The 230,004-nt window shown below is 56.1% G+C and carries 214 protein-coding genes, 1 other RNA gene, 2 pseudogenes and 1 riboswitch (2 of these 218 running past the window's edge); of the genes and pseudogenes, 110 read left to right on the forward strand and 107 right to left on the reverse strand.

The annotated features are described in order from the left end of the window. From J7395_RS10515 to J7395_RS10525, 3 genes are all read right to left on the reverse strand, one after another. Positions 1-1,118, reverse strand: partial view of an efflux RND transporter permease subunit gene (locus J7395_RS10515; protein ID WP_209221425.1) — the start only. 2,083 nt of this gene lie to the left of the window's left edge; only the first 1,118 of its 3,201 coding nucleotides appear in the window; its start codon is at positions 1,116-1,118; its stop codon lies off the left edge, out of view. Positions 1,119-1,148: 30 nt separating this feature from the next. Beyond that, positions 1,149-2,321 (reverse strand): efflux RND transporter periplasmic adaptor subunit, encoded by a 1,173-nt coding sequence (locus J7395_RS10520; RefSeq protein ID WP_209221426.1) that lies wholly within the window; start codon positions 2,319-2,321, stop codon positions 1,149-1,151. Positions 2,322-2,446: 125 nt separating this feature from the next. Further along, on the reverse strand, positions 2,447-3,049 hold the full coding sequence (locus J7395_RS10525; RefSeq protein WP_114111674.1) for a PadR family transcriptional regulator: 603 nt from the start codon (positions 3,047-3,049) through the stop codon (positions 2,447-2,449). 354 nt (positions 3,050-3,403) lie between these two features. Here J7395_RS10525 and J7395_RS10530 point away from each other — a divergent pair, with 354 nt between their 5' ends. From J7395_RS10530 to J7395_RS10540, 3 genes are all read left to right on the forward strand, one after another. Then, a complete protein-coding gene (locus J7395_RS10530; protein WP_209221427.1) occupies positions 3,404-4,693 on the forward strand; it encodes a helix-turn-helix domain-containing protein in 1,290 nt (429 codons plus the stop codon). A gap of 86 nt (positions 4,694-4,779) precedes the next feature. After that, positions 4,780-6,066 carry a helix-turn-helix domain-containing protein gene (locus J7395_RS10535; protein ID WP_062960977.1) on the forward strand — a complete coding sequence of 429 codons (1,287 nt, stop codon included), beginning with the start codon at positions 4,780-4,782 and terminating at the stop codon, positions 6,064-6,066. A 39-nt stretch (positions 6,067-6,105) separates the two neighbouring features. After that, positions 6,106-6,837, forward strand: coding sequence for an isoprenylcysteine carboxylmethyltransferase family protein (locus J7395_RS10540; protein ID WP_209221428.1), 732 nt, complete (start codon positions 6,106-6,108; stop codon positions 6,835-6,837). Here J7395_RS10540 and J7395_RS10545 read toward each other — a convergent pair. The 6 genes from J7395_RS10545 to J7395_RS10570 form a co-directional block, all read right to left on the reverse strand. Next, positions 6,834-7,184: a hypothetical protein gene (locus J7395_RS10545; protein ID WP_209221429.1), complete on the reverse strand. Its 351-nt coding sequence runs from the start codon at positions 7,182-7,184 to the stop codon at positions 6,834-6,836. The two genes, J7395_RS10540 and J7395_RS10545, sit on opposite strands and share 4 nt — an antisense overlap. A 334-nt stretch (positions 7,185-7,518) precedes the next feature. Beyond that, complete coding sequence (gene queE, locus J7395_RS10550) at positions 7,519-8,304, reverse strand: 7-carboxy-7-deazaguanine synthase QueE (protein ID WP_209221430.1); 786 nt, start codon at positions 8,302-8,304, stop codon at positions 7,519-7,521. Continuing rightward, positions 8,301-8,660 carry a 6-carboxytetrahydropterin synthase QueD gene (gene queD, locus J7395_RS10555; protein ID WP_231887036.1) on the reverse strand — a complete coding sequence of 120 codons (360 nt, stop codon included), beginning with the start codon at positions 8,658-8,660 and terminating at the stop codon, positions 8,301-8,303. Before queD ends, queE begins: the two co-directional genes overlap by 4 nt. A gap of 197 nt (positions 8,661-8,857) precedes the next feature. After that, the gene (queC, locus tag J7395_RS10560; protein WP_209221431.1) at positions 8,858-9,601 is read right to left on the reverse strand and encodes a 7-cyano-7-deazaguanine synthase QueC; all 744 of its coding nucleotides are present in this window, start codon (positions 9,599-9,601) and stop codon (positions 8,858-8,860) included. Between the two features lie 125 nt (positions 9,602-9,726). Next, a complete protein-coding gene (locus tag J7395_RS10565; RefSeq protein ID WP_348541223.1) occupies positions 9,727-10,569 on the reverse strand; it encodes a methyltransferase domain-containing protein in 843 nt (280 codons plus the stop codon). Between the two features lie 140 nt (positions 10,570-10,709). Continuing rightward, a complete protein-coding gene (locus J7395_RS10570) occupies positions 10,710-11,321 on the reverse strand; it encodes a superoxide dismutase family protein (protein ID WP_209221432.1) in 612 nt (203 codons plus the stop codon). 343 nt (positions 11,322-11,664) lie between these two features. Here J7395_RS10570 and J7395_RS10575 point away from each other — a divergent pair, with 343 nt between their 5' ends. Next, positions 11,665-13,077, forward strand: coding sequence for a hypothetical protein (locus J7395_RS10575; protein ID WP_209221433.1), 1,413 nt, complete (start codon positions 11,665-11,667; stop codon positions 13,075-13,077). A 66-nt stretch (positions 13,078-13,143) separates the two neighbouring features. On the opposite strand, the gene J7395_RS10580 is transcribed toward J7395_RS10575, so the two are convergent. Continuing rightward, positions 13,144-13,818 carry a DUF5610 domain-containing protein gene (locus J7395_RS10580; protein ID WP_062960973.1) on the reverse strand — a complete coding sequence of 225 codons (675 nt, stop codon included), beginning with the start codon at positions 13,816-13,818 and terminating at the stop codon, positions 13,144-13,146. Between the two features lie 397 nt (positions 13,819-14,215). On the opposite strand from J7395_RS10580, the gene J7395_RS10585 reads away from it, so the two are divergent. Continuing rightward, the gene (locus J7395_RS10585; RefSeq protein WP_209221434.1) at positions 14,216-17,218 is read left to right on the forward strand and encodes a class I tRNA ligase family protein; all 3,003 of its coding nucleotides are present in this window, start codon (positions 14,216-14,218) and stop codon (positions 17,216-17,218) included. Positions 17,219-17,352: 134 nt separating this feature from the next. Next, a complete protein-coding gene (locus tag J7395_RS10590) occupies positions 17,353-18,642 on the forward strand; it encodes a nucleotide sugar dehydrogenase (RefSeq protein ID WP_209221435.1) in 1,290 nt (429 codons plus the stop codon). A 12-nt stretch (positions 18,643-18,654) separates the two neighbouring features. On the opposite strand, the gene J7395_RS10595 is transcribed toward J7395_RS10590, so the two are convergent. Genes J7395_RS10595 through J7395_RS21075 form a run of 8 tightly spaced genes read right to left on the reverse strand, consistent with a single transcriptional unit; the run spans position 18,655 to position 26,552 of the window. Further along, the gene (locus J7395_RS10595) at positions 18,655-19,020 is read right to left on the reverse strand and encodes an MmcQ/YjbR family DNA-binding protein (protein WP_209221436.1); all 366 of its coding nucleotides are present in this window, start codon (positions 19,018-19,020) and stop codon (positions 18,655-18,657) included. Positions 19,021-19,080: 60 nt separating this feature from the next. Further along, positions 19,081-20,172: a glycosyltransferase family 4 protein gene (locus J7395_RS10600; protein ID WP_209221437.1), complete on the reverse strand. Its 1,092-nt coding sequence runs from the start codon at positions 20,170-20,172 to the stop codon at positions 19,081-19,083. Then, positions 20,169-20,918 (reverse strand): glycosyltransferase, encoded by a 750-nt coding sequence (locus tag J7395_RS10605; RefSeq protein ID WP_209221438.1) that lies wholly within the window; start codon positions 20,916-20,918, stop codon positions 20,169-20,171. Before J7395_RS10605 ends, J7395_RS10600 begins: the two co-directional genes overlap by 4 nt. Continuing rightward, positions 20,915-22,399: a hypothetical protein gene (locus J7395_RS10610; protein WP_209221439.1), complete on the reverse strand. Its 1,485-nt coding sequence runs from the start codon at positions 22,397-22,399 to the stop codon at positions 20,915-20,917. The genes J7395_RS10605 and J7395_RS10610 overlap by 4 nt, the downstream gene beginning before the upstream one ends. Beyond that, the gene (locus J7395_RS10615) at positions 22,384-23,127 is read right to left on the reverse strand and encodes a hypothetical protein (protein ID WP_209221440.1); all 744 of its coding nucleotides are present in this window, start codon (positions 23,125-23,127) and stop codon (positions 22,384-22,386) included. Before J7395_RS10615 ends, J7395_RS10610 begins: the two co-directional genes overlap by 16 nt. Further along, complete coding sequence (locus J7395_RS10620) at positions 23,124-24,251, reverse strand: hypothetical protein (protein ID WP_209221441.1); 1,128 nt, start codon at positions 24,249-24,251, stop codon at positions 23,124-23,126. Before J7395_RS10620 ends, J7395_RS10615 begins: the two co-directional genes overlap by 4 nt. Then, positions 24,244-25,440, reverse strand: coding sequence for a glycosyltransferase family 4 protein (locus tag J7395_RS10625; protein WP_209221442.1), 1,197 nt, complete (start codon positions 25,438-25,440; stop codon positions 24,244-24,246). Before J7395_RS10625 ends, J7395_RS10620 begins: the two co-directional genes overlap by 8 nt. Then, positions 25,440-26,552, reverse strand: coding sequence for a glycosyltransferase family 4 protein (locus J7395_RS21075; protein WP_209221443.1), 1,113 nt, complete (start codon positions 26,550-26,552; stop codon positions 25,440-25,442). Before J7395_RS21075 ends, J7395_RS10625 begins: the two co-directional genes overlap by 1 nt. A gap of 140 nt (positions 26,553-26,692) precedes the next feature. On the opposite strand from J7395_RS21075, the gene J7395_RS10635 reads away from it, so the two are divergent. Then, complete coding sequence (locus J7395_RS10635; RefSeq protein ID WP_209221444.1) at positions 26,693-28,132, forward strand: WecB/TagA/CpsF family glycosyltransferase; 1,440 nt, start codon at positions 26,693-26,695, stop codon at positions 28,130-28,132. Beyond that, positions 28,129-30,180 carry a polysaccharide biosynthesis tyrosine autokinase gene (locus tag J7395_RS10640; RefSeq protein ID WP_209221445.1) on the forward strand — a complete coding sequence of 684 codons (2,052 nt, stop codon included), beginning with the start codon at positions 28,129-28,131 and terminating at the stop codon, positions 30,178-30,180. The genes J7395_RS10635 and J7395_RS10640 overlap by 4 nt, the downstream gene beginning before the upstream one ends. Positions 30,181-30,468: 288 nt before the next feature. On the opposite strand, the gene J7395_RS10645 is transcribed toward J7395_RS10640, so the two are convergent. Continuing rightward, entirely contained in the window at positions 30,469-31,815 is a 1,347-nt protein-coding gene (locus J7395_RS10645) for an O-antigen ligase family protein (protein WP_209221446.1), read from the reverse strand. 185 nt (positions 31,816-32,000) lie between these two features. On the opposite strand from J7395_RS10645, the gene J7395_RS10650 reads away from it, so the two are divergent. From J7395_RS10650 to J7395_RS10665, 4 genes are all read left to right on the forward strand, one after another. Beyond that, positions 32,001-32,981, forward strand: coding sequence for an O-antigen ligase family protein (locus J7395_RS10650; RefSeq protein ID WP_247742086.1), 981 nt, complete (start codon positions 32,001-32,003; stop codon positions 32,979-32,981). Further along, on the forward strand, positions 32,968-34,299 hold the full coding sequence (locus tag J7395_RS10655) for a hypothetical protein (protein WP_209221448.1): 1,332 nt from the start codon (positions 32,968-32,970) through the stop codon (positions 34,297-34,299). Before J7395_RS10650 ends, J7395_RS10655 begins: the two co-directional genes overlap by 14 nt. Positions 34,300-34,373: 74 nt before the next feature. After that, positions 34,374-36,878: an ATP-dependent helicase HrpB gene (gene hrpB / locus J7395_RS10660; protein ID WP_209221449.1), complete on the forward strand. Its 2,505-nt coding sequence runs from the start codon at positions 34,374-34,376 to the stop codon at positions 36,876-36,878. A gap of 88 nt (positions 36,879-36,966) precedes the next feature. Next, entirely contained in the window at positions 36,967-37,377 is a 411-nt protein-coding gene (locus J7395_RS10665) for a VOC family protein (protein WP_209221450.1), read from the forward strand. On the opposite strand, the gene greB is transcribed toward J7395_RS10665, so the two are convergent. Further along, entirely contained in the window at positions 37,362-37,844 is a 483-nt protein-coding gene (gene greB, locus J7395_RS10670; RefSeq protein ID WP_247742087.1) for a transcription elongation factor GreB, read from the reverse strand. The genes J7395_RS10665 and greB overlap by 16 nt on opposite strands. Before the next feature lie 78 nt (positions 37,845-37,922). After that, a complete protein-coding gene (locus J7395_RS10675) occupies positions 37,923-38,831 on the reverse strand; it encodes a LysR family transcriptional regulator (RefSeq protein WP_209221451.1) in 909 nt (302 codons plus the stop codon). 97 nt (positions 38,832-38,928) lie between these two features. Between J7395_RS10675 and J7395_RS10680 the strand changes: the two genes are divergently transcribed. Together J7395_RS10680 and J7395_RS10685 are read left to right on the forward strand one after the other, a co-directional pair. Further along, positions 38,929-39,393, forward strand: a complete 465-nt coding sequence (locus tag J7395_RS10680) for an ester cyclase (RefSeq protein ID WP_209221452.1) — start codon at positions 38,929-38,931, stop codon at positions 39,391-39,393. Beyond that, on the forward strand, positions 39,390-40,313 hold the full coding sequence (locus tag J7395_RS10685) for an NADP-dependent oxidoreductase (protein WP_209221453.1): 924 nt from the start codon (positions 39,390-39,392) through the stop codon (positions 40,311-40,313). The genes J7395_RS10680 and J7395_RS10685 overlap by 4 nt, the downstream gene beginning before the upstream one ends. 63 nt (positions 40,314-40,376) lie before the next feature. Here the strand turns inward: J7395_RS10685 and J7395_RS10690 are convergent, their stop codons facing one another. From J7395_RS10690 to J7395_RS10705, 4 genes are all read right to left on the reverse strand, one after another. Further along, positions 40,377-41,606, reverse strand: coding sequence for an MFS transporter (locus J7395_RS10690; protein WP_062960953.1), 1,230 nt, complete (start codon positions 41,604-41,606; stop codon positions 40,377-40,379). Between the two features lie 79 nt (positions 41,607-41,685). Then, positions 41,686-42,639, reverse strand: a complete 954-nt coding sequence (locus tag J7395_RS10695; RefSeq protein ID WP_209221454.1) for a LysR family transcriptional regulator — start codon at positions 42,637-42,639, stop codon at positions 41,686-41,688. A 91-nt stretch (positions 42,640-42,730) separates the two neighbouring features. Further along, positions 42,731-43,912, reverse strand: coding sequence for a DUF3095 domain-containing protein (locus J7395_RS10700; protein ID WP_209221455.1), 1,182 nt, complete (start codon positions 43,910-43,912; stop codon positions 42,731-42,733). Between the two features lie 32 nt (positions 43,913-43,944). Continuing rightward, a complete protein-coding gene (locus tag J7395_RS10705; RefSeq protein ID WP_097050938.1) occupies positions 43,945-44,163 on the reverse strand; it encodes a SlyX family protein in 219 nt (72 codons plus the stop codon). 111 nt (positions 44,164-44,274) lie between these two features. Here J7395_RS10705 and J7395_RS10710 point away from each other — a divergent pair, with 111 nt between their 5' ends. Next, positions 44,275-44,811 (forward strand): class I SAM-dependent methyltransferase, encoded by a 537-nt coding sequence (locus tag J7395_RS10710; protein ID WP_209221456.1) that lies wholly within the window; start codon positions 44,275-44,277, stop codon positions 44,809-44,811. A 56-nt stretch (positions 44,812-44,867) separates the two neighbouring features. Here the strand turns inward: J7395_RS10710 and J7395_RS21080 are convergent, their stop codons facing one another. From J7395_RS21080 to J7395_RS10720, 3 genes and pseudogenes are all read right to left on the reverse strand, one after another. Beyond that, a complete protein-coding gene (locus J7395_RS21080; protein WP_317341579.1) occupies positions 44,868-45,248 on the reverse strand; it encodes an NAD-binding protein in 381 nt (126 codons plus the stop codon). Positions 45,249-45,263: 15 nt separating this feature from the next. Continuing rightward, a pseudogene (locus J7395_RS21085) lies at positions 45,264-45,770 on the reverse strand (NAD(P)-binding domain-containing protein); the annotation flags it as partial. Between the two features lie 262 nt (positions 45,771-46,032). Then, the gene (locus tag J7395_RS10720; protein ID WP_082824825.1) at positions 46,033-46,446 is read right to left on the reverse strand and encodes a tellurite resistance TerB family protein; all 414 of its coding nucleotides are present in this window, start codon (positions 46,444-46,446) and stop codon (positions 46,033-46,035) included. 367 nt (positions 46,447-46,813) lie between these two features. On the opposite strand from J7395_RS10720, the gene J7395_RS10725 reads away from it, so the two are divergent. Then, complete coding sequence (locus J7395_RS10725) at positions 46,814-49,951, forward strand: EAL domain-containing protein (RefSeq protein WP_247742088.1); 3,138 nt, start codon at positions 46,814-46,816, stop codon at positions 49,949-49,951. A 47-nt stretch (positions 49,952-49,998) separates the two neighbouring features. Here the strand turns inward: J7395_RS10725 and J7395_RS10730 are convergent, their stop codons facing one another. The 3 genes from J7395_RS10730 to J7395_RS10740 form a co-directional block, all read right to left on the reverse strand. Beyond that, positions 49,999-50,643, reverse strand: a complete 645-nt coding sequence (locus J7395_RS10730; RefSeq protein WP_209221457.1) for a Crp/Fnr family transcriptional regulator — start codon at positions 50,641-50,643, stop codon at positions 49,999-50,001. A 108-nt stretch (positions 50,644-50,751) separates the two neighbouring features. Next, positions 50,752-52,137 (reverse strand): PepSY domain-containing protein, encoded by a 1,386-nt coding sequence (locus tag J7395_RS10735; protein WP_209221458.1) that lies wholly within the window; start codon positions 52,135-52,137, stop codon positions 50,752-50,754. A 153-nt stretch (positions 52,138-52,290) separates the two neighbouring features. Next, positions 52,291-52,737: a DUF2946 family protein gene (locus tag J7395_RS10740; RefSeq protein WP_297010312.1), complete on the reverse strand. Its 447-nt coding sequence runs from the start codon at positions 52,735-52,737 to the stop codon at positions 52,291-52,293. Between the two features lie 328 nt (positions 52,738-53,065). Here J7395_RS10740 and J7395_RS10745 point away from each other — a divergent pair, with 328 nt between their 5' ends. Then, complete coding sequence (locus J7395_RS10745) at positions 53,066-54,994, forward strand: heavy metal translocating P-type ATPase (protein ID WP_209221460.1); 1,929 nt, start codon at positions 53,066-53,068, stop codon at positions 54,992-54,994. Between the two features lie 36 nt (positions 54,995-55,030). Then, positions 55,031-55,600, forward strand: coding sequence for a DUF308 domain-containing protein (locus J7395_RS10750; RefSeq protein ID WP_209221461.1), 570 nt, complete (start codon positions 55,031-55,033; stop codon positions 55,598-55,600). Positions 55,601-55,610: 10 nt separating this feature from the next. On the opposite strand, the gene J7395_RS10755 is transcribed toward J7395_RS10750, so the two are convergent. The 3 genes from J7395_RS10755 to J7395_RS10765 form a co-directional block, all read right to left on the reverse strand. Then, positions 55,611-56,630, reverse strand: a complete 1,020-nt coding sequence (locus J7395_RS10755) for a hypothetical protein (RefSeq protein ID WP_209221462.1) — start codon at positions 56,628-56,630, stop codon at positions 55,611-55,613. A 94-nt stretch (positions 56,631-56,724) separates the two neighbouring features. After that, positions 56,725-56,946 carry a hypothetical protein gene (locus J7395_RS10760; protein WP_209221463.1) on the reverse strand — a complete coding sequence of 74 codons (222 nt, stop codon included), beginning with the start codon at positions 56,944-56,946 and terminating at the stop codon, positions 56,725-56,727. Between the two features lie 87 nt (positions 56,947-57,033). Then, positions 57,034-57,951, reverse strand: a complete 918-nt coding sequence (locus J7395_RS10765; RefSeq protein WP_209221464.1) for an SMP-30/gluconolactonase/LRE family protein — start codon at positions 57,949-57,951, stop codon at positions 57,034-57,036. A gap of 102 nt (positions 57,952-58,053) precedes the next feature. Here J7395_RS10765 and J7395_RS10770 point away from each other — a divergent pair, with 102 nt between their 5' ends. Then, on the forward strand, positions 58,054-58,380 hold the full coding sequence (locus tag J7395_RS10770; protein ID WP_209221465.1) for a helix-turn-helix domain-containing protein: 327 nt from the start codon (positions 58,054-58,056) through the stop codon (positions 58,378-58,380). 14 nt (positions 58,381-58,394) lie between these two features. Here the strand turns inward: J7395_RS10770 and J7395_RS10775 are convergent, their stop codons facing one another. Then, on the reverse strand, positions 58,395-61,163 hold the full coding sequence (locus tag J7395_RS10775) for an ATP-dependent DNA helicase (protein ID WP_209221466.1): 2,769 nt from the start codon (positions 61,161-61,163) through the stop codon (positions 58,395-58,397). 55 nt (positions 61,164-61,218) lie between these two features. Here J7395_RS10775 and J7395_RS10780 point away from each other — a divergent pair, with 55 nt between their 5' ends. Both J7395_RS10780 and J7395_RS10785 read left to right on the forward strand, forming a co-directional pair. Beyond that, complete coding sequence (locus J7395_RS10780) at positions 61,219-61,437, forward strand: hypothetical protein (protein ID WP_062960943.1); 219 nt, start codon at positions 61,219-61,221, stop codon at positions 61,435-61,437. Then, on the forward strand, positions 61,434-62,291 hold the full coding sequence (locus J7395_RS10785) for an AraC family transcriptional regulator (protein WP_209221467.1): 858 nt from the start codon (positions 61,434-61,436) through the stop codon (positions 62,289-62,291). The genes J7395_RS10780 and J7395_RS10785 overlap by 4 nt, the downstream gene beginning before the upstream one ends. Positions 62,292-62,296: 5 nt before the next feature. Here J7395_RS10785 and J7395_RS10790 read toward each other — a convergent pair whose 3' ends face one another. From J7395_RS10790 to J7395_RS10815, 6 genes are all read right to left on the reverse strand, one after another. After that, positions 62,297-62,899 carry a LysE family translocator gene (locus J7395_RS10790; RefSeq protein WP_209221468.1) on the reverse strand — a complete coding sequence of 201 codons (603 nt, stop codon included), beginning with the start codon at positions 62,897-62,899 and terminating at the stop codon, positions 62,297-62,299. A 178-nt stretch (positions 62,900-63,077) separates the two neighbouring features. Continuing rightward, a complete protein-coding gene (locus tag J7395_RS10795; protein ID WP_062960941.1) occupies positions 63,078-63,440 on the reverse strand; it encodes a hypothetical protein in 363 nt (120 codons plus the stop codon). 178 nt (positions 63,441-63,618) lie between these two features. Beyond that, positions 63,619-64,059 (reverse strand): YqaA family protein, encoded by a 441-nt coding sequence (locus tag J7395_RS10800; protein WP_197468306.1) that lies wholly within the window; start codon positions 64,057-64,059, stop codon positions 63,619-63,621. 34 nt (positions 64,060-64,093) lie between these two features. Then, positions 64,094-64,390: a putative quinol monooxygenase gene (locus J7395_RS10805; RefSeq protein ID WP_062960939.1), complete on the reverse strand. Its 297-nt coding sequence runs from the start codon at positions 64,388-64,390 to the stop codon at positions 64,094-64,096. 179 nt (positions 64,391-64,569) lie between these two features. Next, positions 64,570-64,995: an organic hydroperoxide resistance protein gene (locus J7395_RS10810; protein WP_209221469.1), complete on the reverse strand. Its 426-nt coding sequence runs from the start codon at positions 64,993-64,995 to the stop codon at positions 64,570-64,572. 148 nt (positions 64,996-65,143) lie between these two features. Further along, complete coding sequence (locus tag J7395_RS10815; protein WP_209221470.1) at positions 65,144-66,175, reverse strand: alpha/beta hydrolase; 1,032 nt, start codon at positions 66,173-66,175, stop codon at positions 65,144-65,146. 256 nt (positions 66,176-66,431) lie between these two features. Between J7395_RS10815 and J7395_RS10820 the strand changes: the two genes are divergently transcribed. After that, positions 66,432-66,887 (forward strand): MarR family transcriptional regulator, encoded by a 456-nt coding sequence (locus J7395_RS10820; RefSeq protein WP_209221471.1) that lies wholly within the window; start codon positions 66,432-66,434, stop codon positions 66,885-66,887. 30 nt (positions 66,888-66,917) lie between these two features. On the opposite strand, the gene J7395_RS10825 is transcribed toward J7395_RS10820, so the two are convergent. From J7395_RS10825 to J7395_RS10840, 4 genes are all read right to left on the reverse strand, one after another. After that, entirely contained in the window at positions 66,918-67,307 is a 390-nt protein-coding gene (locus tag J7395_RS10825; protein ID WP_247742089.1) for a DUF1801 domain-containing protein, read from the reverse strand. Between the two features lie 191 nt (positions 67,308-67,498). Then, a complete protein-coding gene (locus J7395_RS10830; protein ID WP_209221473.1) occupies positions 67,499-69,544 on the reverse strand; it encodes a methyl-accepting chemotaxis protein in 2,046 nt (681 codons plus the stop codon). A gap of 182 nt (positions 69,545-69,726) precedes the next feature. Then, positions 69,727-70,110, reverse strand: a complete 384-nt coding sequence (locus J7395_RS10835) for an MAPEG family protein (RefSeq protein ID WP_114111046.1) — start codon at positions 70,108-70,110, stop codon at positions 69,727-69,729. A 130-nt stretch (positions 70,111-70,240) separates the two neighbouring features. Next, positions 70,241-72,052, reverse strand: a complete 1,812-nt coding sequence (locus J7395_RS10840) for a methyl-accepting chemotaxis protein (RefSeq protein ID WP_209221474.1) — start codon at positions 72,050-72,052, stop codon at positions 70,241-70,243. Positions 72,053-72,494: 442 nt separating this feature from the next. Between J7395_RS10840 and J7395_RS10845 the strand changes: the two genes are divergently transcribed. Beyond that, positions 72,495-73,331: an aspartyl/asparaginyl beta-hydroxylase domain-containing protein gene (locus J7395_RS10845; protein ID WP_082832841.1), complete on the forward strand. Its 837-nt coding sequence runs from the start codon at positions 72,495-72,497 to the stop codon at positions 73,329-73,331. Positions 73,332-73,358: 27 nt separating this feature from the next. On the opposite strand, the gene J7395_RS10850 is transcribed toward J7395_RS10845, so the two are convergent. The 4 genes from J7395_RS10850 to J7395_RS10865 form a co-directional block, all read right to left on the reverse strand. Continuing rightward, positions 73,359-74,252 carry a LysR substrate-binding domain-containing protein gene (locus J7395_RS10850; protein WP_209221475.1) on the reverse strand — a complete coding sequence of 298 codons (894 nt, stop codon included), beginning with the start codon at positions 74,250-74,252 and terminating at the stop codon, positions 73,359-73,361. Between the two features lie 456 nt (positions 74,253-74,708). Then, positions 74,709-76,784, reverse strand: coding sequence for a methyl-accepting chemotaxis protein (locus J7395_RS10855; RefSeq protein ID WP_209221476.1), 2,076 nt, complete (start codon positions 76,782-76,784; stop codon positions 74,709-74,711). 170 nt (positions 76,785-76,954) lie between these two features. After that, positions 76,955-79,402 carry an EAL domain-containing protein gene (locus J7395_RS10860; protein WP_209221477.1) on the reverse strand — a complete coding sequence of 816 codons (2,448 nt, stop codon included), beginning with the start codon at positions 79,400-79,402 and terminating at the stop codon, positions 76,955-76,957. 8 nt (positions 79,403-79,410) lie between these two features. After that, the gene (locus J7395_RS10865; protein ID WP_247742090.1) at positions 79,411-80,502 is read right to left on the reverse strand and encodes a histidine kinase dimerization/phosphoacceptor domain -containing protein; all 1,092 of its coding nucleotides are present in this window, start codon (positions 80,500-80,502) and stop codon (positions 79,411-79,413) included. A 446-nt stretch (positions 80,503-80,948) separates the two neighbouring features. Here J7395_RS10865 and J7395_RS10870 point away from each other — a divergent pair, with 446 nt between their 5' ends. The 3 genes from J7395_RS10870 (at position 80,949) to J7395_RS10880 (ending at position 84,378) form a co-directional block, all read left to right on the forward strand. Next, entirely contained in the window at positions 80,949-82,541 is a 1,593-nt protein-coding gene (locus J7395_RS10870; RefSeq protein WP_209221478.1) for a lysine--tRNA ligase, read from the forward strand. Between the two features lie 150 nt (positions 82,542-82,691). Further along, positions 82,692-83,648: a proline dehydrogenase family protein gene (locus J7395_RS10875; protein WP_209221479.1), complete on the forward strand. Its 957-nt coding sequence runs from the start codon at positions 82,692-82,694 to the stop codon at positions 83,646-83,648. A 142-nt stretch (positions 83,649-83,790) separates the two neighbouring features. Then, positions 83,791-84,378: a DUF4136 domain-containing protein gene (locus J7395_RS10880; RefSeq protein WP_062952755.1), complete on the forward strand. Its 588-nt coding sequence runs from the start codon at positions 83,791-83,793 to the stop codon at positions 84,376-84,378. A 56-nt stretch (positions 84,379-84,434) separates the two neighbouring features. Here the strand turns inward: J7395_RS10880 and J7395_RS10885 are convergent, their stop codons facing one another. The 3 genes from J7395_RS10885 to J7395_RS10895 form a co-directional block, all read right to left on the reverse strand. Beyond that, complete coding sequence (locus J7395_RS10885; protein ID WP_062952754.1) at positions 84,435-84,725, reverse strand: type II toxin-antitoxin system RelE/ParE family toxin; 291 nt, start codon at positions 84,723-84,725, stop codon at positions 84,435-84,437. Further along, on the reverse strand, positions 84,718-84,957 hold the full coding sequence (locus J7395_RS10890) for a type II toxin-antitoxin system ParD family antitoxin (protein WP_062960929.1): 240 nt from the start codon (positions 84,955-84,957) through the stop codon (positions 84,718-84,720). Before J7395_RS10890 ends, J7395_RS10885 begins: the two co-directional genes overlap by 8 nt. A 109-nt stretch (positions 84,958-85,066) precedes the next feature. After that, complete coding sequence (locus tag J7395_RS10895; protein WP_209221480.1) at positions 85,067-85,942, reverse strand: branched-chain amino acid aminotransferase; 876 nt, start codon at positions 85,940-85,942, stop codon at positions 85,067-85,069. Between the two features lie 285 nt (positions 85,943-86,227). Here J7395_RS10895 and J7395_RS10900 point away from each other — a divergent pair, with 285 nt between their 5' ends. The 5 genes from J7395_RS10900 to J7395_RS10920 all read left to right on the forward strand — a co-directional run bounded on the left by J7395_RS10900 (position 86,228) and on the right by J7395_RS10920 (position 92,939). Further along, entirely contained in the window at positions 86,228-87,292 is a 1,065-nt protein-coding gene (locus J7395_RS10900) for a LacI family DNA-binding transcriptional regulator (protein ID WP_209221481.1), read from the forward strand. 341 nt (positions 87,293-87,633) lie between these two features. Continuing rightward, positions 87,634-88,671, forward strand: coding sequence for an ABC transporter substrate-binding protein (locus J7395_RS10905; RefSeq protein ID WP_062952750.1), 1,038 nt, complete (start codon positions 87,634-87,636; stop codon positions 88,669-88,671). 99 nt (positions 88,672-88,770) lie between these two features. After that, positions 88,771-90,987, forward strand: a complete 2,217-nt coding sequence (locus J7395_RS10910; protein ID WP_209221827.1) for an iron ABC transporter permease — start codon at positions 88,771-88,773, stop codon at positions 90,985-90,987. Further along, positions 90,984-92,084 (forward strand): ABC transporter ATP-binding protein, encoded by a 1,101-nt coding sequence (locus J7395_RS10915; RefSeq protein ID WP_209221482.1) that lies wholly within the window; start codon positions 90,984-90,986, stop codon positions 92,082-92,084. Before J7395_RS10910 ends, J7395_RS10915 begins: the two co-directional genes overlap by 4 nt. Before the next feature lie 36 nt (positions 92,085-92,120). After that, complete coding sequence (locus J7395_RS10920) at positions 92,121-92,939, forward strand: inositol monophosphatase (RefSeq protein WP_209221483.1); 819 nt, start codon at positions 92,121-92,123, stop codon at positions 92,937-92,939. Between the two features lie 47 nt (positions 92,940-92,986). Here the strand turns inward: J7395_RS10920 and J7395_RS10925 are convergent, their stop codons facing one another. From J7395_RS10925 to J7395_RS10960, 8 genes are all read right to left on the reverse strand, one after another. Then, positions 92,987-96,196 carry a CHASE domain-containing protein gene (locus J7395_RS10925; RefSeq protein ID WP_247742091.1) on the reverse strand — a complete coding sequence of 1,070 codons (3,210 nt, stop codon included), beginning with the start codon at positions 96,194-96,196 and terminating at the stop codon, positions 92,987-92,989. A 153-nt stretch (positions 96,197-96,349) separates the two neighbouring features. Next, positions 96,350-96,970, reverse strand: coding sequence for a helix-turn-helix transcriptional regulator (locus tag J7395_RS10930; protein WP_209221484.1), 621 nt, complete (start codon positions 96,968-96,970; stop codon positions 96,350-96,352). 64 nt (positions 96,971-97,034) lie between these two features. Beyond that, positions 97,035-98,336, reverse strand: a complete 1,302-nt coding sequence (locus tag J7395_RS10935; protein WP_209221485.1) for a four-carbon acid sugar kinase family protein — start codon at positions 98,334-98,336, stop codon at positions 97,035-97,037. Between the two features lie 5 nt (positions 98,337-98,341). Continuing rightward, a complete protein-coding gene (locus tag J7395_RS10940) occupies positions 98,342-99,610 on the reverse strand; it encodes a ribulose-bisphosphate carboxylase large subunit family protein (protein ID WP_209221486.1) in 1,269 nt (422 codons plus the stop codon). A 3-nt stretch (positions 99,611-99,613) separates the two neighbouring features. Further along, the gene (locus J7395_RS10945; RefSeq protein ID WP_209221487.1) at positions 99,614-100,153 is read right to left on the reverse strand and encodes a VOC family protein; all 540 of its coding nucleotides are present in this window, start codon (positions 100,151-100,153) and stop codon (positions 99,614-99,616) included. A gap of 10 nt (positions 100,154-100,163) precedes the next feature. Beyond that, positions 100,164-101,441, reverse strand: a complete 1,278-nt coding sequence (locus tag J7395_RS10950; protein WP_209221488.1) for a TRAP transporter large permease — start codon at positions 101,439-101,441, stop codon at positions 100,164-100,166. Continuing rightward, positions 101,438-102,037, reverse strand: coding sequence for a TRAP transporter small permease (locus J7395_RS10955; RefSeq protein ID WP_209221489.1), 600 nt, complete (start codon positions 102,035-102,037; stop codon positions 101,438-101,440). Before J7395_RS10955 ends, J7395_RS10950 begins: the two co-directional genes overlap by 4 nt. 94 nt (positions 102,038-102,131) lie before the next feature. Further along, positions 102,132-103,142 (reverse strand): TRAP transporter substrate-binding protein, encoded by a 1,011-nt coding sequence (locus tag J7395_RS10960; protein ID WP_209221490.1) that lies wholly within the window; start codon positions 103,140-103,142, stop codon positions 102,132-102,134. A 147-nt stretch (positions 103,143-103,289) separates the two neighbouring features. Here J7395_RS10960 and J7395_RS10965 point away from each other — a divergent pair, with 147 nt between their 5' ends. Continuing rightward, positions 103,290-104,324 (forward strand): LacI family DNA-binding transcriptional regulator, encoded by a 1,035-nt coding sequence (locus J7395_RS10965; protein WP_209221491.1) that lies wholly within the window; start codon positions 103,290-103,292, stop codon positions 104,322-104,324. An 80-nt stretch (positions 104,325-104,404) separates the two neighbouring features. Here the strand turns inward: J7395_RS10965 and J7395_RS10970 are convergent, their stop codons facing one another. Continuing rightward, entirely contained in the window at positions 104,405-104,599 is a 195-nt protein-coding gene (locus J7395_RS10970) for a DUF1508 domain-containing protein (RefSeq protein ID WP_062952745.1), read from the reverse strand. 148 nt (positions 104,600-104,747) lie between these two features. Next, on the reverse strand, positions 104,748-105,035 hold the full coding sequence (locus J7395_RS10975; RefSeq protein WP_209221492.1) for a hypothetical protein: 288 nt from the start codon (positions 105,033-105,035) through the stop codon (positions 104,748-104,750). 348 nt (positions 105,036-105,383) lie between these two features. Between J7395_RS10975 and J7395_RS10980 the strand changes: the two genes are divergently transcribed. From J7395_RS10980 to J7395_RS11005, 6 genes are all read left to right on the forward strand, one after another. Further along, positions 105,384-105,824 carry a hypothetical protein gene (locus J7395_RS10980; RefSeq protein ID WP_209221493.1) on the forward strand — a complete coding sequence of 147 codons (441 nt, stop codon included), beginning with the start codon at positions 105,384-105,386 and terminating at the stop codon, positions 105,822-105,824. Further along, positions 105,812-106,318 (forward strand): hypothetical protein, encoded by a 507-nt coding sequence (locus tag J7395_RS10985; RefSeq protein ID WP_209221494.1) that lies wholly within the window; start codon positions 105,812-105,814, stop codon positions 106,316-106,318. The genes J7395_RS10980 and J7395_RS10985 overlap by 13 nt, the downstream gene beginning before the upstream one ends. Positions 106,319-106,507: 189 nt before the next feature. Further along, complete coding sequence (locus J7395_RS10990) at positions 106,508-106,750, forward strand: hypothetical protein (RefSeq protein ID WP_209221495.1); 243 nt, start codon at positions 106,508-106,510, stop codon at positions 106,748-106,750. Positions 106,751-106,753: 3 nt separating this feature from the next. Then, complete coding sequence (locus J7395_RS10995) at positions 106,754-108,625, forward strand: portal protein (RefSeq protein WP_209221496.1); 1,872 nt, start codon at positions 106,754-106,756, stop codon at positions 108,623-108,625. After that, a complete protein-coding gene (locus J7395_RS11000) occupies positions 108,622-108,885 on the forward strand; it encodes a hypothetical protein (RefSeq protein WP_209221497.1) in 264 nt (87 codons plus the stop codon). Before J7395_RS10995 ends, J7395_RS11000 begins: the two co-directional genes overlap by 4 nt. A gap of 641 nt (positions 108,886-109,526) precedes the next feature. Then, positions 109,527-110,228, forward strand: coding sequence for a hypothetical protein (locus tag J7395_RS11005; RefSeq protein WP_209221498.1), 702 nt, complete (start codon positions 109,527-109,529; stop codon positions 110,226-110,228). Here the strand turns inward: J7395_RS11005 and J7395_RS11010 are convergent. After that, positions 110,225-111,025 carry a hypothetical protein gene (locus J7395_RS11010; protein ID WP_209221499.1) on the reverse strand — a complete coding sequence of 267 codons (801 nt, stop codon included), beginning with the start codon at positions 111,023-111,025 and terminating at the stop codon, positions 110,225-110,227. The two genes, J7395_RS11005 and J7395_RS11010, sit on opposite strands and share 4 nt — an antisense overlap. Before the next feature lie 232 nt (positions 111,026-111,257). On the opposite strand from J7395_RS11010, the gene J7395_RS11015 reads away from it, so the two are divergent. From J7395_RS11015 to J7395_RS11065, 11 genes are all read left to right on the forward strand, one after another. Further along, positions 111,258-112,073, forward strand: a complete 816-nt coding sequence (locus J7395_RS11015; RefSeq protein WP_209221500.1) for a phage capsid protein — start codon at positions 111,258-111,260, stop codon at positions 112,071-112,073. A 44-nt stretch (positions 112,074-112,117) separates the two neighbouring features. Further along, positions 112,118-112,393, forward strand: a complete 276-nt coding sequence (locus tag J7395_RS11020; protein ID WP_037991859.1) for a hypothetical protein — start codon at positions 112,118-112,120, stop codon at positions 112,391-112,393. Between the two features lie 115 nt (positions 112,394-112,508). Continuing rightward, positions 112,509-113,087 carry a tail fiber protein gene (locus J7395_RS11025; protein WP_209221501.1) on the forward strand — a complete coding sequence of 193 codons (579 nt, stop codon included), beginning with the start codon at positions 112,509-112,511 and terminating at the stop codon, positions 113,085-113,087. 71 nt (positions 113,088-113,158) lie between these two features. Further along, the gene (locus J7395_RS11030) at positions 113,159-114,307 is read left to right on the forward strand and encodes a hypothetical protein (protein ID WP_209221502.1); all 1,149 of its coding nucleotides are present in this window, start codon (positions 113,159-113,161) and stop codon (positions 114,305-114,307) included. An 88-nt stretch (positions 114,308-114,395) separates the two neighbouring features. Then, complete coding sequence (locus tag J7395_RS11035; protein WP_209221503.1) at positions 114,396-115,013, forward strand: tail fiber protein; 618 nt, start codon at positions 114,396-114,398, stop codon at positions 115,011-115,013. Positions 115,014-115,224: 211 nt separating this feature from the next. Continuing rightward, on the forward strand, positions 115,225-116,295 hold the full coding sequence (locus J7395_RS11040) for an IS110 family transposase (protein WP_209221504.1): 1,071 nt from the start codon (positions 115,225-115,227) through the stop codon (positions 116,293-116,295). After that, a complete protein-coding gene (gene terL / locus J7395_RS11045) occupies positions 116,283-117,842 on the forward strand; it encodes a phage terminase large subunit (RefSeq protein WP_209221505.1) in 1,560 nt (519 codons plus the stop codon). Before J7395_RS11040 ends, terL begins: the two co-directional genes overlap by 13 nt. Before the next feature lie 286 nt (positions 117,843-118,128). Next, positions 118,129-118,446 (forward strand): hypothetical protein, encoded by a 318-nt coding sequence (locus J7395_RS11050; RefSeq protein WP_062952718.1) that lies wholly within the window; start codon positions 118,129-118,131, stop codon positions 118,444-118,446. A gap of 512 nt (positions 118,447-118,958) precedes the next feature. Continuing rightward, positions 118,959-119,417: a DoxX family protein gene (locus J7395_RS11055; protein WP_247742092.1), complete on the forward strand. Its 459-nt coding sequence runs from the start codon at positions 118,959-118,961 to the stop codon at positions 119,415-119,417. 103 nt (positions 119,418-119,520) lie between these two features. Next, positions 119,521-119,814 (forward strand): hypothetical protein, encoded by a 294-nt coding sequence (locus J7395_RS11060; RefSeq protein WP_062952716.1) that lies wholly within the window; start codon positions 119,521-119,523, stop codon positions 119,812-119,814. 32 nt (positions 119,815-119,846) lie between these two features. Next, positions 119,847-120,302, forward strand: a complete 456-nt coding sequence (locus J7395_RS11065; protein ID WP_209221506.1) for a cell wall hydrolase — start codon at positions 119,847-119,849, stop codon at positions 120,300-120,302. A gap of 52 nt (positions 120,303-120,354) precedes the next feature. Here the strand turns inward: J7395_RS11065 and J7395_RS11070 are convergent, their stop codons facing one another. Next, entirely contained in the window at positions 120,355-120,951 is a 597-nt protein-coding gene (locus J7395_RS11070) for a papain-like cysteine protease family protein (RefSeq protein WP_209221507.1), read from the reverse strand. Between the two features lie 156 nt (positions 120,952-121,107). Here J7395_RS11070 and J7395_RS11075 point away from each other — a divergent pair, with 156 nt between their 5' ends. From J7395_RS11075 to J7395_RS11085, 3 genes are all read left to right on the forward strand, one after another. Then, entirely contained in the window at positions 121,108-121,608 is a 501-nt protein-coding gene (locus J7395_RS11075; protein WP_209221508.1) for a 3TM-type holin, read from the forward strand. A 43-nt stretch (positions 121,609-121,651) separates the two neighbouring features. After that, positions 121,652-121,749: riboswitch (TPP riboswitch) on the forward strand. A gap of 32 nt (positions 121,750-121,781) precedes the next feature. Then, entirely contained in the window at positions 121,782-122,252 is a 471-nt protein-coding gene (locus J7395_RS11080; RefSeq protein ID WP_209221509.1) for an NUDIX hydrolase, read from the forward strand. A gap of 125 nt (positions 122,253-122,377) precedes the next feature. Next, positions 122,378-123,262 carry a three-Cys-motif partner protein TcmP gene (locus J7395_RS11085; RefSeq protein ID WP_037991894.1) on the forward strand — a complete coding sequence of 295 codons (885 nt, stop codon included), beginning with the start codon at positions 122,378-122,380 and terminating at the stop codon, positions 123,260-123,262. Here J7395_RS11085 and J7395_RS11090 read toward each other — a convergent pair. Continuing rightward, positions 123,255-124,028 (reverse strand): DUF5131 family protein, encoded by a 774-nt coding sequence (locus tag J7395_RS11090; protein WP_209221510.1) that lies wholly within the window; start codon positions 124,026-124,028, stop codon positions 123,255-123,257. The genes J7395_RS11085 and J7395_RS11090 overlap by 8 nt on opposite strands. A gap of 262 nt (positions 124,029-124,290) precedes the next feature. Between J7395_RS11090 and J7395_RS11095 the strand changes: the two genes are divergently transcribed. Both J7395_RS11095 and J7395_RS11100 read left to right on the forward strand, forming a co-directional pair. Beyond that, a complete protein-coding gene (locus J7395_RS11095; protein WP_209221511.1) occupies positions 124,291-124,878 on the forward strand; it encodes an exopolysaccharide biosynthesis protein in 588 nt (195 codons plus the stop codon). Between the two features lie 60 nt (positions 124,879-124,938). Further along, positions 124,939-125,319: a DUF952 domain-containing protein gene (locus J7395_RS11100; RefSeq protein ID WP_231887029.1), complete on the forward strand. Its 381-nt coding sequence runs from the start codon at positions 124,939-124,941 to the stop codon at positions 125,317-125,319. Here the strand turns inward: J7395_RS11100 and J7395_RS11105 are convergent, their stop codons facing one another. Continuing rightward, entirely contained in the window at positions 125,320-125,544 is a 225-nt protein-coding gene (locus tag J7395_RS11105; RefSeq protein ID WP_209221512.1) for a DUF1413 domain-containing protein, read from the reverse strand. It lies immediately after the preceding gene. 223 nt (positions 125,545-125,767) lie between these two features. Next, positions 125,768-126,883: an NADH:flavin oxidoreductase gene (locus tag J7395_RS11110; protein ID WP_209221513.1), complete on the reverse strand. Its 1,116-nt coding sequence runs from the start codon at positions 126,881-126,883 to the stop codon at positions 125,768-125,770. Between the two features lie 145 nt (positions 126,884-127,028). Here J7395_RS11110 and J7395_RS11115 point away from each other — a divergent pair, with 145 nt between their 5' ends. The 6 genes and pseudogenes from J7395_RS11115 (at position 127,029) to J7395_RS11140 (ending at position 131,154) form a co-directional block, all read left to right on the forward strand. Next, a complete protein-coding gene (locus tag J7395_RS11115; RefSeq protein WP_209221514.1) occupies positions 127,029-127,412 on the forward strand; it encodes a helix-turn-helix domain-containing protein in 384 nt (127 codons plus the stop codon). 108 nt (positions 127,413-127,520) lie between these two features. Then, positions 127,521-128,600: pseudogene (locus tag J7395_RS11120) on the forward strand (quinone-dependent dihydroorotate dehydrogenase); the annotation flags it as partial. Between the two features lie 358 nt (positions 128,601-128,958). Next, positions 128,959-129,843 carry a TIGR01459 family HAD-type hydrolase gene (locus tag J7395_RS11125; protein ID WP_209221516.1) on the forward strand — a complete coding sequence of 295 codons (885 nt, stop codon included), beginning with the start codon at positions 128,959-128,961 and terminating at the stop codon, positions 129,841-129,843. Next, positions 129,837-130,421 carry a hypothetical protein gene (locus J7395_RS11130; protein WP_209221517.1) on the forward strand — a complete coding sequence of 195 codons (585 nt, stop codon included), beginning with the start codon at positions 129,837-129,839 and terminating at the stop codon, positions 130,419-130,421. The genes J7395_RS11125 and J7395_RS11130 overlap by 7 nt, the downstream gene beginning before the upstream one ends. Continuing rightward, positions 130,402-130,596: a hypothetical protein gene (locus tag J7395_RS11135; RefSeq protein ID WP_063093553.1), complete on the forward strand. Its 195-nt coding sequence runs from the start codon at positions 130,402-130,404 to the stop codon at positions 130,594-130,596. The genes J7395_RS11130 and J7395_RS11135 overlap by 20 nt, the downstream gene beginning before the upstream one ends. A gap of 111 nt (positions 130,597-130,707) precedes the next feature. Further along, complete coding sequence (locus J7395_RS11140; RefSeq protein WP_209221518.1) at positions 130,708-131,154, forward strand: pyridoxamine 5'-phosphate oxidase family protein; 447 nt, start codon at positions 130,708-130,710, stop codon at positions 131,152-131,154. Positions 131,155-131,252: 98 nt separating this feature from the next. Here the strand turns inward: J7395_RS11140 and J7395_RS11145 are convergent, their stop codons facing one another. Then, positions 131,253-132,125 (reverse strand): DMT family transporter, encoded by an 873-nt coding sequence (locus J7395_RS11145; RefSeq protein WP_114123604.1) that lies wholly within the window; start codon positions 132,123-132,125, stop codon positions 131,253-131,255. A gap of 228 nt (positions 132,126-132,353) precedes the next feature. Between J7395_RS11145 and J7395_RS11150 the strand changes: the two genes are divergently transcribed. Genes J7395_RS11150 through J7395_RS11165 form a run of 4 tightly spaced genes read left to right on the forward strand, consistent with a single transcriptional unit; the run spans position 132,354 to position 137,144 of the window. After that, positions 132,354-133,916, forward strand: coding sequence for an ABC transporter substrate-binding protein (locus J7395_RS11150; RefSeq protein WP_209221519.1), 1,563 nt, complete (start codon positions 132,354-132,356; stop codon positions 133,914-133,916). Continuing rightward, positions 133,913-134,851, forward strand: coding sequence for an ABC transporter permease (locus J7395_RS11155; protein ID WP_209221520.1), 939 nt, complete (start codon positions 133,913-133,915; stop codon positions 134,849-134,851). The genes J7395_RS11150 and J7395_RS11155 overlap by 4 nt, the downstream gene beginning before the upstream one ends. Beyond that, on the forward strand, positions 134,848-135,693 hold the full coding sequence (locus tag J7395_RS11160; protein ID WP_209221521.1) for an ABC transporter permease: 846 nt from the start codon (positions 134,848-134,850) through the stop codon (positions 135,691-135,693). Before J7395_RS11155 ends, J7395_RS11160 begins: the two co-directional genes overlap by 4 nt. Continuing rightward, positions 135,693-137,144: an ATP-binding cassette domain-containing protein gene (locus tag J7395_RS11165; protein WP_209221522.1), complete on the forward strand. Its 1,452-nt coding sequence runs from the start codon at positions 135,693-135,695 to the stop codon at positions 137,142-137,144. The genes J7395_RS11160 and J7395_RS11165 overlap by 1 nt, the downstream gene beginning before the upstream one ends. Positions 137,145-137,263: 119 nt before the next feature. Here the strand turns inward: J7395_RS11165 and J7395_RS11170 are convergent, their stop codons facing one another. Next, the gene (locus J7395_RS11170) at positions 137,264-138,118 is read right to left on the reverse strand and encodes a D-amino-acid transaminase (protein ID WP_062952698.1); all 855 of its coding nucleotides are present in this window, start codon (positions 138,116-138,118) and stop codon (positions 137,264-137,266) included. 360 nt (positions 138,119-138,478) lie between these two features. Here J7395_RS11170 and J7395_RS11175 point away from each other — a divergent pair, with 360 nt between their 5' ends. Continuing rightward, positions 138,479-139,420 (forward strand): arylamine N-acetyltransferase, encoded by a 942-nt coding sequence (locus J7395_RS11175; protein ID WP_209221523.1) that lies wholly within the window; start codon positions 138,479-138,481, stop codon positions 139,418-139,420. A 66-nt stretch (positions 139,421-139,486) separates the two neighbouring features. On the opposite strand, the gene J7395_RS11180 is transcribed toward J7395_RS11175, so the two are convergent. Further along, positions 139,487-140,269, reverse strand: a complete 783-nt coding sequence (locus J7395_RS11180; RefSeq protein WP_209221524.1) for a transporter substrate-binding domain-containing protein — start codon at positions 140,267-140,269, stop codon at positions 139,487-139,489. A 214-nt stretch (positions 140,270-140,483) separates the two neighbouring features. Beyond that, entirely contained in the window at positions 140,484-141,302 is an 819-nt protein-coding gene (locus tag J7395_RS11185) for an alpha/beta hydrolase (protein WP_209221525.1), read from the reverse strand. Positions 141,303-141,545: 243 nt separating this feature from the next. On the opposite strand from J7395_RS11185, the gene J7395_RS11190 reads away from it, so the two are divergent. Beyond that, positions 141,546-141,725 carry a hypothetical protein gene (locus J7395_RS11190; RefSeq protein ID WP_209221526.1) on the forward strand — a complete coding sequence of 60 codons (180 nt, stop codon included), beginning with the start codon at positions 141,546-141,548 and terminating at the stop codon, positions 141,723-141,725. A 412-nt stretch (positions 141,726-142,137) separates the two neighbouring features. Here J7395_RS11190 and J7395_RS11195 read toward each other — a convergent pair whose 3' ends face one another. The 3 genes from J7395_RS11195 to J7395_RS11205 all read right to left on the reverse strand — a co-directional run bounded on the left by J7395_RS11195 (position 142,138) and on the right by J7395_RS11205 (position 146,394). Beyond that, positions 142,138-144,690, reverse strand: a complete 2,553-nt coding sequence (locus J7395_RS11195; protein ID WP_209221527.1) for an autotransporter outer membrane beta-barrel domain-containing protein — start codon at positions 144,688-144,690, stop codon at positions 142,138-142,140. A gap of 232 nt (positions 144,691-144,922) precedes the next feature. Next, complete coding sequence (locus J7395_RS11200) at positions 144,923-145,909, reverse strand: GAF domain-containing DNA-binding protein (protein WP_209221528.1); 987 nt, start codon at positions 145,907-145,909, stop codon at positions 144,923-144,925. 95 nt (positions 145,910-146,004) lie between these two features. Continuing rightward, positions 146,005-146,394: a cytochrome c gene (locus tag J7395_RS11205; RefSeq protein WP_209221529.1), complete on the reverse strand. Its 390-nt coding sequence runs from the start codon at positions 146,392-146,394 to the stop codon at positions 146,005-146,007. 157 nt (positions 146,395-146,551) lie between these two features. Between J7395_RS11205 and J7395_RS11210 the strand changes: the two genes are divergently transcribed. The 6 genes from J7395_RS11210 (at position 146,552) to J7395_RS11235 (ending at position 153,624) form a co-directional block, all read left to right on the forward strand. After that, positions 146,552-147,064, forward strand: a complete 513-nt coding sequence (locus J7395_RS11210) for a sigma-70 family RNA polymerase sigma factor (RefSeq protein ID WP_082832717.1) — start codon at positions 146,552-146,554, stop codon at positions 147,062-147,064. Positions 147,065-147,199: 135 nt separating this feature from the next. Continuing rightward, positions 147,200-148,243 (forward strand): FecR family protein, encoded by a 1,044-nt coding sequence (locus J7395_RS11215; protein WP_209221530.1) that lies wholly within the window; start codon positions 147,200-147,202, stop codon positions 148,241-148,243. A 160-nt stretch (positions 148,244-148,403) separates the two neighbouring features. Then, entirely contained in the window at positions 148,404-150,833 is a 2,430-nt protein-coding gene (locus tag J7395_RS11220) for a TonB-dependent siderophore receptor (RefSeq protein WP_209221531.1), read from the forward strand. A gap of 135 nt (positions 150,834-150,968) precedes the next feature. Beyond that, positions 150,969-151,769, forward strand: coding sequence for an SDR family NAD(P)-dependent oxidoreductase (locus J7395_RS11225; RefSeq protein WP_209221532.1), 801 nt, complete (start codon positions 150,969-150,971; stop codon positions 151,767-151,769). Between the two features lie 151 nt (positions 151,770-151,920). Further along, entirely contained in the window at positions 151,921-152,808 is an 888-nt protein-coding gene (gene yghX, locus J7395_RS11230; RefSeq protein WP_209221533.1) for a YghX family hydrolase, read from the forward strand. A 168-nt stretch (positions 152,809-152,976) separates the two neighbouring features. After that, positions 152,977-153,624, forward strand: coding sequence for a class I SAM-dependent methyltransferase (locus J7395_RS11235; RefSeq protein WP_209221534.1), 648 nt, complete (start codon positions 152,977-152,979; stop codon positions 153,622-153,624). A gap of 75 nt (positions 153,625-153,699) precedes the next feature. Here the strand turns inward: J7395_RS11235 and J7395_RS11240 are convergent, their stop codons facing one another. Continuing rightward, positions 153,700-154,611, reverse strand: a complete 912-nt coding sequence (locus J7395_RS11240) for an alpha/beta hydrolase (protein WP_209221535.1) — start codon at positions 154,609-154,611, stop codon at positions 153,700-153,702. A gap of 180 nt (positions 154,612-154,791) precedes the next feature. On the opposite strand from J7395_RS11240, the gene J7395_RS11245 reads away from it, so the two are divergent. Both J7395_RS11245 and J7395_RS11250 read left to right on the forward strand, forming a co-directional pair. Continuing rightward, positions 154,792-155,622, forward strand: coding sequence for an alpha/beta hydrolase (locus J7395_RS11245; RefSeq protein ID WP_209221536.1), 831 nt, complete (start codon positions 154,792-154,794; stop codon positions 155,620-155,622). Between the two features lie 106 nt (positions 155,623-155,728). Beyond that, positions 155,729-156,313, forward strand: coding sequence for a TetR/AcrR family transcriptional regulator (locus J7395_RS11250; protein WP_097050840.1), 585 nt, complete (start codon positions 155,729-155,731; stop codon positions 156,311-156,313). Between the two features lie 88 nt (positions 156,314-156,401). Here J7395_RS11250 and J7395_RS11255 read toward each other — a convergent pair whose 3' ends face one another. The 4 genes from J7395_RS11255 to J7395_RS11270 form a co-directional block, all read right to left on the reverse strand. Next, positions 156,402-157,328: an ABC transporter permease gene (locus tag J7395_RS11255; RefSeq protein ID WP_209221537.1), complete on the reverse strand. Its 927-nt coding sequence runs from the start codon at positions 157,326-157,328 to the stop codon at positions 156,402-156,404. A gap of 3 nt (positions 157,329-157,331) precedes the next feature. Beyond that, positions 157,332-158,111: an ABC transporter ATP-binding protein gene (locus tag J7395_RS11260; protein WP_209221538.1), complete on the reverse strand. Its 780-nt coding sequence runs from the start codon at positions 158,109-158,111 to the stop codon at positions 157,332-157,334. 83 nt (positions 158,112-158,194) lie between these two features. Continuing rightward, a complete protein-coding gene (locus J7395_RS11265; RefSeq protein ID WP_209221539.1) occupies positions 158,195-159,181 on the reverse strand; it encodes an ABC transporter substrate-binding protein in 987 nt (328 codons plus the stop codon). Between the two features lie 137 nt (positions 159,182-159,318). Continuing rightward, positions 159,319-160,221 carry an AraC family transcriptional regulator gene (locus J7395_RS11270; protein ID WP_062952682.1) on the reverse strand — a complete coding sequence of 301 codons (903 nt, stop codon included), beginning with the start codon at positions 160,219-160,221 and terminating at the stop codon, positions 159,319-159,321. 158 nt (positions 160,222-160,379) lie between these two features. On the opposite strand from J7395_RS11270, the gene J7395_RS11275 reads away from it, so the two are divergent. Next, on the forward strand, positions 160,380-161,135 hold the full coding sequence (locus J7395_RS11275; protein WP_062959308.1) for an SDR family oxidoreductase: 756 nt from the start codon (positions 160,380-160,382) through the stop codon (positions 161,133-161,135). A gap of 6 nt (positions 161,136-161,141) precedes the next feature. Here J7395_RS11275 and J7395_RS11280 read toward each other — a convergent pair whose 3' ends face one another. From J7395_RS11280 to J7395_RS11290, 3 genes are all read right to left on the reverse strand, one after another. Further along, positions 161,142-161,510 (reverse strand): VOC family protein, encoded by a 369-nt coding sequence (locus J7395_RS11280; RefSeq protein WP_209221540.1) that lies wholly within the window; start codon positions 161,508-161,510, stop codon positions 161,142-161,144. A gap of 25 nt (positions 161,511-161,535) precedes the next feature. Further along, positions 161,536-162,696 carry a hypothetical protein gene (locus tag J7395_RS11285; protein WP_062952679.1) on the reverse strand — a complete coding sequence of 387 codons (1,161 nt, stop codon included), beginning with the start codon at positions 162,694-162,696 and terminating at the stop codon, positions 161,536-161,538. 172 nt (positions 162,697-162,868) lie between these two features. Next, on the reverse strand, positions 162,869-163,540 hold the full coding sequence (locus tag J7395_RS11290) for a TetR/AcrR family transcriptional regulator (RefSeq protein ID WP_209221541.1): 672 nt from the start codon (positions 163,538-163,540) through the stop codon (positions 162,869-162,871). A 166-nt stretch (positions 163,541-163,706) separates the two neighbouring features. Between J7395_RS11290 and J7395_RS11295 the strand changes: the two genes are divergently transcribed. The 3 genes from J7395_RS11295 (at position 163,707) to J7395_RS11305 (ending at position 172,427) form a co-directional block, all read left to right on the forward strand. Beyond that, entirely contained in the window at positions 163,707-164,897 is a 1,191-nt protein-coding gene (locus J7395_RS11295) for an efflux RND transporter periplasmic adaptor subunit (protein WP_062959305.1), read from the forward strand. 24 nt (positions 164,898-164,921) lie between these two features. After that, positions 164,922-168,068: an efflux RND transporter permease subunit gene (locus J7395_RS11300; protein WP_062952676.1), complete on the forward strand. Its 3,147-nt coding sequence runs from the start codon at positions 164,922-164,924 to the stop codon at positions 168,066-168,068. 402 nt (positions 168,069-168,470) lie between these two features. Next, a complete protein-coding gene (locus tag J7395_RS11305) occupies positions 168,471-172,427 on the forward strand; it encodes an AAA domain-containing protein (RefSeq protein ID WP_209221542.1) in 3,957 nt (1,318 codons plus the stop codon). 21 nt (positions 172,428-172,448) lie between these two features. Here J7395_RS11305 and argE read toward each other — a convergent pair whose 3' ends face one another. Then, complete coding sequence (argE, locus tag J7395_RS11310) at positions 172,449-173,636, reverse strand: acetylornithine deacetylase (RefSeq protein ID WP_209221543.1); 1,188 nt, start codon at positions 173,634-173,636, stop codon at positions 172,449-172,451. Beyond that, positions 173,633-174,400, reverse strand: a complete 768-nt coding sequence (locus J7395_RS11315; protein WP_097051467.1) for an NAD kinase — start codon at positions 174,398-174,400, stop codon at positions 173,633-173,635. The genes argE and J7395_RS11315 overlap by 4 nt, the downstream gene beginning before the upstream one ends. Positions 174,401-174,704: 304 nt before the next feature. Here J7395_RS11315 and J7395_RS11320 point away from each other — a divergent pair, with 304 nt between their 5' ends. The 5 genes from J7395_RS11320 to J7395_RS11345 all read left to right on the forward strand — a co-directional run bounded on the left by J7395_RS11320 (position 174,705) and on the right by J7395_RS11345 (position 180,738). Next, positions 174,705-175,427, forward strand: coding sequence for a TetR/AcrR family transcriptional regulator (locus J7395_RS11320; protein WP_231858320.1), 723 nt, complete (start codon positions 174,705-174,707; stop codon positions 175,425-175,427). A 145-nt stretch (positions 175,428-175,572) separates the two neighbouring features. Continuing rightward, complete coding sequence (locus J7395_RS11325) at positions 175,573-176,496, forward strand: sulfurtransferase (protein ID WP_114110979.1); 924 nt, start codon at positions 175,573-175,575, stop codon at positions 176,494-176,496. 107 nt (positions 176,497-176,603) lie between these two features. Next, complete coding sequence (locus J7395_RS11330) at positions 176,604-177,812, forward strand: YeeE/YedE family protein (protein ID WP_209221544.1); 1,209 nt, start codon at positions 176,604-176,606, stop codon at positions 177,810-177,812. Between the two features lie 877 nt (positions 177,813-178,689). Then, positions 178,690-180,450 carry a DEAD/DEAH box helicase gene (locus J7395_RS11340; protein ID WP_348541224.1) on the forward strand — a complete coding sequence of 587 codons (1,761 nt, stop codon included), beginning with the start codon at positions 178,690-178,692 and terminating at the stop codon, positions 180,448-180,450. 78 nt (positions 180,451-180,528) lie between these two features. Further along, the gene (locus J7395_RS11345) at positions 180,529-180,738 is read left to right on the forward strand and encodes a cold-shock protein (RefSeq protein ID WP_007090722.1); all 210 of its coding nucleotides are present in this window, start codon (positions 180,529-180,531) and stop codon (positions 180,736-180,738) included. A gap of 101 nt (positions 180,739-180,839) precedes the next feature. Here J7395_RS11345 and J7395_RS11350 read toward each other — a convergent pair whose 3' ends face one another. Continuing rightward, entirely contained in the window at positions 180,840-181,517 is a 678-nt protein-coding gene (locus tag J7395_RS11350) for an FCD domain-containing protein (protein WP_062959299.1), read from the reverse strand. A gap of 204 nt (positions 181,518-181,721) precedes the next feature. Here J7395_RS11350 and J7395_RS11355 point away from each other — a divergent pair, with 204 nt between their 5' ends. From J7395_RS11355 to J7395_RS11380, 6 genes are all read left to right on the forward strand, one after another. Beyond that, the gene (locus J7395_RS11355; RefSeq protein ID WP_209221546.1) at positions 181,722-182,504 is read left to right on the forward strand and encodes a transporter substrate-binding domain-containing protein; all 783 of its coding nucleotides are present in this window, start codon (positions 181,722-181,724) and stop codon (positions 182,502-182,504) included. A gap of 52 nt (positions 182,505-182,556) precedes the next feature. Further along, positions 182,557-183,228: an amino acid ABC transporter permease gene (locus tag J7395_RS11360; protein WP_209221547.1), complete on the forward strand. Its 672-nt coding sequence runs from the start codon at positions 182,557-182,559 to the stop codon at positions 183,226-183,228. Beyond that, positions 183,221-183,874 carry an amino acid ABC transporter permease gene (locus tag J7395_RS11365; protein WP_209221548.1) on the forward strand — a complete coding sequence of 218 codons (654 nt, stop codon included), beginning with the start codon at positions 183,221-183,223 and terminating at the stop codon, positions 183,872-183,874. The genes J7395_RS11360 and J7395_RS11365 overlap by 8 nt, the downstream gene beginning before the upstream one ends. Next, positions 183,861-184,589 carry an amino acid ABC transporter ATP-binding protein gene (locus tag J7395_RS11370; RefSeq protein ID WP_097050825.1) on the forward strand — a complete coding sequence of 243 codons (729 nt, stop codon included), beginning with the start codon at positions 183,861-183,863 and terminating at the stop codon, positions 184,587-184,589. Before J7395_RS11365 ends, J7395_RS11370 begins: the two co-directional genes overlap by 14 nt. 112 nt (positions 184,590-184,701) lie before the next feature. Further along, complete coding sequence (locus tag J7395_RS11375; RefSeq protein ID WP_247742093.1) at positions 184,702-185,961, forward strand: MFS transporter; 1,260 nt, start codon at positions 184,702-184,704, stop codon at positions 185,959-185,961. A gap of 38 nt (positions 185,962-185,999) precedes the next feature. Beyond that, positions 186,000-186,482 (forward strand): YaiI/YqxD family protein, encoded by a 483-nt coding sequence (locus J7395_RS11380; protein ID WP_209221549.1) that lies wholly within the window; start codon positions 186,000-186,002, stop codon positions 186,480-186,482. An 81-nt stretch (positions 186,483-186,563) separates the two neighbouring features. On the opposite strand, the gene J7395_RS11385 is transcribed toward J7395_RS11380, so the two are convergent. Further along, complete coding sequence (locus J7395_RS11385) at positions 186,564-188,021, reverse strand: aldehyde dehydrogenase (protein ID WP_209221550.1); 1,458 nt, start codon at positions 188,019-188,021, stop codon at positions 186,564-186,566. 384 nt (positions 188,022-188,405) lie between these two features. On the opposite strand from J7395_RS11385, the gene J7395_RS11390 reads away from it, so the two are divergent. Together J7395_RS11390 and J7395_RS11395 are read left to right on the forward strand one after the other, a co-directional pair. Next, on the forward strand, positions 188,406-189,380 hold the full coding sequence (locus J7395_RS11390; RefSeq protein WP_209221551.1) for a helix-turn-helix domain-containing protein: 975 nt from the start codon (positions 188,406-188,408) through the stop codon (positions 189,378-189,380). Between the two features lie 146 nt (positions 189,381-189,526). Then, positions 189,527-190,351: a DUF3750 domain-containing protein gene (locus tag J7395_RS11395; protein WP_209221552.1), complete on the forward strand. Its 825-nt coding sequence runs from the start codon at positions 189,527-189,529 to the stop codon at positions 190,349-190,351. A gap of 75 nt (positions 190,352-190,426) precedes the next feature. Here the strand turns inward: J7395_RS11395 and J7395_RS11400 are convergent, their stop codons facing one another. The 3 genes from J7395_RS11400 to J7395_RS11410 all read right to left on the reverse strand — a co-directional run bounded on the left by J7395_RS11400 (position 190,427) and on the right by J7395_RS11410 (position 192,555). Then, positions 190,427-191,440 carry an NADP-dependent oxidoreductase gene (locus J7395_RS11400; protein ID WP_209221553.1) on the reverse strand — a complete coding sequence of 338 codons (1,014 nt, stop codon included), beginning with the start codon at positions 191,438-191,440 and terminating at the stop codon, positions 190,427-190,429. A 95-nt stretch (positions 191,441-191,535) separates the two neighbouring features. Further along, positions 191,536-192,045, reverse strand: coding sequence for a TspO/MBR family protein (locus J7395_RS11405; protein WP_209221554.1), 510 nt, complete (start codon positions 192,043-192,045; stop codon positions 191,536-191,538). 75 nt (positions 192,046-192,120) lie between these two features. Next, complete coding sequence (locus J7395_RS11410; protein WP_062952662.1) at positions 192,121-192,555, reverse strand: VOC family protein; 435 nt, start codon at positions 192,553-192,555, stop codon at positions 192,121-192,123. A 263-nt stretch (positions 192,556-192,818) separates the two neighbouring features. Here J7395_RS11410 and J7395_RS11415 point away from each other — a divergent pair, with 263 nt between their 5' ends. Then, a complete protein-coding gene (locus J7395_RS11415; RefSeq protein ID WP_247742094.1) occupies positions 192,819-194,510 on the forward strand; it encodes a cache domain-containing protein in 1,692 nt (563 codons plus the stop codon). Positions 194,511-194,570: 60 nt separating this feature from the next. On the opposite strand, the gene zigA is transcribed toward J7395_RS11415, so the two are convergent. The 3 genes from zigA to J7395_RS11430 all read right to left on the reverse strand — a co-directional run bounded on the left by zigA (position 194,571) and on the right by J7395_RS11430 (position 198,051). Beyond that, on the reverse strand, positions 194,571-195,797 hold the full coding sequence (gene zigA / locus J7395_RS11420) for a zinc metallochaperone GTPase ZigA (RefSeq protein ID WP_209221555.1): 1,227 nt from the start codon (positions 195,795-195,797) through the stop codon (positions 194,571-194,573). A gap of 163 nt (positions 195,798-195,960) precedes the next feature. Next, positions 195,961-197,115: an alpha/beta fold hydrolase gene (locus J7395_RS11425; protein WP_209221556.1), complete on the reverse strand. Its 1,155-nt coding sequence runs from the start codon at positions 197,113-197,115 to the stop codon at positions 195,961-195,963. A 231-nt stretch (positions 197,116-197,346) separates the two neighbouring features. After that, positions 197,347-198,051: a glutathione binding-like protein gene (locus J7395_RS11430; protein ID WP_209221557.1), complete on the reverse strand. Its 705-nt coding sequence runs from the start codon at positions 198,049-198,051 to the stop codon at positions 197,347-197,349. A gap of 152 nt (positions 198,052-198,203) precedes the next feature. On the opposite strand from J7395_RS11430, the gene J7395_RS11435 reads away from it, so the two are divergent. Continuing rightward, positions 198,204-198,896, forward strand: coding sequence for a glutathione S-transferase family protein (locus J7395_RS11435; RefSeq protein WP_209221558.1), 693 nt, complete (start codon positions 198,204-198,206; stop codon positions 198,894-198,896). 51 nt (positions 198,897-198,947) lie between these two features. Here J7395_RS11435 and J7395_RS11440 read toward each other — a convergent pair whose 3' ends face one another. Together J7395_RS11440 and J7395_RS11445 are read right to left on the reverse strand one after the other, a co-directional pair. Next, positions 198,948-199,592 carry a LysE family translocator gene (locus J7395_RS11440; RefSeq protein ID WP_209221559.1) on the reverse strand — a complete coding sequence of 215 codons (645 nt, stop codon included), beginning with the start codon at positions 199,590-199,592 and terminating at the stop codon, positions 198,948-198,950. A gap of 132 nt (positions 199,593-199,724) precedes the next feature. Further along, positions 199,725-201,065, reverse strand: coding sequence for an MFS transporter (locus J7395_RS11445; protein WP_209221560.1), 1,341 nt, complete (start codon positions 201,063-201,065; stop codon positions 199,725-199,727). A 412-nt stretch (positions 201,066-201,477) separates the two neighbouring features. Here J7395_RS11445 and cyoA point away from each other — a divergent pair, with 412 nt between their 5' ends. The 5 genes from cyoA to J7395_RS11470 all read left to right on the forward strand — a co-directional run bounded on the left by cyoA (position 201,478) and on the right by J7395_RS11470 (position 206,585). Further along, positions 201,478-202,608 (forward strand): ubiquinol oxidase subunit II, encoded by a 1,131-nt coding sequence (gene cyoA / locus J7395_RS11450; protein WP_062952654.1) that lies wholly within the window; start codon positions 201,478-201,480, stop codon positions 202,606-202,608. A gap of 113 nt (positions 202,609-202,721) precedes the next feature. Further along, positions 202,722-204,710: a cytochrome o ubiquinol oxidase subunit I gene (gene cyoB / locus J7395_RS11455; RefSeq protein WP_209221832.1), complete on the forward strand. Its 1,989-nt coding sequence runs from the start codon at positions 202,722-202,724 to the stop codon at positions 204,708-204,710. A 10-nt stretch (positions 204,711-204,720) separates the two neighbouring features. Next, positions 204,721-205,341, forward strand: coding sequence for a cytochrome o ubiquinol oxidase subunit III (gene cyoC / locus J7395_RS11460; RefSeq protein ID WP_062952652.1), 621 nt, complete (start codon positions 204,721-204,723; stop codon positions 205,339-205,341). Further along, positions 205,338-205,730: a cytochrome o ubiquinol oxidase subunit IV gene (locus J7395_RS11465; protein WP_062952651.1), complete on the forward strand. Its 393-nt coding sequence runs from the start codon at positions 205,338-205,340 to the stop codon at positions 205,728-205,730. Before cyoC ends, J7395_RS11465 begins: the two co-directional genes overlap by 4 nt. A gap of 84 nt (positions 205,731-205,814) precedes the next feature. Next, on the forward strand, positions 205,815-206,585 hold the full coding sequence (locus J7395_RS11470) for an SURF1 family protein (protein WP_209221561.1): 771 nt from the start codon (positions 205,815-205,817) through the stop codon (positions 206,583-206,585). Between the two features lie 127 nt (positions 206,586-206,712). Here J7395_RS11470 and J7395_RS11475 read toward each other — a convergent pair whose 3' ends face one another. The 6 genes from J7395_RS11475 to J7395_RS11500 form a co-directional block, all read right to left on the reverse strand. After that, positions 206,713-207,270: a peroxiredoxin-like family protein gene (locus tag J7395_RS11475; RefSeq protein ID WP_209221562.1), complete on the reverse strand. Its 558-nt coding sequence runs from the start codon at positions 207,268-207,270 to the stop codon at positions 206,713-206,715. Positions 207,271-207,384: 114 nt separating this feature from the next. Further along, the gene (locus J7395_RS11480) at positions 207,385-208,008 is read right to left on the reverse strand and encodes a class I SAM-dependent methyltransferase (protein ID WP_209221563.1); all 624 of its coding nucleotides are present in this window, start codon (positions 208,006-208,008) and stop codon (positions 207,385-207,387) included. 109 nt (positions 208,009-208,117) lie between these two features. Then, positions 208,118-208,699: a TetR/AcrR family transcriptional regulator gene (locus J7395_RS11485; RefSeq protein ID WP_062952647.1), complete on the reverse strand. Its 582-nt coding sequence runs from the start codon at positions 208,697-208,699 to the stop codon at positions 208,118-208,120. A gap of 146 nt (positions 208,700-208,845) precedes the next feature. After that, the gene (gene mscL / locus J7395_RS11490; protein WP_209221564.1) at positions 208,846-209,277 is read right to left on the reverse strand and encodes a large conductance mechanosensitive channel protein MscL; all 432 of its coding nucleotides are present in this window, start codon (positions 209,275-209,277) and stop codon (positions 208,846-208,848) included. A gap of 125 nt (positions 209,278-209,402) precedes the next feature. Further along, positions 209,403-209,942: a dihydrofolate reductase gene (locus J7395_RS11495; RefSeq protein ID WP_209221565.1), complete on the reverse strand. Its 540-nt coding sequence runs from the start codon at positions 209,940-209,942 to the stop codon at positions 209,403-209,405. Then, positions 209,942-210,736 carry a thymidylate synthase gene (locus J7395_RS11500; protein WP_062952644.1) on the reverse strand — a complete coding sequence of 265 codons (795 nt, stop codon included), beginning with the start codon at positions 210,734-210,736 and terminating at the stop codon, positions 209,942-209,944. Before J7395_RS11500 ends, J7395_RS11495 begins: the two co-directional genes overlap by 1 nt. Before the next feature lie 163 nt (positions 210,737-210,899). Here J7395_RS11500 and ssrA point away from each other — a divergent pair. The 5 genes from ssrA (at position 210,900) to J7395_RS11525 (ending at position 216,541) form a co-directional block, all read left to right on the forward strand. After that, positions 210,900-211,276: a transfer-messenger RNA gene (gene ssrA / locus J7395_RS11505) on the forward strand. Between the two features lie 137 nt (positions 211,277-211,413). Further along, positions 211,414-211,956 carry a ClpXP protease specificity-enhancing factor SspB gene (locus tag J7395_RS11510; RefSeq protein WP_007090751.1) on the forward strand — a complete coding sequence of 181 codons (543 nt, stop codon included), beginning with the start codon at positions 211,414-211,416 and terminating at the stop codon, positions 211,954-211,956. Between the two features lie 183 nt (positions 211,957-212,139). Then, positions 212,140-213,756 carry a fumarate hydratase gene (locus tag J7395_RS11515; protein WP_209221566.1) on the forward strand — a complete coding sequence of 539 codons (1,617 nt, stop codon included), beginning with the start codon at positions 212,140-212,142 and terminating at the stop codon, positions 213,754-213,756. A gap of 164 nt (positions 213,757-213,920) precedes the next feature. Further along, positions 213,921-214,841: a DMT family transporter gene (locus J7395_RS11520; protein ID WP_097050808.1), complete on the forward strand. Its 921-nt coding sequence runs from the start codon at positions 213,921-213,923 to the stop codon at positions 214,839-214,841. A gap of 266 nt (positions 214,842-215,107) precedes the next feature. Continuing rightward, a complete protein-coding gene (locus tag J7395_RS11525; protein WP_209221567.1) occupies positions 215,108-216,541 on the forward strand; it encodes a methyl-accepting chemotaxis protein in 1,434 nt (477 codons plus the stop codon). A 3-nt stretch (positions 216,542-216,544) separates the two neighbouring features. Here J7395_RS11525 and J7395_RS11530 read toward each other — a convergent pair whose 3' ends face one another. Both J7395_RS11530 and J7395_RS11535 read right to left on the reverse strand, forming a co-directional pair. Beyond that, complete coding sequence (locus tag J7395_RS11530; protein WP_209221568.1) at positions 216,545-217,603, reverse strand: AbrB family transcriptional regulator; 1,059 nt, start codon at positions 217,601-217,603, stop codon at positions 216,545-216,547. A gap of 112 nt (positions 217,604-217,715) precedes the next feature. Next, positions 217,716-218,297, reverse strand: a complete 582-nt coding sequence (locus J7395_RS11535; RefSeq protein WP_209221569.1) for a hydrolase — start codon at positions 218,295-218,297, stop codon at positions 217,716-217,718. 228 nt (positions 218,298-218,525) lie between these two features. On the opposite strand from J7395_RS11535, the gene J7395_RS11540 reads away from it, so the two are divergent. Next, positions 218,526-219,149 (forward strand): alpha/beta fold hydrolase, encoded by a 624-nt coding sequence (locus tag J7395_RS11540; protein ID WP_209221570.1) that lies wholly within the window; start codon positions 218,526-218,528, stop codon positions 219,147-219,149. Between the two features lie 35 nt (positions 219,150-219,184). On the opposite strand, the gene J7395_RS11545 is transcribed toward J7395_RS11540, so the two are convergent. Then, a complete protein-coding gene (locus J7395_RS11545) occupies positions 219,185-219,574 on the reverse strand; it encodes a nuclear transport factor 2 family protein (RefSeq protein ID WP_209221571.1) in 390 nt (129 codons plus the stop codon). Between the two features lie 235 nt (positions 219,575-219,809). After that, the gene (locus tag J7395_RS11550) at positions 219,810-220,247 is read right to left on the reverse strand and encodes a VOC family protein (RefSeq protein ID WP_209221572.1); all 438 of its coding nucleotides are present in this window, start codon (positions 220,245-220,247) and stop codon (positions 219,810-219,812) included. 125 nt (positions 220,248-220,372) lie between these two features. Here J7395_RS11550 and J7395_RS11555 point away from each other — a divergent pair, with 125 nt between their 5' ends. The 4 genes from J7395_RS11555 to J7395_RS11570 all read left to right on the forward strand — a co-directional run bounded on the left by J7395_RS11555 (position 220,373) and on the right by J7395_RS11570 (position 224,458). Further along, positions 220,373-221,077 (forward strand): YafY family protein, encoded by a 705-nt coding sequence (locus J7395_RS11555; RefSeq protein ID WP_007090760.1) that lies wholly within the window; start codon positions 220,373-220,375, stop codon positions 221,075-221,077. Further along, on the forward strand, positions 221,061-221,444 hold the full coding sequence (locus J7395_RS11560; protein ID WP_209221573.1) for a TfoX/Sxy family protein: 384 nt from the start codon (positions 221,061-221,063) through the stop codon (positions 221,442-221,444). The genes J7395_RS11555 and J7395_RS11560 overlap by 17 nt, the downstream gene beginning before the upstream one ends. A gap of 128 nt (positions 221,445-221,572) precedes the next feature. Then, entirely contained in the window at positions 221,573-223,573 is a 2,001-nt protein-coding gene (locus J7395_RS11565; protein ID WP_209221574.1) for an EAL domain-containing protein, read from the forward strand. A 291-nt stretch (positions 223,574-223,864) separates the two neighbouring features. Next, complete coding sequence (locus tag J7395_RS11570; protein ID WP_209221575.1) at positions 223,865-224,458, forward strand: hypothetical protein; 594 nt, start codon at positions 223,865-223,867, stop codon at positions 224,456-224,458. Here J7395_RS11570 and J7395_RS11575 read toward each other — a convergent pair. Both J7395_RS11575 and J7395_RS11580 read right to left on the reverse strand, forming a co-directional pair. Then, entirely contained in the window at positions 224,455-226,521 is a 2,067-nt protein-coding gene (locus J7395_RS11575) for a SpoIIE family protein phosphatase (protein ID WP_209221576.1), read from the reverse strand. The genes J7395_RS11570 and J7395_RS11575 overlap by 4 nt on opposite strands. Before the next feature lie 2 nt (positions 226,522-226,523). Next, entirely contained in the window at positions 226,524-226,829 is a 306-nt protein-coding gene (locus J7395_RS11580; protein WP_062952631.1) for an STAS domain-containing protein, read from the reverse strand. Between the two features lie 170 nt (positions 226,830-226,999). On the opposite strand from J7395_RS11580, the gene J7395_RS11585 reads away from it, so the two are divergent. Then, positions 227,000-228,604, forward strand: coding sequence for a sigma-54 dependent transcriptional regulator (locus J7395_RS11585; protein ID WP_209221577.1), 1,605 nt, complete (start codon positions 227,000-227,002; stop codon positions 228,602-228,604). Positions 228,605-228,609: 5 nt separating this feature from the next. Here J7395_RS11585 and cobD read toward each other — a convergent pair whose 3' ends face one another. Beyond that, complete coding sequence (gene cobD / locus J7395_RS11590; RefSeq protein WP_209221578.1) at positions 228,610-229,671, reverse strand: threonine-phosphate decarboxylase CobD; 1,062 nt, start codon at positions 229,669-229,671, stop codon at positions 228,610-228,612. Positions 229,672-229,818: 147 nt separating this feature from the next. Between cobD and J7395_RS11595 the strand changes: the two genes are divergently transcribed. Continuing rightward, positions 229,819-230,004, forward strand: the 5' end (the start) of a protein-coding gene (locus tag J7395_RS11595) for a phytanoyl-CoA dioxygenase family protein (protein WP_209221579.1). Its footprint extends 699 nt past the window's final position; only the first 186 of its 885 coding nucleotides appear in the window; it begins with the start codon at positions 229,819-229,821; its stop codon lies beyond the right edge, outside the window.

Genomic DNA, 230,004 nt, shown 5'->3' on the forward strand with positions numbered 1-230,004 from the left:
AGGATCAGAATAGCCGTCAGGAACGACCCCGGAATGGCAAGCCCTACCAAAAGTCCCGACCGCCAGCCCAGCGACCAGATCACCACCACCATCACCAGCAGGATCGCAAGGATCACACTGTTCTGAAGGTCGGTCAGCATGGTGCGGATATCTGATGATTTATCCTGCGAATAGCTGACGGTGACGTTGGGCGGGAAGGATTGGGCGGCGTCGGCGGTGACCGATTTGATGTTGTCGATCACATCAATGATGTTTTCGCCAACACGTTTGGAAACCTCGATTGCGATGGCTGATTGGCCGTTCAGGCGGGCAAAGCTTTCGGCATCCTTGAAAGTTCTGCGGACTTCGCCGATATCGCGGAACCGGATGACGGAATCCCCGTCGACGACCAGCGGCATATCAAGGATATCATTGACCGTTTCAAACAGGCCGGGAACCTTGATGTTGAAACGGCCCGATCCGGTATCGATGGCACCGGCCGCCACCAGTGCGTTTGAATTGCGGACCAGCGAAACGATATCGACACCGTTCAGGCGATAGGCCTCGACCTTCATCGGGTCGATGACAAATTCGACCAGTTCCTCGCGGTCACCGGCAAGGTTGGCTTCAAGGACCGCAGGGATGCCTTCGATGTCATCTTTCAGGTCGCGCGCCAGACGCAACAGGGTACGTTCGGGCACTTCACCGGCAAGTGTAACGACCAGAACCGGGAACAGCGACAGGTTGACCTCGTGAACTTCGGGGTCGTCAGTTTCGTCGGGCAGTTCGGATTTGGCAATGTCGACCCGTTCACGCACATCGGCAAGCGCGTCGTCAATATCGACATCTGAATAGAATTCAAGCGTGACCGATGCGCCATCCTGATAGGATTGCGACGTCATTTCCTTCACACCCTCGATGGTGCGAAGTTCCTGTTCCATTGGACGCAGCAAAAGCCGTTCGGCATCTTCGGGCGAAATACCGTCATGATGCATCGACACATAAAGGACCGGAATCTGCACATCCGGGTCGGCTTCTTTGGGGATCGCGTTGTACCCCACCCAACCGGTCACCAAAAGCAGGATCAGGGTCAGGATAACGGTGCGCGAACGGTCAAGCGCAATATCAATGAGGGACATTCTTCTGTCTCCGGTTCCTCAATGCCACGCTTATCGCGCGACCGTTTCCTTGGGGGCTGCTGCCATGTCCTGCGTTCCTTCGGACCGATTGTCTGCCTCAAGGCGGCTGACATCGACAGTCGCACCCTCCTTGACCCAGTCATGGCCGACAACGATCAGGTCGATCTTATCGGGCAACCCGCCGATCCAGATACCGTCACGGTTCCCGCCCTGAAGCTGCACCGGATAAAACGCAACCTTGTCCTCATCGACAATTCCGCGCACGCCGACCTGTCCTTCGTCATTGAGCGTCAAAACCGACGGGACAACGCGATGGGCCATCTTGGTGCCAATCGGGATTTGCAATTCCGAGGTCATGCCGTCAGGGATGCTCAGATCGGTGTTCTCGATTTCGACCTCGACCCGATAGGTCCGGGTTGAATTGTCTGAAACGCGGGAAACATACCGCACAACGCCATCGGCCTCGCGACCATCAAACAGCGTGATATGTGCGAGCTGTCCGTTCTGGATATCGCCAATCGAATGTTCGGGAACATGGGCAACTACCAGCATCGGGTCCGCCTGGATCAGGGTCGCGACCGGATCGCCAATCGACAGAAGATCACCGATTTCCGCCGGGCGGTCTTCGACGACACCGTCGAACGGGGCATGGATTTCGGTATGGGTCAGTTCGATCTGTGCGAGTTTCAAATCCGCGCGCGCCTCTTCCAGAAGCGCCTTGGTTTCCGCAACGCCGGTTTTCGAACGGTAATTCTTTTCTGCAAGGCTTTTGGCGGCACTGTTTTCAAGTTCGCGCTGGGCCACAAGGGCGCGCGCCTTTTCAACACGGGCCAAACGGTCTTCAACCGCCAGCTTGACCAGAAGGTCTCCTTTCTTCACCCGTTGTCCCTTGACCGCGCCGATCTGTTCGACGGTTGCATCAATCTGGGCACGGATTTCAACCGACACAACGGCTTCGGTGCGTCCCGAAATACGCAGCATATCGACATGTTCGACGGCTTCGCTGGTTCTGACGCGGACGGCGGCACGTGGGGCGTGCCCGGCTGATGGTGATTCCGTCGGAATCGGGGCGGCATTTTCGTCCATGCCGGATGCGGATGTTTCCGCCGTCTCGGCCGGTTCGTCCCCGGCCAGTAATCCCGATCCAACCCAAAGTACAGCCCCAAGGGCAAGTACGATGGCGACAAGGCGTGAAGCATTCATGGTTCAATTCCCTCAGATATGCCCAAACGGAATGCGTGTGGCACTTGATACGGTGGCGCGTTCAGGGTGACCTTGCGGTTCTTGTTGTTGTTGTTTCTGGTATTGTTTTTATTCTTATCGACAGGTCAGGCTTTCTTGTCTTTGCGAGTTCGCAATTCCTCGATCAGACCTGCCTTGTTCTGGCGGATGAAGTTAAGGGTCGCTTCGCACATTGCCTGTCCAAGTCCGGCGACAAAGCGGCACCCGGGGGTTGGTTGGCCGTCTTCATCGCGACCATGGGCAAGCGGACATTCATCCTTTTGCGGATTGTCCGGATCGATATCGATTTTCATCATTTCGTGACGGGCGGCGAATTCATCGATCAGGGCCTCGGTCAGCTCGATCGGCAATTCCTCGGCAAAGGTCAGCATGAACAGGATGTCGGACCGGTAACGATCCTCGCCCGGACGGGTCTGCAAAAGTGTCCGCAGGAATGTCCGGCGGCCTTCACTGGTCAGCTGGTAAACCTTTTTGTCGGGACGATTTTCCTGTTCGCGTTCGACAAAGGTTACCATGCCGTCCTGCGTCAGCTTGGTCAGGGCCGGATAGATCGAACCAAGAGACGCGATCTGAAAATGGCTGAAAGTACCATCTTCAAACATTTTGCGAATCTCGTATCCGGTTGCTTCACCACCCATCAGGGCGCCAAGGCACAAAGTGCGCACATCCATATTCTGTTTGGTATCCATCCTGTTATGCATCTCGATCCGATTGCCATTCCGGCGGGGGAAGATGCTGGAATGACTATATCAGTTCGATATATATCGATTCTTAGTATATCGAACTGATATAGTCAATTTAATACGCGTTGTAGTTTCATGACGATCGATGCAGGTGGTTTGTTACAAAACTGACGAATGTTTCATCATCCGTTTTGGGGCAGCCATGCTGGTCCAAGAACCAAACTGTCTGATTTCGCCTGTTCGGGCGTCCGGCTGTGCATTGTCGGACGCCGATTGTGTTTGTTTGTGCATATTGAAACGATAGTGCAGGCATGTGTGTCGGCTTAAAATCGAATGGCGAATAATTGCGGGTAGCTTGATATGATGGCGGAATTCGCCAGATACGTGGACATTACGATCGCAGCAGTTGGATTGGTGCAGGGTTTATTCCTTTGTTTTCTATTGCGCGCCGAAGGTGTGCGTGCGTTTGCTGCCAATCGCTGGATGATGCTTTTCCTAGGCGCCGTGATGCTCAATCTGTTTAACGATGTTACCAAGCGCATGCTTCCTGCCGAGGCGGAAGAAATGATTGTGCTGTTCTTCTTTCCGGCCAATTTTGTGATAGTGCCCGCTATATATCTTTATTTCCGGGAGATTTCCGGCACACCATCTACACGGCCGTGGATACATTTCGTTTTGGTTGGTGTGATCTTTAATGTTATTGCTTGGCTTCTCAGTTTTGAAGCTGATGGGCCGAACGCACCTTCCCGCGATGTTATGCTGTCATTTGTGATCAGGCGGGTTTGTTGGTTCACGTTTTTTGCGCAGTCGGCCTTTTATATTGTGCTGCTGTGGAATGTATCGCAGCGCTATTTTCACCAGACTCAGGAACAGCTTGGTGCTGATCGCAATGCAATGCGCCGTTGGATCATCGTCATTCTGGGCGGTGTAAGTCTGATTTTCGTAACAGTTTTACTAAGCTGGATTGCATCCCGTTATTTACCCCAAGACCTTGCCATGTCGGGTGCGGGGCTTGCATTTGTGCTGGTGCTGTTTGCCATGACTTACGTGATCGCGACGCAGCCGGTGTTGTTTGTCATGGCTGACTGGCCCGGTGAGGGCGAGGTGATTGATATCCCCGATTCAGTAGATGCGAAAGGTCCTCCTGCTGCCGGTCCGATCAACTCCGGATATGGGGAAGTTTCGCAGCCGGATATTCCGAGCTTTCCGCGTCCTTTGCTTGATGAGGACGGGGCAGCAATCATATGCCGACGGCTTGATAATATTCGCAAACGTGGAGACCTGCTGTTTGATCCCCTGATATCTATGCCAAAGCTTGCGCGCGCGGTAGGCGTCTCACCCAATCAGCTATCATATGTATTAAACCATCATATTGGGCAGAAGTTCTTCAACTACGTCAATAGTGCAAGGGTCGAAGAAGCTCGCGCGGTACTTATCGCCGAGCCGGACCGAACCATTCTTGATGTGGCGCTGAGTGTGGGGTTCAATTCGAAATCGACCTTCAATCTGGCCTTTAAGACGTTAACCGGAGAGACGCCAAGTGCGGTTCGGGATTCTGCGCGCCATGTGTCAGACATGACTGACCCACCACCAGAACAACAGTCTGATGATCAAACCCGGGTGCCGATTTCGCTTGGCCCGACATATTGACCAGACATTGAAGCGATAAATTTGGCGCGCGGTCTAAGCAGGCATGCGCAAATCCGAAAACTGAAAAGCACGGATAAGACAGGTTCATGAACGACATATATGACTATCTTGATCTGATTGTGGCTGTAGCTGGCATCGCGCAGGCAGCATTCCTTTGCCTGCTGTTGCGTTCCGAGGGCGCGCGCGCGTTCCGCGCCAATCGCTGGATGATGCTTTTCCTGACTTCCGTGGCGTTCAACCTGTTCGAAGATGTCGCCGAGGTTTTCTTTTCCCCGCAGAGCTATCAGGTTGTCGAAATGATATTCATTCCGGCAAATTTCCTGATTGCCCCGGCTGTTTATCTTTACTTCCGCGAAGTTTCGGGCGTGCCGTCCCGTCAGCCTTGGGTACATTTTGTGTTGGCAGGTGTGGTTCTGAACCTCATGGCATGGTCGATCACCAATGGCATGCCCATTTCTGATAATTTCCAACATAGTTTTACTGTTCCTGCCGCCATCAGCAGTTTTTGCTGGTTTGCGATTTTCGCGCAGGCGGGGACTTATGTTTTGCTGATCTGGAAGGTAGCGCATCGGTATTTCCGTCAGGCACAGGAACAGCTCGGAGCGGATCGCAACGCGATGCGCCGCTGGATGGCGGTCATTCTCGGTGGTGTGAGCCTGATCTTCCTGACGGCCCTTATGGGTAAGATTGCGGCATTTTACTATGTTGAAGACTTGGCGATGTCGGGAACCGGGGTGGCATTTTTGCTACTGCTGTTCGCGCTTAGCTATGAGATTGCGACCCAGCCAGTTTTGTTCGTCATGCCCGATTGGCCGGGCGACGGTGAGGTGGATGAAGAGGACCTGACCGAACCAGTACACGGCTCGGAAAGCAATGCTGTTTCTGCAGCGGTTCCTGCTGCGCCTTCTCTGCCGGGTTCCGAGGCGGAGCCGATCACGCGGCCGTTGCTTGACGATGACGGCGTGGCATTGGCGCGAAGGCGGCTTGATGAGATTCGCAAGCGCGGAGATCTGCTGCTGGACCCGCTGGTTTCCCTTCCGAAGCTTGCCCGTGCCATCGGGGTTTCACCCAATCAGTTATCTTATGTTTTGAACCATCATATCGGGCAGAATTTCTTTGATTATGTCAATGGTGCGAGGATCGAGGAAGCCCGTGCAGTACTGATTGCCGAGCCGGACCGCACCATCCTGGATGTGGCGCTAAGTGTTGGTTTCAATTCGAAATCGACCTTTAATCTGGCGTTCAAAAAGCTGACCGGGGATACGCCAAGTGCGGTGCGGGCGAACGCGCGGGCCATCGCAGAATCGCAAGCGTCCGGAGTGACACCGGACGGGGCGGATGGGCAGGGCCGGACGTCGGGCGCAGCGCAATAGGGCAGGGTTGGCAGGATTTCAAAACAGGAACCTGCCGACATGATCCAACCGAAAAACCATTTCAAGCCCAGCCATAATGCCAGTAGCAAACCCGGCGAAAACAATGACCGAAACACGGTCGTTCGAGACGGCAACGTCATAAACGCCGCCGAGCGCCATGATGATGGTCTTCGGAATGTGCAGCGTATCCGCAAGCGAACCTTGCGGATCGGCGGTCTGATGATGCTTCTTTTGGTGACGCTCGCACAGGCAAGTTGGCAACGCAAAACAAACATCCATGATGTGATCGAGGCGACCGGGATTATCGCCATCATGATCTGCATCGTCGGGCGTGGCTGGTGCGCACTTTATATCGGCGGGCGCAAAAAGACCGAACTTGTGATGACCGGTCCCTATTCCCTGTGCCGCAATCCGCTTTATCTGTTTTCGATCATTGGTGCATTCGGCGCAGGGGCGGAAAGCGGCAGCATTGTGATTGCCGGACTGTTTGCCATTGTCTGCTGGATTGTCCTGCGCGAGGTGACTCTGCGCGAGGAGGCGGTGTTAAAGCAGAGTTTCGGCCCGCGATATTACCGTTACCTGATTACGGTGCCACGGTTTCGCCCGGCGACGTTCCGATGGCGCGATGAAAGTCCGCTGATCTGTCAGCCGCCCGTTTTCCTGCGCACCATTCGCGATGGCTGCTGGTTTCTGATCGCCGGGCCGCTGCTGGAGGGGGTAAAAGTCATGCAGGAACAGGGCTGGATCACGCCGCTGGTGTATTTACCCTAATGCTGGCTGGCGCCACCATTGGCAATTGGTGGTTTGGCGGGGGTGCCCGGCCTGCCAAGAAGGGCTTCGCGTTCTTCCTCGCGCAGCGGATCGGCATCAAGAACCAGTGCCGCATCAAGGGCGGCGGGATCGACAATCAGGATTTCTTCCTCCATGTCGCGGCTGCCTTCGACCAGAACCGGGATGCGGCATTCGATCTTTTTATAGGTCCGGGTGGCGGCCATTGCATCAAGTTCCTCAGTGGTTTCGACCTCGTAAATGCCGGGCGGAAACAGCCGGTTATGCCCGGTCAGACGAAACGGGTGATAGAAGGTAACACTGCGATGCGTGGTGCGGGTGATCGTCATGATCATGGCTCCTTCGGGCTTCCGGAATGGACCAAAGGCCAAGCTTCCGGCAGTTTCGCGCGACCGTGTAACGGGCGGATCTAATCCGCTCCTGCTCGCCCCAAAACAGCATGATTGCCGGTCTTTATGTGCGTCCTGCGCGAGAAGTCAAACCGGCTTTCTCTCTTAAATATGGTGAGCGTCCCGCAGTTTCGCAAATGGGGTGGTTCTGTTTGGCGGGATGTGGGGGACGAGATAAGAAAAAATGCGACAGGCAATCAGTTAGTGATCTGGCGGGTTCGCATCCATAGGAGAGTAATGTGCCCGCCCTATTGCATAAAGCGACAGCCGCAAATCACACCCCGCGCAGGTTGCCCCAGACATGGACGTGCCATTGCGGCAGGACACGGATGTTAAACCAGCCGCGTTCAGATACCTGATCCACCAGCCAGCGATAGCGTTCCGTCAGTCCCGCAATATCAACGCCATTCGCCCCGTCCGGATGTGGCTCGGCAGGTGTGGTATTGACCGGTTGCAGGCAGACCGGGATATCGGGGTGCAGTTTGCGGACATGGTCGGCAAACATCAAATCGGCATCATCGCGGATCGGGAATTTAAGCGTGATCGCCGGACCGTCAAGCACGCCATTGGCGCGCGCGGCATTAATGCAGCCGGCAAGGGCGCGCGGGTCAAAATCGGTACTGCTGCTTGGTGGTTTGGGGCTTAGCGTCAGGTAATCAAGATCGGCAAACCAGTCACGCGCGATGCTGCCCTGGGTTTCGATGGCAAAGGTAAAGCCATTGCGTTTGCCAAGCGCAATCAACCCGCCCAGCGGCTGGATCGCCGGGTTGCCACCCGAAAGGGTCACAAGGATCGGTTTGCCGCCCGAAAGGGTGCGGACGCGATCCATGACCTCAGCCGCCGTATTCGGTTTCCATTCGGCGCGAAAGGCCGGATCGACGGCATAAAGCGTATCGCACCATGAACAGCGAAAATCGCATCCCCCGGTGCGGACAAACACTGTCGGCATGCCGATCAGCGCCCCTTCGCCCTGCACGGTAGGCCCGAAAATTTCCGATATGCGGATTTTATCGGATGCCAGCTCTGTTCCAAGCTCTGGTGCAAGTTCCGTCCCGCTCATGGTCGGTATTCCGCCCATGTTTTCGGGGTTTCGGAAACGCGCACTGCACTGACTTCAGGCCAGCGGTCATGCGCCCATTCGTAAAAGAACAGGGCAAGCCGTTCGGCGGTGGCGTGATCGTGGCCAAGGACCTCGTTCAGGTGGCGGTGATCAAACTCGTCATCGATCATTTTCTTGAGCGGGCCGAGTTCACGGTAATCGCGCACGAACCCCCGCGCATCAAGCTCCGCACCGCGAAGCTCGACTTCGACAATGTAATTATGCCCGTGCAGGCGCGAACAGGGATGATCGGCATCAAGCCCGGCCAATTGATGGCTGGCGGAAAAGGCGAATTGTTTGGTGATGGTAAACATCATAATGGCTTTCGATACGGCGCGCCCGTGCCCGCGATGCGGCGGAGGGCTTGCGGCCGGGTTGTGTCTGTGAGTCTGCGGTGCGAAAGACTGGGCTCCCGCCTGCGCGGGAGTGATGGTTTTGGTGGGATTACCTTACCTTCGTCATGCCCGCCAAAGCGGACATCCATCGTGCCCCACCATGCTTGGTCCAGCGGCTTTTAGTCCCCGGAAGGTTGCACTTCCGCCTCTGCCCCAAGGCTGCGCGCCATATGCTCCGCCCTTGCCTGTTTCCAGTAATCGCGATCGACATAAACCGTCGGATCGGGCACACGGGCAAGCTCAAGCGCCTCGCGCCGCTCGACGCAGGTACTGCATCGCCCGCAATGGGTTTCACCCCCCTTGTAGCACGACCATGTGCGATCAATCGGCACGCCAAGACGCCCGGCCTCGGCGGCGATATCGGCCTTTGATCCGCGGAGGAACGGGGTATAAAGCGACACGTCGCGCACACCCTCAAGGGCGTGGTTCTGCATGGTCTGGAACGATTTGATGAAATCGGGGCGGCAATCGGGATAGATGAAATGATCCCCGCCATGAACCGCGGCTGCCACCGCATCCGCCCCGGCGGAGGCCGCAGCCCCGAATGCGACGGCAAGCATGATGGCATTACGGTTGGGCACCACGGTGATGCGCATGGTTTCTTCGGCATAATGGCCGTCGGGCACATCGATATCATCAGATGTCAATGACGACCCGGTCAGGAGTGCGCCAACCGGCGTCAGATCAACAATGTGATGTTTGACGCCAAGATCGCGTGCGGCACGCGCGGCGTAATCAAGTTCCTTTTTATGGCGTTGGCCATAATCGAACGAGATCAGGGAATGCAGTTTATGCTCGGCCGCGACTTTATGGGCCAGCGTAACGGAATCCAGCCCGCCAGAGCAGACGACAATCGTCTTCATATGTCATGTCTTTCGTGTTTTTAACCTGGTGCTACGACAGGGGAAGGAAACATCCCTTCCAAGGCGCGCGGTTTGACACGAAGGTTTGCGGAAATCAAGGGAAAAACGCTGCTTTTAGGCGCGGTTTACCCCTTCACCCCGGCAAGTACATGAAAACAAATCGGAACCTGAAAATGCCCGTCCGTGACATAAGGACGGAGCGCTTCGAACATCGCGGCGTCAATCGCCCCGCGTTCCGCATCCGACGCTTTGCGCAATTGCGGCCCAAACAGCATTTCCATCTGCGGCTTCCAGAATGCCGCGCGTTCCGGGATGCGCCCGGCGGGGCTGTGGGTGGTGAGGGTGACATCACCAAACCCGGCGCGTGCCATGCGCGCGGTCGCCGACGCTGGATCGGCAAAACCAAACAGGTCAAGCCCGGCATCGGCAAACCCGGTCCCCAGCATATTGCCCAGAACCCCATCCATGGCGGCAAATAACGGATTATCAATCAGCGGTGCCCACAGCATGAAAGCCGCCCGGCCATCTGTACGCAACACCCGGTTGGCATCGCGAAGCGCGGCATCGGGATCATTGCAGAACATCACGCCAAACCGGCACGAAATCGCATCCATCGTGCCCGCCCCAAAGGGCAGCTTTTCCATGTCGGCGGCAACCACCGACAGATTGCCAATCCCCTCCGCTCCGGCGCGTTCTGCAAGGCCGGCACACATGCCCGGCACAATGTCGGATGCAATCATATGGCCGTGCAGGCCTGCCCCATCCTCACCAGCCAGCATTTGCGCAATCCCGAAGGCCGGCTCCCCAACCCCGGACGCCAGATCAAGCACGGTCAATCCCCGCTCGTCAGCGGCACGCGCCAAAGCCGACAGATCAAGTGCCGCGATCAGATGCCGGTTGATCTTCTGTGCTGCGGGGGCCAGTTGATCGGCCCAGTTCAGCCAGTCTGAGGAGAGTTGGTGCCACACTTTAAAAATGCTCTTCAAAATTAAGAAGATGAAACTATTGGATGTAAATCTAGATCGTTGCAAGATGATGTCATCGATTTACTAGGAGCTAGTTTCTTTTGAAAAGCTGAGCAACGCCTGAAAGGCGCATGATTCGTCTTCTATTCAATCACCGCACAAGCAATCCGATCCCCGGCATCGCCTGAGGGCTGGGATTTATAGTCGTCGGCACCGCCATGGATGATGACGGCCTTGCCGTGAATGTCGGTTTCGCCGGTGCCATCAAAGCGTACGGCGTTATTGAGAATCTGGGCGTAAAGTTCGCCCTTGTCATTGACATACTGGTTCATCATGTCGCCGGCATGCGGGCCGTCGGCAAATTCGTGGCCGTGGGATTTGTTCGTTGGGTTGAAATGGCCGCCAGCGGATTTAAAGCCGCCCTGCGCATCGCATTCGCCATTTTCATGGATATGAAACGCCACCCAATGCCCGGGAGGAAGGTTGCGAAGTTCGATCTTCAGGATGGCGGCATCCGGCACACCATTGACCGTCAGCGTTCCGATTTCCGCACCGCTGGTATTGATAAAGCTTGATTGGGCTTCCTCGCCCGCCCTCGCATGGCCGGGCACAAGTGCCATCGCTGCACCAAGGGCGAGAAGTGCTGCCGTGGCGGCGGTCGCCAGTGCCATGCGGCGGGCATTGTTGACGTTGGTGGCGGTGGGGATAGCAGCGACATTTGATTTCGGGCGGCAGATGTTTTCGCGATGGAACATGGGAAATCCTCTGCTGTTGCGGGTGGGTCAGTGGGCGGCATGGTGCCGGTTTGGCCGTTCTTTGAAAAACTGTCTTTGTAAAACTGGTGAGGTCGGGTTTTGTTCCGTAAATCTTTGGTTTTTTGGTTGAATTGCGACCGGAGTATTGACGGGGTTTGAGGCTATTTTGTGGGGCGGTATGGGCTCCGGACTTTGCGGGCGTGCCGGGGCGGGATTGATGGGGCGACGGGAAGCGCATGACAAAGGGGCCGCTGTCACAAGGGCGGGTCTGGGAGCGTCAGGTTTGAGGCGGCGCGGGCCGCCGTGATCAAGGCGTAACCGGACGGAGAGCAAGGCGCAGACCATGGCAGAGGAGAATGACCGGCAATCTTCGGGGGCTCCGGCACGGCCGCCGGCATCTGGTGCATCTGGCAGCGGCGTAGGCGCAAAAGGATTGGGGGATCTGATCCGGCGTGTTCTGTTTGGCCGGGTTTTATATGTTCGCGGGGCGGCGATTTTGGGCTCTGTCATGCTGACCGGGTTGGTGGTGGTTTTGTATGTCGGGTTTGTCGTGACCCTGTTTGCCGGATTTACCGCCGATATCCAGCGCGAGCTTTTAAGCCGCGAGCTTGAGCTAAGCTCGCCCGGCGATCTGGAGCGGCTGGTGTTTCAGGGTTATCACGAGGCACAGCTTAAGGGCGATATCCATGCCATGCGCACCGAAATCAGGATGCTGGACGCGGCGTCGCTGAACGCGGCCCGGCACGGATTGGCCCTGCGGCAGGATGCGATTGCCGCGTGGCGGGCGGCGTTTGATCTTTATGCCGGGCTAGGCGCGGTGATGGCAGCGCAACCAGACCGGTTTGACCCGGAATTTCGCACCGATTACCTCGCCGCGCTTAATCAGGCCTTTGCCTTTCTGGCGCAAAGCGATTTCAGTGCCGAGGCGGGGCGACCCTCGCCCGACACGGCGCGCACCGATGAGGGCAAGGAAGTGATCGCCAATCTTGACACTGCCCTGTCGCACATGAAGCTTGCGCCCGGTGTGAGCGAGGCCTTTGCAACCGATATCCAAAGCCGGATCGATGCGATCCGCAATGCGGTAATGAGCTTTGGCGAGAAAGCGGCGCGCGCCCAGGTAGCCTGGGCCAATATTACCGCCGAACAGGCGCAGGCCGACCGGCTGCGCGCCAGCCTGATGGCGGAGCTTTCCGATCTGCGCGAAGAACATGCCGCCCTTTGGGCCGACGAGGATGCGACGGATGATGGCGGGCGACGGTCGCTGGTCGCCCTGTTTCAGCAGCCGCTGGGCGGGGTGCTGTCGCTTCTGCTTCAGATGCCGGGGATTGTCCTGACACTGCTGGTGACGGTGGCGGCGGGCGGCCTTGGCTCCGTCGTCAGCTTTACCCGTCGTTATCGCCGGGTGGGAGAGGGCGGCGAGGCGGATATTGAGATGGCCGAAGGCGATATGGCACCGGTTCCGGCAGAACAGGCGCCCGAAACCGGCTTTGCCGCGGCGGGCCGCCTGATGGTAATGACCGGCGAGGGGATTGCGGCCGCAATCGCGATTTTCCTGTTTACCGAGGCCGGGATGCTGATGGTGACCCAGGGCGGGCCGGACGGATCGGGCAATATCGAAATCAGCGCATTCCTCGTGACCTTCATGGCATTCGTGTCGGGCTTCATGGCCGAGGACGCGTTTAACAAGATACAGGATGCGGGGAGAAAGCTTTTTCGCGTTGGTGGCGACGACGGGCCGGGACCGGCGGGGATGTGAGGCCGCAAAACAAAACCGGCAGGGGATGCCTGCCGGTTTGGATGGATGAGATTATGATCGCGAGGATCAGATGGCGGACGTGCCGTAACGCGGGGCGTTACGCTGCGCATTGCTGCCGGCTTCGGCATAGGCCTGGCTTGCCTGCGCGGTCTGGGTGACCTGCGACTGAAGGACCTGTTCATCACGTTCCGGCGTTGTATCGGCTGCTTCCTTGGCCGTGCTGTTTTCAAACAGTTCGGTCAGGCGGGCTTCGATGGATTTCAGCCCCTCGTTCAGACGATCTTCGGTTTCGTTGATATTGCCATTGATCGTGTCATTAAGCGCGCCAAGCCCGTCAAGGAATTCACGCGCCTGTTCAAGTCCCTTGGCAATGCCTTCGCTGGCCTGATCAAAAATCTCGCGGGCTTCTTCCTCGCTTCCGGCATTGGCGGCGATCAGATCGCCGACACGGGCAAGGATACGATCGGCAACCGCTTCGGGGGTGTAATCGGACGGATCGACACCCTGGATCGAAAGGCCGGTCGAAGACAGGCTTTCATTGATTGCCGAAACGATCTGATCGGCCGACAGAAGATTAGCCGATTGCGAGGACAGGGAAACCGAGGTCGCACTGGCAAAAGAGGAGGCAATAGAATTGTTCGACCCGGATTTCGAGTCGTCATTACCTGGCAGGTAAGACTGCGCGCTGCGGCTGGAGCCGTTTGCTGCCTGCGATGTCAGTCCGCCGATGGTGATATCCATGCCGTCCTCCCTGGACGTGGGTTGTGTGCGTATAAGTCCTTGATCGGGCTTGATACACGGTGATTTCCTGATGGCCTGCGCGGGCACCTGCTTGGTACGGATCGCGCGCCGGAAGTCTTTACGTGCGGTTAATATCGCACAATCGGGGCGAAAAGGCCACAGACAGTTATATAGGTTCGGGTGGGCGATGTGCAAACCCGCCATGCACGATACGCGGCTTTTCGGACTTGCATCGGGGCCGGTTGTGGCGGTTATCCTGCACTCTGATATTGCAACAGGGGCCAAGCCCGATTATTGAACAGGGTTTGGTTGATCAGAATTTATCTGAATTGATGGGACCGGGGCGCGTCGAGATATCCTCCGCATCCGGTATTTTGAGCTTAGGAGCTGTTTGACGGTGGCGAACTATCAGGAAAGTGCGCGCGAATTTGAAAAGCGCTGGCAGGATTACTGGCGGGAAAACGATACCTATCGTACCCCTAATCCGGGCGATGCCGATTTCGACGCCGCCAAAAAGAAAAAAGTCATCCTTGATATGTTCCCCTATCCAAGCGGGGTTGGTCTTCATATCGGTCATCCGCTGGGTTATATCGCGACCGACGTCAAGGCACGGTTCGAACGCATGCGTGGTTTCAACGTGCTGCATTCGATGGGCTTTGATGCCTTTGGGCTGCCAGCCGAACAGTTCGCCATCCAGACCGGCCAGCATCCGCGCATCACCACCGAAGCCAATATCGAAAACATGCTGCGCCAGTTGCAGGTGATCGGCCTTGGCCATGATCCGCATCGTCGCTTTGCCTCGACCGATGTCGATTATTACAAATGGACGCAGTGGATTTTTCTTCAGCTTTTCAACAGCTTCTATGATCCGACCGTCGAATGGAAAGGCCCGCAGGGGCAAACCATCACCGGGCGCGCCCGCCCGATTGCCGAGTTGCGCGGGTTGCTTGAAAGCGGTGAGTGGCTTCTGGATGAAGACGGCGTGCCGCAGCCAAAATCCGTCATTGGTGAAGGTACCAAAGCCAAAGGCAAGGAAATCGACCGTGCGATTGACCGCGGGCGTCTGGCCTATGTCGATGAGGTTCCGGTCAACTGGTGCCCGATGCTGGGTACGGTCCTGTCGAACGAGGAAGTCACCAACGAAGGCAAGTCCGAGCGGGGCGATTACCCGGTTTACAAGCGCCCGCTGAAACAGTGGATGTTGCGCATTACCGATTATGCCGATCGTCTGGTTGCTGACCTTGAAGGGCTTGATTGGCCCAATGGCGTTGTCGAGATGCAGAAAGGCTGGATCGGTCGTTCCGTCGGTGCGCGGGTCAATTTCCCGGTTGCCCTTGCCGATGGCGGCAAAGACAAGATCGCGGTCTATACCACGCGTCCCGATACGATTTTTGGTGCGACCTATATGGTGCTGGCTCCTGAACATCCGCTGGTTGATGCGCTGACGACGGCCGATCAAAAGGACGCGGTTGCGGCCTATCGTGCCGAGGTCAAACTGGCTGGTCCGGTATCGTCCAAGGATGAAGCCAACCGCGAAAAGACCGGCGTGTTTATCGGGGCTTATGCGACCAACCCGGCCAATGGGCAGCAGATCCCGGTCTGGATTGCCGATTATGTCCTGATGGGCTATGGCACCGGTGCGATCATGGCGGTCCCGGCCGGTGACCAGCGCGATTTCGAATTTGCCCATAAATTTGATCTGCCGATTGTTGCCACCACTAAGCCGTCGGAAAGCTGGCTTCGGGCCAATGCTCCGGCTGATGCGGTCGATCTTGACGATGCGGCCCTGCTGGCGCGTTACGAAACCGCCCCTGGTGATTTCAAAGTCGCGCAGACCGATATCGGCGATACAATCAATTCCGCTAATGACGAGGTCAGCCTGAACGGGCTCTCGACCCCGGATGCCAAGGCGAAAATCATCGAATGGCTGGAAGCCAAGAACATTGGCCGCGGTCGGGTTCAGTACAAACTGCGCGACTGGCTGTTTTCGCGTCAGCGTTATTGGGGCGAGCCGTTCCCGGTGCTGTTTGATCAGGAAACCGGTCAGGTGCATGGCGTGGCCGAAGCTGCCCTGCCCGTGGTTCTGCCGGAAATGACCGATTTCAAACCGCAATCAAACGAAGACCCGAATTCCGAGCCTGAGCCGCCGCTGGCACGTGCCAAGGAATGGATGGAAGTCACCGGGATCGTGCTTGCCGATGGTTCGGTCCTGCCGGTGGATGCGGCTGTTGGTTCGACCCACAGCCATGCCGGTGCAGATTACGAAGTACGTTCGTTCCGTCGTGATGCGAATTCGATGCCGAACTGGGCGGGATCGTGCTGGTATTATCTGCGCTATTTCGATGCACAAAACGATCAGGCTTTTGCATCGGATGCGGCGGCGGCTTATTGGGCCAATACCACCGATGACAATGGCAATGCCAAGCCGGGTGCTGTCGACCTTTATGTTGGCGGCGCGGAGCATGCGGTGCTGCATCTCCTGTATTCACGCTTCTGGCACAAGGTCCTATTTGACCTTGGTTATGTTGCAACGCCTGAACCGTTCCAGAAGCTGTTCAATCAGGGCATGATCACGGCCGATGCCTATACCGACGCGCGCGGCGTTTATGTTGACATCCATGATGTTGAAATGCTTGATGTCGACGGTAAAAAGCAGCCATTCAATGCCAAAACGAACGAAGCACTGATTACCGTTCCTGGCAAAATGGGCAAGCGGTATAAAAACGGCATCCCGCCGGAAGAAATTTGCGATCAATATACGATCGATACCTTCCGGACTTACGAGATGTATATGGGGCCGCTTGACAGCTCCAAACCGTGGCAGTCCGATGCGATTGTCGGCATGATGCGCTTCCTCTCCAACGTCTGGAAGGTTGCAACCCAGATGGAACGCACAAGCGACGTCGATGGCAAGATCGAGACGCTTTTGCATAAAACCATCGCCAAGGTGACCAACGACATCGCCGAACTGCGGCTTAATACCGCAATTGCGGCATTGATCGAACTGACCAACGCCATGACCCGTCAGAATGCGGTGCATGATGATCATGTTCGTGCGCTTGCCCTGATGGTCGCACCCTTTGCGCCGCATCTCGGCGAAGAGCTTATGAGCCGCATGGCAGAGGCCGAATTTGGCACCAAAAAATCGGTGATAAAATTTGATTGGCCGGTATTTGATGCCGAAAAAGCCAAGGACGACGAATTTGAAGTCCCGGTTCAGGTTAATGGCAAAAAGCGCGGTTCGATCATGGTGGCGGCCGATGCCGATCAAGCAACGGTCGAAGCAATGGCAAAGGCCGATGAAAATGTCGCCCGCCATCTTGAAGGCATGCAGATCGTCAAGGTGATCTATATCGCCAAGCCGACCCCGAAACTGATCAATATTGTGGTCAAGGGCTAGAACTTTTTCTTGCCGCAATAAGGCTTTAGACAGGGCATCTGATCAAAGATGCCCTGCTTTGTTTCGGGGCTCTTTTGTTGACTGCTGGAAATCCGCTGGATAGAAGTTTGAAGCGGCAAAGCAAAGGTCAAGCAATGAGCCACGGGCGCAAGATTTCGGTTATCGGTCTGGGATATGTCGGTTTGCCGGTGGCGGTGGCGTTTGGGACCCAAACCGGTCGTGTCGTGGCGTTTGATATCAACAAGTCCCGCATTGCGCAGCTTAAGGCAGGACATGACACAACCGGCGAGGTTGATGATCATGAACTGGCAGCCGCCGATTTGCTGCTGAGTGATAATCCGGAAGATTTGCGTCAGGCTGATTTTCATATCGTGACCGTTCCGACCCCGATTGACAGATCGAACCGCCCTGACCTGTCGCCGTTGCGATCGGCCTCGAAAACAGTTGGCACGATCCTGAAAAAAGGCGACATCGTTGTCTATGAAAGCACTGTTTATCCCGGCGCAACCGAAGAAGAATGCGTGCCGATCCTGGAGAAGCGTTCGGGCTTGAAAGCTGGCACCGATTTTACGGTGGGCTATTCGCCCGAACGTATCAATCCGGGTGACCGCGAACACCGCTTTACCACCATCACCAAGGTTGTATCCGGACAGACGCCAGAAACGCTTGAGATCGTTGCTGCCGTTTATGGCTCTGTCGTCAAGGCCGGCATTCACAAGGCACCGACCATCAAGGCCGCCGAAGCCGCCAAGGTGATTGAAAATACCCAGCGCGATCTGAATATCGCGTTGATGAACGAACTTTCGCTGATCTTTGATCGGGCGGGGATTGATACCCGTGACGTGCTGGATGCTGCCGGGACCAAATGGAATTTCCTGCGCTTTACGCCGGGTCTTGTCGGCGGGCATTGCATCGGGGTTGATCCCTATTATCTGACCCATAAGTCCGAGGAACTTGGCTATTATCCGCAGGTGGTTCTGGCTGGCCGCCGGGTGAATGACGGCATGGGCGAGGTTGTTGCCAACAAGGTGATCCGCGCGTTACTTCGCGAAGGTGCGACCAAGAACCCAACCGTTACGGTTCTTGGCCTGACCTTCAAGGAAGATGTGCCCGATATCCGCAATACGCGTGTGATCGATATCATCCGTTCGCTTGAAGAAGCAGGGATTAATGTTCAGGTCCATGATCATCATGCCGATGCCGAGGAAGTCGAGCATGAATTCGATGGTCTGAAACTGTGTGGTGATGGCGACTTGAAACCCGCTGATGCCGTCGTGTTAGCGGTGTCGCATCGTGAATATGTTGCCAAGGGTTGGTCGCTGGTGCAGGCGCTTTTGAAGGATGGCAAGGGCTTTGTTGCTGATGTGCGCGCCATCCTGCCGCGTGACGAGGTGCCTGCGGGCATCGACCTTTGGCGTTTGTAAAAGCCGGATTGATTAATCCTGATAAAGGTCAAGCTCGTGCTGCTTCTTTTTGGTGAGGCCGAGGGCGACGATTTTATGGGATGCCTGTAAATGATCGCGCAGAGCTGCGTCATCAAGTCCCGGCACGTCATAATGCTGAATCCATTTCATGCCGCGCGAGGCAAGGTAAGGGGCAGGTCGCAAGCCAGGCTGTTCCTTTAAAACCTCGTAGGCGATATCGGAAACCTTGAAGGTAATGCCAAGCGTATTGCCCTTGGTCCAGCCGCCAATCGTAAAGACCTTGCCGCCGACCTTCCAGACATCCGCACCGCCCCATTGCACAACATGGGTTGTGACCGGCAGAGATTTGCAAAATGTGTTGAATTCATCGCGGGTCATTGAGGCTTTTTTCCTGATCAAGAATTGTCAGAATATTCTGATGCCACCATTACATAGTGATCAAGAAACGATTTGACCGATGAGTTGCTGCCAATCGTGGTCAAAACGGGTATTGCTGAAATGCGCGCGGCAAAAGGCCTGTGCGGCATTCGCCATATCCTGCGTTTCTTTTGTTTGAGTAAAAGCGTCGGATATCTTGTTCGCCAGTATTTCGGGATTACCCGGTTGGCAGATACGCCCGGTTTCACCTTCGCGAACGATATCGCCCAATGTACCGATGCTGCTGGTTATGACGGGAACCCCCGCGGCCATCGCTTCCAGCACCACAAGGGGCTGGGCTTCGTTCGGATAGCGGGAGGGAAACAGGAAAAGGTTGGCTTTGGACAGAAGTTTTGCGCGGCAACCGGCATCGACCGGACCGTGATAAAGGCAGTGATTTTCAAGGCCGAAAGTGTCGATCAATCGTTCAAGTTCGCCGACTGAAATGTCACCCTCTGCCCCGGCGATATCAAGTGCGAAATCGATATTGCGCTGTCGGAGGGTTGCGCAGGCCGCCAGCACATCGTCAATGCCTTTGCTGCGAAACAGGTTCGACAGATAAAGCAGGCGTGGTGTGGTGTCATCGCATAGGGATCGTGTGATTTCGAAGGCCTCGTCAGGCAGGCAGTTGGCGATGATTTTTGATTGGCAATCAAGGCCTGTAAGTTCTTGGCGCAAGGCATCGCCAAGAATAATGGCGGTTTGCCCGGCAAAAGCCCGATGTTGCAGCCAGCCCGCAAACCTGCTTTCGCGGCTAGCTTGCAGGCCCTGACCATGCAGATGCAGGATCGCTGGAACGCCAAAAAGTTTCGACATAAGGACGTAAATGCAATCGCGATAAAACGCGCCGCCGGTCGGAGCAAAATTTATGTAAAGCGCATCGGGTTTTTGCCAAAGTTCGAAGAGCAGTCTGAGCGACAGGTAAAATGCCGTGAGCAGTTTGCCAATTGTCGGTCTGGTAATGTCGCGCGGACGCTTGGCAAAACGCATTTCAAGCAGAGTCACATCACAGATTTTCCGCAATGCGGTCAGCGCCCTTTCATTCATGACAGCAGCCCCGTGCATCGGCGGGGGCAGTTGTAGCATGGCAATAATTCGCGGGCTTTTTGTCATATGCCGATCCCCAATGCGCGTTTGAGATCAAAGAGGCGCATCCACATCGGCGGGGCTATGCCTTTGCGATGGCGGGCCAGAACATGGTGCAATGTGTCGCGATAGATTGTGGTCTGGATGGAAGCAAAGTGGCGGGTTGCAGGATCGGTATTTCGCGTGATCAATGGCTGGTCCAACCGCCAGATGGCGGCCCCGGCAATGCGCGCAGCCCGCAGGTAGAAATCAAGATCAATGCAACAGGGCAAGTCTGGATCGTATCCGCCCGCCTGTTGCCAGATATCGCGATGGAAAGCCAGAGATGAATGGTGCAGCGGATTGCTGCGATAAAGCCGTGCAGCGGGTATTTCGTGCCATTGATTGCGGCAAGTTTTTGCCTGTGCCTGTACTTGTATTTTCTGTCCTGCTGTGAAGGCGAGTACATGCGGATGGGCGCTTAAAATACCGGCTTGTATCGGCAGTCGATTGGGATGGGAAAAATCGTCTATATCCTGAATGGCAGTCAGGTTGGTCGTGGCTTGTGAAATGGCAAGATTGAGCGCAGCCCCCCTGCCAATCGGATTGCTTCGAATAAGTCGGGCCTCCTTTAATCCATCGGGAAGGACGATGGGATTGGTCGATCCGTCGTCAACGATTACTGCACAGTCCTGCGGGCGCAGAATATCCGATAGATTGGCAAAATAGCGATCCAGAAAGGCATCGCCATTTCGAACCGTGGTGATCACGGTGATCGCATCATCCTGGGTCATGACGGGTTCCAGACAATGCGAAGTGTTGCGGTGCTTTGGTTTGGCACAAAGATCGTTTTGACCGGTCCGGTCACAGCAAACAAGCCATCATCGGCAATCTGGAGCGGATGATCGGCGATCAGGTGCAGGTTCAATTCGGGGACGTCAATCCGGGTTTTATCTGGTCTTTCAAAGGCAAAACCGGCGGGAACCAGCAGACGGAACAGATGTAGGCCCGATGAGTTGTCTGCCCGGACCTGATCACGGATGACAATTTCGCTCTCGTGGAATGTGATGCTCCGCCGCCCCCGGAACCCCGCCAGCCTGAATGCGATATTTACTGTGGTATCGTTGGCGGTGCCCGATGTGAATGCCCCGAAAGCCTCGTGACCGGCAAAAGCGGGAAGAGGCTGGGATGCCGGGCTATAAAGGCTTGGAAAATCTTCTTCGCCACCGGTGGGCGGGATAAAGACATGGCCGTTTGTGATCAAAACCGGTGATGGCGTAACATCATAAGACGTTTTTCCGCGCACGCACATGCGGGCATGATAATGGCGGGTATCCTTGATCAAAAGGAAATCGGGCCTGGCGGTGGCCAGATTGGTTGGCGCAGATTCGGGGACGTTATTCACTGCCGCGCGCAGCAGCCAGAAGCCAGTGAACGCGAGATAATCGTAATGCCGGTTATAGCTATACCAGCCCGGTGTTTGTGAATTATCCGGACCGGGCACGTCTGGCAAAGGGTTGAGGGCAAGCAGGTTCAGCGGCAATGTCTCGGTTAGCAATAGTGTCTGTTCAAGGCGAAACAGGATGGCTTCGGCCTCAACGCGATAGCCATGTCTGAGCAGGGCATAAAGGGCGGTGATTGCGCCAAAGCTTTGCCCGGAACCGCGCCCGACAAGGTTTGGGATACCTGTTGTTCTGCAAAGTCTGGCGATCAGATCGGTGGCATTTGCCGCGATTTTGCTTTGGGCCTGAATGGGACTATCGGTCAGCAAGGCTGCGCAGAAGGCATGATACTGGGCTGAAAAGCAGCCGGGGCGATCCACAAAGGCCGGTGCACGCCAGAAGCGGGTGCGGATATAAAGCCAGTCGAGTTTGGCGCGCAGTTTATCGCTCCATGAACCGGATTGGCGGATACACATGGTTAGGATGCGCCAGTTTGCGACATTGGGTGTTTGATACGGGGCGTTTCGCAAGATGGCATTGCGGGTTTCGACGTTTATGTCCGGGCACCTTTCCAGTGCGTATTCGATGAATTCACGGTGATAGAGGTGGTCCTGTTTTTCGTTTTTCAGGTCGTTTATTGCCGAGATGCTTTTCGGATGATGGCGGGCATCACCCAGATTTTGCCAAAGGGCAAGGGCATAGGCCTTGGCGTAAAAGCTGTGCTGCACGAAGTTGCCGTCCTCTCCTTGATGATCGGCCATTTGATCGGCGAGCAGCCGGGCGAGGCGAAGGCAGCGTTCCTGCAGATCGGAGTGGGTTACCGGAAGTGACATGTGACCTCCAGCAACAGGGACTGACCGGATTTCAGGTTATTGAGCGGCACGGCCTGTATTTCGGGGCAGTGCCGGCCAAGCCGTTCGCGCAGGCGCCAGAAAATGGCCTTCCCGCCCGGGCATTTCCAGATCAGACGCGCAAGCCAGTCCGGGGCGGACCACGTGAACAGCCGATTGGCCCAGCGCAGCCAAATATGATCGACCGGATCAATTGGCAGCAGACGGGCGTGAATGATCCAATGATCGCCGCTATCGCGCAGATAAAGATAGGGCATAAAACGACCGGCCCCGTCATACCGATCAAGGGTGACGGAAATGATTGTGCCATCGGTCCCAGTCAGTCGGGCGATGTGGACAGGGTAAAGGCGGTATCTGTCACTGTTGGTGTGGCGAAATTTGCGACCGGCAATTTCGCCGGTTTGAATCGCGGATTTGTCAAAGACCAGTCGGATGACGGCATCCTGCAGTAGCCCATCGCGAAGGGCGGCGAGTGTCGCCCGGATGTGCAGCGTGTGCGGATCTGTTTGACGGGCGTGGTAATCAAGTGCCCAGTCGCCTTCGGCAAGTTGCCAATAATCGCCATTTTGGTACGCATCGCGGCATTGATCGGTCAGGGTCAGGAAGGACTGCCGGTCAGAGCATTCAAAGCCCCATTGTCCGAAACGGATATCGCCATACTGACCTGTGACAAGGCGGTCATTGATGATTTCGGTCTGTAATTTCTTCATGCCGGTTTGCTGCGCAAAATGGGATTGCGGTGACAGACCAAGATCAGGATCAGGCAGAAGGTCAGGCGAAGCTGCATGACGATCATTGTGTCGACTTCATGGGTAAAAGCCGGAAGAACCGCTCCTGAGAAGATCAATAGAGCAAGGCAAAGCCAGCCGGGGAATAGCCGGTTCTCGGTTTCCTGCGAGATCAGGGTTTGACGCGAGATCATGCCGAGAAATACGGGCCAGAAGGCACCTGTGCGCAGTAAGGTAACGAGGTCGGCATTGGTCGTGCCGTAAAATAGCAGGACAAGCGTTTCGGGGATGAACAGCAGTATCGCAGTAATGGCAAGCGGTGGTGTGATAAGCCAGATATCACGGAGCAACCCGGCCTGTCGTTTGGCAAATAATGCTGCTGAAATGCTGGCGATGATGGCCGCTGTGATCAGGAAAATGCGTTGGGCCAACATCAGATTGTCGCGCGCTCCATCTGGCAGGTTTTGACCGAGCAATACGAAATCAAGATTGGGCAGTGCTCCGGCAAGCAGGGTGAAACCGATCATATTGATCACATACTTGCGGGTGAGTTTGCTGATAGCGGTTTGCTGGGGGGCTTGTTCGCGCAGGGCAAAGAGGGAGCCTGCGATCAGGCTTGTCAGTGATACTGCGGGGGCGATGGCAAAGAGAGCAAGATTGCTGTCGGTTGCAATGGCAATGATGGCGATGACGACCCCGGCGATCTGGCCCAAAACGGCGATCAGGGTGATTTGGGAAAGCTGACCTCGTCCGGTGATGATCCAGTCCGTAGCAAGGGCTGCGGCAAGTGGCATCAGCAGGATTGGTGACAGGGGGATATCGGTGGTGGTGATTACGAACGCGGTTGCCACAAATGCCAAAGCCACACGCAGAGCGCAGATGCCGACTGTCACCTTGATCTGGTTCGTTTGATAGAGCCGGATCAGAAGCGGGCCGCACCCGGCCTGCGCGATGGTTACGGCAAGCCCGATGGTGGCAAGGGCGGTGAAATAACCGGCAAGCTGATCTGGAGCAAAATGATGGCCGATCAAAAGCAGAATGACCATGCCACCAAGGCGCGCAACCAGATTGGCGATCAAAAGCCAGAGGGGATACAACCTATGCATGGCGAACAAGCACCCTGTCATAGGCGGCCTCAACCCGGTTGCCATAGCCTTGCATGATGTTGGCAGATATCTGCTGACGGGCGGCTTTGCCAAGGGATTTGCGTTTGATGGGATTTGCTTGAAGGTCATGGATGGCGTCGGCAAGCGCCTCGCTATTGCGTGGCGGGATCAGGATGCCGGTTTGGTCATGTTTGATCGGGCTTCCGGCATCCGGGGTTGCGATCACGGCACATCCGGCAGCCATGGCTTCGAGCACGGCAAGGCTGCTGCCTTCCGACAGGCTGGGGAACACAAAGATATCAGCGGTGGCCAAATGACAGGATAGCTCTGTTTGCGGGAGTGGACCGTGCCAGACGCAGCCCTGTGGCAGTTTGGCAGGATAGGCAAGGGCACAAGGCTGGGCTGGGCCGATCAGGTCCAGCGTGATGGTCGGACCAAGCCGGGTGCGCAGGGTTCGAAAGGCTTCGATCAATATGCGGATGCCCTTGGCAATTGCGATATTGCCAACATAAAGCAGGCGGATGGAGCTGCGCCTTTGCATTGGGCGTTTGCAGTTTAAAAGCTGCGTGCACAGACCGGAGGCAAAGGGCACCAGATGAATGCGGGCGGGATCAATGCCGCATTCCTCAAGCCCGGCAGCGACCGCATCGGAGGGCGCAAAGACCCCTTCGGCAAAGCGGGCTTCGGCGATCCGGCGGTGGGCAAGGAAGTTGGATATCTCGCGATAACGCAAACCGTGATGGCGATATTCATCGGCAAGCTGGCGGTGGCGGATGGGGGCAAGCTGGCCAGTGACATCCGAAATGATGACCATGCCACGTGCGCGGGCAGCTCGCATGGCGGGCAGGCTGTAATTGCCCTGTCCGTGCAGAATGCGGGCATCGGGCATATGGGCGCGTGCCAGCCATGACAGCGGTAGATCGGAATAAAGATTGGGCGCAGGCAGGCGCAGTTTTTGGGCGGCCCTGCCCAGAAGGTCGGGCAGGAAATGGCGGCCCGGAATATTGGCGAGGCTCGAATCAACGCGCCGTGCCGGTGGCGTGATCAGGCCATTGCTGTCATGACGCCAGAAACTGTCCCAGCGGACCAGCCGGTTATGGTGTGCCAGATGGGCCGCGAGAATGCGGAACTGGTCATTGCGGCCGATCATCCAGACGGGGGCGTTGGTCTTGGAAAGGTGTTGATGCATCAGGCGACCTCCGTCCGTCTCGTCGCCATCAGGCAGGCCTGCCAGAGTGTTTCGGCGTGATGGGCGGGATTGTTGCGGGTGATGCGCGAATGCTGCACAGTTTGCGTTTCCTGCCATGCTGCCTGATCGCGAAGCAGTCTGGTAGCCGCATCAATCCACGCGGACAGGATGTTGCAAGGCAGGATTTCAGGCGATCCCAGAACATCACGGGCGCAGCCGACCCGGTTGCTCGCCAGTGCGACCGAACCACATGCAATCGCCTCGATCACGGTGAGGCCATAGGCATCATTGCGGCTGGGCAGAAGGCAGAGCTTGGCTTGTTGGTAAAGAGCCGGAAGGTTCGAGGGGGTAACATTTTCCACAAGTTTGGTAACCGCGCTTAACCCCATGCGGGTCAACCGGCCCGTAATATCATTGTGATGGTTCACTCCGACGATCAGGATTTTTTTGGCAGTCCCATTGCGATGAAGCTGGCTTGCGATTTCAAGGAAAGTATCAAAGCCCTTGGATCGTGCCGGTCGCCCGCACCACAGAAGATCGACCGGACGATCATCAAAGCCCGACCGATGATCGGGGGGCGTGAAAGATGGCGGGATCGGCGCGATCAAGATGTCGTTCCTAGCCTTTCCGAAACGGACAAACCAGTCATGGCCGTTTTCCCCTGCGGCGATGCAGATTTCGGCGCGCGCGATCATCGTAAGCCGGATGCTTTCCCTCAGCGGATTTTGATATGCGGCATCCGATCCCGCCCAGCCATCGAATTGTACGATGGTTGGGATATTATGCCGATCGGCGTAACGATCGGCCTGCCATTGTGCCGGGCCAAATCCTGCAAGAACCAGAACATCTGGTCGGGCAGCATCAAGAATACGTGGGAGCCCAAAATTCAGGGCGATGACGCGATTTTCGCCAAGTGGCACTTTGACGCCGGGCAGGATCGACTGGGGAAAATCACCGGTCAGGATGGGCCATCCACGTTGCGGTTCGTGATGCTGGGTGCAGATGACACGAAGTTCGTCATCCGGATCGCCGGTGCGAGCAAGGCGGGCCAGCATGCCATAAGCACGTTGCCGGTAAGGCGGAACGATATTCGTTACCAGAATGATCTTCACGCACTGTCACCTTGTGGTGTTTATCTTGATGACAAAACAATCATAAGTTACTTTCAATTTCAATGCTTTGTCAGATGGTTGTCGGGGCGGAAACAATTATAGCCATCGCATCGGTAGACATTGGGGAGAGATCGGCGGGGATGAACAGCGACCGACAGGCATTTTTCGGCCTTTCGCTTGATTTGAGCAGGCAGATAGAACTGGCTGATCATATCTGTGAACGCATCCATCATGAGGTCTGTTTCCGTCACCTGTCGCTAAATGCTGTCAAATTTGCGCAGGCCTGCCGGAACCGAGACCTTTGGAGGATTCTGACGCAGGCCGACTGCCTGTCTGCAGATGGCATGGGGATTGTTTGGGCAGCACGTTTGCTCGGGATTGCGGTACCCGAACGGGTGACGGGTATCGATTTGATGCAAAGCCTTTTGCCACGGTTTGAAGCGGTCGGGCATTCGGTGTTTTTACTTGGCGCACGCGCCGAAGTTCTGGATCGGCTTCAAAAAAGACTTCGTCTCGATTTTCCTCACCTGATCATCGCTGGTGTCCACCATGGTTATGAGATGAATGATGCCAAACTGGCCGAAATGGTGTGCAGAAGCGGGGCGGATACGGTTTTTGTCGCCCTTCCAAGCCCACGCAAAGATTCATTTGTAATCAATTACGGTGCCCAAACCGGATGCAGGTTTGTCATGGGTGTTGGTGGGGCGTTTGATGTGCTTTCTGGTGATATCAAACGGGCACCGGAAATCTGGCAACGATCCGGGTTGGAATTCGCATGGCGGATGGTCTGTGCGCCGAGAGTTATGGTGCCGCGCTATGTTTGCGGGCTTGCGCGGTTTGCGTGCGAGGTGACCCCGGCCATCTTGCTGGCAAGGCGGCGCTGGTTTTACCGCGCGGCGGGTCTGGCTGCAGTGTTTATCGGCGTGATCTGGCTGATCTTGTCTCCTGTCGATGCGGCTGGCCAGGTGGTTGCAACTCAACAGGATACGACAATAGCGGACCGTGATGCCGACGCGCAGGCCGCGGCACTGATACGATTGTTGACCGGACAGGTAGCGGAAGGCGAGACGGCGGAAATTGATGAAATCGTCGATAACCTGATCGCGAAATTGCTTGCCGAACATGACGCGACCGATGACGGCAGTCTGACGATCGAAGATTTCACAGCGATTTTGCTGATTCTTGATCGGATTTTGACGTTGACGCAGATGTTTGTACCGGGTGGGGCGGGCAGTTTTCTAATAGAACTGATAATCATGAAGGCGGTGCTTAAGCTTGTTGCGATGTATCCCTATCCGATGGTGCAAGATGTGCTGTCGGAAGGACGCCTTCCTGAAATATCCCGGCGGTTCTTTGATACCGGATATCGTGGTGAGGCGCGCTCGACCGAAGCTGCCATTGTTCCGGATTTCGTAAGTACACCAAAGCCGCCCGAGTTATTTCTATCCCTTCGTTTCAGCAAGCACTATATGCAGTGGGACCCGGCGGCAGGGCAAAGCTGGAATACGACGATTACGGAAGAACAGGCGGATACGGATCAATCTGACTGGATTGAACAGCCTTCGGTAAGCCCGCGATGAGGCATTCCGGAAATTCGCAAAATCGTAACGGGTTCGATTTGGCACTGATCGATCTTTTGCCGGTCCTGTGGCAGCGACGGGGGACTGTCGCTCTGGTATTTGCTGCCGTACTCGTTATGGCAGCGTTGATTATTCCGCGTTGGGTGCCGACTTATCATTCGGTGGTGGAAATCGGCTTTGTGACCGACGGCGATGATGCACCTCTCGATGGTATCGGAATTGCGCAGCATCTGGAAACCAGAATGGCCGAGCTTCGCGGTAACGAGGTGCTGGCAACCGCACTTTCTGTGTTGCGCGGGGACGGTGTGGAAATTGCGTCCGAGGGGGCGAAGCGTGAGGGTGACGAAGACCGGGCGATTGGCATTTTGCGATCAAGGATCGATGTGGCGCGGGTCGGCAATGCATCCGTGATCGAGGTCCGTGCAAGCGATGCCGATCCTCTTCAGAGCCAGAAAATCCTTTCGGCAGTTATCGACAGTTATCTTTGGCAGCGTGAAAACGCACGAAAACAGGGACTGCGCGCAAGGCTTTCGGAAACATCGGATCAGTTGCTGGCGGCCAATCTGCGACTTGAAACGGCAGAAACCGCCCTTGCCGACTGGCAGCAGGCGGCAGGGTTTGTCGAGGGAGATGAAAGCCGGTTGATGCTGGACCGGATATACGAACTGAACGCAGCGCTTGAACTGGCCCGGCGGGATATGGAACATGCCCGTCTGATGGCGGAGGCGAAGGTAGACGCCAACACAAATGCGCAATCGGTTGACGCGCTTCTGGCGCTGCCGCCGGTTGCCAATCATGAAATGGTGCGCAAGCTTGCCGGGCAATATGACGATGTGCGGCGACATCATGCTGCACTTGATCAGAGATACGGGCCGAAACATCCGGCAATGATTGCCGTGACAGGTGAACTTGAAACCGTTCGCAGGCATTTGGACGAGGCCGTCATGCTTGCCGCGCGTCAGATCGAACTTGATTTGCAGCAGGCACAAAAACAGTACGAGGTAATCAGAAACCAGCGCGATGCATGGCAGATAAAACTGTCCGCACGTCATGACAGGGCACAGGGGCAGGCCTTCCTTTTGCGTGCGGTGGAACTGGCACGCAGCGAGGCCGACATGCTCGGCAGGCAGGAACAGGAATTGCGTATCGGTCTTGCTGCTTTTCAGGCCGATGTGATGGTGATACAGGCCGCAACCCTACCCGAAGCCGCAGAATTCCCGGCAAGACGGGATTTATGGATGGCGGCGGTTCTGGTTGCACTTTTTGCTGCCATTGTTGCCGGGATGCTTCGGCACTATTTCGATCAGGCGATTCACGATAACGGCGATCTTGAGGATCAGTTCGGCATCCCTCTTTTTGCCCGAACGCCACAAATAGATGCCCCGGGGGCCAACGCTGTTTTGATGGAGGAAGCGGTCGGGCATCTGGCGGTCCTGATTAATATTCTTGCGAGAACCCGGGGGGATGTGGACAGGGCACATGTTACCTGCATCGGGTCGGCGGTACCGGGCGAGGGGAAAAGCAGATTGGCGCGCGACCTTGCGACAGGCTTTGTTGCTGCGGGTATGAAAACGCTGCTTCTGGATGGCGATCTGCGTCATCCAGCCGGTTGGGGGACGGGGCTGAAAATGGCCGATCTGACCACGGTTCTGACCGGGGATGCGATGGCTGGGGATGCCATTCATCACGGCGAAAATGGCGTATCCTTTGACTATATCGGGGCACGGGCGCCCGTGCCGGGGAGCCTTGCGACCGGGGTGCTTCAGACGGGTTTGGCGGATGTGCTGGATCATTTGCGCGGAAGCTATGACCGGATCGTAATCGACAGTCCGCCGGTTTTATCCGTCGCGGATGCGGTTCTGTTGATGGGCGTTGCCGATGCGCGGCTATTGATCCTGCGACGGGGATATAGCAAACGCCGGGATATTCGCGATGCGATCAGCCAGTTGCACGCCGCCGGTTTGAAGCCGGATGGCCTTGTCCTGGGGGCCGCACGGGTCAGACCGGCCTATGGCAGGATGAATGCCACACGGGCGGAGGGGATATGATGTATCGCCGTGTGATTCTGTCCATCGCGGGGGTCGTTTTGGTTGGGGTTGGTTTGGTGCGTCTTGGTGCCGAGATTCTGGCATTTGATCGGAATGCCGATATTGAATTCGTACTGCGCGATGGTGACGGTTCTGCTAGTGCCGGGAAGGGGAAGGCCATAAATGAGGCGTTTCGATCCGGTGATTGGATCGTTTTGGACGAACGCGTAACGGCCGCACTTTCCAACGCGCCATTCGATCCGGTTTTGCTGTCGCTTCACGCGGTTGCTAGGGCGCAGGGAAAGGACGTTAATCCGCGTGCGATTGCCGAAGAACTGGATCGGGTGGCGATGATTGCAGGTGATCGCCCCGATATTGTGAGACTTCGCAACCTTGCGCTTTCGGCGCTACTTCAAGACTGGACAGAACCGATAGGAACGGCAGAATGAGCGCCGGGAGAGAGGCAACCCAGCCAAGACTGGCCATGATGCCGCTCAGAATGGCGAGGGTGATCAGCAGGGTCCGGTCGGCTCTGTTTCCCGTGTTTCGGATCGCCCGGATTAATAGGCACAGGATGAACCCAACAATCAGGATTGTGGCGGGGATGCCGAAAACAAGGGTCGCGTCGAGCCACAGGTTATGGCTGCTGAACCATGCGGCGTTGCGGTTCAGGCCGGTGGTGGCGAAATGATCCATTACCAGTGTGATAGCATCGGGGCCAAAACCGACAAGCGGGCGATGGGATATTGCAATGAATGCGGTTTGCCATGCGTCGTCGCGCTGGATCAGATCAAGTCGTGCCAGTTCGGCGAAACGATTGCCGAGGTCGGGTACCATCGCGGCAACAAGTGTCAGGATCGCCAGCATGCTGATGATAGTCAGGACTGGGTAAGCAGCGCGCCAAATTCCGGTCTGGAAATGGGCTGGACGATAAAGGATTGCGAAACTCGCGACTGCGATGGCAAGGGCCACAACGGCACTGCGCGAATGGCTTTCGATCAGGGCGACGGTGAAAATCAGGGCAAGGGCGATCCAGCCGCCTGCATGGTCGATCCGCTGTCCGGTCGTGGTGGCACTTTTGCGGCAAAACAGGTACAGGCAGCACAAAATGGCAATTGCCATCAACCCGCCAAAGGCATTGCGATTGGCAAAGGTACCTGTCCAGTCGCCAAGATGAGACTGCTTGGAAAACCAGTAGGTGGTTTCAATCGCCATCACATCGGCAAAGGCCGCAAGGACGGCCTGAATGGATGCGGAAACCACCACGGCAATGGCGATATGGCGGATAACAGCCCGGCTCTGGCTTCGGGCATTCTGAGCGGCCAGAATGCAGGTGCCGACCAGCCAGACGATATTGCCGACCATGGATTGCCACGCATGCGGATAGAGGGCGATACGGGGCGCATCAAAGGGCAGGGGCTGGATCGGCCAGATTGGTATTGCTTGCAATACCAGCCACAGGGAAACAGGTGCTCCGGCGAGGATAATCTGCCGAATGCCGGGTGTGAGTTCCGCCCTGCTGCGCCATCCGGTGACGATCAGGCCGATGCCGGTCAGAATGGTCAGCACCGCCATAGCCCATGGTCGTCCCCCGCCCAGCAGAAGCGGCGCCAGAACGATTTGCGATGTCAGACAGAATTGTCCCAGTCGTGGCATCGGCATCCCGAAAACATCCGTGATTACAATGCGATCACGATAACGGAGTTTGGTGGGTTTGTCCTGTGGTGTGACGGGGTCAGTTTCGGGTGCGGATATTTATGGCCGAACTGAACCTGCGATCGGGTCGGAACGCGCCCCTAACAGGTGTTTCTATATCCGTCATCTTGCCGGGCATCTTCGCAATGCTGGTATCCCTTTGGCTGACCGGGTTCGGCGGGATGGCGGCGAAGCTTGTTTTGATCGGATTCTGGGGTGTTTGGATATTTCCTTTGGTTTTCCGGGCTCGATTGACGGGCGATGGATTGGTCGCCTGCCTTTTGCTGTGTGGGTTGATCGCAATTGTCGGGGCTGGCGATGGTGATAGTGACGAGAAGCTGCGGCTGATCGGCAATCTTTTGATTCTGCCGCTGGGGCTGGTTTGCGGGATTTGTCTGGGGCGGGACTGTTTGCGCGTCATGGTGCCCGCACTTGCGGTTTACCTGCCGGTTGCCAGTGTTTTTCAGGCAACGCACGAGGGATGGCGGCTTAATCACCCGTTTTTGTTTCTGGGGTTGTTTGTGCTGGCTTGTGTGATGGCGCGGCCTGCATATGGTGTCATCGGCGCAATCAGCGGCATCGCCGTCTTGTTGAGTCAGACGCGGATTGCGGTTCTGGCACTTGTGATTGTTCTGCTTGGGCGTGTGCGGTTTTCGCATGCGATGACCTGGCTTTTGGGGATACCGGTTTTGCTCGGCGCTATGGTGATGGCAGCTATCTGGCTGCCGCGTCTCCTGATGACCCATGGCAGCGGGAGATTGGCGTTCTGGCAGATGTTTTGGGATGATTGGTTACAGGCTGACACCGTTCAGCAGTGGCTTGGTTTTGGCGCGGGAAGTGTAGAGGCAGTTTTGCAGCAGTTGCCATCTGCAGCGGCTTTTGGCGCGCTGCATAACGACCATTTCCGCATCCTTTTCGAGACGGGATTGATCGGTATAATTCTTTGGGTGATGGGCTGGGGGATGCTGATATGGCTTGCGCGGGGTTCGCGGGTGGCTGTCTGTATTCTGGCATCGGTAGCTGTAACCATGGTGACGGATAATACGCTTTCATACGGGCATTACCTGATCTGTTGCGGGATGGCCGCCGGGATCGCGATGCGGGAGGCCGTAGTTGAAAATCGATGATCTGATCGCCGTGCGCGACCGGGTGATGGTTGCGATTGTTGCCGCCGATTTTACCGGGGCCGATCCGTTTGACGGGCTTGAAAGCCGATTGTTCCGGTTAAGTGGTTTGGGGCGGTTTCGTATGGCGCGGCTGGTGTGGTTGCAGGCGATAAAGCGTCGGCCACGAGCACTGCGCCACATCGCGATGATTCCGGCATTGCAAAACCCGAAAACATTGGCTTTGCTTTCGGGGGCGGGCGACGGTGTTCGGCTTTGCGATGTGGCGGGCAGGCTTTGCCAGATGCAAAACGAGGATGGTGGTTGGGGATATCCGTTTGCGTGGCAGGCGCGCGCCTTTTATGTGGCGCGCGGTGCGTCCAATGCGATTGTCACGAGCTTTGCGGTTGATGCGCTAATGGCGCGGGGTATGTCCTCAACCGATCCGGTGATGCAACGTGCGGCGGGGTTTATGCGTGGGCTTTGGCGGGAGGGATATTTTGCCTATGTCGACCAAGGGAATGCCGAAATCCACAATGCCAGCCTTTGGACAGCGTGGGCATTACATCGGATTGATCCTGGTAATGAGATGAGCCAGAAGTCGGTTGCGCGGGTTTTGACTACACAGCGGCCCGATGGGGCATGGGAATATGGTACGCGGGTGCACCATCGTTTTATTGATGGCTTTCATACCGGTTACATCCTTGATCTTCTTGATCGGTTCCGCGCATCCGGGATGATCGGGGTAGATGACGCGATCATGCGCGGATATGCGTTTTATCGCGCGGAATGCTTTGATGCGAATGGCCATCCGCGCAGCTTTGCCGGGCGGGAAGGTTATGTGGATTGTCATGCGGTGGCACAAGCCATCGCGACACTTTGTCGGTTTGGTGAACTGACAGCGGCACAGAAGATTGCAGATTGGGTCTGTGATGCATTGTTTGATGCCAATCGCGGAGTTTTTTATGCCGGGCGCGGGTGGTTTGGTGTGGATCGGCGTAATTACATGCGCTGGACGCAGGCATGGATGGTCTGGGCATTGTCGATTGTGATAGAAAAGACCACGATGAGAGAAACACTCAACCCTGGCCAACCCTTGGTTTTCGAACATCCGGATCCGGCCCGGCTGGAGAAGGAGGAAGCCCTTCGTGCGCTTTCTGAAGGTGCATTTCGTGACCTGTTTAAAGTGACCCGGATCGAGGCGCAGAAAATGCGGATAAGCGGGGATATGGAAGCACTTTATCGCCTGACGCGAGGGCTTAAAACCCTGCAACGGATTGGCGGGGAGCGGGGAATTATCCTGCAGGCGGGGCGGATTGAGGTGATTACCAGCGACACGTAACCTTGCCCGTTTGCGCATTTTGGGAAATAACCGGGGCAGATACCGGCCCCAAACCAGAAATCAGAAAGCCGTTCATGCCCAAAGCCTTTCCCGTCCTTCCGATTGATGCTGTTCTGCCCGACCTTTGTGCCGTGCTGGAAACCGGTACCAATGCGGTTTTGCAGGCCCCGCCGGGGGCTGGGAAAACGACCAAGGTGCCCTTGGCGTTGCTGGAAAGTGCATGGCGGAATGATCAGAAGATCGTGATGCTCGAACCCCGGCGGCTTGCCGCGCGGGCGGCAGCGCGCCGGATGGCCCAGTTGATGGGCGAGGGCGTCGGCGAGACAGTCGGCTATCGCGTGCGGTTTGACAGCAAGGTTTCCGCCAGAACCCGGATCGAGGTCGTGACCGAAGGTATTCTGGTGCGCATGATCCAGGATGCCCCGGAACTGTCAGGTATTGGCTGCGTGATTTTTGATGAATTTCACGAACGGTCGCTTGATGCCGATCTGGGATTGGCATTAGCGATGGAAACGCAGGCCGCCCTTCGCGATGATTTGCGCATTGTCGTAATGTCGGCAACCCTTGATGGCGATCCGATTGCGGCCCTGATGGGCGGTTGCCCGGTGATCACCAGCGAAGGCCGCGCTTTTCCGGTTGAAACAAAATATATCCCGATCCGCCCCGATGCGCGGATTGATCGGGAAATGACGGCGGCGATCCGGTTGGCACTTCGCGACGAAAGCGGGTCGATCCTGGCCTTCCTGCCCGGGCAGGGGGAAATCACGCGGGTTGAGGCGGCGTTGAAAGACGGGCTTGATCCATCGGTGATCATTGCGCCGCTTTATGGCGCGATGGAAACCAGGGCACAGGACATTGCGATTGAGCCAGCACCCGATGGCATGCGCAAGGTGGTGCTGGCAACCGCGATTGCCGAAACGTCATTAACGATTGATGGCATTCGGGTGGTGGTCGATTGCGGATTGCAGCGTTTGCCAAGATTTGACCCGGCATCGGGCATGACGCGGCTGGTGACGGTCAAATCATCGCAGGCCAGTGCCGAACAACGTCGCGGTCGTGCCGGACGATTGGAGCCAGGCGTATGTTATCGCCTGTGGGCAGAAGCCGAACATCGCGCCCGTCCGCCTTTTACCACGCCGGAAATTGCCGATGCCGATCTGGCGCCACTGACGCTGGAGCTCGCCCGCTGGGGCGTGTTTGATCCGGCAAGCCTGCCGTGGCTGGATCAGCCCGACGGAGCAAAGATCGAACAGGCACGTGATGTGTTACGGCGGCTTGAGGCGATTGACGATGCTAACCGGATCACGCCAATGGGAACTGCGATGGCCGGATTGCCAGTGCATCCGCGGTTGGCACATATGATGTTGCGTGGCGCGCGCCTTGGATTGGGCGAGGTTGCCTGTGCGCTGGCAGCACTTTTGTCGGATCGGGATTTCATGCGCGGGCGTGGGGCGGATTTAACGCTTCGGGTCGAGACAATTTTGGCCCGCAAGGCCCCAAAAATGATCACGGAAGCCGCAAGACAGCTTGCACGGCGACTGGTTGAGGTCGCAAAGAAAGAAGTGGCGTCCGACGCAGGCAACATTGAGGTCGGCCCTGTGGATCATGCGGATCAGGTCGGGTTGCTTCTGGCATTTGCCTATCCCGACCGGATTGGCGAACGACGCAAGGGTACGGATGCGCGGTATCGCCTGTCGGGCGGGCGTGGCGGGATACTGGCCAATGACGATGCATTGGCGAACGAACCCTATATCGCGGTGGCGGAGCTTGACGGGCAGGCGCGCGAAGCACGGATTTACCTTGCCGCACCTTTGTCGCGCGCAAGTCTTGAAACTCATTTTGCCGATCAGATTTCGGAAGGAACAGAGGTCTTCTGGGATGCGCAAAGCGATGCGGTGCAGGCACGATGGCAACGGCGGATCGGGGCGCTGGTGCTTGATGAAAAGGCCACCCGTGACGAGGCCGGACCGGATGCGATTGCAACCGCGATGATCGAAGGCATTCGCCGTCTTGGCCTGCATTGTTTGCCTTGGGACAAGGCGGCCGAGGGACTGCGTGAACGGATCGCGTTCCTGCATCGGGTCGATCCGGAAAACTGGCCCGACATGAGCGACGATGCGCTTTTGGCATCGCTTGAGGATTGGCTGATGCCATATCTTGGCGGGATCAATAAACGCAGCCAGCTTAAACAGGTCAATATGGCCGAGGCACTGTTATCGGGCATTGATTGGAACTGGCGCCAGGAGCTTGATCGTCTGGCACCGACCCACTGGACCGTGCCAACCGGATCCCATATCCGCATTGATTATAGTGGCGAAACACCAGGGCTTCCTGTCCGGTTGCAGGAAATGTTTGGCGCGACCGAAACTCCCAAAATCGCCGGGGGCAAGGTGGCGGTAACGTTGCATCTGCTGTCGCCAGCACAAAGGCCGCTTCAGGTAACGTCTGATCTGGTCGGGTTCTGGAACGGCTCCTATGCGCAGGTCAAGGCCGAGATGAAGGGACGTTATCCCAAACATTACTGGCCCGACGACCCGTTGCAGGCCGAACCGACCAGACGGGTCAAAAGCCGGATGTGAGAAGACGGCCTTATCGGGCGCGGCAGGGGCTATACGCGTGTGGTGCAGGCGGGCATAATCGTGCCTCGATTTTGCGTTTAACAGGATCATGATGATCACAGCCGCCACACCGCTTTTAAACGTTGCCGAGATTCACCGCAGCATCGATTTTTACCGTTTGCTGGGGTTTGAGGTGGTGGCGCGTACCTTGTCCGATCTGGATGAGCAACCGGTCTGGGCGATGCTGGAGGCAGGTGGCGGGGATACCAGAATCCGTTTGATGCTGGCCGCGCATGGCGGTGTTTCGCATGAAGAGCGCCGGATGCGACCATCCTTTGCCGGGCTGGTCTGGTATCTGGAATGCAATGATGTCGACGGCATGTTTGACACGATAAACGATGCCGGGTTCAAGCCAGAGCCGGTGACGGAGCTTGAGGACGGCACGCATCAGTTCTTTGTCCGTGATCCGGACGGATATGAAATTGCGGTGACAGAACCCAATGGTTACACGGTCGGGTAGCTGATTTTCAGGACTTCAAGCTCGTCCTCGCCCGCTGGCGTGCGTAGCGTCACCACATCACCGACACCCGCTTTCATAAGGGCGCGCGCGACGGGGGAAATCCAGCTTATTTTGCCTTTGAGGCTTTCGGCCTCGTCCTCGCCAACGATGCGGATGGTGACTTCTTCGTCCCGCGCATTCACATAGGTGACCGTGGCACCAAAGAAGACCCGGCTGTGGTCGGGTTGTTCGCGCGGATCAACGACAACTGCGTCCTCGATCCGTTTGCGAAGATAGCGCACCCGGCGATCAATTTCGCGCAGGCGTTTCTTGCCATAGATGTAATCACCATTTTCCGACCGGTCACCATTGCCTGCCGCCCATGAAACCACGGCAACGGTTTCGGGTCGTTCCTTCTTCCACAGGTGATCAAGTTCGGTGCGAAGGGCTGCGAGCCCTTCGGGGGTCATGTAAATCGGTCTGTCCATTAGCGGGTTTTAGCTTAACGCTGCGCCGCGGGAAAGAGGCGATTTGGGTCGGCGGTGTAGCAGATACCGGGCATCTTGTTATTCATCAAGCGGCAGGCCCGCGACAAAATCGCGCAGCCAGCGTTGTGCGGGATGGACATCATTGCGGCGATGCCAAGACATGGTGAAGCCGATCGGATCAAGATCGAAGGGAAGCGATCGAATGGCAAGAGCATCGGCCTGGCCAGACGCTGGAATGACGCCAGCCATCAGGGTCGCGATCAGATCGGAGCGCGCAATCACAAGCGGGGCGGCGTACATCGTTGGCAGGGTCACGGCAAGGCGGCGTTTATGGCCCATTTTTGCCAGTGCCGCATCCACCAGACCAAAGCGGTCATTTTCCGGTGATACCAGCAAATGCGATAGCGACAGAAAGGCTGGAAGATCCAGCGGTGCCTTGGCAGCCGGATGGTCGCGACGCATCACGCAGACAAAGTTTTCGGAAAAAAGCGGCTGGGTCAGGATGCGGCCGGTTTCAGAAGGCGGTACGCCAATCGTTAGGTCGGCTTCCCCCGCGTCAAGCAGGGTAATGGCGTCATCCCGCGCGGTGAAGTTACCGATCCGCAGCGTGATGCCCGGTGCCTTTTGACGTAGGGCATCAAGTAGTACCGGCAGGACCCTAAAGGTCGGATGATCGGAAAGTGCGATGGAAAAGGTCGCGGTGGACGTTGTCGGATCAAACGTCTGGGTGAATTCAAGCGTGCGCTGAATTTCGGTCAGTGCATGGCCGAGTGGTTCGGCAAGATCAAGGGCACGCGGGGTTGGCTGCAAACCCGCAGGGCTGCGGATGAAAAGTTCATCATTAAGCAACCCACGTAGTCGCGATAGTGCGGCACTCATGGCTGGCTGAGTGCGGCCAATACGTATGCCCGCACGCGTGACGCTGCGTTCTTTCATCAGCGCGTCGAAGGCCACCAGAAGATTGAGGTCGATGCCATGTAAATCCATGAGATGGATGTTGTCACATATTTTATATTGATTTCAAGTATGTCGAGAGGGTCGGTAGCATTTCCCCATATCCAACAATCCTGAATGGGAAATGAAAATGACGGATCAAATCAATACGCCCGCGATTACCGGGGTATCAGACCCGGATCGCAAGGCCATCGAAGCACTGTACCGGGCTTTCAGCGAAGGTGCCGACCTTTTGGATGAGGCGGTTTGCAGCGACTGGCAGGATATCCCGCTAGCCCCCGGGCAGGAACCGGGACGCGACGGTATGAAGCCGCTGATCAGGGCGTTTCAGGCTGCCTTTCCAGACGTGAAAATCATCGTCCACGAAATGATTGGCGGCCCGGGCCGGGTTGCCGTGCGCGCCGAAATCACCGGCACGCATTCAGGCGAATGGTTTGGGATTACGCCGACAGGCAGCGCTTTTCGCATGCCGATCCACGAATTTCATTATGTCGAAAACGGCAAGGTGACCCATACATGGCATCTGGAAGACTGGCTTGGCTGGTTGTATCAGGTGGGCGCATGGCCAATCACCGATCAGGAGGCCTCGCAATGAAAGCCGTTAGACTTGATGATTACAATACGGCACCTGCCATCCGCGATATTGCCACACCGGAAATCGGCCCGGAGGACGTGCTGGTCCGGGTGGGAGCAGCAGCTCTTAATCCGCTGGATGTCAAATTGCAAAGCGGCGTGTTGCAGGGCTATTTCCCGCTGGAATTCCGATACACGATGGGATCAGATATTTCCGGGATGATCGAGGACGTCGGTGCAAATGTGATCGGCTGGCAGAAAGGTGACAAGGTTATTGCCCGGCTTGATCCGGTCGCAGGTGGTGCCTTTGCCGGGTTCGCCTGTGTTCCGGCAAATTACCTTGTGAAGCTAACTGAAGACATGCCGCTTGAAGTGGCCGCAGGCATTCCGACGGCGGCGGGAACAGCGTGGCAGGTGCTGTTCGAGATGGGCGACCTTGGTGTCGGGCAGACCGTTCTGATCCATGCCGGGGCAGGCGGGGTGGGTAGCTTCGCCATCCAGTTTGCCCGTGCGGCCGGCGCGCGCGTGATTGCAACCGCATCCGGGGACGGGATCGACATTGCGCGGACATTGGGCGCAGATCAGGTGATTGATTATCGTCATGCCGATTTTGCTGAAATGCTTTCGGACATCGATCTGGTGATCGACAGCATTGGCGGCGAAACACAGCAAAAATCGTTTGGAGTTCTGCGAAGCGGCGGCAGGTTGCTATCGCTTGTTGCCCCGCCGGACGAGGCATTGGCACATGCGCACAATGTCAATGCGCAGTTTGTGTTTCATATGTCTGACGGGGAACGGTTGGCGCGGGTTGTTTCAGCGATACACGAGAATAAAGTGAAGGTCCTGATCGACCGGACCGTGCCAATCGATCAGTTCGGCGATGCATTTACCCGGCAAGCATCGGGCCGGGCGCGCGGCAAGATCATTGTGACGATGGTTTAATATGAGAAAACCGTGACGCAGACTGTCTGTGTCACGGTTTTTGTTTTCTGAGATCGTCACTGGTCAGGCGTTGGCTTCGACCCGAAGGGCTTTGTCGTCAATCGGCATATGCACGAGGGCGGCAAAGATGCCAAGCGCGATGGAAGCGATCCAGACGCCATCGAAACTGCCGGTCAGATCAAAGATGACCCCACCCATCCACGCGCCAAAGAACGCACCGATCTGGTGGGACAGCATGACAATGCCAAACAGCGTTGCCATATAGCGCGGGCCGAAAACCTGCACGATGATGCCGCTAGTGAGCGGCACGGTTGACAGCCACAAGGCCCCCATCACCGCCGAGAACAGCCAGATGGTCTCAGCCGTTTTGGGTGCAATCATAAAGATCAGAATGACCAATGCGCGCATGCCGTAAATAAACGACAGGCCCCATTTTTTACGCCATTTGCCGCCCGCCCAACCAGCCGTCAGCGTGCCGACAATGTTAAACAGGCCGACAATCGCAAGTCCCTGTGCCGCAACTGAACCGGGTAACCCGCAAAGCTGGGTAAAGGTCGGAAGGTGGGTTGCGATCACCGCGATATGAAAGCCGCAGACAAAGAAGCCGGCATTCAAAAGCAGGAAGCCACGATGTTTGCGCGCCTCGTGAAAGGCCGCGACCAACCCGGTCGGACCAAGATCAACACCCCCCGAATTGGGGCCGTGGGCCTCGGCCTTGCCCGTAAGTGCAAAGGCAAACGGCACGATGATCATTGACATGACGGCAAGGATTGCAAGGGCAGACACATAGCCGACACTGTCATTCAGAAACTGGGTTGTCGGGGCCATGATAAACTGGCCGACCGAGCCCCCGGCAGATGCCAGGCCAAGGGCGAAGCTGCGTTTGTTGGGTGGGAAGGCACGGCTGATGGCGGCCAGAATGACCGGGAAGCTGGTCGCACCGACACCCGCCCCGATCAGGAAGCCTGATGTCAGATGCAGTTCAAGTGGGGAGGTCGAAGTCCCCATCAGATACAGACCCAGCGCATAAAACAGTGCCCCGCCGATCAGGGTGCGGGTTGTGCCATAGCGATCGGCAAGGGCTCCGGCAATCGGGGCGGCAACACCCCACATCAGGTTCTGAATTGCAAAGGCCAGACCAAAGGTGGAAGCACTCCAACCGGTGGCCGTCAGCATATCGGGGATAAACAGGCCAAGCGACGGTCGGATCCCAAGATTGACTGCCAGGACAAGACAGCCAGCGACAAGAACAAGCCAGGGAAACCATCTGGCGGTGCGAAGAGTGGGGCTCATCGGGCTACTCCGGAGCGGATTTCAATAATTGTTCCGATTTTGAACGCGATGGTGTAATGCGTCCAATTCATTCGGATTATTATGCTGATAACATTTGCGCATTATTATCTGGCAGCGGATCGGATATCGCTCCGGCTTCGACGACAATTTTGCCAACGGTATCAATGATATCATCAAGATCGGTATTGGCCTGACGGCGGATCAGCATGATCCCCATATTCCAGTTCATGCCTGGAATATCAAGGATGCGAATGCGGTTTGCCGCCGGACTGTGCATGCAGAACCGCCGTGCCATGATGCCGTATCCCGCACCGGCGGCAACCATTTCGATCTGCAATTCAAGGGCGGAAACTTCGAGCACGGACTTGAACTGTACCCCGTTCTGACGCGCCCACGCATTGCCAAGTGCCCGGAAAGTACAGCCATCCGGCATCAGAACCATTGGATGTTCGGCCAGTTCGGCAATGTTTTTCGGGTGGTGTTTGGCCGATCGTGGTCCGATGGCAACGATTTGGTCATCAAGAAGCTTTTGCGCGCGCAGACTTGCCGGAATATCTCGGACATCGGTCCCACCGATTGTGCCATGTGGACCATCCAGCGACAGCATGGCATCAATTTCACCCCGCCGCATCAGCGGCAACAGCTCGCTTGACCAGCCGCTTTTGATCGTAAGCGACATGTCAGGAAAACGTGTGTGCAGGTCGCGCAGTTCACTTGCTGCCAGCAGAGGCGCTGCCCCGTGGCTGACGCCAAGGCGGAAGGGGCCCGTCACGGCATTGTTGCTGGTGATGCTTTCGGTGAAACCGTTAAGGCGGCGCAAAAGATCACGGGCTTCGGCCAATGCACGATGCCCGGCAGGGGTTGGTTGCAATGGTTTCAATGACCGGTCAAAAAGCTGTGTGCCAATGCGTTCTTCAAGGCGCTGGATGCGGCGCGTGATAGCGGGCTGCGTCAGGCCAAGGTGGGCCGCCGCCCCATGAAAGGATTTTTCATCGGCCACGGCAATCAATGCCTGAAGTTCGCGGGTATCCATAACAATCCATCCTTGATGCTGGAAGCGACAAGGATCGCGCAATTATACTCTTGATGCAAGAAAAGCATCATGCTGGATCTGGCGATATATTTCATGCATGTCTGGCCTGTTTTAGGGCATCGGCCATTTTCTGCATTTTGGTTTTGCATGCTGTTGCTGCCGCAGTATAGCCGCCTTCGCCACCATCAAGAAAATGAAAATGCGCATCGTTGGTGACGGATGGCACGATGCAGGTCATCAGGGCGGTTTTCTGGTGATGCACGCCGAAGTGAATGTCGCCGTGCTGTTCGGCTTCGAGCAGAAGGTCTTCAATATCGCGTGACTGATCGGGTGTGCAATTGACCGTCATCCAAAGTCCATCACCGAATTTGCGAAAATCGGTATTCAGTGCCGTATAGTCGCGATAGCGCACCGGATCAAAGCCGCCGACGGATTTCCCGGTTTTAAACAGGATCAGCGCGATCAGGGAAATATACAGCGCCTGTGCCCATGCCTTGAAAAGCGATCCGCCTGGTGCGCGCGTTGCCAGCGCTTCAAGCCGCAGACCCGATGGCGGGAATTTGAATGCGGGTCCGGCAGCGGGGATCGGGCTGCTTTTTCGCGGGCTGCTATCAAGGATGTCAAACAGCTTGGCAGCACAGACATCAAATAGAGGTCGGTCTTCGCCGGGCAGAACGATGATCGACAGGATTTCGCTATCCTTGGTCGCCTTGATCGGTGACCAGCGACATGACAGGCCGCTAAGGTTTGGCTGGGTTCCTGCGGGGGCCGGGGCAATGAGATTGTCCCCCTGTTTCATCCGGTCTTCGGCCCATTTCATGCCGCGCCCGGAAAACATCGCATAGGAAACCGGCGGTGAAACCGCGTAACGTGCCACCCTTACATTGCGCCCGGTTGCCCGGATTTCGGCAATCCGTATCAGGGCAACCCTCAGATCAAAACCAAGGGCTTCGTTCGCCCATGTCGTGGTGGCTGCAAGGGCATCGCGCACGGCATTAATATGATCGGGCGGGCAGGCAAAACCGGCACCATCGCCGCCAAAAATAAAGGGATAATCGGAATGGCCAAGCGCATTGCTTACCGCGCAAATTACCGAGGCCCCGACCATGTTGACATCCTTGAACCGGCCGGCTGCGACGGCTTTGGTCGATCCGGCAATATCGGATGTGCCGACCCACCAGTCATCTGGCAGTTCGTGATAGATTGACGGATCAAGAACCTTGGCGAAATCGTTAAAAACCGGGATGTCGAGATAGGGATTGTTCACAGGCATCTCGCAGTTTCGCAGGGCCGGATTATGCCGCCTTAGTAATGAGGCGGCGGTGCATCATCTTCTGGTGATGTACGCAGGAAATCAACAAGCCGTTTAATATCTTCGGCCATCAATTTGTTGCGCCGTTCCAGCAGATCAATCCGGTCCCACTGTGATTTGATCATGTCGGACATGTCATGCATCGCGCTTTCGAGATGGGCAATATGGATTTCGAGTTCGTTGATGCGGGTATCGGGGGCTTGCTGGCTCATGTTGGCGTATTTGCTCTGACTAGCGGGTGGAAAACTTGCCGGGCTTTAGTCCCTGTGGCAGGAGTAGGGCATGGACCGTAACACACATTGCCAAGATTGGTTAGCCGACCTGTGAGCGAATTATCCATCCTTGTCATTCTGGGCGTCGTTATTGCCTTGATCCTGATTTATGCGATCCGGCTGCGTGCGGTGCCGATGCCAAGTGGTCGCAAGGCACGAACGGAAATCATATCCTATCTGCCCAAGGAATCCTGCCGGGTGACGGATTTCGGATCGGGGTGGGGAGATTTGGCAATCGGCATCGCGCGAGCCCGGCCTGACATTACCGTGACCGGGATCGAACTATCGCCTTTGCCCTATGCGGTCAGCCGCATTCGTGCACGGCTCGCCCAGCTTGAAAACCTCTCTTTGGTGCGTGCGGATTTCAGAAAGCGTGATCAGGACCCGGGGGATGTTGTTGTGTGCTTCCTTGACCCGCGCGTGATGGCTGATGTTGGCGATGTACTAAATCAGCGTATGGTGCCCGGCGGGATCGTAATATCGCGCGCCTTTGCCATTCCCGGCTGGCAGGCATTTGGCGAGGTCCCGATGCAGTCGGGGAGCGATATGCTTTATCTTTATCGGGTGGGATCGCATCTGTCAGGATAAGGTGAGGTGCGGTTTGCAAAAAGCAGGGGTGCTTTGGGCACCCCCGATTTTTGGCATCATTCTTCTTCATAAATCTTGATCAGGGCGGAATGGTCAAGATCGCCCCCGCCCATTTCGATCAGTTCTTCGTAAAGTTCGAGTGCGAGGCGCGAGAAGGGCAATTCAAGGCCAAGCTCGCCTTCGGAAAATTCAAGCGCCTGATACAGATCCTTGCGCTGGGTGACAACCTTGCCGCCGGGTTCGAAATTACGTTCGATCATGCGTTCGCCGTGCTTTTGCAGGATGGCAGAATCCGCAAAGCCGCCGGTCAGGGCGGATCGCAATTTGTGCAGATCGACCCCGGCCTCGTCCGCCATGGAAAAGGCTTCGGCAATGGCACCGATGGTGATGCCGACAATCATCTGGTTGGCGGCTTTTGCGATCTGGCCTGATCCGATTTCCCCGACATGGGTAACGCGTGATCCAAGAACGCCAAAGACACGCTGGACACGTTGGAAGTCTTCTTCCTCGGCACCGACCATAATGGTGAGTGTACCGTTTTCCGCGCCGTGTGTGCCGCCCGATACCGGGGCATCGATCCAGTGACCGCCTGCTTCTTCGACGGCATCGGCAAAGCGCCGCGTCGCATCGATGGCGGTTGTGCCCATATCGACAACGATGGTGCCTTCTTCCATACCATCAATAACACCGTCTTCGCCAAGCAGGACATTCTCAAGCGCCTCGGTATTGGCGACACATATGATGACGATATCGGCATCGGCGGCAGCATCGGCGGGGGTCGGGGCGGTTGCAACGCCCAGATCGTCAAAGGCATTGAGCGTTTCGGGATTTCGCGTATTGACGGTCAGGATCGCGCCGGCCTTTTCAAGATTGAGCGCCATGGGGCGGCCCATCAGTCCCAAACCGATGAATGCGATATTTTCCCCGGCAAGTGCGGTCATAACGGTGTTCCTTCGTTTTGGCCAACGCGTGGGCCTTCAATGTGACGGTCAAAGCGATCAGGCAATCAAAAACATCCCGGTTCGTGGAACCGGGCGGGCGGCAGTAAAAATGCAGGTGCGGCCATAACATGGCGGTCTGACAAAGAAAGCAGCAATTCAAGGCACTCGCCTGATGTTATGCGCGTTTCATTTGGGTTCCGTCACTATCGACCGACGCTATATCGTCGGAATGAAAATTATGTGGTCGTTCTGTGCTGTCTTCGCTTTTATCTTCACGGGCCTAGAATTCGCCAGGGCGGACATAACGCGCGGCCATCGCGCGTTCAATGGCTGCACCTACAAGGCGGTCGATATCAAGGCGGTGACGTATCAATTCGAGAATGCGAAGTTCTTCCTGGCTGATTTCGCTGTCAGACAGGACAATTTCACAGGCAAAGACATAGGCTGTTTCGCGCAATTTGCGCGGCAGGGCTTCGCGGATCATATCCAGCGTGCTGTCGAGCCCGTCTTCTTCGGCAAGTAACTTGGCACAGTCACGTGCAACTGCGGTGACACCGTCATTGTCAAAGCCGGCAAAAATCGGAAGGTAACGAACCCGACGCCCCATTGCGGACAGTTCTGCGTCGGTAATATCGTTATCCGAGGCCGAAACCATAACCATTGTGTAAATCAAGGCGTCCTGATGCGAGATCACGATGATTACTCCTTTTCCGGGTGACTGACCGTTAACGGATATTCCCGCCGAACGTCGACGCACCGGCTGATGGCGTGTGACAACTCCGATGGACATAGAACCTAAGACGGTATTTGATCCCCGGCAACAGTTAACCGTTTAAATCCTCACGATTTTAATGATTGCGTAGTGAAGTATGAGGCATCCTTTGGTCGTCGGGACACAGGGGGGCTTGCTACGCATTCATGCGTAGAGGCTGTGAACCGAAGGGGATGCTTAAAAAATTACAACATGTTAGCGTCAGGAACGCATCGCATTCTCTCTTGGGAATAAAATAGGCCTTTGCAGCGCATGGGGTAATAGTTATGGTCTCGCAGCGATAACAAAAATGACGAATAAGCCGGGTATGGGAGTTATCATTTCAAGCAATGCTGCGGGAACTCTTGCGGCGTTGATTGGGCATCTTCGTGTACCGTCGGGGGTTTATGATCCCATCGGCGAGAGCCTTCTTGTCAATGCGCCGTGGGTGCAGACGATCTCGCCCGACCTTGCCGATGATACCTGGCAAAAAATCGATACCCATCCCGAAATCGCCCGAAACATTCGTGAAATCAGTGCCGAAGCCCTTAATGCCGTTGGCTATTTTTCGCGTGTTGACCATATCGACGGTCGCGATGTTCAGTTTTTTGCATGGCAGCTTTCATTTTCCGAACAGGTTTATGTCCGCATCATCGCCCTGCAGGATGCCGATGCAACGACAGGCACCGGGGTTCTGATTTCCCCGCAACCGGTTCTTGTGGTCGAACGCGATGGCGGTTTGCGATTCTCGAACAAGGCAGCAGAACAGGCAGCCCTCGAAATGGGGCTGCCCGGTGCATTGTCGCTGACCAAGCCAACCGGACAACGCGCCCTGTTCGAAGAAGGGGAGGATAACGGCGACTGGGATGAGGTTCGAACGGTCCATTACGGGCAGCGGATTTACCAGTGGCAGCGCATGCCTTTGCCGACGCAGGATGCGATTGCGCTGTTCGGGCAGGAACGCACGCGGGAGGAAAGCTATCGCCGGGCACTTGAACATGCCGTGCATGGCATTATCGATCTGGCGGCTGATGGCACCCTGACCAGTGTGAACGAAGAAGCCGCAACGTTGTTTGGCTATGACAATGTCCGTGAGCTCCGTCAGGCCTATCTGACCAATCCCGAAAAATTTTATGCCCGATCCGAGGATTTGCGCGATTTGCGCCGCGATCTTGTATCAGGCAACGGCATTCAGGCGCGCGATGTTGAAATGCGCCGTCAGGATGGCAGTCAGCTTTGGGTGCGGATCAACGCGACAGAAATCCGGGGCGAGGGCGGATCGCTTCTAGGATATAGCGTTACCGTTACCGACATCACCAAAAGCCGTCAGGCGGAATATGATCTACGCCGTCGACAGGAACGTTATCGCGCACTGGTCCAGACTGCGGGCAGCGTGATCCTGTTCCTTGATAGCGAAGGACGCATTCTGGAATATAACCGCGAATGCGAATGGACATTCGGCTATTCCTGGATGGAAGCAGCGGGGCAGAATTTCTTTGATTTTCTGTTGCTTCCGGGGGAACGCGATCAGGTGCGTCAGGCGATCAAGCGCCTGATTTCCGGAGAGATCATCAAGGACGAAGTCATTTCATTCCGTCGTCGCGACGGCGAGGTGCGCCTGTTGCAATGGAATGCGCGTGCGCATTTTGGTGAAGATGGCGACGTATCGGGTGTGATCTGCATCGGGCAGGATGTGACCGAAAAACTGTCGGTCGAACGTGCTCTTCGCCGGGCCGAGGAAAAATATCGCGGTATTTTCGAAAATTCCGCCGAAGGGCTTTATCAAAGCCGCCCGCTTGGCGATATCCTGTCGGCCAATCCGGCCTTTGTATCGATCCTTGGCTATGACAGTGCCGACGAATTGCTGGTGTCCCAAGCCGGGTTTTCGCAATGTTACCTGAACCCGACCAATCGTCTGCGCCTGACGGGAAAGCTGTTGCGCGATGGTGCGGTTCAGGGTTTTGAAGCCGAAATGCGCCGCCGTGACGGCAAGATCATCTGGGTCGAGGAAAATGCCCGACTGGTCCGCGATGACAAAGGTGTGCCGGTTCTGATCGAAGGATCGATCACGGATATCACGGATCGAAAACGCAGCGAAGCCCGCATCCAGTTCCTGGCTCATCATGACGGATTGACCGGACTTCCCAACCGAACCCTGTTTCAGGAACGCCTTGCTGCCGCGGTCAAGCGTGGCAAGCATGAAAAGCGCAGTTTTGTGCTGATGCTGTTTGATCTGGATAACTTCAAGGACATCAATGATACGCTTGGACATCCCATCGGCGACCTACTCTTGCAGGGGGTGGGGGAGCGCATGCGGGTCTGCCTGCGTAACGAGGATGTTGTCGCACGCCTTGGCGGGGATGAATTTGCTGTCCTGATCCATGATCCGGGCACGGTCGAGGAAGTGACCCTTGTTGCGCAGCGCCTGATTGAACGGGTGTCTGAACGCTTCATGCTGGACGGGAACGAGGTGCAGGCATCGACATCGGTCGGAATCTGCATGTTCCCGCAGGACGGGCGCGATGAAAAGGACCTTTTCCGCAATGTCGATCTGGCGCTGTATTGCTCCAAGGCCGAAGGGCGCAACCGGTATCATTTCTTCGAGCCGCGTTTGCAGGTCGAAGTGCAGGAACGCAAGGCGCTTGAACGCGACCTTAGCCATGCGATTGAAAATGACGAGCTGGAGCTGTTCTATCAGCCGATCATTGATATCGCGAACCACAAGATCATCGGGATGGAGGCGTTGGTGCGCTGGTTCCATCCATCACGCGGGCAGGTGAGCCCGGTCGATTTCATTCCCGTGGCCGAACGCATGGGAATCATTGCCGATGTCGGGCGCTGGGTGCTCAATCAGGCCTGCAAACAGACCCGGCAATGGGTCGATGCCGGTTATGGCGAACTGACGATTTCGGTCAATCTTTCGCCGCTGGAGCTGGCACGGCACGAGGACCTGATTGAAAGTGTCGGCGATGTTCTGGAACGGTCGCGTCTGAACCCGACCCAGTTGCAGTTCGAAGTTACCGAAAGTGCGGTGATGGATAACCCGCGCGAAGCGGCGATCACACTGGGCATTCTGCGCAATCAGGGGATCCGGATTGCGATTGATGATTTCGGGACCGGTTATTCATCGCTGGCCTATCTGAAACGGTTCCCGGTCGACAAGATCAAGATCGACCGGTCGTTTATCATTGATCTGGACAGTCGCGATGGCAATGCGGCAATCGTGCGCGCGGTGGTATTCCTGGCGCGGTCGTTTGGCATGGCGGTCAATGTCGAGGGGATCGAGACGGAAATGCAACTTGAACGCATCGTTTCCGAAGGGGTCGACGAGGTGCAGGGCTTCTATTTCAGCAAGCCGATCCCGGCCAGCGATTTTGAAGTGCTGTTGAAATCGAACGTGACCATGCCGTTTGATGTGTCCTTTGGCGGGAACTCGCGGCCGCACTGATCATGCAGGCGACCGCATTCCCGGTTTTCAACAGGTTTCGTCCGTTATCACGCGGCGCGGTGATCCCAGAAATCACCGGCCTTCTGGCGCAAGCGATCCCGGTCGATCACGACCGTTAACGGGCGTGACCGGCTTTTGCGCAGGACACCCTGACGACGTAGATCGGCAATCATGCGGCTTGCGGTTTCGGTGGTTGTGGCGATGATGCTGCCCAGCTTGTCGCGTGTCGGTAGAGGGCAGTGATCATCCTTGGCACTCCAGAGCAGGAACCGGCAAATCCGGCGCATCGCCGACCCGGTCCCCAGATTGACCTTCCAGTTATAGCCATCGACAACCTCACGCGCGAGCAGCCGCAGGATCGCCTGTTGCAGTTCGGGATTGTTTGTCTGGGCCATGCGAACACGCGCAACCGGAATGCGCATTAGCACCGTTGGTGTCAGGGTTTCGCTGATGAGTGACAGACCCGGTTCGACAACGGTCTCAAGTCCGATGAGGTCGCCGGGACGAAATACGCGGCAGACCTGACGTTCGCCATCTTCGGCATAGTGACACTGCATCACAAGGCCCGACAGAATGCGATAGATATATTCGCTGTCCCCTTCGTGATGTCCGATGGCTGTATTGGCCCCCATATCAAGGGCCGGGTTTTCAGCAAGTTTCTCAAGATGTTTCAAGGCGTCTTCGTTGTTCATGGGGGAACTCCCGATGGCACAAGGGAGATACGCGGCATCTTGCGGGGTGCCGCGTATCGACACCAGATCTTTTGTCCGGCCGGATGGCCGGTTTGCTTTGTCTAACAATCAGGCCGCGCGTAATGCGCGGGCGGGCCGGGCAACAAACAACCAGTCCAGCAACCAGATCACCAGCATGGATACACCGACAACCGGGTAAATGATGCCGCCAATCGCAAGGATTGCCGTGACTCCGACCAGACTTTTTGTTCTTCGTGGCAAGGGTGGCACGCCAAGCGATCCGGCAGGGCGGCGTTTCCACCACATAACCCCGCCCGAAACGGCCATAAAGACAATCGCGGCACAGACAATCATCAGGACAATCTGGTTGATCACCCCGTATTCCTGACCAAGATGGACATTGATCGACCATTCCATGATCCGGCCAAAGATGCCGTAATCCTGATATCCCATATTGATCAGTGGTCGACCTGAATACTGGTCCAGATGAATGACACGCTGTTGGGACAGGTCATCGGGATAAATCGATGCGCTGTAAACACCGGTTTCGCCACCTGGCAGTGAAATCGCATAGCCCGGCGCTATACCAAGTTCCTCGAACTTTGCCACGGCTGCATCAATGCCGATGGGCGTTGGTTTGACACCCCCGGCATTTGCGATGCCGTCAACCGACATCGGGATCGGGGCGTTTTCGGTGGTCCAGCCGGTTTCGCCAAATGCGTCAATCATCGGCACGGTCGAAAGCGGTACTTCGACGCGCACACCCGATGGATAGCCGCTGGGTGTGCCGTTGGCGAATTCGTTGGCATATTTGCCCCAGAATACCGACCAGAACATGCCGGTCGCGGCCAGAAACACGATAAAGAAGCCAACAAAAATACCGGTTACCGCGTGGGCATCGCGCCACCAGCGTCGACGCGCAGGTGTATCGCGCACGGTCAGCACGCCGCCCGTCTGATCGCCGCGCGGCCACCAAAGGTATGTGCCGGTCGCGACCAGCAGGATGCTCCAGCCCGCGGCAATTTCGATCAGGTAATTGGCAATGGTGCCGAACTCGGCCAAGCTGTGGATGCGGCGCACCAGCCACATGATCGTGCCGCGATCAGGCATCGACCCCTGAACCAATCCTGTATAGGGATCGACATAAACCGACCGACGATCACCGCCTGACGTGGCAATAACGATTTCGGTGCTGCGGTCCGGCGAGGCCGGCGTGATGATTTTGACCGGTTTGTCACCAACGAAATAGCGCACGGCGTCGACCTGCGTGCTGATCGGAAGCGGCGGTACATCCAGAACATTGACGAATTTCAGATCGGAATAAACCCAGTCATCGATTTCGTCACGGAAAAGGTAGGCCGCACCAGTAACGGCCAGCAGAATCATAAAAGGCAGGACAAAAAGTCCGGCATAGAAATGCCAGCGCCAGACAGCGCGATAGAGGCTGCTTGTCCCTTTGGACGCATTTTTGGCATGTGCCGATGCGTTTGGCATCACGATATCCCCAATTCGGTCGCGGGTCTGTTGGGATACAGGCGCATAGGCCGGCCAATCCCTACCCGGAACTTAAACAATCTGAAATTGGCCGTGCTGGGTGGTCCGGTGCCAAGAAGGGCAACAGACATCATCCATCAGGCCGGGAGACAGTCAGACGGGAAAGGGCGGGGCACGTGGTGATGCCGCAATCGGGCAGAAGTCATGCAGGCGTGCCGTGATATGAAGGGCGGTGACCGTATTGGACATCCGCACGCGATGGATCAGGGGCAATTCCGGTTCGACGGGCAGGCCGACCGCATGATTGCCAAGGCCGCAGATCGCGCACTGGAAACCTTCATAGGCACTGGAATGGGGGGATGATCCGCCTTCTTCTGTCGCACCGGCAGGGACGGATATCGTCTTGATGCCATTGGCTGTACAGATGATTAGCGGAATAAAGTTCTGATCGGCGTTGCCTGCGGCAACGGCCGGTGTATTGGCAAGCGCGACCGGCGCATGCATAAAGCCGAACATCAGGGCATTCGCCAGCAAAAAGCACGCGACAGCAACCGACAGGCTGCGTCTGAGTGCCGAATATGTCTGGCAGGTTTTGATCACGGCTTTCAATCCATTCCGGAAAGATACACGCCTTCAATAATCCCTTGAAGACGGGGTGTCAAAACTTGTTGGTGTGAACCACTTATCACCGATTTTTTATAATCGTTCCTGTAATAATTGAAATCCGTTGGTTTGCCTTGGATACGGGGAAAGGTCGTCTTGATCCAACGTTCGGAAAGCCAAGGAAATTCCGTCCCCGGTTTACACGGCTTGATCACCATCATGGCTATCGCGTCCCTCATGATGCTGTTGGCAAATAGTTTTCGGCGAAAACCCCGTTTCGGATTAGGCTGTTCATCCTGCTTTGGTCATTCGGGGAGAAGCCGATATGCAAGCCGATCCGCCCGGCGGTATGCGATTGCACACAAAGCCTTTGTGGTCGGCTGAGCGTGTCAACCGCGCGGTGTTGGCGTTAACCGTGACCGGGATTGTTGCGCATTTTGCCCTGATGCCGATAGGAATGGCACCGGTTTTCGGGGTTGCGGCAACGGATTGGCCGTTATTTATTCTTTTGGCCTTGGGCGGCGGGGTTTTGCTTTTTGAAATTGCCCAGAAGGTGCTGCAACGCGATTTCGGGGCGGATTTTCTGGCCGTCATTGCTTTTGTCACCGGTGTTGTTCTGGGCGAATATCTGGCGGCGTCGCTAATTATCCTGATGCTAAGCGGTGGTCAGGTTCTGGAAGCCTTTGCCATGCGAAAGGCGTCATCGGCGCTGAACGCGCTGGCGGATCGCATGCCGACAATCGCGCATCGCAAAGACGGTGAAAACATCACCGATATCGGGCTTGATGATATTGCCATCGGCGACCTGATTGCCATTTTTCCCCATGATACCGCCCCGGTGGACGGGGTTGTTGTGGACGGTCATGGCAGCATGGATGAAAGCTATCTGACCGGGGAACCTTATGTTGTCAACAAGGCACCCGGGGCATCGGTGCTTTCGGGGGCGATCAATGGTGATGCGGTGCTGGTGGTCCGGGCCGAACGGCGTGCACGCGAGTCGCGCTATGCCCAGATCATGCAGGTGATGCAGGAAGCCGAACAAAAACGCCCGAAAATCCGGCGGCTGGGCGACCAGATCGGTGCATGGTTCGCGCCCTTCGCGCTGCTGGTGGCGTTTGCTGCCTGGTATCTAAGCGGCGATGCCGTGCGGTTTCTGGCGGTTCTTGTCGTGGCAACACCCTGTCCGCTTTTAATTGCCATTCCGATCACGATCATGAGCGCGATTTCCATGGCGGCAAGGCGCGGGATCGTGATCCGCGATCCGACGGCTCTGGAACGGTTGCCAACCTGCAGAACCGCAATTTTCGATAAGACCGGCACCCTGACTTACGGGCGTCCGGAACTGGTCGAAATCCTGCCAGCTACGGGGAATCACGCTAGCAATGTTCTGCGGCTTGCTGCCAGTCTGGAACGGTATTCCAAACATCCATTGGCGATGGCGGTTCTGGCGGCGGCGGATGCGCGAAAGCTTGCACTGGGTGATGTGGTGCGGGTTTCGGAAAAACCGGGCCAGGGTTTGACCGGTGTAGTTGATGGCCACGAAATTGCGGTGACTCATCGTAAAAAGCTGATTGCAGGCGATCCGGCGATGGCCGATATCCTGCCGCCCAGTGTGAGTGGGCTGGAATGCGCGATCATGATAGACGGGGCTTATGGTGCGACCTTTCGTTTCCGCGACAGTCCGCGTTCGGACGGCAAACATTTTGTCGGCCATCTGGCGCCGATCCACCATTTCAAAAAGATCATGCTGTTATCTGGGGACCGCGAAAGCGAGGTCAGCCATCTTTCGCAATTGCTGGGTATTCAAGAAAGCCTTGCATCGCAAAGCCCGGAACAAAAGGTTGCCATCGTGCGCCGCGAGGCGGCAAGCGCACCGACGCTTTTCATGGGGGATGGCATTAATGATGCCCCGGCATTGGCGGCGGCAACCGTTGGCATCGCCTTTGGCAAGCACAGTTCGGTTACCGCCGAGGCCGCAGGTGCCGTGATCCCCGAAAGTTCGCTGCAAACCGTCGATGAACTGTTTCATATCAGTACCGCCATGCGCCGTATTTTATTGCAAAGCGTGATTGGCGGTATGGTGTTATCGATCATTGCCATGGGCTTTGCCGCCTTTGGTCTCATCAGCCCGGTGACAGGGGCAATTCTGCAGGAAGGTATTGATGTTATTGCGATCCTCAATGCGTTGCGCCTTGCACTTGTGCGTAACATCAATGCAGATTTGGTAGGGGATGAGGGCGAGTACAGGCTATAGTTGCAACTGGCATCTTTGAAGCAAAGGAACAGGGTAATGACACTTATCGTGAATGACGGCACGCCGGAAATGCGCGGACTTCTGGAAAAGGGGCGCAAACGGTTGCGCATCGTCGGACTGGTTTTGTTGGTGCTCGGTATCCTTGCCGTTGCCTTTCCGTTTGCGACCACAATTGCCTTTAAAACCGTGATCGGCTGGTTGTTTATCATTGGGGCTGTCGGACACTTTTACGGTGCATGGAATGCTGATACCCCGACACGACGCTGGATCGACATCGTTCAGGGTGTTTTGTTCGGGCTTGTTGGCGGTTGGCTGGCGTTTTTCCCGCTGACCGGGATTGTGACCCTGACGGTTTTGCTGGCGATCGCCTTTATCCTGCAGGGGATTCTCGAGCTCGTCATGGCGTTTCGGCTCAGCCAGTTTCCCGGTTGGAAATGGATGCTGTTCTCTGGCGGGATTGCCGTACTTGCCGGTATCCTGATATTCGCCGAGCTGCCAAGTTCGGCCACATGGGCCATCGGGCTTTTGCTGGGTATCAATCTGCTGTCATCAGGTTTCAGTTACCTGATGGTGTCGATGGCGATGGGCAAGGTTTCCGTCCGCTAGCGACTGCCGGTCATGGATCATGCGGAAAGGCGCCGGGCGCGATCAGTTCAAGGTCAAGTTCCTTCATCACGACCTCAATCGGGGTGATGATGGTTGTGCCCGGATCGCGTGCGGTACTTTCCGATCCGGCAAACAGCAACCCGACGCAGACATTGTCATCGTCATAAACCAGCGAACCGGAATCACCACCGCGTGAAAAATCGCCCTGACCCAGCGGTTGGGAAATGATCACCTGATCGATGAAAACCGCGTTTCCCGCTTCGCCGTAATTGACCTGAACGGTGGCATAAAGACCCTGTATCGATCCCTTGGTATGGCCGGTGGTGCGCCCGGTTTTATGAACTGCCGTGCCAAGGTCGCTATCGCCAAGATTGCGGGTTTTTCCCGGTGTTTCCAGCCCGATATTCTGCGTGTGCCAGCGGACATATTCGGTCGCGGGTTCAAGCGGTGCGGCAATCGCCGCATCCATACGGTTTTCGGCATTGTCGCGAAAATCGATCGGTACAAACCGGGCCAGACCGGCAATCACATCATTCGGATCATGGCCACCATCGGCGATGCCCGGTTGCAGGATGGCATCGCCCGGCCGCGCATCGTTCGAATTGGCCAGAACATGATTGTTCGACAGGATGACGACCGCCCCGCTACGCCGGTCGCGCATCAATCCGCCCAGGGTTCCGGCGGTGATATCGGCATGCCCAATGCTGATGCCGCTGGTGGCCGGGCGTTCGCGCGCGGTTAACGGACGGCGCGAGAAGCTTGCTTCCTGAACATCGGTGATGAAATCGACCGTGCCACCGCTACCAGCGGGGTGCTGTACCAGATTGGGGATGCGGTGCGACAGTGCAAGCTGGCTTGCCGCGATTTTCCGGTTCACGAAAATGACGATGGCAAGCTCGCCGGTATCAGTACCCTTGACGGTTTTCCGACCCAGCGAATAACCGTTTATCTCGCCGCGTTCCAGCAGCGGATCGAACTGGTTGGTTTGACGGATGAAGTCCCGATATTGCGCAAAATTGGCCCGTGTCATGGTTGGAATTCCCTATTGCTGTTATCACGGCTTGCCCCGGATTATTCCGGCTTTCATCGCCGGTTTTATTCAGCATGGCAGGGGTTTATGGCACTCAAAAGGCTGTAAAACCCTTGCTTGGAATCAACTCTACGTCGTAGCCGTCAACATCATGGGGAACGCCGTCTGGCCAGCCGGGACAGGATACATAAACATGAATGCATTGGCGGTCGGGATGGATGCGCGACACACCGGCCGCCACGCCAACCACACCCGAGGCCGCCATAACCTCGGCCCGGCAATGTTCTATCGCTTCCTTCAGGGGTGGACGGGACATCGGTTTATCCTTTTATGTGTCGGTCCATCTCGTCCTTCGGATATGGGGTGAAAGGTCGCGTTGGTCAAACGCGCTGTGCCCATTGCCTTAAAATGTCCGAAGGCCTGTGGTCGGCAGCAGGACGGAATAAAGCGATCCGGTCGCGGTGATGAACAGGCGATTGTTTTTCGGGCCGCCAAAACAGACATTCGATACCCGTTCAGGCATAAGAACCTTGCCGATCAGATCACCGGTATCGGACAGGCAATGCACACCATCGGTGGCGCTGCACCAAAGCCGTCCGGCATTGTCCAACCGGAAGCCGTCAAACAGCCCGTTGCTGCATTGGGCAAAAACGTCACCACCAGCAAGGCTGTTGTCATCGCGGACATCGAAAACCCTTATGTGGCGTTCGCCGCTTTCGAAATGGGTGGCACCGGTATCGGCGATGTAAAGTTTGCTTTCATCGGGGGAGAATGCCAATCCGTTAGGGCGTTTGAAATCATCGGCAACGCGGGTGATTTTGCCTGTCACGCCGTCAATCCGGTAAACGTGGCAACCATCGATTTCGGGTTCGGCGCGAAAGCCCTCATAATCGGAATCAATGCCATATGCCGGATCGGTAAACCAGATCGAGCCATCAGATTTGGCGACAAGGTCATTGGGGCTGTTGAACCGTTTGCCCTCATAACGGTCGGCCAGAACGGTCAAGCGACCATCATGTTCGGTACGTGTAATGCACCGCCCGCCATGTTCGCAACTGATCAGCCGACCCTGCCGGTCGACGGTATTACCATTTACATAACGATCACGCCCGCCCATCAGAATGCCAGTCTGACCTGTAGTCTCGTCAAACCGCATCAGACGGTCATTCGGTATATCGGAAAACACCAGCGATTTAAGCGCAGGGAAATAGGCCGGGCCTTCGGTCCAGCGGCCACCTGACCAGAGTTTTTCGATCACCGCACTGGTTTTCACCAGCGTTTTAAATCGCGGGTCAAGGATTTCAAAATCCGTTTCGGCCATATCAGTTTCCTTCCTGTAGGGGGAGTGCTACAATATTCATAGCAATAAAAAGCCAATTCGGCAAATGCTACCATTTATGTAGCACGCAAGAGGGACCGAAGGATGAAAATACCTGCCCCCGGGAAACCCGTTCGCGGTTCGCAAAGCGGCGCGCCGATCATGGCGCTATTCGATCTTTTGGGGCGGCGTTGGGCGATGGGAATTGTCTGGATCCTGTCCGAACAGGGTCCCTGTACCTTCCGCGAACTTCAGGAAAAATGTGATAACCTGTCGCCCACAACGCTCAATACCCGGATCGCCGAGCTGCGCGTTGCCTGTCTTGTTGATCGCGATGCCACGGGATATCGCGTTACGCCGCGCGGACGGGAACTTTATGAAATGCTGGTGCCTTTGGGGTTGTGGGCGAAAGAGTGGGGAAAAGACCTGTAAGGTGTCCCCGGTACTCAATCCTGACCGGGGCGCAAAAATGTGCGCGTCTGTTCAATCGCTTCGCGCATGCCGACCCGTTGGACATTGACGTCTTCGGGGAAGGCACCCAGCAATCGCGACGGCATCCGGTTATCAAGCAGCACAAATACCCCACGGTCTTCCGCACGGCGAACAAGGCGACCAAAGGCCTGCTTCATTCGCAGACGGGTCAGCATGTCGTCATAGCGTGCCCCATGAAATGCGGCCTTGCGAGCCCGGTGCAGGATATCGGGGCGGGGCCATGGCACGCGATCAAAGACGATAAGGCGAAGGCTATCCCCCGGCACATCGACCCCGTCGCGTACCGCATCGGTACCCAATAGACAGGCATCACGTTCAACCCGGAAAATATCAATCAGGGTGGATACATCCATGCCGTCAATATGCTGCGCCAGAAGCTGCAACCCGGCATCGTCAAGCGGCCCGGTCAGGCGTTCGTAAACCGCCCGCAAACGGTTGATCGCGGTAAACAGGCCAAGTGCACCGCCGCCGGACGCGAGAAACAGTTCACGATAGGCCGCTGCTACATGGTCGGGGTTATCGCGCCCAAGGTCATTGATGATGAAAACCTTGGTCTGTTTGGCGTAGTCATAGGGGCTCTTCATCGCCGCCCGGATCGCAGGCATCGGCATATGCGATGCCCCGGTGCGGTCTTCGGCAACACCCCAGTCAAACATTTCATCACCCGTGCCATCGCGGAGCGTGGCCGATGTGATCACAAGCCCATGGGCAGAGGGGGCAAGAGCCGCGGTCAGGGGGAGTGTGGGGTCGATATGATGGCGGTGCATCCCTACATCAAAATCGCGGCCAAACTGCCGTTCGATGGCAAACCAGTCGACAAATTCCGGCGGGGTGGCATAGACGAGGCTTTCAAGCATGCCGCGCCACGCCGCCACCTGCATGATCGCACGCCGTTCAAGGGAACGGATCGCGGCATCAAGACGCTGGCGTTCGGCACTTTCAAGCTCGTCTGCCTTTTCATCCAGCATGTGGGCGATGATCTTGACCAGGGCCTTGGCCGGTTTTTCAAGGGCGGCCAGCGCACGATCAAGATCGGCCGCACTTGCCAGAACCGGGTCAATGGCCGGTTTGCAATCGGTTTCAATTGAATAACCCCGGTCGCCTTCGGCGGCACGTGCCATGACCTGTGCCCGCACATGGGCAAGGAACAATTCCGCCGGGCCCTTGGCATGTTCGGCCCCGTCATGAATGCGCATCAGCCAGCCCTGTTCGGGCAGGCATTGGGCTGCAACAATCACGGCATTGACGGCATCGCGGAGTTCGTCCCGATCCATGATCAGGGTTTCAAGCCGTTGCTTAAGACCACGGGCACGCGACTGGCCCTTGTTTTCGGCCCCCAGTAACCAGCGACGTAGCTCCGCCCCTTCCTGCCCGGTGAGGTGGGCGGAAAAGGCTTTGTCGGCGGCGTCAAAAAGGTGATGCCCCTCGTCAAAGACATAACGTGTCGGCATCGATGCATCGTCAAGCCCGCCAAGGGCGGCCTGAACCATCACCAATGCATGGTTGGCGACAACGATTTCTGCGGATCGTGCACGGCGCACGGTTTTTTCAACAAAACAGCGCGAATAATGCGGGCAGGCGGCATAAATGCATTCGCCGCGCTGATCGGCCAATGCACCGGTAAAACGGTTGCCGATCAGTTCCGTCAGCCATGCCGGGAAATCACCACCGACCATATCGCCATCACGCGTTTGCGATGCCCAGCGCGCCATCAGCCCCAGCGGGATCGCCTGATGGGGTTGTTGCGCCAAGGGTCTTTGGGCTTCTTCGAAATTCAGAAGGCACAGGTAATTTTCGCGGCCCTTGCGCACGACCGCCTTCAGGCGTTTGTCCTTGGGATCGTCATAAAGACGGTTTAGTTCCCGATCGATCTGACGTTGCAGGTTGCGGGTATAGGTTGAAATCCACACCGCCCCGTCATTCTTTTGCGCCCAGATCGAGGCCGGGGCAACATAGCCCAGCGTTTTGCCCGTCCCGGTCCCTGCCTCGGCCAGAACAATATTGGGCGTGCCTTCGGCGGTTCGGGGCGCGAAGGCCGAACAGACGGCGGATGCATAATCAGCCTGTTGGGGGCGTTCCTCCGCCCCTTCGCCCAGAAGCTTTTTCAGCCGTTCGCGGGCATCCTTGGGATCGACTGGGTTGTTGCCGGGCGGCGGCGGCGGGGCATGTTCGGCCCATTCGCCCATTTTCTTCCAGACTTTAAGCCCTTCATAGACGGCAAATTTATGCGGCCCGTCGCCATCCGCACCAAGGGCGGCCAGAACCGGAACACCCCACATCCAATGTCCTCGCGCCATTGGCCATGCGATGGAAAGGGCACGTGCACGTTTTTCACGCGGCAGGGTGGCAAGTTCCTGCAACAATCGTTTCATCGCCTCGGCCAAGGCTTCGGCCTGTCCTATCAGATCATCGCATGCCTGCTGTCCGGTCGCCATGGCAAGCCCGCGTGGCGTGGGGACGCAAAACTGCGCCGGGCGGACAAAGGCAAAAAGTTCCAAAAGGTCATGGGCCGGAAACGGATCGCATTTCATCCGCCGTGCAGATGCCGGGGTATGAACCAATATCGGGCGTTGGGATCGCGCCCGTTTGGCCGCCGCCCCATGCGGCAATTCTTCTATTTCCCCGTCGGGCGAGAGGAAAACAGCATGACGCAATCCGACGACCATGACGGGTGCGTCGGGTGGCATGAATTTCGGCGTGGGATCAGAACGATCATCGAACATTTGGGGGACTATAATCAGGTCCGGCCACTGGTGCCACCGGGGAAATTAACTTATCTTGCAGTTTTTAGACTTTGGCATTGGGGGAAACATGGAGTGGTTAAAGAATATTGCGATAAGCCTTAATGCAAAGGGCCCCGCAGCTGTTTTAATCGCACTTATCGTTTCTATTTCGTCGCTGGGGCTATGGGGCGAAGGTGAGCTTGCTGCGACAGCTATGGGAATCCTAGCATTTGCGTTGGGGCTTCTTGGTTTAGCGTTAGCAAACAGAGCATGACAGCGATACAGCCAGAACAAAATCAGCGCGCACAGCAATTTTGGCGCGATGCCGGTTTGCCGTTTGTCGAACTGCGCCGGGTCGATGACGGGCGGGGTGTTTGTTATGAACGGCACAGCCACGACACGTTTTCAATCGGCATCGTCAAGGGCGGGCGCAGTTCATATTGGAACCGGGGCAGGATCCATGAAACCGGTAAGGGATCGGTTGTGGTACTGAACCCGGAGGATGTGCATGGCTGTAACCCGGTGCCGGGTGGTGGATGGTGCTATGATATGTTGTTTGTTGATCCGGCGTGGCTTCTGGATTTGCAAGTCGAAATCGATGCCGATGCAGCCGGGCGGTTTGCGATGTTTTCCGACACTATCAGCCACAATCCGGCGCTGTATTCCGGTTTGCAAAACCTTGCCGATACATTGATCAATCCTGATTGTGACCGGTTGGTCAAGGAAAGCACGATGGTGTCCTTCTTTGCCGATCTGCATGTGGTGCTGGACCGGCACGGTATATTGCGCAGGGATACCGGTGCAATGGATAGAAGCAAAATGGATCGGGTGGCGGACTATATCCGGACCTATTGCGCCGAAGACGTCAATCTGGATGACCTTGCCGGTGTGATCGGCGTTTCGCGATCCTATCTGGTGCGCGCGTTCAAAAAGGCACATGGCATGACGCCCTATGCCTATCTGATTAATTGCCGGGTCCAGAAGGCGCGCCATGCCCTAAAGCGTGGGGAGCGGATAGTTGACGTTGCCCTTGATTGCGGCTTTGCCGATCAGGCGCATTTTCAACGGGTTTTCAAACGCCTGATGGCGACCACTCCTCGCCATTATGCGATGGCGCATGTTGCCTGATGCCATCAGTTGACGATCAGATAGGCCGCACTTGCGATCAACAGGGCGGCCATGATCCGGTTAAACAGCCGGATATGGGCGGCATCATTTAAAAATCGTCCCAGAAACGCCCCGGCATAAGCCCAGCATGTGACCGAGGCAAAGCATACCGCGAAATAAAGCACAGTGAATTCCCATACCAGTGCCGGTGCACCGTTGGCGGCATAGGCCCCCATACCGGCAACCGCCGCCAGCCATGCCTTCGGATTGACCCATTGTAATAAGGCACCGGTCATCATGGATGGGCCTTTTTCCGCGCGGGTTTTACCAAGTTCACCCGACGCGGTGGCAAGTTTGAAGGCCATGAACAGCAAAAAGGCGACCCCGGCACATTGGATGATCGTGGTCAGGTTCGGGAAAATCACCAGCAATTCATGCAGGCCCAACCCGATCAAAAGCAGCAACAGGCAAAAGCCGCTGGTGGCCCCGAATACAAGGCGCAGGCTGGGACGGAAACCGTAATGCACGCCGGAACTCAGGATCAGGATATTGACCGGGCCGGGCGTGATGGAGGCGGCAAGCGCGAAGGCAGCCATTGAAAGATAAAGGCTTGGGGCGGCGGCAAGCATCGGGCGGCGTTCCTCTGGTGTTTTTGATTGATCCCAGAATGTGCCGCGGGCTTGCCGGTTTATTGAACGATATTGCCCTGCCTGTTGTAATCTTCCTTAAAAAAAAACGGCATCCGGGAGTTGGCCCGAATGCCGCCTTGGACGGATCAATTACCTCGGGGGAGGTGATCCGCTTGGTTTATGTCAGCTTCATCAGCTGTTCCGCACAGGCGTCGGCGATTTCCTTGGTCGGGGCATCGTTACCGGGCATGGTGGCCCAGCCGCCTTCAACAACGAAATCATCGCGCTTGTAAGAGCTTTCCTCTTTAAGGGCGGCAAGCTGCATGGTCTGGTTGTTTGGTGTCTGGGTTTTGAACTGTGCCACACAGATCGGTGCAAGAGCGGTGATGACCGCATCCTTGCTTTGATTGTTGGCCATTTCGGTTGCAGTACTACCCGAAACGACCCAGCTTGCGCTAAAGCCGATAATTGTGATGGCAACCGCACCGATGACACCGCCCCAGATTGCGGGTTTTACCCAGACTGGAATTTCCATGTTCATAATATACTCCCATTGATTTTGTGAAATTTATAAACAATTGCTCGTTTTTATTTCACAAAACTAAATCACGTGGGGTTAATATTAGCAAATGAACTATATTTTTATATAATTGATGTGGCTGTTGTGTTTTTGAAAATTTGCGCGTTTCGATTTTATTGTGGATTTATTTTGGTGAATATTATGTGTGTCCAAGCAGGCTAACGATCCAACCCGCCCCACCGGCAATCATCGCATAGCGTGCGGCTTTGCCAATCGTCACCAGCACGATAAAGGGCACAAAGCGTACCCGCATGATACCGGCAAACAGTGTCAGCGGATCGCCAATGATTGGCAGCCATGCAAGCAGGAGCGACCAAAGCCCGTATTTGCCAAACCAGTGTGACGCGCGATCAAGCGCACCGGGTGATACCGGGAACCAGCGGCGATCCCTGAAATGATCGATATAAAGCCCGAGTCCCCAATTGACGCATGATCCCATGACATTGCCAAGCGTTGCCACCACGACCAAAAGCCAGACGGCATAATCGCCCGATGCGACAAGGGCCGCCAGCGCTGCCTCGGACGTGCCAGGCAGGATGGTGGCGGAGGTAAAAGCCGAGAGCAGCAACGCAAAAAGCAAGGTCTGCATTCCGTCGGGGATTGGAGGAGAATGATCAGGATTTGATGGTGAATTTCTGAATATTTACCGGCTCGGCAAGAACTTCTTCGCCGCCCTCGGCAAATGCGCGCAGATAAGGTGTGTCGAAATGCAGCGCCAGATCTTCGTCAGAACGCCAGTTTTCATACGCCATCCAGGTCGCCGGATCGTCGTTGGACTGGTGGATATCGTAGCTGATGCAGCCTTCTTCGGCGCGTGACGGTTCGACAAGTGCGAGAAGACGTTTGCCAAGTTCGGCTTCCTTGCCCGGCTTGGCGCGTGCGATGGCAAGAACGGTAAGTTGCTGGGACATGGGTTTCCTGTCTGATTTATATGGCAGTTTGATTGGTCAGGATCATCGGGGCAGGGGCCGGATCGGGCAACAGTTAAATGCCTTTAAAAAATAAAAGCCCGGTGCGGGGAGAGCACCGGGCTTGGCTTCGGCAGTTGCGGATCGGGGGAGGTCCCTGCCGAAGAGGGGGAGGTTTTCGATCAGACGATGTGCGAGGTTACGTCGACATTGCCGCGGACTGAGTTGGAGTAAGGGCAGATTTTGTGGGCTTCTTCGACCAGCTTTTCAGCTTCGGCCTTATCAAGGCCCGGCAGCGAGATATGCAGGTCAACCGCAAGGCCAAAACCGCCAGCCGCACGCGGGCCGATGCCGACAACAGCCTTGACCGAAACATCAGACGGAACTTTCGGGCCGCCCTGGGAGGAGACGAATTTCATCGCGCCGATGAAACAGGCCGAGTAACCCATTGCGAAAAGCTGTTCGGGGTTGTTGCCTTCGCCGCCAGCACCGCCGAGTTCTTTCGGCGTGGTCAGTTTGACATCGAGGCTGCCGTCTTCTGTTTTCGCACGGCCGTCACGGCCACCGGTTGCACTTGCTGTTGCGCGATATTTGACATCTACAGACATGGTTTTCTTCCTTTGTTTGAACGTGATGGTTCGAAGGTTTCGATAAACCGGCTGATCAGGGCGTTGGTTCGGTTGTGCCCCAAGTGATATGTCGCCGGGTGGGTGGGGGCGCAACCGCGCCCCCGAAAGAAGTTGCAGAAAGTTCAGATCATTCGCCGTAGAAGGCGTTCTTCAGAAACTGGCTGGCCTGGGCGGTTGCGGCCTTGGCAGCCGGGGTATCGGCAACGGCATTGAGCATGACGAAATCATGGATCGTACCGTTATAGCGAACCGTGGTAACATCCACCCCGGCCTGGCTGAGCTTGCGGGCATATGCTTCGCCCTCGTCACGCAGCACGTCGTTTTCATCGGTGATGATCAGTGCGGGTGCCTGTCCGGCCAGCAAATCCTGCGGGGCGTGGATCGGCGTTACTTTCGGATCGGTACGGTCGGTTCCTTCCGGCAGGTACTGGTTCCAGAACCATTCCATTGCCGCCTTGGTCAACCACGGGCCATTGGCAAATTCGGTATAGGATCCGTTTTCAAAATTCGCATCGGTCACCGGGTAGAACAGTACCTGAGCGATGATTTCTGGTCCTTTGCGCTGTTCAGCCAGCAGCGAAACAACCGCGGTCATGTTGCCGCCGACACTGTCCCCGGCAATCGCCAGACGGGTCGGGTCGACGTTAAGCTGTTCGCTGTGATCGGCGACATATTTGGTGACGGCATAATCCTGTTCGATTGCGATCGGATATTTGGCTTCGGGTGAACGTTCATAATCAACAAAGACGACGACGGCATTTGCCTGTACGGCGATTTCGCGGATCAGGCGATCATGGGTTTCCTTATCGCCCAGCACCCAGCCACCACCGTGGAAGTATACGACAACCGGCAGGCGGTCGGTGTTGCCTTCGGGGCGGACGATCCGGACCCGGGTTTCACCCGTCGGGCCAACCGGGAAGACGGTATCGGTGACGTCGGCGGCGCGTTTTGCAATCGGACCTGCCTGTGCGCCGGCCAGAACGTTGCGGGCATCAGTCGGGCTGAGCGTGTAGATCGGTGCGCCACCCGAAGCGTTCAGGACATTGATGAAGTTCTGAGTGTTGTTTTCGAGAACCGGATCGGCCAAAGCGGTCGTGGCGGTCAGGGTGGTTGCCAGAGCAATCGCAGCGGAGGCAACAGTCGTTTTGAATGTATTCATGATCTTGTTCCTTTAAGCTGTCTGTTTAGAGCCGCTGTGCGGCGTTTTCCGTTTCGATGATTTTGTTATATCGAACGATTTAATCGTGTGCGATATAAATTTGAGAATACGAGTTATGCAATTAAATCGCTTGTAATTAAATCGTGTACGATATATTAATGTGGGTTTGATCTCAAAACGGCCCTTGCGTTAAGCCGCAAAGCAGACAATCGGAGCGCCATCCGACAGGCCGGGCCGGACAAAGGAGGACGCCACCATGGACGACCATGATAGCAACGCGCTCAGGCTTGAAAACTTCCTGTGCTTTTCGGTCTATGCCGCCAGCCACGCCTTTAACCGTATCTATAAGCCGCTGCTTGACGCGCTTGAGCTTACCTATCCGCAATATCTGGTGATGGTGACCCTGTGGGAGCAGGATGACCAGCCGGTGCGCAGCATCGGTGAAAAGCTGTTTCTTGAATCCAGTACGCTGACACCGTTGTTAAAACGTCTTGAGGTGGCGGGCCTTGTCAAACGGACCCGCGATCCCAAGGATGAACGTTCGGTGCGCATCACCCTGACCGCGGCGGGCAAGGCACTGCGCCAAAAGGCGCTTGATGTGCCACGCTGCATTGGCGAAGCGGCTGAACTTGATCTTCCAACTGTCAAACGCCTGATCGATGATCTGGGCCAGCTACGCGATACGCTTGAAGCAAACGCATCGCGGAAATAGTGGAAGCAATCGGCGTGTTGTTCGCTGACCCTAGCGTTTGCGTTTGTCGAGATGATAGGTCAGTGCCCAACCCAGCACGGTTTTAACCGGTCCTTCGGGCAGGGGGCGATCCAGCGGCAGGATGATTGCCCGGTTGCCCTCGCATTGCAAAATACCTTCAAAATGACTGCGCACCCGGTCAATCAAGTCCGTCTGGCAATTGACATAGATGGCGATCTGACCGGGGGTCTTTGATTTCCAGTCGGCGCGAATGGTGGTGCCCGACCGGGACGGCGTCAACCATGCGGGTTCTCCCCATTTCAGGGTTTCGGTGACCTTGCCGATTGCGGGATCATTCGCCGCCAGTTCGAAAATCCATCCCCGGACCTCCATCAACGCCGTGCTTGCTTTGCGGGGATAGGCGGCGAATTTGGCAGCCAATTCTACAGCCAGTCCGGGCGGGGGCCTTTTGGTGTTGACGGCAGCGGTTTGGGGCAATTGGTTCATGTTTCCGACCGGAATGTCTGGTTTGCCATCCTGTCAATATAGTCCGAATAAAGAAAGGGCGCGACATCCAACCGGACATCGCGCCAAGTTTGCTGTTTTAACAGCAGGGAGGCAAAGACAGACGTTCAAGCAACCAGTTTTCGAACATGCTGGCGCATTTTTGCCAGATGATTGGTATCAAGCGGCAATTGCAGGATGCTGCAATCGCCTTCCTGGCGGGCAAGGCGGGCGCGAAGCGCATCGGGGACGTTTTGCAGACGCAGATCGACGATTTCGCCCGGTGTCACTGCAAGAGCCGGGCGCACCACCAGATGGGCACAGGAAATTTCCGTTGCATTGCCCTGCCAGTTGCCATGATCCCCATCGGTCCGGGCGGCAACCGAAATTGCATGGCTTTCATAAGTGTCGTCATCGACATCATTGCTTTGCATGGCGCTCAGGAATATCTCGACCTCGCGGCTGAGCAGGGCGGCCTCGGCAGCGGTGGTGTTGGCCGCGTTATTAACTTCCTCGGCATCGGTTTTGACGTCTTCGACGCGACCGCGAATGCCGGTGATGTTGCTGGCAACGCGACGTGCGCTTTCGGAAACGAAATCGACACTGCGCGAGATTTCCTGCGTGGTGGCGTTCTGTTCCTCGATCGCGCCGACAATGGCCGATACATACTGGTCGATGCTGTCAACGATTTCGGAGACATTTGAAATTGCCTCGGCCGAGCTGTTGGAAACCTGCTGAATGCGGGCGACGCGATCCGAAATTTCCTCGGTCGCCTTTGCCGTCTGGTTGGCCAGCGATTTGACTTCGCCTGCGACCACAGCAAAACCTTTGCCGGCATCACCGGCACGGGCGGCTTCGATGGTGGCGTTCAGCGCCAGAAGGTTGGTCTGTTCGGCGATCTGGGTGATCAACTGCACCACCTGGCCGATTTCATCAGCAACGGTCTGCAAGCTGCGCATTTCGTTTTTCGAGGTTTCCGAATAGGTGACGGCATTGCGGGCAACATCGGAAAACTGAGTAATTTGCGATGAAATTTCGCCGATGGCGGCCACCATTTCCTCGGTCGCAGCACTCAATGCCTGCGCGTTGCCAGATGATTCTTCGGCCTCGGTCGCCACAGATGTTGCGAGATTGTTGGTATCGCCCGAGTTGGCATTTACAGTGTTGGCGCGCTCGACCATTTCTTCGGAACTGCCAAGGATACGGGCAAAGACCGCACCGATCGAGGACCCAAAAACACTGACCAGATGGTTGCGTTCGGCCTGACGTTGCTTTTGTTTTTCCTCGATCCGCTTATGAGCTTCTTCAAGCTCACGGGCACGGATCATGTTTTTCTGGAAAACCTTCATTGCAACGGAAATCTCGGCAACCTCATCCTCAAACCGGCTGTTGGGGACGGGGGTGTCTAGCTTGCCATCGGCAAGTTCGCTAAGTGCGAAGGTCAGCCGCTTCATCGGGATCGAAATGCTGCGGCCCAGAAGAACCGCCATCAGGATGCCGAGCAATGTCGCCAGACTGGACAGAATGGCAATCATCATCTTGCCGTTGCGTTCGTCTGCAAGGGCCATATTCATAGAGGTTTGGGTAAAACTGGAAATCCGATTGAGCAGGTTTTCAATCTCGGTATTGAGGTTTTCCTGTTCCGCTTCGGTGCGGATCACGGCCTCGATCAGGCTGGTGCTGTTGATGTCACCTTTAGCGACGCTGTCAAAGATGCTTTCGACATGATCTTCATACACGCGATGTTCCGTTTCGATCCGGTCAAGGGCGCCGGAAACAAGATCAAATTCCAGCCTTGTTTCTTCAGACAGCGAGGTTTTCAGAAATTCATCGACCATGGCGCGAGCGGCGGCAATTTCGACATCGGTCTGGGCTGCGATTTCCTCGAAATGATGACGGACAGTGTCAAAGGTTTCGGTTTCCGCATGGGCGTTGACATTGCCGATGCGCAGGGCGCGTTCCATCAGGATGGCCTGTTCGAGCTGGTGTTGGGTAATTTTCTCCAGAAGCGCATTTAGCGGCAGGTCGCGATCAGCAACTTCTTCCAGTTCGTGGCCTATTTTCGTCATGGTATAGACGCCAAATCCGCCCACCAGAACGGTCGACAGGATCAAAAAGCCGACGAGGCTGAACAGGCGGTGCGAAATCCGTAATTTCCGAATAGCGGAGATCATGAGATTTACCCTTCCCATACTGGCTTCCGGTGCAGACCGGTAAAACCGAAGTGAATTGACTAGGCGGAAGTATAGTTATTTCCGTTAGCCGCCATATCCTCATATGGGGAGGTAAATGCGATGCGTGTTGTTTTTTGACTGATAATTAAATCACGGGTTGCTTTCGTGCGAGAGGGCCGCTGCTAGATGCTTTGGAACAGAAGCCAGATCGCCGCACAACCTAGCACGACATGCTGGATCACCATCGCGGGTGCAATCAGGGCAAGGGTTCCGGTCAGTGTTCCCCAAGCGTGCAGAAGGCGGGCAATCACGAAGGCCGCCGCAATCAGCCAGATGATGCCCGATGTTGCCAGAACAGCCTCGAGTGCCAGGACAACCAGAATGCAGAACGGGGCGTTTTCGGCAAAGTTGCCATGAGCCCGGATCCGGCGCAGCAGAACCTTGTCCCCGCCATCGCCAAGCGAAAGTTTAAGATCGCGCCGCCGCAGGGAAACATTCAGGCTGAGCACAATCAACATCAGGGCAAAGATGCCGGTCAGGCAGACTGTAACGGGGATCGGCAGCATGGGCATGGTCCTTTATCGCGTTATGATAAAACAGCTTTGCCCGATTGGCGGGCCGATGCAAGGGCTGCATGAAAACAGGCCGGATATTTCCGGCCTGTTTCGGATGCGGACTGGACGACTGTGTTCGGGATTATTCGGCAGCGCGCAGCATTACCGGTTTGTCGGCCGCATATCGGATGCCCGTGTCCGGTTCGTCATTCTGGGCACGTTTCATGGCGGTGATGAACTCGCCGATTTTGCCGCTCAGGAAATCGGCCTGATGGGCGGTGTGATCGGCATTGTCATGCACCGTAACCGCGCTGCTGCCGACGTTTGTCACGCTGGACTGAATGGTGGTGACATTTTCCGAAACACGCTTGGCACTTTCGGACACGAAATCGACATTTCGGGCGATTTCCCGCGTTGTGGCATTTTGTTCCTCGACCGCACCGACGATGGCGGTCACGTAGTTATCGATGCTGCCGATGACCGTACCAATATTGTTGATGGCTTCGGTGGAATTGCGCGATACGCTTTGAATACGTTCGATCTTGCGGGTGATTTCATCGGTGGCCTTGGCCGTCTGATTGGCAAGGCTTTTGACTTCGCCTGCAACCACGGCAAAGCCCTTGCCCGCATCGCCAGCACGGGCCGCTTCGATGGTGGCGTTAAGCGCCAGAAGGTTGGTTTGATCTGCGATCTTGGTAATCAACTGAACGACCTGGCCGACTTCATCTGCGACTTCCTGCAAGTTTCGCATTTCCGCCTGTGAGGTCGCAGAATGTTCAACTGCATTTTTCGCAATGCCCGAAAATTGCGTGATCTGGGATGATATTTCGTCGATGGCGGCGACCATTTCCTCGGTCGCGGCACTCAGTGACTGGGCACTTGCAGATGATTCTTCGGCTTCGGTGGCGACCGCGCCGGCAAGTGATCCTGCCTGTCCGCTTTGGGTTTGCATCATTTCGGCACGTGCCAGAACATCCTTGGCACTTTTGACGATATCGGCAAAGGTTTCGACAAGGGTTTCGCAGAATTCCTTTACCAGACGGTCGGTTTCAGCGCGGCGTTTCTCATCACGTTCCCGCCGGGCGACCTGTTCGGCTTCAAGCGCGCGGGCCTTCATCATGTCGGCCTGAAAGACCCGCATTGCATCAGCCATGTCACCGACTTCGTCGCGGAATTTGGAAGCCGGAACCGGCGTATCAAGCTTGCCCTTTGCCAGATCGGCAAGCGCATTTGTCAGGCGACGCAAGGGCAGGGTGATGGAGCGGCCCAGAAGCCAGGCCAGTGCAATGCCCGACAGCAAGACAATACCGGACAAAGCGGTAATCAGTGTCTTGCCCATCCGTTCATCTGCAAGGGCGGTGTTCATGGAGGCAGCCGTATAGGCCGCGACTTCGGCGACAAGATTTTCAATCGCGGCATCAAGATCGTTTTGCAACCCTTCGGTGGCGATCACGGCATCAGCAACGTCCGACGGGCTTGCGCCATTATCGAGTGCTTTGAAGATATCGTTTACCTGTGTTTCGTAAGTGCGGTGATCGGTTTCGATACGGGCAAGGGCGGCTTCGACACCGGAAAATTCTGTTCGGGCTTCTTCGCTGATTGTATCTGCCAGATAGCTGTTGACCATCTGATGGGCCGTTGCGAGCTCGCTATCGGTCTGTTTTGCCAGTTCTTCAAAATGATGGCGTAGGTCGGCCTCGGTTTCGGTGGCGGCATGGGCATCGACATTGCGATAGCGCAGCGTTTTTTCCATGAGAATGGCTTGTTCGAGCTGATGCTGCGTGATTTTTTCAAGCATCAGGGTCAGGGGTAGATCGCGTGCGGCAACCTGTTCAAGTTCGTTGCCTATCACCGTCATCTTGTAAATCCCGACCGATCCGATCAGGCAACTGAACGCCAGAAGTATGGTCGCCAGTCCGGCCAGGCGATGAGTGATGCGAAAATTTCTGAACATGATGAGGCGACCCTTGAAGCCATAACTATTCGGGGATTATTACAACGTGAACACACTCATGCAGTTTAGTAGCATGTGCTAATTCTATTTTTGATTACAAGAGTATGTCCGGGAGAAATACAAGCTGAAAAAGTCTGATTATTGACATGAGACAAAGTCGCAAAACCAACGCTTTGTCTTCATGGACAGATTAGAATTTTTTCAGATGTCATTTTGCCGGTTTCGGGAGAAATACGGCGTGGCGGAGCGCCGAACAAGGGGCGGAATGGATAAAAAGCATTCCGATTCTGCGCCGATTTTTGGAACCGAAAGGGTACGAACACGTTTTGTCCCGGGTAAGAGCTTTGCCGACAATCAGGACGGCAATATATTGCCATGATTGTCTGTCATTTCCGGCAATTCCTTTGAATGTTCAGTCTGTTGTATAACAAAGAGGGCAAAATTGCATAATTACGACACGAGCATCCCGCATGCTGCTGGTCAGGAGCCCGAACATCGTTTCGGGACGGACGGTATCCGTCCGATGGATCGTCCCAGTCGCATCACCCGGTTTTTCATGGGGATTGTTTCCCGCGCAGAACGGTTGAACCGGAAATATGCAAAGTTCGGCAATCCGGCAGTTTATGACAATGCAACCTTTCCCTGGGCTGCGGAAATCGAAAAAGAATGGCCTGCCATCCGCGAGGAGCTTGACCAAATTCTGCGGCGCAAGGATGAGTTGCCGTCGTTCCATGACATTTCGACAGATGTCAAAGAAATCTCCAGCGATGCGGATTGGAAAACCTTCTTCCTGTTGGGGTTTGGTTTGAAGTCCGCGCAAAACATCCGGGCTTGCCCCGAAACCTGGCGGATCATGAACAAGATCCCCGGACTGACGACGGTAATGTTTTCAATATTCGAGCCGGGAAAACATCTGCCGCCGCATCGCGGCCCCTATAACGGTGTGTTGCGGATGCATCTTGGCCTGATCGTTCCGGACCAACCAGATAAGCTTGGCATTCGGGTGGGCAACCGGACATGCCACTGGGAAGAGGGCAAGGTGCTGATTTTTGATGATTCCTATGAACATGAAGCATGGAACCATACGGATCAGACGCGGGTTGTGCTGTTTGTCGATTTCGTCAAGCCGATGAAATTTCCCGCCCGGCTAGTGAACTGGTGCCTGATGAACCTTGCGATTTTCACGCCTTTCATCAAGGAAGGGCTTGATAACCACAACAAGTGGGAAAAGAAGTTCTATGCCGAAGCCGAAAAAATGCGCAACCAGACAGATAACTGATCGTAAAGCTTGCCTTGTTGTCTTGACCTAGCGGGCAAGCTGCTGCCGGAGCCACTGCCGGAATGTCCTGAAAGCCGGGCTGTTTTTGCTGTTTGCCCAGCACAGATAATAGTGGCGCGTATTCTGTTCGGACCATGTGTCATCGCCAAGTAATTGTATCAGACGCCCGCTGGTCAGATATGGGGCAGCATATACATGCGGGAGCCACGCGACGCCATGTCCGTCTAGTGCCGCGACGAGTGTCAGCGCGCTGGGCAGTCGGGTGATCCTTGTATGCGCCTGATGGGCAACGCCATGATCATCGAACCAATGCGACATTTCGATGTCCCTGTCCTCGTCAAGTATCCATGGCAGCCCGACCAGATCCCGGGGTGTATGAACAGAAACAGATTCAAGAAGCGAGGGGGCAACGACGACGACATCCCTGCTTTCAAGAAGCCGTTCGCTGTTAAGTCCGGGCCAGTTGCCATCACCATGCCGGACCGCGGCATCGAAATCACCGTGTTCAAGATCATGTATGGCCGCATCGGCATTGATACGCAGGTCGATTTCCGGGTGACGTTTTAGAAACTCGCCAAGGCGCGGCAGAAGCCAGTATTGGGCGAAATGCGGTGTCACCGTGATGTTGAGGATATTTTCATCGCGCCGATATTGTTCGATGTCTCCGGCAATTGCCCTGAAATTCCGAAGCAGATTTTCTGCCAGATCGGCTGCTTCGGGCAACATGACCAAGCGGTTGCCTGACCGCGTAAACAGTTTACGTTGCAATCGGTCCTCAAGACCGCGCAGATGCTGGCTGACGGCACCATGAGTCACGCTCAGCATTTCCGCAGCCGCCCCGACAGAGCCGGTTTCGTGAACTGCGGCGAAAGCCCGAAGGGAATTCAGCGGCAGCCACGCAATATCGTTTGACTTTATCATGATAGAAAAACTAACAGAGGCGCAGCTTTTCTGGCAAGCATGGATGCTTCTCAAATGTTAGATTTATGGCATCGAAAGACGAAGGAGAACGCAAGATGTCATACAAATTTTCTAACAATTGTGTCAAAGATGTCTCCCGCCATCCGGTTTTTCCCTTTGGCGCGAATCAGGAATCCCTTCACCTAATTCGCGAACAAGCAAGAATTGAGCGGGTAAAAGTTGTTCGCCAGGGTTTTGCAATGTTGAGGCGAGCCATATTCAGGCACCTTAACCCGGCAGATCACAGTCGCGGCAGCGAGGAAGCCCGTGAAATTTCTGACCGGCGATGTGCAGGCATTTGAAGCCCGCGGTGGTGACTTCAGTCGCAGTCTTGTGCCTCTAAAAACGAGACATTCCGAAACGACTGAAATCACGTAGCGGTTTTCGGAGCAAGGGTCCACTATTCGGACCGAAGCTTTAGATATGGCGCAACCGGTCAAGGAAGTTTTTGACCTGGGTGTCGAGGTTGCGGGCCTGTGCGGCAAGTTCGGTTGCCCCGGCCTGAACATTGGATGCGGCATCTCCGGTTTGTTGGGACGTGTTGCGCACAATCCCGATAGAGGATGATACCTCGTTCGTGCCCGCTGCCGCCTGTTGCACATTGCCCGAAATTTCGGCGGTTGCGGCACCTTGCTGTTCGACTGCGGCCGCGATGGCACTGGTGATTTCATTGATATTGGAAATCGTTTCAGTGATTTTTTCAATCGCGCCCACGGTATTGTGGGTTTCAGACTGGATCGATCCGATTTGCTGGGCGATATCCTCGGTCGCTTTGGCAGTCTGGTTGGCAAGGTTTTTGACCTCGCTTGCGACGACGGCAAAGCCTTTGCCGGCTTCGCCCGCACGCGCGGCCTCGATGGTCGCGTTCAGCGCCAGAAGGTTGGTCTGGGATGCGATATCATTGATCAGGCTGACAACCTGACCGATGCGATCAGCGGCCTCGGCCAAGCCGGTAACCATGGCGTTGGCACGCGATGCTTCATCAACCGCATTGTTGGCAATTTCCGATGATCGTGCGACCTGCGAGCTGATCTCCTGAATGGAAGCGGAAAGTTCCTCGCTCGCCGAGGCGACGGTCTGGACATTGGCACTGGCCTCGTCGGCGGCAGCGGCAACCACGGTTGCCTGCTCGGAACTTTCATCGGCCGCACGGCGCATCTGGCGGGATACCTTTTCCATGTCGCCCGCGCTATCGGTAACTTTTACAACGATGGAGCCGACCGATTTTTCGAACTCGTCAGCCATCTGAAGGCGGGTGCGGTTTCGTTCCTCGCTGGCGCGGTGTTCGGCTTCGCGTTTATCACGTTCGGCCTGCTGCATGCCTGCCGATGCCTCCTTGAAAGCTTCCAGCGCCTTGGCAATTGCACCGATCTCGTCGGACCGGTCATGATAGGGGACCGTGACATTGAAATTGCCCTTTTCCAGATCGGCAATCACACCCGCAACACGGGTCATCGGACGGGCAACCATGGCGTTGGTCGATAGCAGGATCACCGCAATCACTACAATCAGCAGAACCACACCACCGATCAGCGTTGCATTGCGCAGGCTGTCAGCCGGGGCAAAAATGGTTTCGAGCGGCACGTTGACAACCACACCCCACTGATTGGGATATCCCTCGATGGCGACCGGCACGATCAGGTGCATGAATTCGCCGTCATCAATCTGGCGCGACTGGCCCGATTTCATCGCATCGAGGATAGCGGCATCGGTAGTTTTGGTAGCATCCAGTTTGGTGCCCCGAATATCGGGATTTTCATGTGCAACCCATGTGCCCTGGGCCGAGACAAGATTGACGGTACCCGTACCAAAGGGGGCGAGTTGGGCAAACCGTTCGGAAAGTGCATTCAATTCAAGATCGACGCCCATCACGCCAAGGAATTTTCCGCCGCTGTCCTGCACCGGATAGACAAATGATGTCAGAACCACATCGCGGCCCTGAATGTCATAGGTGATGGCATCGGTCAGGTAGGGCTTATTGGTGCGTTTGGGTTCGGTGTAATATTCATTGACCTCTGGATTATCGAGCCCGGTCAGGTGGTAGGGGGTGATGCCGCCACCGAAGTTATAATAATAGGTGACGTATTTTCCGGTGCCGTCGCCAAACGGTTCGCCTTCGCCCTTGTAATCGGCATCCTTGCCATCAAGGGCATCGGGTTCAAATCCCGACCACGCCCCGGCAAGCGACGGGTTGTCGATCAGCGTGCGATTGAGGATTTCGTTATAGGCCTTGCGGTCTGCACCGCCCTGTTCACGGAGTGCACGAAATGCACCGGCAAGGTTTTTGGCAACCAGCATCCCGCCATTGAGCACGCGGCTGGCCTGCTCGGCGTGGAACTGTCCAACGGCACGGGCTTCGCCCACCGTAAGTTCTTCGGTTGTTTTGCTGGTTTGAGCCGTTTGCAGGAAGATGCCGACGATCAGGCAAAAGGCGATGGCAAGTGCGCTTACGCAGGTCAGCTTGGCGCCTAGAGACAGGTTGGAAAATCGCATTTAAAGGTCCCCTCAGATAAACCTATACCTCTGAAGTAATCCTGGTGGTCCGTCCCTGTGCTGCCTTATTCAAGGACTTGGCAGCTTTTGATAAGGAATGGTACCACGCAACCTATACTTTCGGTAAGTGGGAATTATCTGATTTGATGGCTTTTAAATGCGCGATTGTTTTATGAAATTTTCGCGTTGTGGTGTGTAACTGCGAAAAGTTGTTCCGCGGGAACAGGTTTGCTGAACAGGAAACCCTGCAATTCGGAGCAACCCTGGGCGCGAAGGAAGTCCCGCTGTGCGGCGGTTTCGACCCCTTCGGCGGTAACTTTAAGCCCAAGGGTGCGTGCCATGGCGATCATGGCCTCGGCCAGGGCGGCATCATCGGTATTTTGTGGAATACCGTTAATAAAGGCGCGGTCAATTTTGATGCGTTCAATTGGCAGGCTTTTGATGGATCGCAGGCAGGAATAGCCGGTACCAAAATCGTCGATCGCGACCGAAACACCGACTGCACGCAATTCATGGAGCGTATCAATCATGATGTCTTCGTCCTGAATCATGCTTTCGGTGACTTCGATTTCCAGCCATTTCGGATCAAGTCCGGTATTGGTCAGAACACTGTGTACGGCCTTGGCAAAGCCCGGCGAGCGCATCTGACGAACCGAAACATTGATCGCGATGCGGATCGGATCTTGGCCTTCATTCTGCCAGCGGCGTGCCTGTGCACAGGCTTCTTCGACAACCCATTGGCCGATTTCGACAATCAGGCCGCTTTGTTCGGCGACCGGGATAATTTCGGCCGGACCCAGCAGGCCGTTTTCCGGATGGTTCCATCGGATCAGAGCTTCAGCCCCGGTCATTTCACCAGTATGGGCATCGACCTGCGGCTGGTAGTAAAGGCTCAATTCACCCTTTTCAAGGCCGCGTCTGAGTTCGAGGCTGCGGGTCATATAATGCGTGGCACTTTCGGTCATTTCCGATTTGTAAAACGCATAGGTACGGCGTCCCTGATCCTTGGCTGCATACATGGCGGTATCGGCCAGCCGAATAAGATCCTGCGGCGAATGGGCATTTTCGGGATAAAGGGCAATGCCGATACTGGCGGACAATGTCAGTTCGTGACCGACGATGTAGAACGGTTTTTGCAATTCATGAATGATCTGGCTGGCAAGGTTGCCTGCGGCAGCATGGCTATGCATGTTTTCGCGCACGATCAGGAATTCGTCCCCGCCAAGGCGTGCAATCGTATCGGTGCGATCAGTCAGTGCCTTGATGCGGGTTGAAACAATCAGCAGGACCTGGTCCCCGGCGGCATGGCCCAGCGTGTCGTTGATGTTCTTGAAATCATCGAGATCAAGGAACAGACAGGCGACAACGGCTCCGGTCCGCTCACAGCGTTCAATCGCACGGTTCAGGCGGTCAGTTGCCAGTAACCGGTTGGGAAGGCCGGTAAGCCCGTCATATTGGGCCAGATAATGCAGCTCCTGCTCTGCCTGTCGGATAGCAGTACGGTCGGAAATCATGGCGACGAAATGGGTCAGAACCCCGTCATCATCCTCGACCGCGATGATCTGCATCACGATTGAAATCGGGTTGCCCGACATATCGCGCGTATCAATCTCGCGGTGCCAGTGGCGGCGTGTGCGCAGCGTATGGAACAGTTCCTGATAGAAGGCAGGCGGAAACTGTTCGGGAACGATCATATAGGGAGGGGTGCCGGTAACAGTCAGGGGATCGGCACCGGTGATCTGGCAGTAGGCGCGATTGGCACTGGTGATGTTCAGGTCCGGATCAAGGATCAGGATACCGTCCTGGGTCGTTTCGAAAACCGTCATTGCCTGACGGAGTTTGTCATTGGTGATGCGCTGATCGGTGATGTCCTGCATCACACCGATGATGCGCTGGGTGCCCTTGCGGTCATTGATATAGGATTTACCGCGTGCCCGGAACCAGCACTGATGGCTGTTATCGTGGGATTGGCCGCGAAATACGATGTCGTAAAATTCGCCATTCAGGACGGCGTACTCAAATGCCTTGCGGACCATGTCCCGGTCTTCGGATGAGACACGTTCAAGGAAACCATCCCAGCTTTCGGTGATGGTTTCGGCATCATGTGTCTCGCCGGGGATGAATTTTCCAAGACCGGTGCTGTGCATTTTGCGGGTGGAAACATCAACTTCCCAGCAGCTCATCTGGGCAGCATGCATGGCAAGTGATAGCCGTTCCTGACTTTCGCGAAGGGCCAGTTCGACTTCACGGCGTTCAAGAGCCATTTGGATGGTTGCGTGCAGTTCGCGTTCGGAGAACGGTTTTAGCAAAAAGCCGTAGGGACGGGTTTTTCGCGCACGTTCCAGTGTGGTGTCTTCTGAATAGGCGGACAGATATATGATCGGGATCATCAGATGTTCAGGAATACCCGCCGCGGTTTCGATGCCGTCGAGATCGCCGTCAATGCGGATATCCATCAGGATGATATCGGGCGCATCGGTTTCAATCGCCTTAAGGGCATTGATCCCGGCACTATGGACCGATGTCCTGTCATAGCCCAGCCGCGCAAGCTGTTGGCGCAGATGCAGTGCGACGATCCGTTCGTCTTCAACAATCATGACATGGATCGGTTTGCGCATGGCGATCCTCAATCCTGTATCGTGAATCGAATGGTGATGCGGGTCGGTTTGCCGGACCGGATATCCAGCGTTCCGCCCAGTTGATCGGTTAGCAGTTCAACCAGTTGCAAGCCAAGCCCGTCGCTGCTGTCGACACAAAATCCGTCGGGAAAACCGACGCCGTCGTCCGTCAGGCTCAGTTCGATCAGGTTGGAATCAAGTTCTTGCGCGACCAGGCTGATATTGCCGGGGCTGTTCCCCGGAAAGGCGTGTTTGAGCGCATTGGTAATCAGTTCGTTGGCAATCAGGCCACAAGGCACGGCCTTGCCAATCGGTAGCGACACTGATCCCAGATCGCGTTCGAAATTGATGCGGTCGGGATCGGTATTGAAAGTCACCAGCAGCGAATTGATCAGCGCATCGCAGAAATAGTTGAAATCCACGCGCGAGACATCCTCGCTTTGATAAAGGGTCTGGTGAATCTGGGCCATTGACCGGACGCGGTTGCAGCTATCGCGCAGGATTTCGCGTGCCAGATCATCCTTGACGTTTGCGGTCTGCATATCAAGCAGGCTATGGACGATTTGCAGGTTGTTTTTGACCCGGTGATGAACTTCCGAAAGCAGAATTTCCTTTTCCTGCAGGGATTTTTCAAGCCGTTCCTGACGGCTTTTGCGATCAGAAATATCGACAATCGCAGCCAGGACCTGCACGCGGTCACCTTCGGCAATCGGGTTAAGGCCGATTTCGACGGGAAACTCGCTGCCATCCTTGCGCAACGCATAAAGATCACGCCCTGGCCCCATCGGGCGCGGGCCAGGGGAGGCGATGAAGCTGTTACGAAGGCCTGCGTGATGATGTCTGAACCTGTCAGGAACAAGCACATCGACCGGCTGACCCAGCAACTCGTCGCGGGTATAGCCGAATACCTTTTCCGTTTCGGCGTTGACCATTTCAATACGGCCTGTGGCATCGACCAATATCATCGCGTTCGGCGCATATTCGACAACGCGCCGGAAACGATGGTCTTCCTCGAATGCAACATGCTGTGCGGTCATCGTACTTCCCGAGCCATCGGTGTGCGACGCCGACAAATCCTGAGTGCCTGAAGTGTCAGCCAATCACTAATTCTCCCGTGCGTGGCGATAAGTTGCCTGAATTGGTGGTTTGTCCACCTGATCGTCGCCAATTTGAATGACCCACTCCCGGATCTATTATTGTTTTGTGGCTGCACGGATAGTTCTTCAACTTTGTCCATATCTGCGTTCGACAAGTGTTTTTCAACCACTCGTCGGTGTAGGTTTATATCTTTTCGCATTTTTGGCGTATGTTGCTGATCTGATAAGCGAATTTTGCGCATCTCATCGCCAGTACTCTCTGCCAGAGTAGGAATGAGCGAGGCGCTTTACCTGTGAAATTGCGCGTTGCAGCCCGGTCGTGCCCGATCCGGGCTTGATCTTGCGGGCCTGCGGGGATAGCTTCGCGCACGCGCGAAATCCGGGTGATTTCATGCGTGGCCGGATTTCCAGATAATTCAACGATACAACTGACAAACAAGGTTTCAAAAATGACAGCCGATCTTCGTGATGCCGCACTAAACAGCAACGTCTGGGCTTTTCAGGAAGCCCGCAAGCTGGTTGAGCGGTATAAACAGAAGAAGCCTGAAAAGGGTTATGTGCTGTTTGAAACCGGTTATGGCCCGTCGGGCCTGCCGCATATCGGGACCTTTGGCGAGGTTGCGCGCACGACCTATGTGCGTCGCGCGTTCGAAACCATGTCCGATATCCCGACCAAGCTGTTCTGCTTCTCGGATGATATGGATGGCCTTCGCAAGGTGCCCGATAATATCCCGAACAAGGACATGGTCGCGCAGCATCTTGGCAAGGCGCTGACCAGCGTGCCGGACCCGTTCGGTACGCATGAGAGCTTTGCGCATCATAACAATGCGCGTCTTTGCGATTTCCTTGACAGCTTTGGCTTTGATTACGAATTCAAATCTTCGACCGAATGCTATCGTTCTGGCATGTTCGATGCGGCCCTTCTGCGTCTTCTGGAACGGTATGATGCAATCCAGAAAATCATGCTGCCGACCCTTGGTGAAGAACGCCGCGCGACATACAGCCCGTTCATGCCGGTCGAAGAAGGTACCAACAAGGTCCTGATGGCCAAGGTGACCGAGCTTAACGTTGAAGCCGGGACCATCGTTTATGAGCATCCCGAAACCGGCAAGCTGGTCGAAACCCCGGTCACGGGCGGGCATTGCAAATTGCAGTGGAAGCCGGACTGGGCGATGCGGTGGTATGCGCTTGGCGTTGATTACGAAATGGCGGGCAAGGACCTTATTCCGTCGGTCGAACTTGGCAACAAGATCGTCAAGGCACTTGGCGGTACCCCGCCGGAAGGCTTCAATTACGAGCTGTTCCTTGACGAGAACGCGCAGAAAATCTCGAAATCCAAGGGTAACGGCATTTCAATGGAAGACTGGCTGAAATATGCGCCGGAAGACAGTCTTTCGCTGTTCATGTTCCAGAAGCCGAAAACAGCAAAGCGCCTGTATTTCGATGTTATCCCGAAAACGGTTGATGAATATCTGACCTTTGCCGACAAGCTGAAAACCGAAACCGACCCGGAAAAGCTTTTGCAGAACCCGGCATGGCACATCCATGAAGGTAAGGCACCGGAACGTGATATTCCGTTGTCATTCGGTATTCTTCTGAATCTGGTTTCGGTCTGCAATACCAGCGACCCGGAACTGCTTTGGGCGTTCATTTCGCGTTATGCCAAGGGCGCAACGCCGGAAAACGCGCCCTATCTCGACAAGCTGGTTGGCTATGCGATCAACTATTACAACGACTTCGTCAAACCGACGAAAAAATACCGTGCCGCGACGGATGCCGAAAAGGCAGCCCTGACCGAGCTTCGCGATATGCTCAAAACCCTTGATGCCGACACCGATGGTAGTGACATCCAGACGCAGGTGTTCGAGGTGGGTAAGAACCACAATTATGAAAACCTGCGTGACTGGTTCAAGGCGCTTTATGAAATCCTGCTGGGGCAGGAACAGGGGCCGCGTATGGGATCGTTCATTGCGCTTTACGGTATTGATGAAAGCATCCAGCTGATCGACCGTGCGATTGCCGGTGAAGAACTGGGCGCGTAAGCGTTCGGGTTTAAAGACTGCCGTGAAATACCAAGCGACCCGTCATCTGGCGGGTCGCTTTTTGTTTGATCCGGTTTCATTTCGTTCAATAAGTTTGATGGCATATCCCGGATGGTGATGCTTTTGCATCTGACCAAGGCGGAGTTGACGATGGGTTTCTGGCAAAAGGCGATGATTTCGGTGGCATGCAGCCCCGCACTAAGACGTATGGGCGAGGCAGTTGGGCGGAAAACCGGGCTGGCGGCGCAGTTTGTGAGTGGTGCCAATGGAGCCGATCATGTGGCACGAGCGCGAGAACTGGACGGGCAGGGTATCCGGATTTCCAGCTTTTATCTGGGCGAATATGTCACAGACCCGGCACAGGTCACGCGCACGGTTACCCAGCTTGCCGATCTGGTCCCGAAGTTGGACGAGGTTGGGCTTGATGTCCATGTTTCGGTTGATCCGTCACAGCTTGGTTATATGCAGGACCCGGCGATGTTGCGGAACAATGCGCAAAAACTGGCCGGGATGATTGGTGAAATCGCGGCCGGGCGAAATGACGAACGTTGCCGTCGCCTTATGATCGACATGGAAGATTTCGACATGATCGATGATACTTTGGCGTTGCATGATCAATTGCGTGATTTAGGTTTTCCGGTTGCCCAGACCTTGCAGGCGCGGCTGTTTCGAACCGAAGGCGACCTGATACGAAAGATTGATCAGGGCGCGATGGTGCGTCTGGTCAAGGGGGCGATGGCCCCGCCTGCCAGTGCGGCTTTTACCCGACGTTCCGATATTGATGCCAATTACCTGAAGCTGGCAGATATGATGTTGTCCGACCGGGCGCGTGAGACAGGATTTTTCCCGGTTTTCGGCTCACATCATCGCGAGCTTCTGGATAAAATTGCTAGCCTTGCCGATGCACGTGGCTGGCCGCGCGATGCATTTGAATTTGAAATGCTTTACGGTGTCAATCAGCCGTTGCAACGTGATCTTGTTTCGCGTGGTTACCGGTTGCGGCTTTATGCCCCGTTCGGAGAAGACTGGTGGGCCTATGCCTGGCGGCGTGTCGGAGAAAATCCGCGTAACCTTGGCCTGCTATTACGATCCGGGTTTAATCGTTAAACATACCGGTCTGCCATTGGGTTGCCAGAATGATGGAATTGAATTTCAAACGAAATCAGGAATTTCCATTCACCGGTTTCATCGGTAGAATGCCGGTAAATGATAGTCAATATCAACGGGCAAACATCGAAAGGATGACCGCATGAATATGGTCAAGATCATGATGGCGGGGGCAATGGCGATGCTGCTGTCGGCTTGCGCGACGGGCCCGCGCGTCTATACCGATGCCGATCCGGCGGCCGATTTTTCGCGTTACCGGACTTTTGCCTTTTATGAGTCAGCCGGAAAGTCGGACGAAAAATACGCCACCCTGCATGGTCAGCGGATCGAGGATGCTGTCAGCGCCGCGTTAGAGGCGCGGGGATACAGTGTTGATATCAACACCCCCGATATCCTGATTAACTATCATCTCAAGACCGAGGAAAAAACGCGGACATCGCCGCCGGTCTATTACGGCGGGTATTACGGCTATCGCAGCGGGATGTATGTCGGCTGGCCGGGCTATGTCGAACCGGGATATGTTGACAATTATACCGAAGGAACGATTACGGTCGATATGGTGGATCGCCGGACAGACCAGATGATCTGGGAAGGCACGGCCATCGGGCGCATCGATAGCGAGTTTCGCAATAATCCCGATCTGGGCGTGCGCAACGCCGTCGCCGCGATCTTTGGCAAATACCCCTATGTCGCTGGCAGCAGTGTCCCGGTGATGCCTGCTGCGCAGTAGGCCGAGGTTGGTGGATTTGGATAGGGAACGGGCCGGGTTTATACCGGCCCGTTTTATTATAGCCGGGATGTGACATCCATGCTGGCATGCAGGATGCGTACGATCAGGATGCCGTCCTGCTCCTGAACATAAACAATCAAATGCCGGTCATATGGATGAATACGCACAGGCGGATCAAATTCCGTGTGCTCAGTGCCAAGCAGCGGGTGATTGGCCAGCATTTGCATATGCCGATCCATACCATCAAGGTATTTTCGGCGTTGTGGGATACCCCATTCGCGCTGGGTATAGCGGCCGATTTCGACAATGTCGGTCTGTGCGGCCCGACTGACGCGGTAGTCAGGCATCTGTTGCGTCAAGATCGGCTTGAAGGGCATCCATGCTGAAGTTTTCGACGATACCGCTTTCAATTCCTTCGCGAATCATTTTTTGCATCAGCGCACGTTTTTCGGCCCGCTCCTGATCGCGGCGGATCAGATCGCGGACGTAGTCGCTGGCATTGCTGTATTTGCCTGTGTCCGCCTGTGCTTCGACCCATTCTTTCATGAGATCGGGCAGGGATACATTCATCGTCGCCATATTATCCTCCATTGGCGTGATTATCCCATTTTTTGGCAAAGTTTGTCAAAAGCAAAGCTGCCGGAGAAGTTATACAGCTCTAGCCGCCGTATTGATCATGTTCGTTCGATTAGCTGTTTTCCGCAAACGCCCAGTAAAGTTCCTGCGCGCGTTTGGTCATCGGACCGGGCTGGAGGTTGCGATCATCAAGTTTGACGCAGGGGGCGACCTTGTAATAGTTGCCGGTGCCAAAGATTTCATCGGCATTTTCAAGTTCGCTGTAGGTCACGGTTTTTTCTGTGACGTCTACGCCGTCTTCGCGCAGAAGCCTGATCACGCGTTGGCGGGTCAGGCCGTTCAGGAACGTGCCGTTGATCACGGGGGTAAACACCTTGCCATCCTTGGCGTAGAACAGGTTGGCGTATGAAAATTCCGCGACATTGCCGATCGGATCGAGCATTACGCCGGTATCAAAACCATCCTTTGTGGCCTCGGAAACCGCGCGGCCGACATTGGGATAAAGGCAGGATGCCTTGGCCTCGGTCGGCGCACTTTCGGGCGAGGGGCGGCGGAAACTTGATTTGCGGGCGGTAAAGCCGGTTTTGATCGCGTCCGGCAGGTCGGATACCGAAATGCAAAGCACGAACTGCGCGCTTTCGGGGGTCGGTGCAAGGAAACCTTCGCCGCCATAGACAATTGGTTTGATATAAAGGGCGAGCGACGGATCGAATTTCTGAACGCCTTCGCGGACAAGGGCGACGATTTCATCAGTGGTGATTTTCGGGGCAAGACCCATCAGTTCGGCCGAACGCAGCACACGGGCGCAATGAGGCACAAGATCGGGCATCTTGCCATTAATGCGGCGCGCACCGTCAAAGACCGTGGAAGCCATCCACATGCCGTGGGTCTGCGGACCGATAATCATCGGATTGCCTGCGTGCCATTCGCCTTTGTACCAGGTCCATGTTGTGACGGTTTTGGTGTCTGCGGTGGTGGCGTGACCCATTCTTCTTGCTCCTGATCGAATTTCGGATGGCATTTGCATGTCGCGGGGCGATGCAAGGCATCCAGAATAGGGTCTTTGCGTGATCATGGTCAAAGAAAACTGACAGGGTAAATGCTGGTTCGGTGCCGTTTTTAAGGAAGTTGCGATAAATGACGGTTCTGTGAAATATCCCGCATCATGCACACGTGTGCGTTGGCGGGCCGGAAGGCCTGTGATATGTGTGTGACCGTGCTGCAAGACTGAAAACAGGCACGGCCAGACGGCGTAAAGAGGGAAATTGCGCGCATGACCGAGGGGAAACATACGCCTGCAAATGGTGACGGGGCCGAACCAGGCCGCGATTTGCAGCATATTGTGACCTCGGCCGATGTTGCGCGCGAGGCCGGTGTTTCAAGATCCACCGTTTCGCGCTGTCTATCCGGCGACCGGCGGATATCGGATTCGACCCGCAAGCGCGTGCAGGAAACCGCTAACCGGCTTGGCTATCATGTCAATAAAATCGCCCGGTCGATGAATACGCGCAAAAGCGATCTGATCGGATTGGTGACATCGGGCCTTTCCGATCCGTTCCGCGTTGAGTTCCTGGATAAACTGATACTCGCCATTCAGCAGTCCGGTTATCGTCCGCTGGTGATTGATGTGTCCGATCCGGCCCAGATGGGCACATCGATGATGCATCTGTTGCAATATCAGGTGGCAGGTGTGGTTGTGACATCCGGAAGCCCGCCGCCCGAGGTGGGCGTGCATTTCCTGAAACGCAATGTGCCGGTCGTTCTGGTCAATCGCGCCGGGCGGCTTGAGGGCGCGGATGTTATCAATTGCGATAATGTGCGTGGCGGCGAAATGGCCGCTGACCTGTTGCTTGAAACCGGGAAAACCCGGTTCGGGTTTCTGAATGTCAAGGGCGGCACATTCAGTGGTAATGTTCGCGGGGAAACCTTTGTGTCGCGCATCGCGCCGCGCTTGGCGAATGGGGATATCAGCTTTACCCCGCTGGTCTGCGACAGTGCCGATTATGACGGTGGCTTTAACGCCGCGCTTAAATTCCTGGCAACACCCGAAACCGCGCCGAACGCAATTTTCTGTGCCAAGGACCATATCGCGTTGGGTCTTCTGGACGCGGCCCGGTTTGAACTGGGCCTGCGCGTGCCCGAAGATATTGCCGTGGTCGGGTTTGATGATATCGCCGCAGCCCGGCAGGGGGCCTATCAATTGACCACTGTGTGCCAAAGTGCCACGAAGCTCGCCGAAATGACGGTGGATCGGTTGCGCCAACGCATCCGGGGCGACGCCCTGACCGATCAACGGCTGATCCTGCCAGTTGAAATGACACGACGCCGGACGGCCTGAGCCGATCTTTATCGTGGCTTTCCGGCCAGTTTTTCCTCGATTTTTATCCAAAACGGCTGACTCGCGGTGTTTCTGCGGATTGTGCGCACACGTGTGCCATTGATTTCGGGCTGGAACCATTGTGTTGGGCTGCGTATGGATTTGTGTGGGGTATTTTCCGGTTCGATAAAATAGTTAATTAAATCAGTTCACTAATGGGTTTTAGGGAGCGCTTTTTCTCCTTAAATGGAATTTTTCTGTCATTTTTTAGAATTTATGATTAAATCATTCCAGCACGTGATTTGCGCAATGGTAATGCACACGTGTGCATTCAACGAAATGCAAACCGGGAGGAAACCCAAATGACGATCAGAAATTCTCTTTTTGCCACTGTCGCGATTTCAGGCCTGATGGCGGTTGCGACCACCGGTTCGGCCAATGCGGCGGGGCGGCTTAATGTCATCTGCTCGGCCGATAATGAATGGTGCGAGATGATGGAAACCGCGTTCGAACTGGAACATGACATCGATGTATCGATGGTTCGCAAAAGTTCGGGCGAGGCTTATGCACAGGTACGTGCCGAGGCTGCCAATCCGAAGCTTGATATCTGGTGGGGCGGGACGGGAGATCCGCATCTTCAGGCCGCTGCCGAAGGCCTGACCGAGGTTTATGAATCCCCGCAACTGGGCGATTTGAACGACTGGGCAGTGCGTCAGGCCAAGAATGCCGATTATCGCACGGTTGGCGTTTATGCCGGGGCGCTTGGCATCGGGTATAACAACGATCTTCTGGCAAAAAAGGGCCTGCCGGCACCGAAATGCTGGGAAGATCTGAAAAACCCGGCCTATAAGGGTGAAATTCAGGTCGCCAATCCGAATTCTTCGGGGACGTCCTATACCGCGCTTGCGACACTGGTGCAGCTGTTTGGCGAGGAAAAGGCGTTTGATCTGCTGAAGGAAATCCACAAGAACGTCAACCAGTACACCAAATCGGGTTCCGCCCCGATCAAGGCGGCTGCGGTTGGGGAAACCACAATCGGCATTACTTTTATGCATGACATGGTCGCCCAGATCAAACAGGGGGCGAACCTGACGGTGGTGTCGCCGTGCGAGGGGACCGGTTACGAAGTGGGCTCCATGAGCATCATCAAAGGTGCACGTAACCTTGAAAATGCGAAAATCTGGGCCGAATTCGCATTGTCACCGAAAACCCAGTCGATTGCCGAAGACGCGCACAGCTATCAGGTGCCGTCCAACAAAGAGTCCAAAATTCCCGATGGCGCGCCGCGCCTGACCGAATTGAAGCTGATTGACTATGACTTCGCGAAATACGGGGATGCGGAAACCCGCCGTCATCTTCTGTCGCGTTGGGACGAAGAAGTCAAAACCGCGCCGCAATAAGCGCGATCTGCCTTAACGGTTCTGTCCGTCCGATGCGACCATCGGGCGGACAGGGCCAGACTTCCCAATTCGGCGTGCAGGAGAGTTTCGGTGAACCGGATGCTTTGGTTCTGGCTGGTGATCGGCTGGATCGGTTTTGCAATTTTACCCTGGTATCAGCAGGAATACGGGTTCTGGACCCTGGAATGGCTGTATGACGGCTATCCGATGTATGGCGATTATTCGCCTGCGATCCTGCAAGCGACCTTCCATCAAAAATTCTGGCTGTTGCCGATTGCGGCATTTCTGCTGGCACCACTCGCACTGGCGCGCGCCGGGCGCGATCATCCGCATTATGCCCGTATCCTGATTTCATGCGGGCTGGGTGGCTTGGTCTATCTGGTCGGGCAGGGCTTTTTTGTCGGTATTTCCGGCTGGGGATTTGGCTGGCTTGATGCGATATTCGGCCCGCTTGATGTCCGGCAATATGGCCTTGGCTATGGCGCGATGTTTACCGCGGCCTGCCTGCTTGTAATGCTTTGCACCGGTCTTGCCGCGGCGGGGGCGATGCGGGGCGATGTGTTTGTCACATCCGCCATCGGGACGGTTATTGCGCTTGTCGGGTTGTTTGTATTCTTTCCGGTTGCGCGCATTTTCATCGGATCGTTTGTCGATCTTGATGGCAACCTTTCGGGCGTGGCCTTTATCCGCAATTTCTTTGACGACAGCATCTGGGGGCTGGGCTGCCTTGCCGGGGGTGTTTGCGGGGTTGCGTGGAACACGGCGTTTCTGGCGGTTCTGACCGCTGTTTCAACCACGCTGCTTGGGCTTTCATTTGCGCTTGTCGTGACGCGGACCGGGTTCCGGTTCAAAAAGCCGCTTCGGGTTTTGACGGTACTGCCGATCATTACCCCGCCATTCGTGATCGGCCTGGCATTGATCCTTCTTTTTGGCAGATCGGGGGCTGTTACGCAGTTCTTTGCTGATCTGCTCGGGGTGGAGGCAGGGCGCTGGCTTTATGGCCTCCCTGGAATCTGGCTGGCACAGACCCTGTCCTTCACTCCGATTTCTTTTTTGGTGCTGATCGGTGTGGTTGAAGGCGTCAGCCCGTCGATGGAAGAAGCATCGCAAACCCTGCGTGCCGGGCGGTGGCAGACATTCGTTAATGTGTCGCTGCCCTTGATGAGGCCCGGTTTGGCCAATGCCTTTTTGCTGGCCTTCATCGAAAGCATGGCCGATTTCGGCAACCCGATGGTCCTGGGCGGTAATTACGAGGTGCTGTCGACCGAGATATTCTTTGCCATTGTCGGTGCACAGAACGATGCCGGGCGTGCAGCCGTTCTGGCGATGATCCTGCTGTTCTTCACACTTTCGGCCTTTGCAGCACAGCGTTTCTGGCTGGGCAAGAAATCCTATGCCACGGTGTCGGGCAAGGCCGATAACGGTGCGCATGTCGGGCTTAATCCCGGTATGCGTCTGGCATGCTATTTCACAGCCATTCCGTGGGCGATCTTTACGGTCGTGCTGTATGGCATGATTTTCTATGGTAGTTTCGTCAAACGCTGGGGCTTTGATAACAGCCTGACGTTCGATAATTACAGCGATGCGTTCGGTGTCGGCTGGAGCGAGCATGGCATCGTCTGGGCCGGGGCGGCATGGGACAGTTTCTGGACCACGTTAAACATCTCGGCGATTGCAGCACCTTTGACCGCAGCAGTAGGTCTGACGACGGCCTATCTGCTGGTGCGGCAAAACTTCCGGGGCAAAAGTGCCTTTGAATTCGGCACGATGTTAAGTTTTGCCATTCCGGGTACGGTGATTGGTGTCAGTTATATTCTGGCGTTTAACGTGCCGCCGTTTGAATTGACCGGCACGGGTGTGATCCTTGTGATCTGCTTTATCTTCCGCAATATGCCGGTCGGGGTGCGCGGCGGGATTGCCGCCATGAGCCAGCTTGACAAAAGCCTTGATGAAGCATCCCTGACGCTTGGTGCCAACAGCTTTACCACGTTCCGTCGTGTGATCCTGCCGCTTCTGCGCCCGGCGATTGTTGCGGCACTGGTTTACAGCTTTGTACGCGCGATCACGTCGGTCAGTGCGGTGATCTTCCTGGTCAGTGCCGACCACAATATGGCGACATCCTATATCATCGGGCTTGTGGAAAACGGGCGATACGGCGTTGCGATTGCCTATTGCAGTGTTCTGATCCTTGTCATGCTGACCGCGATCCTTGTTGTGAACGGCCTGATCGGGCAACGGCGTTTGCGCCGCGAGGACCGGGTTGAAGCAACACCGGACAAGTCAGCGACAGGAAATCTGAGAGAGAAGCATTCATGAAACTGAAAACGCGTGCGGGTTCGGTCGTATTCGACAATGTCACCAAGACCTATGGTCACGGGGCAGTTACCGCGATCGACAATGTATCTTTCACCATCCATCCGGGCGAGCTTGTCACCCTTCTGGGGCCAAGCGGCTGTGGCAAGACCACGACCCTTCGGATGATTGCCGGGCTTGAACATGCGACAACCGGCCGTATCCTGATTGGTGGCAAGGACGTCACACAGCTTCCGGCGACGGACCGTGATGTCAGTATGGTGTTTCAGTCCTATGCGCTGTTTCCGCATATGACGGTGGCGGAAAACGTTGCCTATGGGCTGAGTGTTACCGGCGTTGCCAAGGCCGAAGCCAGGGAAAAGGCCGAGGAAGGCCTTAACCTTGTGGGCTTGGGCGGTTATGGCAGTCGCCTGCCGTCCGAGCTTTCGGGCGGGCAGCAGCAAAGGGTTGCGGTGGCGCGTGCGCTGGTGCTGGAACCCGAAGTTCTGTTGCTGGACGAGCCGTTATCAAACCTTGATGCCAAGCTTCGCCGCCATGTGCGGACCGAAATCCGCGATTTGCAGCAGAAACTTGGCCTGACGGCGGTTTATGTGACCCATGATCAGGAAGAAGCATTGGCCGTGTCGGACCGGATCATCGTGATGAACCGGGCCGTTATTGCGCAGCAGGGCACGCCACGTGAATTATATGAACAGCCGCAATCGGAATTTATCGCCGACTTTATCGGTGATGCCAATCTGGTTGACGGGGAAATCATCAGCATCGATGGCAATCATGCCCGTGTCGATATCGGGGGCGCGCAATGCAATTTGCGTCATCGCGGGCAGGCAAAGGGACCGGTCCGGGTTGCCGTGCGGCCCGATGCGGTGCAACTGACCGGATTGGCGGCGATTGCGGGTGATGCGCATGTCATTGAAACGTCGCTAAAAGGTCACATTACGCATGCAGCCTATCTTGGTAGTCAGATGCAGTATTCCGTGGCAACCCCGATTGGCGAGCTGTTTGTGATCGATCACCGGATCGATACACCGATCATCGCGGGCGAAGAGGTTGCCATCGGCTTTTCTGAACGCGGGATGGCCGTGGTTTCGGCAGAATAATCGATCAACAACAAAACTGTTTCAGGCAGGGACAAAGTGGAAAAAGCATTCTCGGGAATTGATATCGAGGCACGGTTTGAACATGCGCGCGACGTGATCCGCGAGGCGGGAAAACGCGCCATGGAGTATTATGAAGGCGACGCTGCCGATCTTGCGATTGAAACCAAAACCAACGCGCTTGATATGGTCAGCATTGCGGACAAAAACGTCGAGGCGATCATTCGTGACCGGATCGGTGATGCCTTTCCCGAGGATGGTTTCCTCGGCGAGGAAATGGGCATCGAGAAGGGCGATAATGACTGCCTTTGGGTGATTGACCCGATTGATGGCACGGCCTGTTTTGTCAATCAGATGCCGACCTGGTGCATTTCGGTTGCCCTTATGATCGGCAAAGAGGCGGTTATCGGCCTGATCTATCATCCGTGCAATGACGAGCTTTTCAGTGCAGTTGTCGGCGACGGGGCGCGTGTGAATGGCGAGCCGGTCAAGGCCAGCAATGCCAAACTTGTCAGTGATGGTGTCATGGGGATCGGCATGTCGCATCGCCTGCCAAGCAGTTCGATCGTGCCGGTGATTGGCCAGTTGCTGGACGAGGAAGGCATGTTCATCCGCAACGGATCCTGCGCGTTGATGATGGCCTATGCCAGTGCCGGGCGTTTGATCGGCTATTACGAGCCGCATATCAATCCGTGGGATTGCATGGCGGGGATTGTCCTGATGCGTGAGGCGGGGGGCTGGTGCAATGATTTTCTTGATCTGCCCAACGTGCTTGAAAATGGCGGGCCGATATTGGCCGCGGGCCCCAATGTTGCCAAACATCTGGCGGATATGATCGGGCTTTCGTATCGGGGCTGATCACACCTGATGGCGCGATATCGTATCCATGCTGACCGGTGCCGGGTTTATTCCCCAGTGCCGGTCAGTTGCTGTTTGCGTTCAGACAGCATGCGATAATCAAGGCGTGCGAGTTCCTGATTGATCGCCTTGATATCGAGCGGCTTGGTGCAGTGTGCATCCATTCCTGCCGCACGAAATTCGGCCAGATTGTCGTTTGACGTGTCGGCGGTCAGGGCGAGAACCGGGATGGTTGCCTTGACCGGGTCGGCAAATTCGCGGATCTGGCGGGTGGCTTCGATCCCGTCCATGACGGGCATGTGCACATCCATCAGGACCGCGTCAAAATCATGGGCAAGCAACTGATCAAGGGCTTCCTGCCCATTGGCGGCGGTGACGATTTCATGGCCCTGCTGTTCAAGCAGTTTCTGGGCGAGAATACGGTTGATCTGGATATCCTCGACCAGAAGAAGCTTCCGTCCCATGACGCGCGGTTTGTCGGGATCGGCGAGGCCGAGATGACGGTCGTCTTCGGCGTCACTGCCCAGTTTTGGCGCGCCTGTCAACGGCAGGTTGAGATCAAACCAGAAGGTGCTGCCCGTACCCTCGGTGCTTTCGACGTCAATCGTGCCGCCCATCGCCAGGATCATTTTCTGACAGATCGCAAGGCCAAGGCCGGTTCCGCCAAAACGGCGCGTTGTCGATGTGTCTACCTGTGTGAAGGCCTCGAAGATCGAACGGACCTTGTCAGCGGGAATGCCGATCCCCTCATCACGCACAGCAACGCGGAATGCCATGCGGCCATTGGCGATCTTCTGCGGGATGATGGCAACATCTATATTGCCGGATTTGGTGAATTTGATCGCGTTCGAAACAAAGTTGGTCAGGACCTGCTTGATGCGGACCGGGTCGCCGACCACCCAGCGCGGCATGTCAGCCGGGATATCAAGATGCAGGCGGTTATCCTGATTGCGTGCCGGGACCATCATCATGGAAACGACTTCCTCGCATATCGCGTGGATGTCGGTCGGGACTTCTTCAAGGACAAGTTTGCCTGCTTCGATCTTTGACAGATCAAGGACATCACCGATCAGCGACAGAACATGCCGTCCGGCACCATTGATGGTCGAAAGATAGCTTCGGATGGTTTCGGACGGTTCGTTTTTGTCGATGGCATCGCGTGCCAGCTGGGCGTAGCCCAGGATCGAGGTCATTGGGGACCTGAATTCGTGGCTCATATGGGCGATGAATTCGGATTTTGCGCGGTCGGCCTGCTGCGCCTGATTCATGGCGTTTTCGGCTTCCTGTCGGGCGTTATCAAGTTCGCTGGTACGCTGATAGACCAGATCAACAATCCGTTTTTCAGTGCGGGTCAGGGACCGCAGATAGACCATCAGAAGGATGCTGATGGTGGCGCCAAATACAAAGATCGCCCATGGCTGCCAGTATAAAAGGCCATTCAGGCGGGCTTCGGGCCCGTGCAGGACAATGGTCCAGTCGCGGAAGCCAAAGGTAAAGGTCGATACTTTGGGGTTGTAGCCTGCCGTGATTTCGTCCGCGATGTGGCTCATCGCATAGTCGGGCCTGCGGTTGGAATAGATCAGTTGATGGCCTGCCGGTGCATCCAGATCGGCCAGATGGATTTCAAAATCCGATGGCAGGCGCGCAATGCGTGCCGCGCGCGTGATCATGTTTGTCAGGCGGAGCACACCCACGGCAAGACCAAGCGGTGCCGCACCGGGATTGCGCCGGTTCGGGACATTCAGAAAGGCAAGGGCTGTGACCTCGGACGAGGCGGACTGGACCAGTTTGACCGGCTCGGTCAGGGTAATGTTGCCGGTACGGATGGCAGTTTGCAGGGCGCGATTGCGGATTTCCTCGCTTGAAAGGTCAAAGCCGATCACGTTTTCATTACCGGATCGCGGAAAGATATAGAAAACCGGGAAATAGGCATCGCGTTCCGGTGCCGGTTGCATTTGGCCATCGACCAGACTGCGGATTTCAAAATTTTCAACCCCGCGCAGCGATGCGTTTTCCTCGATCAGGGCACGGGCGCGGCCTTCGATATAGGGCACCCATTCCAGCGCACCGACACCCGCGCGCCGTTCCACCCACGGGCCGATCATGGCGTTAAATGTGTGGAATGACACGTCACCATGCACGTCAAACAGGGTGCGAACCGCAATCAGGCTGTCGGTGGCACGGCCGAGTTCCTCGCGAAGGGATGCCTCGAACGCGCGGCGATATTGTTCGGTCTGGGCATCGGTGGCCTCGTTGATCTGACCGAACGTGTACCACGCCGCCAGCCCGGATATTGAAAACCCCAGCAGACCGACAATCAGCGCAAGATTGCGGCGCAGCCGGTGAATATCGTTTGAAATCCTGCCGTCGCGGGTGCGCGAGGTAACGATGTTGATTTTTTCGATCCCCGCACCCAGCAACAGGGTGCCGATGGTGACCACGATGACATAGCTGTAAAGGTTTGCCAGCCCGACATTCATATTGATGTTGAGAAACGTGCTTTCGCCCATTGCGGCAAAAACCACGATATCAATCACGATAAGGGCATTGACCAGTGCCGCGCCAAGCAGCCCGAACCGGATGGCCCCCCACAGGACAAAAGGCAGGGAGACAAAGATAAACAGATATTCTGGCTTGGCGATCAGCGGCGTGGTTTGCACGGCAGACGAGACAATGATCGTTGCGACGCAGACAAAGGTAAGTTCGGCATAATAGGCCAAGCCGTTTGCGCGCCATTTCTGATGGATCAGGCGCAGGACCAGCGGCCCGATCACCAGTGCCCCCACCAGATCGCCAAGCCACCAGCCGTGCCAGATGGTGGTGAACTGATCGAAATTTCCGATTACCGTCAGGCTGAGGCTGAGCGTGCCACAAAGGGCGGCAAGTGCCGGGCCGCCGATCCCGCCGATGGCAATCAGGCCAAATATGCCGCGCGCGGACAGAAGGGGGGGCTTGCTGCAAAATCTGACGATCAGAAGCGATGAAAGGGTTGCGGCCAAAGTATTGCCGGTCGCGATCAGAACGGCCGTTTCCGGCGGCGCGGATGTTGTCAGATTGACAAGAAGTGCGCCCAGAAATACCGCCGGAAAATACCGCCATCCCCATGCAACCAGGGCACCCAGCGCAATCCCGGATGGGGCCCAGATCAGGGTGACGCTGCTGCCATAAAAGGGAAACTGCAACCCGGCATAACCGAAAACGAAATAGGTTAGCGTGATCGCCGCAAAGCGGATGATATGAACAGGGCCCAGACGCAAATTCGATCCTTCCCGGGGTTGGGGCGCTATTGCTTCAGATGGGAAATCATACGCAAAAAGGAATATCCCAACCGCATTGTTTCAGATCGATTATCACGCAAATTCCCCGATGCACCATCCCCATTTGAGGAGATCGCAAAGGGTGGGGGGCTTTTACTGGCTGACCCAAAGGACGCGGGCGATCCAATCAATGTCGCGGGCCTCGACATAGCGGTCTTCATAAGCCGGGTTCAGCGATTTGAGTTCCACCCCCATCGCCCCGCGGCGGACCAGTTCCTTGGCCATGACTTCGCCCGATGTGGTTTTCAGAACCACGCGATCCTGCGGGCGGATATTTGATGCCGGGGAGACGACAATCAGATCGCCATCGCGAAAGACCGGGGCCATGGAATCCCCCGAAATCCGAAGCCCGTAGGCGGTCGGATCGTGCAGGGCGGGAAAGGTGATGTCTTCCCATGCGCCGCCGACCGGATAACCGGCATCATCAAAAAAGCCGCGATTTCCGGCCTGGGCAAAGCCGATGACCGGCACGCGCCCGGCCCCGTTGCCATCGACAAGCTGGGCGAATTCCTGAAAGGTGACATTGGTGACCGAGAGCACCTTTGAAATGCTTTCGGTCGAGGGCCAGCGGGGTTTGCCCTGATTTGTCGTTCGTTTGGACCGGTTGAATGTGGTGGGGTCAAGCTGCGCCAAACGGGCCAGTCCGGAGGGGGACAGCCCGTTATCTTCGGCGATCTTGTCAAGCGCGCCCCATATCTGTTCTTGCCGGATCATGCGTCATCCTAGCAGCCTGTTATTGCTTCGGAAACGGAATTAATTTCGGCTTTGGCAAACGGTGTCAGGAACGATGCGGGTTTTCGATGCGTGAAACGACCCGGTCAAAAATATCGGCACTGCCCATCTGCCCGCCTTTGAGGATCATTTCCAGACCGTCAAGCTGCGGGTTGGTGCTGTGTGCCCGGATCACCGGCACACCGCGATCAAAATCGGTGACGAAGGACAGGCTGTCGATTGGCAGTTCAAGCACGGCAAGGCTTGATGTATCCCCGCCCGCAATCGCGAGGAAACCGACCGGGGCCTGCGATAAAACAGCGGCAATGAACCGGGCACTGGCTTGGGCCAGTTCGTGGCCGCCAATGCCATGCGCCGCATCATCGCCAAGGGTTGCCAGAACATGGCGATTGCCCAGAAGCATATCGCGGCAGGTTTCGACCTTGTGGGCAAAGCGGGTGTCATCAATCAGATCGGCCGGATTGATTTCGACTTTTTCACATAACCGGGTGGCGGCGACCTGCTGTGCGGTCAGCGATGAGCGGCTTCCGGCAAAGGCGAGAACCGGGCCGGTGCGCCGGGTTTGGCGTGCAGTCGGTTCGGTTGGTTGCAGGGCGGTTTTGCCGTTGGTGGCGGTTAAAATCTGCGCGACGCTGCTGGCTCCGACACACAGGATATTGGTATCCGCCGCAATCGCGCGGAAAGCCAGACCGATGATTTCAAGATCATGGTGCTCGCCGACATCAAACAATGTCTGCTTTTCCCCGGCCGCCAGCCTTTTGCGGATTTCGGTGGTCACGAAAAGCAACCCGCGCCGGATCATGGTGACATCAATAAGCCCGATATCCGGCCAGCCCTGCGCGCCAAGATGACGGCGAAGGTCGGCTTCTTTCATCGGAGTTACCGGATGATCGCGCATCACCGGATGGCGGTCGATGCGGTGGATGTTGCCATCGCCTGCGGCGGCAAACAGATTGCCAAACAGGCAATGCCGGCCAAGCGATGGCTGCCCGCCGATGATCGCCTGCCAACCGGCATTTATACCCTTGGCAAAACGGTCTGCCACCTGTGCGATATTACCGGTGTCGGGGGAGCTGTCGAAGGTCGAACAGACCTTGAAATGATGGATTTTACCGCCTGCCGTCGCCAGACCGGCGACAAGATCATCCATATGTCTGATACCGTTTTCAACAGTTTCGGCGCGAAGCGAGGTGGCAACGCCAATCGCATCGAGGCCTTTGATTTCCGGGTGGTCCGAAAGACGGGGCGGGCTTAGATAAAGGCGGGCGGATTTACCGCCGCGCGTCAAGGTTGCCAGCGTATCGGACGCCCCGGTAAAATCATCTGCGCAGAAAACGATATCGGCCATCGCGATCAGGCCTTGTTGCCGTAAAAAGCCAGTGCCTCGGCCAGGGCGGGGCTGGTTTTGGCCTGTGCGTCAAGGCTTTGGCGCGTTGCGCAGGCTTCCCATGCGTCTTGCAGGCTGCGCACACCGGCGGCAGGTCCCGACGGATGGGCAAGGATGCCGCCCCCGGCAAGGAACATGAAATCAGCCGATCCGACAGCATCAAATGTTGCCGGAACGGTGCCCGCCCATTGACCCGATGAAAAGACCGGAAGGACGATATCATCCGTTTCACCGGCACAAAGCGGTTGCCCGCAAAGGCGCGCACTTTCGGTGACTTCGGCGTCGTCATCGCAGAATTTGCCGCCCATGCCATGCACATGCATGTGATCGACCCCGGTCAGACGATACAGCGTCTGATAGGCGGGGAAAGCCATGCCCAGAAGCGGATGGCGCGACAATGCGCCAAAGCCGTTGCGATGCCCGTGCAGGACAAGCGGCGTTGATGCACGCAGGGTCTGCATGGCAGAAAGCCCGACCCAGTTCATGCTGACCATGGCGCAGGAACCGCCTTCGTCTTCGACCAGGTCGGCATGGCGGCGCATCACATCGGTTTCATCGGTGATGTTAAAGGCAATCATCACATCGCGCCCGGTGCGGTCACGATATCTGCGAACCCGTTCCATGACGGCGGGAATACGGTCGGCAAGCGGGGCGGATGCAGGGTTTGCGCAGACCTCGTCATCCTTGATGAAATCAACGCCGGCCTCGCAAAGCTGTTCGACCAGATCGGCGATATCATCGGTGCGAAGACCGACATTTGGCTTGATGATCGTGCCAAAGAACGGGCGGCCTTCGACCTTCATGCGGCTGCGTGTGCCGCTGGTTCCGGCAACCGGGCGGTCATACAGATCGCGATAGGATGCAGGCAGTTTGACATCCAAAAGCTTCAACCCGGTGATTTCGCCCAGATCATAAAGATTGCCCGAAACAGTGGATGCCAGTGTCGCCAGATTGCGCCCGATATTGCCGGTCGGGAAACCAACCCGAACTTCGGCGCGGCGATAGGGGCCACCGATGCCCTTGGCCTGCAAATAGGCACTTTGCAGGCTGGGTTCGGTCGCGGCATCCAGTTCGGTTACCGACAGGATGCGCGCCGCACAGCGTTCGCGCAGTTCGTCGGTTTCCCCGGCAACGCGCACGAATGTGCCGCTGCTTTGTTCGCCCGCGATGATGGCGGCGATTTTGGCCGGGTCCATCGGGGTTTCGATCAGGTAACGGGCTTCGATCAGGTCCATGGCTCAGATTTCCGAAAGCGACGGGAAGGGACGGACGGGATCATCGCCGTTCCAGCCGACGGATGCCTCGTAAATGGTTTTGAACAGGCGGCCTTTGGGGCCGACGACCTCGGAAAGCTCGATCACGGTGCCGGGATGGTCTTCCTTGTCAAAATAGACAAACCGGCCGTTTTCGCCGACCGTGCCGCTCATTTTGACCTTGAAGCCCTGTGCTTCCATAAGCGCCAGATCATTGTCAAAATCCTGCGTCCAGTAGGCGACATGCTGAAGGCCGATATGGCCTGCTTCCTGAAAATCGCGATACATCGACGGTGCATCATTGCGCGTCTGGATCAGTTCGACCTGGACAAAGCCCGAATTGGCAAGGGCGACGGAATTGTGGACCTCGTAAGGTTTGCCGTCGTAACGGTAATCCTCAATCGGGACCTTGGGATTATAGTACCAGGGGCCGACGCCCATGGTGGTTGCCCAATATTCCATTGCGGCCTCGATATCGGGCACGACATAGCCGAGCTGGCGGATTTCGCCCAAAAACTTGCTCATAATTCCTCACTTATCCAAGAAGGTTTGGCAACCAGGTCGAGATTGCCGGTATGCAGGTCACCGCCAGAAGCGATAAAAACAGCGGGATCAGGAAGGGCAGTGCCCCGCGAATGACCCGATGCAGCGGCATTTTTGCGATGATGCTGACCATATAGAGGCTCATCCCGACCGGCGGGGTCAGAAGCCCGATCATCAGGTTCAGCACAAAGACGATGCCAAGTTGCAGCGGATCAACACCAGCAGCCGTCAGGGCCGGGGTGATGATCGGTGCAATGATCAGGATGGCGGCAATTGATTCCAGGAACATGCCAACGACCAGCAACAACACATTGACGATGAACAGCAAAATCAACGGATTGTCCGACAGGTCGAGGAGGAACGCACTGGCGGTTGCGGGCAGGCGATCCATGGTCAGAACCCAGGCAAACAGGGCCGCCGTGGCAACAATAAACAGCACGCTGCCGGTGGCATCGACCGTGTCACGGGCGGCGGCAATGATGCGTTTGACATCAAGTTCGCGATAGATGAATTTGCCGATAAACAGCGCATAGGCAACCGTCACCCCGGCGACTTCGGTCGGGCCGAAATAGCCCGAAATCAGACCGCCAATCAGAAGAACCGGGGCGGCAAGGGCGGGAAGGGATACCACGAATTTGCGGCCAAATGCGGCCCAGTCAAATTTGACCTCGTCACGCGGCAGTTTGTAAATCCGGGCCATTACGCCGACCTGCAACATCAGAAGAACCGTGATCAGAACCGCAGGTACGATCCCGGCAATCAGCAGTTTGACGGCAGATACATTGGCGACCGAGGCAAAGATGATGATCGGGATGCTGGGCGGGAAAATCGGGCCGATGGTGGCGGCCGCCATGGTGATGCCCGATGCAAATTCGGCACTGTAGCCCTGTTTGCGCATCATCTTGATCTGGATCGACCCGAGTGCGCCGATATCGGCGAGGGCCGCACCCGACACACCGGAAAAGATCAGGCTGACCAGAACGCTTACCTGTGCGGTGCCGCCCCGGATCCAGCCGACCATCATGCGGACCAGTTCAAACAGATGGTTGGTGACACCCGATGTGCTGAGCAGACTTGCGGCGAAAATGAACAGCGGCACGGCCAGAAGCGGTGTTGAATCCAGCGCATTGACCGTGCGTTGCGCCAATACCGCCATCGGCAGGTTAAACAGGATCATGACAACGGCCGAAGACAGGCCAAGGCAGATGGCAATCGGCAGCCGGATCAGCATCAGAACCAGAAACAGGACAAGAAGGGTCGCGCTCATCATGGGCGGGGTTCCTCGCGGGATACGGCAATCGTGGCGGCGGTATCGATAGCGTCGTTGTTATTATCGTCGCTGTCGTCTTCGTCGTCGTTATCGTCGGCTTCTTCGTGATGGGCGGCGGGTTCTGTGCCGGTGACAAGGCGGTAAATCGCAACGGCGGCCAGCAACACAATGGCAATCACCGCCGGGGCATAGACGACAAGGTTCGATAGCCCCATCGAAGGCGTTGAAAATTTGCCCGCCCGCAGAAGAAACTTGTAAAGCGCAAACAGGAATACGCCGGAAAAGGCGGTGATCAGGATGTAATTGGCGGTCCGCAGGATCGCCTTGCCGCGCGGGCGAAGCGCGCTATAGAGCAGGTCAATCGCGATATGGCGGTTATGGAGCATCAGGGCCGGGACGACGAAAAACACCAGCGCGATATTGGAAACGCGCGACAGTTCATCGGCCCATGGCAGGCCAAGATCAAAGAAATTGCGCAGGATCACCTGACCGACCACGAGCACTGTCATCAATGCCAGCATCAGCATCGCAAGCAGTGTCAGAACCCGACAGATATGGTCGAGCCCCCGATAGATCGGAGAATTCCGGTTCGGCATGACAAACCCCGGACAAGAAGCGGAAAAACAGAAAAAAGGCGAAGTTCAGTGCGGTCCGGCTTTGATCTTGGGGGCCGGACCGCCCGAAGCGCGATTACTTTACAGCAGCAATCTTTTCGTAATAGGCACCGTATTTCTCGTCGAAGCGTTCATGGACGAGTTTTTCGACGCCACTGCGGAAGGCCGCAACGTCAAGCCCGTCATCCGGGCCGATGATCGTCATGCCCGCATCCTTGAGCTTCTGAAGATCACCGGCTTCCTGATCAAGGATCATCTGCGATGCCTTCATGCGGACAGTTTCTGCCGCCTTGTTAAGGGCATCCTTGATGTCTTGCGGGAAGCTCTGCCAGAGGTCTTCGTTGATGACGACGATTTCAGCAGCCGAAATATGGCCGGTCAGCATCATGTGCGACTGAACGTCATAAAGCTTGTGGTCAACAGCGACGTTTACCGGGTTTTCCTGGCCCTGAACGATTCCGGTGGCAAGGGCAGTCGGAACTTCGGACCAGTCAACTGGCACCGGCGCGGCACCAAGGCCTTCGACCGCAGTCAGGTAAACCGGGGACGGAATGGCGCGGATTTTGACGCCGGAAAGATCAGCAGGCGACTTGACCGGAAGGTTCGCGGTCAGTTGACGGGTGCCGAAATAGAAAGCGTAAAGAACACGCATCCCGGTATTGTCGATCAGGCCCTGATTAAGTTCGGCCATGACCGGGGAATTGATGTCGACCACTTTCATCAGGTGGTCATAGTCGCGATAAAGATACGGGGTATCAAGAACACCGAAATCTTCGTAAAGCGAGCTCAGCGCACCAGCCGTATTGTGTGAAAGCGCGATGGAACCCATGGAAACGCCTTCGGCAAGTTCCTGAATTTTGCCAAGCTGGGATGACGGATAAACGTCAATCTTGACTGCGCCATTGGTGTTTTTGGCGACCTCTTCGGCCAGCCAGTCGGCCTGCATGCCCACGACACTGGTCGGGGAATTCATGTGACCGTAATTGAGTTCGTATTCCTGTGCCTGTGCGCCAACGGCAAACAGGCTGCAGGTGGCGACCGTCGCAACGGATGCGACGAAATGACGGAATTTTCCGTGAATGACCATTGTTTCCTCCCGTGATGGTCCGCAGGCCGTTATGGCCGAATATGAAGGGCTATTGTTGTTTTTCCCTTGAATAAAATGATGGTAGGTGAAAGTTTATCCCTCATCAAACATCATTAATTGATGTGTTTTGATGGTTTTGAGGGATAAATGCCGAAGACGACAGGCCCGGTAATCAAGGATATTGCAGCCCTTTCAGGGGTTTCGCCCGCAACAGTCGATCGCGTTTTGAACAAACGTGCCGGTGTGCGTGAAATGACGGCAAAACGGGTTTTGTCTGCCGCCGCCGAGCTTGGCTATCTGCCCGAATCCGATATGCAGGCGACGTTGCGCCCGCGCCCGATGAAGGTTGTTTTCCTTTTGCCGGCGGGGACCAACCCGTATCTTGGACTTCTGGGTGAAACCATCAAATCCGCGGCCGAGCAGCCATCGGGCTATAACATCCGTGCACGGTGCTTTTTCATCGACAGTTTCAATCCCAAACTGCTGTCCGATGCCATGCGCCAGCACGCCAAAACCGCCGATGGCATTGCGTTCATGGCGATTGACCATCCGCTGGTGCGTGAAACGGTTTCCGACCTGCAGGCCCAGGGCAAGCATGTGGTGACACTGGTGTCCGACATTGCCGGGGTGCGCCATGCGGCCTATGTCGGGCTGGATAACCGGGCGGTCGGGCGGACGGCGGGGTATCTTTTGGGCCGGTTGACCCGGCAATCCAGTGGTCGGGTGGCGCTGATTACCGCCAGCCGGACATACCGGGCACATGAGGAACGCGAAATGGGGTTCCTTGGCCTGATGGATGAGAGTTTTCCGGGGATTTCGGTGATTGCCGCGCGCGAAGGCCATGACAACCGTGCGGAAAATTACCACCATACCGTATCGCTTCTGACGGAATATCCCGATCTGATCGGGATTTACAATGTTGGCGGGTCATCTGACGGGATTGCACGTGCGCTTCGCGAAAGCGACCGGGGGCGCGATATCGTTTTCATCGGCCATGGATTGACCACCGATACGCGCAAATTCCTGCTTGAGGACATCATGGATGTGGTGATCACGCAAAGTCCCGATATCATCGTGCAGAACACCTTGAAAATATTTGACAATATCCGCAATGACGCGGCCGCGATGCAGGGGGTGGCGGACCTGACCATGCAGGTCGTGGTCAAGGAAAACCTGCCTTAGCCGGATGGTTTGCGGCCTGCTAAAAAAAATCAAAACCCCGGGCGGGATTGCGCCGGGGTTTTGTGTTTCGGAAAGGTGCTTTAAGCCGTGGCGTCATGCACCGGAACGTCTTTCGATGATTTCAGCAGATCGATGCTGTGGATGCAGTCGGCTTTGGCTTTGTAGCCCTCGCTGCTCATCGCGATTTTAAGGCCATTGCGCGCGATATAGGTCCAGCGCCATTCGCCTTTCTTGTCCTTGTAAAGCTCGTAACGCGGGGACGGGGGATTTGCCATGGGAGACTCCTGACTGTCAGTGGATCGGCATGCAATGGACCGCATGCCCGGTGATGGAAAATTGCCCGGTCGGGCATCCCCGGTCAGGCATCCATGAAGACAGTTCAGAAGCGGTTTTGTGATGAAACGGGGCAGGAAGAGCGCGGGATTAGCGCAGAAGCGCAATCCCGTCATCATGGCCCGCCAGCAGGATCACATCCTTTTTCGACGGTGCCTTGCATTTCGTGGCCGGGCGGAGTGCGAGCAGGGAGGTCGCAATTTTCTGCGCGCCGGGGGAGAGGAAAAACGCATCATCCGGCCCGAGTTCGCGCGAGCAGAAAAGGGCGGCGTCACGCGGTTTTTTGGCGGCAATAAACAGCTTTTCAAACGCATCGACAAAATCGGTCGATATTCCCATTGCTTCCTGTTCCGTCATTTTGATGCTGGCCCAGCTCATGGGAGTCTCTCGTCTGGTTGCGGATATCTGTAAGGCCATTATTCATCCGGTGACCGCCAAGTCGAGCATTTTTGCGGCTGTTCGGATAATAGGAAATTAATCCTTTACAATGAGAACAAAAAGGGATTATAGCTTGTGGATCAACACCGGAAGTGCATCCGGAAATAGCTTCGATGCGGTCAGAATGGCGGAAAACGGCATGTAAGCCGGGTTTTGCACGTATCACGTTGGCAATCTTTACATATCCGGCAATTGGCGGTTTTGCGCAGTCGATGATGCGCAAAAGGGGAGATTTGCACGCTTTTTCGGGGTGTTGATGCGAGACAGGCAGATCAGCAGGAGGGCGAAATGAGTGAACAGAGACTTTTTCCCAAGCCGATAGCGGACCGCGTGACGACCCCGTTTTCCAGTGCCATGCAGGCGTGGTTCTGGTTTGTGCGGTGCCAGGCGTCACGGATCGAAGGGGCGCGTGTGGTGGCGGATGCCAGCGACGTTGTGCGCCCGTGCGACCCGGATGATATCTATAACGCGGTCATGCGGTTACGGCGTGAAAATGTGCTGGGTGACCGGCATTTGCAGGTGATCGAATATTACGGGCTGGTGGAACGCACGCCCGATCCACGCGATGGGCGTGAAAAGCCGAAATATGACCTTTGGTGCGATGCCATGGCGGCCTTGCAGGATGTGCTGATTGCGCGCGATATCGTCCTGTCGGGGGCCGAGGATGCCTTTCACCATCCCGAGAAAATGATCAAAATGACGGGGGAATTGCCGCCATGCAGACTTTGACCCGTGAGGCGATCACACCTGCTTTGGCAGCAGTGAAACAGCCCGCATATCCGGGGGCAAATCCGCCAACCGAACCCGTCATGCGCGATGTGCTTGTGGTGTTTGCCGATGCACCGGAAAAGCGGCTTTTGCGGTGGCTGAAACCCGGTTTCCGGCATTGTTTCGTGCTGATGTCGGGCGGACGTGCCGGGGAGTGGATCTGCCTTGATCCGCAAAGCCATCGTGTGGCGTGCGATGTCTGGCAATATTCGGTTCTGTTTGACCCCGAAGCCCATTACCGGGCGCGCGGATTTGACTGCGTCTGGGTCAGTTATCCGGCGGAAGTGCCAAGGCGGGTGCGGTTGGGCGCGTTTACCTGTGTTGAGTTCGTCAAGCGGTTGCTGGGCATTTCCGGGGTCTGGATCGTGACGCCGCATCAACTTTTTTGCGCGATTAAACGTGCGGAAACAAAGGCTTATCTTGGGAGAGTGTTTTTTTCTGAAAAATGTTCTTGATTTGTTCTTTTTCCTGTGCCATAAGGGAGAAGTCAACACCACAATTGCGCCCGCATCGCTTCATCGCGTTGCGGGCGTTTTTGTTTCCAAGCCCGTTTAAGGGCGTTTGTTTTTTTTAGCCCCGGTTTGGGGCATTTGGTTTTCAGGTCCCGTCTATGGGATGAGGCAGAGGGAAGGCAAAGGGGCATCATGGGCAGTCTGTTTTCGACACCAAAACCATCCACGCCACCACCAATTGCCACCAGTCCGTCCGCAAACCCGTCGTCCGTCGATGACGGGGAAAGTGCGGCAGAAGCGGCAAGACGGGCGCGGTCCGAGGGGCTGGAGCGGCGACGCTATGGCCGGGCCGGACTGATCGGCACGGGGTTTCGCGGGTTGCTTTCGGACCGGATCGACCGTGCGGCGGGCGGCAAAAATCTTTTGGGGGATTAGGCGATGACAGAACGGCAGAACCGCAAAGCGCGCCCGGTCCGCCCGGCGCGGAAGACGGGTGTGGCGGCGGCAAAGCGTCCGACGTCTGATCGGGCCGCCACCGATGGGCCAACGGGCAACGGTGCGGAGACGCGGCGTGGTGATGGTCTGGTTGGAGCTGGCCGGACGGGAACCGACAAGGCCGAAGCCATGTCGGAGGATGTCCGCCTGTCGAGGGCAGACCAGAAGGCGGCGAGATTTGGCCGGATGGCGAAGGAGCCGGTGGGCCGCCCTGGTGCTGGTGCCGGTGCGAGAGCCGGGGCAGGCCGCAATGCCGGAACCAAAACCGGCACGATTGCGATTGCCGATTTGCGGGCCCGGTTTCGGGCAGCGATGGGACAGAAGCGCGGTTGGATGCGCCATTGGCAGGAATGTTATGAATTCGCCCTGCCGCAACGCAACGGGGCAAGCGAGCAGCCGGTTGCATCGGGTGGTGCATCTGGTGGGGAAAAGAAATTTGATCGGGTGTTTGATGCCACGGCCCCGGATGCGGTCGAGCAGCTTGCGGCAAGCCTGATGGCCGAAATCACCCCGCCGATGGGCGGCTGGTTCACGTTTGAGCCGGGCGGCAATGTGGCGGATGCGGATCGGGACATTCTGACCGCGCGGCTTGCAAGGGCCGCGAGCATTTTGCAGGGGCATTTTGACCGGTCCAATTTCGCAGTCGAGATGCATCAGGCGTTTCTTGATCTGGTGACGGCGGGGACGGCGTGCCTTCGGCTTGAAGCGGATGATTTTTTAAGTCCGTCGGCGTTCCGGTTTACGGCGGTGCCGCTTCGAGACGTGGCGTTCGAGGAACGCCATGATGGCAGAATGGATGCGGTGTTTCGCAAGCTGTCGCTAACCCGGGACGAGATTGCAAGGCAATGGCCGGAGGCGAAACTGCCTGACGCGGATCGTGATCCGGGCGAGACCCCGAAACGATACGCGGTGGTCGAGGCGGTTTTGCCCGATCCGGGGATTTCGGGTGGTTATCAGCTTTGCGTGTTTTTTGAGCATGACGAAGCGGTTTCGGGTGGGCTGGCGGGAGAAGATGGCGTCCTTCACCGCGACCGGTTTGAGGTGTCGCCCTATATCGCGTTTCGCTGGATGAAGGCGCCGGGCGAGGTTTATGGCAGATCGCCGGTGATGAAGGCGCTGCCGGATATCAAGACCGCGAACAAGGTGGTCGAGCTGGTGCTTAAAAACGCATCCATCGCGGTGACGGGCATCTGGCAGGCCGATGATGACGGGGTTTTGAACCCGGCGGCGATCCGGCTTGTACCGGGAAGCATCATCCCGAAGGCGGTCGGGTCGGCAGGGTTAACGCCGCTTGATGCGCCGGGGCGGTTTGATGTTTCCGATCTGGTGCTGTCCGATCTGCGTGATCGTATCCGGCGGTGCCTTTTGGCCGATCGGCTGGGGCAAAGTGACCAGCCGGGCATGACCGCGACCGAGGTTCTCGAACGGGCATCGGAAAATGCCCGGTTGCTGGGGGCGACTTATGGACGGTTGCAGGCGGAACTGCTTTATCCGCTGATCAGACGGGCGATCCATATTCTGGTGCGGCGGGGCGAATTGCCCGATATGCCGCTTGATGGTGATGTCGTGCAGTTGCGCCATAGCGCGCCGCTGGCGCAGTTGCCCAAACGGGTACAGGCCGGGCAGGCGATGGATTGGCTGTCACGCATTGCGACGCTGGGGCCGGAGGCGCTGGGCGAGGTCGATATGCCGCACATGGTCCGCTGGCTTGCCGATCAGTTTGGCGTGCCGGACCATTTGCTCAGGCCGGTTTTGCCGGTTTTGCCGCCGGTCGAGCCATCACTTGAGGCGGGCGTTTTGGAGGATGCGGTATGAGTGGCTGGGACTGGTTTGAGGAGGTGGCAGCCGCCGACGAAACGGATGAAGCGGATCGGGTGCATTGGCAGCAATGCTTTGGCACGCACGCGGGGCAGAAGGTTCTGGCGGAGCTTGAACGTAGCATCATCAAAACCGCACTTGGTCCGCAAAGCCCGGATCGGGCGATCTGGATGCGTGAAGGGCAGCGGGCACTGGTTTTGCAGATGGTGCGGCTTGCAAGGGGCAGCGTAAACGGAGGCGCGGCGGATAAAGGGTGAGGTTGCTCTTTCTGTTGGTGGTTCCGGCGGTGCCTTTGCCTGTGAAGCTAGGGTGGGTGGAGTGTTTGATGCCAGTTTGGCGCATGCAGCCCGATGGACTCCCGCGTTCGCGGGAGTGACGGAGAGGGTTAGGCGCGACTATTCGTTCCAGTCGTCATTCCCGCGAAGGCGGGAATCCAGACAGCGGTGCCGCATTCGCGGTTTTGGTGGGAGTGTGCGGTGCTTAAGGCCGCGGGTGCTGGTCCGAGCTTGCAAGAGGCAGCGTAAACGAAGGCGTAGCGGATGGGGGCGAGGTGCCCCCCTTTTCTGTTGTTGGTCCTGGGGTGCTTCTGCCTGCGAAGGTGGGTTAGGTAGAGCGTTTGATGTGAGTTTGGAGCCTGCGGCGCTATGGACTCCCGCCTTCGCGGGAGTGACGGGGGGAGTGGAGTGACCTTTGCCTTCAACCGTCATGCCCGCGAATGCGGGCATCCAGACTTGGTGTCGCATCGACGATGGGGAGTGTGCGGCGCGAGGGAGTGACGGCGTCATTTGCCTGACCGTCCAGACCTTGCTGCCCCGCGCAGTGTTAATCAGGAAAAATCGTATTTTTATGAACAGCAATCCGGCAGTGAAGCGGCTGCGCGGAGAGGGGAGAGTGTATCATGACCATTGAGCAGAACTTGACGCGGTCAGAAGCCGGGCATGGAGCAGAAGGTAATCTGTTGCGCCCGGCTGATGCGGCGGGTGGCGTGCCTGAGGTGTTGGAAGATGTGGTTTCCGATGCTGGTGTTCTGCCGGAAGGTGAGGTTGAGGCCGGTGAAGCCATCGCGGTTATTGACCCGGCGAGCATTCCCGAAACGTCCGACGGATACGAGATTACCGTTGATGAAGTCTTGGGCGTGGTTGATCCGGCGGTCAACGCGCGGTTGCATGAAGCGGGATTTACCGGCGCACAGGCGCAGCTTGTTTATGATCTGGCGGCCGAGGTGATCGGGCCGTTAGTTGGCGAGGTCGAGGTTGCGAGCAAACGTGCCACGGATCGGGCAGCCCTGGTGGCCGAGTTTGGCGGGGCGGAGAACTGGAAGCGGATCGCGCCGCGGATTGAAAAATGGGGGCGTGAGCACCTGCCGGAGGCGGCGTTTGAGGTTCTGTGCCAGACGGCAGACGGGGTGCGCAGCATTCATCGGTTGATGAGTGGCGGTGCGGAACCGGGATTGAGTGCCGGACGGCCAAGCGATGCGACGGGGGATCTACGCAGTGATATCCGGGCCAAAATGAATGATCCGCGATACTGGCGCGACCGTGATCCGGCGATGGTGGCCGAGGTGCAGGCAGGTTTTGACCGCCTGCATGGCGTTTCCTAGTTCACCTGATAGCGGCCATCGGTTTTCTGGACTTCGGGGGGGATGCGGGTGCGCTCGAACGCGGCGTAAACGTCATAAAGCCCCGGTGCCGGAACGCTGGCAAAGGCGTCTTCGGTGAGGGTTACTGCATCATCCATGTTCTGGCGTTTTTCAAAGACGTGAACGGGCACCTGTGCCTGACCGGCGCGAAGGGCCGTATCGATCAGCATATAGACCGGTTCGATATCGCCGTTTTCAAGGGCGATGCCGCCCGTGCCCTCGCAATTGCCGCGAAGGGCGGGTTGGCCAGTTTGGGCCTGTTGCTCGATATCCTCGGGTGTGCCCGATGTGAGCGGGGTCAAGGCGATTTCGAGGTGATGGGGGCTGTTGGGGGAAAGGTCGTCGCGCGTGACATGGTAAACGCCAAGATCGGCAGCATTGCCGATGGTGGCGCTATCGGCACCGGTGGAGTTTCCATCGCCGTCACTGGCATGGGTAATGGCATCGGCATCACAGAAATTATAGCGGGTAAACAGGCGGTAACGGTTGTTTGCCTTGAGCCAGACTTCGACATCGCGGTCGGCATTGAAGACGCGCACGAAAACCGGCGCGCCAATTGCCAGATCGGCGTTGGACAGTTCGGCTTCGAGATCGGGCAGAACCCGGTTGCGGATATTTTCCGCGCCAAAGCCGGCAAGCGCCGAAACCCGGCTGGTGAAATCATTGAAATAGCCGGGAACAGGGGTATAGGGCAGCAGGGTATAACCCGCTGCCCCAATCCCGATCAGGGCGATGGTGGCAAACAGTTTTGCGCGCAACGCAAACTCCAGATCATCAATTTTGCAACAGGTCCGGCCAAACCGGACAGGTGTTCGAAACCGGCCGAGCAGGCGGGGTTCCGAACCACAACACCAAACCACTCAACCATGACCGCAAGATGACCGGTTCGGGGTGCAAATAAGGCGGAATTACCTGATTTGCCGCGCTGTCGGGCTGTTTCATCGCCACGGTGGTCGGAAAATTGTTTTAGGGCAGAAGGATACAAAACCAATGAGCGTGACAATCGATAAAAGCTTTGTCGATCATTTCCAGGCCGATGTGCATCAGGCCTATCAGCGGATGGGATCAAAGCTTCGCAATACGGTGCGGGTCAAAAACAGTGTGAAGGGGGCCAGCACGGTTTTCCAGAAAGTCGGCAAGGGCAAGGCCACCACCAAGGCGCGCCATGGCAAGGTGCCGGTGATGAATGCCGAACATGAGGCGGTGCGCTGTGATTTGCGTGATTATTATGCCGGTGACTGGGTCGATGCGCTGGACGAGCTTAAGACCAATCACGATGAAAAGATGGTTCTGGCCAATGCCGGTGCCTATGCACTGGGTCGCAAGACCGATGATCTGATCATCAATGCGCTGGCAAGCGGCGAGGAGCTTATTGATCACAATGATACAGGGCTTACGCTTGGCAAGGTGATGGCAGCCTTTGAAGGCATGGGCAACCGCGATGTGCCCGATGACGGGCAGCGTTATGCGATTGTCGGCTGGAAACAGTGGTCGGAATTGCTTCAAGTCCCGGAATTTTCCAATGCCGATTATGTCGGCGATGATGACCTTCCGTGGAAGGGCACACAGGCCAAACGCTGGCTTGGTACGCTGTGGATGCCGCATTCGGGGCTTCCGGTGGCGGACGGCATCCGGTCGTGCTTCTGGTATCACAGAACGGCGATTGGCCATGCGATTGGGGCCGATGTGCAATCCGACATTACCTGGCATGGCGACCATGCGGCGCATTTCGTCAACAATTCCATGAGCCAGGGTGCAGTGCTTGTTGATGATGCCGGTGTGAGCTGCATCCGCGCGAAGGAATAGGCTGCGGCTTTTGACGATTTTCCATACAGATAACGGAGACCAAAATGGCAGAAGGTTTTAAAGCCAGAAACCTGAGTGTTCTGGCCTATGCCAACGGCTTTACGCTTTGGCATTACATCACCCCGGATTTCGCCGCCGATGTCGATACGGCGGGTTACTTTGCCGATGCCCGCGACATGCTGCGGGTTGGTGACATCATCATCGCCAATACCAACCGTGACGCCACCATGTCAGGCGGGCTGTTCGTCGTGGCGAGTTCGGGGGCTTTGGGCGTTGATGTCCGCGACATGACGGCGATTGGCAGTTCGAATACGGATTGATCCGGGCCGTCCCGCCCGGCTTTGGCGGTTTTACCAAAAGATTTTTACGTTTTCCCTCGACCCGTTTCTGCCCCGGCAGGAGCGGTTTTTTTATGTCCAAACCAAGGAGAATGGCATGAGCGATACCATTACCATTTGTTATGAAGCCGATATTGACCAGTTTGCCCCGATTGCGGTTCCGACCGCATCGGTGCTGCCGTTTGCAGGCTCAACTGTGCCGCAGGGCTATTTGCTGTGTGATGGTGCGGAAGTTAGTGCGACTGACTACGCCAATCTTTTCGCCCAGATCGGCACCACTTATGGCGAAGCATCCGAAGAAGGACTTTTCAAACTTCCCGATCTGCGCGGTCGTGTTCCGGTCGGAGCGGGGTTGGGTGACGGCCTGACTGATCGTGTGCTTGGTGATGCGGGTGGCGAGGAAGCGCATCAACTGACAGTCGCCGAAATGCCGAGCCATAATCATGGCGGCGTTACATCCACTAATGGCAATCATAGTCATTCTACGACGTCAGGTACGCCTCATGACGGTCGATTGAACGCTATTCCTGATCAGTCGTTCCTTCGATACATGGGGGGCAGTTCCTCTACCGGGGCGGCTGGTGCACACAGCCATACCATTTCGGCTCAGGGCGGCAACCAGCCGCACAATAACATGCAGCCTTTCGTGGTGCTGAACTACATCATCAAGGTCTGATTTTACCAAGTTCCCTCGACCCGGCAGCTTCCCGCTGCCGGGTTTTTTTATGTCCAAAACGGAGAATATCCATGCAGGGTTCCAAACCGGTTGAATGCGAAGTGCTTAACGTTATCCAGGCGGCAGGTATCTGGCCGGACTGCGATGATAAGACGCAGCTTTTGCAGGCGATTCAAATTTTAAGCGGTGGTTCGGGCGTTAGCGGTATTGCCGCAGCGGCCGGATACTTTTCGATGATGGGGCAGATTTCGGCTTCGGGCGAGACGACCCTGAATATTCCGGAAGGTTCGGTCAATATCGGTGGCACTGGCAAAGGCTTCGTGATTGTCGCCCATCCCGAATTCGACGTTTCGGATGTGACCAACAGTGACGGTTCTTTCACGTCCTTGGCTCTCGGCGATGACATTTACATCTACGCGGTCGACAATGGTGTTGCCGAAGCAAAGCTGGTCGCCAGCAAAAATGCTGACATCCCCGATGGCTTTGACGCCTTAAACAGCCGCAAGATTGGCGGTTTCCATTACGGACGCGTGCGTCCGATCGCCAATCGTTACGATACGGATTACGTCCCGACGGTGCAGATCGTGCCCAACAGCGTATGGGACCTTCAGCATCGCCCGACCTGTGATCCGACCGGCATGGTCGAAATCGTGCCGGGTGGGTTCTGGGCCGATATTTATCTTAACTCCGAAGGTGGCGGCACCTGGCCGGAAAATATTCCGGTGAGCCGTTATGGTGCGGCACTGATCCGAAATCTGGCCTATGCCCGCTCGGATTTTCATGTGCTGGTGCGCAATGCCGGTAAACGACTTCCATCGGTCGAGGAATTCCTGACCTATGCCGAAGGCGCCCCGGCAGGGCAGAACAATAACACCTTTGCATGGGTGGCGTTTGCCAACCCCGCTCCGACCACGGCTGGTGCAGTCGATAAGGCGGTGTCCATGTTCAACGTGACCGATGCAGTTGGTAACCTGTGGGACTATCTTGATAACCACTGCGATTGGGGGGGTACAGCTAGCAAGGATACCTCTGTAGTCAATGTCGGCATGGATGCAGCTATCCCGCGTGGGGCAGTCGAACATGCCGACTGGAGCAACTTTGCTGGAGGCGGTTCATATACTTACAGCGTTGCGGCAGGGGCTCGTTGCCTGCATACCGGCTCAAAGCCTTGGGTTACGAACGGCGTTGTTGGTTTGCGAGGCGTCTGTGACGCTCTCTAAACGGCTCATTCCATAAGCTCTAACAGAATTTACTCTCCCGGCAGCATCCCGCTGCCGGGTTTTCTTTTATCCAAAACGGAGAATATCCATGCAGTGTAATACACCGGTTGCCAGCGAAGTTCTGAACGTTGTTCTGGCGGCCAATATCGCGCCGGATCGTCAGGATGACACCCAGCTTTTGCAGGCGATCAATACCCTGATTGCCAATGGTGGTTCGGGCGGTAATGGTGGCGGTTCCGGTGCCGAAATCGGTTCGGTCACCGCCTTTGCCATGCCGACCCCGCCGGAAGGCTGGCTGGTTTGTGACGGTTCGGCGGTTTCGCGGACCGACTATGCTGATCTGTTTGCCGCGATTGGTACCGTCTGGGGGCATGGCGACCAGATTGCCACGTTCAACCTGCCGGACCTTCGTGGTGAGTTCGTTCGCGGTTTTGATGACGGTCGGGGTGTGGATGATGGGCGTGAATTTGCGTCGGGTCAGCTTGATCAGATGCAGGGGCACGTCCACATCGAAAACGCCGGAACAAACAACGGGTCTGCCTACAATGTGGCGTTTGAGGGTTATAGTCGCGCCAGTATTCGAGCTGGAGACGTCCCAACAGGTGGACCTGCATCGGATGGTACGAACGGAACGCCGCGCATTGGTGCCGAAACCCGTCCGCGGAACATCGCCATGACCTATGCGATCAAGGCATGTTATCTGTGAGCTGTTCAGCAGTTATGCTGTTGAAAGTTCTGTTGGCCGGTACCGGCCAACAGAACAGCGGATGGGCAACCGTGCGGGAACCGGGTTTTTATGCCCGTCGTCATCCAGGTCTCCCATCCGCCGCCTTTGTCTCGCTTGAAGAGTTGAACGGGTCTCTGCGTTGCCGCGCACGCCCGCAGACAATCCCAAGCTCATGGAGGATAACATCGTCATGTCCCGGACCTCAAACCATTATACCGGCTTCATCGGAATGGATGTCTCCAAAGACAGCATTGTCATCCATGACAGTCGGACCGGATATTGTGGAGAAATCAGTAACAGCCCTGCGGCACTGCGCGGCTTTCTGAGATCGCTTGCCGATAAAAGCAACAGCCTTGCCATCTGCGAAGCCACCGGCGGGCACGAACAGCTTCTACTTGAGAGCCTTGATCATGCAGGCATACCCGCACATCGCGCAGATGCGCGCAAGGTCAAAGCCTTTATTCGTTCCTATGGCATCCGCGCCAAGACCGATACCATTGATGCCAAAGCCCTTGCTCAATATGGTCGTGAACGGAGCGCAACCCTGCCCCTTTGGCAAGCTCCTGATGCTGCCCAGAGCGAATTGAAAGCGATGGTTGCCCGTCGCAAGGAACTTGTTTGCACCCGAACCGCCGAGAAAAATCGCCTCAAGGCACCCGCCACCACCCAAAGGGTTCAGGAATCCTGCAAGCGCATGCTCGACCTGATCAACCGCGAAATCGTCGACCTGCAAAACGCGATCGAGAAACTTGTCAAAACCCACGATCAGCTGCGCGAACGACATGCGGTCCTGAGCAGTGTTACCGGGATCGGATCTGTTCTTGCCACCAGTTTGATTGCCAACATGCCGGAACTCGGGCATTTGTCCCGACGACAGGCTGCATCATTGGCAGGTGTAGCGCCTCATCCCAGGCAAAGCGGCAAACAGCAAGCTTATCGCCGCACCTCGGGTGGTCGACCGGAAGTCAAGGAGGCCCTGTTCATCGCCGCCCTTGTCGCGGTGAGGCGAGGGCCAACTTTCAAGAGTTTCTATCAGCGACTGATCGACAATGGCAAAAAAAACCATCGTCGCTCTGACCGCCCTCATGCGCAAAGTCATCACTATTTTAAACGCAAAACTCAGAGACCTCTTTATGCAAGAACAAATGAGTTGATGACGGTTTGGGGGAGGGACGTGCCAATCGTCCGTTCCTGCCGCGCGAAGGGTTGCGCATGGTGCAGCGGGTTGAGCGATGAGGGGGATCGGGCATGGCACAGGTGATTGATCGGGGGCGGGCGAGGTGTGCCGGGTTTGGCGAGTTTGTCTGGATCTGGAATGCGATGATGGGGCTGGGGTTGCCGGGGCATCATCGCGATATGGCGGCGTGGCTTGAGGATTGCTGGAAGGCGGGGAAGGGGCAGCTTTTGCTGATGGCGTTTCGCAATTCGGGCAAGTCAACACTGGTCGGGCTGTTTTGCGCGTGGCTTTTGTATCGTGATGCGGATTTGCGTATTCTGGTTCTGGCGGCTGATCTGGGATTGGCGAAAAAGATGGTGCGCAATGTCAAACGCGTGATCGAACGCCATCCGTTGCTGGTCGGGCTGTTGCCCGAGAAGCGCACTGATTGGGGGACTGAGCGTTTTACCGTTAAACGACCGGGTGTGTTGCGGGATCCGTCGATGCAGGCGGCCGGTATTGGCGGCAATATCACCGGATCGCGGGCCGATGTGGTGATCTGCGATGATGTCGAGGTGCCCAAAAACAGCGACACGGCCCATAAACGTGCCGAACTGCGCGAAAAACTGGGCGAGATTGCCTATGTCCTGTCGCCCGACGGGACGCAGATTTATGTTGGCACCCCGCATAGCTATTATTCGATCTATGCCGACGAAATCCGGGCCGAAACCGGCGAAGCCGCCCCGTTTCTGGCAGGGTTTGAGCGGTTCTGCCTGCCGATTTTGGATGAGCAGGGGCAATCAAGCTGGCCGGAACGGTTCCCGATCCTCAAGATCGAGGATATCCGCACCCATACCGGGGAGCGGAAATTTGCCAGCCAGATGATGCTGAAGATGCTGGCCCCCAGTGACGGGATGCTCGACCCCGCGCGGTTGCGCCGTTATGGCGATGATGCGGTGATCGCGCAGGCGAATGGCGCGCTTCGCCTGTCCATCGGGGATCGGCAGATGATGGCGGGCGCGTGCCATTTTGATCCGAGTTTTGGCAAAGGCGGGGGGGTGCCTGGTGGCGCCAATGAGGGCGATGGCGCGGTGATTGCGTGCGTTTATGTCTGTGATCAGGGGGAATACTGGCTGCATGATATGGCGTGGCTGACATTTGATCCGGCACGCCTGCACGAAGCCGATGAAGCCAGCCAGATCTGTGCCGGGGCGGCGGCGTTCATCAAGGCGCATCATTTGCCATCCGTCCGGGTGGAGACAAACGGGGTCGGGCGGTTTTTGCCCAATATCCTGCGGCGCGCCTTAAAGCAGGCCGACTGGGCGGCAAGTGTGGTGGAGCATCACGAGGCGAAAAACAAGGATGTGCGGATCGAGGATGCATTTGGCGCGGCGCTGAGTGCCGGGCTTTTGCATGCGCATGCGCGTATCTGGCAGACGCCGTTCATCCGTGAAATGCGCGAATGGCGTCCGGGCGAGGGCCGGGGGCGCCGCCGGGGCAAAACGGGGCAGCATGATGACGGGCTTGATGCGGTTGCGGGGTGTCTGATCCATGAGCCGGTGCGCCTGCCGCGGGTGGAAAAAGCCCGGTCCGAGGGCGACTGGCGACCATCCGGGGCGGCATTTGCGGCGCAAAAGACGTTCGAACCGTAAAATATTCCGTGAATTCACAAATGCTTATGCACATCGTCGATCACAAAAGCGCGATATTCATGGAAAATTCAACTTTCATGCTTACGTTAACTATATGAAGGAATAGTTTTACGGAAATTTATCTATACCAAAGGCGTATATTTGACGAAATGATTTGCCTGCCGGTGCGATTGGGCCGGACCTATTTCCGCTCTGCGGCGTTGGTCAATTTATAGACTGGTTTACAAGTTGCTCCTGATTTCAACCGGAGCGCGCCGTCTGTGATCCCTTGAAGGAGGGCCTGACCATGAGGAGCATTCCAAAACTCATCGCCGTGACAGTTGGTGCGATTGCGGTCGCCACCCTGCTTGCCATGCCAGCCAATGCCGCATCCCCTGTCTGCGGAGACCGGACCAAGGTGCTTGACAGTCTGAGTGCCAAATATGCCGAGGAACCGGTTGCGGTCGGCGTGACCGCCAATGGCGGCGTGATCGAGGTGCTAAAAGCCCCCGATGGCAAAACCTGGACCATCCTGTTTACCTCGCCCAACGGGGCAAGCTGCCTTGTGGCATCGGGCGAGGCCTGGCAGGAACTGGAAGTGAAACTGAACGGGCCCCATGCCTGAACCGGTAGCGCGGCAAGATCGCTGCGCGACGGCTTCAAAAGCGCATTCGAGCGCGCATGGTGCGGCCTGTGTCGGGATGCCCGCCGGCCGATTGTGGCCGGGGTGGTGCCGGTGAGATCTGAACCTGAGCCCCGAACCCTGAATTCGGATGATATTGCGCCTTTTGAGTTTCGACGAGTGACCTCCTTGACTGACCCGCAAGCCTTTCGGTTTGCGGGTCTTTTTTGTTTCGGGACGGAAGGATGATGCCGGGGATGCGGTACGAAGGACTGGATTCCCGCCTGCGCGGGAATGACGGAGCTTGAGGCGGAGCTTGAGGCGGGCGATATCCCCCATGTCGTCACTCCCGAGAAGGCGGGAGTCCATCGGGCTGCGGGTTTGGTGGGTGGTTTTGAGGGGGCTAAATTTATGAAAATACGGTTCTTTTTCGTGTTGACCTCAATATTGGTTAAGGTTGCAGCATGACTTTCCTGCCCCGGAACGGGGCGCCCCATCAGGAGGAAAGACGGATTATGGAACAGATTTTCATGAAGCCCCGGCATGCCGCACCGCCGCGTGTGATTGACGCGATCCTGCAAAGCGGATGGCTTTGGCTGCTCGCACGGATATGTCTGATGATCATTTTCATCGCGTCGGGCGCGGCCAAGCTGATCGATTTTGACGGCGGGGTGGCGGAAATGGCCGCCGCCGGGCTTTCGCCCGCATGGCTGTTTAACATTCTGGTCGCGGTGACCCTTCTGGTCAGTGCGGTTCTGGTGCTGATGGACCGGGCGGTGTGGCTGGCGTGCGGGGCGCTTTCGGTGTTTCTGCTTCTGACCATCGTGATCGTGCATAGCTTCTGGAACATGGAGGGGCCAAAGGCGCAGATTTCGATGTTCTTTGCGCTGGAGCATATCGGGGTGATTGGCGGGTTGATGATGACCGCCATGGTCAGCCGGTTACGCCGCCTGATCAGGAATGCCGGGGCCTGAGCCAGATCCGGCAGTAACGAGACAACAAGAACCGGCCCGCATGGCGTGACAGCGATGCGGGCCTTTTTCATGGGCGATTTATGCAAAGGGGCAGGAGGATGTGATGAGCGGACCGGTTGATCTGATCTGGTGGATTACGGCGGTGGAAATTCCGGCGGTGGCGGGGCTTTTCTGGCTGACCTGGCGGATGCGCGGCGAGTTTTCCGACCGGCTTGAAAGCCTGCGCGCCAGCCATGATGCGGAGATGATCGAGCTTCGCGACGGGCTGGCGGATTTCAAGCTGGATGTGGCGCGAAACTACGTTTCGATCCCGTACCTCAAGGATATTGAAAAACGCCTGACCGCGCATCTGCTGCGGATCGAGGCGAAGCTTGATCACAATGTACCGGCGGCATAAGGCCGGGCGGAAAACAGGATAAGGAAACAGCGATGAATGATGTTCTGACGATGGATGCGATTACCGACCCGCACGTTTTGCCGGTCGGTGATGTTCTGGCGCGGACCCTTTATGGCGAGGCGCGCGGCGAGGGATTGAGCGGGATCGAGGCGGTGGCCTGCGTGATCCTGAACCGGGTGGCATTTGCCAAAGCGCGCGGGCGGTATTGGTGGGGCAATACGGTTTCGCAGGTGTGCCTGAAACCGGGGCAGTTTTCATGCTGGAATGCCGGGGACCCGAACCGGGCGAAGTTGCTTAAACTCAGTGCGCGCGATCCGGCATACCGGCTGTGCAAACGGGTGGCGACCCGCGCCCTTGCCGGGGAGATTGCCGACATGACCCAGGGAGCAACGCATTATCACACCCATGCGGTTGATCCCTATTGGGCGCGGGGGCAGGTGCCGGTGGCCGAGATTGGCGGGCATCTGTTTTATCGTGGGATTAACTAACCCGATGGTCGTTATTGCCGCCATGGCTATCGGGTGAATCCAAAGCCTTGCCTCAATTGGCGATAAAGGCCCCGGACCACATATGGGCGATGTTCTGGAACGGGACGGGCTGGGTGAAATAGGACAGCGGATCATTGATATAAAGCACTGCTGTCGGCCCCATCGGGGTTTGCACCCATGCCATGCCGCGCAGCACCACGACATGCCCGGAAAAGGGGGTGTTTTGCAGTTTCAGGATAATCGGCCGCCCCGATGCCAGGGTGTTGTAAAGCACCATCGGATGGGCGGGCATGCCATAACCGGCGACATTGTTGCTGACCATGCTCAGCAATTGCATGATTTCCGGGTCGTGTCCGGTGCGGATGCATTGCTGTGCCAGCATCGGGTTGGACATCACGAGCGCTGAATTGCAGCAGGTCGATTGCGACATGCCGTTTGCGACAGAAACAAGCTCGCACTGATGCGGGGATGTATTGGGGTGGGTCTGGTTTTTCCAATGCGCGATCTGTTCAACCACGGCGACCCAGCACCAGACCTTTGTCTGTTGCGGGATATTGACGATGCCAAGGTCGATTGGTGGCGGGAGCTGCTGCGCATTGGCCTGATTCATCCCCAGAAACAATAGCATTGCGACAAGAAATCTTTTCATGACGGCCCCCTGATATCCCCTGCATCCAAACGCGAACATTAGATTTGATAAATAAATCTATTGGTTTTTTATTTTCGCGTCAATTCATTCAGGGTTGCGTTGGCGGGGTAAGGAAACCGGGCGAAACCGGCATTTTTAAAAGGAAGGAGGTATCACGTGATACCAGCATTACTGGCGCAGATCGGCCTGCCGCTTTTGATGAAGGCGGTCGGCGCGGGGCTTGACACCATTGATCATCCGGTCGCGAAAAGCGCGGCCGAGGGGCTTAAACAGGTGGGCGATGCGGTGACAAAGGGGGATGTCACCCCGGCGCAAATTGCCGAGGCCAACCGCCATTCCGAACGCATGGCGGAAATCGAACTTTCGCGTGACCGGGGGATTTTGACAACCATCAACCGCACCATCCGGGCCGAGGTGCAAAGCGAGGATGCGTTTGTACGGCGCTGGCGACCGAGCTTTGGCTATGCGGTGGCACTCACCTGGATCATGACCATGGGATCGATTGCGGCCGCCATCATCCTGACCCCGCTTCAGGCACCGGCGATTATTGCGGCATTGGTCAATACCAGCCCGATCTGGGGCATTGCACTGGGCGTTCTGGGGATCAGTGTGGTGAAGCGGAGTGCGGATAAGAAGTTGGGGGAGGGTGGTGCGTGACGGGGCGGTGGCCTGTTTGCGGCGGCGGGGGCGGGTTGTATCGGGTTGTTTCGGGTGGTGTGGCTGATATGATCGACAATGCACCGACCCTTTGAACCTGATCCGGATCATGCCGGCGAAGGGACGGGACCGCCCTGGTCTTTCCCTTGCCGGGCTCCGCAGACGAGGCCGCCATGCCTGATAAGCCTTTATCGTCTCCATCATCACCATCACCAGAACGACCGATTGCGGCGACAATTGCGGTTGTCGTGCGCGATCAGCAGGTTTTGCTGGTGCGCCGCGCCAACCCGCCCGATCAGGGCATGTGGGGATATCCCGGCGGCAAGATTGATGCCGGGGAAACCCTTGCACAGGCCGCATTACGCGAACTTCACGAGGAAACCGGTATTTCGGCGGAAGCCATCGGTGTTTTGACGGCCCTTGATGCCTTTGATCGCGATGCGGACGGACAGGTGAAACGCCATTTCATCCTGATTGCGATGCTGTGCCGCTGGAAAGGTGGGGAGCCGGTTGCGGGGGATGATGCACTGGAAGCGCGCTGGTTTCCGGTTGCCGGGCTTGAGGAAAGCGGACTTGAACTGAGTCAGGATGTGGCATGGGTGGCGCGGAAGGCAGCGGATGTTTTGGCAGAGGGGGAGGTCTGATTTAGCTGTACCCTGAACCCGGCTCTGGCTACTCTTGCGCACAGGTTGTGTAATTGTTTTTGTTTACTTACTGGAAATAATTATCGTGAACACTCGATATTGCGATTGTTCCAGTGAGGTGGCTGATGGACGTTGAACATAAGTTCGGGGGAAAGCATACCGATATTAAGCTTGAAATTGTTAGGCGATATATCGAAGCCTATCTCTTGGTAATGAGTAAGCAAAACTTCAGAAATATTTACATTGATGCATTTGCCGGAACAGGGAGCCGAACTGTCTCCCAAAATGGTATTCCTTTGCTCGACGTTAACAATAACAGCACTTTGGTCGCGCCCGGTTCAGCGAGCCTAGTTCTCCAGATGGAGAAAGGGTTCGATCATCACATTTTCATTGATAAAAATCCAAAGCATGTTGCTGCGCTTCAAGCGCTTACCGTAAATTTTCCGAACAAATCCGTGGAATGTTTTCAAGGGGATGCAAACGAACTTGTGACGAAATTTTGCAATGAAACGGATTGGAAAGGAAACGGGGTTCATTGGGGTACGAGGGCTGTTTTATTTCTTGACCCATATGGTATGGAGGTTGAGTGGAAAACTTTAAAGGCGATTGCCGCGACACAAACGATAGATTTGTGGTTTTTGTTTCCAATGTCTGGATTGGTTCGGCAGGCAGCCCGGAGATGGAGTAGCCTTGATGACAGTAAAATCAATGCTATTACTCGGTGTCTAGGAACAGAAGAATGGCGTGAAAAACTTTATACACCGGATCTTCAGTTGGGGCTTTTTAGCGAGCCAGAATTAGAACGAAAACAAGATGTTCGCGCGCTAGAAAGTTACGTGAAGGAGCGGTTGGAAACCGTTTTTAGTTCGTGGGTTTCTGATCCAATTCCCTTGATCAGCTCTCGAGGTGCCCAACTTTATTCCCTATTCTTTGCTATTTCCAATCCCAGAAATGCAGCGAAGGGTATTGCGAGAAAAATTGTTGAGCACCTTCGGAAAGGTATCAAATAGCATATGCGGGCATCTCGTCCCATGTTTTACCGCGATAAATGCGACCGTTCGCTTTTTTAGACCGCTTCTTGTTATCTGAACCCCATGTTCCCCATTGTTTGAAGAAGAACGCCGTATCGTGAATTGCACATTGATCGTGGATTTCATCGATCCAGTCTTCTTTGATAGGACGCGCATTGGGGCCGCTTTCACCCCCAACAATTGCCCAGTCTATTCCTTCTAGGTCTACAGGGCCAACTGCGCCAATCAATGGTTCAAAAGAAATAAACCGTATCGCCGCGGGGACATTCCGTAGGTAATCAATACGTGAAATAACGTCGTTATTTTCTACACTTGTGCCGAGCCAGACGTTTGGCAAAACCTCGTGATTATTCTGAGAAAGAATCTCCAGCATTCTGTCCGGGCGTTTAGTCAGAATTTGGTAGTTGTGATGCGGAGTTTTGCGCATGACTTCCCATACTTCCGCTATGAAGCTCTCGTTTACGTCTGCATGGAAAAGATCGCTCATGGAGTTGACGAAGATTTTTTTCGGCTTTTTCCAATTAAGCGGAGCGCTAAGTGAAGCATGATCTTCTCGGATCGCTCCTGTCCAAACCGCTTTACCGTTAACTGTTTTAGTCAACCCTTGGTACTTCTCGACGCCCATAGCTTCGAGGCGCTTTGCCATTCTCATTGCGTAGCAGTTTTTGCATCCTGTCGAATGGATTGAGCAGCCTGCAACGGGATTCCAAGTTGCATCAGTCCATTCAATTTCAGTTTCAGCCATGACCAAACTCCTGCGCAACTACTCTGGTTCAGCTTGGAAATGAGTAGTCAAATTCATTTGTTGCCGGGATTTTAGTTCAGAACTTTTTCCTCTTTATTAAGATCGCGTGTTCTTGCAGCCTAAAATAATTCTCTACATTGCCATCTTACCTCAGAGATCGTGTCTGTTGTTGTATCTGTTTGTCGTCATCCCCTGAAACAAAATCACCCTTGTTTGCGTTGCAGGGACAACGTGATTTTGCAAACAGGCAGCGAGGGTTGGCATGACGGACACAGGGCCGGGTTCCGTGGGCGGGATTGTGGCGCGGATCCGGGATCGGGCAGCGGGGCGGCGCGCGGTTTCGGTTGAGGATATGGTGGCCGTGCTGGGGCGGCGGAGTTATGGGCCGTTCCTGTTTGTGCCGGGCCTGATCGGGGTGACACCCCTATCGGGTATTCCGATGGTGCCCGCGATCCTGGCGATTATTGTCGCGCTTTTTGCCATTCAGATCGTTCTGGGGCGGTCGCATTTGTGGTTGCCGGGTATCCTGGGCCGCCGGTCGTTTGACGGGGCCAGCGTCGCCGAGGCGATGCGCCGGATCGAACCGGTGGCGGGGAAGCTTGATCGCTGGTTTTACGGGCGGTTGCCGGCCCTGACCGGGCGGCATGCGGTGCGGGTGGCGGCGGTGATCTGCCTGCTGCTTTCGGCTGTGGTGCCGTTTTTTGAAATGATACCCTTTGCCGGGATCGCACCGATGAGTGCGATTGCCGCCTTCGGGCTTGCGATCCTTGTGCGTGACGGGGCTTTGATGCTGTCGGCGATCATCATCACGGTGGCGGCGGTCGGCGGGTTTATGGCAGTTCTGATATAGTTCACAGCGCGCGATTGATGCCATATTGCGCAAAGCGGGGACGCGCCCTACATTCCCCGGATGACAAACACATCACATACCATGATTTACCGCGTATTGGGTTCGGACGAATGGGCCGAGGCGCTGGCGACCGGGCATTATGCCGGGGCCCCGCACGATATTGCGGATGGCTTCATCCATTTTTCCACCATCGATACGCTGGCGGCGACGCTTGCGCTGCATTACCCGAAACGCGGGGGATTGCGGCTTTTGCATGTGCCGGTCGAGGCGGTCGCGGACAAGCTTAAATGGGAACCGGCGCGCGGTGGCACGCTGTTCCCGCATCTTTATGATCAGCTTTCGGTCGAGCATGTTGCGCGGGTCGATGACCTGAAACTTGATGATAACGAGGTTCACATCCTGCCGGAGGATCTGCGCCCCGACTATATGAGCAGAGGATAATTACAGCCGACGATAGACCCGCCCGCCGCCGCGCTTTTTGCCGGTATCCTCGACAGTGGGGAAATATCCGGCCCGCACGGCTTGCAGAAAATGGCGGCCGATGCTGACCTTGTCCCCGATATAGAGCTGGTCCCAGCCGGGGCCGTAAATTTCCGGAAAGTGAAATTCACCGGGATCGCGGGCGGCGAGGCGGCTTTGCAGCCGGGTGATTTCGGCGGCATCCATTGGGGGTTTCATCTGGGGCCTCCTTTTTTTGTCGGTGGCTTTCCTTCAGATAGTTTTCAGGCGGGCATAAAGAAAGGGCGATGCCGGGATGGCACCGCCCTTTTGTGTTGAGGAACAGCCCGCCCCGGAAACCATACCCCGTTGAGTCAAAGGACTGGATTCCCGCCTGCGCGGGAATGACGGAGATGGGCCGGAAGCCGTTTCTGCAATCGAAGCCTATCGATCAGACCAGTTCGCCCAGCGTTGCCGGATCAAAGCCCAGCAGGGCATCGGTTTTGTTGTCGCGGACCTTGGCGGTCCAGGCGGCATCGGTGATCAGCGCACGGCCGACCGCGATCAGGTCGAATTCGTCGCGTTCCATGCGGCTGACCAGTTCATCAAGCCCGGCGGTGGCCGAACCTTCGCCGGCAAACGCGGTCATGAAATCACCGGAAAGCCCGACAGAGCCGACCGAAATCGTGGCCGCCCCGGTCAGTTTTTTCGCCCAGCCGGCAAAGTTCAGGCCGTTTTCGCCGTCCAGTTCGGGGAATTCCGGTTCCCAGAAACGGCGTTGGGACGCATGGATGATATCCACCCCGGCATCGACCAGCGGGCCGAGCCAGTCGGTCATTTCATCGGGGGTTGTTGCCAGACGGGCAGCGAAATCCTGCTGTTTCCATTGGCTGACGCGCAGGATGATCGGGAAGTCCGGGCCGACGGCGGCACGCATGGCGGCGACGACTTCGCGGGCAAAGGTCGCGCGTTCGCGGATGGTTTTGCCGCCAAAACGGTCGGTGCGCAGGTTGGTGCCCGACCAGAAGAACTGATCAATCAGGTAGCCATGCGCGCCATGAATTTCAAAGGTATCGAAACCGGCATTTTTGGCGTCAAGGGCGGCCTGGGCGAAGGCGGCGATGGTGTCGGCGATATCGGCATCAGACATGGTATTGCCGCGCGGCTCGTTCGGCGCGACAAGGCCGGACGGGCTTTCGACCGGGGTATCGGGCACCCATTCGGTCTGGAAGCTTTTGACCGATCCGGTATGCCAAAGCTGCGGACCCATCTTGCCACCGGCACCATGAACGGCATCCGCCACGGCCTTCCAGCCCTTTAACGCATCCGCCCCGTGGAAGAACGGAATGCCCGGATCGTTGCGCGATGACGGGCGGTTGATCACCGTGCCCTCAGACAGGATCAGGCCGACGCCGCCTTCGGCGCGCTTGCGATAATAATCGGCATTGATCGGGCCGGGGATGCCGTCAACCGCGTGCGAGCGCGTCATTGGCGCCATGACGATGCGGTTGGAAAGCTCCAGGGTTTTCAGCCTGAAGGGTTGAAAAAGAACATTGGTATCTGACATCGGCTATCCTCCGATTGGAATTGGGTGTATGGTGGCTACTAGATATACGGTGTATACCTACTGTCAATCAGGCACCTTGAAGTTACCAGGTATACTTGAGGAAACCTGGATGGCCCGGAGCCGGAGGAAATGAGGTGGAAATGCCATGGTAATGAAAGAATGTTCGATCGAGATGTTCCGCTCGAACTGTCCGAGCCGGGAGCTTCTGGACCAGATTGCCGATAAATGGTCGATGATGATCCTGGCGGTGCTGGCCCATGGGCCCTTGCGATTTAACGCGATCAAGCGCGGGCTTGAGGGCATTACGCAAAAGGCGCTGACGCAGACGCTGCGCAAGCTTGAACGCAACGGCATTGTCGCGCGCCACGTGATCGCGACATCGCCGGTCGCGGTGGAATATGAAATCACCGATCTTGGCCGGTCGCTGGTGGAGCCGTTCAAGGCGCTTTATACGTGGACGTGCGATAATTACGACGAGGTGGAAAAGGCGCGGGTGGTGTTTGACGCGCGGATGGAGGAGCGGGTTTAGCAGGGAATGATGCGGCAAATACACCAGCTTTAACGCCATTGATCCTTGCCCCGGCGCACGGGGGCGCGTAAGAACAAGGCAGGTATTTACAAGCACGGAGCAGGTCGCGTGGGGTGGTACAAGTCACTGGTTTTGCCGGTTGTGCGCTGGATCGATGCGGAGACCGCGCATGGTCTTGCGATTTGCGCGCTGAAAAACAATCTGGTGCCGCGCGATGATGATGCGCTGGATGCCACACCGATCCTTGAGACCGAGGTTTTCGGGCGCAAATTTGCCAATCCGGTCGGACTTGCCGCGGGGTTTGACAAAAATGCCGAGGTCCCCAATCAGGCGCTTAGCCACGGGTTTGGCTTTGTTGAAATCGGATCGGTCACCCCCGAACCGCAACCGGGTAATCCCAAGCCCCGGCTTTTCCGGCTTTATTCCGACCGGGCGGTGATCAACCGCATGGGCTTTAACAATGAGGGGGCCGCCGTTGTTGCCGAACGCCTGCGCAAGCGCGCGCGCAAAGGCATTCTGGGTGCCAATCTTGGCAAAAACAAATATTCCGAAGATGCGGCGGCGGATTATGTGAAGGGCGTTGCGGCCCTTGGTCCCTATGCCGATTATCTGGTGGTCAATGTATCCTCGCCCAATACGCCGGGCCTGCGGGCGCTTCAGGGGCACGGGCCGCTTGAAAAGCTTCTGACGTCGGTTCTTTCGGCGCGTGATAGTCATGCCAAGGGGGTGCCGGTGCTGCTTAAGGTCGCACCGGATTTGACTGAGGAAGACAAGGCCGATATTGCCGCGGTGGTCTTGAAGCTCAAGCTTGATGGCATGATTGTTTCGAACACCACGATTGATCGGCCGGTCGGGCTCAATTCCTATGATCAGGATGAAAAGGGCGGTCTTTCCGGCCCGCCGCTTATGGAGCCCTCGACCAAGGTTCTCGCCGATTTTTATCGCCTGACCGAAGGCAAAATTCCGTTGATCGGGGTCGGCGGGATTGCATCGGGCAAGGATGCCTATGAGAAGATCCTTAATGGGGCGTCGCTGGTGCAGCTTTATTCCGCCCTTGTCTATCACGGGCTGGAGCTTGTGACCGATATCAAGGAAGACCTTGCACGGCGGTTGCGTAAGGACGGTTTTGCCAGTGTTGCCGATGCGGTTGGGGCGGCCTATCCGGAAATTTCCGGGCGCAGCGCCCCGGTGGATGAAGCGCGCGCAGCCAAGGCGGTGGTGACGGCGAAGGCGGAACCCGCCAAGGCCGAGGCGGCGAAAGCGGCTCCGGCGGCTAAAACGGCGGCGAAGAAGCCCGCGGCGAAGACTGCTGCCAAGAAGCCGGCGGCGAAACCTGCGGCGGCGAAAAGCAAGGCTGCACCAAAGGCCGAGCCAAAGGCTGGACCAAAGTCTGGGCCCAAAAACGGACCGGCGGAATAGGATTTACCTGTGGCGGCATGGACGCCCGCGTGCGCGGGAGTGACGGTTTGGGTGGGATGGCTTTGGGCTTTCCCATCAAGCCCGCCGCGAGGATGACGACGATTTTAACATGAAGTGGAATGCGTGAATGACGGTTGGCACCAGCTATCAGATGATCAACGGCCTGTCGGAAGTGATCGAACAGTACGATGCGGTGATCCTTGATCTTTGGGGCGTGGTGCATGACGGGGTGACGCCCTATCCAAGCTCCATCCCGGCGATGGAGGCGCTTAAAAAGGCCGGTGTGCCGGTGGCCCTTTTGTCGAACGCGCCGCGCCGATCCAGCGTCGTGGTCGCACGGATGGAAGATATGGGCATTGCGCGCGACCTTTATGGCCCGGCGGTGGCATCGGGCGAGATCGCCTATAGCCAGCTTCTCGCACGGACCGATCCTTGGTATGCGAAGCTTGGCCGCAAGGTCATGAGTGTCGGCCCGGTGCGCGACATGTCGATGTTTGAAGGGCAGGATGTTGAAATCGTCAAGGATGTGGCCGATGCCGACTGGCTTCTGGTGACCGGGCCGAATGACGATTATGACGCGGTTTCGGTTTATGAGGATCTGCTGCATGCCGCCAAGGCGCGCGACCTTCCGATGCTGTGCCCGAACCCGGACCGCGAGGTGATCCGCGGCGGGGACCGCATCATCTGTGCCGGGGCGATTGCCGCGCGTTACGAGGTGCTGGGCGGCAATGTCCGCTGGGAAGGCAAGCCGCTGGCGAGTGCCTATGATTTCTGTCTGCAACTGTTTGACAAGGGCCCGGATGCGAAGCTTCTGGTCGTCGGCGACAGCCTTTCGACCGATGTCGCCGGATCAAACAATGCCGGGCTTGATGTCGCCCTTGTGACCGGTGGCATCCATGCCGAGGAACTTGGCGCACCGCGCGGGACTTTGCCGGAAAAAGGCAGGCTTGACGCGCTGCTGAACGCGACCGGGCGGAGCATTACCTATGCGGTTGGGGATTTTTGTTGGTAAACGCCTTTTACAGGCCTGAATTAGTCGAAGCACTGCGACTGCTGTCCGATGCGTCAGATGTCGTGGAGCGACATGGTCATAATCGGCCCGTGCTTGTCGGTGGCGCGGCTGTTGAACTGGCGACACTTGGCGAGCTTGTTTCCGGTGATCTTGATATCGTAACAGCCTGGCAGCAGGTGTTCGAGGATGCCCTTGAGGCAGTCGGTTTTGAGCGCAGTGTCGGGCCGGGATCATTTTCCCGCGGGTTTCAGCACCCGAAGCTGAAAGTCGGTGTCGAGGTTGTTGATAGTAACCTCATGGATGGGCGCGGGAGCTATGATCGTGTCTATCTGCTTCGGCTGGATGCGGACCATAGCGTTTCGGTGATTTGCATCGAAGATTTGATTGCAGATCGCATGGGGCAATACAACAGCCCGCCGCACTATGCTTCAGATATGCTTGATCAGGCTGTACGCCTGTACCAGCTTGCGTTTGAGCTTGATAAACCTTATCTTGATAAACGTATCGTCGAGGAAACTTCAGGCGATTTCGATTTGAATTTTCTGGAAAAACACGTGAATGCGCGAAATCACGATTGAAGAGTTGGCAGCACGCATCAGCCAGAAACGGGCCGAATTGGGCCTGTCTGGCAAGGGTGACGTGCAGCCAAATTCCGGCCGTCGGCGCACCCAAAGCAAGCGTAATCTGTTGCGCAATATTGCCGAGCTTGCCGCAAGGGACGGGCGAGAGCCGCCTTTTAAGGCGAATTACTGATTTGCTGTAATTCCGTTTGCACCCGCCTTTCCCGTTGGAAGGCGGGTTTTGTTTTTGTGGTTTCGGGATTGCGGTGGCAGAGTATTGGGGCCTCAACAAACCGGAAAAACCATGCTTCTGACAGATGATATTCGCGATTATGCCGGGCGGTCGGTTTTGTGCTGGCTGGCGAGCGTTTCCGAAGACGGGCCGTCGGTCAGCCCCAAGGAAATCTTTGCCTGTTATGGCGAGGACCGGATCATCATTGCCAATATCGCATCCCCACAATCGGTGAAGAACATTCGCCATGACCCGCGTGTCTGTGTCAGTTTCGTTGACGTGTTTTCGCAGAAGGGCTGGCAGCTTTATGGGCGGGCCGTGCTTTTGAAAAACGGTGATGACGGTTTTGCCGAGCGGCAGGTGATCCTGCAAGGCATGGCGGGCGATGCGTTTAAGGTCGGCATGGTGATTGATGTGGCAATTGATCAGGCGCGCGAGATTGTTGCGCCGAGCTATCGGTTCAGGGCCGATGTTAACGAGGCCGACATGCGGCCGGGGCGATGGCGACTTATGGGGTGAGGCCGGAGGAATAGGCCCTTTGTCCTTTGGTGGTGTTTGAGTAAGCGGCACGGAGGGCTGGATTCCCGCGTTCGCGGGAATGACGGTTTGGGGGAGCATCAGCTTTCGGCCACGCGCTTTTCGCGGAAGATGATGAAGATGCCGCTTCCGGTGATGATCGCCGCACCGACAAAGGTCAGAAGATCGGGCGTTTCGCCCCAGAAGAACCAGCCAAGTCCGGTGGCCCAGACGAGGGCGGTGTAATCAAACGGGGCGACGGTTGGCGCATCAGCCACGCGGAAGGCCTGGGTGATCAGGGTCATGCCGCTGGTGCCGACAAAGGCGATGGCGATGAAAAGTCCGATATCCTCTGCCCTGATCGGGGTCCAGAAGTACCAGACGGCACAGGCACTGAGCAGGGTGCTGGTGAAGCTGAGGTAAAACAGAAGCGTCCACATGCTTTCGCGGGGGTCAAGAAGCCGCGCACTTAGCATCAGAAGCGCATAGGTAAAGGCGGTCGCCACCGGCAAAAGCGAGACGGGCTCAAACGTTGCGGCACCGGGGCGCACAATCACCAGAACACCCAAAAAACCGACCATCACGGCCACCCAGCGCCGCCAGCCAACCCGCGCAATCAGCACCGATGAAATCGCGGTGATAAAAAGCGGGGCCACAAAGGCAAGGGCCGTGGCCTCCGCCAGTCCCATCAGGTGGATACTGGTAAAGAACATGATGGTCGCGGTGATCCAGATGACGGTGCGCATGAAATGCACGCCAATACGATTGGACCGCAGGCCGCCGAACCCGACCATTTTTATGGCCAGCAGGGCGGCAAAGGGCAGGGCAATCGAATTGCGCAGAAAGATGATCTGGATCGGTGAATAATGATCCATCAATCCCTTGGCCAGGGCATCATTGACACACAGCAGGGCGACACCGGCACACATCAGAATGATGCCGGTCAGGTTGTGCTGGGGCTGTTGTGCATTCATGGTTCGTGGCGCTTTCCCTGTGTGATGGTGGGTTATCGCAATCACCATCTGTTTTCTGAGCTTTAGGGCAAAGTGCCGGTTGAGGCCAGCAAAGAAAGCGGTCGGTCGGCATTCCGGGAAGGGGGGATGAATTTTGCGAGACGTTCGCAAAAACGGTTGACTTTCTGCCTTGGAACAGATTTTAAGTGTTATGTTATATCATAACAAATTTGTTTCATGGAGAAGATGATGACGCGAGCACTGCTTGCCCGTTTTTATACCCTTGCCGGTATTCTGGCGGTTGCCGGGGCGGTTGAAACCACCGGAGGGATTACCGGTGTGGCGATGGCCGGGGCGAATGACGATGTGCTTGATATTGCAAGCCCGCTTGAGATTTCCGGACTTGATCCGGCCAAGTCGGGCTATCTTTTCAGCCGCATGCAGGCCGCCGAAACGCTGTTTACGGTCAATCGCGAAAGCCAGATCGTGCCGATGCTGGCGACAGGCAGCCAGGCAAGCGAGGACGGGCTGCGCTGGGAAATCAGCCTGCGCGATGATGTGACATTCCATGATGGCACGCCGATGACGGCCGAAATTGTGGCCGCCGATCTTAACCGCGCGTTCGAGCGCCCCGGTGTGCTGCGCCAGGCACCGATTACCGGCATTTCCGCATCGGGCAATGACATCGTGATCACGCTGTCCGAGCCGTTTGCGATGTTGCCGGCGTTTCTGGCGCATTACAGCACCATCATCCTTGCACCGGGATCGTTTGACGATGCCGGGGAAGTCCAGACAATTATTGGCACCGGCGCATATCGGGTTGATGCGGTTGTGCCGCCGCTTCGGATCGAGCTTTCGGCGTTTGACAAATGGTGGAATGGTCGCGCGCAGATCGAGAAGGTCAGCTATCTTGCGGTCAGTCGCGGTGAGACGCGCGCGATGATGGCGCAAAGTGGCGATGCCGATCTGGTTCTGTCGCTGTTGCCGGTTGCGGTGACACAGCTTAAGGGCAATCCCGATGTGAATGTGACGGTGGCGACCGTCCCGCGGACCCGGCTTTTGAAACTCAATCTGGCGCAGCCGTTCTTTGACGAAACGGTGGAGCGGCAGGCGCTGAGCCTTGCGATCAATCGAAAGGCGATTGCCGGGGTTGTGATGCGCAACACCGATCTGGCGGCAAGCCAGATGTTCCCGCCCGAAATTCGCGACTGGTACGATGCGAATATGCCGGTGCTTGATTTCGATCCGCAAAAGGCGCGCGAATTGCTGGCCGATGCGGGCTGGGTTGCCGGTTCGGATGGCATCCTTGAAAAGGATGGCAAACGGTTTGATGTGACGGTGCGGACCTATGCCAGCTGGCCGGATTTGCCGCTGATTGCCACGGCATTGCAGTCACAGTTGCGCGATGTCGGTATCGGGCTTGAGATTTCGGTGGGCAGTTATACCGAAATTCCGGCCGGTCATGCCGATGGTACGCTTGAGGCAGCCCTTGTGACACGCAGTTTTTCGATGGTGCCCGATCCACTGGCGACGGTGATGGAAGATTATGGTCCCGGCGGGGCCGATTGGGGGGCGATGAACTGGCACAATGCCGAGGCCGAAGACCTGATTGCCGATTTGCGCAAGACGACGGACGGGGATGCGCGCGCGCAGATGCAAAAGAAGCTTGCCGATATCCTGCAGGCCGAATTGCCGACCATTCCGCTGGTCTGGAGCGAGCTTGCCATGGCATCGAATGCGCGGTTGGAAAATGTCCGCATCGATCCGTATGAGCAGAATTATTACCTTGCCGATCTGCGGTGGGCTCGATGAAGGGATTGATTGCGACCCGCCTGATGCAGCTTGTGGCGGTTATTCTGATCGTCGGCACGCTGAGTTTTGCGTTGATGTATTTCCTGCCGGGTGATCCGGCATTAAGGATTGCCGCAGGCCGGTATGGCCCGGACATGATGGATAATGCGATTTCGGATATGGTCCGGGCCGAACTTGGCCTGGATCAGCCGATCCTTGTCCGGTTCCTGTCATGGATGGGCGATCTGGTCCGGTTTGATCTGGGCCATTCGCTGGTGACCGGGGCACCGGTGATCCACGAGATCGGTTTGCAGCTTGGCTATACCCTTTGGCTGGCGGTGACGGCCTTTGTGCTGTCGCTTGTCATCGGGCCGGTGGCCGGGGCAATTGCCGGGCTGTTTCCCGGATCGGTCTATGATCGGATGATGCTGCTTGTCGCGGTCGGTTTGCGTGCCGTGCCGCCCTTTGTTCTGGCGATCCTGTTCATGATGGTGTTCGGGGTGACGTTGCGCTGGCTGCCGACCGCAGGATTTGGTGGCTGGGAGAACCTTGTGCTGCCGTCGTTCACACTCGCACTTGGTCTTGCGGCGATGTCGTCGCGCGTGATGCGCGATGCCATGATGGGGGTGGCATCCGCCCCCTATTTCATCCATGCCCGGTACAAGGGGTTGTCTGACCGGGCGGTGGTGATGCGCCACGGGGTCCGCAATGCGTCCCTGCCGGTTGTCACCTATCTGGGTTTGCAGATGGTGTATCTGGTCGAAGGGGTGGTCGTGGTTGAATCGATCTTTGCCTTTCCGGGGATCGGTCATGCGCTTGTCCATGCGATCATCGCGCGCGATGTGCCGATGGTGCAGGGCACGGCCCTTGCCATGGGGGGATTGTTCGTGCTGCTGAACAGTGTGGTTGATCTTATGTGTCTGCGGCTTGATCCGCGTTTGCGGAGGGCAGCATGATGAAAACCGGGTCACTTGCGCATCTTCCGGCTGGTCTGGCCGAACAGCAGGCTGGCGGATTCTGGACAACCGCACGCATGGCGGGGGTGGCGATCATTGTGCCGCTTCTGGCGTTTGCCTTTATCGGGCCGATGCTGATTGATACTGATCCGCTGGCACAGGATTACGAGGCGGTTCTGATCGCGCCGGGCGATGCGGCGCATATATTGGGGACCGATCATTTCGGTCGTTCGATGCTGGCACGTCTTGCATTCGGTGCGCAGCTTTCGTTTGTCATGGCCTTTGTGACGGCATTGACGGCGGCGGTGCCGGGGATTTTGCTGGGCATTCTGGCGGCGGCACGCGGCGGGTTAATCGAACGCGGGCTTGTCGCGCTTTCCGATATTGTTCTGGCCCTGCCGGGATTGTTGCTGGTTCTGCTGTTGCTGGCGTTTGCGCCGGGGCAGTTCGGGCCGCTTTATCTTGGCCTGGCGCTTTATCTTTGGGTCGAGTTTTTCCGGGTGGCGCGCATTGAAACGGCGCGTGTCATGACATCGCCCAGTGTTGAAGCCACACGGCTTTTGGGGTTCGGGCGGTTTTACATCGTGACACGGATCATTTTCCCGGCGCTGGCCGGGCCGATGATCACGCTTTTTGCCTTTGCCACCGGATCGGCGATCATTGCGGTCAGTACGCTAAGCGCGATCCATGTCGGTCTGCGCCCGCCAACACCCGAGCTTGGCGCGATGATTGTTGAACTGATGCCCTATTACAGCGAGGCCCCGTTGCAGATCATGATGCCGGCAGCGGCGATTTTCCTGCTGGTTCTGGCGTTGCAGCTTCTGGCCGGAAGGAAAAGCTGATGCATGATATCCGTATCGAAAATCTGACGGTGCGCACACAGGGTGGCACGGTTCTGGTCGATGATGTGTCGCTGGCATTTGGCCCGGACAGGCCGGTTTGCCTGATCGGGGAAACCGGATCGGGCAAAAGCCTGATCATGCATGCGGTGATGGGCAGCCTGCCTGACAGTCTGGTGTGCGAGGGGAAAATACTGTTTGACGGGGTGGATCTTCTGACACAGACAGCCGATGCCAGACGTGCCTTGTGGGGACGCAAGATTGCCCTTTTGCCGCAGGAGCCGTGGCTTGCGCTTGACCCCACCATGCGGGTGCAGGGGCAGGTGGCGGAAGTTTACACCGCCCTGCATGGTGTTCCGGCGCGGGAAGCCGGGCAGAAGGCGGACGGTGAACTTTCGGCGGTGGGGCTTGCCCATGCGGGAAATGCCTATCCGTTTGAATTGTCGGGCGGCATGGCGCAGCGCGTTTCGATTGCCATGGCCCATGCGGGCGGCAGCCCGGTGATGCTGGCCGACGAGCCGACCAAGGGCCTTGACCGGGCATTGTGCAAGGTGGTGGGCGAATTGCTGCGCGGCGAGATTGCACTTGGCCGGGCGATGATGGTGATCACCCATGATCTTGAACTGGCCGAACAGGTTGGCGGGACGGTCGGCGTGATGCGGCGTGGCCGGTTGCTTGAGGCCGGGGCGGCGGCGGATATTTTGTCTGCGCCGTCCGATCCTTATACCCGGGATCTGGTGGCGAGCTTGCCACGCAACTGGCCGATGCGCGACCATCCGCATCCCCGTAACGATGCGACGTCATCGGGTGATAAAGCGGTGGTCACCGGGCGCGGTATCGGCAAGTCATTTGGCGAAAGGCAGCTTTTTTCCGGGCTTGATATCACCCTTAACCGGGGGGAGATCACCGTGGTCCTGGGGCCAAGCGGCAGCGGCAAAAGCACGCTTGGCAATATTTTGCTGGGATTGATGCCGTTTCAGGAGGGGACGGTGGCGCGACCGGGAAATCTTCCGGCGATGCGATACCAGAAAATCTATCAGGACCCGCCATCGGCCTTTATTGCCCATCAGACGCTTGGTCAGGGATTTGACGACCTTCGGCGGTTGCACGGGATCGACACGGCACGCCAGACCGCGATGATGGAAAGCCTTGGCCTTGATCGCGGGCTTCTGGCAAGGCCGCCCTCGGCCATTTCGGGTGGGGAATTGCAACGTTTTGCGATTGCACGGTCGCTTCTTCTGGATCCGGTGATGCTGTTTGCCGACGAGGCGACATCGCGGCTTGACCCGGTCAGTCAGAAACGGGTGATCGACCTTCTGGTGGCACAGGTTCGCGAACGCGATCTTGCATTGCTGCTGGTGACACATGACGAGGTATTGGCCGAACGCATTGCCGACCGGATCATCCGAATTGATAATGCGCGGACCGCGACCACACAGGCCAAAGCGGCATAACGGCTTATTTGGCTTGTGGCCGCTGGTCCGGTCGCGAGGCACCGACTATTTCACACAAACAAAAAAACGCCGCCCGTTAAAGGCGGCGTTTTGCGTTTGGGACGCGAGATGCTGAGGGGTCAGATCGCGGTGGCGCGGTTGGCGTCGATATAGATTTCGCGCAGCCGCTTGGCGATCGGGCCGGGGGTGCCGTCGCCGATTTTTTTGCCATCGACTTCGGCGACCGGGCAGACAAAGGCCGAGGCCGAGGTCGAGAAGGCTTCCTTGGCGGCATAGACTTCATCGACGGTGAACAGGCGTTCTTCGACCTTGAGCTGCAATTCCTCGGCACATTTCAGGACGGCCTTGCGCGTGATGCCATGCAGGATGTCGTTGGAAAGCTGGCGGGTGACGATGACGTTATCCTGCGTCACGATATAGGCGTTGTTTGACGAGCCTTCGGTAACATAACCATCGAGCACCATCCACGCATCATCAGCCCCCTTGGCGGCGGCTTCGGTTTTAAGAAGGGATGCGTAAAGAAGCTGCACGGTTTTGATGTCAGACCGGCGCCAGCGGACATCCGGATAGGTCAGGATTTTCTGGCCGCGTTCGGCCAGCGGCGATTTGATCAGCGATTTCGACTGCGTGAACAGAACGACGGTTGCCGGGGTGTCATCCTTGATCGCGAAATCACGGTCACCGGCCGACCCGCGCGAGATTTGCAGGTAAACCAGACCTTCGGTGATGTCGTTGCGTTTGACCAGTTCGCGGTGGATTTCAAGCAGTTCGTCGATATCGGCCTTGTAGGTGAAGCCCAGTTCCGACAGCGAACGCGCCAGACGGGTCATGTGACCGTTAAAATCGATCAGCTTGCCATCGAGTACCGAGGTGACTTCATACACGCCATCGGCAAACAGGAAGGAACGGTCAAAGATCGAAACCTTGGCTTCATTTTCCGGCAGATAGTCGCCGTTCACATAAACAGTACGCATGTCATCTTCCTGTCTGTTCGGGAACCGTCGAAAGGCGATACCGGAAATCCGGTTTCCGGGGATGGCCGATCGCGCATGTTAAACCATATACCCATTTCGATAGCACAGAGCGGGCGGGTTTGTCGCGCGACGCTTTGGTTGTTGCGTATAAAAGGTGGAAAATTGCCTTTGCGGCCTTTCGAATGCCGCAATGTCGCATATATATGCGTTCATTGGCGCGCAGAACCGCAGAACATTCGATGAAAAAATGTTGAAATAGTCTATTGACCTGAACTTAACTTGAGGTCCTATGGTCCTGTTCCAGAAACGGAAGTCCTGATTACATCACGCCCCAAACGGACAAGACACGGAGCCCCCCCGATGAATACGCATCTGCCGATGAGTGCCCCCAAATTCGATGATGCCGCGATCACTTCCAGCGTGCAGAACGCGATTGACGCAAGCTGGGCGAAGCCCTTTCCGCTGCCTGAGCCGCAGGTTGATCTGGACGCCTATTTCGCGCGGATCGGCTATGACGGCCCGCGCGAGGCGACGCTTGAGGTTTTGCGCGATCTGCATGCGCTGCATCCCGCCCATATCCCGTTCGAGGCGATCAATGTGCTGTGTCGCAAGGGGGTGAGCCTTGCGCCAGAGGATATTGACCGCAAGATCATTCTTGAAGGACGCGGTGGTTATTGTTTCGAGCAGAACGGCCTTTTCCGCCGCGTGTTGCGCAGCCTTGGTTTTGAGGTCGAAAGCCTCGCCGGGCGGGTATTGTGGGGCTATAACGAGGGCGATGGCCCGCGGCCGCGCTGCCACATGGCGATGCGCGTCACGCTGGATGGCGAGGCGTGGCTGGTTGATGTCGGGCTGGGCGGCTGTGTGCCGACCGCGCCGCTTTTGCTGGGCGTTTCGGTGCCACAGGTCACCCCGCATGATACCTTCCGGGTGCGGGAACGCAATGGCCGTTACCTGACGGAGCTTGAACGCGACGGGGTGTGGAAGCCGGTGCATGAGGTCGATATCGTTCCGGTCGAGGATATCGATTACGAGGTGATGAACTTTTACGCCAGCACACATCCCGAAAGCGGCTTTGCCAAGGTTCTGATGGTGGCGCGAAGCGCCCCGCATGCAAGGTTCACGTTGCTGAACAATCGCCTGACCATCCGGCTGCGGACGGGCGAGGAAGAGGTGCATTACCTTTCAGTCGGCGATGTCGAGCAGACATTGACCGATATTTTCGGCATCAGCGTTGATCCGTCGTGGCGGACCTACCTTGAAGATGTGGTTGCCAGTGCGGAAACCTTGCGCAAGCAGGGGTAATGAAGCCGCTAAATCAGCATGATCAGGGGCCGTGGCAAAGTGCTGCGGCCCTTTTGGCATGTGGGGTCAGTAATTGACCGACAATTCATGGCGGTTCATCAGGCTTTCGAATGTGCCGTTCTGTTTGACCTTGGCGAGGGCAGCGTTAAAGCGTTCGAGCAGTTCGGTGCCGTTCGGATAGTCCTTTGAGGTCATCAGAAACAGGCCAGCGCCCGGAAGCAGCGGTTTTTCAAGCGTATAGAATTTTTCAACTTCTTCGGGCGGGAAGAGGCTTCGGATGACGTGCCATCCGACCGAGCGCGCGGTGGAAAACAGGTCAATCCGGCCCAGTTGCAGCATTTTGAAATTCTGTTCTTCGGACAGGGCATATTCGACGTTTAGTCCGGCTTCCTCAAACCATGGCTGATAATAATATCCCTGTATGCCGCCCAGGCGGTAGGAATGCAGATCGGTCAGGGTTTCATATCGGATGGCGGGTTTCGCACCCTGTGCGTTATAGGCGAAAAACGGGGAATCCTCGATATAGAGCGGGTCGGAGAAATTGAATTTCCGGTCGCGTTCTTCGGACCAGCGATAGGGCAATGTGCCCCATGCTTCGAGATTTTCAACATCCTGTTCGCCGCGCTTCCACGGTCTGAAATGAAATTCGAAACGGACATTCATTTCTTTGCCGATGGCGCGAAACAGATCAGGCAGGAAGCTTTCGCGCGCCGTGGCATGGGTATAGGGCGGATAATCGTTGGTGACGATCACCAGCGTTTCGGTGGTTTCGCTTGCGCGTGCCTGTATCTGTGTTTGAGCCAGCAGCAAAAAGGCCGCTGTCAGCCAGACTTTGCGAAAGAATGTCATCCGTGTCCTTTTCCCGGCGGCACCGGGTGATTGGTTGCGGTGTTCTGTCGTTGCCGCAATTCAACCGTGTGTTCCCTTGTATATGGGTGGGGCAAAAGGACTTTGCAGGGGGATGTCCGGTTTTCCGATATCCCGGGAAATAAAAAAGACGCGCCGCATGGGGGGATGCGGCGCGTGAAGTTGGGCAGATGTTGAGGGAGGCAGGCGTTAAGGATCAGTTGGCGTTGGCGGCCTTGAGGATCAGGTCGGCAACTTCCTTGGGGTGGGACACCATGACGACGTGGGAGGCGCCATCAATCACGACGGTTTCCTTTGAATTGGCGCGTTTGGCCATGAATTCCATTGCGGCGGGCGGGATGTTTTTATCGGCCGTGCCATAGATGTGGTAGGACGGCACATCCTTCCATGCGATATCGCCAGACGGTTCGTTCAGCGCAAAGTCGGTGACCGGGCGTTGGGCAATCGCCATCAGGCGGGCCTTTTCAGCGGGAACGTCGGCGGCAAATTGCGCGTGGAACTTCGCCGGATCGATATAAAGGTCATTCACACCGTTGCCGAGCGGAACCGGGGCTGCCAGGGCCTCGCCCAGGGTGCCGCCGGGGAATTTTCCGGCCAGTTCGGCAATGGTTTCACCCTTTTCCGGGGCGAAAGAGGCGACATAGACCAGCGCCTTGACATTGGCCGCACCGGTTGCGGCGTTGCTGATGACCGGCCCGCCATAGGAATGACCGACCAGAACGACCTCACCCGGAATGCTGTCGATAAGCGAGCGGGTATAGGCGGCATCGCCGGATACACTGCGCAGCGGGTTGGCGACGCTGATCACGCGATATCCTTCGTCCTGCAGGATCGGCGCGACACCATCCCAGCTATCAGAGGCGGCAAAGGCGCCGTGGACCAGAAGGATGGTCGGTTTGGTGTTGGCGGCATTCGCGGCCGCCGTGTCAGCCGCAAAGGCCGGAGATTGCGCCGCCATCAGACCGAAGGCAAAGGCAGTCGCCTTGAGCAGGTTTTTCACATTCAGCATTTTCATCTTCCCTTTTCCCGGTTTCGCCGATGACCGGCCAAACGTTGTTTCGATGAGATGCTTGTAGCTGTGAATTTATAGTCGTGCAATATTAAATCGTGTGCGACTTAATCACGTGAGATCACATGAGCGTGATGTCGGTATTGTGGCGGGGGTGCTGGTGGAGGTAAGGGCGGCAGGACACATTATCCGTTACTCCCGCGAGGGTGAGAGATTACGGTGCTGCGAGTTCGGTGGGCGGTTTTGAGGATGTGGCACGAAGGGCTGGATTCCCGCGTTCGCGGGAATGACGGGTTGGGGGAGGGGCGTGCCAGTCGTTCGTTCCTGCTGCGCGAAGTGTTGCGCATGGGGCAGCGGATTGTGGCTGGTCGTATGGCACACCTGCCGTCACTCCCGCGAAGGCGGGAGTTCATGGGGCTGCAGGCTTGATGGGTGGTTTTGAGGGTGTGGCACGAAGGGCTGGATTCCCGCGTTCGCGGGAATGACGGGTTGGGGGAGGGACGTGTCAGTTGTTCGTCCCCGCGGCGCGAAGGAGGGCACGGGACTGCGGATTGGGGCTGGTCGTATGGCACACCTGCCGTCACTCCCGCGAAGGCGGGAGTCCATGGGGCTGCAGGCTTGATGGGTGGTTTTGAGGGTGTGGCACGAAGGGCTGGATTCCCGCGTTCGCGGGAATGACGGTTTGGGGGAAGGGCGTGTCAGTTTGTCGTCCCTGCTGCGCGAAGGAGAGCATGGGACTGCGGATTGGGGCTGGTCGTATGGCACACCTGCCGTCACTCCCGCGAAAGCGGGAGTCCATCCTGCGGCAGGTTCGGTGTGAAGGCAGAGGGTGCGGTGGGGCTTAGAACTTCATTCTGAAGCCGGCACCGAAGGCATGTTCGTGGCTGTTTTCCGAGATCGAGGGTTGGTAATCGGCGTAGAGGGTCCAGCCGTCATCATCGGCAAGGGCAAAGCCGAGATTGCCGACCAGCCGGTCGCGGTCGGTTTCGCTGCCCGAGACGGTGAAGGACGGGGTTCCGGCAAAGGCGAGCGTGGTGCTGTTGGAAACCGGGCCGATATGATGATCCCATCCCAGACGGAATTGCGGGATCAGGGTTTTGCCATCGCCGGTATCGATCATGCCGGAAAAGCGCACGCCAAGGCTTGCGGTGCCTGAAAGGTCGTCATCGGCCGCGCGCGAGATATTGGCAGAATCTGCCCCGGTTTCGGAAAAGCTGCCATAGCGGTTCCAGGTCACACCCAGCCCGCCATAAGGTTCCGCCCGCCAGTTTGGCGCAATCGCAAAGCCCTTTGCCAGTTCGATATCGGCATTGAGCGCATTGTCGGTATAGTCCGCCGTGGCGGTGCGGTCGATGCTGCCGAAGTCAAGGTTGCGGCTGCTGTCGATGCCAATGCGGGTCCATCCGGCCTGCCCGGACATGCGCCAGTCATCGCCGAGATCATGGGTGCCATAGATCCCGGCCATGAGATTGGCGGAATCAAGGGTGGCGTCGCGGCCACTTTGGCGACTGTTGCCATCGGCATAGCCGAAATAGATGCCAATGGTGGTGGTTTCCGACAGGCGGGTGTCATAGCCGCCGATCATGCCGGCCCATTTGTAATCGGTGGTATCGATATTTTCATCGCCATCAACCCGGCCTTTGCCGCCAATCGCCTGAAGCCAGATGGCAGAACCGGTCTGGGATATGCCGTCATTGCCAAGGGCGAGAAGGGGCGTGTCCGCATCGGTTGCGATATGGTCGGACGCCGCCGGACCGGCGGAAGCAAACCCCGCCAGTGCGGCGGGCGAAAGTGTGCCTGCGGCGACGAGGGTTCCGGCCGTGCTGCTGTTGCTGTTAAGGGCGGCCAGACGACCGCCGATCTGCCCGCCAGCCTGACGGGCGATCTGGCCGTTGATGGCGGTGGTGCTGGCGTGAACGTCGCCGGAAAGCTGTTCGTAGGCGCGCTGGACTTCGGCGGTGGTCAGCCCCTGAAGGGCGGCACGGATGGTGGCACCATCAGCCCCCGGAAGATCATCGATGACAGCGGCGACCGCCGACTGGTTGCCGGTGACGGCATGATCGGTAAAATCGGTGTCGTTGCGTGTGAGGCTAAGTGTTACATCGTTGCCGGTGCCGCCACTATAGGCAACAGAGGCATCATAAAAGGCGAGCTGGTTGTTGATGCTGTTGAAGGTGCCGACAACTGCATCCACCCCGTCATTGGCGATGATGATGTGGGTGTAATTGTCCTGACCGGACATATCATTATCGGGCAGGCCAAGAATGCGAAGCGTCGCGCCGCCAAGATCAACCGCCCCGTTGACGATCACCTGATCGGCATCGCCTGCGGCATTGACTTCGATTGCGAGGATCGAACCACTGTTAAGGGTATAGTTGCCATTGACGGTCTGGGTTCCAATCGAATTGCCCGGGGCGTGTATACCGCCCGATTGCAGAGTGGTCGCCCCAACAGGACCGGTCCCGCCAAGTGTGGTGCCGTTCTGTATCGTAAAGGCCGAGGAACTGGCCGCGCCATTGACCAGCAAGGTGCCACCCGAAACGGTGGTGGTGCCGGTATAGGTGTTGGTGCCTGACAGGGTCAGCGTTCCTGCCCCCAATTTGGTCACACTGCCAGCACCGGAAATGACATTGGCATAGGTCAGGTCATCGCTGCGATTGAAGGCAAGTGTTCCGAGGCTGGTGACGTCGAAGTTCCCGCCAAGGGCCCCGGTGGTGCCGCCATTGCCGATCTGCAGGATTCCCTGTCCGACATAGTTGCTGCCGGTAAAGCCAGATGAATCGCCAGTCAGGATTTGCGTATGGTTGCCGTTCTTGTTGAACTGCCCATTGCCCGACATGACGCCAGAATATGTATTGGAACTGGTGGTTGTGATGGTGAAGGTGCCGGTATTGAAGATATTACCGATGAGCTGCCCGCCATTGACCGAGGTGATGCCGGGATTATTAAAGGTGCCGGTATTGGTCAGCGTGGCCCTGATCGTCATGAAATTGTTGTTGGTCAGTGTGCCGGTGCTGTTCAGCGCGCTGTCAACGTTGAAGTCGTTGTTATTGATCAGTGTGCCGTTATTGGTGAACGTGCCGTTATTGGTCAGCGTGCCGTTATTGGTAAACTGGGTATTGTTGATCAGTGTGCCGTTATTGGTCAGGGTGCTACCACCGCTATTCTCAAGTGTGGCGTTATTGGTGTAAGTGCCGCCGCTATCGATCGTCCCACCGTTGATGACAACGATGCCCGTTGCAGTCTGGCTGTCGCCATCGGGGACATAGATCTGTGCAAAGGCGATCTGTGGCGCGGCAAGGGCGATTAGTCCCCCGGCAAGCGAAAGTCCGCAAAGCACAGTGATATCGCGCAGCGCAGCACGAAGGTGGCGCATCGATAGTGGATTTTGCATGGTTATCTGCCCGTCAGTCCCAGATAGTCCCCAAGTCGGGCAGTTTTGTTTCCGGGTTGTTTCCCGACTGTCCCGTGTTCGGCTTTAGGCAGCAGGGAAAAGATACGCAACCGGAAAGAGACCAACGAACATGCAGTTTCGACGAACCGACAAAACGGCACATCAAAATCAATCAAATAGGGTATTTGGCGGCGGGACTGGATGGGGGGTGGCTGAAAGCCCTAAATGCGATTCAGACGCCGAGCTTGCTGCGCAGTTCCTGGCGGTAGGGGCGAGAGACACTTTGGGTTTCATCAAGAATACGCAGGCTGACTTCCCATCGGTCGCCGCTGCTGCCGGCATGGCGGTTGAGTTCCGCGACATGATGCAGATTGACAATCGTGGTGCGGTGGATGCGGTGAAAATGGCCCGGTGGCAGCATTCCGGCCCAGATCGAAAGCGGGCGCAGGTCCGTCATGGACGACCAGTCCGAGAGAAACAGGGTGGTATAATCCCGTGCCGACCGCAAACAGACAATTTCAGCCATTGTGACACCCCGGACCCGACCAAAGGTGCGGATATAGATCAGCGGATCAGCCGACAGGCGGGCAACCGGTTGTCTGTTTTGTTGGGCGGGGGTGTTGTTGCCATAGCGCGCAAGCGCAATCAGGTTCGCGCAACGGTAAAGCTGCGAGGTGATTGCGCCATCCCAATGCGTATGTGTGCGGGTGGCATCAAAACCGATACAGGCGCGCAGGCGGCCTTCGAAAAAGACCGGGATGCAAAGAACGCTTTTATCATGTTGGCGCAGCATTTCGGCTTGAAGATCGCGGGCGGGACGCGGCAGGGTGCTGACATTGTTGATCATGACGGCCTGATTGGCGGACAGGAACTGTTGCAGCCAGGCGATCATGGTCACGGGGGTGTCCTGCAGATCGGTGACATGCGAGGTAACAGTTTCGCGGCTCCATTCATGGGTGTTGCGAAAGCGCAAAAGCGTTGCGTCATATTCGAACATCCATGCCCGGTCTGCCCCGGCGGCAAGTCCGGTCAGTTCGAGAATGCCGGTAATTGCCTGATCACAGGGTTCCGCCAGCAGCATCTGTGCCGTTTGGAAAACCCATTCGTCGCACCGGGCATCCTGAATGTTCCGGCAATCGGGCGACAATGGCAGGTCGGAAATTTCGAAAGACGGGCGCGCTAAAACCTGCGTGCCGGAATGCGGCGCATCCAATAGCATGGCTTGTGTTACCCAATCTGAATTTGATTTTATTATTGTTTCAGATGGTACACGTTTGCGAGTGGATCGCAAGAAGTCAGTGCGAGGGCTGCAGATCAACTTCCGGTTCGGGATGGCGCATCTTTTGCGAGCGCGTCCAGATAGGCGAGAAGATCGGCGATGGTTTCAGGGGTGAAGGTGAATTCCGGCATGGTCAGTTGATCGTGCGACACGGTGATGCCTTCGGCAAGGGCCTCTTCGAGGTTTTCAATCGGCCAGCGCTGACCGAAGCTTGCCAGTGGCGGGGCGGTGGTGATCGCCGGGTCGGGATAGGGATCACCGGCAAATTCCATATGACAGCGCAGGCAGGTCTGTTCGGCAATCGCCTTGCCACGAGTGATATCGCCCTGTTCCTCGCCGCGATGGGCAAGCTGGTTGCTGATCAGCAGGAAGGCCGCGGCGGCGACCCCGGTGATCAGGATGACAAGGCTTCGTTTGCGTATCATGGCGGTTCCCTCTTTCGTCTTTGGCGGGAGTATAGCGCCATTTGGTAAATGAAGTTTTTCGAATGTGCAGGCGGGATGTTGCGAAAGATATTGATAATCAGTCTTAATATCTGCTAGTGAAGCATCGTTGTTTGTGCCGTCCCGAGGAAATACGGCTTTGTCCGCGAACCCCAACGCCCTTGTTCTTTTCATGTCGCATCGCCCGGCGCTGGTGAATTATGCCAGCAGCATCACGGGTAACCGCGTGCAGGCCGAAGATCTGGTGCAGGAAGCCTGGTTGCGGTTTGACGCGGCATCGGACCGGCGGCTGATCGAGGATGCGACGGGGTATCTTTACCGGATCGTGCGCAACCTGGCGCTGGATAGCAAACGCAGGCTGGCGCGGGAAAACCGCGTGACCAGTGCCGGGGATTTTGACGAGGCGGCCCGGATATCGGCCGATATTGCCCCGGACCCGGAAACCGTCGCCCTTTACAAGGATGAGTATGCGATCGTGATGGCGGCGATGGACGAATTGCCCGAACGCACCCGCATTGCATGCGAGATGCATCGGTTTGGTGGCGCAAAGCTTAAGGAAATTGCCGCCTTCCTCGATATTTCCGTGCCGCTGGCGCACAAGCTGGTGGCGGACGGGATCGAGCATTGCAAACAGCGGCTGGATCAGGCATGAGCCGGGTTCACAATATTTATAGAAAAAAGTTCCGCAAATGCGTTTAGTAGTTGTAGGAACTTTAGCTTTGGTTCTTTTCGGGGCAGGCCGGTGCGCACCCGCAATCTGCGATACCGACCGGGAATAGAGACGAGAATGGCAGCGAACACAGATGCGATCCCGCCGCAGGCCTCACGGGAGGCGACCGACTGGCTGATCCTGTTGCAGGAAGAGCCGGACGATCAGGATATTCTGCGCGCATTTGCGGAATGGTGCGAACGTGACCCCGCACATATGCAGGCATGGAATGCCACGCGCCGGGCGGCGGATGTGATGGCGACAGGCGCGCCTGAGCATGCTGATCGCTGGCAGCCCTTCGTTCGTGAGATGCGAACGGGGGGTGAAGGATCGTCTGTTTCATCATCATCGCGCAAAGACAATGTCGTGCGCCCGGCTTTCGGGCGGCGAAAGATGTGGCTTGGTGGCGGGCTTGCCATTGCCGCATCGCTTTTTGCCGCCGTGATCGGGCCGGGGATCGTTACCCGTGCCGTTACCGGCTGGCAGGCCGATTATGTGACCGATACCGCCGAAATGCGCACCATCACCCTTGCCGATGCCAGCACGGTGACGATGGCACCCGAAAGTGCGATCCGGGTGCGTTACGAGGCGGGCGAGCGCCATATCGACCTTTTGGGCGGCGAGGCGTTTTTCGAGGTCACCCCGGATGCCGAGCGGCCCTTTACGGTTTTTGCCGACGAGGTTGGCGTGACGGTGCTTGGCACCGGGTTTGACGTGCGGCGCAATGAGGCGGGCACGGATGTTGCGGTCGAGCATGGTCTGGTGCGGGTCGGGTTTGATCAGATCACCCCGCCGGTCGCAGAGTTGCTGGAAGCCGGGCAAAGTGCCAGCGTGACATGGCAGGGGGCGGTGGCGCGTGGCCAATTGCCCGCAGGTCAGGTTGCCGCATGGCGGCAGAACCAGTTGATTGCACAGGATCAGCCGCTGGGCACCGTGATTGACGGGCTGCGGCGTTATTATCCGGGCCGGATCATCATCACCGATGATGCGCTGGCGACCCGACCGGTCACGGGGGTCTATAACCTTGCCGATCCGCTGGCGGCTCTTCGCGGGATTGCACGGGCGCAAAATGCGGTGGTGCGGCAGGTGACGCCGTGGGTTTTGCTGGTGTCGGCATCCTGAGAACGGCCTGAAACAGGCCGTTTGACAAAAATCTGAAAAATTTTCCGAAGTTTTTTTGAAAAAAAATCCCCGAGGCGCGTTTTGTGTTTTAAGCGCAAATGAGAAGCGTTTTTATTCTCATTTGCGATCATGTATATGACGCAGAACGGAGATCCATGGAATGACCACAGGGGGTAAGGCGGGCATGCGGAGCCGCAGCAGACAGACGGTTTTTGCAAGCGCGCTTTTGGTGACAAGCGCATTGGTGCCGGTCGTGATCGCGACACCGGCGATGGCGCAGGCACAGGTGGCGCAAAGCGGGGCGCGGGTCCTTGCCGCGTCACATGCATTTGAGATTCCGGCGCAATCCATGACCAGCGCGCTGGCCCTGTTCGGGCAGCAGTCCGGTCTTCAGATCACGGTGGATGGCGCACTTGTGCGCGGGGTTGATGCGCCAGCGGTCAGCGGCAGCATGACATCGCAGCAGGCGCTGGATCGGCTGTTTGCCGGAAGTGGCCTGACCTATAACATTTCCGATGACGGCACCGTGGTGGTCGAGCAGATCGCAACCGGTGCGGCGGCGGCAGAAGGCGAGGTTCTTGATCCGATCCGGGTTGAGGGCAATGCAGAGGGTACCTATGGCCCGATGGGGCCGACACGCGATAGCGTTGTTGCCAGCCGGTCGCGCACGGCATCGAAAACCGACACGCCGATCCTTGATGATTCCGCCGCCGTTTCCGTGGTGACGCAGAAGGAACTGGAAACCCGCAATGTGCAGGATATTCAGCAGGCGGTCGCCTATAGTGCAGGCGTGCAGGCGGGCGAATATGGATCGGATGTGCGGTATGACTATATCCGTATCCGCGGTTTTTATTCGTCGCTTTCGACCTATCGCGATGGATTGTCGTCACGGACCTACAACTTCGTGACGGCCCGTCAGGAACCCTATGGGCTTCAGCAGGTCGATATCCTGAAAGGATCGACATCAAGCCTGTTTGGCATGAACGGGCCGGGAGGCTTGGTCAACCTGATTACCAAACGCCCGCAGGACGAAGCGGGCGGCGAGGTTTTCACTACCCTTGGCGAAAACCATGTGCGCGGTGGCGGGGATGTGACCGGGCCGGTAGCGGAAGACAGCAACTGGACCTATCGCCTGACCGGACTTTGGCAGGATGCGGAACGCGAACAGGATTATTCGCAGGATGACCGTGTGTATATTGCGCCGGCCTTTACCTATAAGCCGAAGGCGGGAACGGAACTGACGATCCTGACCAGTTACAGCAACCGCGAAAGCAATCTGGGTTACGGCTTTCCGGCCGGGATCGAAACCAGCCGCAATGCGTTTTTCGGTGAACCGGATTTCAACACTTTCGATACAGAAGAAACCAATATCGGGTACGAGTTCTCGCACCAGATTACCGACAAGCTGCAATTCCGCCAGAACGCGCGATATACCCATGTCGATCTGGATTACGAGACGGTTTATCTGCACGACACGACGCCACTTGGTGACCGTTGGGCTTTTGCGATCTATGGCGAGCTTGACCGTTTTGCCATCGACAACCAGATGCAGTACGACACTGCACTGAATGAAACGTTCGACAGCAAGACGCTGGTGGGGTTTGACTACAATCGCGATCAGAACCGCGAACAACGCTATGACGGGACTGCATCGCCGATTGATCCTTACAACCCGTCTTATTGCGGGCTTTCGTGCATCAACTTTACCAGTAACTCGGACACGGAAATCACGCAGGCGGCCTATGGGCTTTATGCGCAGGAACAGCTTACGATTGCCGATGACTGGATCGCGACCGTGGGTGGGCGTTTCGATTATGTCCAAAGCGATACCGATACACTTAGCAGCGGGGCAACCGAGGAACGCGATGACCATAAATTCACATCGCGCGTTGGCCTGACCTACAAGGCGACGGACGAGGTTTCGGTTTACGGGAACTATTCGGAATCCTTCCAGCCGGTTTATGGCAGTGCGGCTTCCCGCCCGGACGGGACCGCGCCACAGGAAGGCACGCAGTATGAGGTTGGTGTCAAATATCAGCCGACGGCGATTGATGCGATGTTTACCGCGGCCCTGTTTGATCTGACGCAGGAAAACGTTTCGCAATGGAATTCGACTTCGGCGACCTATCAGCAGATTGGCGAGATCAATTCGCGCGGGCTTGAGCTTGAAGGCAAGATGTCGCTTGATGAGCGGACCAATTTGACGCTGGCCTATACCTATCTTGATGCCGAAATCAAAGACGATGTTGTTGCGGGCAATGTCGGCAATCGTCCGTCAAACGTTCCTGAACATAATGCATCGGCATGGCTGGATTACACCATTCCGGAACATGGGGTGTTTGGCGACCTGACCCTTGGCGGTGGTGTCCGTTTTGTCGGGTCACGCTATAACAACGATGCCAATACCGATCTGCTGGGATCGCATACGGTGGTTGATGCCATGGTGAATTACATGGTGACGGACAATGTCAGCCTTGCGGTCAATGCGACCAACCTGTTTGACCGGGAATATGTCGCGTCCAACACGTTCGGCAGCCGTTTCTATGGCGAGGGCCGCACGGTTCTGGCGACGCTGAAATATAGCTGGTAAGATTTCCGATCCGTAAAGATGCAGGCGGCCGTATCCCCGTGATACGGCCGTTTTGCATGGCGGGGTTGCTGGTTGGTGTCTCTATCGGAAAACGGAAACCTTTGGTAGAATTCCGCAAGGTTCCGGGAGGACATCATGGATCAGCGTCTTTTGGGTAAAACGGTTCTGGTATTTGGTGGTGGCTGCTGTGCGCCGGGATGGGGAAATGGCAAGGCGACGTCCGTGCTGCTGGCCCGGGCCGGGGCGAAGGTGGCGGTCGTTGATATCAACAAGATCGCCGCAGATGAAACCGCATCGCTGATCGAGGAAGAAGGCGGCGAGGTCATTGCATTGACTGCCGATATCACCAAACGCGATCAGGTCGATATTGCGGTTTCGACGGCGCGCGGGTCGCTGGGCGAGATTGATGTACTGGTCAATAATGTCGGGATGGTGATTGGCGGCGGGCTTGAACGGCTTGACGTTGAAGACTGGCACAGCGCGTTTAAGACCAATGTCACCGGGTTTTTCCATAGCTGCCAGGCGGTGATGCCCGCGATGCGCAAACGCAAAAGCGGATCGGTGATCAATATCGGATCGGTCAGCGGGGCGCGGCAGATGGGGATTGATTATCCGGCCTATGCCGCGGCCAAGGCGGCCGTTACGCAATTCACCAGATCGCTTGCGGTGGAATATGCGCCGCATCATGTGCGGGTCAATGCGGTGGTGCCGGGGCTTATTCACACGCCACTGGTCGAGGCATCGCTGGCACGGCTTTATGACGGGGCCGAGATCAACCGTATTCTTGAAACCCGCAATGCGCAGGTGCCGATGGGGCATATGGGTGATGCGTGGGATGTGGCAGAGGCGGTTTTGTATCTGGCATCGGACGGGGCGAAATATGTCACGGGGATCGAGCTTGTGGTTGATGGCGGGTTAAGCTGCACCACACGGTGATGGGCTGCACGGTGACGGGCCATGAGGTGAACTGGTTCACCTGTAGCGGATTTGTGATTTGCCCGATGCGCGTGATTGCAGAAAACTTTTCGCAATCTTGCCGCCAGCATCATGATTTCCGCCCCGGCCCATCCGAAACAGGGAGCTTACGATGAACCGTTTGACTGCCAAAGATTTCTCGCCGGAACTGCTTGAACTTTATGATTTCTATGCGCATGGGATCATTGCGCGCCGCGAATTTCTTGACCGGGCCGCGAAATATACTGTCGGCGGGGTCACCGCGATGTCGGTTCTGGCGTCGCTTAGTCCGGATTATGCGCTTGCGACACAGGTCGAGTTTACCGATCCCGATATTGTCGCGGAATATATCATGTATCCATCGCCCAACGGCCATGGCGAGGTGCGGGGCTATCTGGTGAAGCCCGCAAATCTGACGGGCAAGGTGCCCGGCGTGGTGGTGGTGCACGAAAATCGCGGGCTTAACCCCTATATCGAAGACGTTGCGCGAAGGGGGGCCAAGGCCGGTTTCATTGCCCTTGCCCCGGATGGGCTGACATCGGTTGGCGGCTATCCCGGCAATGATGACAAGGGGCGCGAATTGCAGCGTCAGGTCGACCCGACCAAGCTTATGAATGATTTCTTTGCCGCCATCGAATTCCTTACCGCGCACGAGGCAACCACAGGCAAAACCGGCATAACCGGTTTTTGTTATGGCGGGGGTGTTTCGAATGCGGCGGCGGTGGCCTATCCGGAACTGGGGGCGGCGGTGCCGTTTTATGGCCGTCAGGCGGACGTGGCCGATGTGCCGCGCATTCAGGCGCCGTTGCTGTTGCATTATGGCGAACTGGACGAGCGGATCAATGAAGGATGGCCTGCGTATGAGGCGGCATTAAAGGAACATAACAAGGTTTATGAAGCCTATATCTATCCGGGCGCCAATCACGGGTTCCATAATGATTCAACCCCCCGCTATGACGAGGAGCAGGCCAAGCTTGCCTGGGACCGCACGATTGCGTGGTTCAATAAATATCTGAGCTAGGCGCGTTCTGGGTTCTGGCCCGCACGTTCATCTACAGCCCGGTGGTGACTATTCCGCCGGGCTGTTTTGTTTTGGCTGTCTTGTTTGGAGGCGCTTGACGGGGATGGCTTTTACGATACATCATAAGTTACGTGATTCGATGTGGCTTGTGATGAAGGAGCATTTCCGATGCAAAACGCGACCGAACGGCCGGAAAACCCGGTTGAATTCTGGGAAGATCATTACCGGACAAAAAAGACCGACTATTCGGGTAATCCGGGGGAGTTGCTGGTGCGGTATGTGGCTGACCTGACGCCGGGGCGGGCATTGGATATCGGCTGTTCGCATGGGGATGATGCGCTTTGGCTGGCCGGGCGGGGCTGGGATGTGACGGGGGCTGATATTTCGCAAACCGCGATTGCGCGGGCGCAGAAGCGTCTGGTGGGGAGTGATCTTGCGGGGCGGGTGCGGTTTGTCGCCTGCGATCTGGAACGCGAGATGCCGGACGGGGAATATGACCTTGTCATCGCGTCCTATTTCCAGTCGCCGGTGGCCCTTGCGCGGGCCGACATCCTTCGTCGTGCGATGGCAAAGCTGGTGCCGGGCGGATATTTCCTTTGTATCGCGCACGCATCGGCCCCGCCGTGGCGCAAGGGTAATGGCGAACATCAGTTTCCGACCCTTCAGGAAGAGCTGGACGGGCTTGATCTTGGGCCCGGTGAGTGGATTTTGCACAAGGCCGGGAATGTGACGCGCAGGATGACCGGGCCGGAGGGGCAGGTTGCCGAGGTGATGGATCTCGTGCTGTTTTTGCAGCAACCGTCATTGTTGCTTTAAAGAGTTGCGGCTTTGGCGACATGGACCGTAAGGAACTTATGTCTCTTAGGCGGTTTTATCACGTTTTCAGTGTCTTTAGACGCGGATCGGCAGGAAGCTGCGCAGGGCGGCAATGACTGCCTGTGGGGATTCTTCAGGTAATAAATGTCCTGCGTGGATCGTCATTCCCGTGACGTCGTTAGCCCACTGCGACCATATTTCGATTTGGGTCCTGGCCGTGTTTCGGGGATCACTCGTTGGCCATAGGACCTGGACCGGGCACAACAGCTTTTTGCCGCTTGTTCTGTCGATCCGGTCAAGGTCCATATCTTCGTTCATTGCTGCCCGGTAGTCCTCGCAAATGGCGTGACGTACTTTGGGATTGCGAAAGGCTTCGCGATAGATGGCAAGTGCCTGTGGCTCGATATTCTCAAGGCCGTTGGCCATTGTTGCCAAGCTGTGTTCGATGAAGGCATCGGGTGCTGCTGCCAGAAGTTTTTCAGGTAAACCTGCTGGTTGTGACAGGAAAAACCAATGGAAATTCCTGGCGGCGAATTGGTGATCAACAGCAGACATTGCGTCAAGCACCGGAACAACCGCAAGGGACGAGAAGGCCGTCACCAAATCCGGGTAATCCAGAGCAAGACGAAATCCTGCACGTGCCCCGCGGTCATGCCCGACAACCGCAAACTTCTGATATCCAAGGTGTTGCATCAAGGCCGTCAGGGACCGGGCCACACGTTGTTTTGTCCAGCGTGGTTTTGTGGTGCCGACCTGACTTGCGCCATATCCTGGCAAATCAGGAATGATAAGTGTCCATGAGCGCGCAAGATCATGAGCGATTTTTCGCCATGCGATATGGGTCTGAGGATAGCCGTGCAATAGCAGCAATGGCGCGCCATTGCCGCCAATTACGCCAGCAAACCGAACATCATCAACCGTAACATCCAGCCGTCGAAAGCCGGGGAAAAAAGACATGGATGCCGTTTTATCGGTGAGCAAATCCATTGTGTATCCTGCGAAGCATTCGGTTCTTGGGTGCGCCAATGCACGTTCTGATAATTATTTGTAGTGATCGATACAAATAATCTCTTGCGTCAGGAAGTCAAGTTATGTTTAGTGATCACTACAAATTATCATTTTTACTGCGGGCATGAATGGCCTTGCAAACAAAGGATGGAAAGCAAGATGGCGATGAACAGGCGCGACCTGATCAAGAGTGCCGGTATGATGGGCATGCTGGGAATGGCATCAGCGGTTGCTGCACCCGCAAAAGCTGCGGCTGCCTCTGAAGGACTTGTCGGCAAGGGGGCTTCAAAGTTCATTCTGGTGCATGGTGCGTTTCATGGGGGGTGGTGTTATGGCCGAGTTGCCGCGCTTTTGCGCAAGGCGGGGCATCAGGTTTGGACGCCTTCATTAAGTGGTATGGCCGAGAATGCGCATCAATTTTCCGGATCGATCAATCTTTCGACCCATATCGAGGATATTGTTCGTCTGATTGATGCTGAAGACATTGATGATGCCGTGTTGTGCGGGCATTCCTATGGTGGAATGGTGATTGCCGGTGTCGCCGATAAACGGATAAAAGCGATCCGTTCGATTGTTTATCTGGATGCTTTCATGCCGGCTGATGGACAGTCGTTATTTGATCTTGATGCGCCGGGTGCCGTGCAAGCTCATTTGAACAGTGCCGCCAATAATGGCGGCTATACAATCCCGCCTATACCGTCTTCGATCTTTCGGGTGAACGAGGCCGATCAGGCCTATGTGGACAGCAAATGCACCGCGCAGCCGCTTGCGACATTCAGCGAGCGCATAAAACTTGGTGGCGATTATCAAAGGGTTGCGAAAAAAACATTCGTCTATGCCGAGGGATGGAAGGATATTTCGCCGTTTGGCGGTGCTTACGAAAAGGCAAAGACAGATTCCGGTTTTGTGACGCATAAAGTGCCGTGCGGGCATGATGTCATGATCGATATGCCTGATCATTTGGCAAAGATTTTGGTTGATGCCGTATAGCGGATATTCTGTGTGTCTGCCGCTTTGTTCTGTTGAAGCGGCAGACACACTGTGATTACCCGTCAATTCCTTGCCTTTTTGGGGTGTCTTGTATTTAGTGACAACCATGAACAAACAACCAGTATCCAGACGGAAAGGCCCCCGCAGTTTTGATCGCGATGAAGCGGTCAAAACTGCCATGCACCTTTTCTGGCGTCATGGATATGAAGCCGTTTCGATCAATGATCTGACACGGGCAATCGGTATTGCGCCGCCCAGTTTATACAGTGCGTTTGGCAACAAGGCCGGATTATTCCGCGAGGCTCTAGAGCTTTATGATGGGTTGCCCGGTGCGCTTGATGGACTGACCGAAGCGGCGACACTTGAGGATGCGATCAGTGGATTGCTGCACCGGGCGGTGGAGGTGATTACAGATCCCGCACGTGAAGCAGGCTGCATGATTTCTACGGGAATGCTCGAATATGGGGCGGATCACGCGGATATTGCGGCGTCTTTATCCATGCGACGAAGTCAGATGCAATCACGTATTGCAGAAACGCTAAACCGTTGGCTCGACAAGAAAACGGCGGATGCCAAGGCGTTTTATTTAGCCACCGTTATGCAGGGAATGTCGGTGCAGGCTCGTGATGGTGTTGCACGTTCTGATCTTAAGCAGATGATAAATGAGGTACTGGCCGGTTTGCGCTTGTAAGTCGAGATGATCGCAGCATCCGGAATGATGCGCGCATTATTATACCAGAGGCGAAAAGGGCGGGATCATGTGACCCCGCCCTTTGTTTTTATTCGCGGAACTTTTCGCGGGCCGGGGCACCGCCGCGGCCACGTTTGAGGCTGGGCAGGGCCAGCATGGCGAGCACGAAAAGCCCGGTTGCCAGTTTCAGGTCGGGCGGAGGCATCCCGGCTGCCAGGCAGAGCGACACAAGCTGATAATAGATGATCGCGCCGACAAACGGGGCGAGGAGCTGCCGGAAGACGCTGTGTTTGCCAACAATCGCCTCGCCGATCATCAGCGCGGCCAAGCCGTTGATCAGGATGCCAAGGCCCATATTCACATCGGCAAAGCCCTGTGACTGAACCATAAGCGCGCCACTGGTGGCCGAAAAGGCACTGGCGAGGCCAACACCGCCGATGGTCGATATCCAGACGGAAATGCCTTGGGCCTCTGCCATGGCCGGGTTGGCGCCGACCGCACGCATTGCCGTGCCCTTTTCGGTTTTGAAAAACCAGTTGAGCGCCACGAACACGGCAGCCCCGATGATCCCGGCAATGATGATTTTGGCCGCCGGGAAGCCTGGCGTGACAAAGGGTGCCCAGTCAAACACCGAACCGGTGCCAAAGATCGACAGGTTCGATTTGCCCATGATGCGCAGATTGATGCTGTAAAGCATCGTCATCATCAGGATCCCGGCCAGAAGCGTGTGGATGCGGAACCGCAGATGGATGAGTGCCGTACAGCACCCAGCAGCAAAACCGCACAGAAGAGCGGCGACGATCGCCAGGGCCGGATTGATCCCGGCGGCAATCAGAACCCCGGCAACACAGCCGCCCAGCGGATAGGCGCCTTCGCTGGTGAGGTCGGGGAAATGCAGGGTGCGGAACGGGATCATGATCCCCATGACCACAAACGCCAGAATAAGGCTTTGTGCCAATGTTACGGGCACGAGCGCCACATAGCTTGTGAAGGTCGAAGAAAGGAATTCCATCATCAATCAGGCCCCCAGCAAAATGGCGTCAGACTTGACCGAGAAATGATCGATCAGCTTTGCCACCGTGACACCTGCCTTTTCTTCGCCGCCGATTTCCAGTTTGACCTTGCCCGCGTCCAGCATGATGACGCGGTGGCCGTAATCGACCGCGTGCTGCATGTTATGGGTGACCATCAGGGTGGTGAGTTTAAGCGCATCAACCGCGCGCACGGTTGCCCCCATGACAAGATCAGCCGTGCGCGGATCAAGGGCGGCGGTATGTTCATCGAGCAGCAGCAGATCGGGCGATCCGCCGACCGCCATGATGAGCGACAGCGATTGACGTTGCCCGCCAGACAGCAGTTCAACGCGGGTATCAAGCCGGTTTTCAAGGCCAAGACCCAGGATCGACAGGCGTTCCTTGTAATCCGAAAGGCGTTTGGCATTCAGGCCACGGGCAAATGTGCGGCTTTTGCTGCGCAGTTCGGCCAGAAGCATGTTTTCGGCAACCGTCATGCTGGCAGCAGTACCCAGCATCGGGTCCTGAAACACACGCGCAATGCGCATGGCGCGTTTATGCACGGGCGTGTTGGTGACATCATCGCCATTGATCAGGATCTGGCCGCGATCAATGGGCATCGCGCCGGAAACGGCGTTTAGCATCGTGCTTTTGCCCGCCCCGTTGGAGCCGATGACAACACCGAATTCGCCGGTTTGAAGTGTCAGCGAAAGATCATCAAGCGCGACTTTTTCGTCGGGCTGGCCTTTGTAAAAGGTTTTTTGTGCAGACCGGATTTCAAGCATCCGTATCCTCCGTAAAGCAACATTGGCGCCCCCCGGTGATACCGGAATGCGGGGCGCCAAATGTCATGTGAGGCCGGATCAGCTTATTCGACGACGCAGCCGCAATTGGCGAGTGCCTCGGGAATGGTGATGCCAAAGGCATCGGCGGCTTTTTTCGAAATCAGTGGCTCGTGATTGACATAGGATGGTTTGGACGGCGCGATGGATGCCGGGTCCTTGCCATTGAGGATTTCCGCCGCAATGATGCCGGCACTTAAACCGACCTGCGCATAATCGACCGAGAAGCTGGCAGGCACGGTGCCATTGGCAACGGCCGAGCTATCGGAATTGACAATCGGAACGCCGATCTGGCGCGCGGCCGCCGAAACCGCGGCAATCGCTGGCTGGATCAGGTTTGATGCCGGGGTATAGATGACATCGGCCTTGCCAGCGACCGACGTGATGCGCTGCTGGATATCATTGACGTTATCAATGCCGACCGGAACGACTTCAAGGAAGTGCGCCGGGGCCAGTTCCTGCACCTTTTCAAGCAGGGCGACGTCATTGGCTTCGCCCGGGTTATAGGGCAGGGCAAGACGTTTGGCATTTGGCAACAGCAGTTTGGTGAATTCCAGAACCGCGTCGATATCCTGCAAATCCGATGCACCGGTCATGCCTTCATCACCGGCTTCCCACGACGGGACCAGCTTGGCAGCGACCGGGTCGGTCACGGCGGAAAACACAATCGGAATGCCCGATCCGGCCAAGGCTTTTTTGGCGATCTGGGAAACCGGGGTGGTGACGGTAAAGATCAGTTTGGGATTTTCGGCCTGCAATTTGGCGATCATCTGGGGCACCAGAGACGCATCAAAATTGGTGTGGCTTTCAGAATAGACAACGTCGGTTCCCTCGGCAAAGCCGCCGCTTTCCATGCCTTCCTTGAAACCGGCGATGGCGGCGTTCAGCTGCGGATGTTCACCGAAATTGGCAATGCCGACCCTGATCGGTTCGGCAGATGCGGTGCCGATGGCCCCCAGCATCGCGCCAGCAATCAGAAGACCGGAAATCGGACCGGATTTGAAGATTTTCATTTTTTACGAAGCTCCCTGATTTATCAGGCCGGTATGTGGCAGACCGACCCTGCCAACGGATCATGCGAAGTTCGTCACGGCCCGTCAACAGGATGTCACGCGCAGTACTGTAGAATTATCAGGGAAAGGCGATGTTGTTATTCGGCGGCCCGGGATGCAGGCGATTGTTCCCGCGCCATATCGCGGTCAGTGGCCGGCGGCATGCCAAACATGCGGCGATATTCGCGTGTGAACTGCGACACGCTTTCATAGCCGACATCATAGGCGGCACTGCTTGCGGTCATGCCTTCGGCCATGATCAGGCGGCGTGCCTCGATCAGGCGGAGCTGCTTTTGAAACTGTCGCGGGGACAGCGAGGTTACGGTTTTGAAATGCTGGTAAAACGAGGACGGGCTCATGCCCGCAGTTGCGGCAAGCCGGTCCACCGGCAGAGGTTTGCTGAATTCTTCGCGCAGGATGGCGACCGCACGTGCCACGCGCTGGGTATGGCTGTCGGGCCAGCCAAGTTGGCGGATGGCAGTGCCATGCGGGCTGGTCAGAAGCCAGTAATGCAATTCGCGGATCAGGGATTGATGGAGCATCGGAACGGCATCGGGACGATCAAGCAGACGCATCAGGCGAAGGGCGGTATCGGCGACCTCGGCATCGGTGGGGGCGACAATGACGGCGGCATCATCGCTTTGCGGCGGGGTGCCCATCTGCAATGACAGGTCGGCAATGACCGATGGATCAAGATCAAGCACCAGCGACATATAGGGTGCATCGGAACTGGCATCGGTGATCTGGCTTACGGTCGGGACATCGGCCGTGATCAGAAGGGTATCACCCGGGCGCAGGGTGAAGGTCCGATTGCCAAGGGCAACCTGTTTGCTGCCCTGAAGGATCAGGCAAACCAGCGGGCGGGAGATGGCATAATCCAGCCCGCTTGGCGTGACGGACCGGATGGTCGTCAGGCCGGGAATGGGTGTCTGGGCCAGTCCGCTGTCGATGGCGCGGGTATCAAGCCATGACCGGACCGAGGTGAGAAGCGCGTTTGTCATGCCGTGATCCTAATCCCGATTGATATCGTCGTAAATATGGTTTGGAGGATTAGGCTAAGTATGCCGAGGTTCCGGCAACGACGGGCGGGAGGGGGCGGCAGTATAACGGACAACACCAAACAGCGTGAACCAACATCACCAAACCAAGGAGTTGTCCGATGACCAAGATTTCAATTGTAACCGGTTCCAGCCGTGGCCTTGGCCGCAATACCGCCCTTGCCATTGCCCGCCACGGCGGGGATGTGATCGTGACCTATCACAGCCGATCTGACGATGCCGATGCAGTGGTTTCGGAGATTAAGGCAATGGGACGGAAGGCATTGGCCCTGAAGCTTGATGTTGCTGACATCTCCAGCTTTGCCGGTTTTGCCGAAAACCTGCGCACCGGATTGCGCGACGTCTGGGGCCGGGAAACGTTTGACCATCTTGTCAACAATGCCGGTCATGGCGACATGGCATCAATTGCCGAAACCACCGAGGCACAGTTCGATAAGCTGGTTGATGTGCATTTCAAAGGGGTTTTCTTCTTAACGCAGGCTTTGTTGCCGCTGATTGCCGATGGCGGACGGATCGTGAACCTGTCTTCGGGGCTGACCAAGGGGGCATTCCCCGGATTTTCCGCCTATTCGGCGGTCAAGGGCGCGGTCGAGGTGCTGAGCCTTTACATGGCCAAGGAATTTGGGGCACGCGGCATTGCGGTCAATACGGTCGCACCGGGCGCGATTGAAACCGACTTCCTTGGTGGTGCGGTGCGCGATACCCCGGACCTGAACAAGGTATTTGCCGAAATGACAGCCCTTGGCCGGGTGGGCGTGCCTGATGATATCGGGCCGATGATTGCCAGCCTGCTGTCAGAAGACAATCGCTGGGTCAATGCCCAGCGGATCGAGGTTTCCGGCGGGCAAGGTATCTAAGCCCGGTCAGGAACGGACTGCAAAGGCCCGGCTGGAAATCGAAACCGGATTTCCGGACGGGTCTTTCATATTGGCGAACTGATAGCCATCCGCCTGATGGATCGGGCCGACATCAACGCCGTGGGCAACCAGTTGTTTGCGGAAGGCGTCGACATTTTTGACATCAAAGACCAGTTTGATGAGGGACTGGCCTTCTTTCTGTCCCTTGCCCGCAGGATGGAGCATCAGGATCAGCCCATCTGTTGCCGGGCGCAGTTCGACAATGCGGTCGCCCTCGTGACGGATCGCGCGATAGACGAAAAGATCGCCATAGAAGCGGATCATTTCATCGATTTTTTTTGTGTAAATAACGACCCGGTTGCAGGTGATTGGCATCTGGGTTTCCGTTCGCCCCAAACTGTCAGCTGCCACTTGTGCCGCTGAATACGGTGATGCCGTTGACGACAATCCGGCCATCACGCAGCAGTTCCACGTCGTAATTCGTTGTGCCCTGTGTGCCCGGTTCACCGGCAGCAAGGCCATCGACGGCAAAGGGTACCAGCGCGCCCAGCAAAGTCGGGCTTTGCGGGGTGCCGATCAGGTCCTGAAGGCGTTCGCGCCCGATCAGATCAACGTCAAGCTGGCCGGAAAAGCCGTAACGCGCGGCCTTTTGGGCGATGAACTCGCCCTTGCCGAGTGCCTCGAGGCCGCGGCCTTCGACATAGATTTCGTCAATCTTGACCGGGGCACCGTTATCGGCGGCCTTTTGCCACAGATCATTGGCGATCTGGCGGCGGGCAGCGCGCGGTGCAAGGCCGGTCATCATGTCGTTAAAGCCCTTTTGCAGGATCGGCCGGGCTTCGGACCAGGGCAGGCCGGTGCTGCTGCTTTTGATGCGCACGGTGCGCGGTTGCAGAAGGCTTGGCAGCCAAAGGCCGTCATGGGCGTAATCAAGATGGGTTTCGTCGTTTTCGCCGGGATAAAGCAGGAAGCTTGTCGATTTGACCGAGCCACGTTTTTCCCGGTTCGGGCCGGTCCATTCGGCGGCCTGCCAGGAAATGCGAGCTTCTTCGGGCATCCAGCGAATGACAAGGCCATTCATCAGCCAGTGTTTGCGCGTCACCGGTTCATCACCGATCAGGAAATCCGCCGAACCGGTGAAGTTGACTGGCACACCGTTAACATGGTCCCAGCGCAGGCTGCCAAGTGCCTTGCGCATGGTCAGTTCGCGCTGGTCACTGGTGGCTTCGGCCAGCATTTTGCCGCGTTCGGGAAGTGTTACGCCGATATCGACCTGATTGGCGATATCGGTGTCGTTCATCGTGACCCGGACATCATCAAGGACCAGTTCACGCGCCGAGCTATAACCGCTGAGATCAAGGCGGACGTCGTCATAGGTGAAGATGACGGCACCGTTGCTGTTTTCCGCCGACATTTCGGTTGCGGAAATGCCGTTCTGCATCAGGATCGCATCCATGATTTCGCGGGCCTTTTGCGTTTCAAGTGCAAAGGCGGTTGCGCTGGTTGCGCAAAGGGAAATCAGTGAAACACCAATGCCGATGACAATACGGCGTGCAGGCATGATCGGGGCCCCCATGGGTAATGGTTTGAACCGTTCCATTGTTTAGCGCAAATTTGGTGAAGATGGGGCAGGGATTGTTGCAGGCTGCCTTCAGGTTGCCCTGAATGGCCCAAGTGTGAAGTGTATCACATCAGCTTGGCTGGGTGATCTGCGATTTGCATATCCGTCGGGATCAGTCGGTGGTGCAGCCGATTTTGTCGCGCTTGCTTTCGACGGTCACGCCACACAGGAAGACATCGACGGCGCGTTTGACCCTTATTGTGATCTCTTCCTCGCTGAGTTTGGGCGGAGAGATCATTTTCATGACCTGATTCTGCCAGTCGCCAACAATCATCGCATCGAAGATTTCGGCGTAATGATCTGGATCGTCGATGACAAGATTGCCAAGGTCGTTCTGGCGTTTCAGGTAGTTTGCAAGGCGTTTTCGGGTGCTTTCGGGGCCGACTTCAAGGAATTTCTCAACCATTGGTATGAAATGCTGTCCTTCGGAGAACAGAATCTGCGTGAAGCGAACGGCTTCCTCGGTTAGTATCTTGGTCGATAGTTTAAAGGCGAAGTCCGTCAAAGCGTCACGAGGAGGGAGATTGGATTCCAGCGAAATATGCAATTCCGCGGAAAATTCCATGCACCGTTCTGTCATGACGGCTGTCAGCAGCCCATCCTTTCCGCCAAATGCCTCGTAAAGAGTTGTACGTGAGCCACCGGATCGAGAAATTACGTCATTTAGCGTAACGCCAGAGAAACCTTTTTCCAACAGAAGCTGCCATGCAGCATCCATCATCGCGCGTCGCCGTGCGAAGCCGCGACTGGATTGTTTTCCTTGGGTTTCTGACGTTTCGTTCATGGTTTTTCGATCTTTGCTATCGACGTTGTTTTTGGCTCTTGATCGTGCAGCGCACAATGTGTACTGTACCGTACAGTATTTAATAATTCAATGGCAAAGCTGCCTGATATTCCCCCGACAGGGCAGCGCTGCTTACAGGACTGTGAGAAGGAAAATCATTTTGTCGATGCGATCTTGTTTGAAACTTGCAGGCGTTGCTGTGCTTGCATTGATGGTTGCGGCCTGTGATGAGCAGAAAGAAGCGCAACAGTCGGATGCCAGCGCACAGCAGCAGCCACAGGCAACGCCGGTTGGTACCGTGACGCTTGAAGCGCAGACCGTCGGTCTGATCGAGGAAATGCCGGGTCGTACCGTTGCCTTCCGCAAGGCTGCCGTGCGCCCGCAGGTCGATGGTATCATCAAGGAACGCAACTTTACCGAAGGCGCGTTTGTTGAAGCCGGTCAGCAGCTTTATATGATTGATCAGGCCGTTTACATGGCGGAACTTGACGCGGCACAGGCGGAACTCGCCCGGCAGCGGGCGACCCTTGATCAGACGACCAAAACCCGCAAGCGTTACGAAAGCCTTGTGAAAACCCAGGCGGTTTCCGAGCAGACCTTTGACGACGCGATTGCCGCAGAAGCGCAGGCGAAAGCAGCAGTTGCCGCCGCACGTGCACAGGTCGACCAGGCACGTATCAATGTCGAATACACCACCGTAACCGCCCCGATTTCGGGCCAGATCAGTGCATCGGATGTGACCGAAGGTGCGCTTGTGACGACCAACCAGACGGATGCGCTGACCACGATCACGCAGCTTGATCCGATCTATGTCGATGTGACGCAGGCCGGTGGCCGGTTGATGAAGATCAAGCAGGCGATCCAGAACGGCCGCATCCAGGGTGTTGAAGACGGCAAGATCGAGGTTTCCCTGATCATTGATGCGACCGGTGTTGAATATCCGCATACCGGGACGTTGCAGTTTTCCGACGTAACGGTGAACGAAACCACCGGAACGATCCGCCTGCGTGCGGTATTCCCGAACCCGGATGGCGTGCTGCTGCCGGGCATGTTCGTGCGCGGACAGGTGCGTCAGGGCAAGCTTGAAGGGGCCTTCCTTATCCCCCAGAAGGCGGTCATGCGCCGCCCGGATGGCTCGGCCTATGTCTATACCATCGGGGATGGCAAGGTTGTTTCAAAGGATATCCAGATCGAACAGTCGCAAGGCGAGAACTGGCTGGTGACGGATGGTGTCGAGGACGGCGAACAGCTGATCGTCGATGGCATTCAGCGTATTGCACCGGGTGCACCGGTGACGGGACAGCCTGTCGAGACCGCGAATGCCGCCCAGGGTGCCGCCCAAGGTTCAGCCCAGTAAGCTGAAGATTAAGGACGATTTCTAATGGCAAAGTTTTTTATTGATCGCCCCGTCTTCGCCTGGGTTGTGGCCCTGGTGATCATGCTGGCGGGGGGGCTGTCCATTCTGCAGCTGCCGATCGAACAATATCCTTCGATTGCACCGCCATCGGTGCAGATCGAGGCGACCTATCCGGGGGCTTCGGCGGAAACCGTGGAAAACACGGTGACGCAGGTTATCGAGCAGGAAATGAACGGGCTGGATTACCTGCGCTATATGTCGTCGAACAGTAGTGCGACGGGTAGTGCATCCATCACGCTGACCTTCGAACCCGAAGCCGATCCCGATATCGCGCAGGTCCAGGTGCAGAACAAGTTGCAGGCCGCCATGTCGCGCCTGCCAAGCGAAGTTCAGCAGCAGGGCATCACGGTTTCGAAATCGAGCGGTTCGTTCCTGATGGTTCTGGGCTTTGTGTCGGCCGATGGTTCGATGAATGCCGAAGACCTTTCGGATTTCGTGGTTTCGACCATCGAAGACCCGATTGCGCGTGTGAATGGTGTCGGTTCGGTTCAGGTGTTCGGTGCCCAGCACGCGATGCGCATCTGGCTCGACCCGAACAAGCTGATTTCCTATAACCTGACGGTTTCCGATGTCAGTGCCGCGATTGAAGCCCAGAATACCGAAGTCACCGCTGGTCAGATCGGTGGTGCGCCTTCGGTGCCGGGCCAGCAGATCAATGCGACGATTACCGCCCAAAGCAAGCTGCAGACGGTTGACGAGTTTGCCAATATTCTGCTGCGTGTGAATACGGACGGATCGCAAATTCGTCTGGGCGATATCGCCCGTATCGAGATCGGCGGCGAAAGCTATGACGTGATTGCGCGTTATAATGCGCAGGCCGCAACCGGTATCGGTATCAACCTTGCGACCGGGGCCAATGCGCTTGATACCGCCGAGGCGGTCAAGGCGCGCGTCGAGGAACTCAAACCCTTCTTCCCGCAGGGGATGGAAGTGGTTTATCCCTATGACACGACCCCGTTCGTCAAGGTTTCGATCGAGGAAGTGGTTCACACCCTGTTTGAAGCCATCGTGCTTGTTTTCGTGGTGATGTTCGTGTTCCTGCAAAACTGGCGTGCGACCCTGATCCCGACGATTGCGGTGCCGGTGGTTTTGCTCGGTACCTTCGGGGTGCTGGCGGCGTTTGGTTATTCTATCAACACGCTGACCATGTTTGGCATGGTGCTGGCCATCGGCCTTCTGGTTGATGACGCCATCGTGGTGGTCGAAAACGTTGAGCGTGTGATGCATGAAGACGGTTTGCCGCCGCGTGAAGCGACGCGCAAATCCATGAGCCAGATTACCGGCGCGCTTGTTGGTATTGCGCTGGTTCTGTCGGCGGTGTTCGTGCCGATGGCCTTCTTTGCCGGTTCGACCGGGGCGATTTATCGCCAGTTCTCGATCACGATCGTTTCGGCGATGGTGCTGTCGGTGATTGTGGCGATTGTCCTGACGCCGGCACTTTGTGCGACCATGCTTAAACCGTCCAAGGGTGATCCGCATGCCAAGAAAGGTTTCTTTGGCTGGTTCAACCGCGGGTTCGACAAGACCAACAATTTCTATCAGGGCAGTGTCGGCCATGTTGTGAACCGCAAATGGCGCTATCTGTTCGTGTATGGCATTCTTGTCGGCTGTCTGGCCTTCCTGTTTGTGCGTCTGCCGGGCTCGTTCCTGCCGGACGAGGATCAGGGGATCATGTTCTCGATGGTTCAGCTGCCGGCCGGTGCCTCGCAGGAACGGACGGTCGAGGTTCTCAAGAAGCTTGAGAAGCACTTCATGGAAGACGAGAAGGAAGTTGTGAACGGTATCTTTACCGTGGCCGGCTTCTCGTTTGCCGGTAGTGGCCAGAATGCGGGTATTGCCTTCGTCAACCTGAAAGACTGGTCGGAACGTAACGAACCGGGACAGTCGGTTGCGGCGGTGATCGGGCGGGCCTATGGCGCCTTTGCCCAGATCCGCGAGGCCATGGTCTTTGCATTTGCCCCGCCGGCGATTATCGAGCTCGGCACGGCGAACGGTTTTGACATGCAGTTGGTTGACCGTGGCGGCTCGGGGCATGATGCCCTGATGGCGGCACGCAACCAGTTGCTTGGCATGGCGGCACAGGACCCGCGCCTTGTGGGTGTTCGTCCGAACGGCCTGAATGACATGCCGCAGTTCGACATCAATATCGATCAGGAAAAGGCAAGCGCGCTGGGTGTTGATATTGCCGATATCAACCGCACGCTGGCAACCGCCTGGGGGTCGAGCTATGTCAACGACTTCATCGAAAAAGGCCGTGTGAAGCGCGTCTATATGCAGGCAGATGCGAAATACCGCATGATGCCCGAAGACCTTGATCACTGGTATGTCCGCAACAGCCATGACGAGATGGTGCCGATTTCCGCCTTCTCGACCACGCAATGGACATATGGGTCACCACGTCTGGAACGCTTTAACGGTCTTTCGTCTGTCAATATTCAGGGGCAGGCGGCACCGGGTGTTGCATCGGGTGATGCGATGAAGGCAATGGAAGAAATCGTTGCCAAGCTTCCGGGCGGCATCGGCCTTGAATGGCAGGGGCTTTCCTATGAAGAGCGCGAGGCAGGCGAACAGGGCCCGGCCCTTTATGCCCTGTCGATGATCGTGGTCTTCCTGTGCCTTGCGGCGCTGTATGAAAGCTGGGCCATTCCAGTTTCGGTGATGATGGTCGTGCCACTGGGCGTTTTGGGTGCAGTGATTGCAGCCTTGCTGCGCGGGCTTCCCGATGACGTTTACTTCCAGGTCGCGATCCTGACCACCATCGGGCTTTCGGCCAAGAACGCCATTCTGATCGTCGAGTTCGCACGCGAACTTTATGATCAGGGGATGGGGCTGCTTGAAGCCACGATCGAGGCCGCGCGTCAGCGTCTGCGTCCGATCATCATGACTTCGATGGCCTTTACGCTTGGTGTTCTGCCGCTTGCGATCAGTACCGGTGCCGGTGCGGGGGCGCGTGTTGCGGTGGGTACCGGGGTTATGGGCGGCATGATTGCGGCTACGATCCTTGCGATCTTCTTCGTGCCGCTGTTCTTCGTGCTGATTGTTGGTGCCTTTGCCAAGAACCGTTCGAAACGCGGTGACGTCAAGGCGGCCCACGAACATCCGGCCGAATAAATCAAAAAGCAAAGCCGGTCTGATTTAACAGACCGGCTTTGTCGGCGCGCTCGCGACGGTTGCAGACTTGTCTGCGCAGTCCCCCGACCCCGCCGTTGCGCGTGCGTAAGAAGGGCTGGTGCATTGCACCGGCCCTTTGTTTTGTCTGCTGGCGGCGTTGGCGTCAAGTTGTGAATAATTGGAGTGCCTATGTCGCAGTCATTTCAGATGAATTTTCACGGAGATTTCTTAGAGGCAGAGAGTAACTGAGTAAAATCTTAGATTGCCGATGAAGCGGGTTAACAGCTAAAAGTTTAATTCAATAGATGTAAGGTAAGATGTGTCTGAAAAGCCCGTAATTTGTATGCTAGGGCACCTTGGACATAGTTGAGCTGAATCTGCTAATGCCAACGGCTTCAGGTATTGGCAGCAAAATATCAAAGAGAAACGCATCCGATGACAAAAGTAGCTCCTGCACAGATCAAGGACATCTTGCGGTACTGGCGCAATACACTGGCAGATGACGATCTGATGGGGCTTGAGGTGGAAGGCAACCCAGTCCGTTCGACCGAAGAGAGTATTCGTAGCGGTCAAATTGATAATCAGGCGGTGAGAAAGCTTCAGGACGAGTGGGAAAAATACAGCAAGCAGGCCTCGTGGAATCAGACAGAAGAGGATCTTGCTGTAGATTATGATGGGGTTGTTCCTGTCGTTATCTTTATGAAAGGATTTTATATCCGTCACGAGCACGGGAAGGCCGTTGGTAGTCAAAGCCGTGGGCGTGTCCATTATACCTTTTATCTACCCGCCATGATGGATTCCTCAGGGAGACTCTCTCTCGCATCGGATACTTTGCCTTGGATCGGGCGGCAATATATGACGCCGAATGAGGAAGCTGACGAAAATATTCCCCTTGTCGGTGATGTTGCCGATTTCGACAAATGGTTGACGCATAACCCACTTTATTTGACTGCGTGGCCTGACGTGATGAAGTGGTGCGATGATATGTGGAGCACGACAACGAATGGTCGGATACCTGACGGATTTGTAGTGCTTCCGGATGTGTGTATTGGTATTGCCAAATCGGTTCGGAACGCTGGGCAAAATATTTGCCAGTTGTACGATTCCCTGATCGCGCAGGATGAAGTTCCTGCCTTGTTGGCCCGGTTATGTTGTGGCAATGAAAAGAAACGGCTGACCGATGCAGACATGCGTCGCGCCGCGATTACCGCACCGCGGGGAATGATGGGGGCCGAGTATGGTCTTGCTTACAGTCAGGGTGATGCGGTTGCTGCTTTCACGAAGCTGAATGAAGGAGAAATTCTGGCGGTCAATGGCCCCCCAGGAACGGGGAAGACGACTCTTTTGCAAAGCATTATTGCGACCGAAGTTGTTAACCGTGCCATCGAAGGTGGTGAACCTGCCGTTATCGTTGGGGCATCGACGAATAACCAAGCTGTTACCAATATAAATCGCAGTCTTAATGATATTCTGCGAGAGAATCCGGTAGCTGCTGCGTTTTCGTGGGCCCGTCGATGGGTGCCGGATGCTGAAACTTATGGCCTTTATTTTCCGACGAACAGCAAAGCAGCGGATGCCGAGAAGCAGGGGTTTTCAATTGCTGTCAAAAACAGAAAAGAGTGGACAGGGTTCCCTGCGCGCGAGAGCGATGCGTTCTACGTAGCGAAAGCAGGGGAGCTATGGCTTGAACAATTTCGGCAAACTTACGCCCATCAACCGGAAACTGTTTCCGAAGGGTTGGAAGCACTTCGGAAGGATGTTGTTGCCGCAGTATCACAAACCAAAGCAGTTCGTGACGTTATCGACTGGCATGCCGCCATCGTTCAATGGTGGTTGGAAACGGCAGGAAATGTTGAAGCGGATGTCTTCATTCAGCATGAGGAACAAAGCTTTGCTCAGAAGGTTGAGCAGGCCAAAAAACTAAAAGCTGAAGCCGAAGTTGCAGCTGGGGCTGCCAGCCAGAGGCGGGTTGATTGGGCGACGAAGCTGGAGGCGGAGGAAGCTTTGGTCGCGAGCGTTACGGAAAAAAATCGTGCTCAGCTGCAAAAGTTTGTCGGAGTTAAAAGTCAGGTTTCCCGGGCATTGTCACCGCATGGTTTTATCGAAACATTGACCGCGGCAGTACCTGTTTTCCGTCATAGGCTTGTGAAAACCCGAATGGAGCGTCTTTATGCGCTGGTGCAAAGCGATCCGTTCCTAGCCGAGATTTTTGAAAACGAAATTATCCGCTCGGAACCGGAAGACTGGGTTGCGCGTGTTGATCAACTGCTGCGTGAAGAAAAAGCCAAAATAGAGGAATTGCGCAGGCCTTATGAGAGTAAGGTCAGCAAGTTGCGCACGGAGCTATCTCAGGCAGACGATGCGTTGCGTGTTGCTGTCGATGCGTTGGAAGGTACCACGCACACAATCAGAGTTCTAGAAGACACTCATAAGCAAAGAAGGTCTTTGCTTGAAGGAAAACTTCAAGAATTGAACGAGCGCGTAGCAGAGTTAAAGAATAGCTATACCGCACTCAGGGATATGGCTGTTTCCGAATTCCGCGTTAAGGAAAAAAATATACCGCTGGCCCAGGTAATCCCGACGATTGGCAATTTTGACTTCCTTCTGGATGTTACATGGCGGCACTTGGCGTTTCAGAAAGCCATGCGTTATTGGGAAGGGCGATGGATCATCGAAGCACAGGGAGTGCTGGATGATAAGGTAAATACAAAATCAGGACAGGCAGGTATGGAGGCCAGATTCCGGCGTTGGTGCATGCTTACTCCTTTTCTAATTGTTACGCTGCATTCCCTGCCAAAGCATTTTCGGTTCTCATCGAAGCTTGAAGAGAAACAGAAATGGGTTTCGAACTTTATGCTCGATTTCATTGATGTTTTGATTATCGATGAGGCTGGCCAGGTCGGGCCGCATATAGGGGCGGCGGCATTCGGCCTTGCAAAACGTGCGGTCGTCGTCGGGGATATTTATCAGATCGAGCCAGTTGTGCGCGTAACTCCTGGATCGGATCGCGGAAATTCCGAGAAGTTCGGGCTTGGGCGAATGTGGGTGGATAACAGCCCTGAGGCACCGCATCTTGTAAGTGACCCCGGTGATCGAAAGCCGGGTGGCAGTGTCATGCGACTTGCGCAAGAAGGAACCAGTTTTGTTTCTGCGGGGACCGAAAACGAGCCGGGAATATTTCTTAGCGAACATCGGCGTTGCCGGGCAGAGATCGTCGAATATTGTAACCGCCTTGTTTACAAGGGGCGATTGGAGGTGTTCACGGCGGCACCCAAGAAGGCACCACCTTTGCCACCATTGGCGTGGGCCCATGTTCGCGGGCATGCTGTCAAGAGAGGCGGAAGCAATGCTAATGTGATGGAAGCAGATGCCATCGCGAACTGGATTGTCGAGAATGCTGAAATATGGCGTTTGACTGATCATCCTAGCTATAAAAACAAGCCGATTGAAAAGGTTGTTGCTGTTATAACTCCCTTCCGCCCCCAAGCCGATCTTGTGAAGCAGGCCCTGAAGAAAAAAGGGAGCCGATTTTCAAAGATCACGGTTGGAACCGTGCATAGTTTGCAGGGGGACCAAAAGCCGATTGTGGTGTTTTCGCCGACCTATAGTGATGATACGGCAGGAAGGCTTTTCTTTGATTGCAAGTCGAACATGCTTAATGTGGCGGTGTCACGTGCACAGGACTCTTTTGTCGTGATCGGCGATATGCGGCTTTTCCGGCGCGGGGGTGGGACTCCGTCAAGCATTCTTGGTGATTTGCTGTTTGCGCATAGCGAGAACGAGCTTGCTGATGTTGAAGGCAATTATCGCTTTAGCCCAGAAGCACTGACGACGGCAGAACGTATATCCAGGCTTGATGATCATAGAAAGCTTTTGCAGTCGGCCTTGATTGAGGCAGTGGCAGGAGAGGCGGTTGTTATTGCCTCACCCTGGATTACAAAGACGGCCATAGATAAGGATGACCTTTGCAGGCTTGTTAATGTGGCGGTGCAAAAAGTTGGCGCTACTGTTCACATTATCGTGGACCGGGATTTGTCATTGCGTGAACCCAACCATAAGGCTAAAGAAGCGATTGCTGCGCTGAGGAATGCCGGTGCTGTCGTTAGTTCTGTGCAGAAGATGCACAACAAGACTCTTATTCTTCGAAAAGACAGAATTGCAGAAGGCTCGTTTAACTGGCTGTCCGCTAGCAGGGACGAAAATGGTGACTATCAACGCCACGAAACATCTTGGAAAATTTCGGGGGTGATTGCGCAAAAAGCGATCATCGAGGCAATTGAGGAGTTTCGGGGGATGGGGGCGGATATTCATGCCAATGCAACCCCGATCTCTGCCGGGGATGAGATTGTGAAGCAATAGACTCAGACTGGTGCGGAAAGTCTATTTCCGCACCAACACCGCCAAAAGCCTATCCAGGAACTTTTCGCAGCGCGCGAGCTGGTCTAGTTCGATGAATTCGTCGGGTTTGTGGGCCTGTTCGATGCTGCCGGGGCCGCAGACGACGGTGGGGATGTCGCCCATTGCCGAGAATACGCCGGCTTCGGTGCCAAAGCTGACCTTGCCGGTGGTGTTGGCACCTGTCAGTTCCATGACCAGTCTGGTGACTTCCTCGTCATCGCCGGTGGCGAGGCCGGGCATGTCGGATACGACTTCGATTTCGACCCCGACATCGTCATAGGTTTCGCGCATTTGCGGGATCAGGGTATTGTCGAGATAATCGAAAATCAGGCCCTTAAGCTCGTTACGGTCATGATTGGGCAGATTGCGGAATTCGAAATCGACATAGCAATTCTGCGGGATGATGTTGAGCTGTGTGCCACCATGGATAACCCCACTGTGGAAGGTCGTATGGTTGGGAACGAACTCGTCATCATGCGGGCCTTCATTGCGGAATTTTTGGCCAAGGCGGCGCAGGAAGACGACAAATTCCGATGCAAATTCAACCGCATTGACCCCTTCGCCCGGAAGGGATGAATGGCCCGACCGGCCGGTGAAATGCGCGCGGGCGGAATATTTGCCTTTATGCTGGGTAATGACCTGCATGTTGGTCGGCTCGCCCACAATGCACATCGCGGGTTTGTGCGGCAGGGCATTGATCGCCTCGACCAGGCTTGGCACACCAAGGCAGCCGACTTCCTCGTCATAGGTGAAAGCCAGATGGATCGGCACGCGAAGGTCGGCATTTTTGAAGGTTTCCGCCTTGGCCAGCAGACAGGCCAGAAAGCCCTTCATGTCACATGCGCCGCGGCCATAAAGCCTGTCGCCGCGGATATCGGTGGTGAAGGGATCGGATGCCCAGTTCTGGCCTTCAACAGGAACCACGTCGCTATGGCCTGACAGGATCACGCCGCCATCAACCGCGGGGCCGATGGTGGCGTAAAGGTTCGCCTTGCTTTTGGTTTCGTCAAACACGACCGCGCACAGATAGCCGAGATCCTCAAGATAGCCTTGCGCCTGTTCGATCAGGGCAAGGTTCGGGGTCAGGCTGACACTTGGGTGGCTGATCAGTTTGGCGAGCCAGTCAAGGGTTGCCTCGGACGGCATGGCGGTGGTGTTGGCGGCACTCATTCGACGAACTGTTCCTTAAGAATGCGTTCTTCCAGATTGTGTTCGGGATCGAACAGCAATTTGATTTTCATATTGCTGTCTTCGCGGATGATCACGCGCGAGACATCGCGAACCTCGGTATAGTCGGCCACGGCGGAAACCGGACGTTTTTGCGGGTCCTGCACATCAAAAACAACTTCGGCACCGTGCGGCAGAAGTGCCCCGCGCCAGCGACGGGGGCGGAACGGGCTGATCGGGGTCAGGGCCATAAGGCCGCTTCCCATCGGCAGGATCGGACCGTGTGCGGACAGGTTATAGGCCGTACTTCCGGCAGGTGTGCAGACCAGTGCGCCATCGCAGACCAGTTCGGCCAGCCGTTCAACCCCGTCGATCTTGATGCGAAGTTTGGCAGCCTGACGGGTTTCGCGCAGAAGCGATACTTCGTTGATCGCAAGCGCGCACATGCTTTCGCCCTGCATGGTGTGGGCTTCCATCTGCAGCGGGTGCAGTTCGACGGTCTGGGCTTCGGCAATGCGTTCGGGCAGATCGATTTCACGGAATTCATTCATCAGAAAGCCGACCGTGCCCCGGTTCATGCCATAGATCGGCACCTTGCGGCCCATATAACGATGCAGGGTTTCAAGCATGAAACCATCGCCGCCAAGCGCAACAATGACATCGGCGGTGTCCGGCGAAACATGGCCGTAGCGATGTTTCAGGCGATACATCGCGTCCTGGGCTATTTTGGTGTCGGCAGCGACAAAGGCGATGGAATGAATATGCATCTGCTTTCCGATCGAATGCGATCCTGTCATCGCATGCCACCATAATCGTGTCAGGGTGGCGTTTGGCCTGGTCTTGATACGCGTTTCCATGCCGTTTCCGGCCGGATATGGGAACCGTATTACGGCCCCGCAATCCCGTAATAGAGACTGGTTTGCTTGGAATTGCAAGGGGCTGGATCACCTGGCGCGCGGGGATCCTGTGTGCAGGGTCACGTTGGGTGCAATGTGCTCTCGTATTGACGTTGGGGCAAAAACAGGGGAACCTTGGGCAGCCTTATCAAACATGGCACAAGATATAAAAATCATGAGCAAACCGCCCTTTAGCATTACGTCCGCACTGGCCCGGATTTCCCATCCGGATGACCCGGTCGATGAAGGTGCGATTGAAAATGCCATTGCCGAACATGGCCAAAACGCGCTTACAACGCGTCAGCCCCGCAATCCGCAGGCAACCCGCAAGCTGATCCTTGATGCCGCATTCTATGAAATCCGCATGGCAGGGTTTGCCGGGGCATCGATCAACCGGATTCTGGACCGTACCGGCACGACCAAGGGCGCGCTTTATCATCACTTTCCCGGCAAGGCAAAGCTGGCCTATGCCGTGATCGAGGAATGCCTGCCGCAATATATCGATGATGTCTGGCTAAAACCGCTGGATGGCGAGGAAGACATTCTGCCGGTCATGATGGGGCAGGTCGATAGTCTTGGTACCAAAGATGCCCCCAAGTTGCTTGAAGGTGGCTGTCCGCTGGCGCGGCTGGCGTCGGGGGCGGCGGAACTTGATGAAAATCTGCGCAAGCGGATTGATGGGGTTTACCGATACTGGCGGCGGGGGCTGGCGCTTCATCTGGGCCATGGGCAGTTCAATAAAACCATCCGCACCGATATTGAACCGTCCTCGGTGGCGGAATTCATCATCGCCACCCTGCATGGCTTTCTGACCCGCCCGCCCGCGTTGCGCAACAGCGAAACCCACGATGCATTTGCGCGCGAATATGCGCGGTATCTGAACGGGCTGAGGCCTTAGCGTTTAAAGGAAAAAGGGCTGCTCAATTAACGGTGTTTCAATATATAACAAAAAATAACTGTTATTTAAGATTAATTGACATTGTATACGTGGTGATTATATAAGTTTCACAGATTTCTAATTCACCAAATCGGAGACAGGCCCCATGCGTTCTCTTATTCTTTCTGCTGCTGCGGCAGTGGCGATTGTCTTTGGCGGCGCAGCGGCACAGGCCGAGCGCCTGACGGAAAAGCCGCTGGTAGATGCCGCATGGCTTTCGGATAATCTGGAAAACCCGTCACTGGTGGTTGTCGATATCCGCTCGTTGACCAAAGAAGGCAGCCCCTATGATGCCGGGCATATCCCGGGTGCGGTTTTCGCGCCTTATGGCAAGTTCGGCTGGCGCGCCAAGGTTGGCGATGTTGTTGGCCAGTTGCCGCCGGTTGATGTGATATCGGCCCGGATCGGCAGCCTTGGCATTGATAATGACAAACAGGTTGTTGTTGTCCCGGCCGGTCAGAACAGCTCGGATTTCGGTTCGGCCACGCGTGTCTACTGGACCTTCAAGGTGCTGGGTCATGATGCCGTGACCATCCTTGATGGCGGGCAGCGTGCCTGGGAAGCTGCTGGCAAGCCGGTCTCAAACGAGGCGGTTGCACCGCAAACTGTGGCCTTCAATGCCAATTTCCGCCCGGAGCTTCTGGCGACCGCCGATGACGTTGCCAAGGCGCGTGAAAATGGTGTTGCGCTGGTCGATGCCCGCCCGGTTTCGCAATATAAGGGCGAAAGCAAAAGCGGTGTTGTCGCCCGTGCCGGTGCTATTCCGGGGGCAGTCAATATTTCGCAGTCCGAGTTTTATAATGATCAGCAGGGTGCGTTTGTAGCATCCGATGTGATCGAAGGGCTGGTGGAAAATGCCGGTGTTGCCAAGGACGGCGCAGAAATCACCTATTGCAATACCGGCCATTGGGCATCGGTTGCGTGGTTTGGCCTTTCGGAAGTGATGGGCAACAAAAACACCCGTATGTATGACGGCTCGATGACCGAATGGGCGGCTGATCCGTCGCGCGAAGTGGTCATTCCGGAATAATTCGGAAATACGGCGTAACGCCCCTATAATACATCATGTTTTGACGGAACCGGGGCCTCCCGGTTTCGTTCGTTTTCAGGTTTCCTGTCAGATAGAGCGTCACCACCATGTCTGAAACGACCCTTAATGTCCGTGCTTCGGGCTTTAGTTTTGACAAAGGGCCCGCAGCCGTTACGGCCATCCTGTTTGTGATTGTCGCGGTGCTGATTGCGCAGGCAGTCGATATCCATCAGGCCGTGCTTTACGGCCTTGGCGGGTTGCTGGGCATTGCCCTTTATCATGCGTCATTCGGTTTTACCGGCGGCTGGCGGCGGTTTTCGGTTGAAAAGCGCGGCCGTGCGATGCGGGCCCAGCTTTTGATGATCGGCGTTGCGGCGGTGGCATTTATTCCGTTGCTTGCCATTGGTGCACCTCTTGGCACCCCGATTGTGGGGGCAGTGGCACCGGTCGGTGTTTCGGTTTTGGTCGGTGCATTCATGTTCGGCCTTGGCATGCAGCTTGGCGGTGGATGCGGATCGGGCACGCTGTTTACGGTTGGCGGCGGCAGCGCGCGCATGTTGCTGACGCTTGCATTCTTTATCATCGGGGCGGTGATTGGTACGGCGCATTTGCCGATGTGGCTTGAACTGCCATCCCTTCCGGCCATGAGCCTTGGTAGCGAGTTCGGTATCTGGGGCGGTTTGGTCGTGACCTTTGCCGGGCTGGCATTGATTGCGCTGATCACGGTCTGGGTTGAAAAGCGTGCGCATGGTTCGATTGAAGCCGCACCGACCGCACCGCGTGCGGGCTTTGCCCGATTGCTGCATGGTCCATGGCCGATGGTGGGGACCGGTATTCTTCTGGCGGGGCTTAACGTCGCAACGCTTTTGACCGCGGGGCATCCGTGGTCTATCACATTCGGGTTTGGTCTTTGGGGGGCGAAGATCGCCCAAGGCATTGGCATTCCAGTCGAAACCTGGGAATTCTGGAACTGGGTCGGTCCGGCCAAGGCGCTTTCAAACTCGGTACTGGCGGATAATACGTCGGTGATGAATTTCGGCATCGTGATCGGGGCGGCATTGGCGGCAAGCCTTGCGGGCAAATTCGCGCCCAAGGTCAAGGTACCGTTTGCATCCCTTCTGGCGGCAGCGATTGGTGGATTATTGATGGGCTATGGGGCGCGTCTGGCATTTGGCTGCAATATCGGCGCGTTCTTTAGCGGCATCGCATCGGGCAGCGTGCATGGCTGGCTCTGGTTTGTTGCCGCCTTTGCCGGTAGCTGGATCGGGATTGCGCTTCGCCCGGTATTTGGCATGGACGGATTTAAAAAGTCATGAGCGAAAAAAATACAATCCTGTTTGGCGCGGTTTTCCTCGCGGCCAGCGGCGCGGTGGCGTTTGATCATTTCAATCACACCAATGCCCCCGCCAATCCACCCGCAATCAGCAACCCGGCAAATAAACCGGCGGCGGGGGGCAATCCATGTGCCGGGAACCCTTGCGGATCGAACCCTTGCGCTGCCAATCCTTGCGCCGGATATAACCCTTGCGCAGCAGCGCCGTGCGGTGCCAACCCTTGTGCTGCAAGTCCCTGTTCGGCCAATCCGTGTGCTGCCAGTCCGTGCGGCGCCTACAATCCATGCGGGGCAGGGAACCCGTGCGCGGCTTCGCCCTGTGGCGCCGGATACGCCCCCGCACCTTGTGCGCCGGTAAATCCCCGCAGCGATTATATGAACCCGTGTGCCGCAACCAACCCGTGTGCAGCGGCAAATCCTTGCGGGGCGTTTAACCCGTGTGGGGCAGGGAGCCCTTGTGCGGCCAATTAAGTCCGCGGCGATTAAAAATAAAACAAGCCCGGCGCGCTTAATTGCCGGGCTTGTTTGCCTTTTACGCATGGATCATTTGAAACAACCCATTTGACAAGTGATGAAAACTCTGCGCATGGTGCCCTTGTTATCTGATCGCTCCAGAAGCGTAGAGGGGACTTTATTGGCCTCGCCTGTTGAGTGATCTACCGGAAAACCGCATTGAAGGGCCCTACTACGCGGGCTTTTCCGAAAGAATATGCAAGGCGCAGAGCTGACGTAATACATTCAAGGGCCGATTCCCTTCCCTTTGCTGCCGCAATACCAAGAGATACTTTTATTTGACCCAATTTTCGGATCTCGGCCTGGCCGAGCCCGTCCTTCGCGCTCTCAAGCATGAAGGGTATGATGTGCCCACGCCGATCCAGGCGCAGGCCATCCCATCTCTCCTCGAAGGTAAAGATCTTCTGGGGATAGCACAGACCGGCACTGGCAAGACTGCTGCTTTTGCACTGCCGATTCTGGACCGTCTTTCCAAAAACGAAACCCGCACTCCGGCGAAATCGTGCCGTGTGCTTGTGCTTGCGCCGACGCGCGAACTGGCTGCCCAGATTGGCGACAGCTTCCGTGCCTATGGCCGCTTCATGAACACCACGGTTGCCGTTGTTGTTGGCGGTGTCGCACATGGCCCGCAGATCAAGGCGATTACGCCGGGTGTCGACGTTCTTGTCGCAACGCCGGGCCGTTTGCTTGATCACATTGATGCAGGCAAGCTCAAGCTGAACAATGTCGATGTCGTCGTGCTCGACGAGGCCGATCACATGCTTGATCTTGGCTTCCTGCCGCCGATCAAACGCATCATCAAGATGTTGCCGCGTGATCGTCAGAACCTGTTCTTCTCGGCCACCATGCCGACCCAGATCGGTCAGCTTGCCGGTGATATGCTTTCCGATCCGGTCAAGGTTTCGGTGACCCCGGTTGCCACGACCCAGGAACGTGTCGAGCAGTCGGTCTATATGATCGAGAAAAACCGCAAGCGTCAGCTTCTGGCGGAATTGCTTGATAACCCGCTTTTCAAGCGTACCCTCGTTTTCACCCGCACCAAGCGCGGGGCGGATCGTGTGGCGCGTCATCTTGAAAGCTGCAAAATCAGTGCTGCCGCGATTCATGGCAATAAAAGCCAGAATCAGCGTGAACGTGCACTGAATGCGTTTAAAGATGGTCAGATCGGTGTTCTGGTCGCAACCGACATTGCCGCACGCGGCATTGATGTCGATGGTGTGACCCATGTTGTGAATTTCGAACTTCCGAACGTCCCGGAAAGCTATGTGCACCGTATTGGTCGTACTGCCCGCGGTGGTGCCAGCGGTTCGGCGATTGCCTTCTGTGACGAGGAAGAACGCGGTCTTCTGCGCGATATCGAAAAAACCACCCGTCAGTCGATCCCGGTCATCGATCGTCGCGATGCCAAGGCAGCTGCCGAGCAGGATGCGATTTCGAAAGCCGAACGTGATGCCAATCCGGACCGTCGCGCCAGCAATGGCAACGGTAGCGGACGTGGTCGCAATGGTGGTGGTCGTCCGGGTGCCGGTGGTCGTAATGGGCAGGGGCGCAATGAGGCTCGTGGTCGTAATGATCGCAATGACCGGAACAATGATCGTCGTCGCACCGAGGAAACCACGCGTGATGCAGCCAATGGTTCGGAAAATTCCGGCCGGTACAAGGGCGGTATCAAAGGTGGTGCGGATCGCAACGAACGCAATGATCGCAATAACGAGCGTACTGATCGTGCAGCGGCCCGTCCGCAGGGGCGTGATGGTGCGCGCCGTGACGGTCGTGATAGCCGCGATGCCCGTGATACCCGTAACGCCAATGGCGATAACCGGGTTCGTACGCCCAAGAAGGTGACTTCCAACGGCGCGGGCGGCGGTGACAACCGTATTGCATCGAACCTTTCATTCCTTGGCAGCTCGGACGAGCGCCGCACGACCGGCAACGGTGCGAGTGCAAATGGTAAACCGGGCAATTCCGGCAAGCCGGCAGCCCGCAACGCACGCCCCGGCCGTGCGCGCCCCGGTAAGCCAGTCGGTGGTCGCCCGGGCGCACGCCCGAATGGCGAACGCCGTTCTGAAAACAATTCCGGAAACCGCAGCAGGCGCGAAACCGCCTGAGGCAGCTTTCCAAACTGATTGGTGCATCCACGCGGGATGCACCGTAACGCCAATCGACACTCTAAAGGAGATTTAAAGATGGCAACTGGTACCGTTAAATGGTTCAACGCAACCAAAGGCTTTGGTTTCATTCAGCCGGACGAAGGCGGAAATGACGTATTCCTGCACATCAGCGCCGTTGAACGCGCTGGCATGAACCACCCGCAGGAAGGCGACAAGATCAACTACGAACTGCGCACCGACTCCCGTTCGGGTCGCGTTTCGGCTGACGATCTGACCGCTGCCTAATTCGGTTTGCCTTCGCTTGCGAGGGCGCTGATTTGCGAAACCCCCATCCGGGTAACCGGGTGGGGGTTTTGTTTTATCTGTACGTTTTACGTGCCCATACCCTAGGGGCGCAGGAAGGCGATATTGGCCCGGGTCGCGGCGCTAAGTACATGAAAATGCATGGCATCGCGCGCGCCCGATGGATTGCGGTCGCGTACATAGCGCAGGATCTGTTCATGTTCACGAAGCGGGGCCTTGATCGCGGCGGCATTGGCAAAGGGCAGCATCTGGTTTTCATGGATGGTTTGCGCCGTCGGGAAGATCGCGGCGGCAAATAGCGGATTGCCCGATGCGGAAAGCAGGATTTCATGAAATTCGGTATCGGCATTGGCCGCGGTGATCAGGTCGTCGGCCTCGAACGCGGTTTGCATGTCATCGATGCTGCGTTGAAGGGCGATCAGGTGGTCGCGCGTGCGGGCCTGTGCGGCAAGTCCCGCAACATAGGGTTCGATCGCAAGGCGGAATTGATAGACCTGTGCGGCCTGGCGTTTCTGATTGTCATCGCGCGGCAATCCGTCATGCGGGTCGGCGACATAGGCACCCTTGCCCGCCTGAACCCGGATCAGTCCCATGGCTTCGAGTGTTGCCAGGGCTTCACGCAGGCTGGCGCGGCTGATGCCAAGGGTGGCGGCCAGTTCGCGCTGGGCCGGTAAAGAGTCGCCGGGGCCTAAGCCGTTGCTTTTAATCAGGTTGCGAATGGCGCGCGCGGCGCGTTCCGGGGCGGTTTCAATGCGTGACATGCGGATTCCATAACTGGTCTGACCAGTGGTGTCAAAATTTTTCCAATGCGAAAATCCAATATATTTAAGGTCTCTAGCTTTAATCAGCTTGCCATTTTTCGCAAGTGCGGAATTTATCCATGGACAATAGCATAAATTTTGTGCAGTTATTTTATACAGATTAAAAATAAGTCGAATAATCCACTTTCATACGGGTAGAGGCAAATGAACAAATTTCTGAAATCAACCATCGCCGCGATTGTCATGATTGCGGCCCCGCTGGCCGGTGCATCGGCAGGCGCGCTTGATACCATCAAGGAAGCCGGTGTTTTGAAGGTTGCCGTGCCGCAGGACTTTCCGCCGTTTGGCACCGTGGGTGCGGATATGCAGCCCAAGGGGTATGACATCGATATGGCGGCGCTCATTGCAGATGACCTTGGTGTGAAACTTGAGCTAGTGCCGGTCGCATCGAGCAACCGCATCCCGTATCTGACCACCGGTAAGGTCGATCTGGTGATTTCAAGTCTTGGCAAAAACCCGGACCGCGAAAAGGTGATTGATTTCACCGATCCGTATGCACCGTTCTATAACGGAGTTTTCGGCCCGGCTGATATCGCGGTCAAGGGTGCCGAAGACCTTGCAGGGCATTCGGTTGGTGTAACGCGCGGTGCTATCGAGGATCTGGAGCTGACCAAGATTGCCCCGGCGGATCTGGAAATCAAACGCTACGAAGACAATAACGGGACGATTTCGGCCTTCCTTTCGGGGCAGGTTGACCTGATTGCGACCGGTAACGTTACGGCGGCGGCGATCATAGAACGCAACCCGCCGCGCAAGCCTGAGCCGAAATTCCTGATCAAAAATTCGCCCTGCTATGTGGGGTTGAACAAGGAAGAGGACGCATTCAAAGCCAGGGTCAACGAGATCATTGCGGCGTCGATTGCCGATGGCCGTCTGAACGCGATTGCCGAAAAGTGGCTTGGCATTCCGTTGCCGGAAAAGCTTTGATCCTGACTTGATTGCCTGATGGCTTCACCACTGACCGGATTGCTTGGTTTCAATGGCTTATAAATTCGATTTCGGTGCAATCGTTCCCCATTGGGAATTGCTGCTTGATGGGGTTGTGCTGACAACCGAACTGACCGTCATTGGGGCCGTGGTCGGCGTCAGTCTGGGAACTTTTGGGGCGTGGGCGCGCGCATCGCGTGCCCCCGTCATCAGCCAGATCGTCGGCATATATGTGGAACTGATCCGCAATACGCCGTTTCTGGTGCAGTTGTTCTTTATCTTTTTCGGGCTTCCGGCGCTTGGCGTGAAGCTAAGTGAATTTCAGGCCGCCGTTCTGGCGATGATTGTCAATCTTGGGGCCTATTCCACCGAAATCATCCGGGCGGGAATCCTTGCGATCCCCAAGGGGCAGATTGAGGCCGCCCAAAGTCTTGCGATGAACCGGGTGCAGATTTTCCGCTATGTCGTTATCCGTCCGGCGCTCAAGAAAATCTGGCCGGCTCTTTCAAGCCAGATCGTGATCGTCATGCTGGGCTCGTCAGTCTGTTCGCAGATCGCGGCCGAGGAACTGACCTTTGCGGCGAACTATATCCAGGCCGTCAATTTCCGTGCTTTTGAGGTCTATTTCGTGGCAACGGCGCTTTATCTGGCGATGTCGGTTCTGCTGCGCTGGGTTTTGAAGATATTCGGCAACTTCCTGTTTGAACGGCGCAGTCATGTCTGAATTTACCCTTTGGGATATTGTTTATAACCTGCTGCTGGCCGCGCGCTGGACGGTGTTGCTGTCGCTTACGGCCTTTGTGCTGGGCGGGATTGTCGGGCTTTTGCTTTTGATGGTTCGAACCGCGGGCAATCCGTCGGTGATGCGATTGGTGCGCGGTTATGTTGAACTGTTTCAGGGTACGCCGCTTTTGATGCAGCTATTCATCGTGTTCTTCGGTCTGCCGCTGATCGGGATTGATGTATCGCCCTGGATCGCGGCGATGCTGGGGTTAACGCTGTTTACCAGTGCGTTTCTGACCGAAATCTGGCGGGGGTGCGTTGAATCCATCGGGCTTGGCCAATGGGAAGCATCGGCAAGCCTTGGCATGAATTTCCGCCAGCAGATGCGCTATATCATTCTGCCGCAGGCGCTTCGTATTGCTGTGCCGCCGACGGTCGGTTTTTCGGTGCAGGTGGTCAAGGGGACGGCGGTTGCGTCGATCATTGGTTTTGTCGAACTGACCAAGGCCGGGACCATGATCACCAATGCGACTTATGCGCCGTTTACGGTCTATGGCTGTGTCGCGGTCATGTATTTCCTGATCTGTTTCCCGCTTTCGCTTTATGCCCGCCATCTGGAAGGAAAACTTCGTCATGTCGCTCGTTGAACTGCACGCTATCCATAAAAGCTTTGGCGAGCTGGAAGTTCTTAAAGGCATTGATCTTAAGATCGAGGAGGGGCAGGTGATTGCCCTGATCGGGAAAAGTGGATCGGGCAAAAGCACGCTTTTGCGCACCATCAACGGCCTTGAGACCATCAATGACGGGACGATCATGGTGGCGGGAAAGAAGGTTGGTGACCGCGATACGGATCTGCTGACCCTGCGGCTTAACGTCGGCATGGTGTTTCAGCAGTTCAATCTGTTTCCGCATTACACCGCGCTTGAAAACGTCATGCTGTCGCCGCAGGTCGTGAAAAAGCAGTCAAAGGCCGAAGCCAAGGACGTGGCTGAGGAAATGCTGGCCAAGGTCGGACTTGCCGACAAGATGATGCATTACCCCGATCAGCTTTCGGGCGGGCAGCAGCAACGCGTGGCGATTGCACGTGCCCTTGCCATGAAGCCACGTGTATTGTTGTGTGACGAGGTCACATCGGCGCTTGATCCCGAACTGGTGAACGAGGTTCTGGCCGTCGTGCGCCAGCTTGCCGAGGAGGGCATGACCCTTGTGATGGTGACCCATGAAATGCGGTTTGCCCGCGAGGTCTGTGACAAGCTGGTCTTTATGCATCAGGGGCGTATTCATGAAAGTGGTGCCCCCGAAGACGTTTTTGCCAATCCGAAAACCGCGGAACTTGCCAGTTTTGTCGGCGGGCTTGCCTGAGCCGGTTGTGCGATTTGTGACAATTTCACAGGGTTGCAATTAGGGGTATTTCCTATCGGCGGTTGATCATCTAAAACGTGCTTTGGGCTTATGATGAGGCGGGGGCACGAAATTGCGTGATCAGACCGGTACGGCACAGGATGACGGACATCCTGAAAATGGAAATCTTCGGCCGGTATCTGGCGTAACCGCCTTTTTGGATCGCTATCCTTTTCTGGTGCTTGGCCTGCTTTTGATGGGAGCGTTTACCGCGTCTTCGGCGGCTCCGCTGGGCGGGCTTTATGTCATCGAAGGATTGGGGGAGCCGCCATGGAAGGTCAGCATGGTGGCGATCGTTCAAGTCGTCGTAACCCTTCTGACCAACCGGGCATTTGGCCGCGCGATTGACCGGGCCGTGCCGATCAAGGCGCTTCTGATCACCAGTATTGTCTGTTTTGCCAGTGGCATGGCGATCCTTGCGACGTTTCAGGTTTACTGGGTCTATCTTTGCCTTGCCTCGATCCTGCTTGGCATCGGGTCTGGCGCGCTTTCGGTGATGTATTCATTTGGGCGTCTGTTTGCCGAACAGACCGGGCGCGACGTCGTAAAATTCAACGGGTTCCTTCGGATGCAGACATCGCTTGGCTGGATGGTTGGCCCAGCGGCGTCATTGTCGTTATTTGGCGCGTTTGGCTTTACGGTGACCTATTACAGCATCGCAGCCCTTGGGGCGGTGTGGTTCATCGTATGTTTGTTCATCGTCCCGGCGGCATTCAAAACCCATCATCCCGGATCGCTTGTGACGGGCAAGAAAATCCCGTTCAATTTTGGATTGCTTCTGGCCTGTGTGCCGGTGTTCTTTATTGGCGCGGGCAATGTCGTGTTCGTAACCGCCATGCCGCTTTATTTCACAACCGAACTTGGGCTTATTGCATCGGCGGCTGGTTTTGCCCTGACGGTGAAATGCTTTGTCGAGGTGGTGGTGATTTATTACTGCGCGCATCTGATCAGAAAGATCGGCGAGCGCGGCGGTATGATATTGGCCGCCGTGCTTGCCGCGATCTTCTTCGGGCTGATCTATAACGCGACCAGTCTTGCCGATGTGCTGATGCTTGGGGCCCTTGACGGGATTTATTACGGCATCTTTGCGGGGATCAGCATGACATTTGTTCAAAACTTCGCCCCTGATCGCCCCGGTGTCGCAACCAGTTATTATGTCAGCACCCTGTTCATCGGTGGCCTTGTCGCCAATCTTGCAACCGGTTTCATCGCAACGTGGTATTCCTTTCAGGCAACCGTTCTGGTGGCTGGTGGTTTCGCGCTGGTTGGCGGGGTGGTGTTGATGATGATGAAGGATGCCAAGGCAGCACACGAAACGCCAACAATCGCCTGATGGCTTGACTTTATCATCTGCCTGACGATTATCGCGCCATGTCTGAAAATACATCAAATAAAGCGGCGATGCGGCCGCGCATCCTTGTTGATGCCGATGCCTGTCCGGTGAAGGCGGAATGCGAACGCGTGGCTGAGCGCCATCGTCTGGAAATGATCATGGTATCGAACGGTGGCATTCGCCCGTCGCGCAATCCGTTGGTCCGGATCGTGATTGTGCCGCCGGAACCCGATGCGGCCGATGACTGGATTGCCGAAAATGCCGTCAAGAACGACGTGATTGTGACCAACGATATTCCGCTGGCATCGCGGGGGCTTGAAATCGGCGCGCGCGTGTTGCGCCCGACTGGCCAGGAATTTACCGAGGCGAATATCGGCAATGCATTGGCCGGCCGTGAAATCGCCGCCCATATGCGCGAAGTCACCGGGGAGCAGGGCCGCAATGCGGGCTTTACCCAAAAGGACCGGTCGAAATTTTCCAATATGCTGGAAGTAACGATACAGGCCGCCCTGCGCGGTTAAGCGCAAGGCGGCCTGCCACAGGTCCCGGTCGATCATCTGAGGGAGTACGACCGGGCTTCCCCCCTGCGGAACTTAATATCTTTAGAACGGATAGTGGCGTTTGCCGCTCTGGATGGTGATCCAGCGCATTTCGGTGAATTCATCAATCGATGCCTGCGAACCGAACCGGCCATAGCCGCTGGCTTTCACCCCGCCAAACGGCATCTGGGCTTCGTCCTGAACGGTCGGGCTGTTGATATGGCAGATGCCGCTTTCGATCCGTTTGGCGACTTCCATCGCGCGCGGGATGTTGGTGGAAAAGACGGCAGATGACAGGCCATATTCGCTGTCATTGGCGATGCGGACAGCTTCGTCTTCGTTACCCGCACGGATGACGACACAGACCGGGCCAAAGCTTTCCTCGGCATAAATCCGCATCGCGGGGGTGACGTGATCCAGAAGGGTTGCATCCATCAGAACGCCATCGCGCGCCTTGCCGGAACCTGCGACCAGTTTGGCACCCTTGGAGACGGCATCCTCAACCAGTTCTTCGATCCGGTTGACGGCCTCGACATTCACGACACCGCCCAGAATATGTTCGGCCTTTGCCGGGTCGCCAGCGGTCAGCGTTTTGGCCTTGGCGGCCAGTTTGGCGACGAAATCATCGGCAACCGCATTGTCAACGATCAGGCGCTCCGTCGACATGCAAATCTGGCCCTGGTTCATATAGGCCCCGAATGCCGCGCCATTAACCGCCTCGTCAATATCAGCATCGTCCAGCACAAGGAAGGGTGCCTTGCCACCCAGCTCAAGCAGAACCGGTTTAAGATGTTCTGCCCCCAGCTTGGCGATGATGCGGCCAACGCGGGTTGAGCCGGTAAAGTTGATACGGCGCACTGCCGGATGGGCGATCAGGGTTTCGACGATTTCCGGGGCGTCTTCGGGGGCGTTGGTAACGACATTGATGACACCGGCCGGGGCACCTGCCTCGACCAGGCATTCGCCGATCAGGCGATGCAGGGCGGGGCACAGTTCCGATGCCTTCAGTACCACGGTGTTGCCACAGGCAAGCGGCATGGCAATCGCGCGTGTGCCAAGGATGACCGGCGCATTCCATGGCGCAATGCCCAGAACCACGCCAACCGGCTGACGAATGCCCATGGCCATCAGGCCAGGCGTATCGGACGGTATCAGGTCGCCCTGAATCTGCGTTGTCATTGCACCGGCCTCGCGCAGCATATTGGCTGCCAGATGGGCGTTGAAGCCACCCCACATGCGGGTGCTGCCGGTTTCTTCAAGTACGAGGCGACCAAAATCATCGCCTTTGGATTCCATGATGTCGGCGGCCTTCAGCAGGATTTTGCGCCGAGCGCCTGGACCCATTTTTGACCATTCCGGGAAGGCGGTGGCGGCGGCATCGGCAGCCTTGCGCGCATCGGCGGGGCTTGCGGCAGCGGCGATGGTTGCGACCTCGCCAGTGACCGGATTTTTGCGTTCGAATGTCCGGTTGTTGGCGGCATTCACGGCTTCGTTGTCGATCAATAGTTTGGCATCGTTCACGACGTTTCTCCTGACTTCTTTATGTTCTGCTGTGCGGTGATAACGCATGAAATCGTATCACCCAAGGGCTGTAAGAGCCTTTGGTACAGCGTTCCGGTTTTCCCGCTTTGGCGTCGTATTCAGGAAGATAGATACAAAAAATCTTTCATCTACTTTGATGTTCAAAGTAAATCTTCGACGTATCCTCCCGCCCGTTTCTTCGCGGCTGCGAAATAACGGGAACGCATTATTCGATATATCTTGTTATTTTTGACGGTTCCTGAACCGCGATACTAGTAGGCGCTGGAACGCTTCCAATGTAAAGACAGTCAAATTGACATTTTGAGACGAAAAATTGTATTATTTTACATATAACCATTTGGAATATTTCAGGATCAAAAAGGCATGGTTTCACCGGAAAGGGCAGAAGATCATCGCGCCACGCCAATCGGCGTGCGGTCGTTTGACGATCCGATGCCGGTGACAACCCAGGCACTGATGGACCGGTTTGATCATGGGTTATCCGCGCAGGACTGGGTGATGAATGACCCCGCGCGGCGGGATCGGTGTTATGCGGTTTTGATTTTGTCGGGGCGGGCGCGCATTCGGTTGCGTCAGGGTATGATCGATTGCCGTGCACCGGCACTTGTGTGGTTGCCGCTGGGCGAAACGCAGGCGATTTCGGTTTCGGCCGGGGCAGATGGCTATCTGCTGTCGGTGACTGATGATCTGGTGGCGCGCCATTGCGGGGGCGGTTCAACCGGCACATCCATGCTGCCTTTGGTCGGCGCGGGGCTGCCATTGCGGTTTGCCGCCGATACGGTTCATAACATCACCCCGGCCGAGGGTAGTAACAATCTGGCTTTACTGGCGCGCAGTTTTGATGCGATCCGGGCGGAGCTTATGCAGAACGCGTTTGGGGCGGGGATGGTGGTCGGGGCGCATCTTCAGATCATCCTGACCATGGTTCTGCGTCTGGCCGAGGGGGTGATGGAACAGCGTGACAAACATCGCCCCGGTTCGATCACGTTTCAGCGGTTTTTGCAGGCGCTTGAACTGCATTTTCGCGAACACTGGAACATTGCCGATTACGCCACGGCTCTTGGTGTCAGCGAAAGGCGGCTGGGGTCGGCGGTGATGCGGGCGACGGGCAAGCCGCCCCTCACACTTGTGCATGAACGTGTCATTCGCGAAGCCTGCATGCGGCTGGAACAAAGCCCGCTTGCGGTGGCGCAGGTTGCCTATGGACTTGGTTTTCGCGATCCAGCCTATTTCAGCCGGTTTTTCAAACGTTACATGGGCGAGGCACCCGGTGCCTACCGCCGCCTGCGTCGGGCCGAGGAACGGGCGCGAGACAATACCTTTGCTGCGTGGCCATAAAGGCGCGGAAAGCCAAATGTCGCAGAATTGTCACAAGGCCTCACAGTTTTTTGATGCTGCTTCGCAAACCAATTGCCATTTTTTGATCTTATTTGTCGGATCACATCGTAACATTAGTGAAATATGACATCTGACAGGATTGATTGGTGAGAAAAGGCAGAAATTTTATTCTGGGCCTGCTTGCAATGCTTGTGCTGCCGTTTGGCATCAGCCTTGCGCAGGACCCGCCCGCCGAAAAGGCGGAAAAGCGCCAGACATGGCGTAATGCGCCGCGACATTCATCGGGTGTAGCTCCTGATCCGGCAGCGAATGCCGATATTGCGATTGTGCAGGTGATGGCAGCCCATACCTATGGCTGGCGCGGTTATTTCGCGGTTCATCCGTGGATCATCTATAAACGCGCCGGTGAAACCAGCTATACGCGGTATGACGTGGTTGGCTGGGGCGGTGGCAATGTGGTGCGCAAGAATTATGCCTTGCCCGATGGCTTGTGGTTCGGGTCTGAACCGCAAATTCTTGCCGATCATCGCGGCGAGGGTGTGGGTGACCTGATTGATCAGATCGAAGCCGCGATTGAAACATACCCCTATCCGGATCAGTATCGCAGCTATCCGGGGCCGAACAGCAATACCTTTGTCGCCCATATCGGGCGCAAGGTGCCCGACCTTGATCTTGATATGCCGGCCAATGCAATCGGCAAGGATTTCCGTGCGATTACCGATCCGGTCGGGCTATCGCCCAGCGGGCAGGGCGTACAGGCCAATCTGTTGGGGTTGTTTGGTTTTTCCATCGGCCTTGAAGAAGGGATCGAATTGAACCTGCTGGGGCTTAATATTGGCATTGATTTTAATCGTCCGGCCCTGCGCCTGCCGTCTGTCGGGCGGTTGGGCATGGATAATGTCGCCCCGGTCGGCGATGTCGAGCCGGTGGAAGCGGCAGATGCAGGGGATGCTGGAGTACCGGCGTATTGATTTCATCACCCCAACGATAAAGCCCCGCACATTTTGATGTGGCGGGGCTTTGTTCTTTTGGGCTTCTTTGGCGAATCAATCAGCCAGCTTTACCAACATCTTGCCTGTATTTTGGCCCTTGAACAGATCGATAAAGGCTTTGGCGGCGTTTTCCAGTCCCATGATTACGGTTTCGCGGCTTTTGAGTTGCCCGCTTCGCACCAGATCGGCCCCTTCGCGGACGAAGTCGGGGTAACTGCCCCAATGGTCGCTAACGATGAAGCCTTCCATCTTTGCGCGTTGTGTCGTCAATCGGAACAGGTTGCGTGGCCCGGGTTGCGGGGATTTGTCATTGTAATGCGAAATCATGCCGCATACGGCAATCCGCCCGCCAGTATTGATATGATCAAGGGCGGCCTCAAGATGCGCGCCGCCGACATTTTCATAATAAACATCAATACCCTGCGGCGCGACTTCGCCAAGGCTTCCTGAAAGGTCGTCGGTATCGCGGTAATTTATTACCGCATCAACCTTCAATTCAGTGCGCAACCATTTTGCCTTTTCCCTATCGCCGGTTGATCCGATGACATGGCATCCCTTGGCTTTTGCCAGTTGGCAAACCGCAGAGCCGACAGCCCCGGCGGCGGCAGAAACAAAGACGGTATCATCTGTCTTGCAATTGGCAATCCGGTTTAACCCGACCCAGGCCGTCATGCCGGGCATGCCCAGCACGCTTAAAAATTTTTCCGGGGCGATGTCGGGCATATCGGGAATGGGATGCAGATAGTCAGCTTCAAGCAGCGCATGGCTGCGCCAGCTGGTCATGGAGGTAACAAGCGATCCTTCGGCAAAGCGTGGATCGCGGCTTTCGATGACCCGGCCAATCGCGTGGCCTTCAAGCGGGGCATTCAGTTCGAACGGCGGGATATAGCTTTTGCGTCGGGTCATGCGACCGCGCATATAGGGATCGACCGACATCCAGATATTTTCAATCAGCACTTCGCCGATTGCGGGTCTCGGTAACACGCTATCCCTCACGGTGAAGTCGTCTCTGGTGGGAACACCATCCGGGTAATGTAAAAGGTGGACTTCCTTTGCTGCAATGCTCATCGGGGCCTCCTTGGTCGGTTCAACGCACGCTAGGATGTGCCCGACGTAGGAGCCTAATCGCCATTCCGCAATGGTGGATTTCCGGCGAACTTTAATTAAGGGTTCAGGAAATAAATCGCCCCGTTCAGCAGGGTGGCGAAACCAACCCACAATGCATAGGGCACCAAAAGCATTCCGGCCAATTGATCGATCCGCCAGAACATTGCGCAATTGATGATGATCAGGATCAGCAACGGCACAATATCAATCAGCCCCAGAAGCGGCGATTGCGCCCCGAAAAACAGAAATGACCACAGAAGGTTCAGGGTGAGTTGTGCGGCATATACCGCAAACGGCCCCTTTGCCCCGTCAATCCCGCGCTTTAGCCAGACGCGCCAGCCGCTAAATGCGATCAGGAAATAAATCAGGCTCCATGCCGGTCCGAACAGCCAGTTGGGCGGATTGAAGAACGGTTTTTGCAATGTCGGGTACCAGTCATTGACACTGGTCGCCGTTACCGCACCGCCTGCCGCCGAGATGATCAGACACAGCACCATGAACGCAATCAGCGCAAAAACGCGCGTGCGGTGATTGGGCCGAAAGATGGTTTCGGTGCTGTTGATCATCTGATACCCCTGATTGCCAATTGACTTCCAATAGATTGGTGAAAAACGATTTTTCGCAAGGGGCGCAGTTTTGGATCAGCCAAAGGGATCATATGTCCCGAAGCTCCAGATATGGCCTTCGGGGTCACGTGCGGAATAAACCTTGCCGCCGTAATCCTGTTCTTCAAGTGGCATGACGATTTCGGTGCTGGCGGCAACAGCGCGGGCATAGTGAAGGTCGGCATCGGGGACGATGATATAGATGCTTTGGGTTACCCCGCCAATATCGTTAGGGCGGCGGGTCAGTTTGCCGTAGGTGCTGTCGCGGGCCTGACCCAGCATGATCATACCATTGCCCAGAACCAGTTCGGCATGTTCGACAATGCCGTCCTCGTTTTGATAGATCGCGTGTTTTTCAAAGCCGAAAGCGCGGCACAGAAATTCGATCGCGGCTTTGGCGTCGTCATAATGCAGGGCGGGAATAATATTCCCGTGGGTTTTGGATGCTTTTGCAGTATTCGGGTCGGTCATGACAATGGCTCCGTTTCCATCGGCGCGTTCAACCCTGTCCGTTTGTGATTATGCCATATAACCCGCGACAAATTAAGTCGCCTAAGTGACTAAAATCACAGCCGAAGCATGTGTAAATATAATATTCAATATTATAGTCTGACTATTCTCGAGCCTGCTTTGATTCAACTCATGGTCGAGGCGAGGGCAAGGGGTTCCTTGAAAAGAATAAAACGTTGCCAACATGTCGGGTGATGACCCGACACTGGTATATGGGGATGGAAATGTTCAATCTGAATTCAATGAAGATCGGCACGCGAATGCTGATCATCGTCGCGGGGGCAATTCTTGCTGCCCTGCTGGTTGGGGCATTCGGTCTGACCGAACTGCGCAGCAACATGCTTGAGGATCGCAAGGCCAAGACACAGAACCTGGTTGAATCGACAATCAGCCTGATTGGGCATTTCCATGCGATGGAACAGTCCGGTGAACTGACAACCGAGCAGGCCCAGAATGCGGCCAAGGCAGCGGTGGCGGCCCTTCGGTATGATGAAACCAACTATTTCTTCGTGTTTGATTATACACCGGTTGTTCTTATTCATGACATCAAGAAGGATCTTGTTGGCAAGAATCTGAGTGATGCGGTTGATGGATCGGGTAAACACCATTATCGCGAATTCGCCCGTGTCGCCAAAGAAGAGGGGCAGGGCTTTGTCGATTACACCTATCAGGTACCGAATTCTGACCAGCTTCGCCCGAAGCTTTCCTTCGTCAAGGCTTTCAAGCCGTGGGGCTGGGTTGTTGCCACCGGGATTTATATTGATGATGTGAACGCGGTCTTCATGCAGAGCATGCTAGTCATGGGACTGGTTGCACTGGCGGTTCTGTGCGCAGTTGTTGGCGTGTCGTTGATGATCAGCCGCGGGATTACCCGCCCGCTTTATGCGATTTCGGAAAACATGCTGCGTCTGTCGCAGGGCGATCACAAGATCGACGTCAAATATACCGATCAGAAAAGCGAGATCGGCGATCTGGCCCGCGCAATGGATATCTTCAAATCGAAAACAATCGAAATGGAAGAAATGCGCGAAGCGCGTGAAGAGCAGGAGCGTGTTGCCGAGGAAGAAAAACGCGCCGCACTTCGCAAAATGGCCGACAGTTTCGAGGCCAGCGTCGGGCAGGTGGTTGCACAGGTTATTCAGGCATCGGGTAACATGCAGCATTCCGCCAATGCGATGACCGATACCTCTAAACAGGTCGGACAGCGTTCGACCATTGTTTCCGCGGCTTCGCAGGAAATGTCGAGCAACGTAGAAACCGTTGCATCGGCAGCCGAGGAATTGAGTGCCTCGATTGCGGAAATCAGCAATCAGGTAGCGCAATCATCCAGCATTGCCAATGGGGCGGTTCGGACATCCGAGGACACCCACCAGAAGATCGAACTTTTGGCCGAGGCGGCAAACCAGATTGGTGAAGTGGTTTCGCTGATTACCGACATTGCGGAACAGACCAACCTTCTGGCACTTAACGCGACCATCGAGGCGGCGCGGGCTGGTGATGCGGGCAAAGGCTTTGCCGTGGTGGCCAACGAGGTTAAGAACCTTGCCAACCAGACCGCCCGTGCGACTGAGGATATCCGATCCCAGGTCGGTGATATTCAGGTTGCGACATCCAACGCGGTAACGGCCATTGCCGAGATCGCCGAAACCATCCGTCGTCTTGATGGTGCGACAACCACGATTGCAGCCGCCGTTGAAGAACAGGGTGCCGCAACCCAGGAAATCGCACGCAATGTCGAACAGGCCGCGCACGGCACCCGTGATGTTTCGGAAAACATCACGGGCGTTTCGTCGGCTGCCGATGATGCCGAAAAACTTTCGAACGAGGTGCTTGGCCTTGCCGAAGGTCTTGGGCGCCAGGCGGCGGTTCTGAACGATGCCGTCGAAGCCTTCCTGGCCGAGGTTCGCAGCGCTTAAGTTGCGGGTTCGCTATCGACAATGATGCCGCCAGCCTTGTTAAAAGGCTGGCGGCTTTTTTTATGCTGCGGCTTTGCTGCCCCAGACCGGGAACGGATCGGGCAGGGATTTATAGCGGGCGGGTTCGAATTTTCCGGCGTTAAGCGCCTCGTCCTCGTCGATCAGGCAGTCTGCAAGACGGGCGCGCAGGGCGGCTTCGTTCATCTGATCTGCAAGACCGATAAAGACGATTTCCTGTCGACGGTCGCCAAAGGTCGGATCCCAGTTTGATAAAACTTTATCGCGCCAGTCATTGTTGTCGGGCCAGCGATCACGCGGTACGGCGCACCACCATGTGCCAAGGGCCTCGTGCTTTACCGCAGCCCCGGCCTGACTGATTTCGCCAACCCAGTTCGGGCGGGTGGCGATCCAGAAATGCCCCTTGGCGCGCACGATGCCCGGCCATTCGGAATGGATGAAATCGTAAAACCGTTTGGGGTGAAACGGCAAGGGGGTGCGGAAGGTAAAGCTTTTGATGCCGTACTCTTCGGTTTCGGGCACATGGTCGGCAAAGCCATATAGTTCCTTGGCCCAAAGCGGGTGATCCTGTGCACGGTCGAAATCAAACAGGCCGGTATTCAGGATGTCGCGCGGATCAACCCGGCCATGATCCGTTTCGATGATTTTGGCATCGGCATTGAGCGCGCGAATGATGCCAAGAACGATTTTGTGTTCATCCGCCCCAATCAGATCAAGCTTGTTGAGCACGATCACATCGGCAAATTCGATCTGATCGACCAGAAGATCGACGATGCTGCGGTCATCTTCCTTGCCAAGGCTTTCGCCCCGGTCATTAAGAAAATCGGTGCTGCTGTAATCGGCGATCATGCGGGCGGCATCAACCACTGTAACCATCGTGTCCAGTTGTGCGATATCGCCCAGCGACTGGCCGTTTTCATCGCGGAAATCGAATGTTGCGGCGACTGGTAGCGGTTCGGATATGCCGGTTGATTCGATCAGCAGATAGTCAAACCGGCCTTCTTCGGCCAGACGGCGGACCTCAATCAAAAGATCGTCACGTAGCGTGCAGCAGATGCAGCCATTGGTCATTTCGACCAGCTTTTCATCCATGGCCGAAAGTGCCGCCCCGCCATCACGGATCAGGTCGGCGTCGATATTGACCTCGCTCATATCATTGACGATTACGGCGACTTTCAGTCCGGCACGATTGTTCAGCACATGATTAAGCAGGGTGGTTTTGCCCGCACCAAGAAACCCGGACAGAACCGTAACGGGAAGGCGTTGCATGGCGGTTCCTTTTGAATGTTATGTTATAACATAACGTTTATCGGGTTTTGAGATATGAGGCAATAATGAAAATGCTCAGTTCGGATCTATGCTGGATCAACGCCGTGACGATGTCATCGCCATGCCGATGCATGAGGGACGGGCATGGCGACAAGGACAAGGATCATGGCTGGCTGGTAACCGTGCGGATATCGGCAAGCAGGTTGTTGAAATAGGGGTTCCATGTCAGGCGGGCGTGATATTTGCCCGGCGTTATCTGGCCCCATGCCCCGAACCACAATGTTTCTGAATCCTCTGGCACGGGAATGCCTTCCTGGCCATTTTCAAACATGATGTGACTGCCACGCCTGCCATAATAGGGGTTCCCAGGCGCAAACAGCACGTTCATATGGGAAAAGGTGCTTATGCGGTCATCAAGCAGATTACTTGAAAGCGCGGTCACACGGGGGTCGTCAAGGTTTGGCGGTGTTTCGCCGTACCAGACAAAACGCGACCGGGGATTGGTGAAGCGACTTTGGAAGGCATCGAGTGTGGCGATGGGATCAAGGACGCTGTCATGCTGGCTCATGGTGATCAGCACCGGGCGGCTAAAATCCGCGCGGGTCAGATCGTCCTGAACCTTGCTGACGGTCTGGTAATAAAGGCTGGCCCCGTGCGAAGGCAGGGATTGGTAATTGGGAATATTGTCTTCGGTGTCGATATCAACCCAATCCCACAGATATGAAATTGCCGGGGCGAGAAACAGATACCCGTTTGACGGATAAAACCCCGGCGAAAACAGCAAAAGACCGTTCACATCTGGATCATGCGCGGCATAGCTGGTTACCAGATTTCCACCGGTTGAAAACCCGCCCAGCCAGACTTCGCCAACCTCGTTTTTCAGCAATGTTGTTTGGTGGGAAATGATCTTTTCCCAATCGTCGATATTCGGCAGCATTAGGTCAGCGGATTTCGTTCCGTGGCCGGGCAAAAGGATTGACCGGACAAGCCATCCGTCCTTTGCCATGGCTGTTGCGATATCGCTGAAATACCATGGGCTGGAACCAAGCCCATGCACAAACAGAATGCCGCGTTTGGGTGCGGTTTCCGGGCGCATTTCAAAGGGCGCATTCATATCGATTTCAAGATCGTGGTCGTCGCTGATGAAGGCGCGGTGCTTGGCAATCCATGTGCGGTTTTCACGCACATAGTCCGCAAAACTGTCCTGATCAAAGGGCGGAAGATCCGCGGAAGGCTCAAAGCGTGGGGAATCCGGGGGGACTGCGCATGACGCAATCAGTACAAGACAGGAAACCAGCAGACAAAGGCGGGGAAGCATGAACCCTCCATCAATGTTTGTTCGGGCCATCGGACAGAGAGTCACAAACGCACCCTCCGGCCTGATCAGGCGGATAGTGCGTTGGCTGACGTGAACGCTTACGTTTTCAATGATTTGTGGATCAGTTTAAAGGTGTTTTTGACCGTAAGTCAATTACGTCGAATTCGCGATCATCCTTGGCATCCCCCGCCATTTAACTGATGGGGGATGCCGATTGCTGATGTTTGGGGATCAGTTGTTTTTGGCGGTTTTTGCTGTCTGACCAAACAGGACTTTCTTGTCTTCTTCGCTCAGTCCGTCTTCCTTGCGAAGACCTTCGCCAGCTTTATAGGCCGCAATGGTTGCCGGACGGGCTTTGATGTTTTCAAACCAGCGTTTCAGGTTGGGGAAATCATTCAGGTCCTGCTGCTGTTTTTCATGGCTGACGATCCACGGATAGCAGGCCATATCGGCAATCGAATAATCGTCACCAGCGATAAAAGTGAGACCCTCAAGGCGCTTGTTCAGCACACCATAAAGACGATTGGTTTCGTTGACATAACGCGTGATGGCATAGGGGATTTTTTCCGGCGCATAACCGCTGAAATGATGGTTTTGACCGGCCATCGGGCCAAGTCCGCCCATCTGCCAGAACAGCCATTCCATCACGGTTTTCTTGCCCCGCACATCAGTCGGCAGGAACTTGCCGGTTTTTTCTGCCAGATATTGCAGGATCGCACCGGATTCAAAAACCGTGATCGGATCTCCGCCATCTGCCGGGTTCTGATCAATGATCGCAGGCATGCGGTTATTGGGCGAAAAGGCTAGGAATTCCGGTTTGAACTGATCACCAGCCCCGATATTGACCGGATGGATTTTATATTCAAGTCCGGCTTCTTCAAGGAAAAGCGTGATTTTGTGGCCGTTCGGCGTTGGCCAGTAATAAAGATCAATCATGGGGCGAAGCCTCCTTTGACTTTCGTGATGTGTGGCTCATCTCAAACTATGACCTTGCCAACACGTTTCTGATACGTCAATTTAAACTGATCATTCCATAATTCAAGGGCAGGCGAAAAATACGGTTTCGCCCCCCTTATCAGGAGACCCCGATGATCCGCTTTTATTTCCATCCGACCCCGAACCCGGCCAAGATTTCGCTTTTCCTTGAAGAAGCCGGTCTGCCTTATGAAATCGTGCCGGTCGACACCAAAAAGGGCGAACAGCACAGTTCCGAGTTTCGTGCGATCAACCCCAATGGCAAGGTCCCGGCGATTGTCGATACCGACGGGGCGGGCGGCAAGGAAACCCGGGTTTTTGATTCAAACGCCATCCTGATTTATCTGGCGGAAAAGACCGGAAAGTTCCTTGGTGCGGTGGAAGATCGTGGAGAATTGCTGTCCTGGCTGATGTTTATTGCATCGGGCCTTGGACCGTTTTCCGGACAGGCCGTGCATTTTCAACACGTAGCACCGGCTGGCAATGATTACGGCGTGAACCGCTATCGCAAGGAAATCGAACGCCATTACAGGGTGATGGATGACCATCTGGCCGGGCGCGAATTTGTTGTCGGGGGCAGCTACACCATTGCCGATATGTCGCTTTGGGGCTGGATAGAACGCGCGGCATTCGTCATGAAAAGTGACGAGCCGCTTGATCCCTATCCGAACCTGAAAAAATGGTATCAGGGCATCTGTGCCCGGCCAGCGGTAGAACGAGCACGCAAGATCGGCAGCGACCATGCCTTCAAGTCCGAAATGGACGACGTTGCCAAACGCGCGCTGTTTCCGTCGAATTACAGCTGATCAGCAGATCATTGTATCAAAAGCCCCGTCGGTTCAGGCGGGGCTTTTTTTTTAGGGCGAGACCGGATTGCGTGCGTCGGCCAGAATACGTCCGCCAATCGCGATGAAACAGACACCAGCAACACGTTCGATCCAGTGCTGGGCATGGGCAAAGCGTTTCATGACCGGGGCAGAGGACATGAACAGGCTGATGATCGTGTACCAGACCAGCGCACTTAAGATGACAAGCCCGATCATCAAAACCATCAGCCAGCCGGGTGTTTCGGCAGTGACGGCGGTGGCAAAGACGCTGGCGAACAGAACGATTGCCTTTGGGTTGGTCATCGTAACCAGAAAGCCAAAAAGGACCGGATTGCCGCGCTGTTTTGATGTGATTTCGTCAGAAGTGAGGGCGAAATCATCCGCTTTTGGCCGGGCACGGATCAGCTTTATACCAAGATAAATCAGATAACATCCGCCCAGCACCCGAACAGTCCAGGTCAGCCATTGATATTCGACCAGAAGGGTCGATAGGCCCAGAAGGCTGAGCGTTGCGTAAACGCCGAGGCCCGCGGAAACACCAATCGTTGTTTGAAGTCCTGCTTTGGCCCCGCGCGTCATGGATGATCTGACGACGGCAACAAAATCCGGCCCGGGTAGCATCAGGGCGGGGATAAATATCGCGAAAACACTGATCAAGGTAATGGTGGCGTCCATTTCAAAATTCCTGTCATGTAATTGGGGCAGTCAAATTGGACCACTGGCCGGACGCGATTGCAAGCCGTCGAACAAAAACACCCCCGGCAAGTGACTGCCGGGGGTGTTTGATTGCAAATCGGGAAAGATCAGTCAGTCGGTGTTTTTCTGTCCGAACTGCTTGTTGAAATGCAGGATGAGCAGCGTTACCGCCGCCCCCGAAAGCAGATACGCCCCAACGCCAATCGGACCATAGGCCACGCAGAGCAGAAGGGCGATCAACGGGGCGAAACCGGCACCAAGCAACCATGCAAGGTCGGATGTCAGGGCCGAACCGGTATAGCGGTATTCGCGTTTGAAGTTCGATGCCAGTGTGCCAGCCGCCTGACCAAAGCACAGACCCAGAACCGCAAAGCCACCCAGAACGATCATGCCTTCATTGATGATGTTATAGGCGTAAAGAAGTGGCGTCAGAAGGGCGCCAGCCGCGATGATGGCTGCCGAATAACCCAGCAGGCGACGACGGCCGATCTGATCTGCGATGAAGCCCGATGCGATGATGCCAAGCGCGCAAAGCACCGCACCAACACCCTGGGTCAACAGGAACTGTCCCGGATTGGCGGGGGTATAAAGCACGACCCAACTAAGCGCGAAGACGGTGACCAGATGGAACAGTGCGTAGCTTACCAGCGGTACAAGCGCGCCAAGAAGCACTGTCCGACCGTTGTGGCGAATGGTGTCGCGGACACGGACGGCCTGAAGTTCGTTCTTTTCAAGCAGGCTTCCGAATTCCGATGTTGCCACCAGACGCAGTCGAGCAAACAGGGCCACCACGTTGATCGCAAAAGCAACGAAGAAGGCATAGCGCCAACCGAAGGCAAGGAAGTCTTCAGGCGAGAGGGTCAGCATCAAATAGGCAAACAGCGAGGATGCCAGAATGAAGCCAAGCGGTGCGCCAAGCTGGGGCATCATTGCGTACCAGCCCTTGCGATTGTCGGGCGCGTTGAGCGCCAACAGGGAAGCAAGACCATCCCATGCGCCACCAAGTGCAAGACCCTGCGTAAAGCGAAGAGCGCACAGCAGATAGATCGCAAACATGCCTGCGCTGTCAAAGCTTGGCAAAAAGGCCATCGCGGCAGTTGAACCGCCAAGCAGGAACATTGCAACGGTCAGCTTCGTGCCGCGGCCATACCGGCGGTCCACCGTCATGAAGACAAGGGAGCCGATCGGGCGGGCGATGAAAGCCAGCGAGAATATAAAGAAGGAATGGATGGTGCCGACGATTGCGCTTTCGCCGGGGAACAGAAGTTGGGGGAACACCAGCACGGATGCGATGCAATAAACGAAGAAATCGAAAAATTCCGACGACCGGCCGATAATCACGCCAAGCGCGATCTGACCGGGATCGTTGACTGTGCCAGCCGAGTGTTGGCGTGCGTCGCGTTCCAGACCCGAGGAGGTGGAGGTCGCTAAGGAATGAGTGGATTGGGTCACGCCTGTCTCCCTAAATATCTGACTTCATTGCTTCTCATTGGACCCTTCTTGATTGGATCGAGTCTAATTATAGACATGTGAATTGCAAACGTCAGTGTCAATTATTGTGTTGCGTTGCACAACGCATGGTTTACAACTTTTTGATAATTGTCATAAACACCAGCCTATGTTTGGGGGCCTGCTTGACATTGTTGCGGCGCAGCTATAGCAAGTGAGCGAAATTTTCTGCTGGTGAATTTGTGAAAAAAGTTCGCCGAATTTGTGTCTCTTCCGTGGAAGTTTGGAATTTGAATTCCTATATGCCGCTACGGTTGGGGTACGACGCGTGCCGGTCCGGTGGGCTGGTTATGCGGCTCGCAAGCATATGGTTGTTTGTGAGAACATCTTCCAGAGACTGACAAAGTACAAGCGCATGCTTTCAAAACTTGCACGCGGCGTCGCAATTGCTTCTGTGTTCACGTTACTGACCGGATGTAATCTGGTCGTGATGGACCCGTCTGGTGATATTGCGTCACAGCAAGCCGACCTTATCGTTGTTTCCACGATCCTGATGCTGATCATCATCCTTCCGGTGATGGCGCTGACTGTGTTCTTTGCCTGGAAATACCGTCAATCCAACAAGGATGCAGAGTACGATCCTGAATGGCATCATTCCACCAAGCTGGAAATTGTCATCTGGTCTGCCCCGCTTGCGATCATTATCGCGCTGGGTGCGATCACCTGGGTCAGTACGCACACCCTGGATCCATACCGCCCGCTTGATCGTATTGATGCGGAACGTCCGCTTGAAAAAGATCACAAGCCGATGGTGGTGGAGGTCGTTTCCCTCGACTGGAAATGGCTGTTCATCTATCCCGAACAGGGTATTGCGACCATCAACGAGCTGGCCGCACCGATTGATACCCCGATCCAGTTCAAGATCACTTCTTCCGGCATCATGAACTCCTTCTACATTCCGGCACTGGCGGGGATGATCTATTCGATGGCGGGCATGGAAACCAAGCTCCATGCCGTGATCAACGAAGAAGGTGTCTATGACGGGTTCTCGGCGAACTATAGCGGCGAGGGTTTCTCGCACATGCGCTTCAAGTTCCACGGGCTGAGCGACGCAGGTTTTGATGACTGGGTTGCGAAGGTGAAAGAGGATAGCCGCGGTCTTGGCCGTTCGGAATATCTCGAACTTGAAAAGCCGAGCATCGCCGAACCTGTTCATTATTTCGGCAATGTCGATCCGGAACTTTATCAGGCAATCCTGAATATGTGCGTCGATCAATCGAAGATGTGCATGAACGAGATGATGGATATCGACAGAAAGGGCGGCGGCGGTATTGCGGGGATCTATAACGTTATGTCGCTGACATACGATACCCCGCGTGAACGCGGCAGCCAGCCTTTGCCGTCAACCAAATCTTATGTGGCAACGCTTTGCACCACACCGTCAGGCGGTCTGAGCCAGGAAATTTCTTCGATCCCGTTGTTTGACAACGGTGTCGAAGATGACCGGTTCAGTCCCGTTCCTGCCGGTGTGTCGACAGGGTTCTGAAGCAGTGCCGGTTGATGTAAGTCGACCGGCCCTTCGCGGTTCGCGCACCGGCCTGGCCGGTGCGTTGCCGCATCGAAAAGAAGAGTAATCCGATGTTTTCAAATCCGGACCTTTTGCATTTTATATTTGGCCGGCTTTCACTCGACTCCTTCCCGATGTTTCACGAGCCTATCCTGGCCGTGACATTCGCGGGGGTTGTTCTGGGTGGTATCGTCGTTCTCGGCGCGCTGACCTATTTCAAGCTTTGGGGATATCTCTGGCGCGAGTGGATCACATCTATCGATCATAAAAAGATCGGTATCATGTATATCATTCTGGCCCTTGTCATGCTGCTGCGCGGCTTTGCCGACGCGATCATGATGCGTGCCCAGCAGGCGATCGCCTTTGGCGATGTTGCCGGTTACCTGCCGCCAGATCACTACGACCAGATCTTTACCGCCCACGGCGTGATCATGATCTTCTTCGTGGCGATGCCGCTGGTGACGGGACTTATGAACTTCGTCGTGCCGCTTCAGATCGGCGCGCGTGACGTCGCCTTCCCGTTCCTGAACAATTTCAGTTTCTGGATGACGACAGCCGGTGCGATTACCGTCATGATCTCGCTGTTTGTTGGCGAGTTCGCCAAAACCGGCTGGCTGGCCTATCCGCCGCTTTCAGACATTGTTTACAGTCCGGGTGTCGGGGTTGATTACTATATCTGGGCCTTGCAGATTGCGGGTGTCGGCACATTGTTGTCGGGCGTCAACCTGATTGTGACCATCGTCAAGATGCGCGCACCGGGCATGTCGATGATGAAGATGCCGGTCTTCACCTGGACCTCGCTTTGCACCAACATCCTGATCGTTGCCGCCTTCCCGGTTCTGACCGCGGTTCTGGTTCTGCTGTCGCTTGACCGTTACCTCGACATGAACTTCTTCACCAATGATCTTGGCGGTAACGCCATGATGTATGTGAACCTGATCTGGATCTGGGGTCACCCGGAAGTTTACATCCTGATCCTGCCGGCGTTTGGCGTGTTTTCCGAAGTGGTTTCGACCTTCTGCCGCAAACGGCTGTTCGGTTACAGCTCGATGGTTTATGCGACGATCGTTATTACCATCCTGTCCTATCTGGTATGGCTGCACCACTTCTTCACCATGGGGTCGGGTGCCAGTGTGAACGCCTTCTTTGGCATCACGACGATGATCATCTCGATCCCGACGGGTGCCAAGATCTTCAACTGGCTGTTCACCATGTATAAGGGCCGCATCAGCTTTGACGTTCCGATGCTGTGGACGATGGGCTTTATGCTGACCTTCGTGATTGGTGGCATGACCGGTGTGATGCTGGCAGTTCCGCCGGCTGACTTCGTGCTGCATAACAGCCTGTTCCTGATTGCGCATTTCCACAATGTCATCATCGGTGGCGTGGTGTTCGGGATGTTTGCCGGTATCGTTTACTGGTTCCCGAAAGCATTTGGTTACAAGCTTGATCCGTTCTGGGGCAAAATGTCCTTCTGGTTCTGGCTGGTAGGGTTCTATTTCGCCTTCATGCCGCTTTATGTTCTGGGCCTGATGGGCGTTACCCGCCGCATGAACCATTTCGATGACGGTTCGCTGCAAATCTGGTTCGTTATTGCCGCCTTTGGTGCGGTTCTGATTGCCATCGGTATTGCATCGTTCCTGATGTCGCTGGTCGTATCCTTCATCAAGCGCGAAGAATTGCGTGATGAAACGGGCGACCCGTGGGATGGCCGTACGCTGGAATGGTCGACCTCGTCGCCACCCCCGGCATACAACTTTGCCTTTACCCCGGTCGTTCACGATCTTGACGCTTGGGCTGATATGAAAAAGCGCGGCTTTGTCCGTCCGACTTCCGGTTTCCTCGACATTCACATGCCGAAAAACACCGGTGCCGGTGCGATCCTGGCGGGTATGTCGCTTGTCCTTGGTTTCGCGCTGATCTGGCATATCTGGTGGCTTGCAGCCGTCAGCTTCATCGCCCTGATTGGTACCGCCATAGCACACACCTTCAACTACAACCGTGATTATCACATCCCGGCCAGCGAAGTTGTTGCAACCGAAGACGAACGTACCGCCCTTCTGGCAAAGCAGCAGGCGTAAGGGAATGACAATGGCGAATACAACTGCCTCTCAGACCGAAGCGCCGGTCTTTTACCTGAAGGAAGAGCATCACCCGCAGAACGGGACGATGCTTGGCTTCTGGCTCTATCTGATGAGCGACTGCCTCATCTTTGCGATCCTGTTTGCAACCCATGGCGTTCTCGGCCGCAATTATGCGGCCGGGCCTTCGCCGGCGGATCTTTTCGATCTGGAACTGGTTGCGATCAACACCTCCATGCTGCTGTTTTCCTCGATCACCTATGGCTTTGCCATGCTGGCGATGGAAAAGGGCAGCATCAAGGGAACCCAGATGTGGCTGGCGATTACCGGCCTGTTCGGTATCGCCTTCGTCGGGCTGGAACTTTATGAGTTCCATCACCTGTGGCATATCGGTGCCACCCCGATGCGCAGTGGCTTCCTGTCGTCGTTCTATACGCTGGTTGCGACCCACGGCCTGCACGTGACGTTCGGGATCATCTGGCTGGTCACCCTGATGGTTCAGGTTGGCAAGCGCGGACTGGTTCCGGAAAACAAGCGTCGCCTGATGTGCCTATCGCTGTTCTGGCACTTCCTTGACGTGATCTGGATCGGCGTCTTTTCCGTTGTTTACCTGCTGGGAGTTCTGGGATGAGCACGCATTCTCATGCACATGATGACCATCACGGTCACGATCATGGCGACGGTGCCAGCCACGGCACTTTCAACAGCTATCTGATCGGTTTCATCCTGTCGGTAATCCTGACCGCCATCCCGTTCTGGCTGGTGATGGATGGGGTTCTGGACAGCAAGGTGGCAACCGCGGCCTGGATCATGGGCCTTGGTGTCGTGCAGATCGTCGTCCATATGGTCTACTTCCTGCACATGAACACCAAGTCCGAAGGCGGCTGGAACATGCTGGCGCTGATCTTTACCCTTGTGATCGTTGCGATTGCCATCGCCGGTTCGCTGTGGGTGATGTATCACCTGAACACCAACATGATGCCCCAGATGGATCATGAAATGATCCGAAGCTTCGGCTAGGCTTGGCTTATGTCATAGGGGCGCGATACTTTTACCGGTATCGCGCCCTTTTTCGTTCCGATGATGTTTTGAAGGTCCAACGCAATGGCTGATACCCAATTGTCCACCGATACACGACCGTCGACCAGAACCCGTATCGTGGTTTGCATTCTGGCCGCGATCCTGTTTTCAGGTTTTTCGGCACTTGGCATCTGGCAGATTGAACGTCGGGCGTGGAAGCTTGATCTCATTGAACGGGTTGATGCCCGTGTTCATGGCGATCCGTTAACCGCACCGGACCGGGCCGACTGGGAAAATGTCACCCGTGAACGCGACGAATACCGCAAGGTCACCCTGCTGGGCCATTACCGCAATGATCTTGAAAGCCACGTTTATGCCGCCACCGATTACGGTGCGGGATACTGGGTGATGACCCCGTTTGAGCGGGTCGATGGTACGATCATCATGATCAATCGCGGTTTTGTTCCGACAGACCGTCGCGAACCCGATAACCGGGCCGAGGGCACGGTTTCGGGCGATACGCGGGTTACTGGCCTTTTGCGGATGGATGAGCCGGGCGGTACCTTTATGCGCGATAACGTGCCCGACGAAGACCGCTGGTATTCACGCGATGTGCGCGCCATGGCGGCCAAACGCGGCCTCAACCCGGATGATGTTGCACCATATTTCATTGATGCCGATGGTAGTAACAATCCCGGCAAGCTGCCGGTTGGTGGCCTGACGCGGATCAGTTTCCCCAACAATCACCTGATGTATGCCATCACGTGGTTTGGCATGGCGGCGCTGACGCTGGTGGCGGCCTGGATCGTGTTGCGACCACGTCTGCGCAAGGAAGACGATAGCGATACGGATTAAGGGGGCAATCGGTGCTGAGGCTATGCCAGCTAGGGCCGCCGAGGTTGAACATCCCGAAATGAAAAACAGGCCGGTTTCATTTCCCTGAAACCGGCCTGTTCTGTTTTGTCATACTGCTTTGAGGTGATCAGGGATTGGTATGATCAACAATTTCGCCGCGTGCCGGATAGTTTTTGGCAATTACGAAATCAAGCGCGCCAAGGATTTCGGCAAAGGCCGGGCGGGCGAACGGCATGGTCTGTACCGTGCCAAAATAAAGCGTGCCATCAGGCCGGACCAAAAACAGACCCGGTTCGGAAAACAGGGCCGGTTCTTCGAACCCGGACGAGGTCACACCGTTACTTGACGAAATATACAGGCCCCATTCGCGCGCTTTCTCAAGACTAAGCCCATAACCGAGATCGATATTTTCAAGCGCCCATTTCTGCTTGGCCTCGGTCGCACGGTCTTCGGCGTCCGAGGACAGGACAATCACATTGACGCCGCGCTTGGCGAAATCGGCCAGCTTGTTATCAAGGTCCTTAAGGTATTTACCGCAGATCGGGCAATGCAAACCGCGATAGAATACAACCATGGTGAAGTTTTCCGGCGTCTGATCGGCAAGCGACCATGTGCCGCCGCCAACAATTGGGACCGAAAGGGACGGGACTTTCTGGCGGGGTATCAGGGGTGTAATCGCGGACATTTCGTTCCTCGTGACTGTTATCTGGCTGAATGAGGATAAATATGGAATGATCATTCTGGAATAACAATCAACAAATCGTCCTATCACCGAACTGTGATGAAGGCTGGTCGGCGATCAAAGTTTGCGGGCAACCACAAACCGGGCATGGTCGGAGGCAGGATAAAGGCCAGTTTCGATGATTTCGAAACCCTCGCAGGCAATCATGGCGTCAAGCTCGCCATAGCGTAGGGAATTGACAAATGGTGCAAAGCCAAGCTTGCGCATGACGGCAATCAGAATGGCAAGAAAACGACCCGCTTCACCAATACAGCCGGTTTTTGAAATGAAGAACCCGCCGGGTTTAAGCAAGCGATGAATGGTGCGGATTTCAGCGGGAATATCCCGGACGAGATGCAGGACATTAAACGCCAGAACCGCATCAAATGCCTGACCGGTAAGACTGTCATCGGACAGGCGGGTCGCCTGAAAGCGGACATTCGGATGGTTTCCATCAGCAAGCTTGTCTTGAGCAATGGCGATCATGGCAGGGGACAGGTCGGTTGCGGTGATATGTCCGACCGAGGGGGCAAGCAACAGGGCTGTCGAACCGGTGCCACACCCGATTTCAAGAACATTTTGATCCGGTGTCAGGTAATGACGGGTACGGTCCAGCGTTTCGCCATAAGCCGTCTGGTTCCTGACGGGCTTTCGGGCATATTTCGCAGCGGCCTTGTCCCAGAATTTTGTATCTTGGTCCATGCCATTTCCCGTACATGGTTGCGTGACCTGCGATGGATATACACGCAAAACGGGTGAATGTGAATTCACCCGTTGGAAGCTGGCCGACATTGTTCCGAGATCGGGGCGATCAATCGAGGGTGGACAGGATGGTATCGACGTAATCGGCCAGAGTATCCTCGTCCGCCCCGCGGCGCGCCATCAGATGCACCCCCTGAATGGAGCCCGCCAGAAACCGGGATAACGAACGGATGTTTTTGTCCCGAGCAATTGTGTCATGTTCCATGCCGCGACGAAGCGCACGGGCAAACATATCTTCGACCCGGCTGAATGCGGCCTGTGCAATCGCGGCAGTTTCGGGATCATGCGGCGCCAGTTCCATGCCGGAATTGACCATCAGGCATCCCTTGTGGCGGCCTTCGCCGCATCCGACGCGACTGGCATCGCGAAACGTCGCGATGATCGCTTCGCGGCCATCGGCCATTTCGCGCAGTTTGGCAAATCGGTTCGTGCTGATCTTCTGGCTGTAATGATCAAGAACGCGCAGGAACAGGGCCTTTTTGTCGCCAAAGCTTGAATACATGGAAGCACGGTTAAGCCCGGTTTCCTCGACAAGGTCCTGTACGGAGGTTGCCTCGAAGCCCTTGCTCCAGAAGATATTCATGGCGTTATCAAGAACGCTTTCTTCGTCAAATGCGCGGGGGCGGGCCATCGATGATCCTTTCTTGTTCCAGTAACTGGAATGAATGTTCTGAAACTTAAACAAAAAATAGGCGTGAGAGCGCGCAATATCAACCGACAAAGTCAGAAACAACCGGTATTGCGCGCATCCCTGATGTCCGAGTCCGAAAATGGCGATTACGATTCCTTGCGCGTTGCGAGCAGGTCTCGGATTTCGCGCAGGAGGGCGACATCCTCGGGCGTTGCGGGTGGTGGCGTTTCACCGGCCTTTTCGTCTTCTTTTTGCTTGGCCTTGTTGATCGCTTTGACGACGATGAACAACACCCAGGCAATGATCGCGAAGTTAAGCGCAATCGTGATAAAGGCGCCATAGCCGATCACTGCACCCTGTGCCTTGGCATCGGCATAATTGGTTGCGGTTACCGCATCCGACAGGGCGATGAAATAGTTCGAAAAATCAAGGCCGCCAAAAACATAACCGATCACCGGCATGATGACATCCCCGACAAGGGATGTGACAATCCGCCCGAATGCCGCCCCGATGATCACACCGATCGCCAGATCGACAACATTGCCGCGCAGGGCAAACTTCTTGAATTCTTCAAACATGTTTACCTGTCCTCTTTCATTCTTGGTTTTATCGGACAGGCGGTTTGACGCCCTGCCGACAAAAAACTTTAGAATTGAAATGCGAAAACAGGAATTGTTTTGTTTGGTTGGAGAAAGTTACCCGGTCAGCTTGTCACCCGGATGCGGTTCAACGTGACAAAGCTGTAATCCGGCCCATCGGGATTGTTGACGGTGGCACGCGCGGTTTCCTGCCATTTCTCCGCAGGCAGGGGATCAAGAAATGCATCGCCATCAATGTCGTCATGGACTTCGGTCAGCTCATATCGTGTGGTGTATGGCATGGCGAGTTTGTATATTTGTGCACCACCCGCAATGATGACCTCATTAACATTTTCCTTGGCCGCAATCTGGTCGGCAAGTGCAATTGCGCTTTCGATATCATGACAGACCCGGACATTTTCATGATCAAACGTCCAATCCTTATCGCGTGTCACGACGATGGTCGTGCGTTTGGGAAGCGGTTTGCCAATCGCTTCGAACGTCACACGCCCCATGATCATTGGTTTGCCAAGGGTAAGCGCCTTGAACCGTTTAAGGTCTTCGGGCAGGTGCCAGGGCATCCAGCCATCCTTGCCAATTGCGCCGTTTTTGGCGGCGGCAACCACGGCAACCCGTTCGATCCGGTCGTTATTGTTCGCTGGCATCAGACGGCTACCTTGCCCGCGATATGCGGATGCGGGTCATAGCCGGTCAGTTCGAAATCGTCATATTTGAAATCAAAGATCGATTTGACTGCCGGATTGATCTTCATTTCCGGAAGCGGGCGCGGTTCGCGCGACAGCTGCAATTCGACCTGTTCAAGATGGTTGGTGTAAAGATGGGCATCGCCCAGCGTGTGGACGAAATCACCAACGCCAAGATCGCAGACCTGTGCGATCATCATGGTCAGCAGGGCATAAGACGCGATATTGAACGGCACACCCAAAAAGATATCGGCACTGCGTTGATAAAGCTGGCAGGACAGTTTGCCATTCGCGACATAGAACTGGAACAGGCAGTGGCAGGGTGGCAGCGCCATGTTCGGCACATCAGCCACATTCCATGCCGAAACGATCAGGCGACGGCTGTCGGGATTGTTTTTGATCTGGTCAATCAGTTGGGTGATCTGGTCGATTGTTTCGCCGTTTGCCCCGCGCCATGACCGCCACTGACCGCCGTAAACCGGACCAAGTTCGCCGTTTTCATCGGCCCATTCGTTCCAGATGCGCACACCATTGTCCTGAAGATATTTGACATTGGTGTCGCCTGCCAGAAACCACAGCAATTCATGGATGATCGATTTCAGATGCAGCTTTTTGGTGGTGACCATCGGAAAGCCCTTTGACAGGTCAAACCGCATCTGGTGACCAAAGACCGAGACCGTGCCGGTGCCGGTGCGATCTTCCTTATGGGCGCCGGTATCGCGCACCAAACGCATCAGATCGAGATATTGCTGCATGCCGCATCCTGTTGTTCGGAATCGTGTTTGGGGCAGCATAGTTGGCAATGGATGGGGCGGCAAGTCACCCGGTGACGGTATCAGGGCTTGGGGGCTGTATGGCAGGGCGTCGTTCGTTTGCTTTGTCGGCTTAAAGCTCGACCCGGTGAAAGTTTTTGCCAATTCCCTTGCGAAAGCAGACCCATTTGACCTATATAGGGGCTGTCGGGGCAACCCGACTATGGCGTTACACGACTTGGCAGAATAGACATTACGGACCCGGGGGCGGTACCCGGCGGCTCCACCAACTTTCATCTATCTGACTTCGTCCGACTCAGGCGAAGATGTTGGGGCCGAAATAGGATCGACGTGTGTAGTAAAAGCCTCTGTTGGCGCTCGGCATGGTACCACCGTTATCGGGCTAATGTTTGTAAACGCAAACGACAACAATGCTCCGGTTGCTGTTGCCGCCTAAGCGGTACTAGCACCAAAGCGAAATTCCGATTGCCGGGAGCGGTAGTCTGGTGGGGGATGGGGCACCTAGCAACAGAACGCCCCGCTCTTGTATTTCTCCCCGTCTCCGTTATGAATAGAAGCAATTCAATTGCGTCATCTGCAAATGACGCGATCAGGTGCCATATATAAATGACGGGTACATCCTGAAATCGTCAGGAAACCCGCCAGACACAGGATTATCGATGCAGGAACCGGAAGAATTCCGTTACGACCTTATGGTCGATCAGGCGCTGCGCGGCGTGGTAAAGCAGATCCTTTCGCGCGTGGCCGAAGAAGGCCTTTTCGGCGAGCATCACTATTACATCACGTTCCAGACCAATCATCCCGGCGTTGCTTTGCCTGAAGGACAGCGCAAGGCGCACCCGGATAATATCACCGTTGTATTGCAGCACCGGTTCTGGGACCTGAAAGCGGAAGACGATCATTTTTCGGTCGGCATGAGCTTCGATGGCATGCCAACCACCGTGGTTGTCCCGTTTGATGCCATGCTGGCCTTTGTCGATCCGTCTGCCAATTTCATGCTGACCTTCAGCGTCGAAGAAGAAATGGGCGACGATGATTTCGATTACGACGAAGATGACGATCTTGACGCCGATCTGGTTGATGGCGATGAAGACGCGACCCCGCAGCTGGTGACCGAGCCTTCAAAGCGCGGCAAGAAAAAGCCCGCCGAACAGGGGGAAACCGGTGAAGTCATCGCCCTTGATGCGTTTCGAAAAAAATGAGCTTCAAAGGGGCGGGCATTTGGCTCGCCCTTTTTTCTTTCCCGCATGCCCGGTACGGTTTCCCGCCGATTGCCGGAAGTCTGTTCATCTAATGTATCGTGGAAATTTGCCGCGTTTGGCGTTATGAACGGCACAAATTAAAACAAACCCACCTTGTTTTTGAGAGAGACGAGAACTTATCCCATGAGTGATTTTGTCTATAAACCCATGTTCGAGCAGGGTAAGGACACGACCCCTTACCGCAAGATCGGTGACGAAGGCGTTTCAACCGTTGAGGTTAATGGCGAGACGTTTCTGAAAGTCGAACCCGAGGCGATTGAGAAACTGACGCTTCAGGCGTTTTTCGATTGTTCGCATTTGCTGCGCCCGGGCCACCTCGAACAGTTGCGCAAAATCCTTGATGACCCGGAAGCAACGCCGAACGACAAGTTCGTTGCGATGGACCTTCTGAAAAACGCTAATATCGCATCTGGCGGCGTTTTGCCGATGTGCCAGGATACCGGTACGGCGATTGTCATGGGCAAGCGCGGTGGCAAAGTCATCACCAATGGTGCCGATGAAGAGGCGCTTTCAAAGGGTATCTGGCGCGCCTATCAGGAACATAACCTGCGTTATTCGCAGGTGTCGCCTGTTAATATGTTCGAAGAAAAGAACACGGGTTCGAACCTTCCGGCCCAGATCGATCTGTATGCGACGCCGGGCAATGAATATAAATTCATGTTCATGGCAAAGGGCGGCGGTTCGGCCAACAAGACCTTCCTGTATCAGCAGACCAAGGCGCTTCTGAACCCGGAAAGCCTGCGGAAGTTTCTGGACGAGAAAATCAGAACGCTGGGTACTTCTGCCTGCCCGCCCTATCACCTTGCCATCGTGATTGGCGGAACATCGGCCGAGGCGGCCCTTAAGACCGTTAAAATGGCATCGGCACGTTATTACGATAACCTGCCGACCGAAGGCGGTGTGCATGGCCAGGCCTATCGTGATCTTGAATGGGAACAGAAGGTTCTTGAGATGACGCGCGAAATGGGCATTGGCGCACAGTTCGGCGGCAAGTATTTCTGCCACGATGTCCGTGTGGTCCGCCTGCCGCGCCACGGGGCAAGCTGCCCGGTGGCCATCGGTGTTTCGTGCTCGGCCGACCGTCAGGTTCTGGGCAAGATCACCAAGGACGGCATTTTCATCGAAGACCTTGAACACAACCCGGCAAAATATCTTCCGGAAGTGTCGGACGAACATCTTGATGACAATGTGGTCAAGGTTAACCTGAACCGTCCGATGGATGAAATCCGTAAACAGCTTTCCGGGTATTCGGTCAAGACGCGTCTAGCGCTGACCGGGACCATGATCGTGGCGCGTGACATCGCGCATGCGAAGATCAAGGAACGCCTTGATGCTGGCGAAGGCATGCCCGATTACATGAAAAACCATCCGGTTTATTATGCGGGCCCGGCCAAAACGCCCGAAGGCATGCCGTCCGGTTCGTTTGGCCCGACCACGGCGGGACGTATGGATGCCTATGTCGAACAGTTCCAGGCCGCAGGCGGATCGTTCGTGATGCTTGCCAAGGGCAACCGTTCGAAACAGGTCAAGGATGCCTGCAAAAACCACGGCGGGTTCTATCTTGGTTCCATCGGTGGTCCGGCAGCGCGTCTTGCACAGGATTGCATCAAGAAAGTCGAAGTTCTTGAATACCCCGAACTGGGCATGGAAGCCGTCTGGAAGATCGAGGTCGAAGATTTCCCGGCCTTTATCGTGATCGATGACAAGGGTAATGACTTCTTTGCCGAATTTGGCATCTGATTTCGATATTACTGATTTGAAACAGGGCAGTGCGGGCAATCCGTTCTGCCCTGTTTTTGTTTGCGGCCGGTTATGCATAGCTGACCCACGGTCAAAATTCTTGCCTTGATTGGGGCTGCGTGGTCTGATTTTCGCAAAATCAACCCTTTAGCGGGAATGCTGATATGTCTCGAACTTCTGCTGTTGCCATGAACAGTGCAACAGAAAGCCGTCTGGTCGGTGTGACATCGGCCTTGGCGACGGTGGCGATCTGGGCGGCGTGGCTGATTGTCACGCGCTATGCCATGACATCCGATTTTACCGCGGTCGATATCGGGCTTTTGCGCTTTGTCGTGCCGTTTGTGTTGCTGGCCCCGATCTGGCTTAAACGCGGGATCTGGCCCAAGGGGCTTTCGATTGCCAATGGCCTGATCATGCTAGTGGGATCAGGCGCATTTTATACGCTTCTCGTGGCCAGTGCCCTGCAATATGTTCCGGCAAGCCATGTGGGCATTTTGCTGCCCGGTGTGATGGCGGTCTGGGCCGTTCTGATTGCGGTTGTGATGTTCGGTGAACGGCCGGGCTGGGTCCGGCTGGCGGGTTATGCCACGGTGATTACCGGTATTGTCCTTCTGGCGGTGCTTAAACCCGGCCATTCGACCGGTGACACGATCCTTTATGGCTATGGTCTTGTGTCGGCCGGGGCATTCATGTGGGCATGCTATACCCACGCAATGCGTCAAAGCGGCCTTGGTGCGCTGGAGGCGGCGGCATTTGTCGGCTTCTGGTCGTTTGTGATCATGGCGGTGGTAGCCCTGTTTACGGGCACGCACATCCCTGATGCGCCCATGGATGACGTGCTGCTGTTGCTCGTCACACAGGGCCTGCTGGCGGGATGCGTTGCGGTGGTGACCTATGGGCTTGCGGTGCGTCATATCGGGTCAACCGGTGCCTCGGCATTTGGTGCGATGACCCCGGCATTGACCGCGCTCGGCGGTGTGTTCCTGCTTGGCGAGGAAGGCAATCTTGCGCTGGCGATTGCAGTGGCACTGGTGATTTTCGGTGTGATGGTTGCATCGGGCGTTTTCCGCAAGGTTTTGCGTTAGTCTCCTGTTGCCAAAGACATGTTTGAAGGTGCCGGTGGCGGGATAATTCTGCCCGCCGCTGGTGCCTTTTTCTTTGGGATGCGCAGTTCTGCCGATGCGCACAGAAAATTCTTTTCGCAGGTGCAAAATCACGTTAGCATCATATTCGTGATTGCAAAGGCGCAGTCACGAACAATCGGCAGGCAACGAGGCTTGCAAGACAATCGCGCGACCGGACGGCGTTATGCACGGTCGATTTCAGATGTCCCATGCCTCGGAGAAGTTCAATGTTTGCCGGTTTCATGCGTTCCGTTTCCCCCGATGAAGACAGCCGTTCAAAACAGGTCCGCGAGGCCGGGCTTGGCGATATTCTTCGCCTGTTGCGCACGGTTGGGACAATTGCCGATGATGCACGACAAAGTGACGTGGCGATTGCCGGTATACTTGATGCGGTTTGCGATTATTGCCACTGGCCTGTCGGTCATGCCTATCTGCTTCGCGAAGACAATACGCTGTCTTCGGCCAAAATCTGGTCGATCGGGCGGGGTGTTTTGCCCACAGATCTGACCGATTTTCGGTTGCAGTCAGAGGCCACGGTTTTCACCATCGGGCAGGGCCTGATCGGGTCGGTTGCAAAGACGGGGGAACCTGTCTGCATCGAAAACGTTGTTACTAAGGACGGCTTCCTGCGCGCCAGCGGGGCTGCCCGGAACGGGTTGCAGGGCTGTTTCGCGCTACCGGTCAAAATGGCCGGTAAAGTGGTGGCCGTCATCGAATTTTTCAGTCGTAGTATCGCCCGTCTTGATGACGAGATGCTTGAACTGCTTGGCTTTGTTGGCGGGCAGGTCGCACGCGTGCTCGAACGTGATGCGGCACTGGCCGCGCGCGAAAAACTGGCATCGGATTTTGAAAGCCAGGTGCAGGGCACGGTCGGGATGCTGGGTGCCGCGGTCAGCCAGATGCGCAGTGCGCTTGATGTGCTGGGCGATAGCAACCGGCGGACGGATGCATGCGGCAAGGGCATTGATCAGGCGGCCCATGCCGCCCTTTCCCGGATAGAAAATGTCGCCGGGCAGATGGATGCGCTTCAGGCGGCGTTGACCACGATTGGCGATGATGCCGGGACGAATGTGGAAACCACCCGTACATTGGGGGCGCAGGCACGTGACATGCGCGATGAATTTGCCAAATTACAGGTGCGTGCAGCCGATGCGGGCAAGATGCTGGCGACGATTTCGGCCATCGCCAGCCAGATCAAATTGCTGGGGCTGAATGCCTCGATCGAGGCGGCACGTGTTGGCGAGGCCGGAAAGGGCTTTGCCATCGTTGCCAAGGAAGTCAAGGCGTTGGCTGGGCAATCCGAAGCCGCAACTGCCGAAATCGCCCAATGGATGGATGGTGTCACCGGGGCGATTTCAAAGGCCGGTGGGGATATCGACCGGATTTCCGATGCGATGGGCGACTTGCAGGCGCGTGCCGAAATCACCGCGGATCAAACTGGTGGGCAGGTTGAAATTTGTCGCACCGTTGCAGGGGATGCGCTTGATGCGTTGAAACAGGCGCGTGTGGTGGGTGCCAGTGTTTCCGATATTGCAGAAGCAATTTCCCATAACGGGCAGGTCGCGGGCGAACTTTCCGATGCAGCGCGGAACCTTGAAACGCAAGGATCGGAACTCAGCCACCGGGTGGAGGGCTTTGTCGGTCAGATCCTTGCTATGTGAGGGTTAGACTATCCGGTCGGGGAATTTCGACGTGCGCTTTGCCACCATGCGTGCCAATGGTGGACCAAACAATAGCACCATGAAAAAGCGCGTTGCCTGTAACACCAGGATAAAGGACAGGTCGACATTGGTGCTGGCCGCGATGATGGCGACCGAGTCAAGCCCGCCGGGGCTGGTGGCGAGATAGGCGGTCAGTGGATCAACATCCATGAAAATCACCAGCAATACCGAAATCCCGGCACAAAAACCGATCAGAACGAAAATCGAAATCAGGATTTTCGGCAGGGCATAGGCTGCGTGACGCAAAACCGAAGGCGTGAATTTCAACCCGATTATCCAACCGATCACGGCATAGGTCAGGCCAAGAAACCATTCAGGCAGGACGATATCGACCATACCGCTGATGCTTAACACCATGACGACGATCATCGGCACCAGAAGCGGCCCCGATGGCAAACGTGACTTTGCCCCGACAATGCACAGGATGACGGCGATTGCCACTGTGATACCAAAATCGCCGATATCAAACGGGCTAAACCATTGATGCGGATGGGCCGTCGCCAATGCCGGATCGACCCAGAAATTGGCAACACTTGATGCCACGGCAACCACAATCACCACCCGGACATATTGCATGAAGGCCACAAGCCTGGCGTCGGCGCCAAAGGCCTCGGCCATGATGACCATGGCGGAGGCGGCACCCGGCGATGATCCCCAGATGCCTGCCGTTCCCGGCAGGACCTGTTTGATGCAAAGAACCCAGCCCAGAAAGCTGCTGGCGATCAATGTCAGTGCCGTAACACCCAGAACCAGCGGCCAGTCATGCATGAAAGATGTAATGATCCCGGCGGTCATTGACCCGCCGACCATGCAGCCAAGCACCGATTGCGCGCCAAGATAGATCGGCTTTGGCATGGCGATGGTGGCGCCATTGGTACCCATGACAATGCCGACAATCATCGGGCCGAGCAAAAGGGCGGCCGGGATATCCGCATCATGCAGGATCACGGACAGCACAAGCGAAACGCCAATCAGCAATCCCCATTGCAGAAGATGCGGCATTTTGCCGAGCTTTTCCCGATCAGGGGGCGAGTTGGGTTTGAGGGACTTGGGTGCGTGGGGCGCATGGGGCGAGGTATCTGGCACGGGGAAGCCTTTGTTTGGGGCGGCAGGGTTATGGGGTGGTAAAGGTCAGTTCGGCTGATTGGCGGACACGCGCAATGCGCGGCAGGACTTCGGTGATTGAAAACTGGTGCATTTCAACCGATTTGGTGGCGGTGGTATCCTCGGCAATCATGATGTTATAGCCGTGTTCCCACGCCGACCGGGCGGTGGATTCCACGCCGAAATTGGTGACGACACCGCCAAGGACGATGGTGTCAATTCCGCGACGGCGAAGCTGAAGATCAAGATCGGTGCCGTAAAACGCGCCCCATTGATGTTTGGTAATGACGATATCGCCGGGTTGTATCAAGTCATCCACAAGGGTGCCCCAATCTTCGGGCGGGCATTTCGCCGGGACGGATGGCAGATCGACCATCTGGTGCGGGGCATCGGCCATGTCAGAAGACCAGTAAACGCGGACCAGAACGATGGGGGCGTTGGCCGAACGGAATTTGGCGATCAGATTGCGGGCATTTTCAAGCACCGCCTCACCGCTTCGCGGATGCAGGGACTGGGCCAGAATGCCGTTTTGCAGGTCGATCATGACAAGGGCGGTACGCGCCGGATCCAGCAGGAATTGATCTTTGGGCATGGGGCACCTGATTGGGGCAAGGTATAAGATCGGGGCAGATGGCGACGCCGTTTGAGTCTGGCGCACTGCTTTGGGGAAGGATCATGATAAACCGAAACATCCTGATATGGCGAGTTTTTCGGATGAATAGCGGGGAAACAGCGGGCGGGCAAGGGATTGGGACTTGGGCCGATCAATCGCGATGGCTTATGTTTTTGATCGCCACAGGAACAGGGAAACCCGATTGTCATGACCATCGATTTTGTCTTTGACGGGCCTGATGATGCCAAGCAGACCATTTTACTGGCGCATGGGGCGGGGGCCGCAATGGATAGCCCGTTCATGAATGAAATGGCGGCCGGTCTGGCGGCATGTGGCTATCGCGTGGCGCGGTTTGAATTTCCCTATATGGCGAAACGCCGGGGGGATGGAAAAAAGCGCGGACCGGATAGGGCCCCGGTTCTGATCGAAACTTATCAGCAGGTTGTGAAACAGCTTGGCACACCTGAAAATCTTGTGATCGGGGGCAAATCAATGGGCGGGCGGATCGCCAGTATGGTCGCAGATGACCTTGGCGTGCGTGGTGTCGTCTGCCTTGGTTATCCGTTTCATCCACCGGGGAAGCCTGAAAACCTGCGGACTGCGCATTTACAGAAAATGAAAACACCTACCCTGATCTGTCACGGCACGCGTGACCCGTTTGGCAGTCCGGACGAGGTGGCGGGTTATGGTCTGGCCGACACGGTATCCCTTCACTGGGTCTCCGATGGTGATCATGATTTCGAAGCACGCAAGAAGTCTGGTCACACACAGGAAGGCAATATTGCCGAAGCGATCAACGCGATTGATGCCTTTGTCAAAAGCACGGGATGACGTGGTTGGTTACGCCATCCCGCAAAAATCCGGGGTTACTGTGCCAGTAACCCGCCATAGGGATCATCCATAATGATCCGCCATACATTGCCGTTCGTTCGTTTCAGAACAGAAACCGAAAGGCCGTTATCATTGATTTGCGTTCCGTCCGGCGCCGTTCCCTGCATCGTCCATGGTGCAATGTGAAGGGCTGTATCATCGGTGACGAATACCTTGTGCCCGCCATAATCAAATGCCGGGTTGATGTCAAAGAACTGAATGAACTGTTCACGGATTTCCATGGCACCGCTTGTGGCAGTACCCGGTGTGAAGGCAATAACAGCATCATGGTCATAATGCGCCAGAACGCCTTCGATATCGCGGTTTTCAAATGCCTGTGTCATCGACAGAACGGTATCAAGAACCTGTTTTTCATCGGTGTTCATTGGGTGCCCTGGTTCGGTTGACTGTGCCGGGGTATTGAACCCCGGCAGCAAAAAGAACATCAAGGTTGGCAGAAATACCTTTTTCCTCATGACACCCCCAGCGGGGCAAGGGGAATGACATGGAAGGTGTTGGCTTTTTCAAAATCTGACGTGGGGGGCGAGATGTGGTCAGGGATCATGTGTTTGGTTCCGCAATCAGGTGATGGAGAGCGCGAATATTGGTGACGCGAAGGGATCAGGCCGGGATGCCTTCGACCGGCATCAGGAAATCCTTGGCATATTCATCACTCATTTCGGCGTCCTGACTGGCGATATCGATCCTTACCCCATTTGGGTCAAGCAGGGCGAAATGACGCTGGCCCCATGGTTCGTCGCGCAGTTCGAGTGCAAATTCGAAACCCTTGGCGCGGAGCTCACCGGCGGCAGTTTTGGCGTCCTCGACGCTGATGCCAAAGATGCTGCCGTCGCCCATGGTGCGGCCATGGAATAGCGGCGGCTGTGTCGGATGGTCGGGCTGCATCAGGCCGATTTGGACTTCCATGCATTCTGGCCAGACAAGGTGGATATACCAGTCCCCGGCAAAGACGGCGACAAAGCCGAGTTCTTCGTAAAAAGTCCGGCTTTCTGTCAGTTTTTCGGTGACGATAATCGGAAAGGCGCTGGTGACTTTCATTGGTTTTCTCCTGACGAATGTTGAAACCCTGTTCCCGATAATTGTCATGTTTGCACATACCTCCTGACAGGAGCCTGTCAGGAGCGTTATGATAATTTCTCGGTCATGCTGAGAAAGGAGCGAACATGAGAAGGGCCGACCGACTTTTCCGTCTTGTGCAGATTTTGCGCCGTCGCAAACTGTGCCGGGCGCGCGAACTAGCCGAGGAACTGGAAGTTTCCGAACGCACGATTTACCGCGATATTCGCGATCTTGCCGCGTCCGGTGTTCCGGTCGAAGGCGAGGCGGGGGTGGGCTATATCCTGCGCGATGGTTATGACCTGCCGCCATTGATGTTTGATGCCGACGAGATCGAGGCACTGGTGGTTGCCGCACGCATGGTGCAAAGCTGGACTGATCCGCAGATGGCGCGTGCCGCGGGCGATGCCCTGACCAAGATCGAGGCGGTCTTGCCGGAAAAAATGCGGGGTCTTATTGGCGGGGTGCCGATTGCGATTGCCGAAATCGCACAGGCCCCGATTGCGATTTCGATGCCCGATTTGCGTCGTGCCATCCGCGAACGGCATCTGATCAATATCGATTATACCGATGCCAAGGGGGATGACACCAATCGGCGGGTCTGGCCGTTGGGGATGCTGTTTTTTGGTACCATCTGGCTGTTGGCAAGCTGGTGCGAACTTCGCCAGGCCTTCCGCGTTTTCCGTGCAGACCGGATCAAGAACATGCAGATCACCGCAGATCATTTCCGACCGACACCGGGGCGGACATTACGTGACTACCTGATTTCCGAAGGCGTCGAGGGGGAAATCCTCAATGGCATCGGCCGATAACGAATTTGTCCAGATGGTAAGCGAATTGTTATCCCCACTTGGAAAAATCCACCCGAACCGGATGTTTGGTGCATTCGGGCTTTATTGCGATGGGGTATTTTTTGCGATCATTGATGACGATGTGCTGTATCTGAAAGGCGATGAACAAACTGCCGGGGCCTACGATGCGCAAGGTATGGCACCCTTTTGTGTGCCATCAGGTCGCCCGATGACACTGTCTTATTTCGAGGTTCCGGGTGATTGGCTGGACGAGCCTGATCAAATGATGGAATTTGCCCATATGGCACTTGGTGCTGCGCATCGTGCGGCAGCGGAAAAGGTGGCCAAAGCCAAGCGCAAAAAATCGAAAACCGGCAGTAATGGGTAAAAGTTTTCAGGGAGATCAGGGGCAAAATCATCCGATTGTTTGAGGTCGCACTGAAAGGGCTGCATTTGCCGCGGATTTTCGTATAAGATTTTCCTGTAGTAAGAAAACCACGGGGAAAGCGCATCGGTGTGGCGTTAAAGGATTTGTGCCGAAGCATTGTCGGGACGTTCCGCGTTCGGGAAGATCAACCCGAACTGGTTCGCGCGCAGGTCAAGGCCCTCTCCCGTCAAATCCCGTTACTTTACATCCTGCTTTTTGCCAACGCGGTTGCGCTGGCTTTCACGCATTACGGAACCGCACCCGACTGGATGACGGTTTATATTCCAGCGGTTCTGGGAATTGTCTGTCTGATCCGCGGGCTTGCATGGATGCGCTTGCGTGATACGGCAAATGATTTTGCCAGTGCGGTGCTGCATTTGCGCCGTATCCGCATTTTGGCCGCAGTCATCAGCGTCGTCTTCACCGCCTGGGCGATCAAGATGTTTGGTTATGGTGATGCCTATCAACAGGGGCATGTCGCCTATTTCATCTCGATCACCGTGGTTGGGTGCATCTTCTGTCTGTTGCATTTTCCCCCGGCAGCCCTGTTGGTCGTCATCATCGTTCTTGGGTCTTTCATCCTGCATTTCGGGTCTACCGGGAACGAGGTCTATGTCGCGATTGCGGCCAATATGGCGATGGTCTCCTTGATGATTGTCCAGATCATCCGAAGCTACTACGCGGCGTTTTCCGGACTGGTGGAATCGCAAATCGATCTGGAAAAGCAGCACACCAAAACCATCGAGCTTTCCAACCAGAACCGTGAACTGGCCTTTCGTGATGCCTTGACCGGTCTTTCCAACCGCCGCGCATTCTTTTCCCATCTTGACGAAGCGGTAGCACGCGCAAAGGACGGCGGGCGTTTTGCGGTTGCGATGATTGATCTGGACGGATTCAAGCCGGTCAATGACGTGCATGGCCACCCGGCTGGCGATGATGTGCTGGTCAAAGCCAGCGCCCGCTTACGCGACATTCTGGGACCGGATGTCTTGTTGGCGCGACTGGGTGGGGATGAATTCGGTGTGATCCTTGATGATATTACGGATGCCGCGGAACTGATCCGTATCGGACGGGAACTTTGCGGAACGCTTAATGATCCGTTCGAGGTTGGCGGGGGAACGGTGCAGCTTTCCGCTTCGCTTGGTTTTGCGACCTACCCGGCGGTGGCGCGTAAACCCAACGCCCTGTTCGAGCGTGCCGATTTCGCGCTTTACTACGCCAAGAAAAACATGCCGGGCCATCCGGTTCTGTTTGCCGCCCATCACGAAACCCTGATCCGCCATGACAGCCAGATCGAACAGGCCCTGCGCAAGGCCGATCTGGAAAGCGAATTGTCGATCCACTATCAACCGGTTTTTGATTTGCACAGCGGTAAACTGCATTCGATCGAGGTGCTTGCCCGGTGGGATAACGACAAAATGGGGCGGGTTTCACCCGAAATGTTTTTCCCGGTGGCCGAAAAAACCGGACAGGTCGGAACTTTGTCGACGATTCTGTTCCAGAAGGCCCTGAAATCCATGATCGCCTGGCCACAGGATGTACCGTTGTCGTTTAACCTGTCGGCCCGCGATATAGTTCTGCCCGATATGGCGCACTGGCTGATTGATCAGATCAAATTCTTTGGGATTGATCCGGGACGTCTGACATTTGAAGTGACGGAAACGGCTTTGCTGCGCGATTTTGTGTCGGCTCGTGCCAGCATCCGCTATCTGCGCCGCCACGGTGCAAAGGTTGCGCTGGACGATTTCGGGATCGGGTATTCCAGCCTGCGCTATGTTCATGAACTGGAATTCGACTGTCTGAAGATTGATCGCAGTTTTATCGAACCGATTGTAACCAGTGAACGCAGTCAGCGGATTGTCAAAACCGTAATCGACATGTGCGATAATTTGGGCACGGATTGTGTGATTGAGGGGATCGAAACACCCGAACAGCGTGACGAGGTTCTGCGTCTTGGCGGGCATCTGGCGCAGGGATATTTCTTTGCCCGGCCATCGGCCATGATTGATTGGGACGCGTTGCCCAATGTGGCAGGTCTGGATCGGACAGATCCTCCATCACTCACCCGACCGGCAGACGCAAAATCATAACGTTCCCATCATTAGATACGTGATCGCAAATAGGGCAAAATCGGCTGCGGATTTGCCCTATTGATGTCGGTTTCCCGGTTAATCTTCCCGCAACCCAATCAGGGTATTCTTCTGGTCATCCGGCATGGCAGATAGTGGCATATGTCCGCGTCGCGCGCCGGACAGCACCGGATACCGATTTTGCGGCCGATCTAAGCAATTGAAACGACTCGTTGTTTTTATTGGCTATTACAAGGATTCTGGCGAGTCGTTACGATTCGCCATCTCAGACGGGAACAGGGCTTCGGACAGATGTCAGGCCAGACGCACATTTCATCCCAGATACCGGCGGTCACGATTGATGGCATTGATCTGGCGCCTGAAATTCGCACCCGTCTTCGTCATCTGATTGATAGCCTGCCTGATCAACCCGCCCGATTACGGGTAATGGGGCATGTTCTGCTGGATATGGGGCTTGGCAGTCTTGCACTTGATGCGTTTGGACGGGCCCTGTTGCTGGATGATCTTGATCCGGCAACCCATCTGGGACTGACCCGGACCTATTTGCAGAACGGGGCGCGTGAAACCGCGCTCGAACATCTTGAAATCGCAATCAGCCTGCGGCCCGATGTCCGTGAATTGCGTGTGGTCGCCGCCGACCTTGTCGGATGCCGCGACAGGATGCGTGCCTTCAATCAACTGGGGGCGGTGTTATCAGCTGATCCGGATCATGCCGGCGCCCGAAAGGGACTGGCTGCATTGATCCGCTCGGTAATCACCAGCCGCATCCAGGAAGACAAATCTGCGACCTGGAAGGTGGCTGCTGATACTGCACGCGTCTGGGGTTTGCAGGATCATATGCCTGCACAGGAACTTTCCCCACCACAGCCGTGGTTCCTGAATTAACGGTTTTCCGGGGTTTGCCGGTTGGGTTGCAATGACACCACGGTAAAGTCGTCATGCAGTTTGACCGGTGCCCGATCCATGAACTGATCGGCAAGGTGGGATGCCAGATCGGGCATGCCGCCTGTTTCCGAAATAATATCCTGCACCAGATGCAGCAGGCGTTCACCTTCAAGCAGCGCGCCGTCATCAAGCACGGTTTCAATCAGAGCATCGCTGTATAGCAGCAGGAAGTTATCAATACCAAAGGCGGTTTCACGCGTTTCATATCTGGCATCGCGAATAACGCCAAGCGGGACGCCAGAGCCATCAAGAAACGTGGTCGAGCCGGTTTTGACATTGCCAAGAACCGGCGACGTACAAGCAGCACTGGCATAGCGGAATGTTTCGGCAGTCCGGTTTATAATGCCATAAAGCATGGTCGCATATTGCCCAACCGGCAGCAGCCCCTTGAGGTGGCGGTTAAGGGATTCCAGATACGCGCCCGGATCATCGTCATGTCGGTCATCCGACCAGATCAGGGAGTGAAGGCGAAATGTATTCAGCGCTGCACCAAGACCGTGACCGGCGAAGTCAACGATGTAAACACCAAGCCTGTCGTCATCAATCGGGGCCAGTCCCCACATATCACCGCCAAGTTCGGATGACATCTGGAAGCTGGCGCTGATGGTCATGCCATAATCAAGACCGATACCACGATACTGTTCCGCCTTGGGTATCAGCATTTCCTGCATGTCGCGCGCCATTTCCAGTTCGGATTGCGTGCGTTCCTGATAGGCCTGCAGTTGTTTGACCAGCAGGCGGTTTTCAAGATGGATGCGCGTGCGTGCGATCATTTCCGCCTTGTTCAGCGGTTTCAGAATAAGGTCGGTTGCACCGTCTTCGAAAATACGGGTGCGACCTTCGTTTTCTTCAAGGGCTGTCTGGGCGATGATCGGGGTTTCGGCAAATGAAGGGTCGGCGCGCAAAACCTTGCAGACCTCATAACCATCCATTTTCGGCATGATAATATCAAGGATGATCAGGTCGGGATTATGTTTGTTTGCCTGCTCCAGGGCATCCTCGCCATCCTTGGCAAAAACCAGATTGGTAAAGCCATCCGATCGCAGATAGGACGCGATGATTTCGCGCGAGATCATGGTGTCGTCGGCAATCAGGATCGTGGCATCGCGCGGGTTACGCAGGTCTGCTTCGCCCGATGCACGTTCAGCCGCTTCCAGTCCGGCGGCAAAAGTCGTATTCAACGGTAGGGATGCCGCAGTGTCGGGCGCAAAGGTAAGCCGGATTGTCCGTCCACCGCGATCAAAGCTGACATCGTGGCAAAGGCTTCTGATCAGGGGCAGGCCACGACCAAAGGTGGATTCCGCACCGGGCAGTTTGGGAACTGGCGTTTCATCGGGTGGGACAAAGCCGCTTCCCTGATCATTGATCGAAATTTCGACATTGCCATTACGTCGTTTTTTCGCGGTCAGCATGATCACCCGCCCGCCATAGACCGGTGATGCCAGGCGGCGTGCTGTTTCCTCACCCAGTTCGTTGAAGCGATCCATCGACAGATGGCCGGTCGTATTCATTTCCAGATTGCCGTGGATCATTGAATTGGCGAAGGCTTCCTGTACCGCCATTTCGACCGTCGGGGCGATCGTATCGTGAATGATACCGCGGTGGCGAAGGGCCGTGACGAATTTGCGTGCCATCGGCAATTGATACGCACTTTGTGTCGACATGCAGACCAGAAGGTCCCAGTTGGCGCCTCGTTTGGCCGTTCGCAACGGGCCAAGGTCGACCAAATCAAGCCCGTCATAGCATTCGACAAAGTAATTGCAGTTAAGACGGACCAGTGCGCCCAACCATTCCCGGCCGGTTTCGGACGGAATCAGGCATAACTGATATCGGTTGCTGTGAGGAAAATCTTCGGGGCTTCGGCCAAAGAAAAGTTCCGCATGAGCACCGGCTCCATCCCCGAAGATATGCCGACCATCAAGCACTTGTGCCGCCCGCGCGCGGTCAAGCGGTTCGGCAACGGCAACAAATGGGCGTGGCTGAACCTCGCCGGTTGCAGGCATTGTCAGTCTTCCAGTTTGAACAGAGTGTCGAACCGCGCAACTTCAAGCATGCGTTTGACCTGTCCCTGCGCGCCTTTGAGTATGACCGTGGCACGGGACTTTTCACCTTCGTCACGTGCAAGCAGCAGCATGCCAAGCCCGGCTGAATCGATAAACTCGACCCCGGAAAGGTCAAGAATTTGTATTTCGGCCTCCTGACTGCGGATTTCTTCGATCAGTTTGCGAAAACTGGAATGGTCCCCAAATGTAAATCGGCCATTCAGTTCTACTTTGATCGTGTTGCCGGATTTTTCGGTGGTGTAATTCAAGCCGTGATACTCCCGGATGCGAGCAATGTTACTGAAACTATGCCTTTTTTAACCAAAAGCTGATTTGTATGGGATAACGAATCAGCTGACTACAGGTTAGCAGTTGTGCATGTAATGTCACTATCGGTATGGTTGCCGATAGATGGTTAGATCGGGATGCGAACCACAAAATGCCAGATCAGGCACGCATTGTTGTTGTTGAAGACACCTTGTCGCTCGCGCGGGTGTATCAGGACTATTTGCGTGCGGACGGTCACAAGGTCGAGCATGTCGTCAACGGTCGCGATGCGATCAAAAGGCTGCGCAGTGATCCGCCAGACGTTCTGGTACTTGACCTGATCCTGCCAGACATGGATGGTCGGGAAGTTCTGCGTGCTGCCCATCAGGCTGCGCCGGAATGCAAGGTGGTTGTGATCACAGCGCATGGTTCGGTCAATATCGCGGTCGAGGCGATGCGTGACGGGGCGTGGGACTTTCTTTTGAAGCCTTTCACCGCCGACAAACTTCGTGTCACGGTCAGTGATGCGCTTGAAGGCCGGGCCGCGGTCAATGATACCGGAAAAAAAACGGACAGCGAAAATATCACCGACGAGATGTATTTTGACATCATTGGCGGATCGGACACGATGCATGATATTTATCGCATCATTGAAAACGCAGCCCCCAGCCGGGCAACGGTTTTCATTACCGGCGAGTCAGGTACCGGCAAGGAACTTGCCGCCGAAGCAATTCATCGCCGATCCGAGCGCGTCAACGAACCGTTCATTCCGCTGAACTGTGGTGCGATCCCCAAGGATTTGATGGAAAGCGAGATTTTCGGTCATGTCAAAGGCGCGTTTACCGGTGCCGTAATTGACCGCGAAGGCGCTGCCCACAGGGCCGCTGGCGGAACGCTGTTTCTTGATGAAATTTGCGAAATGGACCTTGATCTGCAGACCAAGCTTCTGCGCTTCATCCAGACCGGGACGTTCCAGAAAGTCGGTGGCAGTTCGATTGAAAGCGTTGATGTAAGGTTTGTGTGCGCAACAAACCGCGATCCGCTTGAAGAAGTACGTGCCGGACGTTTCCGCGAAGATTTGTATTATCGTCTTCATGTGATTCCGCTTCACATGCCACCATTACGTGATCGCGATGATGATATCCTGCAGATCGCCAATTTCTATCTGCAACGCTTCACCCGTGAAGAGGGACGTGATTTTCAACGGTTCAGCCCGGACGTGGCCGCTTTGTTCGCGCGCTATGCCTGGCCGGGCAACATCCGCCAGCTTCAGAACATCATCCGCAACATTGTGGTGCTGAATAACGGCACCGAAGTCACCATGTCGATGGTGCCCCGCCCGGTTAACAGTGGCACGGACGAAGAACGTTTTGGGTCGGGATCCATCGAAGCACCACCACCCCATCCGGTTGTGTCAAACGGGTTGGAGGATGCCGGTCGATTTTGGGAAGGTGACCCGGATGCGTTGGCCTTTTTGGCCGGTGCGCGCAACCTGCGCAATGATACAGAAGCACATCATATGGATACGACCTCGGCTCCGGCTCCGGCCATGATTGGCGCGGATGGCCGGTTCGCGATGGCGTCGATGCCCGCCGGGTTGCCGATGGACAGCCGTTATGCCGGAATCAAACCGCTTTGGCTGGTGGAAAAGCAGGCGATAGAAGAAGCGATTGCGCGATGCGGCGGATCAATCCCGCGTGCGGCGGATGCGCTTGGCGTCAGCCCGTCGACCATTTATCGCAAAAAGCAGGCCTGGGAAGAAAACGAGGCGAAATAGGCCGTCTAGTTTCTGAAAGCTGCCAGTGCCCGTTCCAATCGTTGCCAATCCTTTTCCGGGCCGGGCAGGCCAAAGCGGATGCGGCCCGCATCATCATCAAATAATCGTACCAGAATACCCTGTGTCCCCAGATGGTCTGCAAGATCTGTGGCGTTTTTGCCGTGATAAAGCCGGAACAGTGACGTTCCACCTAGCAAAGCCAGATCGGAATGTGCGTCAATCAGGGCATCAAGGCGTTTTGCATCGTCACACAGCTGATTGCGCATACCGGATTGCCATGCCCGGTCGTCAAATGCTGTGCATGCGATGGCAAGTGCGGGTCCGGCGATTGCCCATGGGCCTATCCGGTCAGTCAAATCCGCTGCCAGATCGGGACGCATGACGGCACATCCCAGCCGCAGACCTGCAAGACCGAAAAACTTGCCAAACGAACGCAAAACAATCAGGTGGTCGAGTTCATGGCACTTTGGACAGATGCTGTGTTCCGGACTGCAATCCATAAAGGCCTCATCAATCAGAAGCCATTTGCCGTTTTCTATCGCCATTCGGGCGAGTTCGGTCAGCGTGACCTGATCAATCAGACCGCCGTCGGGATTGTTCGGATTAACCAGAATGACGATGTCATTTCTGCCGCCCGGTGATCCCAGAATATCTGCAATTGCGGTCTTGCGGTTTTCCGGTGTTGTCATGACGGTATTTGTTTTGAACCCAGCGCGTTTCCAGCCCAAGGCATGTTCGGCATATGTCGGGCCAATGATATGGGCTGTTGCGCGTTTACCGTGATCAGCAAACCAGAAGGGAATGGTCTGGATCAATGCCTGTGTTCCTGGGGCGCAAACAATATGCTTGATATCAGGAATGCCGTAATAGTCGGCGGCGGCCTGCTTCAATGCAGTCAATTCGCTTGCCAGTGGCAGGCGTTGCCAATGGATGGGATCAAAAGACGATATCGGCCATGGGGTGGCATTGATGCCTGTTGACAGATCAAGCCATTCCTGCGGCGCAATACCATATTTTTCGGCTGCCTTGTCGATGGCGCCACCATGTGATGGGGATTGCAGGGTCATTTATGTGCCTTTGGCCGGAAATGGCTGTGCAGAACAATAAAACAGAATGCTATCTGCGTAACGCGTGACAGGTTTGCGCGCAAGTCGGACTTGCGCGGGGGCAGGTGACTTCGTATCGTCCGCGAAAACCTGCTTTGGATTTCCGCCATGATAACCGCATTTCAAGCCTGCGAACGTGCAAGCTGGCTTTCGATCAATCCGCAATTGACGATTTCTGGCGATGATGCCCGGATCGGGGACGTGCCATCAGTCGGGGCCGATCAGGGCGGGTTCGATGGTGCACCCCATTCGGAGCGGTTCTGGGAAGATGGGTATTTTCTGATCAGGGACCTT

Source organism: Thalassospira sp. A3_1 (assembly GCF_017744215.1).
Taxonomy (GTDB): domain Bacteria; phylum Pseudomonadota; class Alphaproteobacteria; order Rhodospirillales; family Thalassospiraceae; genus Thalassospira; species Thalassospira lucentensis_A.

Bases quoted from the DNA above. Each gene is read 5' to 3' on its own strand.
- cobD (WP_209221578.1), bottom strand. From the start codon at position 229,671: ATGACCCTGCAATCCCCATCACATGGTGGCGCCATCGACAAGGCAGCC.
- J7395_RS11070 (WP_209221507.1), bottom strand. From the start codon at position 120,951: ATGAAAAGATTTCTTGTCGCAATGCTATTGTTTCTGGGGATGAATCAG.
- J7395_RS11275 (WP_062959308.1), top strand. From the start codon at position 160,380: ATGACCAAGATTTCAATTGTAACCGGTTCCAGCCGTGGCCTTGGCCGC.
- J7395_RS10855 (WP_209221476.1), bottom strand. From the start codon at position 76,784: ATGCGATTTTCCAACCTGTCTCTAGGCGCCAAGCTGACCTGCGTAAGC.
- J7395_RS11060 (WP_062952716.1), top strand. From the start codon at position 119,521: ATGAGCGGACCGGTTGATCTGATCTGGTGGATTACGGCGGTGGAAATT.
- argE (WP_209221543.1), bottom strand. From the start codon at position 173,636: ATGAGTGCCGCCAACACCACCGCCATGCCGTCCGAGGCAACCCTTGAC.
- J7395_RS11440 (WP_209221559.1), bottom strand. From the start codon at position 199,592: ATGGACGCCACCATTACCTTGATCAGTGTTTTCGCGATATTTATCCCC.
- J7395_RS11215 (WP_209221530.1), top strand. From the start codon at position 147,200: ATGGCAGCGAACACAGATGCGATCCCGCCGCAGGCCTCACGGGAGGCG.
- J7395_RS10945 (WP_209221487.1), bottom strand. From the start codon at position 100,153: ATGAGCAAGTTTTTGGGCGAAATCCGCCAGCTCGGCTATGTCGTGCCC.
- J7395_RS10840 (WP_209221474.1), bottom strand. From the start codon at position 72,052: ATGTTCAGAAATTTTCGCATCACTCATCGCCTGGCCGGACTGGCGACC.
- queD (WP_231887036.1), bottom strand. From the start codon at position 8,660: ATGATGTTTACCATCACCAAACAATTCGCCTTTTCCGCCAGCCATCAA.
- J7395_RS11470 (WP_209221561.1), top strand. From the start codon at position 205,815: ATGGCTGATACCCAATTGTCCACCGATACACGACCGTCGACCAGAACC.
- J7395_RS11480 (WP_209221563.1), bottom strand. From the start codon at position 208,008: ATGGACCAAGATACAAAATTCTGGGACAAGGCCGCTGCGAAATATGCC.
- J7395_RS11300 (WP_062952676.1), top strand. From the start codon at position 164,922: ATGGCAAAGTTTTTTATTGATCGCCCCGTCTTCGCCTGGGTTGTGGCC.
- J7395_RS11560 (WP_209221573.1), top strand. From the start codon at position 221,061: ATGGCATCGGCCGATAACGAATTTGTCCAGATGGTAAGCGAATTGTTA.
- J7395_RS11190 (WP_209221526.1), top strand. From the start codon at position 141,546: ATGTGGCACGAAGGGCTGGATTCCCGCGTTCGCGGGAATGACGGGTTG.
- J7395_RS11265 (WP_209221539.1), bottom strand. From the start codon at position 159,181: ATGAAAATCTTCAAATCCGGTCCGATTTCCGGTCTTCTGATTGCTGGC.
- J7395_RS10835 (WP_114111046.1), bottom strand. From the start codon at position 70,110: ATGCTGCCGATCCCCGTTACAGTCTGCCTGACCGGCATCTTTGCCCTG.
- J7395_RS10595 (WP_209221436.1), bottom strand. From the start codon at position 19,020: ATGACCCGCGATGAATTCAACACATTTTGCAAATCTCTGCCGGTCACA.
- J7395_RS10570 (WP_209221432.1), bottom strand. From the start codon at position 11,321: ATGTTCCATCGCGAAAACATCTGCCGCCCGAAATCAAATGTCGCTGCT.
- J7395_RS11535 (WP_209221569.1), bottom strand. From the start codon at position 218,297: ATGCCCAAAGATCAATTCCTGCTGGATCCGGCGCGTACCGCCCTTGTC.
- mscL (WP_209221564.1), bottom strand. From the start codon at position 209,277: ATGTTTGAAGAATTCAAGAAGTTTGCCCTGCGCGGCAATGTTGTCGAT.
- J7395_RS11200 (WP_209221528.1), bottom strand. From the start codon at position 145,909: ATGCTATTGGATGCGCCGCATTCCGGCACGCAGGTTTTAGCGCGCCCG.
- J7395_RS10930 (WP_209221484.1), bottom strand. From the start codon at position 96,970: ATGATCCGGCAAGAACAGATATGGGGCGCGCTTGACAAGATCGCCGAA.
- J7395_RS10730 (WP_209221457.1), bottom strand. From the start codon at position 50,643: ATGAACAACGAAGACGCCTTGAAACATCTTGAGAAACTTGCTGAAAAC.
- J7395_RS11195 (WP_209221527.1), bottom strand. From the start codon at position 144,690: ATGCAAAATCCACTATCGATGCGCCACCTTCGTGCTGCGCTGCGCGAT.
- J7395_RS10615 (WP_209221440.1), bottom strand. From the start codon at position 23,127: ATGAAGAAATTACAGACCGAAATCATCAATGACCGCCTTGTCACAGGT.
- J7395_RS11570 (WP_209221575.1), top strand. From the start codon at position 223,865: ATGTCAGGCCAGACGCACATTTCATCCCAGATACCGGCGGTCACGATT.
- J7395_RS11410 (WP_062952662.1), bottom strand. From the start codon at position 192,555: ATGACCGACCCGAATACTGCAAAAGCATCCAAAACCCACGGGAATATT.
- J7395_RS10545 (WP_209221429.1), bottom strand. From the start codon at position 7,184: ATGACGATCACCCGCACCACGCATCGCAGTGTTACCTTCTATCACCCG.
- J7395_RS10625 (WP_209221442.1), bottom strand. From the start codon at position 25,440: ATGCATCAACACCTTTCCAAGACCAACGCCCCCGTCTGGATGATCGGC.
- J7395_RS11015 (WP_209221500.1), top strand. From the start codon at position 111,258: ATGAGCGTGACAATCGATAAAAGCTTTGTCGATCATTTCCAGGCCGAT.
- queE (WP_209221430.1), bottom strand. From the start codon at position 8,304: ATGAGCGGGACGGAACTTGCACCAGAGCTTGGAACAGAGCTGGCATCC.
- J7395_RS11390 (WP_209221551.1), top strand. From the start codon at position 188,406: ATGGTTTCACCGGAAAGGGCAGAAGATCATCGCGCCACGCCAATCGGC.
- J7395_RS11065 (WP_209221506.1), top strand. From the start codon at position 119,847: ATGAATGATGTTCTGACGATGGATGCGATTACCGACCCGCACGTTTTG.
- J7395_RS11315 (WP_097051467.1), bottom strand. From the start codon at position 174,400: ATGCATATTCATTCCATCGCCTTTGTCGCTGCCGACACCAAAATAGCC.
- J7395_RS10725 (WP_247742088.1), top strand. From the start codon at position 46,814: ATGACGAATAAGCCGGGTATGGGAGTTATCATTTCAAGCAATGCTGCG.
- J7395_RS11165 (WP_209221522.1), top strand. From the start codon at position 135,693: ATGCATGATATCCGTATCGAAAATCTGACGGTGCGCACACAGGGTGGC.
- J7395_RS10875 (WP_209221479.1), top strand. From the start codon at position 82,692: ATGGGTTTCTGGCAAAAGGCGATGATTTCGGTGGCATGCAGCCCCGCA.
- J7395_RS10665 (WP_209221450.1), top strand. From the start codon at position 36,967: ATGATGATCACAGCCGCCACACCGCTTTTAAACGTTGCCGAGATTCAC.
- J7395_RS10635 (WP_209221444.1), top strand. From the start codon at position 26,693: ATGAACAGCGACCGACAGGCATTTTTCGGCCTTTCGCTTGATTTGAGC.
- J7395_RS10605 (WP_209221438.1), bottom strand. From the start codon at position 20,918: ATGACCCAGGATGATGCGATCACCGTGATCACCACGGTTCGAAATGGC.
- J7395_RS11155 (WP_209221520.1), top strand. From the start codon at position 133,913: ATGAAGGGATTGATTGCGACCCGCCTGATGCAGCTTGTGGCGGTTATT.
- J7395_RS10990 (WP_209221495.1), top strand. From the start codon at position 106,508: ATGGGCAGTCTGTTTTCGACACCAAAACCATCCACGCCACCACCAATT.
- J7395_RS10600 (WP_209221437.1), bottom strand. From the start codon at position 20,172: ATGACAAAAAGCCCGCGAATTATTGCCATGCTACAACTGCCCCCGCCG.
- J7395_RS10910 (WP_209221827.1), top strand. From the start codon at position 88,771: ATGCTTTGGTTCTGGCTGGTGATCGGCTGGATCGGTTTTGCAATTTTA.
- J7395_RS10620 (WP_209221441.1), bottom strand. From the start codon at position 24,251: ATGCATAGGTTGTATCCCCTCTGGCTTTTGATCGCCAATCTGGTTGCG.
- J7395_RS11575 (WP_209221576.1), bottom strand. From the start codon at position 226,521: ATGCCTGCAACCGGCGAGGTTCAGCCACGCCCATTTGTTGCCGTTGCC.
- J7395_RS11175 (WP_209221523.1), top strand. From the start codon at position 138,479: ATGAATACGCATCTGCCGATGAGTGCCCCCAAATTCGATGATGCCGCG.
- J7395_RS11245 (WP_209221536.1), top strand. From the start codon at position 154,792: ATGGCGATGAACAGGCGCGACCTGATCAAGAGTGCCGGTATGATGGGC.
- J7395_RS11205 (WP_209221529.1), bottom strand. From the start codon at position 146,394: ATGATACGCAAACGAAGCCTTGTCATCCTGATCACCGGGGTCGCCGCC.
- J7395_RS10530 (WP_209221427.1), top strand. From the start codon at position 3,404: ATGATGGCGGAATTCGCCAGATACGTGGACATTACGATCGCAGCAGTT.
- J7395_RS11085 (WP_037991894.1), top strand. From the start codon at position 122,378: ATGGACGTTGAACATAAGTTCGGGGGAAAGCATACCGATATTAAGCTT.
- J7395_RS11170 (WP_062952698.1), bottom strand. From the start codon at position 138,118: ATGCGTACTGTTTATGTGAACGGCGACTATCTGCCGGAAAATGAAGCC.
- J7395_RS10680 (WP_209221452.1), top strand. From the start codon at position 38,929: ATGACGGATCAAATCAATACGCCCGCGATTACCGGGGTATCAGACCCG.
- J7395_RS11005 (WP_209221498.1), top strand. From the start codon at position 109,527: ATGACCATTGAGCAGAACTTGACGCGGTCAGAAGCCGGGCATGGAGCA.
- J7395_RS11225 (WP_209221532.1), top strand. From the start codon at position 150,969: ATGGATCAGCGTCTTTTGGGTAAAACGGTTCTGGTATTTGGTGGTGGC.
- J7395_RS11285 (WP_062952679.1), bottom strand. From the start codon at position 162,696: ATGCCTGCACGCCGTATTGTCATCGGCATTGGTGTTTCACTGATTTCC.
- J7395_RS11430 (WP_209221557.1), bottom strand. From the start codon at position 198,051: ATGATTGATCTTTATTACTGGCCAACGCCGAACGGCCACAAAATCACG.
- J7395_RS10745 (WP_209221460.1), top strand. From the start codon at position 53,066: ATGCAAGCCGATCCGCCCGGCGGTATGCGATTGCACACAAAGCCTTTG.
- J7395_RS11125 (WP_209221516.1), top strand. From the start codon at position 128,959: ATGACGGTTGGCACCAGCTATCAGATGATCAACGGCCTGTCGGAAGTG.
- greB (WP_247742087.1), bottom strand. From the start codon at position 37,844: ATGGACAGACCGATTTACATGACCCCCGAAGGGCTCGCAGCCCTTCGC.
- J7395_RS11150 (WP_209221519.1), top strand. From the start codon at position 132,354: ATGACGCGAGCACTGCTTGCCCGTTTTTATACCCTTGCCGGTATTCTG.
- J7395_RS11255 (WP_209221537.1), bottom strand. From the start codon at position 157,328: ATGATGGAATTCCTTTCTTCGACCTTCACAAGCTATGTGGCGCTCGTG.
- J7395_RS11550 (WP_209221572.1), bottom strand. From the start codon at position 220,247: ATGAAAGTCACCAGCGCCTTTCCGATTATCGTCACCGAAAAACTGACA.
- J7395_RS11435 (WP_209221558.1), top strand. From the start codon at position 198,204: ATGATCCGCTTTTATTTCCATCCGACCCCGAACCCGGCCAAGATTTCG.
- J7395_RS10675 (WP_209221451.1), bottom strand. From the start codon at position 38,831: ATGGATTTACATGGCATCGACCTCAATCTTCTGGTGGCCTTCGACGCG.
- J7395_RS11555 (WP_007090760.1), top strand. From the start codon at position 220,373: ATGAGAAGGGCCGACCGACTTTTCCGTCTTGTGCAGATTTTGCGCCGT.
- J7395_RS10900 (WP_209221481.1), top strand. From the start codon at position 86,228: ATGACCGAGGGGAAACATACGCCTGCAAATGGTGACGGGGCCGAACCA.
- J7395_RS11425 (WP_209221556.1), bottom strand. From the start codon at position 197,115: ATGCTTCCCCGCCTTTGTCTGCTGGTTTCCTGTCTTGTACTGATTGCG.
- J7395_RS11540 (WP_209221570.1), top strand. From the start codon at position 218,526: ATGACCATCGATTTTGTCTTTGACGGGCCTGATGATGCCAAGCAGACC.
- cyoA (WP_062952654.1), top strand. From the start codon at position 201,478: ATGCTTTCAAAACTTGCACGCGGCGTCGCAATTGCTTCTGTGTTCACG.
- J7395_RS11325 (WP_114110979.1), top strand. From the start codon at position 175,573: ATGCGTTCTCTTATTCTTTCTGCTGCTGCGGCAGTGGCGATTGTCTTT.
- J7395_RS10950 (WP_209221488.1), bottom strand. From the start codon at position 101,441: ATGATGAGCGCGACCCTTCTTGTCCTGTTTCTGGTTCTGATGCTGATC.
- J7395_RS11250 (WP_097050840.1), top strand. From the start codon at position 155,729: ATGAACAAACAACCAGTATCCAGACGGAAAGGCCCCCGCAGTTTTGAT.
- J7395_RS11415 (WP_247742094.1), top strand. From the start codon at position 192,819: ATGTTCAATCTGAATTCAATGAAGATCGGCACGCGAATGCTGATCATC.
- J7395_RS11485 (WP_062952647.1), bottom strand. From the start codon at position 208,699: ATGGCCCGCCCCCGCGCATTTGACGAAGAAAGCGTTCTTGATAACGCC.
- J7395_RS11295 (WP_062959305.1), top strand. From the start codon at position 163,707: ATGCGATCTTGTTTGAAACTTGCAGGCGTTGCTGTGCTTGCATTGATG.
- yghX (WP_209221533.1), top strand. From the start codon at position 151,921: ATGAACCGTTTGACTGCCAAAGATTTCTCGCCGGAACTGCTTGAACTT.
- J7395_RS10985 (WP_209221494.1), top strand. From the start codon at position 105,812: ATGCAGACTTTGACCCGTGAGGCGATCACACCTGCTTTGGCAGCAGTG.
- J7395_RS10890 (WP_062960929.1), bottom strand. From the start codon at position 84,957: ATGGCGACGATGAATGTATCCCTGCCCGATCTCATGAAAGAATGGGTC.
- J7395_RS10695 (WP_209221454.1), bottom strand. From the start codon at position 42,639: ATGGATACCCGCGAACTTCAGGCATTGATTGCCGTGGCCGATGAAAAA.
- J7395_RS11270 (WP_062952682.1), bottom strand. From the start codon at position 160,221: ATGACAAACGCGCTTCTCACCTCGGTCCGGTCATGGCTTGATACCCGC.
- J7395_RS11000 (WP_209221497.1), top strand. From the start codon at position 108,622: ATGAGTGGCTGGGACTGGTTTGAGGAGGTGGCAGCCGCCGACGAAACG.
- J7395_RS11520 (WP_097050808.1), top strand. From the start codon at position 213,921: ATGTCTCGAACTTCTGCTGTTGCCATGAACAGTGCAACAGAAAGCCGT.
- J7395_RS10640 (WP_209221445.1), top strand. From the start codon at position 28,129: ATGAGGCATTCCGGAAATTCGCAAAATCGTAACGGGTTCGATTTGGCA.
- J7395_RS10965 (WP_209221491.1), top strand. From the start codon at position 103,290: ATGCCGAAGACGACAGGCCCGGTAATCAAGGATATTGCAGCCCTTTCA.
- J7395_RS11360 (WP_209221547.1), top strand. From the start codon at position 182,557: ATGGCTTATAAATTCGATTTCGGTGCAATCGTTCCCCATTGGGAATTG.
- J7395_RS10685 (WP_209221453.1), top strand. From the start codon at position 39,390: ATGAAAGCCGTTAGACTTGATGATTACAATACGGCACCTGCCATCCGC.
- J7395_RS11350 (WP_062959299.1), bottom strand. From the start codon at position 181,517: ATGTCACGCATTGAAACCGCCCCGGAACGCGCCGCGCGCGCCATTCGC.
- J7395_RS10805 (WP_062960939.1), bottom strand. From the start codon at position 64,390: ATGTCCCAGCAACTTACCGTTCTTGCCATCGCACGCGCCAAGCCGGGC.
- J7395_RS10750 (WP_209221461.1), top strand. From the start codon at position 55,031: ATGACACTTATCGTGAATGACGGCACGCCGGAAATGCGCGGACTTCTG.
- J7395_RS11345 (WP_007090722.1), top strand. From the start codon at position 180,529: ATGGCAACTGGTACCGTTAAATGGTTCAACGCAACCAAAGGCTTTGGT.
- J7395_RS10975 (WP_209221492.1), bottom strand. From the start codon at position 105,035: ATGAGCTGGGCCAGCATCAAAATGACGGAACAGGAAGCAATGGGAATA.
- J7395_RS11370 (WP_097050825.1), top strand. From the start codon at position 183,861: ATGTCGCTCGTTGAACTGCACGCTATCCATAAAAGCTTTGGCGAGCTG.
- J7395_RS11475 (WP_209221562.1), bottom strand. From the start codon at position 207,270: ATGTCCGCGATTACACCCCTGATACCCCGCCAGAAAGTCCCGTCCCTT.
- J7395_RS11050 (WP_062952718.1), top strand. From the start codon at position 118,129: ATGAGGAGCATTCCAAAACTCATCGCCGTGACAGTTGGTGCGATTGCG.
- J7395_RS10935 (WP_209221485.1), bottom strand. From the start codon at position 98,336: ATGGCCGATATCGTTTTCTGCGCAGATGATTTTACCGGGGCGTCCGAT.
- J7395_RS11380 (WP_209221549.1), top strand. From the start codon at position 186,000: ATGTCTGAAAATACATCAAATAAAGCGGCGATGCGGCCGCGCATCCTT.
- J7395_RS11115 (WP_209221514.1), top strand. From the start codon at position 127,029: ATGGTAATGAAAGAATGTTCGATCGAGATGTTCCGCTCGAACTGTCCG.
- J7395_RS11140 (WP_209221518.1), top strand. From the start codon at position 130,708: ATGCTTCTGACAGATGATATTCGCGATTATGCCGGGCGGTCGGTTTTG.
- J7395_RS10995 (WP_209221496.1), top strand. From the start codon at position 106,754: ATGACAGAACGGCAGAACCGCAAAGCGCGCCCGGTCCGCCCGGCGCGG.
- J7395_RS11145 (WP_114123604.1), bottom strand. From the start codon at position 132,125: ATGAATGCACAACAGCCCCAGCACAACCTGACCGGCATCATTCTGATG.
- J7395_RS11400 (WP_209221553.1), bottom strand. From the start codon at position 191,440: ATGAGCATTGCAGCAAAGGAAGTCCACCTTTTACATTACCCGGATGGT.
- J7395_RS10895 (WP_209221480.1), bottom strand. From the start codon at position 85,942: ATGGGTCACGCCACCACCGCAGACACCAAAACCGTCACAACATGGACC.
- J7395_RS10905 (WP_062952750.1), top strand. From the start codon at position 87,634: ATGACGATCAGAAATTCTCTTTTTGCCACTGTCGCGATTTCAGGCCTG.
- J7395_RS11105 (WP_209221512.1), bottom strand. From the start codon at position 125,544: ATGGATGCCGCCGAAATCACCCGGCTGCAAAGCCGCCTCGCCGCCCGC.
- J7395_RS10790 (WP_209221468.1), bottom strand. From the start codon at position 62,899: ATGCTTGCCGCCGCCCCAAGCCTTTATCTTTCAATGGCTGCCTTCGCG.
- J7395_RS10705 (WP_097050938.1), bottom strand. From the start codon at position 44,163: ATGAGCCAGCAAGCCCCCGATACCCGCATCAACGAACTCGAAATCCAT.
- J7395_RS11030 (WP_209221502.1), top strand. From the start codon at position 113,159: ATGCAGGGTTCCAAACCGGTTGAATGCGAAGTGCTTAACGTTATCCAG.
- J7395_RS11090 (WP_209221510.1), bottom strand. From the start codon at position 124,028: ATGGCTGAAACTGAAATTGAATGGACTGATGCAACTTGGAATCCCGTT.
- J7395_RS11235 (WP_209221534.1), top strand. From the start codon at position 152,977: ATGCAAAACGCGACCGAACGGCCGGAAAACCCGGTTGAATTCTGGGAA.
- J7395_RS10650 (WP_247742086.1), top strand. From the start codon at position 32,001: ATGCTGGTATCCCTTTGGCTGACCGGGTTCGGCGGGATGGCGGCGAAG.
- J7395_RS11465 (WP_062952651.1), top strand. From the start codon at position 205,338: ATGAGCACGCATTCTCATGCACATGATGACCATCACGGTCACGATCAT.
- J7395_RS10755 (WP_209221462.1), bottom strand. From the start codon at position 56,630: ATGACACGGGCCAATTTTGCGCAATATCGGGACTTCATCCGTCAAACC.
- J7395_RS10885 (WP_062952754.1), bottom strand. From the start codon at position 84,725: ATGCCTGACTACCGCGTCAGTCGGGCCGCACAGACCGACATTGTCGAA.
- J7395_RS10535 (WP_062960977.1), top strand. From the start codon at position 4,780: ATGAACGACATATATGACTATCTTGATCTGATTGTGGCTGTAGCTGGC.
- J7395_RS11020 (WP_037991859.1), top strand. From the start codon at position 112,118: ATGGCAGAAGGTTTTAAAGCCAGAAACCTGAGTGTTCTGGCCTATGCC.
- cyoC (WP_062952652.1), top strand. From the start codon at position 204,721: ATGGCGAATACAACTGCCTCTCAGACCGAAGCGCCGGTCTTTTACCTG.
- J7395_RS11185 (WP_209221525.1), bottom strand. From the start codon at position 141,302: ATGAAAATGCTGAATGTGAAAAACCTGCTCAAGGCGACTGCCTTTGCC.
- J7395_RS11180 (WP_209221524.1), bottom strand. From the start codon at position 140,269: ATGACATTCTTTCGCAAAGTCTGGCTGACAGCGGCCTTTTTGCTGCTG.
- J7395_RS10810 (WP_209221469.1), bottom strand. From the start codon at position 64,995: ATGTCTGTAGATGTCAAATATCGCGCAACAGCAAGTGCAACCGGTGGC.
- J7395_RS10525 (WP_114111674.1), bottom strand. From the start codon at position 3,049: ATGGATACCAAACAGAATATGGATGTGCGCACTTTGTGCCTTGGCGCC.
- J7395_RS11240 (WP_209221535.1), bottom strand. From the start codon at position 154,611: ATGGATTTGCTCACCGATAAAACGGCATCCATGTCTTTTTTCCCCGGC.
- J7395_RS10830 (WP_209221473.1), bottom strand. From the start codon at position 69,544: ATGATCTCCGCTATTCGGAAATTACGGATTTCGCACCGCCTGTTCAGC.
- J7395_RS11135 (WP_063093553.1), top strand. From the start codon at position 130,402: ATGCGCGAAATCACGATTGAAGAGTTGGCAGCACGCATCAGCCAGAAA.
- J7395_RS11160 (WP_209221521.1), top strand. From the start codon at position 134,848: ATGATGAAAACCGGGTCACTTGCGCATCTTCCGGCTGGTCTGGCCGAA.
- J7395_RS11365 (WP_209221548.1), top strand. From the start codon at position 183,221: ATGTCTGAATTTACCCTTTGGGATATTGTTTATAACCTGCTGCTGGCC.
- J7395_RS10960 (WP_209221490.1), bottom strand. From the start codon at position 103,142: ATGGTCATTCACGGAAAATTCCGTCATTTCGTCGCATCCGTTGCGACG.
- J7395_RS10785 (WP_209221467.1), top strand. From the start codon at position 61,434: ATGACAGCGATACAGCCAGAACAAAATCAGCGCGCACAGCAATTTTGG.
- hrpB (WP_209221449.1), top strand. From the start codon at position 34,374: ATGCCCAAAGCCTTTCCCGTCCTTCCGATTGATGCTGTTCTGCCCGAC.
- J7395_RS10870 (WP_209221478.1), top strand. From the start codon at position 80,949: ATGACAGCCGATCTTCGTGATGCCGCACTAAACAGCAACGTCTGGGCT.
- J7395_RS10645 (WP_209221446.1), bottom strand. From the start codon at position 31,815: ATGCCACGACTGGGACAATTCTGTCTGACATCGCAAATCGTTCTGGCG.
- J7395_RS11260 (WP_209221538.1), bottom strand. From the start codon at position 158,111: ATGCTTGAAATCCGGTCTGCACAAAAAACCTTTTACAAAGGCCAGCCC.
- J7395_RS11055 (WP_247742092.1), top strand. From the start codon at position 118,959: ATGGAACAGATTTTCATGAAGCCCCGGCATGCCGCACCGCCGCGTGTG.
- J7395_RS10940 (WP_209221486.1), bottom strand. From the start codon at position 99,610: ATGGACCTGATCGAAGCCCGTTACCTGATCGAAACCCCGATGGACCCG.
- J7395_RS10980 (WP_209221493.1), top strand. From the start codon at position 105,384: ATGAGTGAACAGAGACTTTTTCCCAAGCCGATAGCGGACCGCGTGACG.
- J7395_RS11280 (WP_209221540.1), bottom strand. From the start codon at position 161,510: ATGCCAATCACCTGCAACCGGGTCGTTATTTACACAAAAAAAATCGAT.
- J7395_RS10760 (WP_209221463.1), bottom strand. From the start codon at position 56,946: ATGTCCCGTCCACCCCTGAAGGAAGCGATAGAACATTGCCGGGCCGAG.
- J7395_RS10775 (WP_209221466.1), bottom strand. From the start codon at position 61,163: ATGTTCGATGATCGTTCTGATCCCACGCCGAAATTCATGCCACCCGAC.
- J7395_RS11510 (WP_007090751.1), top strand. From the start codon at position 211,414: ATGCAGGAACCGGAAGAATTCCGTTACGACCTTATGGTCGATCAGGCG.
- J7395_RS10850 (WP_209221475.1), bottom strand. From the start codon at position 74,252: ATGATAAAGTCAAACGATATTGCGTGGCTGCCGCTGAATTCCCTTCGG.
- J7395_RS11290 (WP_209221541.1), bottom strand. From the start codon at position 163,540: ATGAACGAAACGTCAGAAACCCAAGGAAAACAATCCAGTCGCGGCTTC.
- J7395_RS10610 (WP_209221439.1), bottom strand. From the start codon at position 22,399: ATGTCACTTCCGGTAACCCACTCCGATCTGCAGGAACGCTGCCTTCGC.
- J7395_RS10540 (WP_209221428.1), top strand. From the start codon at position 6,106: ATGATCCAACCGAAAAACCATTTCAAGCCCAGCCATAATGCCAGTAGC.
- J7395_RS11405 (WP_209221554.1), bottom strand. From the start codon at position 192,045: ATGATCAACAGCACCGAAACCATCTTTCGGCCCAATCACCGCACGCGC.
- J7395_RS11080 (WP_209221509.1), top strand. From the start codon at position 121,782: ATGCCTGATAAGCCTTTATCGTCTCCATCATCACCATCACCAGAACGA.
- J7395_RS11035 (WP_209221503.1), top strand. From the start codon at position 114,396: ATGCAGTGTAATACACCGGTTGCCAGCGAAGTTCTGAACGTTGTTCTG.
- J7395_RS10820 (WP_209221471.1), top strand. From the start codon at position 66,432: ATGGACGACCATGATAGCAACGCGCTCAGGCTTGAAAACTTCCTGTGC.
- J7395_RS10690 (WP_062960953.1), bottom strand. From the start codon at position 41,606: ATGAGCCCCACTCTTCGCACCGCCAGATGGTTTCCCTGGCTTGTTCTT.
- queC (WP_209221431.1), bottom strand. From the start codon at position 9,601: ATGAAGACGATTGTCGTCTGCTCTGGCGGGCTGGATTCCGTTACGCTG.
- J7395_RS10880 (WP_062952755.1), top strand. From the start codon at position 83,791: ATGAATATGGTCAAGATCATGATGGCGGGGGCAATGGCGATGCTGCTG.
- J7395_RS10765 (WP_209221464.1), bottom strand. From the start codon at position 57,951: ATGGCCGAAACGGATTTTGAAATCCTTGACCCGCGATTTAAAACGCTG.
- J7395_RS11585 (WP_209221577.1), top strand. From the start codon at position 227,000: ATGCCAGATCAGGCACGCATTGTTGTTGTTGAAGACACCTTGTCGCTC.
- J7395_RS10955 (WP_209221489.1), bottom strand. From the start codon at position 102,037: ATGCCGAACCGGAATTCTCCGATCTATCGGGGGCTCGACCATATCTGT.
- J7395_RS11525 (WP_209221567.1), top strand. From the start codon at position 215,108: ATGTTTGCCGGTTTCATGCGTTCCGTTTCCCCCGATGAAGACAGCCGT.
- J7395_RS11320 (WP_231858320.1), top strand. From the start codon at position 174,705: ATGAGCAAACCGCCCTTTAGCATTACGTCCGCACTGGCCCGGATTTCC.
- J7395_RS11095 (WP_209221511.1), top strand. From the start codon at position 124,291: ATGACGGACACAGGGCCGGGTTCCGTGGGCGGGATTGTGGCGCGGATC.
- J7395_RS11530 (WP_209221568.1), bottom strand. From the start codon at position 217,603: ATGCCGCATCTTCTGCAATGGGGATTGCTGATTGGCGTTTCGCTTGTG.
- terL (WP_209221505.1), top strand. From the start codon at position 116,283: ATGGCACAGGTGATTGATCGGGGGCGGGCGAGGTGTGCCGGGTTTGGC.
- J7395_RS11500 (WP_062952644.1), bottom strand. From the start codon at position 210,736: ATGCAGCAATATCTCGATCTGATGCGTTTGGTGCGCGATACCGGCGCC.
- J7395_RS11100 (WP_231887029.1), top strand. From the start codon at position 124,939: ATGACAAACACATCACATACCATGATTTACCGCGTATTGGGTTCGGAC.
- J7395_RS11110 (WP_209221513.1), bottom strand. From the start codon at position 126,883: ATGTCAGATACCAATGTTCTTTTTCAACCCTTCAGGCTGAAAACCCTG.
- J7395_RS11040 (WP_209221504.1), top strand. From the start codon at position 115,225: ATGTCCCGGACCTCAAACCATTATACCGGCTTCATCGGAATGGATGTC.
- J7395_RS10770 (WP_209221465.1), top strand. From the start codon at position 58,054: ATGAAAATACCTGCCCCCGGGAAACCCGTTCGCGGTTCGCAAAGCGGC.
- J7395_RS10970 (WP_062952745.1), bottom strand. From the start codon at position 104,599: ATGGCAAATCCCCCGTCCCCGCGTTACGAGCTTTACAAGGACAAGAAA.
- J7395_RS10795 (WP_062960941.1), bottom strand. From the start codon at position 63,440: ATGAACATGGAAATTCCAGTCTGGGTAAAACCCGCAATCTGGGGCGGT.
- J7395_RS11330 (WP_209221544.1), top strand. From the start codon at position 176,604: ATGTCTGAAACGACCCTTAATGTCCGTGCTTCGGGCTTTAGTTTTGAC.
- J7395_RS10915 (WP_209221482.1), top strand. From the start codon at position 90,984: ATGAAACTGAAAACGCGTGCGGGTTCGGTCGTATTCGACAATGTCACC.
- J7395_RS11495 (WP_209221565.1), bottom strand. From the start codon at position 209,942: ATGCCAGCGAACAATAACGACCGGATCGAACGGGTTGCCGTGGTTGCC.
- J7395_RS10575 (WP_209221433.1), top strand. From the start codon at position 11,665: ATGGCAGAGGAGAATGACCGGCAATCTTCGGGGGCTCCGGCACGGCCG.
- J7395_RS10815 (WP_209221470.1), bottom strand. From the start codon at position 66,175: ATGAATACATTCAAAACGACTGTTGCCTCCGCTGCGATTGCTCTGGCA.
- J7395_RS10735 (WP_209221458.1), bottom strand. From the start codon at position 52,137: ATGCCAAACGCATCGGCACATGCCAAAAATGCGTCCAAAGGGACAAGC.
- zigA (WP_209221555.1), bottom strand. From the start codon at position 195,797: ATGCAACGCCTTCCCGTTACGGTTCTGTCCGGGTTTCTTGGTGCGGGC.
- J7395_RS11220 (WP_209221531.1), top strand. From the start codon at position 148,404: ATGACCACAGGGGGTAAGGCGGGCATGCGGAGCCGCAGCAGACAGACG.
- J7395_RS10860 (WP_209221477.1), bottom strand. From the start codon at position 79,402: ATGCGCAAACCGATCCATGTCATGATTGTTGAAGACGAACGGATCGTC.
- J7395_RS10590 (WP_209221435.1), top strand. From the start codon at position 17,353: ATGAGCCACGGGCGCAAGATTTCGGTTATCGGTCTGGGATATGTCGGT.
- J7395_RS11545 (WP_209221571.1), bottom strand. From the start codon at position 219,574: ATGAACACCGATGAAAAACAGGTTCTTGATACCGTTCTGTCGATGACA.
- J7395_RS10700 (WP_209221455.1), bottom strand. From the start codon at position 43,912: ATGCCTGTGAACAATCCCTATCTCGACATCCCGGTTTTTAACGATTTC.
- J7395_RS11515 (WP_209221566.1), top strand. From the start codon at position 212,140: ATGAGTGATTTTGTCTATAAACCCATGTTCGAGCAGGGTAAGGACACG.
- J7395_RS11355 (WP_209221546.1), top strand. From the start codon at position 181,722: ATGAACAAATTTCTGAAATCAACCATCGCCGCGATTGTCATGATTGCG.
- J7395_RS10580 (WP_062960973.1), bottom strand. From the start codon at position 13,818: ATGGATATCACCATCGGCGGACTGACATCGCAGGCAGCAAACGGCTCC.
- J7395_RS10520 (WP_209221426.1), bottom strand. From the start codon at position 2,321: ATGAATGCTTCACGCCTTGTCGCCATCGTACTTGCCCTTGGGGCTGTA.
- J7395_RS11025 (WP_209221501.1), top strand. From the start codon at position 112,509: ATGAGCGATACCATTACCATTTGTTATGAAGCCGATATTGACCAGTTT.